Origin of the sequence: Stenotrophomonas sp. FSL W7-1447 (assembly GCF_037966425.1) — a bacterium.
Classification (GTDB): domain Bacteria; phylum Pseudomonadota; class Gammaproteobacteria; order Xanthomonadales; family Xanthomonadaceae; genus Stenotrophomonas; species Stenotrophomonas pavanii.
Map to the genome: position 1 here is coordinate 3,687,845 of NZ_CP150199.1, position 229,328 is coordinate 3,917,172.

Below are 229,328 nucleotides of genomic sequence, written 5' to 3' on the forward strand. Positions count from 1 at the left end.
CAAGATCGACCCGAAGGCACTGGCGCAGAACGTGGCCGCCTACACCGTGTTTGCCTACCTGGCGGCAGAAGCCGATGGCAGCTTCGGCAGCGAGGCCAAGGCGACCACGCCGCCGAACGAGTGATGCGCTGGCGCCGGGCCATGCCCGGCGAGTGCAGCGGGAAGAGCGGTGCGAACCGAGGTTCGCACCCACCGGGCAATGGCGTGGGTCAGAGCCCTCGCCCTGGCGAGGCATCTGACCCCGATCCTGTCAGCCTTCCCACACGCTGGTGTTGCGCACGCCCAACTGTTTCGGGTTGAACAGCGGATCCTTGCCGGCCTGGCGATGCTGCTCGTAGTCGCGCAGTGCGGCCAGGGCAGGCCTTTGCAGCAGCAGCATGGCGATGATGTTCAGCCAGCTCATCAAGCCAACGCCGATGTCGCCCAGCGACCAGGCCACTGTGGCACTGTTCACCGCCGAGTAACCGGTCGCTGCCAGGAACAGCAGCTGGAAGACGCCCATCAGCCACGCCGTCGGCCGATCGCGGCACAGATAGCTGACGTTGGTCTCGGCCATGTAGTACAGCGCGAGGATGGTGGTAAACGCGAACGGCAGGATCGCCAGCGCCACGAACGAACGGCCGAAGCCCGGCAGCGCCGATTCCACCGCATGCTGCACGAAGCGTGGCCCGGCCTCGACGCCGGGCAGATTGCCCAGCAGCAGGCGCGCCTCATCGGGAATGCCGTTCACCGCCGGGTCGTAGACGTTGTACAGGCCGGTGGACAGGATCAGGAAGGCAGTCGCACTGCACACCACCATCGTGTCGATGTAGACCGAGAACGACTGCACCAGGCCCTGCTTGACCGGATGCGAAACTTCCGCGGCGGCGGCCGGGTGCGCCCCACTGCCCATGCCGGCCTCGTTGGACAGCACGCCGCGACGCACGCCCCACTGGATGGCAGTACCGATCATCGCGCCGAACGCTGCATCCACGCCGAATGCACTGCGCAGCACCAGCATGATCACCTCCGGCAGCTTCTCCGCGTTGAGCACCATCACCAGCGCCGTGACCAGCAGGTAGGCCACGGCCATCAGTGGCACCACCCATTCGGCCACGCGCGCAATGCGCCGCACACCGCCGATGAGGATGGCGCCCAGCACCACCAGCAGAACCGCGGTGGTGGTCATCACCGGTACGTCCCAGGCTTCGTTCACCGCACTGGTGATCGCATTGGACTGGGTGCCGGCCAGCATCGCGCCCGCCAGCACCGTCACCAGTGCGAACAGCACGGCATACCAGCGTTGGCCGAGGCCTTTCTCGATGTAGTACGCCGGGCCGCCCCGGTACTGCCCCTTGCCGTCGCGATCCTTGTAGATCTGCGCGAGCGTGGATTCGATGAAAGCACTGGACGCGCCGAGGAAGGCGACGATCCACATCCAGAAGATCGCGCCGGGGCCGCCGAAGGCGATGGCCATGGCGACGCCGGCGATGTTGCCGACGCCCACCCGGCTGGACAGCGAAAGGGACAACGCCTGGAACGGCGACACCCCGGCATCGGAGCGCTCATGGCGGAACATCAGGCGCAGCATGTCCGGCAATGCACGCAGCTGGATGAAGCGCGTGCGCACACTGAAGTACAGGCCGGTGAGCAGGCACAGCACCACCAGGTAGGGGCTCCAGACGACGCCGAGGATCGTGTTGACGATGGATTCGATGTTCATCGGCGACCTCCTAGAAGAACATGCCCAAGGCAATCTGGGGGCTGACGATATGGCGGGTGTTGCGACCCGCCACGCTGAATTCCACGCCGGCGATCAGGCCCAGCGTCGGGCTGAAGTGGTACTCCACGGCCGGCGCCAGGGTGACGCTGCGGCTGGCCGGGCGATGTTCCTCGATGCGCTCGACGTGGCCGCTGGCGTTACGCGCGAAACCACTCAGGCGCTGGCCGGTCTCGCGGCTGGCGGCCACTTCCATCACGCCGACCCAGCGCGGATTGAAGCTGTACTCGGCCCCCACCGACAGGCCCAGCACCGAACCGCGGGAGATGTGTCCCTGGAAGCTGTCATCGGTGCCGTAGACGCTGGCCCCGGAGATCGCCGTGCGCGACGGCGCCGGCCCCGCGCTGAGCTGGGCGCGCCAGCGCAGCGGGCGGTCGTTGCCCAGCCAGACCACCTGCTGCACGCCCAATGCGGCAGTGGTGCGCTGCACACCGTCGCCCTGCGCATCAAGCGGATTGCCGGTGATGCGGTCATGGCTGCCGGTACTGAAGCGCTGCACCAGCGCGACCGAGATGGCCGGACGCGTGCCATCGGCATTGGGCGCCTGCAGCAGGTACTGCAGGCGCGCGGTGGTATCGCCGGCGCGGAAACCACTGCTGCGCGCGCTGCCCTGTTCGGCACGCGATGCACTGAGATTGACCTGGCCCATCACCCGGTCGCTGAAGCCGTAGATGATCGGCACTACCGTGGCCCACGCACCGCTGTGCTGCGCGCTGCCGCGGCGATGGCCGCCATCGTCATACTGATCGCGGCTGTCGACCCGCACCAGGTAGGGTTCGATGTACCAGTTGCCCTGCGGCAGGCCGGCCGGATTGGGGGTGATCAGCGGACCGGTGAAGTTGACCCCGTCCAGGCTGCGTTCGCCGGCTGCGGCACGGCCGTTGGCAAGGACGCTGGTCAGGACCAACAATGCGATGAGGATACAGCGTGGGTGATGCATGGCAGCCTCTTCTGGACAACGTGGGATGGAGTTCCACCCTGCGTTGCCGGAAGCGGCTGACCAATAAGGAAACTTTCAAAACGTCATGCGCGCTTGACGCAATGACGGAGCCTGGAAGGGGTCAGAGCCCTCGCCTGCGGCAAGGGATCCGACCCGGGATACCGGATCAGCCGCGGCGGCTGGCCCACTGCGCCAGCAGCACCGCCGTGGCCGAGGCCACGTTCAGGCTCTCCACTGCGCCGCTGCCGGGAATCGAGACCTGCAGGTCGCACGCACCCGCCAGGCCACGGTCCATGCCCTCGCCTTCGGCGCCCATCACATACACCAGGCGTTGCGGCAGCGCGGTGCGGAACACGTCGTCACCGCCCTCCACCAGGGTCGCGGCCAGGCCGAAACCGGCGGCACGCAACTGTGCCATCGCCTGAGCGGTCTCCGGCAGCTGCACCAGCGGCACCGCCTCGGCACCGCCCTCGGCCACGCGCGCGGCGGCACCGGACAGCGCCAGCGTGCTGCCGGCCGGCAGCAGCAGCGCCTTGGCACCGAAGTGCGCGGCCGAGCGCAGGATCGCGCCGAGGTTGTGCGGGTTGCCCACGCCATCCAGCCACAATGCCAGCGCCGGACCGTCACCGACCTGCTCCAGCCACTGCGACAGCGGCAGCGCCGGTGCGCGCAGCACATCGGCCACCACACCTTCATGATGAGTGGTGCCGGCAAGCTTGTTCAGATCGCCGTCTTCAACCACGCGATACCCCACGCGGTTGGCCACGCACCACTTCAGCAGCGGCTGCAGGCGCGGAATGCGCGCCTCCAGCAGGTACAGCTTGCGCAGCGCCTGCGGCCGCGCTTCGAACGCGGCCAGCACGGCATTGAGGCCGTACAGGCGCAGCTCGTCGCTGCCACCGCGCCCACCACCGCCCGTGGCCGGCACCTCCGGACGCGGCAACGGCGTTGCGCGCGGCGGACGGGCGGACGGGCGGCGGTTGTTCCAAGGGTTGTTCACTTACACACTCTCCTGCTTGCGCTGGCGCCAGAAATCGGCGTTCTTGATGCCCAGGGCATCAGGGTCGAACACCGGATCCAGGCCGAGCTTCTTCTGTCGTTCGTAGTCACGCAGGGCCAGCATCGCCGGCTTCTGGATGATGAGGATGGCAATGATGTTCAGCCAGGCCATCAGGCCCACGCCGATGTCACCCAGCGCCCAGGCCAGGGTTGCATTGTGGAACGCGCCGAACACCACCATGCCGATGATGCCCAGGCGCAGCACCAGCACCGTCAGCGGGCGCTTCTTGTTGTGGTTCACATAGCTGAGGTTGGTCTCGGCCATGTAGTAGTACGCCATGATGGTGGTGAAGGCGAAGAAGAAGATGGCGATGGACACGAACGCCGAACCCCAGCCCGGCAGCACGGCTTCCACGCCGGCCTGGGCGTAACCGGCGCCTTCGGGAATGCCGGCCAGGCCCTGGAAGATCGGCGGGGCGCTGGCGCCTGCAGGCGAGTAGACGTTGTAGGTGCCGCTGGCCAGGATCAGGAACGCGGTAGCGGTGCACACCATCATGGTGTCGAAGTAGATGGCGAAGGCCTGCACGTAACCCTGCTTGGCCGGGTGCGAGACTTCCGAGGCAGCCGCTGCATGCGGGCCCGAACCCTGGCCGGCTTCGTTGGCGTAGATGCCGCGCTTGATGCCCCACTCCACCGCCAGGCCCATCATCGCGCCGAACGCGGCGTGGGTGCCGAAGGCGCTGCTGAAGATGATGTTGAACATCTCCGGCACGCGGTCGTAGTTGATGATCATGATGACGATGGCCATCAGGATGAAGCCGGCGGCCATGAACGGCACCACCACTTCGGCGAAGTTGGCGATGCGCTTGACGCCGCCGAAGATCACCACGCCCAGCAGCAGCGCCACCACGATGCCGATGCCCAGCTTCAGCGCCTGCACCGATTCCATGCCGAAGGCCTGGCCATCGAGCGGACCGCACAGCGCGGTGCCACGGCAGGCGTTGATGATGCTGTCGGCGATGGCGTTGGCCTGCACGCCCGGCATCAGGAAGCCGGCGGCGATGATCGTGGCGATGGCGAAGGCCAGCGCGTACCACTTCAGGCCCATGGCCTTTTCGATGTAGTACGCCGGGCCACCGCGGTAGCGGCCTTCGGCGTCCTTGGTCTTGTAGATCTGCGCCAGGGTGCATTCCACATACGACGTGGACGCGCCGAGGAAGCCCATCACCCACATCCAGAAGATCGCACCGGGGCCGCCGAAGGCGATAGCGGTGGCCACGCCGGCGATGTTGCCGATACCCATGCGGCCGGCCATCGACATGGCCAGGGCCTGGAACGAGGACACACCGGCGTCGGATTTCTCACCCTTGACGGTGAGGCGGCACATCTCGAAGAAGCCGCGGATCTGCATGAAGCGCGTGCGCAGGCTGAAGAACAGGCCGGCGCCCAGGCACACGAAGATCAGTGCCTTGCTCCAGATGATGCTGTTGATGAAGTGTACGGTTGCTTCCACGCGCGCTCTCTCCAGTCGGCGGGTTGTAAGGACGTCCCGTCGGCTGGAGGGGACCGGTCGATTCTCCCTGATCGCAGGCCGCTGCGGTAGCGCCAGAAGACAAGGGGTCGGATCCCTTGCGCAGCGCGCGAGGGCTCCGACCCCGGTTCGCCCGTTTGAGGGGTTGGGGTCAGCGCCCTTTTCTGGCGAAAGGGATCTGACCCCGGGGGTTCACGGCAGCTGCGTGCGTACCCGGGCGAAGCGGCGCAGGTCGTGCAGCACGCCACGCTTGTAGACGGCGCAGCGCTCCACGCCCTCCTCCTGGAAGCCGTTCTTTTCCAGCACCCGCGCCGAGCCGAGGTTGAAGTCCACCACCGTGGCCTGCAGCCTGAACAGGCGCAGCTGGTCCATCACCCACGGTGCGAACAGGCCGACCACACGGGTCATCACGCCCTTGCCCCAATGCGCCTGGCCCAGCCAGTAGCCCAGTTCGGCGGTATGCCCCCGCTCGGCCACGCCCTGCTGGGCGCCGACGCTGCCGCAGGCCTGGCCGTCGATCTCGATGGCCAGGTTCAGGGTGCCGGGGGCCAATACGCGGCCCTCAAGGAAGGCCTCGCCATCGGCGCGCGTGTACGGGTACGGGAAGCGGTCGCGCAGGCCGCGAGACACCTCGGCGTCGTTGGCGTGGCGCAGCAGGGATTCCAGGTCTTCATTGCGCCAGGGACGCAGTCGGAAACCTTCACCCTGGAGTGGCGGGGTCAGAGCCCTTTCCGTTCCGGAAAGGGATCCGACCCCTGGCCCAACCCCGCCGGCGCGCCGGTCAGGCATGGCCGCCCACCGACGGCGACGCTGCTTCCTGCGTCTCCAGCTCGCGCTTCACCGCTTCCGGCGAACGGGTGTACGGGGCCAGCCGCGCGTAGAACGCCGGCACCACGAACAGCGACAGGAACGTCGAGAGGGTCACGCCGAAGATGATCACGATGCCGATCGTGCCACGGCTGGCCGAACCGGGGCCACCGGCCACCACCAGCGGGATGGCGCCGACCACGGTCGCGATCGAGGTCATCAGGATCGGGCGCAGGCGCACCATCGCCGATTCGATGATCGCCTCGCGTACGCTGCGGCCATCGTCGCGCAGCTGGTTGGCGAATTCGACGATGAGGATGCCGTTCTTCGCAGCCAGGCCGACCAGCATGACGATGCCGATCTGGCTGAACAGGTTCACCGTGCCGCCACTCACCCACAACCCGACCAGCGCGCCGAGCACGCCCAGCGGCACCGTCAGCATGATGGTCAGCGGATGGATGAAGCTCTCGAACTGCGCGGCCAGCACCAGGTAGACCACCAGCAGCGCCATGGCGAAGGTGAGCAGCACAGCGCCGCCGGCGCTCTGGTACTCACGCGATTCGCCCTTCCAGTTCACCTGCGCGTACTGCGGCAGTTCTTCCTGGGCCACGTTCTGTGCCCAGGCAATGGCCTCGCCCAGCGGATAGCCCGGCGCCAGGCCGGCACTGATGGTGATCGAGCGCAGGCGGTTGAAGCGGTTCAGCGTGCCGGCCTCGGCCACTTCACTCAGCGTGACCAGGTTGGACAGCGGCACCAGCTCACCGGAGGTGGCGCGCACGCGGATCGCGGCCAGGTCGGCCGGGCTGGCACGGCCATCGCGGCCGGCCTGCACCAGCACGTCGTACTCCTCGCCGTTGTCGACGAAGGTGGTGACGCGACGCGAGCCCATCATGGTTTCCAGCGCCGAACCGATCGCGGTCACCGGCACCCCAAGGTCGGCCGCACGCTGGCGATCGATGTTCACCCGCATCTGCGGCCGGGTTTCCTTGTAGTCCGAGTCCGGGCCGACCAGCCCGGGATTGTCGGCCATGCGCAGCAGGATGCGATCGCGCCACTGCGCGATCTCGGCATATTCCGGACCGCCCAGCACGATCTGGAACGGCTGCCCGCCGCTGCGCACCAGGCCGCCGCCGACCTGCGTACGCACGCGCACGCCGCGGATGGTGTCCAGTTCCTTCTGCAGTTCGTTGGCCACGTCCGGCGTGGCCTCGCTGCGCTGGCGCCACGGCTGCAGGAAGATGCTGACGCGGCCGGTGTGCATCTCTTCGCTGGCCCCGAAGCCGCCGGGCACGCGCGGATTGGCGCGCACGATCGGCTTGTCCGGGCCCACATGCGGCGCCAGCAACGCTTCCACCTGCTGCACCTGCTGCACGGTGTAGTCGTAGCCGGCGCCTTCCGGGCCGTCGATCATGATCTGGAACGAGCCGCGGTCTTCGGCCGGCGCCAGCTCCGACGGCAGCAGCTTCAGCAGGCCCCAGCTGGCGGCCAGCGCGGCGACCATCACCAGCAGGTAGATCCAGGTGCGGTCGACGTGGTGATCGAGCACCCGCCCATAGGCACCGGCAAGGCGTTCCAGGTTGCGGTTGATGAAGCCGTGCAGCCCGCGTGGAGCCTGCCCGGTGTGCGGCTTGAGCAGCTTGGAGGCCATCATCGGCGTCAGCGTCAGTGCCACGAACGCGGACAACGCGACCGCCGCCGCCAGTGCCACCGCCAGCTCGCGGAACAGGCGCCCGGTGTTGCCTTCCAGGAAGCCGACCGGCAGGAACACCGCCACCAGCACCGCGGTGGTGGCGATCACCGCGAAGGCGACCTGCGCGGTGCCGCGCTTGGAGGCCACCAGCGGTGGCTCGCCCAGGTCGATGCGGCGTTGCACGTTCTCCACCACCACGATCGCATCGTCCACCACCAGGCCGATGCACAGCACCAGCGCCAGCAGGGTCAGCAGATTGATCGAGAAGTCGAACGCGTACAGCGCGATGAACGCCGCGACCAGGCACACCGGCACCGTCACCGCCGGGATCAACGCGGCGCGGAAACTGCCGAGGAACAGCCAGATCACCGCCAGCACCAGGATCATCGCTTCCACCAGCGTGGCGTAGACGCGGTCCACGGCCGCTTCGATGAAGGTGGTGTTGTCGAAGGCGACGAAGATCTGCGTGCCCTTGGGCAGGGTCAGCGCCACCCGCTCGGCTTCAGCGCGCGCGGTGCGCGCCACGTCCAGCGCGTTGGCGGTGGAGGTCTTGACGATGCCCAGGCCGATGCCCGGCTCGCCGTTGCTGCGGTAGTACGCGCGGCGCTCGGCCGAGGCCAGCTCGATCTTCGCCACGTCGCCCATGCGCACCACGTAGCCGTCGCGGCCCTTGCCCAGCGGGATGGTCGCGAAGTCCTCGGGCTTGATGTAGTTGCGCTCCACGCGCAGGGTGAAATCGCGGTCGGTCGACTCGATGCGGCCGGCCGGCAGCTCCACGTTCTCGTTGCGCAGCGCGGTTTCCACGTCACCGGTGGTCAGGCCGCGTGCGGCCAGCTGGTCGCGGTCCAGCCAGATGCGCATCGCATAGCGCTGGCGGCCGCCGATGCGGACCTGGGCCACGCCATCCAGGCTGGAGAAGCGATCGACCACGTAGCGGTCGGCGTAATCGCTCAGTTCCAGCGTGTCCATGGTCGAAGAGACCATGTTGAACCAGATGATCGGGTCGGCATCGCTCTCGACCTTGGCGATTTCCGGCGGCCGCGCTTCTTCCGGCATGCGGTCGGCCACGCGGCTGACCGCGTCGCGCACATCGTTGGCCGCCGCTTCGATATCGCGGTTGGAGGTGAACTCGATGCTGACCTGCGAGCGGCCGTTGGTGCTGCGTGCGTTGATCGTATCGATGCCCTCGATGCCAGCCAGCGCATCTTCCAGCACCTGGGTGATGCGGCTTTCAATGACCGCCGCCGAGGCGCCGGTGTAGTCCACCGAGACCGAGACGATCGGCGGGTCGATGGCCGGCAGTTCGCGCAGGGTCAGGCGGGTGAAGGACATCACGCCCAGCACCAGCAGCAGCAGGCTCATCACCACGGCGAACACCGGGCGCTGGATGGAAATGTCGGACAGCTTCATCCGCCGTGGCCCTCGGCCGCGACCGGCGCCGGCGCATCAGCCGGCTCGCCGCCATGGGCTGGCGCGACGTCCTTGGCCGCGACCTTCAGACCCGGGCGCAGCTTGCCGGTGCCGTCGACCACGATGCGCTGGCCGGCCTCCAGGCCCTGCTTGATCTCGACGACGCCCGCACGGCGCGCGCCAGTGACCACATCCACGCGCTCGACGCTGTTGTCGCTCCTGATGCGGTACACGAAGGTATCGCGGCCGACCTGCACCACCGCAATTTCCGGAACCACCAATGCCGGGCGCTCGGGGCGGAACAGGCGCACGTCCAGCAGCATGCCCGGGCGCAGCGCATGGTCGCCGTTGGCGAAATCGGCACGCACGGTCACCGCGCGGGTGGCCGGATCAATGCGCGCATCGATGGTGCTGACCTCGCCCTCGAAGGTGCGACCCGGCCATGCCACGCTGGTGGCGCTGACCTTGTCACCGACGCCGAGCGCGGCCAGTTCCACTTCCGGCACTTGGAAATCAACGTGCATGTGCTCGATGTCATCGAGCGTGGCGATCACCGTGGTCGGCGTCAGCAGCGTGCCCGGGCTGACCTGGCGGATGCCGAGCACGCCGGCGAACGGCGCACGCACGCGACGGTCGGCGATGTCCGACTGCATCTGCGCCACGCGCGCTTCGGCGGCATCGCGGATCGACTTCTGGGTATCCAGCGTAGCGCTGGACACCAGCCGCTGGGTGGCCAGCTCGCGCTGGCGCCTGTACAGCTGGTCGGCCTCGTGGAAGGTGGCCTGCGCCTGCACCAGTGCGGCCTCCTGGGCTTGGCCGCGCAGGGTGACGATCGGCGCACCGGCCGCCACGTGCTGGCCGCTTTCAAAATGCACTTTCTCGACGATTTCGCTGACCTTGGCGGTAACGCTGATCGATTCACGCGCCCTGGCCGTGCCTAGTGCCTGCAGGGTGTCGTTCCACTGCCGGGACTGCACGACCTGTGCCGTGACCGGCACCGCTTCGCCCTGCCGACGTGCGGCGGCCTCCTGTTTGCCTGCGCACCCGGCCACCAGGGCCAGGCTGAGGCCAAGGGCCAGGGTCGAAGCGATACGAGCCAACATGAACGGTCCAGATTGATCCACGGCCGCCGAGTGTAGGCAAGGGCCTGCGAAAGCGGTATGTGCCAAGCGTTTACCGGCGTGGAACCGCAGCTGCGATAGCGCCTTGAACCCGTTCCATGCAAGGCTGCCGGCTGCGATGTCGGCGTGTGTCGAGGTGTATCCCGCGCCCCATCGAGGCGGCGGCCGTCGTAGAGTCGAACCAGCCCGACGGAGGGCGTCGGGTGGGGACGGATCCTGGCGGGGATCCGGCCCCTTTTTTTTGCCGCTTACGCACCGCTGGCGGCGGGCCATGCCCGGAGCATCAGTACCGGTAGTTCAGCTTCATCCACAGGCTGCGCCCCGGCTCATTGATGCGTACCGGGTCGGCGGGGAAGCCGAAGTCGGCACTGCCGGCCAGGTTCAGGTGTTCGCTGTAGGCGCGGTCGAACAGGTTGTCGATGCCTGCACTGAGCTGCAGCTGCGAGCTGAAACGATAGGCTGCATTGAGCGCGAAGGTGGCGAAACCCGCGCTCGGTCCAAGGTCCTGCGCGACGACGTTGCCTTGGCCAACTGCGACACGATGCTGGTGGGTCACCGCACGCAGCAGCGCACCGGCGCTCCAGCGCTGGCCCTCCCAGTTCGCACTCAGGCGCGCTTCCAGCGGCGGCATCTGCGGCAGCGGACGCTGCTGATCGCGGTTCTCGCCCCACGCATAGGCCAGCGTGCCGCCCAGTGTCCACTGCTGGGCCAGGCTCACTTCCAGGCCAGCCTCGGCACCGGCGATACGCGTGTCGACATTGCTGGCCTGGCTCATGCCCATCATGCCGCTGCCGTGGTAGGTGAACAGGATGTAGTCCTGGATCTGCCCGGCGTAGGCCGAGACCCAGGCCTGCACGCGTGGTCCCTTGTACTGCAGGCCGACGTCGAGCTGGGTGGTGCGCTCGGGCTGGATGCCGGCAAACGCGTTCACCGCACCGGCCGGGCCGCGGTCGGGCGAGAACAGCTCCCAGTAGTCGGGCATGCGTTCACTGTGGCCGAGCCCGGCATACGCGGTCAGGCCATCGGCCAGGTCCTGCTCGGAGCGCAGGAAGCCGCTGCCAAGCCATGCCTTGCGACGCTCGCCCGCGGTCGGATTGGGCATGTTCCCCATCATCCCGCCGATCGATTGCCGCGCGCCGCGCACGCTGGCACGGTCGACGCGCAGGCCGCCGATCCAGCGCTGGCCGGTACCGGCGCCGAGCGTCAACTCGGTGAATGCGCCATAGCGGCTAGAACTGGCATCGGTCTCCCACGCTGCCTGGCGGTAGGTGCCGCGGCCCATGCCCATGCGACCACGGTGCCGGCTGTCTTCGCCATCCACGCCGGCGACCAGCTGCACGTCCTGCCAGCGCCACTCGGAACTGACCCGGCCGCCCTGGGTGCGTCGATCCACGTTCGACGCCATCGGCATCGGCATCATGCTGTGCGGATTCGGGGTGCGCAGCGTGTAGTTGTCCATCACGTGGTCGGCCTCGTTGTAGTACACGTTGGCCTGCACCGTGTCCCACGCCCCCGGCAGGTTGCGCTTCTCGAAGCGCGCGGCGTAGCTGGTGCGTTCGAATGAGGCACCGTCCATGCCGCGCCCGGCGTACCGCGCGATGGCGTCGCCGGCACCGGCGGAGACTTCCAGCAGCGTGTCGGCATCCGGCGTCCAGCCGATGGCCACGTCACCATTCCACTTGCGCCACTTCGACGGCACCACCTCACCGTGGCCGTCCGTGTAGTCATCGGCTTCGGATCGGTTGCCGCTGGCGCGCACATAGCCGGTCGGGTTGCCCAGGGTCAGGTCCAGCACCTGGTCGTTGCGGTTGCGCGAACCGACCAATGCACTGGCATCGGCGCGCAGGCCGGGCTCCTCGAAGCGCGGCGTATCGCGCTCGAAACGCACGGTGCCCGCCGACGCACCCGCGCCCCAGCGCACGCTCTGCGGGCCCTTGATGATGGTGAGCCGGTCGAAGCTCTCCGGCGCGATGTAGGACAGCGGATTGTCCATCCGCGATGGGCAGGCACCGATCAGGTTGCCATCATTGCTGAGGATGTTCAGGCGCGAACCGAACATGCCTCGCAGCACCGGGTCACCGTTGGTGCCACCGTTGCGGATGGCGGAGAAGCCCGGAACGGTCTTCAGGTAATCGGCGCCGTCGCTGGCGGGCACCGGTTGCCGTGGCAGGCGCGGGTCGGTCACCCAGTGCAACGGCGAGGACGGTGCGGCGGCGGTGACCACCAGCGTGTCGAGGGTGCGCGCCTCTTCGGCGGGCGCAGCATGAGCCAGCGTTGCAGCCACGGCCAGGCCAAGGGCAACCGGCAGGCGCGCGCAGGCGCCCGCAGGGCGGGAAGTCATTTTCATCGGAACAGCTCCAAGGTACGCACGCGCGCACGGCGCCCGGTCAGGCGTCGTGCGGCAGATTCATGGGGACATCAGCGGACGATGGAGCGGCGCGGTGGCCCACGCGCGGCGTGTGCCGGCCAGCGCAGCGCCGGCAGCACCTGTTGCGTCCACGCGAACGTCAGCCGTGGCCGCCACAGCAGCGGCAAGAGCAGCACCAGCACCGCCAGCCAGGGCAGCAGGCGCATGGCCAGCACGCAGTATTCGCAGGCGTCGCCGTGCATGGCGTGGGGATCGGCCGGTGGGGTCGGATCCTTCTGCCCATGCAGAGGGCTCTGACCCAATCCGGCGCCGTCGTGATGCATGTGCGCGTGGTCCATGCCCGCCATCGCTGCGTGGCCCACCGATGGCGCCTGCAGCGCGCGGCTGACCAGCGGCGCAAGCACCATCAGCAGCGTCGCCAGGACGGCGAGCTGGAGCAGGAGACGCTGCGGGCGGGACAGGCGGGTCACCGCGCTAGTGTAGAGGCGGGTCCAGGGTTGCCCGTGCGACGAACCGTCGCAGGACGGGGTTTATCGGCAGGGCTGCGCCCTGCACCCGCTGCGAGCTGGAGCAACAGCAACAGCAACAGCCGAAGCAAAAGCGGGTTTCCTGTGGGATGGCGGGGCGGGTCCGGTTGCGGGAGACGCCGTAAACCCGTCCCTGGGGGCTTGGCCGCGGCATCCATGCCGCGGACACTCCCGCAACCGGACCCACCCCGCCTTCGACAGATCTCTGCGATCTGCAGTAGCAACTGTCTTGTCAGGGGCAGCCGAGGGCCACCTCGGCGTCCCGCTTACGGGCGTTTAGGATCACCAGCATTTTGCGCATGACCGCCACGAGCGCCACCTTGCTCGCTTTGCCCTTGGCCTTCAGGCCAGCGTAAAACGCGCGCAGTCTTGGCTCGTACCGGATGGCCGTCAGGGCCGCCATGTAAAGGGCTTCGCGTACCACCGCGCGCCCACCACTGATCCGCCGTTGGCCCTGCCAGGTGCCACTTTCGCGGTTCATCGGGGCCAGCCCCACCAGCGACGCTATGGCTTTGCTTCCCAAGCTGCCCAGTTCGGGCAACTCGCAGGCCAGTGTGCTGATCAGGATGGGGCCGACGCCTTTGAGCGCGCCGATGTTCTTCCAGCCAGGCTGTCCCTCAAGCTGCTCGGCAATAGCTTTGTCCAGTTGCTTCAGGTCGTCAGATAGCTGAGCTATATAGCGTTGCTTCATCGCAATCAGATCCGGATCGACCAATCGCCGCAAGCGCTGCATCTCACTGACCCGCATCTGCACCAGATGCCTGCGGCATTGCGCAAATTCAGCCAGACGCTGCTGCCAAGGGGCAGGCGGTACGTAGCGGGTCAGCGGTAACAAATGGGCCATCTGCGCCAGCACTGTCGCATCGAGCCGATCGGTCTTTGCGGCACGGCCCGTGCCTTGGGCAAATCGCCGTGCACGCGCCGGATTGATTCGCACCATCGGCAGGCCGGCGGCGTGCAATGCATCCAGAGCAGCACGCTCGTAACCCCCGCTTGCCTCAAGAACGACCTGCTTGATCGGCCACGTCTTCAGCCACCGAATCAAGCGTACAAAGCCGCGCTTGTCGTTGCTGAATTGGCGAAACTGCTCTCCATGGACGGCCACATCCAGCGTGGCTTTGCTCACATCAATCCCGATCCCAAACATGGCAGAACTCCGCTAGGCTGACAGGGTCGAGAGCTCTCCCCGCTTGCCCAGTCTTATCAGTTCGAGCGCCAACTCAACCAACTGTTCGGGCGGTTCAGGGAGAATCCGGCGTGGGGACCCAAGCTACTTCTCGGTCGCAAGACCTGGATCCACACGGTCGCCCACGCCGGGCTCTCGGCACCCAAGGTGCCAGATCGGCAAGAGATAAGATCCACGCCATGCGTGGATGAGTCTCCATCGGAATCGAATATTTCGAATTGGAATTGAAATGCGTCCACGCATGGCGTGGCTCTACCGTGTCGACCAAGGTCGACACCTACCAACAGCCGTCGGAACCTGTCAGAGGTGGGGCGGTGTGGGCAGGCAGGACCGTTGGCGCCATGGATGGCGCCATCGAGCCCCCATGGGTGAGGGCGCTTTGCTTGCGAAGCACTGCTTCGCAAGCGCCCGAACGCGCAGCCGCCGGCGGCTGGGCCGGACCGCGGAGCGGGGTTTACGGCGTGTCCTGCCTGCCCACACCGCCCCGCCATCCCACAGGAAACCCGCATTTGATGTTGATGTTGCTTCTGAGGTTGCCGGCCAGCGGCCGGCACTACCGCAGGTGCAGGGCTGCAAGCCCTGCTCGACCCACCTCACACCGTGATGGTCTGGGTCAGCGACTCCCAGGTTGGTGGCAGCGGCCACGCGGCCGCCTGGTTGCCGTCCAGCACCCTGCGCAGGTCGCGCGGATCGATCTGCGGGGCCAGCACGTGCACCAGCTCCAACGCGTAATCACGCAGCACGCGGTCGCGTGGCAGCACTGCCCAGGCGATGCACTCGGCAATCGGCGCCGGCGCCGGCCAGGCCTTCAGGTCTTCATCGTTGGAACTGACCGCCATCTCGGCCAGCAGGCCCACGCCCAGGCCCGTACGCACGTAGGTCTTGATCAGGTCGGCATCGAGCGCGGTCAGTGCCAGGTCGGGCACCAGCCCATGGGCGGCGAAGGCGCGCTGCAGCGACGAATTCGGGCGGGTCGAGGATTCGTAGCTGATCAACGGCTGCCGCGCCAGCGCGGCCAGGTCCGGTGCGCGACCGGCGCGGTCCAGCGGGTGGCCCTTGGGCACCACCACCAGCCGCCGCCAGCGGAACAGGGGAACCGCGATGCCATCGGTCGGTTCACCGCCAGCGGTGCTGATGATCGCGATATCGGCATCCCCCTGGTTCAAGCGGTCCAGCGCGTCGGCTTCACCGGCCTGCTGCAGGTGCACGCTGACCTGCGGGTAGGCCTGCTTGATCGCCGCCACCGCCGGTGGCAGCACGAAGCGCGCCTGGGTGTGGGTGGTGGTCAGGATCAGCTGGCCCTGGCTCTCGCGGCGCTGGTTGGCGGCGTAGGTGCGGATATTGTTGGCCTCGGCCAGCACCGCTCGGGCACGGGCGATCACCTCGCTGCCGGCTGGGGTGACCGACTCCAGGCTGCGGCCCTTGCGCACGAACAACAGGAACCCGAGCTCATCCTCCAGCTGCTTGAGCTGCTTGGACAGGCCAGGCTGGGTGGCGTGCACGCGCGAAGCGGCCAGCGTGATGTTCAGCTCGGCGTCGGCGATGGCAACCAGGTAGCGCAGCTGGGTCAGCGTCATGGGAGGCAGGCGGCGTGGGGCGGAGGTCCACTCTAGGGTCAATTGCCGTCACCAGCTTATAACCAAAGGTTGTTTAAGAAAGGTATCTGGTCATTTCCGGGCGTCATATGCCGGCGCTACGGTCAGCCGGCAGCCGCTGGCCTGAACAGCCAGCCCTCCCCCTTCGCCCGCCGAAGCCCGGCGTGGCCCCCGTTTCCGGAGCGCTTCCATGGCCCTGTACGACTCCATCCTCGATACCGTCGGCAACACCCCCATCGTCAAGCTGCAGCGCCTGGCACCGCCGCAGGTCAGCGTCTACGTCAAGGTTGAATCGTTCAATCCGGGCGGCTCGGTCAAGGACCGCCTGGCGCTGGCGATCATCCTCGATGCCGAAGCACGTGGCCTGCTCAAGCCGGGCGACACGATCGTGGAGGCCACCTCGGGCAACACCGGCGTGGCGCTGGCGATGGTCGCCGCCGCGCGCGGCTATAAGTTCGTGGCCACCATGGTCGAGACGTTCTCGGTGGAGCGCCGCAAGCTGATGCGCGCGTACGGTGCCAAGGTCATCCTGACCCCGGCCGCCGAACGCGGCAGCGGCATGGTGCGCAAGGCGCGCGAGCTTGCCGAGCAGCACGGCTGGTTCCTGGCCAGCCAGTTCGCCAACCCGGCCAACCCGGCCTATCACCGCAACACCACCGCTGCGGAAATCCTGCGCGACTTCGCCGGCAAGCGGCTGGACTACTTCGTCAGCGGCTGGGGCACCGGCGGTACGCTCACCGGCGTGGGCGAGGTCCTGAAGGTGGCGCGCCCGCAGACCCGCATCATCGCCACCGAGCCGGCCGGCGCTGCCCTGCTCAAGGGCGATGACTGGAAACCGCACAAGATCCAGGGCTGGACCCCGGACTTCGTGCCGGACGTGCTCAATCGCGATGTGGTGGATGAACTGCTGTCGGTCGAAGATGACCGCGCGATCGCCACCGCGCGCCGCCTGGCTGCCGAGGAAGGCATCTTCGTCGGCATCTCTGCCGGTGCCACTGTGGCCAGCGCGCTGGACGTGGCGGCCCGCGCAGAACCGGGCGCGGTGATCCTGGCGATGCTGCCGGATACCGGTGAACGCTACTTCTCCACGCCGCTGTTCGCCGATGTCAACGAAGGCTCCGACGACGACTGGCTGGCCGGCCTGCCGTGACACCGGGGGTCGGATCCCTTTTCCGAAGGGAAAGGGCTCCGACCCCGTTCTGCTTCAGCCTGCGTGAAGGCGTCGCCCGCCATCGTGCGTGAAGGCCGTCGGATCGCAGCGCGTGAGACGGTCATGACGCAGCATCGATGCCCTGTCCCCTACCGTGGGAACAGCCGGCGCAGCTGCTGCGCGGATCACCTCACAGGCAGGAGACGGACGCATGAAGATCGAGGTTTGGCAGGGTGACATCACGACCCTGGCGGTGGATGCGATCGTCAACGCGGCCAACGAAACACTGCTCGGTGGCGGCGGTGTCGACGGCGCGATCCATCGCGCGGCCGGCCCGGCATTGCTGGCCGAGTGCGCACAGTTGCCGGAGTTGCGCCCGGGCGTGCGTTGCCCGACGGGCGAAGTGCGCGCCACCAGTGCCCATGCGCTGCCGGCGCGCCATGTACTGCACACGGTCGGCCCGGTCTGGCATGACGGCCAGCGCGACGAACCGGCGTTGCTTGCCAACTGCTACTGGAAGTCGCTGCAGCTGGCCGAGTCGCTGGGCGTGCAGTCGATCGCGTTCCCGGCGATCAGCTGCGGTGTCTATGGCTATCCGCTGTACCAGGCGGCGCAGATCGCAGTGACCGAAACACTGGCCTGGCAGCGCAGCCACGCGCAACCGATGCGGATCGTGCTGGTGGCGTTCAACACCGCCACCGCCAAGGCCTACCAGCAGGCGCTGAACGCCGCCGGGCAAGGCGCGGACAGCGAACCGCGCGGGTCGATGCTGCCGCCCTTGGGCGATGCGGGCTTTGCCGCCGCGCACTGACCGCCGGTACGCGACGCATGAAGAAAAGGCCGGGCAATGCCCGGCCTTTTCCTTGGCAGCGTTGCGCTGATCCACGCGTAGCGCGGATCACCGTCAACGGCTGGCGGCTTCCACGGCTGCAGCATCATCGGCGCTGGCCGCAGCATCGGCCGCTGCACGCGCCGCCGAAGCCGCAGCTCCATCCGCGCTGGCACCCTCCACCTGCACGCGCACTTCCACCAGGCCCGCGCCATTGCTCAGGCTGGACACATCCACGGTGTAGTGACCGGCCGGCAGGGTTTCTTCCAGGCGCGCATTGGTATCGTTGCCGCCGTCATCGTCGGTCAGCTCGACGTCGCCGCCAACGACGCGCAGCACGGTATCGACCTGGCTGGAGATCGCATCCAGGCGGACATCGGCCGGACGGTCCAGGGACAGCAGGAAGCGGCGGCGGCCATCGTTGTCGAGCATCGTGTACACGCTGCCCGACTTCGGCAGCGCCGTGCCATCACGTTCAACCAGGTTGCCCGGCAGCTCGATGCGCTTGGCAGACAGCTTGAACATGCCGCTGACGCCGCTGCCAAGGCCACGTGCCGTCAGGGTGTACTTGCCCGGCTTCAACGACAGGCTCAGGCGCGAGTTGATGCCGTCACCATCATCGTTCTCGGCATCCACGTCCGGCCCTTCCAGCTTCAGCACCGGATCGAACGCATCCGACTCCAGGCGGATGTCGTACAGGCCGGCCTTGTCCACCTGCAGGGTGTATTCCTGGGCTTCGCCGGCCAGCATGTCGACGATTTCGCCAGCGCCGGCGATCGGCTTGCCGTCGTACGGCACCAGCTTCTCGGCACGCAGACGGTACGGACCGTAATCGGTCGAGCCGTTGGCGTTGACCGCCACCTGGTAGGTGCCGGCACCGTTGGCACGGAACGCCAGCGAGACGTCGTCCGCGCGCTCGTAACCGGTGGCACTGCTGGCCACCAGGCTGCCGTTGCTGAATACCGCGATCGAGCCACTCAGCGAACCGGTCAGCTTCAGTCCAACCAGCTGCCGGTCTTCCAGCTTGATCTGGTAAAGCTGGTGGTGGCTGCCATCGTTGTAGTTGATGCCGCTGCGCGAGGTGATCTCGCCGGACACCGGTTTGTCGAAATCGAGGGACGCGGCCTTGCCCGCATCCGCGCCGCCGCCGATGCGGTTGCAACCGCCGGCGACGAGGGCCGTGGCAACGGCCAGAGTCATTGCTGCCAGACGCATGTTGTTTCTCCTTGGCCTTCCATGTGGTTCCCGCGTACCGGCCGGGCACACGGGGGCGGAAAAGATACCCGCAAAAGCAAACGCCGGCGCGATGCCGGCGTTGCCCTGTTCATCCAGCGATCGGGCGGATCAACCGTTCCACTTGCCCAGCGCGGCCAGGCCATTATCCTTGGCGCGCTCGTACACGGTCTTCTGGGCGGCGGCGTAGTTGCCCTTCATGTCCTTGGCCCACAGCTTCAGCGCGGCCTGCTGCATGGCGCGGCCGTAGGAGAAGCTCAGCGGCCACGGCAGGTTGCCCAGCTGGTTCATCGCGTTCAGGTGTTCGGTGGACTGCTCGTCGGTCTGGCCGCCGGACAGGAACACCACGCCCGGCAGGATCGCCGGCACGGTGCTCTTCAGGCACATCACGGTCGACTCGGCCACTTCCTCGACATCGGCCTGCTCTTCGCAGTCCTTGCCCGAGATGACCATCGATGCCTTCAGGATGGTGCCTTCCAGCAGCACGTTCTGCTGGTACAGGGCGTCGAACAGCGAACGCAGGGTGGCTTCGGTCACTTCGTAGCAGGTTTCGATGTCATGGTCGCCATCCATGATCACTTCCGGCTCGACCATCGGCACCAGGCCGCATTCCTGGCACAGGGCCGCATAACGGGCCAGCGCATGGGCATTGGACTCGATGCAGGTACCCGACGGAATGCTCTCGCCGATGTTGATCACCGCACGCCACTTGGCAAAGCGCGCGCCCAGCTTGTAGTACTCCTGCAGGCGCTCGCGCAGGCCGTCCAGGCCTTCGGTCACCAGCTCGCCCGGGCAGCCGGCCAGCGGGTGCGCACCCTTGTCCACCTTGATGCCCGGAATCATGCCGTGGTCGGCCATGTACTTGGCGAACGGCACGCCGTCCTTGGTCGACTGGCGGATGGTTTCGTCGTACAGGATGGCGCCGGAAATGTGCTCGTTGAGCTTCGGCGTGGTCAGCAGCAGCTCGCGGTAGGCGCGACGGTTCTCCTCGGTGTTCTCGATACCGACGCCGGCGAAACGCTTGGCGATGGTAGCGGTGGATTCGTCGATCGCGATGATGCCCTTGCCCGGGGCGACCATGGCCTGGGCGGTTTCAGCCAGCTGTTCGATGCTCATGTATTTCCTGTGGCGGGTGCGGGAAAAACGTAAGTATAGCCCTGCTGCCCGTTGCCTCGCCGTGGAGGACAGGATGGAAACGCTTCCACGTCTACGCAGGACAATGGATGTCCTGCGACATGGGTCAGAGCCCCTTCGGGATCTGACCCCTGGCCAGTGCGGGGTCAGATCCCCGCAGGGGCTCTGACCCCGGATCGGCAGCGCCGGCCCGACCGTCAGGGCTTACAGGTCGCCCAGGCCGATGGCGCGGCCGTCCTCGCCCACTTCCAGCAGGCGCAGGGTATTGGTGGCACCGTGGGTTTCCATGTGCTCGCCGCTGGTGAACACGACGCGGTCACCGGCCTGCAGCAGTTCCGATTCGACCAGCAGGCGGATGCTGCCGCGCGCCGCTTCGCGCGGGGTCAGGCCGCGGCTGTCGAAGTTGATCGGGAACACATCGCGCATCAGCGCCATCTGGCGACGCGCACCATCGTGGCGGGTCACCGCGAACACCGGTGCCTTGGCGCGGAAACGCGACAGGTAACGCGCGGTGCCGCCGGATTCGGTCATCGCCACGATCGCGCGCACGCCCACGTGCTGCGACAGGAACATGGTGGCCATGGCGATGGCCTGGTCGGCACGTTCCAGGTTGCGCGGCGAGGCATTGAAGTCGGTCTCGGTCTGGAACTGGCGCTCGGCCCCCAGGCAGATGCGCGCCATCGCTTCCACGGCCTTCACCGGATAGGCACCCGCGGCGGTTTCGGCCGACAGCATCACCGCGTCGGTACCGTCGATGACCGAGTTGGCCACGTCCAGCACTTCGGCGCGGGTCGGGATCGGGCTTTCCACCATCGACTGCAGCATCTGCGTGGCGGTGATCACCACCTTGTTCTGCGCCAGCGAGGCCTTGATGATCTTCTTCTGCAGGCCCGGCAGCTCGGCATCGCCGATTTCCACACCGAGGTCGCCACGGGCGACCATCACCACATCGCTGGCCTCGACGATTTCTTCCAGGTTCTCGATCGCCTCGGTGCGCTCGATCTTCGACACCAGCGCCGCGTCACAGCCGTGCGAGCGCGCGATGTCGCGTGCGTCGTTCATGTCCTGTGCGTTGCGGCAGAACGACACGGCGATGAAGTCGACGCCGATCTTGGCGACGATGCCGATCAGTTCCTTGTCACGCTCGGTCAGCGCACCCAGCGAAAGGCCGCCGCCCTGCTTGTTCAGGCCCTTGCGGTCGGACAGCACGCCGTCGTTGAGCACGGTGTTGACGATGCGGTCGCCCTGCACTTCCACCACCTGCAGCTGCATCAGGCCGTCGTCGAGCAGCAGCACATCACCCGGGCCCACGTCCTGCGGCAGGCCGAGGTAGCTGACGCCCACCTGGCTGGCGTTGCCGGGCCCCGCGTTCTCGCTGGCGATCAGGTCGAAGCGGTCACCCGCCTTCAGCTGCACCTTGCCTTCGGCGAAGCGCTCGATGCGGATCTTCGGGCCCGGCAGGTCGGCCAGGATGCCCACTTCAACGCCCACCCGGGCCGACGCGGCGCGCACTTCGGCGGCGCGCTTGGCCTGGCCGGACGGATCGCCATGGCTGAAATTGAGGCGCACCACGTTGACGCCGGCGCGGAACAGATCCTCCAGCACGCCCGGCGGGTCAGTGGCCGGACCGAGGGTGGCAAGGATCTTGGTGCGACGCTGACGCTCGAACATGGTGGATGGGCCTCTCCCATTAAAGAACGGAAATTAGCACATCCTTCACGCCGCATGTATACGGTTACAGCCTTGTGCCGCCTGACTCCGCGGGTCATCGAACGGACATCATGCGGACATACGGTGGCGCAGGGCGTTCTGCAGCGCCGAGCCCATGCCCGGCCGGGCATGCGCCGGAGCAGCCGGGCCTCGGCTCGGCGCTGCAGCTAGCTAGGCCAGCAGCGTTTCCAGCTGCGCCGGTTCGCGTGCCAGCTGGCCAGCGCCGGCCGCAGTGAGTTCCGCCTCACCGCCAAAGCCCCACAGCACACCCACGCTGCGCAGGCCGTGGTGACGCGCGCCTTCGATGTCCATGCGGCGGTCGCCGATCATCCAGCACTGTGCGGGCTGCACCTGCAACCGGCGCAGAGCTTCCCCGACCAGCTCCGGCTTGTGGCTGCGCGAGCCATCCAGGGTCGAACCGATGATCTCCTCGAACAGCCCGCCAAACGGCAGGTGCTCAAGGATGCGACGCGCATGCGGCTCGTTCTTGGCGGTGACCACCGCCAGGCGGTGGCCACGGCCATGCAGCGTGCGCAGCGTGTCTTCCACCTGCGGGTACACCGTGTGTTCGCGCCAGCCTTCGACGTCGAACCGCTCGCGGTAGTAGCCCACCGCCTGTTCCACCCGCGCCGGTTCGATGAACAGCGGCGTGAAGGTGGTGCGCAGCGACGGACCGATCCAGCCCAGCAGGGTTTCCTGCGGCGGCACCGGATGGTCCATCTTCTGCAGCGCATAGGCGATGCAGGCGGTGATGCCGACCTGCGAATCGATCAGCGTGCCGTCGAGGTCGAAGAACAGCACATCCCTGTTGCGGTCGGCACTCATGCGCCGCGCGCGTCGAGGGCGGCGACCGCCGGCAGGGTCTTGCCTTCCAGGAATTCCAGGAATGCGCCACCGCCGGTGGAGATGTAGCTGACCTGCCCGGCGATATCGAACTTGTCGACTGCGGCCAGGGTGTCGCCGCCGCCGGCGATCGAGAACGCCTTCGAGCCGGCGATGGCGCGGGCCAGCGCTTCGGTGCCCTTGCTGAAGGCGTCGAATTCGAACACACCGACCGGACCGTTCCAGACCACGGTGCCGGCCTTGTCGATCAGCTGCGCGTACTGCGCGGCAGTCTGCGGGCCGATGTCGAGGATCAGGTCGTCTTCGGCGACGGCGTCGACCGCCTTCACTTCGGCAACGGCATCCGGCATGAACTGCTTGGCGGTGACCACGTCGACCGGCAGCGGGATGTCGGCGCCACGCGCCTTGGCGTCGGCCACGATCTTCTTCGCGGTGTCCAGCAGGTCCGGCTCGTACAGCGACTTGCCGACGTTGTAGCCCGCCGCAGCAATGAAGGTGTTGGCAATGCCACCACCGACGATCAGCTGGTCGACCTTGCCGACCAAGTTGGCCAGCAGCTCCAGCTTGGTGCTGACCTTGCTGCCGGCGACGATGGCCAGCAGCGGCTTGGCCGGTGCGTCCAGCGCCTGCGCCAGCGCGTCCAGCTCGGCCATCAGCAGTGGGCCGCCGGCAGCGACCGGGGCGAAGCGGATGACGCCGTGGGTAGATGCCTGTGCGCGGTGCGCGGTGCCGAAGGCATCCATCACGAACACATCGCACAGGGCGGCATACTTCTTCGAAAGGGCTTCATCGTCCTTGCCCTCGCCGACGTTCATGCGGCAGTTTTCCAGCAGCACCAGCTGGCCCGGCTGCACGTCGACACCGTCGATCCAGTCACGCACCAGCGGAACCTCCCGGCCAAGCAGCGCGGACAGCCGCTGCGCGACCGGCGCCAGCGAGTCGGCCTCGCTCCACACGCCTTCCTTCGGGCGCCCCAGGTGCGAGGTGACCATCACCGCCGCGCCCTGCTCCAGCGCGCGCTTGAGCGTCGGCAGCGAAGCGGTGATGCGCTGTTCGGAGGTGATGCGGCCATTCTCGATCGGCACGTTCAGATCCTGGCGGATCAGCACGCGCTTGCCGGAGAGGTCGAGGTCGGTCATGCGGACGATGGACATGGGCAACTCTTTGGCTCGGGGACGGGATGCCGGGCTACGGCAGACGACCATTGTATCGGCTGCGGGTGGTGGCAGGGCCGATGCCTGCGGCACGCAGAAGCGCAGAGCGACAGCGACAGCAAAGCGCTGGCGCTTCGTGTTGCTTTGGATGGCCGGGGTGGTGTGGGCTGGCAGGGGACGCCGTAAACCCCCCCCGCCCGGCCAAGCGCGGCTGTTGCTTTACACGCCCCCCATCCACGAGGGGCTGCGCCGTCGCCGCAACCTACGCCGAAGGCGTCGGCTTCTGCCGAAGCAGGCTGAGCGCCAGGCCACCCACCACCAGCACGCCCAGACCCAGCAACGCCCACAGCAACCACGACTTCCAGTCGCGTTGCGGCTTCAGCGCCGCATCACCCGCCAGCGGCTCCGGACTGCCTTCCAGTCGCGCCAGGGTCGGCTGCCACGATGGATCGTTGCGCTGCCGCAGTTCCTCGATCAGCACGCCGATCGGTGCGTCGGTGCGGCGCGCCGTCGCGCTGCCCACCGCCAGCGCGTAAGGCGCCGCGCCCTGGCTCAGGAACACCAGCACTTCCGGCTGGTAGCCCAGCCGCAGTGTCGGGGCGGTGGCGGTTTCCGCCGGATTCGCCACGAGCTTCCAGTAGCGGTCGCGGTGCACCCCGCCCAGCGGCTGTGCCGCCGACTGCTGGCGCTGGCCCTGCGTGCCCTGCTGCACCTGGTAGGCGATCCACGGCGCGCTGCGGCGCTGCCACTCGGCACCCTCGTCATCGCGACTGAACAGCGTCCACTGCACAAGGCTGTTATCGGTGCTGGCCACATCGGCACGTGCCACCGGGAACCGGCCATCCATCTCGAAGGTGTACTCGCCCTTGCCGTTCGTGGTCGGCTCCAGCGACAGCCATTCCCACGGCAGCGTCGCCGGCGCTGGCGGCAGCTCCGCCAGCACGCCGCGCAGGGTCGGCAGCTGCGAATCACCCTGCGCCAGAACACGCAGGTAGCGCGCGGTCCCATCCACCTGCAGGCGGCGCTGCAGCAGGCGCTTGCCGGCGCGCTGCAGGTCCACCAGCGGCACGTCGCGGCCGATCGGCCGCCAGTGCTGCAGATCGTCGCTGGCATCCACCTGCACCTGCGCCTGCAACGGCTGGCCGCTGTCGGCCCAGTCCAGCACCAGCGCCGCCAGCGGCTGCTGGTCGAGCATGCTGGCGTCAATCAGCCAGCCGCCCTGCCCCTTCGCTGCCGCCGCGCCCCCCACCCGCGCTTCGACCCGGCGCACGCGGCCATCGGTATCGCGCTCGGTCAGCAGCTGCAGGTCATTGCGCTGGGCATCGGCCAGCGGCGGCAACGCAAACCACGGCAGCTCGCGCTGCACCGGCGGCTGCGCCAGCGGCTGGTCCGGCGCCAGCAGTGCCGACGGCAGCAACTGGCTGGCCGCGTTGAACACCTGCAGGTCGCTGAGGTCGGCGCTCACGGCGCGGCGGTAGATCGCCGGCTCCAGCACGATGCGGTAAGCACCGGACTGCGCGCTGGACAGCGTCAACGGCCACTGCTCGGCATACTGGGTCCGGTAGTCGGCCGCCTGCACCACGACGGCGGCCAGCATGCCGAACATCGCCGGCAGCAGCGCCCTGCTCCACTTCCTCATTGTTTTTCCTCCACGGACGGCGCGGCACTGGGCGGCGCCGGTGCCAGATAACCCACGACCGTGCACAGCAGGCCGTAGGCAATGAACGATGCAATACCCAGCAGGTTGCCCAGGTGCTGGCGATCGACAAGGACCAGCTTGGCCAGTACCACGCCCATCAGCACCGCACCGACCATCCACAGCACGCGCTGGCCACGCCGCGAGCCCCACACCCACGCGATCACGCCGAGCACGCTCCACAGCACGGTCAGGCTGGTCTGGGCCAGGCTGAAGCGCATCATCGACGCGCTCCACGCCAGGCCACCCCACTGGTGCACGCCATGCAGCACCAGGCTGGTCAGCGCGACGAAGGCCGCCAGTGCCAGCAGCGGCAGGCGCATCTTCAGCAGCCCCTGCGGTGCCTGGTCGCCGTACAGCCAGCGCGCCAGCAGCAACAGGCTCAGCCACTGGCCGATCTCGGCCGGATTCAGCACCGGCAGCCACAGCAGCGGTGCGGCGTCGCCCGGCAGCAGCTGGCCGAACAACCAACCGACCGACAGCAGGCCGAACAGCACGCATTGCAGGGGCACACGCACGCGGTCGAATGCCTCGCCCAGCGGCCAGCGCAGTGCGTTCCAGCGCCACAGCGACAGCGCCGCCATCAGCAACCACGGCACGGTCACCAGCAGGGTCGTCCAGCCCTGTGCCAGATCGGCTTCGCCGCCGCCCCAGAGGGCCAGCAGCGAAAGCAGCGACGGCCACAGCAGCCACCACAGGAACTGCGCGATGCGGGCCACGGTATCGCCGCCCTGGCGCAGGCACAGCAGGGTGCGCACGCCCAGGACCGCGAACGCCGCCCAGGCCAGCGCGCCATAGCCGGCGAACGGCTGGTGGTGTGCATCGCTCTGCATCAGGGCCAGCGGGAAGCCCAGCGCGAGCATGGCCAGCGCCGTCACGCCCAGCGCACGCGCCGGTTGTCGACGCTGCACTTCGGCCGCCAGCCAGGCAGTGACCGCGGCCAGCACCAGCAACGCGTCCACTTCAGTGCGGTACGGGAAGAAGCGGGTGATCTCATGGGCCAGGCCGCCCAGCCACCACAGCAGGCCCCACAGGTAGTACACCAGTGCGACCTCATGACGCGGCCGGCGCTGGTAGCTCCACGCCGACGCAAAACCGGCCAGGGCCAGCAACAGCGCGCCGATGGCGGTCGGATTGATCAGGAAGCGCAGGTCCTCATGCCAATGGTCGCCGCCGGCAACGAAAGCGAACGCGGCGCCGATCTGCAACAGGGCGCCGGACACCTGCGGCAGCCAGCGCTTCTGGCGCAGCCCCAGCCATGCCAGACCGGCACCTTCCAACGCGAACACCGCGCCGGTGGCGCGCGCCGACAAGGCCAGCGGTACCGCCAGCGTGGCGAAACCCACCGCAAGCACGGCATGCGACTGCGCCAGCACGGTATAGGAGGCGCGTGCGATCAGCGCCCGGGCCAATACCGCGTAGATCGCGGCCAGGCCCAGCGCGCACAGGGCCAGCGTCATCGGTTGCGCGTGCAGCATGCCCGCCTGCAGCGAGAACGCGACCAGCGGCGTGCCGAACACCAGGCTGCCATCGACCAGGTCACGCCGGCCGGCTGGCTGGCGGCGCGCGTACAGCAGCGGAATCAGCAGGTAGAACACGAAGAACAACAGCAGGAACGGCTCAGTGCTGCTGAACTTGTCCGGTACGTACTGCAGCACGCCCCAGAAGGTGCCGATGCCGAAGGTGAAGGCGAAGCCCAGCAGGTTCAGTGCGCGCCATGGGCGGAACCACGCAATGGCGAAGATGCCCGCGTTGAGCACGGCGTAGTAGCTGAACAGCCCCACGTGGTTGCCACTGCCGGTGGACAGCCACAGCGGTGCCATGAAGCCGGCCAGGATGCCCAGTACGGCCAGCGTGCGCGAGTTCTGCACCACCGCCAGCACGCACAGCCCGGCGACCAGTGCGATCGAACTGGCAAAGGCAAAGGCCGGCGGAATCAGGTCGAAGCGCTTGAAGGCCGCAAAGATGGTCAGCAGCAGCACGCCGATGGCACCGCCCTGCAGCGCCAGCGCAAACAGGCGCCGGCGTTCGCGCTGGTGCCAGCCGAATGCCAGCAGGCCCAGCGCAGCCACGGTGATGCCGGCCAGGCGCAGTTCGATCGGCAGCACCAGCCAGCCCTGGTCGCTGACGTACTTCAGCAGCGCCGCGACACCGGCCAGCAGCACCAGCATGCCGATCTTGACCGGCACGTTGCCCTCGGTGAACCAGCGCTTGACCGCACCGATGCCGCGCTCGATGACGTTGGGCAGGGCCGGTTCGGAAGGCAATGGCGGCTGCACCGGCACCGGCGGCACCGGCGGTGGTGCAGCCGGGCGTGGTGCAGGTGCGTCGGCGGGTGCTGCTTCGCGCACCGGGGGCCGAGGGGGTTGCGACGCCGCAGCGGCGACCGGCCGCAGGAACGGGGGGTCGGCACTGGCGGTGGGCGTGGCCACAGGCCGTTCAGGCGCGGCGGCGGGCGTGGCGGTGGCAGGCCCCGCGGCCAGCGCGCCTTCCAGGGCGGCAACGCGGCGGCGCAGGCCGGCAATCATCACCAGTGCCACCACCAGCAGCAGCGGGATGGCCAGAAGAACCAGTACGACTAGGGCTATCAGTGCTTCCATTGCGTGCTTCCAATGCGATCCCGCGCCCCAGCGGCGGCGGTCGACGGCTCCATGCTACGACAGGGCGGCCCCCCCCTGAACGACGAACCCCGGCCAGGCCGGGGTCCGTCTGCGATCTGTGCCAGCCTTACTTGGCGGCGATGACCTTGGCCATCTCCAGGCACTTGTTGGAGTAGCCCCACTCGTTGTCGTACCAGGTCACCAGCTTGACGAAGGTGCCGTCCAGGGCGATGCCGGCATCGGCGTCGAACACCGAGGTGCAGGTTTCACCGCGGAAATCGGTAGCCACGACCTTGTCTTCGGTGTAGCCCAGGATGCCCTTCAGCGGGCCTTCGCTCTGTGCCTTCACTTCGGCGCAGATCTCGGCGTAGGTGGCTTCCTTTTCCAGCTCGACGGTCAGGTCGACCACCGACACGTCCGAGGTCGGTACGCGGAAGCTCATGCCGGTCAGCTTCTTGTTCAGTTCCGGGATGACCACGCCGACGGCCTTGGCCGCACCGGTGGACGAGGGAATGATGTTCTCCAGGATGCCACGGCCGCCGCGCCAGTCCTTGTTGGACGGGCCGTCAACGGTCTTCTGGGTGGCAGTGGCCGCATGCACGGTGGTCATCAGGCCGCGCTTGATGCCCCACTTGTCGTTGATCACCTTGGCCAGCGGGGCCAGGCAGTTGGTGGTGCACGACGCATTGGAGATGATCGCCTGGCCGGCGTAGGTCTTGTCGTTCACGCCGAACACGAACATCGGCGTGTCGTCCTTCGACGGGGCGGACATGATGACCTTCTTGGCGCCGGCATCGATGTGCTTCTGCGCGGTTTCCTTGGTCAGGAACAGGCCGGTGGCTTCCAGCACCACGTCGGCGCCGACTTCATCCCACTTCAGGTTGGCCGGGTCGCGTTCCTGGGTCAGGCGGATCTTCTTGCCGTTGACCAGCAGGTCGTTGCCCTGCACCGCCACGTCGGCCTTGAAGCGGCCGTGCACGGAGTCGTACTTGAGCATGTACGCCAGGTAGTCCGGCTCCAGCAGATCGTTGATGGCCACGATTTCGATGTCGTCGCCGAAGTTCAGCACCGCCGAGCGCAGGACGTTACGCCCGATGCGACCGAAACCGTTGATACCAACCTTGATTGCCATTTCTCAAGCTCCTGCGGCCGCGACAGGTGCGGCGGGATGGATAGGGCCCACAAGTCTAGCAAACCGCCGCTGGCCACCGTGGGCCAGCCGGGACCGCCGGCCGGCCCACGGACAGGATTTGATCCGGATCAAAGCGTTAGCGCGGCGTGAGGCCGAGACTGTCGCCATCCACCCAGCAACGAGAACACCCCCATGCGCAAGACCTCCCCCCTGATCGTGGCCAGCCTGGCCGCCGCCCTGTCCCTCGCCGCCGCCCCGGCCATGGCCCAGTCCAAGGGCGACTGGACCGTTTCGGCCGGCGTGCACCAGGTGGCACCGAAGTCGAACAACGGCTGGCTGGCCGGCGGCACCCTGAAGGTCGACGTCGACAACGACGTCAAGCCGACCATCACCGGCGAGTACTTCATCGCTGACAACCTGGGCATCGAAGTGCTGGCCGCACTGCCGTTCAAGCACGACATCAACATCAACGGCCTGGGCCGCGTCGGCAGCACCAAGCAGCTGCCGCCGGTGGTGACCCTGCAGTACCACTTCAACAGCAAGGGCAAGGTGTCGCCGTTCATCGGTGCGGGCGTGAACTACACCACCTTCTTCAGCGAAGACACCACTGGCGCGCTGGCCGGCAGCAAGCTGAAGCTGCAGGATTCGTGGGGCCTGGCGGCACACGCCGGCGTGGACTTCGCGATCGGCGAGAAGGGTGCCCTGCGCGTGGACATGCGCTGGATCGACATCGACAGCAAGGTGAAGTTGAACGGCGAGAAGATCGGCACGGTCAACATCGATCCGCTGGTCTACGGCGCTTCGTACGTCTTCAAGTTCTAAGCGGAGTGTTGAACGCGGGGGCTTCGCCCCCGCTCCCCCGCTACACGCAAAACCCTCGCAGCATGTTGCCCCGGTGATTGCCGGGGCTTTTTTGTTCCTGGGACGGAAGCATTTCCGGTGCTGGGGCGAGGCGGGGAGCGCCGCCCCTTCCGCTGCGCTCCCACTTCGGAACAGGAACGCGCCGCTCTTCAATCCACCTACCCCGCTAGAATGGGCGCATGAAAGCCCTGCACTCCCTGTTCCTCGCCGCCGCCCTGGCGCCGGGCCTGCTGTCCGTCGCCGCCCCTGCCCACGCCTGGGGCGCGCAAGGCCACCGCCTGGTTGCCGAAGTCGCCGACGCCCGCCTCAACCCCGCCGCCCGCGCCGAAGTGGACCGCCTGCTGGCCACCGAACCGGACGCCACCCTGGCCAGCATCGCGCCCTGGGCCGACCAGCTGCGCGCCAAGGACCCGGGCCTGGGCCGTCGCTCGGCGGGCTGGCACTACGTCAACATCGCCGAAGACGACTGCCACTACGAAGCACCGAAACACTGCAAGAACGGCAACTGCATCGTCGAGGCCCTGAAGGCACAGAGCGCCATCCTCGGCGACCGCAGCCTGACCGACGGCGAGCGCCTGCAGGCACTGAAGTTCGTCGTGCACCTGGTCGGCGACATCCACCAGCCGATGCACGCCGGTTATGCCCACGACAAGGGCGGCAACGATTTCCAGCTGCAGTTCGGCAACCGCGGTACCAACCTGCACTCGCTGTGGGACAGTGGCATGCTCAACACCCGCAAGCTGGACGATGCCGGCTACCTGCCGCTGCTGCGGAGCCAGCGCGCGCCGAAGCTGGCGCGCCAGTCCAACCCGCAGCGCGACCCGCAGACGTGGGCCGAGGCCAGCTGCCGCATCTCCATGCAAGCTGGCGTTTATCCGGCCACGCGTAAAATCGGTGACGAATACACCGAGCGCTACCGGCCGCTGGCCGAAGCGCAGCTGCGACTGGCCGGTGAGAACCTGGCGCAGTTGCTGAACCGCGTGCTCGGCACGCGCTGAGGAGCATTCCGATGTCGGTCCAGGTGCAGTCGTTCTTCCACCGTGACAGCAACACCTTCAGCTATCTGGTCAGCGACCCGGCCAGTGGCGAGGCAGCGCTGATCGACCCGGTGCTGGACTACGACCCGGACACCGACGCCAGCAGTGAAGCGCCGCTGCATGCCGCGTTGCAGGCCATCGAACAGCACGGCCTGCAGCTGCGCTGGCTGCTGGAGACCCATGCCCATGCCGACCATGTGTCGGCCGGGCGCCGCCTGAAGCAACGTTTCCCGCAGGCCACGCTGGCCATCGGCGAAGGCATCCGCGCGGTGCAGGCCACCTTTGCGCCGCGCTACGGCCTGCAGCTTCCTGCGGCAGATGAGATCTTCGATCACCTGTTCAGCGATGGCGAAATCTTCGCTCTGGGCGAACAGCGCTGCCAGGTGATCGCCGTACCCGGCCATACCAGCGACAGCATCGCCTACCTGATCGGCGATGCGCTGTTCACCGGCGACTCGCTGTTCATGCCCGATGGCGGCACCGCCCGCTGCGATTTCCCCGGCGGCGACGCCGCGCAGCTGTACCGCTCGATCCAGCGCCTGCTCGCACTGCCCGACGCCACCCGCGTGTTCGTCTGCCACGACTACGGTCCGGGTGGCCGCGGGTTCGCCAATGAAACCACCATCGGCGAACAGCGCGCGCACAATATCCACGTGCACGAGGGCGTGGCCGAGGCGGAGTTCGTCAGCGTGCGCCAGGCCCGCGATGCCACGCTGGACGAGCCAGCGCTGATGCAGCCCGCAGTAAAGGCCAACATCCAGGGCGGGGCCTGATCGCCATCGCTGTGCCCGCCGGGCATGGCCCGGCGCTCCCCCGGTCATCGCGAGCGGTCACTTCCCCTGCGTGCGCACTACGTGGCGGCCCTTCACGATCTCGAAGGTGAAGGCGTACTGCAGGGTGACCGCCACCGGTTCGACGCGCTCGGCGCTGCGGCAGTCACCGCGATCGGCAGGCCCCCTGCCCGCCGCGAAGTGGCAGACCGCAGCGGGCGAGTACTTCCACATCGCCACGGCCTCCTGCGCGGCCTGCAGCAGGGGCGCATTGTCTGGTGTCTCACCCGCACTGCATTCGCTGCGGTCGGTCAAAGGGATGCTGCGCTCAACGCTGCCCTGCGCATCCACCACCACCTGCAGGCAGATGGTGGTCGGCGCCAGTGCCGCACGCGGGTCACGATCGCCGACCTCCGGGTCCGGTGCCGCGTACAGCTGCGGCATCCGGTAGCCTTCGGTCGCACCCAGCGAGTACACCTGCAGCTGCCCACTGCCGCCGCCCGCCTGCGGCTGCAGGCGTTGGTGGCCGACATTCTCACTGCGCGTATCGACGGTGGTCAGGCGGTCCTGGCTCGCACACCCCACCAGCAACGCTGCCGCCATGATCAGCGGCGCGGACTTCACTGGGTTTCCCCGGTATCGTCCATGGCATAGGTGATCGGAATGCGTACGGCAGCGGCTACCGGCTTGCCATTCTTCATCGCCGGCCGATAGGTCCAGCTGCGTGCCGCAGCGATCGACACCGCATCGAACACGCCCGGATTGGTGGCACTGAGCACGCGGACATCGCTGGGACGCCCCTGCGCATCCACCTCCACGCGCAGGTTCACCACGCCGACCTGGCGCTGCTCGAACGCGGATTTCGGATAGGACGGCGGTGGCATCCTGTCGATCTGGATCGGACGGTCCAGCCCCGCCTTGGCCGCATCCGCTTCCGCGTGCTCGAACGGCTCGACACCGATCCTTGGGCTTCCTACCGCACTGCCCTGGCTGGCCCACGCCACCGCTCCCATTCCCACGCACAACCCGACCACCAGCACCTGACCGGACACCCACGGCAATGCCTTCCGCTTGGACTGCTTCAACATGGCGATACGCTCCTTCAACACGGGTTGGCTGCGCCAATGGCAGACCGCGGGCGCAACCGGGTGAACCAGCTGCGCCTTCAGCAGCGTGCTGGCGTAGAGGCCGCGCAGCGCAGGCTGCGGGGCGATGGTGCGGGCATCACAGGCCAGCTCCTGGTCGCGCAGGAAGCGGCGTGCGGCCCATGGCAGCAGCGGGTGAAACCAGAACACCGCTCGCGCCAGCAGCAACGCGCCGTTGGCCCAGTGATCACCATTGCGACGGTGGCTGCGCTCGTGCTGCAGGATCAGTCCCTGCTCCTGTGCGCTGAACTGCTGATCGAAGTCCGGGCCCACCACGATGCGCGGCCGCCACAGGCCAACCAGCGCTGGCAGGCCTGGGTCACCACTGGCCTGCCAGCTGCCGTCGGTGCGCGACGTCAGTGGGCCCATCCGCCGTTGGAAACGACGCTGCGCGCGCAGGTCGCGCAGCAGGCAGAGGCCCATGCCCATTGCCCACAGCGCGAACAACAGCCCGGCCCATGGCAACGACGACGCGTTCAGGGCATCGATGGCACCGGGCATCACTTTCAGCGGCAGCGTGGGTACCTGCTGCAACAACGCAGCCCGCGGCAACGGCAGCAGCAGGGCCACCAGCAGCAGCGGCAGCAGCCACCAGCTGCGGTAGGCCAGCCCAGCGCCGCCCAATCGCACCAGCAATGGCCGCATCAGCGTCAGCACGGCTACGCCCGCTGCCAGCCAAAGGCTGGCCTGCCACAGTCCGTCGAGCAGCTCAGTCATGGTCCAGCTCCTGGATCAGCTTCTTCAGTTCGGCGATGTCCTGTGCGCTCAGCTGGCCGCGCTCGCTGAAGTGCGCCACCAGCGGCGCCACGCGCCCTTCGAAGACACGGCCGATGAAGTCCTGGCTCTGCGCCTCCACCCACGCCTGGCGCTGCAGCAGCGGCCGGTACAGGTAGCGCCGGCCATCGCGCTCGGCGGCGATCGCGCCCTTGGTCAGCAGGCGGTTGAGCAGGGTCTTGATGGTCGGCTCGGCCCAATCGCGGTGGGCCAGCGCGGCGACCACTTCGTCGGCACTACGCGGTGCCTGCTGCCACAGCACCTCCATCACAACGGCTTCGGCTTCGCTGATCGGGGTCATGGTTTACATCCGTAATCGATGATCCGATTACGCGCGTAATCGAATCACATGTCAAGCCCCTCGACTCCAGGTTCATCCCGGCTGCGCCAGCATCGATTCCTCCCGCCCAGGGCCCCCGATGAAAGCGCTGCCCAAGAAGGATTTCCCGGTCGAGCAGGCCCGCCGCTTCCTCGAACCCGGCCCGATCGTGCTGGTCAGTACCGCCTGGCGCGGCCAGCGCAACCTGATGACGATGGGCTGGCACATGGTGATGGGCTTCTCGCCTTCGCTGGTCGCCACCTACCTGTGGGACGCGAACCACAGCCATGCGCTGGCGCGTGGCAGCGGCGAGTGCGTGATCAACGTGCCCGGGGTGGAACTGCTCGATACCGTGGTGGATATCGGCAACTGCAGTGGCCGCGAGGTCGACAAGTTCGCCCGTTTCGAGCTCGATGCGCTGCCCGCGCGCGAGGTCGGCGCGCCGCTGGTTGGCCAATGCCATTCGTGCTTCGAATGCCGGTTGTACGACGACAGCCAGGTGGCGTCGAGCAATCTGTTTGTCTGGGAAATCGTGCGCGCCCATGTTGCGCCCCGGCCGAAACTGCCGCGCACGGTGCATTACCGCGGCGATGGGCAGTTCATGGTGTCCGGCGCGGAAGTCTCGCGTCGACGGCGGTTCAAGCCCGACATGCTGTAATGCCCGCACTCCCCCACACGCAGGACCGCCGCGCATGACCGAACACCTCACCGACCTGGACGCCGCCGTCGATTGGTTGTTCGCGCGCGTGGACGGGCCGCTGCGGATCGGGGCACCGCTGGCACTGGGCAAGCCGCATCGGCTGCTCAATGCCCTCTACGCACGCGTCGAACATGATCCTTCGCGGCCGCTGCAGCTGTATACCGCGCTGTCGCTGAATCCGCCGAAGGCGCGGGGCAACGGCCTGGAAGCGCGCTTCCTGGCGCCGTTCGCGCAGCGCCATTTCGGCGGTGATTTCCCGCGCCTGGCCTATGCCGATGCGATCGCGCGCGATGCGCTGCCAGCCCATGTGCAGGTGGAAGAGTTCTACATGCAGTCCGGTGCCCTGCTTGGCTCACGGCAGGCGCAGTCCAGCTATACCAGCCTGAACTACACCCATGCCGCAGACGCGGTCGCGCAGCGCGCACCGCAGGTGATCGTGCAGAAGGTGGCGATGCGCCCGAACGACCGCCGGCTTTCCCTGTCGTGCAACAACGACATCACCCAGGACACGCTGGATGCAATGACCGCCCGTGGCCTGCCGCGTCCGCTGCTGATCGCCGAGATCGATCCCCAGTTGCCCTACCTGGGCGGCTCGGCCACAGTCGATGTGTCGTTCTTCGATCTGGTGATCACCCCGCCGCCGCCGTATCCGGCGCTGTTCGGGCTGCCGCGGCAGCCCGTCGGCGATGCCGACTACGCCATCGGCCTGTACGCCAGCACGCTGGTGCGCGACGGCGGCACCCTGCAGATCGGCATCGGCACGCTGGCTGATGCACTCAGCCATGCACTGGTGCTGCGCCACACCGACAACGCGCGCTACCGCCGCGTGCTGCATGCGCTGGATCCGCAGCTGGCCAGCCACCCGCTGGTGCAGGAAATCGGCGGGCTGGATCCGTTCGAGGTGGGCCTGTACGGCTGCAGCGAGATGCTCAACGAAGGCTTCCGGCGGCTGGTGCAGACCGGGGTGATCAAGCGCAAGGTGCACGACGACCTGGCGCTGATGCAGCGCATCGAGAACGGCAGCACGTTGTCGATCGACCACGCCACCCTGGCCGCCGAGGGTGAGTACCTGCACGGCGCGTTCTACCTGGGCTCGCCGGAATTCTACGAGTGGCTGCGCACGCTGCCGGAAGACGAATGCCGCGCGATCGGCATGCGCCGCATCAGCGAGATCAACCAGCTGTACGGTGGCAACGAGACGCTGGAACGCCTGCAGCGCCGCCATGCGCGCTTCTTCAACTCCTGCATGATGGCCACCGCGCTGGGCGCGGCGGTGTCGGACGCGCTGGACGATGGACGCGTGGTATCCGGTGTGGGCGGCCAGTACAACTTCGTGGCGATGGCACATGCGCTGCCGGAAGCGCGCAGCGTGCTGATGTTCCGCGCCGCGCGCGATGACAAGGGCCAGCGCGCATCCAACGTGCGCTGGAACTACGGGCACACCACCATCCCGCGCCACCTGCGTGACATCTACCTCAACGAATACGGCATCGCCGACCTGCGCGGGCTGACCGACGAGGACTGCGTGCACGCAATGACCGCGATCACCGAGGCGCCGTTCCAGGATGAGCTGCTGCAGCAGGCGCAGGCCTCGCGCAAGCTGCTGGCGGCCGCGCAACCGGACCCGGCGCGCCAGCAGCGCAACACGCCGCAGGCGCTGGCAGCGGCGTTGGCCTCGTTCCGCGCCGATGGCAGCCTGCCCGACTATCCGCTGGGCAGCGATTTCAACGAGATCGAGCAGGTGCTGGTGAAGGCGCTGGCCTGGCTGAAGGCCAGTACGCAGACCCGCGCCGGCAAGCTGCGTACCGTCTGGGCAGCGCTGCGCCAACCGGCAGGCGACGGCGATGCGGTGTACCTGCAGCGCATGGGCCTGCAGGCGCCGAACGATTTCGCAGAGCGTCTGGACGCGCGACTGCTGCGCCTGGCACTGGCGCGCACTGCCTGAAAAAAGGGGACGGAGGGGATTAAGTCGTATGTGCACATGCGACTTAATCCCCTCCGTCCCCCTTTTTTCATCCACGCATGACGTGGAGCTACTGTCCGCTCCTCACTGAATCCTCCAGATACAGGCGGGCAATCGGTGGATGCGCTCGATGCTCGACCTGCCACAGATCGTATGCCGCCTGCATCGCGAGCCACATGCGAGCATTGCCCAGACCTGCAAGCTCAAGGCGGAATGCGAGTTCTGCGGAAATGCCGGCGTGCCCGTTGATGATCGTCGACAGCTGGCCGCGCGAATAGCCGAGATGCTGTGCCAGCGCACTGATCGACATACTGATCGCCGGCAGGACATCTTCGCGCAGCGATTCCCCGGGATGCGGCGGATCATGCAACGGCATCGAGCAGACTCCTAGTGGTAATCAAGGTAATCGACCAGTTCGACGTCGAGCCCACGAAAGCGGAACACCAATCGCCAACTCGCCGAGACACTTACCGCCCAGTAGCCGCTATAGCTCCCGCGCAGGGGGTGCAGGCGATTTCCGGGCAGCCCCATGTCCCCAGGCAGACGGGCCTGATCCAGCTGCAGAAGCAAACGCCGCAATCGAGCCACATGATCGGCACGGACTCCGGAAATGTCGCCCCGCTCATAGAGCGCCTTCAGGCCTTTATGCCTGAAGCTGACGATCATGCGACGACAGTGTAAGGCATCACCTTACACCCCGCAAATCCACCGTGGTTTTCTGCGCCGCGCGTCTTGTCCATGACTACTTCTGAGGGGTGCCTCGGCCGGCCCTCCTTTTCGCAGAGAACGCAGATCAGATGAAGAGGCCAACGCGACAGCAGCACCGCCGGGCGGAACGGGCCGAGCAGAGGAAAAGGGGACGGAGGGGATCAAGTCGTGTGTGCACATACGACTTGATCCCCTCCGTCCCCTTTTTTTGGTCTGGAGAACGGGAAAGGCCGGCGTGCGCCGGCCTTTCCTTCATTGCACCGCGAAGCGGCTTACAGCGACTTGGCCGCTTCCACCACGTGGGCGGTGGTGATGCCGAAGTGCTTGTACAGCTGGTCTGCCGGAGCCGAGGCACCGAAGGTGTCGATACCGATCACCGCACCGTCCAGGCCGACGAACTGGCGCCAGAAACCGGTGACGCCGGCTTCCACCGCCACGCGCTTGCGCACTGCATTCGGCAGCACCGCTTCACGGTAGGCCGCATCCTGGCGCAGGAACACATCGGTAGACGGCATCGAGACCACGCGGGTCTTGATACCGGCCGCATCCAGCTGGGCCTTGGCTTCGGAGGCCAGCGAGACTTCCGAACCGGTGGCGATCAGGATCACGTCCGGGGTACCGGCGGCATCAGCCAGCACGTAGCCGCCGCGCTCGATCTGCTTGATCTGCTCGGCGCTGCGCGGCTGGTGCGGCAGGTTCTGGCGGCTGAACACCAGGCAGCTCGGGCCGTCCTGGCGGGTGATCGCGGCCTTCCAGCTCACCGCCGACTCGACCGCATCGCACGGACGCCACACGTCGTTGTTCGGGATGTAGCGCAGCGAAGCCAGGTGCTCCACCGGCTGGTGGGTCGGGCCGTCTTCGCCCAGGCCGATCGAGTCGTGGGTGTAGACGTGGATGGCGTGGGCCGGGATCAGCGCGCTCATGCGCACGCCGTTGCGGGCGTAGTCGCTGAACACCAGGAAGGTAGCGTCGAACGGAATGAAACCGCCGTGCAGGGCCAGGCCGTTGGCGATGGCGGTCATGCCGAACTCGCGCACGCCGTAATACACGTAGTTGGCGTTGGCGTCGTCGCTGGCAACCGATTTGCTGCCCTTCCACAGGGTCAGGTTGGAGTGCGCCAGGTCGGCCGAGCCGCCGACGATTTCCGGCAGCAGCGGGGCGAAGGCTTCGATGGCCAGCTGCGAGGCCTTGCGCGAAGCGATCGTCGGGCCTTCAGCGGCCACCTGGGCGATGTAGGCATCGGCCTTGGCAACGAAGTCGGCCGGCAGTTCGCCGTGCGAGCGACGGGTCAGCTCGGCCGCTTCCGCCGGATACTGGCTGGCGTACTTGTCGAACAGCTGCTCCCACTCGGCCTGGCGCAGGGTGCCGGCGCCGTTGCCACGCCAGCCGTCGTAGATCGCCTGCGGGATCTCGAACGGGCCGTATTCCCAGCCCAGCTGCTTGCGGGTGGCTTCCAGCTCGTCCTTGCCCAGCGGTGCACCGTGACTGGATTCCTTGCCCGCCTTGTTCGGCGAACCAAACCCGATGGTGGTGCGGCAGCAGATCAGGGTCGGCTTGTCGCTCTGCGACAGCGCGGCCTCGATGCCGGCCTTGATGCTCTCCGGGTCGTGGCCATCGACGTCGCGGACCACGTTCCAGCCATAGGCCTCGAAACGCTCCGGGGTATTGTCGGTGAACCAGCCCTCGACGTTGCCGTCGATGGAGATGTGGTTGTTGTCCCAGAAGCAGACCAGCTTGTGCAGGCCCCAGGTACCGGCCAGCGACGCGGCTTCGTGCGACACGCCTTCCATCAGGCAGCCATCGCCCATGAACACCCAGGTGCGGTGGTCGACCACTTCCAGCTCCGGGCGGTTGAAGCGCTGAGCCAGCAGCTTCTCGGCCAGGGCGAAGCCCACGGCATTGGCGAAACCCTGGCCCAGCGGACCGGTGGTGGTTTCCACGCCCGGGGTCTCATGACGCTCCGGGTGGCCGGCGGTGTGGCTGCCCAGCTGGCGGAACAGCTTCAGCTGCTCGATCGGCAGGTCATAACCGCTCAGGTGCAGCAGCGCGTACTGCAGCATCGAACCGTGGCCGTTGGACAGCACGAAACGGTCGCGGTTGAACCAGTGCGGGTTGCTCGGGTTGTGGCGGAGGTAGTCGTTCCAGAGGACTTCGGCGATGTCGGCCATGCCCATGGGCATGCCGGGGTGGCCGGACTTTGCGGTTTCAACCGCATCGGCGGCAAGGAAGCGGATGGCGTTAGCCAACTGGCGACGGGTAGGCTGCGTCATGGTTCTGTCGGAATCGGGAGGCGGCCGCGGACGTGCGGGCGGCCTATTGTCCCATAGTCACCGGGCGGGGGGGCAGTTCACCTTGCCCGGTCGTGCCGGCCGCTGGCCGGCAGTTGCGCAGAATTCGATGAAGATCATGAAGTTGCCGGCCAGCGGCCGGCACTACCCGCCCCCGGAGTCCGGGGGCTGCGCCAAAGGCGCGGGGGTGTGGAGGCCGATAAGGGGGCCCACGATTCGCATCGCGAAACGTGGGAGCGGCAGCGCGCATGCGATGACGCGTACCCGGCCAGCGGCCGGCACTACCCGCCCCCGGAGTCCGGGGGCGGGGCGTTGGACTCAGTCCTGGTGCGGCGCCAGGGCCGGGCCATCGTGGGACTCGCCCTTGGCCACCAGCGTGGTCAGGGCCAGGTCGCCGGTCACGTTCAGCGCGGTACGGCACATGTCCAGGAAGTGATTCACGCCCAGGATCAGGCCGATGCCCAGCGGGTTCACGCCGACCATCGCGCAGATCATCGCCACCACCGGCAGCGAACCCGACGGAACGCCGGCGGTGCCGATGCCGCCGAGGATGCAGACCGCCATCACCATGAACTGCTGGCCGATGCTCAGGTCCACGCCGAAGAACTGGGCCAGGAAGATCACCGTCACGCCCTCGAACAGTGCGGTGCCGTTCTGGTTGGCGGTGGCGCCCACGGTCAGCACGAAGCGCGATACGCGCTGCGGCAGGCCCATCTGGTCGGCCACGCGAAGTGCGGTGGGCAGGGTGGCATTGCTGGAGGCGGTGGAGAACGCCATCACCGTCGCTTCCTGGGTATCGCGGAAGAACGACAGCGGCGAGCGGCCCGACAGCCACACCGCAGTACCGTAGGTCACGATCATGTGCAGGCCCAGCGCCAGCACCACCACGCCCACATACGCACCCAGGCGGATGATCAGCTCAAAGCCGAACAGCGCGGCCAGGTTGAACATGAAGCAGGCCACGGCGTACGGGGCCAGGCGGATGACCAGGTTGATCAGGGTCATCGAAATCTCGAACACGCCTTCGATGGCGCGGCGCAGTGGTGCGACCTTCTCATCATCGGTCAGAACCATGCCGATGCCGAACATCAGCGCGAAGAACATCAGCGACAGGATCGCGCCGTTGTCCGAAGCGGCCTGCAGCACGTTGCTCGGCACGATCGACAGCAGCATGTCCATGCCCTTCGGCGTGCCATGGATGCCGGCGACGATTTCCTTGCTGCGCTCGGCGTTCTCCGACAGCATCAGTGCTGCGGTCTGCGGATCCACGCCCGCGCCCGGCTTGAGCACGTTGACCAGCACCAGGCCGATGCCGACCGCGATGCCCGACAGCAGCACGGTGTAGGCCAGGGTTTTCCAGCCGATGCGGCCAAGGGCGCGGATGTCGCCCATCTCCGACACGCCCATGATCAGCGCCGAGAAGATCAGCGGCACGATCAGCATGAAGATCAGGTTGAGGAACAGGCCCGACGCCGGGGTGGTGACGTAGTCCATGACCCACTTGGCACCGGCCTGCAGACCCCCGACGCTGCCGCCCAGGGCATGCACGGTCAGTCCCAGGACCAGGCCGATCGCAAAGCCGATGCCCATCTTCCAATGCAGGGGCAACTTCTTCTTGTCGGCAGCAGCTGCTGTCATACGCGGGTTTCCTCGAAAAATGAATGCACTCTAACAAAGCGCGCAAGCGGCGCCGGTTCAGGTTCGCCGCGGCGGATACAGCGGCGCCAGGCCAGTGTCGGCGGCACCCGCCGCCGCCGACCAGTGCGGTCCGTCACGGAAGGCGCCGCGCAGGCGGGCCCGCAGCGCACCCGGATCGCCCTGCCCGCCCCAGCGCGCCTGCTGCAGATCCTGCAGCACCTGGCGTTGCACCGGGTCATCCAGCCGCGCGATGACCTGTTCAATGCGCTCGACCCCGGCCATTGCACACAGCCGTGCTTCCACCTCGTGGAAATCTTCGCCATCCAGCGCGCGGCGCAGTTCGGCCACGCCGGCACGTCCGGTCGCCACGGCCGGCGCAGCGGGCGTACCGGCTGCCGGTGCTGCGGAACGCGGGCGGCGACCTCGCTGCCAGCCCCACAACAGGGTCAGCAGCCACAGCAGCGCCAGGCCGATGGCCGCCGCCATCCATGGCCACGGGCGCTCGGTCAGGCCACTGGCACGTGGATCGGTTGCCGCGATACGCGCGTCCTGTCCATCGCTACCGGGCAGCGCGGCATCGGTGTCGATCGGCGGCAGCGGTGCAGGTGAAGCGCTGCCACCGCCATTGCCGGCCGCAACGGCCAGCGTCAGGTCCGGCAACGTCGCTTCCTGTGCCTTCCCCGCGCGCACATCCCACCACGGCAGGCGCGGCCCCGGTACTACCAGCGATCCCGGCTGGCGCGGCACGATCGAATAGCGGCGGGTGATCTTCAGCCGCGGCGTACTGCCGTTGAAGGTCTCTTCGTACTGCGCGGGTTCGGCGAACACCTGCGCGGCGTTGCCGACATCGGGCACCGGCAGGTCGGTGAACTGTGCACGGGTCGCGCCTTCGGCCACCGCCTCGACGACCACGTTGGCCGCTTCGCCGGTGCGGGCCTGGGTCGGCGCACTGGTGTAGCGCAGCTGCAGGCTCTGCAGCGGCAGCCACGGCTGCGGCGCCTGTGCCGGCTGGGCCTGCACCTGCAGGGTGCGGTCGGCGCCGGTAGCATTCATGCGCCCGTCGCCGCCGCCGAAGAAGTCATCGAAGAAGCCACCGGCGCTGCGCCCACTGAAGCGCGCACCGGCCAGCCGCAAGGCGCCACTGCGCTCGGGGATCAGCAGGAAACGCCGTTCGACCACGTTGTAGCGGCGGCCATTGACCTGGCGCACATCGGTGCGGTCATCGCCCACGCGCTGCAATGACGCGCCCGCCGGGGTGTCCAGCACCAGCTCGCCGGAGGCCAGCTGCGAGGCGAAATACAGCCGTACCACGACACCCACGCTCTGCTGCACGTACGGCGTCGGGTCGTCGACCACGGTTTCGATGAAGGCCATCGCATTGCTGTCCGGACCGGCCACGGCAGCCGCATCCACCTGCAGGGTCAACGGCGCAGTCTGCGTGCTCCCCACCTGCAGGCCCGGCACCACCAGCGCACCGCTGCGCCGTGGCGTCAGTGCCACGCCATACAGGTTGCGCTGCTGCATGCTGCCATTGCTCCACTCCACCTGGCGGCTGCTGGTCTGCCCGCTCAGGTCGAAGTCGGTGCGCAACGGAGTGAAGTCAGGCGTCCCCTGGTCGCTCTCGACATTGAGGGTGACCGTGTCACCCATCGCGATGCGGTCGCGGTCGAGCCAGGCACGCGGCTGCGCCCACGCCAGCAGCGGCAGCCACAGCAGCAGCACCGCCAACAGCGAACTCGGCCAGCGCCGGTGCATGTTCGTCGACCGCGTCATCGCCCTTCCCTCTTCCTGCGTTCGTTTTCCAGCTGGAACTTGGCCCGCAGCAGGGCGCCCGGGTCATCCGGCACGCGCCGCATCCACGCTTCCACCGCCTGTTGCTCCTCGCGCTGGCGTGGCGTGCGGCCCTCACTGCCCGGTACCGGTTTGCCGTCCTTGCCGACCTCACCCTCGCGTGCCTGCTGCATCGCCTGCTGCATGCGCTGGCGCTGCTGTTCATCGGCCTGCGCCTGTGCCCTGGCATCTTCCACCTGCGGCGGTGCCTGCTGGCCCTCGCGGCTCCGCTGGCCGGGCTGCGGGCTCGACTGCGCCTTGTCAGATTCCTGCCCGGGCTGGCCCTGCTGCCCTGGCTGTGGCTGGCCCTGCCCCGGGTCCTTCTGCCCCTGCTGCGGCTGCTGTCCCTGCGGATTCTGCTTGCCCTGGGAACGGTCCTGTTGTTTCTGCGGCGGCGTCTGCTGATCCTGGCCCTGGCCGCCACCGGATTGCCGGCGCTTGCGTGCAGCATCGACCACGGCGCGGTTGGCCACCGCATCGGCCATGCCCGGATGCAGCGCCAGTGCGCGGTCGTAGGCGGCGATCGCTTCGTCGTAGTTGCCTTCGCGTGCCAGCGTGTTGGCCAGGTTGTACCAACCGGCATCGCTGTCGATGCCTTCGAACTGTTTGCGTGCCGTGGCGAAGTCGCCTTTGCGGTAGGCCTGAACCCCCTCGGCCAGGCGTTGATGCTGCAGCTGGTCGCTGCGCTTCCACAGCGTGCCCTGCGCCGGCTGCGAGACAGGCGTCGCAGGGGCCCGCGCCTGCGCGCCGTTCATCCATGGCAGCAGACCGACCGCGAGCACCGCGGCCAGCACCGCGCGACGACGGAAGGCCAGCAATGCCAGCAGCATCACCGGCGGCAGCAGCCAGAAGCCCTCGTCGCGCCACTGCTTGCCTTCGCCTGGCCGCTGCGCCGCCGTGCCGTCGCGCGCGTCAAGCACGCCGAGCGCGCGCAGGTCGCTGTCATCGGCGGCGATGCGTGCATAGCGGCCACCACCGGCAGTGGCCACTGCGCGCAGGCTGCCCTCGTCCAAGGCGGCCTGGCGAATCTGCCCGCTGCCATCGCGGTAGGCCGCACCAGCCGGCGTGCCCAGGCCCAGCACCGACACCTGCAACCCCAGGCTGCGCGCCTGCGCTGCGGCCAGTGCCGCTTCACTATCGGCCTGATCGCTGACCAGCAGGATCTGCCCCTGCAAGGCACCGATCTGCCGCATCAAGCGTGTTGCCCAGTCGATGCCGCGGTCGGCACGCTGGCCGTCGCGTGGCATCACGTCCGGCGACAACGCATCCAGATACAGCGCAACATTGCTGCCGTCGTCGGTCAGCGGTGCGACGGTATAAGCGTCATCGGCATAGACCACCAGGCCCACCTGCCCGCCCTGGCGCGCGCGCAGCAGCTCGCCCAGTTTCGCCCGCACCTGCAGCAGGCGCGACGGTGGCAGATCGGTTGCGCTGATCCGGCTGGACAAGTCCAGCACCACCAGCAGCGGCGCACTGGCCTGGAACATCGGCTGCGCCTGCTGCCGCCAGCTCGGCCCGGCCATCGCCAGCGATGCCAGTGTCCAGCCCAGCAGCAGCGCCCAGGGCAGGCGCACTCGACGCTTGGCACCCGCGGCCAGCAGATGTGGCAGCAGGTGTGCGTCCACGGCCTGCCGCCACGCATCACTGCGCCGTTGCCGGTACAGCGCCAGCGCAAGGATCAGCGGCAGCGCCAGCAGCGCCCACAGCCACTCGGGCCGCAGGAAGTGCAGCGCGTTCCAATCGGGGAGATTCGAAGCAAACGCGATCATCGGCGACGCTCCGGCCACAGCCAGGCCAGTGCGCCCAGCAGCAACGCCAGCCCCAACGGCCAGGCATAGCGTTCTTCGCGCGGGCGCAGGCTCGGCCCCTTCGCGGCGACCGGCTCCAGGCGATCAAGCTCGGCGTAGATCCCGGCCAGCTGTGCGGTATCACGCGCGCGGAAGAACTGGCCGCCGGTCATGCTGGCGATCTTCTTCAGGGTGGCCTCGTCGACCGGATCCCGGTCGGTGGAAATGGGAATGCCGAACAGACGCATGCTGCCATCGCCGCCAAACGCGACCGTGTGGATGCGCACGCCCTCGGCGCGCGCGACTTCCGCCGCGCGCAGCGGCTCCAGCACACCGGCATTGCTGACACCATCGGTCAACAGGATCAGCACGCGCTGCCCCTCCGGCTGGCTGCGCAGGCGCTTGACCGCAAGGCCGATGGCATCGCCGATGGCGGTCTCGCGCCCGGCCAGGCCGACCACGCTGTCGCGCAGCTGGTCACGCACGCTGGCCAGGTCGGCAGTAAGCGGCGTGAGCGTGTAGGCGCGATCACCGAAGATCAGCAGGCCGACGCGGTCACCCGCGCGACGATCAAGGAAGTCGGCAAGCACCGCTTTGGCTGCGGTAAGGCGATCGACCGCCTGGCCGCCCAGCACCATGTCGCCCTCGCCCATGCTGCCGGACACGTCCATCGCCAGCATCATCTGTCGCCCCTGCTGCGGGGGCGTGATGGCTTCGCCGAGCTGTTGCGGTCGTGCCAGCGCGATGCACAGAGCGCACCACCACAGCCACAGCAGCAGCGTGCGCAACCACGACGCGTCGACGCGGCCACCCGCCGACAGCGCTTCCAGCTCGGCGGCGGCATAGGGCACGCGCAGTGCGGCGCCCGGCGCTGCACGGCGCTTCCACCCGCGCATCAGCAGCGGCAACGGCAGCGCCAACAGCGCCAGCGGCCACGCCAGCTGCAGGTCCGGCCATGGCCAGTAGCTCACCCACAGGTTCATCGGCGGCGCTCCAGCAGCATCGCCAGATAGCGCTCGCGCGCCCAGCTGCGTACGGCCGCCACGTCGTTGCTGTCGACCCGCGGACGATAAGCGCCTTCAGCCAACAGGCTGCGGCGGTCTTCAGGCAACGTGCGCTGCGGATCCAGGCGTTGCCACCAGGCGTCATCGCGCAGCGATTCGCTGCCTGGCCGAGCATGGCGGGCGGCACGGCGCAGCAGTCCTGCGATCGCCGCCAGTTCGGCGGTGGCATCCGGGGCGGTGGCCAGTTCCTGGTCGAACAGCTGCAGCCAGCGCTGGCGACGGCGGCGACGCCGCCACACCAGCACGGCGATCACCAGCAGCACCAGCACGACCGCCGCGCCGATCATCAGGTAACCGGGGGCGGGCGGCCACCAGGAAGGCGCCGGTGGCAGCTGCACATCACGCAGCGGCAGGCTGGCACTCATGCCGGCACCTCGGTCGGTGACGGCGCAAGCCAAGCGTCGCTGGGCGCATCGGTGGACAGCACCTGCACGTCGACCCGGCGCGCGCCGAGCTGGCGGCGCAGTTCCTGCAGCGGCTCAACGAAATGCGCCTGCCAATGCGCCTGCACTTCACTGCGACGCAGGTCGAGGCCGATGCGCTGCTGTGCGGTCTGGAACTGCAGCGCCGCCGAGGGTGGTTGCAGTTCCAACGGATCGACCAGCAGCACCAGGCTGAGATCGTGATGCTGGGCCAGCGCGCTCCAGCGCGCCGGCGCAATGCGGATGGCCTGCTGCGGGTCGGCCAGCACCAGCATGCGGGCCCCCGGGCGCAGCACGCGGGCGGCATGGTCCAGCGCGCGCTCCAGGCCCAGATCGTCCGACGGCGGCTGTGCATACCAGCGGCTGAGCGCATCGAGCACGCGCAGCACGCCGCGTGGCCCGCCTGCGGGGGCGATCGGCGCTTCGCGATCGCTGCCGCGCAGCGCACCCACTCGGTCGCCACGGCGCTGCGCCGACCACGCCGCGACGGCACCGGCGCGGGCGGCCTGCACCGACTTGAAACGCACGCGGGTACCGAAGTACAGCGCAGGCGAGGTGTCGGCCACGATCAGGCTGACCCGCTCGCGCTCGGCCTGGAACAGCTTGGTGTGGGCGCGGCCAGTACGCGCGGTCACCCGCCAGTCGATGTGACGCGCGTCGTCACCGGCCACGTACTCGCGCGACTCGGCGTATTCCATGCCACGTCCGCGCAGCGGCGATGGCGCCTGGTAGGCGTTGCCGGTGCGGCCGCGGCGCGGCGGTGGCGGGCGCTGGGCCAGGCGCCGCAGTGCGACCAGCTCGGCCAGCTGCGGGCGCAGGCCGTCACCTTCGACGGACGACGGCACCTGTTCCGGGGATCGATCGGTCATGCGCAGGCTCAGGGTGCCGGCACCCGGGCCAGCAGCTCCTGCACCAGGCGCTCGCCGTCCCAGCCTTCGGCGGTGGCTTCATAGCTGGGCAGCACGCGATGGCGCAGCACGTCGGCCGCGACCGCACGCACATCATCGGGGGTGACGAAGTCGCGACCGGCCAGCCAGGCACGTGCACGGGCACAGCGCTCCAGCGCGATGGAACCGCGCGGGCTTGCGCCCCAGGCGATGCGGCGGCCCAGGCCGGCGTCGTAGCGCGACGGATCGCGCGAGGCCAGCACCAGTTCGACTAGGTAACGCTCCAGCGCCGGCGCCATGTGCAGGTCCAGCACTTCACGGCGGGCATCGAATACGTCCTGCATCGGCATCTTGTCCGGCGCCGGCGCGGCCTCGCCCAATGCGCCACGCGCACGCTCTCGGGCCAGCCGCAGGATTTCCGATTCGGCCGCCTGGTCCGGGTAGCCGATGCGCACGTGCATCAGGAAGCGATCCAGCTGCGCCTCCGGCAACGGGAAGGTGCCTTCCTGCTCGATCGGGTTCTGCGTGGCCATCACCAGGAACAGGGGCGGCAGCGCATAGGTGTGGCGACCGACGGTGACCTGGCGCTCGCCCATGGCTTCCAGCAGCGCCGACTGCACCTTGGCTGGCGCGCGGTTGATTTCATCGGCCAGCAGGACCGGGTGGAAGATCGGGCCGGGCACGAACTCGAAACGGCCTTCCTGCGGGCGCCAGATCTCGGTGCCGGTGAGGTCGGCCGGCAGCAGGTCGGGCGTGAACTGCACGCGGGCGAAATCCGCGTCCAGGCGCGAGGCCAGCGCACGGATCGCCGTGGTCTTGGCCAGGCCGGGCGCGCCCTCCACCAGCAGGTGGCCGTCGGCCAGCAGCGCAATCAGCAGGCGTTCCACCAAAGCCGCCTGGCCGACGATCTCGGCCGACAGCGCATCGCGCAACCGGGTGAATGCCGCATGCAGGCGGGAGATGGACGGCGCGGGCGGCGGCAGGACGGTTTCGGGCATCGGCGGTGGCAGGTTCATGGGGGCCTTTGACCGGCGCAGGACGGCACGGGTTCCCGACATCATCGCAGGGTGCCTTGCGATTGGCATCAAGAACGGCTGAACGGCCCATCCACGCATGGCGTGGATCTACTTGTGGAAACGAAGAAGGGCCGCGCATGGCGGCCCTTCTTCGTTTCGCGGGAGGCGCGGGCTCAGTTCTGCTTGGCCACGCGCAGCACCTTCGGGGTGACGAACACCAGCAGTTCGGCCTTGTCCTTGTTGCGGCCGCGCTTCTTGAACAGGTTGCCCAGGAACGGCACGTCGCCCAGGAACGGCACCTTGCTGATGCTGTTGCGATCGGTGAACTCGTAGACGCCACCGATCACCACGGTCTGCCCATCCTCGACCAGTACCGCGGTGTTGACTTCGCGGCGGTTGATCGACGGCACGGTGCCGTAGCCTTCCAGCTGGATCAGCTGGTCGACTTCGTCCTTCTTCACCTGCATGTTGAGGAACACGCGGTTGTCATTGGTGATGGTCGGGGTGACCTTCAGCTCCAGCACCACTTCCTTGAACTGCACGTTCGGGGTTGCGACGCCGCCAGCGCCACCACCGCTGATGGTGACGTAGCCGATTTCCTTGCCCTGCTTGATCATCGCTTCGCGCTGGTTGGTGGTGACCACGCGCGGGTTGGAGATCACCTCGCCTCGCGACTCCTGCTGCATGGCCGACAGCTCCACGTCCAGCAGGTAACCGGCATTGAGGATCGACAGCGCCAGCGAGCCCGGGTTGCTGGCGGCCGCCACCGGCAGGTTCCAGTTCAGGCCACGGGTGATGGTCGAGCCGACCGGGACAGGAGCCGGGCCCACGCGGCCACCGGCAATCCAGTCGCGCTCGGCCTTGGCGTTGTCCTGCGCGGACTTGACCTGCGATTCCCGGGTCAAGCGGTTGGCTTCGAGATTGCCGCTGAAATAGACATTGTCCCGGCTGCCGCTGACACCGAACTTGGCGCCCAGCTCGCGGGCGAAGGTGTCGGTCGCGATGACGATGCGGCTTTCGATCAGCACCTGGTCAACCGGGCGGTCGATCACGTTGATCAGCTCGCGCATGCGCGCGATCTTCTTCGGGATGTCGCTGATCATCAGCGTGTTGGTGCGCTCGTCGGCCACGATGCGACCACGCGAGGACAGGAAGCCACTGTCTTCCTGCGACGTGCTGCCCGCACCACCGCCACTGCCACCTCCGCCGTTGCCACCGATGCCCTTGGCCTCGGTCAGCGCTTTGAAGATCTGCGTGGCGCTGTGGTAGTTGATCTGGATGTAGTCGGTCTGCAGGTCTTCGCGGTTCTCGATGGCGATGCGCGCGTCTTCCTTTTCCTGCTCGAACTTGGCCAGTTCGGCCTGCGGCGCCACCCAGATCACGCTGCCGTCGCGACGCTTGTCCAGGCCCTTGGCGCGCAGGACAATGTCCAGCGCCTGGTCCCACGGCACATTGACCAGGCGCAGGGTCACGTTGCCCTGCACCGAGTCGGATGCCACCACGTTCAGGTTAGACTCCTCGGCGATCAACTGCAGCACGGTGCGCACCGGCACGTCCTGGAAGTTGAAGGTCACCGGCTTGCCGGTGAAGCCGCGCTGGCCGACGGCCTTGGCCGCCTGGGTGACGCTGCCGGCGGTGACCGCACCCACGGCGGCCTGGGCCTGGCGCGGGCTGATCTCGACCACGTATTCGTTGCCGCTCTGGTAGGCCAGCGACTCCACCGCGCCACCGGTGCTCAGCACCAGCTGGGTGCCGGCGCCCGACGGCTTGGCGTCGATGCGCTGCACCGGCGTGGCGAAGTCGGTGACGTTCATCGGCTTCTGCAGGTTGGCCGGCAGCCGGGCATTGCCGACGTCGACCACCACGCTGTTGCCCTGCGTGCGCAGGTCAGGGACCGCGCCCTGCCCGTCGAACTGCACGATCAGGCGCCCGGCGCCATCATCGCCACGCTTGAAATCGATCTTGGCCACCGACAGGCCGGCCGGCGCAGCGGCCGGTGCCACGGTGGTGCCGGCCGGCTTTTCCGCCGGTGCGGCGGCCAGCGCCGGAGCGCAGGCCAGCATCAGCGCGACTCCCAGCGCGCTGACACGGTTCAAGGTAGAGCGCCGGATGGGACGCAGCCCCTTGGCTTGGTGAAAGGTCATCGTGCTATCCCCAGTAAACGATCATTGATCTTCGAGCGAGAGCGTTGCCGGCCGTTCCAGCCAGCCACCCGCGCCATCCGGCACCAGTTCGATCAGCTCCACGCGGTCTTCGAAGACCGCCGTGACCCGCCCGTCGCTCTGCCCCAGGTAACCGCCCGGGCGAACCCGGTAGGTGACCTTGTCCGGCCCCATCACCAGCGCCACGGTACCTGCGCCGGTACCGATGGTACCGACCATGTCCAGCGCATCCAGCGGGAAGCCTTCCAGCGGCTCCTTGCGTCGGTTCGGGTCCGGCCGCAATCCGCCATTCCCCTGCTGCGGATTGGTCCAGGCATCGGTGAACGGATCGCGCATGCCCTGCGCGGAGTATTCGAAGGTCTCGAACTGCTGCATCACCGGCAGCGGCTCCAGCGGTTGCGCCGGTCGCGCACGCTCGCCTTCCACCCACTTTTCAAGGTTCGGTGCGTCGCCGGGCGTGCTGGTCACGCCACGGCCACAACCGGCCAGCAGCAGCACGGCCAGCACCATCGCACCACGTACGGTCTGCGCGCGCATCACTTCTTGCCCTCCTTGCCAGCGTCGGCCGCCTGCTGCGCCTGCACTTCGGTTTCGTCCAGGTAGCGATAGGTCTTGACCGTACCGGACAGTTCCAGTGCACCGCTGCGGACGTTGCCGCCGGTCTTTTCCTTGGGCTTGAGGTTGATGTCGTGCATGGTCAGGATCACCACCCGCGGCAGCGAGGCCACGCCGCTGACGAACGCGCCGAACTGGTGGTAACTGCCCACCATGCGCAGCTTGATCGGCTTCTCGGCGTAGAACTCCTTGATCTGCTCCTGTTCCGGCTCGAACAGCTCGTTGGTCAGGCCGCTGGACAGCGCGGTCTGCGAGATGTCGATGATCAGGTCGGGCATTTCGGTCTTGCTCGGCAGCTGCCGCAGCATCTGCTGCAGGACCTGCTCCATCTGCGCCAGCTGCTGCTTCAGCGGCCCCAGGTTCACCGCGCGCTCCTGCTGCTTGGTGAATTCGGCGCGCAGCTCGACTTCCTTCGATTCCAGGCCGGCCAGCTCCTCACGCTTGCCGCTGATCAGCAGCATCCACGCCACGAACATGATGACCAGCGCCAGCAACGAGCAGAAGACGATCTTGGCCTTCTGCGGCCAGTTGCCGATGTCGTTGAAATCCAGGTTCTTGATGTCGATCTTCTGGCTCATGCGCGATCCCCCTGCAGCAGCGCATTGAAGGCCTGCGGCGGCTGCGCCAGGCGGCTGCCCTCAGGCTTCGGGGCAGGTGCCGGGGCCGGAGCGGCCGGCGGGTTCGGCTTGGCCGGAGCGGCCGACGGTGCGGCAGCCGGTGCAGCGGGCGCAGCAGGTGCTGCCGGCTGTCCCGCCGCCGGTGCCGCAGGCGTTGCGGCATCCGGGCCTGCAGCCAGCGGTGCCACCGGTGCCGGGGCCGCCGTCGCCACCGAGCCATCGGCGTTCAGGCCCGGCGTCGCCGACACCTCTTCGCTCTGAGCCGGCAGTTTCACCTTGACCACGAACACGTAGGGCAGCGCCTTGATGTCGGCCAGCGGGCCGGCCTTGCCGTCCTTGTCCTTCTCCGGGTCACGCGCTTCGATGATCGACAGCTCCGGATTGGTCATCCAGCCGGAGGTCTCCAGGTTGCGCATGTAGGCCGAAACGCGGGCGTTGGACTGGGTGCGGCCTTCCAGCGTCAGCACGTCACCTTCCTGCTTCAGCGCGGTCAGCACCACGCCATCGGGAATGGTGCGCACCAGCGCGTCGAACAGGTGGACCATCTGCGAGCGCTTGGCCTGCAGCTCCTCGATCACCTTCTTGCGCGCCAGCAGGCGTTCCTTCTGCGCGTCGAGGCGGTCGATCTCCTTGTTCTGTTCCTTGACCTTCTCGATCTCGGCTTCCAGATAGGCATTGCGGTCCATCTGGCCGCTCACCTGACGGTCGTAGTAGAACCAGATCATCAGCGACAGCAGCAGCCCACCGACGGCGGCCATGCCCAGCATTGCGTAGAACTCGCGCTGGCGTTGCTTGCGCCGCTCGGCGCGCCAGGGCAATAGATTGATGCGTGCCATCAGTCGAAGCTCCTCAGCGCCAGACCGGTCGCGATCATCAGCGCGGGGGCATCCTGGGCCAACGCATGGGCGTTCACCTTCGGCCCCAGGGTCATCTGCGCCAGCGGGTTGGCGACCACGGTCGGCACGCCCAGCTGTTCCTCGACCATCTCCGGCAGGCCACCGAGCACGGCGCAGCCGCCGGCCAGCACGATGTGATCGACGCGGTTGAATTCGCTGCCTGCATAGAAGAACTGCAGCAGGCGGCTGATCTGCTGGACCGTGGCTTCCTTGAACGGCTCCAGCACTTCCATCTCGTAGCTTTCCGGCAGGCCGCCCTGGCGCTTGGCCAGCCCGGCTTCCTCGTAGCTCAGCCCGTAGCGGCGCATGATCTCGTCGGTCAGCTGCTTGCCACCGAACACCTGCTCGCGGCTGTAGAGGCTACGGCCGCCGCGCAGGACATTGAGGGTGGTCATGGTGGCGCCGATGTCGATCAGCGCGACCACGCCGTCGATGGACACCGGCAGTTCGCTGGCGACCAGGGCGTAGGCGTTCTCGACCGCGAAGGCCTCCACGTCCATCACCTTGGCCTGCAGTCCGCCCAGTTCCAGCGCGGACTGGCGCAGCTCGACATTCTCCGAACGCGAGGCCGCCAGCAGCACTTGGACCATCTCCGGGTTGTTCGGGATCGACCCGATCACCTCGAAGTCCAGGTTCACTTCCTCGATCGGATAGGGAATGTAGTTGACCGCTTCCAGCTCGATCTGGGCTTCCATGTCGTTTTCGTCGAGGTCGGCCGGCATCGGGATCACCTTGGTGATCACCGCCGACCCCGCGACGGCGGCAGCGGCCAGCTTGGCCTTGCTGCCTGAACGGTTCATCGCCCGGCGGATGGCCTCACCCACGGCCTCCACCTCGACGATGTTCTTCTCCACCACCGCATTCGGCGGAAGAGGTTCCACAGCGTAATGTTCCACGCGGAAACGATTGCCGCTGCGGGACAGCTGCAAAAGCTTTACCGCAGTCGAACTGATGTCGACGCCTACGAGCGGCGACTGACTTTTTGGGATGAGCCCCACGGTTTCTCCCCTGCCGACGGGCACTTGGACGCAAGACCTGCGCCCAAGCATTAATAACGTATTCTTAGCAAATGGCAACGGCCCTGCTGTGAATTCCTTCACGGATTCACCATGCAGCCCCTGACTGTTCCCCTTGCGCTCCCCGGTGCCGACCCCAGCCGCCACCTTGCGTAATCTATACTCTGCGACCACGAAATTCGCAATCGGAATCTGAACCCGATGACTCGACTCCGCCGCTGGCTGCGCTGGATCTTCCTGATTGTCCTGGTCCTGGCGCTGATCGGCGCGGCCGCCGTGGGCGGTCTGTACTATGCCGTTTCCTCCAAGCTTCCCGACGTGCAGACCCTGCGCGACGTGGAAATGCAGGAGCCGATGTACGTCTATGCTGCCGACGGCAAGCTGATGGCGGTGTTCGGCGAGACCCGGCGTACCCCGATCACCATGAAGGACGTGCCGGAGAAGCTGAAGCAGGCCTTCCTGGCCACCGAGGACGCCCGCTTCTACGAGCACGGCGGCGTGGACTACATGGGCATCGGCCGCGCGGTGTGGCTGCTGGCCACCACCAACGACAAGCGCGTGCCGGGCGGGTCCACCATCACCCAGCAGGTTGCCCGCCAGTTCTTCCTCAGTTCCGAGTACAGCTACACCCGCAAGCTGGCCGAGATCCTGCTGGCGCGCAAGATCGAGTCCGAGCTGAGCAAGGACGAGATCTTCGAGCTGTACCTGAACAAGAGTTTCTTCGGCAACCGCGCCTACGGCGTGGCCGCCGCCGCCGAGTTCTACTACGGCAAGAAGCTGAACGAGCTGGACCTGGACGAGATGGCCTCGCTGGCCGGCATCCCCAAGTTCCCCTCGTCGGGCAATCCGATCTCCAACCCGGAACGTGCCCGCCAGCGCCGTGACAACTACGTGCTGCAGCGCATGGCCGACCTGAAGTTCGTCAGCCAGGCCGAGGCCGATGCGGCCAAGGCCGTGCCGATGCACGCCACCGCGCATGAGCCGCCGGTGCAGGTCGATGCCCCGTACGTGGCCGAGCTGGTGCGCCAGGAAATGATCGCCCGCTTCGGCGGCGACGTGGTCAACAAGGGTTACCACGTCACCACCACGATCGATTCCACCCTGCAGACCGCGGCCAACCTGGCCGTGCGCGACGGCCTGCTGCTGTATGACCACCGCCACGGCTGGCACGGCGTGGAAAAGCAGGTGCAGCTGGGCGCCGGCGACGATGCCGCCGCCCTGGCCGAGCACCTGCGCGGCATGTACGGCCAGGCCGGCCTGTTGCCGGCGATCGTCGCCAGTACTGGCGCCGATGGCAGCGCTACGGTGGTGCTGGCCAACCGCACCGAGATCGTGCTGCCGGCCGGTGCCGCCAAGTGGACCAACAAGACCCCGGGCAAGCTGGTGCAGCGCGGTGACATCGTGCGCGTGCGCGCCGGGGCCAAGGAGGGCGAGTGGCTGCTGGACCAGATCCCGCGCGGCCAGTCCGCGCTGGTCTCGCTGGATGCCCACAGCGGTGCGCTGAAAGCGCTGGTGGGCGGTTTCAGCTTCTCCGGCAACAAGTTCAACCGCGCTACCCAGGCGCGCCGCCAGCCGGGTTCGAGCTTCAAGCCGTTCGTGTATGCGGCCGCCTTCGACAAGGGCTACAACCCGGCCTCGATCGTGCTCGACGCCCCCGTCGTGTTCCGCGACCGCCGCGGCAAGACCTGGGCCCCGCAGAACGACGGCGGCGGCTTCCGCGGCCCGATGCGCCTGCGTGAGGCGCTGGTGCAGTCGCGCAACCTGGTCTCGGTGCGCCTGCTCGACGGCATGGGCGTGGACTACGCGCGCAAGTACATCAGCGAGTTTGGCTTTGCCGAATCGGAGCTGCCGCCGAACCTGTCGATGTCGCTGGGTACCGCCTCGTTGACCCCGCTGTCGGTGGCCCGTGGCTACGCCGTGTTCGCCAATGGCGGCTCGCGCGTGGATACCTGGCTGATCGACCAGGTCAATGACCGCGACGGCAACCTGGTGTTCAAGGAAAACCCGGCGCTGGCCTGCCGCGACTGCGCCGGCAGCAGCGACCAGCCGGTCAACCAGGTGGTGGACGGCTTCAACTTCGGCGCCCCGGCCCCGAAGGTGGACCCGGCCGCTGCAGCCAAGGCCGAAGCCAAGACCGAAACCCCGGCCGCGCCGGCCAACCCCGACGCCCGTACCGCCCCGCGCGCGATCGACGCCCGTACCGCCTACCAGCTGGTGTCGATGATGCGCGACGTGGTCCAGCGCGGCACCGGCGTGCAGGCCAAGGTGCTCGGCCGCGAGGACGTGGGCGGCAAGACCGGCTCCACCAACGACCACCGCGACGCCTGGTTCTCCGGCTTCGGCGGCCCGTACGTGACCACCGTGTGGGTGGGCCGCGACGACTTCCGCTCGCTGGGCTACCGCGAGTACGGTGGCAAGGCGGCGCTGCCGATCTGGATCGACTACATGCGCACCGCGCTGAAGGACACCCCGATCGCGCAGAACGAGCCGCCCAGCGGCATGGTCCAGGCTACCCTCAACGGCGCGACCGAGTGGGTGAAGGTGGAAGACATGGACCGTCTGACCGACTACGACCTGAACCTCAATACGCCGCAGGCCGACGCCGCCGCGTTCGATATCTTCTGAGGAACGGTTTGGTGGGTGCCAACCATGGGTTGGCACCGATGCGGCTCTGGTAGAGGCCAACCTTGGTTGGCGCCTCGTGCCGACCAACGGTCGGCACCTACCAGAGCGGTTGCATCCGCCATACCCACGCGGATGTCACATCCGTGCGCTAGTCTGTCGTCAGGTCGCAACAGGAGTCATCGCATGCATCGCGCCCGTCAGCATGCTGCCAGCCAGACCCGCGAGCGGCGCCATCGCCTCGCCCACGAAGCCGCCCGCCTGATGGCCGAAGGCGGCATCCGCGACTACCACCAGGCCAAGTTGAAGGCCGCCAGCCGGCTCGGCATCCACGACGATGCCTCCCTGCCCCGCAACACCGAGATCGAAGACGCCCTGCGCGAATACCAGCGGCTGTTCGCCGGCCCCCAGCACGGCAACGAACTGCAGCGCCGCCGCGAGGCCGCGATGCGGGCGCTGGAGTTCCTGCACGGGTTCGCGCCGCGCCTGGCTGGCCCGGTGCTGGATGGCACCGCCGACGCCAACAGTCCCGTGCAGCTGCACCTGCACAGCGACGACCCGGAAGCCGTGCACCGCTTCCTCGACGAGCACGGCATCCCCGCCGAATCGCGGACGCGCCGGCTGCGGATGGACCGCGAACGGAGCCTGGACGTGCCGGTGTGGGTGTTCAGTGCCGAGGAGCTGACCTTTGACCTGGCGGTGCTGCCCTACGACGCGCTGCGACAGGCGCCGCTGTCGCCGGTGGACGAGAAGCCGATGCGGCGTGCGTCGGTATCGCAGCTGCGGCAGATGCTGGCCGAGGCGGAGATCACCGCGTACATCGGCGGGTAACGGCTGCGCCGGTTCTGGTGGGTGCGGACCGTTGGCCCGCACGGTGCCTCAGCCCTCCGCATGCCTGACCCAAGCGCGGCCGGGCATGGCCCGGCGCTGCACACGCCCTCCCGGTCTACCAGCCCCGGTACGGTTCCTCCGCGTCGCCGGACAGCAGCCGCGCCAGCCACGGCGCACCCGCGCGCTGCGGGTACGCCACCATCATCCGCGCGTGCATGTTCTGCAGGTCCCCCAGCAGCCAGGTCTGATTGTAGACATCGCCGAACGGATCCGACCATGCCGTCTGCAGCCGCGCACGCTCGCCGCCGTCGAGGTTGGGCATCCTGTCCAACGGGATCTCCAGCACCGGCTCGAGCGCCCGGTTGATGGCCGCGTTCTCCGCCTCCGCCGCACGCATGAGCTCCAGCCGATGGCTGACCAGCCAGCACGGAAAGGGGAAGCAGCTGTCCGTGGCATCGATGTACGCCGCCATGTCGGCCAGCATGTGGGCTTTCAGCTGCCACACCATCGCACTGTCCAGCAACTGCCGCACCCGCAGCGTGCGCAGCGTACCGGCGCGGACGTCTTCCGGCGTGGTGAACGGCTCGCCCGGCGTCGGGCCACCATGGCGGACCAGCACGATGCGATGGATCGCTTCCTGGGTGATGTTCTCCACGCGCAGCGCGGCCGCCTCTGGATGCACGCGCGGTGGCGGCACGCTCGTCAACCGCCAGTGGTACCAGAGCACCAGCGCGATGCCTGACAGGCACAGCAGGGTGAACAGCACCCAGCGATCCAGGTTGCGGGTGTAGTAGTAATACCGCGCCCGCCACAGATAGAACGTGCGATAGCTGATGAATCGGCTTACCCATCGGTACATGGCCATTTCCTCGGCAAGGGCCCCGGCGCGGCGGGGCGGAATACGCGCGTCACGCCGGAGCGTCATCGCTTACCAGCCGATGCCCACGCCGACGCCCATGCTGCGTTCGCCACTGTTGGTGAACGCACCATTGAGGCTGAAGGTGGCCGAACCCTTTTCGTTCAGCACACGCTGGTAGCCCACGGCCATCGCCGACTCGCCCTCGCTGTAACCCACGCCCGCACCCAGACGGTTGTACGTGGCCAGACCGGCGGTGTTCATCGCCATCGCGCTCTGCGCGCTGCTCATCGCCGCCATGCGATTGAAGCGCTTGTCCATCTTGTCCAGGCGACGCTCGAAAGTGCTGATCGCACCGTCGGTGTACTCGTTGGCACGGGCCAGCATCTTTTCCAGCTCGGCGGTGTCGACCTGTGGCTTGGGCGTGTCGTCCTGCTTCGACTTTGGCTGCGGGGCCGGCTTGTCGCCTTCGCCGGCCGAGGCGACCTGCGGCGAACCGCCGGTTTCCGGCGTCGGCGCGGTCTCTTCGGTGGATGGCGACGGCGTGGACGCTGCCGCGATGGCGCGGGCCTGCGGCTGATCCTCAATGCGCTGCTCCAGCCCATCCATGCGGCCATTGAGCTGCTGCTGCATCGAGTGCAGCTGGCCACCGTTGACGGCATCGCGGCTGCCAGCCGCGATCAGGCCGTTGGCCACGTTGGAGATGACCATGCCGTTGGCGCCGGCCAGGGTGAGCTGGTGGGTACCGTCTGCGCGCACCGAGGGGGTTTCCTGGAACACGGAGCGGAGCTGGGATTCGACCTGATTCACCCGCGAGGTGGTGCTGACGACTGCGCCGTCGAGCGCTTCCAATGCACCATTGAGGGTGGATTGGGACTGGCCCTGCACGTTGAAGCTGGGACCGACGATGTTGCCGTTGGCATCGACTTCGCCGCCGAGGGCGGAGAGTGCGCCGCGCAGCTGGCCGACGGTGGCGGCGTTGTGGTTGGCGGTGCCGTTGGCGATGTTTACGAGGCGGCGATAAGTAGTTGCACTTCCAAATGAAACCACTCCGGCCTCATTCGCCTGAGAGCCTTCGCCTATTGCCAGCGAACCATTCGCTCCTTTACCCACTTTTGCTCCGGCACCGATAGCAATGCCTCCTCGTGCACCACCTCCGGCAATGCCTACCTCCGCTCCAGTACCTAGCGCAAATCCGCTATCGGAATCCTCATGCACGACCGAAGCGCGACCAAGGGCTATGGAATTTCTGCCCAGTGCCTTCGCATGGGTTCCCACTGCAGTTCCTCCATCGTTGCCGGTCTTAGCGAAGTTCCCAATTGCAAGACCAACCGGTCCAGCCTGAGCAGGACCATAGCCTGGAGCGGCACCCACACTGACGTACTGGCTGATGCCTTCCATAGCCGAAACACGGCTGTTGGTCTCATAGAGCTGGCTGCCCCGCACAACATCCGAGCTGTCAGCCGACAGCATCGCCTCCGCTACACCAGTCAAACGCGCACCGCCGAAATCGATCGGGCCGCTCGTATCCAATCCACGCATGGCCTGCTCGCCCATCTCCCGCTCCTTGCGCATCGTCTCCAGATCATTCCGATTCTGCGAAATCTTCTGCTCTGCGGCGTACAACTGACTGCCGGTTACGGCATCACGGCTTCCTGGGGCTACTCGGCCGTCAGCCAGGTTGGTCAGCACCATGCCATTCACGCCATTCAGCGCGATCTGGTTCATGCCATCTGCACGGGCGGAAGGCGAATCCTGGAAGATCGAACTCAGCTGGCCTTCCACCTTGCCCGCGCGACGGCCTGCGGTGATGACAGCGCCATCGAGTGCCATCAGTGCATCCTCGACGGTGTTCTGCGTTCCACCCTGCACCGCGTAGGTCGGGGCGATGATGTTGCCGCTGGCATCCATGCCTGCGCCGCCGCCGAGGGTGGCGAGGGAATCCTTGAGCTGAGAGACAGTGGTGGCGTTGTGGTCGGCGATGCCTCGGGCGATGTTTACAAGGCGGCGCTGGATGCCGACACTCCCGAATGACGCAACCCCAATCTCATCAGCTTGGGAACCCATTCCAAGTGCTAGCGAGTTGAGAGCTCCACCTTCAACGCTAGCGCCAGCACCGATCGCTACACCTCCACGTGCACCGCCAGTGTCTCCGCCGACCTGTGCACCGACTCCCATTGCGAATCCATTTTCGGAATCCACAGAGACAGTCGCCGCTCTACCAATTGCGGTGGAGTTCTTTCCCATCGCCTCCGCAAATGTGCCTACCGCAGTTCCTCCCTCCAGCCCCGTCTTTGCTGAATTTCCAAGCGCCACGCCTGCCACACCCGCTTCGGCACGTTCACTGAAGGGAGCTGAACCGATACCCACAAACTGCGCGACTTCCTCAAGTTCTGAGACGCGTGAATTGGTTGAATACAGCTGCTTCCCAGACACTGCTTCAGCGCTACTGGTGCTCAAGACCGCATCCGCAACCCCGCTGACCTTGCGATTGGCGCCAGCGCTGTTACGCACATCCAGCACTGTGCCGCTGTTCTTCTCACCCAGGCGGACGTTGCCCGTGGTGGAAACCTGCCCTACAAGACCACCCAGCGTCGTCGCGGCGGTCAACGCCGTGCCAGCATCGTCCATTGCAGTATCGGCCGCCGTCTGCGCCGCCTTCGCCGTGCGGTCCACCTCGCCCACCTGGGCATTGGTTTCAAACAGCTGCTTGCCGGTGACGCCCTCGGTGCTGGTGGCGCTCAACAGCCCATCCTTCAGGCCCCTGATCGTCCGGTTCGCATTCGCGCTGTTGCGCACGTCCAGCAGCGTGCCGCTGTTCTTCTCACCCAGGCGGACATTGCCTGTGGCAGACACCTGCCCGACAAGGCCACCCAGCACCGTCGTTGCGGTCAACGCCTTGCCGGCTTCATCCTTTGCCGTAGAGGCCGCCGTCTGCGCCGCCTTCGCCGTGCGCTCCACCTCGCCCACCTGGGCATTGGTTTCAAACAGTTGCTTGCCAGTGATACCCTCGGTACTGGTGGCGCTCAGCAACCCATCCTTCATCCCGCTGATCGTCCGCTTCACCGAGTCACTGCCGATCGATACCTGATCATTGGCGGTCGTAACCGAAAGCACACCCAGAGCCACCGAACGCGAATGATTGGCCTTGGTGGATGCACCCAGCGCCATGGAGCTCGCACCCCCTGCAGCAGATGCCTGGTAGCCGATCGCAACCTGGTACGCAGTCGGGCCGGTGCTCGCCGAGGCGCCGATGGCGATGCCGTAGTTGGAGGAGCTCGCCTCGATCTTGGCGCCGGAGCCGATGGCAATCGAGCCGACTGCATTGGCCTTGGCGTTGTATCCATGCGCACTCGCGCCCGAGCCACTGGCAAGCGCGTTCAGGCCTGAGGCAAGCGCACCCGTTCCCGATGCGTGGGCACGCTGCGAGGACGTCACGGTCGAGCCGCTGGCAGTCAGGTAGCCTGCCGCGTTGGCTGCGGACATCGCGTTCTCAGCCGTGCTCTTGGCCGTGTTCGCCGTGCTCTGCGCCGTGCTTGCGTTTGCCTTGGCCGTGTCTGCCGCAGTCTGCGCCCTGCTGGTGTCCTGCTTGGCCCAGTACAGCTGACTGCCGGTGACGGCATCGGAACTGGAGCCGGTCAATCGAGCATCCTGCACGTTCACCACGCGTCGTTTGATGCTGCTGCTGCCCACCGAGACAGCGTTGGACTCATTGCCAACCGAACCTGCACCGATCGCCACCGCGCCTGAACTGGTCGCACTGGCCTGATAACCAAGGGCCAATGCGTTGTAGGACGCACGCGCCTGGTTGCCCATCGCGATGGCACCTGAATAGCCCGATGTTCCGGCGAAGGCATCGGCCCCCACCGCAATCGCGCCCTTGCCACTGCCGGTATTCGCGCGCGAACCACTGCCGACCGCGATGTTGTTGCCACCATTGGCGTGTGCATCGTTGCCAAACGCCGTGGCGCCATAACCGCCTGACGCGCGCGAGAGCGCGCCAACAGCAGTGCCGTGTGAAACGTCCACGGTTACAGCGTCCCCCATCGCGACGCTGTTGTTGCCATACAGGCGGATGCCGTTGCCATAGGCTGCCGACTGGTTGCCTTCGACGATGGTCCGGGAGCCCAGGCCAATGGTCCGATCTCCCGTCAAGCGCAGGTCGCTGTACACGTTGTCGCTCACCGTGGCGAGCTGATAGACGATACGCTGGAGCGCCATTCCGCCAGACCACGCGACATTGGAGCGGGCAGGGCTTCCCATCGGCAGCATCCGTTGCCAGGCGTTGTAGAACAGCTCGGAATCTGCCCAGCGCCGCAGTTCATTTGCCTCCAGCGCCGCGCCGTGTTCAGTGGCCGCGGCGCTCGCCGTCGACAGGCAAAGCAATGCGAGCGCCCCTGAGGAGCTGCGTGCAACCGAGCGCGCACGTCCCTTGGTGCGGCGGGTCAACTCACTGCCCACCACCCAGCAACGCTTGGCGGCACTCCAGACACGACGATAGATGTGGTTCATGCTGTCTCTCCTTAACAGGACATCGAAAGTGAGGCCCTGCACATGACGCAGGGCCAGAACGTTCAGGCGCTCGGCGCCAGAGTGGTTGTGTGTTCGCGGTAGCCGTCCTTGGACAGGCGGTAGTGCAGCTGCACGGTGCTGTCCGGTTGAGGCTGGAACGGCAGCTTCAGCTCCGCATCGGGGTACAGGCTCTTGGCAAAGTCGTGGGACGTACAGGCACCGTTGGCGTTGCACTCAGCCAAACCTGTAATGCCGACCCGCAGGGTCCCCACGTTGCGCAGGGTGTCGCCCTGCAGTTGTAGATCCACACTGCCGTTGGTGGGCAACACGTTCACCAACGCGCCCCAGACCAGGCTGACGCCAACGTTGGCCTGCGCCGCCGGCTCGTCGTCTTCGAGAAGCGTTCCGTCCGGGCCCCTGACGCTCTCGAAGTAGACGCGGTAGGCCACTTCTTTCTCGACCGACTGCAGCGGGATGACCCGGATCAGGCGATTGCCACCACCACTGAGAGCGAACTTTCCAGGCGTGATGGCAACCGCGGCATCGGCCGCCTCGACTTCGATCTCTTCCTCACCAGCCTGCGCCGGATTCGTGATGCGCAGCAGGCGCGCCTGCACGTACTGTGGCTGGGTGGAGTGCGAGTAGACGCGGATCTGCGTACCGCGTTTTGTATCCACGGCCGCGCGCATCGGATGGATGGAGAGGTTGGCATGTGCCGCCGGCGGGGCCAGCAGCGCGCTCAACGGCAACAGACAGAACAGCAGCTTCTTCATGATGAGGCTCCGTGGGTATCAGGGTTTGGCGGTCGGCACGCGCAGCTCTACCGTCAGCTCGCCGTCGTAGAGACCGGGCCGCTTGCTGGCGATGGGCGTAGGCGGCGTTTCCAGTACCAGCGGCGTGGGCACGCAGTACACGGGTTGATTGATGCCTGGCAGCATCACCAGCCGCAGCTGCGCGCTGTCGATGCCGCGCAGCAGCTGTTCCTCGCCGTGTTTCATGGCCAGCAGGTTTCCGCCGTACTTCAGGCCGACCTGGTAGTCGAGGCGCTGGGTGTCATCGCTGCCACCGTCCCCGTGCCAGACCGCGTAGTCACGGCCTGGTGGTGGTCGTGGACCGCTGTCGCGCACGGTGACACCGAGGAACTCGCTCTGCGAGCCCACGCCGTCGTACAGGCACATGTCCACTTCCTTGTAGCCGCCGACCACCTTGCGGATGGGGTCGTAGCGCAGGTCCATGTTGACCAGCGGTGCGATGCCGTCGAAGCCGGGGAAGTAGATCGAGATCGCGTCGTAATCGGTGACGGTGAAATCGAAGTTGAAGGTGGCCGTGGCGACCGGTGCTGCGGTGGGATCGGCCTTGATGTTCAGGCGCATCGTGGCCTTCCAGTGGCCTGCCACAAGTCGCGAGATCTCGCGTTGAGGCAGGATCATCTCGATGCCCGTTCCGAGCGGCTGATCTGCCCCGCTCCCTATGCCGCATGTGTACCAGAATGCTGAATTCAGAACACGCGGTACTGAGTCCCAGTAATCTAAGGTGCAGCGATACCCCGACATAGCTCGCTGTAGGTTTCCAACTGCACGAATCTCGGTACGCAGGCCAGTCCTCAGTTCGACGAGACGCAATGCTATCTCTGTTGTTCCTGTTCCCCCAGACGAGCTCAGGTCACTTTCCGTCGGGCACCGCCCAAACTCACTATCTGAAGCAGATCCACAAACCACATGGATCTGCCCATACTTGAACGCCAGATCGTGACTGAACCCCAGCACCGTCCGCGGCGCCCACAGCTCCACATCACCCGGCACCGCCGAGCGATCCCAGCTCATCACGATGTCCCTGTTCTGGTCCGTCGGATGCGTCTCCGGCGGCCACTGCGCCCACGCCCGTGGCATCACCAGCACCAACGCACATACCAGCATCAACACAAACAACCAACGCCGGCTCATCGCGTACCTCCTGCAGCAGCGGTCTGGGACGTGGCGGCGATCAACGCGCGTTCCTGCAGCAGGCGGGTGACGCGAGCCTGCTGGCGGATCTCAGGCGGCAGCTGGGCCACGGCCAGCGGCTCGCAGTGCACGGCGCCGACCAGCAGCACCACCTGGCGGCGCTCGCGCACCTGCAACGGGCAATGCAGCAGGCGGTCGTCCTGCAGCAGGTACAGCGTTGTTTCGCGACGCGGGAAGTCGGCAACGAAGCTGCCGTTGGCGCTGGTGCCGGGCACCGGCGCGTTGAGGATGCGGGCGCCGCCCAGCGGCGACCCCGCCAGGTCCTTGGCATTGCCGATGAAGGTGTAGGTCACTTCGATCGGCACCGGCAAGCGCATCAGCTTGCCGGGCGTGAGGAACATCGGCCGTGCACCGCCCACACCGGTCACGCGGATCGCGGCAATGCTGTCCAGCGTGCTGGCGTCCTGTACTTCGGCGCGATGCGACTGGTACGACGACAGCGGCAGCAGCCGGCGCTCGCCGATCTGCAGACGCTGTCGGCGCAACCCGCCCACCTGCAGTTCTGCGGCCACGCCATGCAGGTCGGCATCGTCGAAACCGTCCACCTGCACGGCCAGGCCGGCCTCGGCGCCGTTGGCACCGCTCCAGTAGAAGCCACGGCGGCCCAGTGCGAAGCCCGAGCTGTGGCTGCCGCTGTAGCCGGTCTCGCCACGCCCGCCCTGCTGATAACGCGCGATGCTGGCGGTGGTGTTACCGATGGCGTTCTGCAGCTGGCCACTCAGCGAGGCGCTGTAGCGGTCATTGTTGTTGGCACGCAGTTCGGTATTCAGCTCGCGATAGTGCGTATCCCGCTCCTGGCGCAGGCTCTGGCCCACGCTGTAATCGATGGCCGGGCGCTGATGCTGGGGCTGGCGTACATCCACGGCGTAGCGGCGCTGGCCACTGCTGTCATGGTTGCGCTGCAGGCGGGTCAGGCTGAGGTTGAAGTAGATGCCACGGTCACGCTCGTTGCTGCCGCGCACGCTGTCGGCACTGCGTTGCTGCCACAGGCCCACGCGCGTGGACACGCTGAAGTCCTGCCAGCGATGGCTGCGACTGAAGCTGGCCTGCCAGGTGCGGCTCAGCACCGGCTCGCGGCGCGGCTCCAGCGGGCCCGGCGGCAGCAATGGCTCCAGGCCGAAGAACGGGTCCTGCTCGAATCCGGGCTGATGCCAGCCGGTGCGCCAGGTCTGGCGCCGCGTATAGCCCACGTAGACATTGCCACCGGCCGCCGGCAGCGACATCGAGCCGCTGAGTGAGTTGGTGCAGCCCAGCTGGTCGCGTGCATCGGCCTCGAACTGGCAGGCTTTGCCGCGCATGCGCTGCTGGTAGAGATTCCACGACGCCTTGCGCCGGTACGACAGCTGGTGCTGCTGCCCGTTGCTGCCGTCGCTGCCCCGCATGCCGCTGAGCGTGGCGCGCATCTCATGGGTGGCCAGCACGTGGCGCAGGTCCAGGCGCAGCTCACCGTAGCTGTGTCCGCCGAGGTTGGCGACACCGGCGGTAAGCGCGGCGTCGCGGCCCAGCGGCACGCGCAGGCCGGCCATCGCCACGCGTTCGCCATCGAAGCGGTCGCTGCGGCGCTCGTTGCGGCGGCCGCCCTGCACGAACCACTGCCACTGGCTGTTGGTCCAGTCGCCGCCCTTGTCGAACGGCGCCTCCTCGGTGCGCACCAGCACACCGTCCTCGTAGATGCGCATGCGCACCAGGTAGTTGCCGAACGGGAAATTGCGGGTGTCGATCTGGTTGATGCCCGCCTGCAGGTAGAACGTCTGCAGCAGCCGTTCGCCATCGAACACATCGACGCGTGCGTCGCGCGCCAGCAGCACCGTCAGCGGCGTGGCCTGCACGGCGGCATCGGTGTCCACATAGGCCTGGGTGGTGCCCACGCGCGCGCCCTGGAAACGGTCCAGCGGCAGCATGCTGAAACTGAAGGTGCCGCCCTGCGGGCTGGACAGGTTGCGGCGGTCCATGCGCCCGGCCTGCAGGTAGTGCGCCTGGCCCAGGTCATGGCGGTAATAGACGTTGTCGAACTGGAAGTCGTCGTCGCTTCGGCTGCGGTAGCGCTGCTGGGTGTAGTACCAGTCGGCGGACAGGTGAGCGCGATCAAAAAGTCCCAGCGTGCCTACGCCGCGCGCGGACAGCGCCTGATGGTCGCGGCCGCCGCTGACGTTGAGCGTCTGCTGGTGCAGGAAGGCGTTTTCGGCGTTGGCCGTGACCGTGTGGTAACGCTCGGCGGCCGGCTCTCCGGGAATCCACTGCCGCGCCACGAACAGGCGCACCGCGCCCTCGCCTTCGTCGTACAGCGCGCGCGCCGCAGTGGGGTCTTCGGGTGGATCGAGGTAGCCACAACCCGCCGTGGCGCCGCCAAAGCGGCACGCCAAGTGGCTGTTGCGCGGCAGCGGCTGCGACAACGCCGGCAGCAGCGCCGCCTGTGCTTCGGCCGGCAGGTCCAGGGCCTGCAGCACGCGCGCCGGCTCTTCCAGCTGCACGTGCTCCAAAGTCACGCGCACCGGCGACAGCCCGGCCGAGCGACCGAACAGCTGGATGTCGAGTTGTTCGGTCTGGCCTTCGACCAGATCCTCAAAGCCGGCGGGGACGCCGCGGGCTGCGGCCAGGGGAGCAGCCAGTGCCAGGGCGAGCGCGACCGCCAGCCGGGTAACGGCGGGGGCGTGTGGGGTCATTGGGGGTACCGCTGCAGTAGCGGCCGGCCCGGAGTGCGGGCCGGCGCGGGAAGCCGTGGATCAGGGCTTCTGGTTCATGACGATGTAGACCATGCCTTCGTAACGGCCGTTGACCGTAAGCGGGCCGCCGGTACCGGCCTGGGCGATGGTCAGCGGCATCGAGATGGACGCACCCGGGGTCGAGCTGGCGCCGTTGAACAGGTCAGCCGCCTTGAATTCGGTGACCGCAGTGGTCAGCGCATCGGTATTCAGGCTGACGGCCAGCGGCACGCGCGTGGCGCCATTGATCAGGACCGGATCGTGGCCAAGGCGCACCTCGATGTCCGCGGTTTCGTCATTGGAATGGATGCGCACCTGCTGCGTCGACGGCAGCAGGCCGCGCAGCGGATCGTGGGTCAGCTGCACGGTGTCCGGCAGCGGGGTGCCGTCATCGCGCAGCAGCGCCAGCGTCGGGTCGACGTCGGCGTAGACGGTGATCTTGGTTTCCAGCGCGTGCGCGGACAGCGAAGCAGTAGCCAGCGCTGCAGCGAGCGCGGCCTTCTTGATAATGGCGTGCATGGTTGTCTCTCTCGGACAAGGGGGAATATGAAAGCTCCCCTCCCCAAGGAGAAAAGGGAGGGAAGCGCCGCCCGCGGGGATGGGTGCGGGCGACGGAGAGAATGTTAGGAATCCATTGCCATGCAGGCCATTCAAGCATTCCTAAAACGTTGAACGTTAAGGAGAATTCTTGAAAGTGCTCAACGTTTGAGAGTTATGCAACTTTCCTCACCGATTGAATGCAAGAAACCTCATTGCGTCGCATTTGTAGAGTCGAGCATGGCTCGACTCTACCGCGGGCATCCACGCGGGGCGTGCATCCGCTGGATGGCATCAGGCCGCCTGTCGGCGGCCTGATGACACGGCGCGGTGGTGCGCGATCAGAAGAAGATCGCGTACAGGATCAGCAGCGGAATCGGCACGCCCAGCAACCAGAGCAGAATCATCTTCATGGCAGGTCTCCTTGCATGGAAAGGTGGATTACAGGTCGCGGCGGCGGCCGCCCCAGGTGGCGCTGAGGCTGGCGAAGAACGCGCCGATCAGCAGGGTGATGAACAGCCACAACGCGGCGTAGGCGGTCGCCTTCCGCGCATCGTCGGCAGCCTGCTTGGCGGTGTTCTTGGCCTTCTCCAGCGCTGCACGCATGCGCGTCTGCACATCGGTCACGCGGGCCTGCGCTTCAGCCGGGCTCATCCCGGTCTCGCGCGCGATCAGCTGTGACAGGTACTGGGTATCGGCCGGATCCAGGCCCTCCCCGTGCAGGCTGTTGACGATGATGCGGTTCACTTCGGCGCGCACTTCGCGGCGGTCGCCGATCGGACCGTTGCCCGGCAGCGGTCGCGGCGGCGGGGCGATGCGCGCGTCGCGTGGACCGGCGCCCGGTGCCGGCGGCGGCGCGGCATTCGGGTCCATCGGCGCGCCCGGCGGCGGCGCTGCAGGATCGGCCGGCCCTGCGTGGGTCGTGCTGCGGAACAGCGAATCCACCCAATAGTCGAGGTCACCTTCCGGTGCAGCCGTCGCAGCGCCGCTGGCACCGGCTGCAGCCACGCCGACCGTGGACGCAGCGGCCCCGGCGGTGGCGCCGGCCACCTTTGCCCCCGCACCCAGCACGCCACCGATGGCCGACGTCAGCAGGCCCGCGGTCAGCAGCGTGGCCACCGCCCACGACACGAAGCCGTGCGCGGTGTCGCGGAAGTAGGTTTCGTCGCCGTGGATCTGCGTCCATTTGGTACGCAGGCGACCCGCCAGATACCCCCCCAGGCCGGAGGCGGCCAGTGCAGTGAAGGTGAGCCAGGCGATGCTGGACCAGCCGAAGGTTTCCTTGCTGACGCCTTCGAACGACCAGGGCGACACAGACGACAGCCCCAGGCCCACGCCGAGGATCAACAGGATGAGGGAAAGTGCGGCGGCGGCGGCGGCGCCAGCGAAGATTGCCCCCCACGACACCGCACTTTCGCTGGCGGGCGGAACAATGGGGGCGGCGACGAAGGTGGTCACCTCGGGGCCGAGCGGGCCGCGCTCGGGTGGATCGAATCGGGTACTCATGCAGTGGATGCTCCGGATCAGGGGCTGCGGATGCAGCGGGCGCCCTGAGGCTGCGCGAGCGCTTGTGAAGCTGGCGAGACCCTTGAATCACGCGCTCTTGTCGCAGTGGAGAGCGTGCCAGCCCAGGTTGGCACCCACCCGCGCGGCGGCAAAAAAAAACGCCCCGCAGATGCGGGGCGCTTCCGGCACAACCTACCCGGGGCGATCAGCCCTGGTAGTCGCGCACGTCGCTGCCGGTGTAGACCTGGCGCGGACGGCCGATCTTCATTTCCGGATCGACCTGCTGTTCCAGCCAATGCGACACCCAGCCGGAGGTACGGCCCAGGGCGAACATGACGGTGAACATTTCGGTCGGGATCTGCAGCGCCTTGTAGATGATGCCGCTGTAGAAATCGACGTTCGGGTAGAGCTTGCGCGCGACGAAGTACTCGTCCTGCAGCGCAGCCTGTTCCAGCTTCACGGCCACGTCCAGCAGCGGATCCTGCACGCCCAGCTGCTTGAGCACCTTGCTGGTCATCTCGCCGATGACCTTGGCGCGCGGATCAAAGTTCTTGTAGACGCGGTGGCCGAAGCCCATCAGGCGGAAGCCGGAGGTCTTGTCCTTGGCCTTGACCACGGCGGACTCGACGTTGTCGGCGGTGCCGATCTCTTCCAGCATCTTCAGCACGGCTTCGTTGGCACCACCGTGGGCCGGACCCCACAGCGCGGTGACACCCGCGGCAACCGACGCGTACGGGTTGGCACCGGTCGAACCGACCAGGCGCACGGTCGAGGTCGAGGCGTTCTGCTCGTGGTCGGCGTGCAGGATGAACAGCAGGTCCAGCGCCTTGACCACGTCCGGGTTCAGATCGTACTGGCCATCAGCCGACTCGAAGGTCTGCTTCAGGAAGCGGCTGACGTAGTCCAGCGAGGTGTCCGGCTTGTTGGCCGGCAGGCCCTTGCCATGGCGGTAGATCAGCGCCGACAGGGTCGGCACCTTGGCGATCAGGCGCACGGCGGCCTGGCGGCGCTGTTCGGCGTCGGACAGGTCCAGCGAGTCGTGGTAGATGGCCGACAGCTGCGCGATCGCAGCAGCCAGGATGGCCATCGGGTGAGCGTCCTTGGCGAAGCTGCCGATCAGGGTGTTGATCGAGTCGTCGACATTGGCTTCGGCAGTCAGCTCATCGGTGAAGGCCTTCAGCTGCTCGGCGCTCGGGCGCTCGCCGTTGATCAGCAGGTAGGCCACTTCGACGTAGCTCGACTTTTCCGACAGCTGCTCGATCGGGTAGCCGCGATACAGCAGCACGCCCTTGTCGCCGTCGATGTAAGTGATGGCGGACTTGCAGCTGGCCGTCGCGGTGAAGCCGGAATCGTAGGTGAAGAACCCCGTTTCCTTGGTCAGCTTCGCGATGTCGACGCAGTCGTTGCCAAGGGTGGGTTTGATGACGGGCAGAACGACGGACTTATCGCCGGCGTTGAGCGTGACCTGATCAAGATCGGACACTGTGTGCGCTCCTTCATGGGAAGGCGCCTGCCCAAGCGCATTGGTCAGGCACGTGAATGACGTCCTCGGCCTGTGCCGGGGATCGTGCCATTATCGCACAGCAGCATTTGCCCGGCGCTAGACAGAAGTCGTAGACGGCAGGCGGCCAGAACCCGGCCAGCAAGCGGCCCGGATCGGCAAAAGCGTTGTCACACGAACGCAGTGTTCTGTCCATCCAAACGCCCGTTGGGTTGGCGTTGGGGAAAAACAAACGGCCGCGCAGAGCGCGGCCGTCGGTTCGGAGCTGGATCGACAGATCAGCGCGCGTAGCGCTTCTGGAACTTGTCGATACGGCCCGAGGTGTCGATGACCTTGTGCTTGCCCGTGTAGAACGGGTGCGAAGCCGAGGAAATTTCAACCTTGACCAGCGGGTATTCGTTGCCGTCTTCCCACTGGATGGTTTCCTTCGTCGCCATGGTGGAGCGGGTCAGGATCTTGAAATCGGAGGTGACGTCATGGAAGACGACGTCGCGGTAGTTCGGATGGATATCGGCCTTCATGGGCTCACACCGTAAATGGGCTGGTGGTCAAGAGCGGCATTATAAGCACCGGTTGCCGCTCGGGGCAACCGGTGCCGGGCAACGGACGTCAGTCCGCGCCCAGGGCCTGGCGCACCAGGGCCTCGAAACGCCCCTGGTCGTAGGCCATCAGCAGATCGCAGTTGTCCGGCTGGCCGGTCTGGCGGTTCCAGTCGACGATGGTGGCGCCGCGGCTGAACGTGCCATTCAGCTCCACGTTCAGCGGACGCGACTCGACCCGCAGCTGCCCTTCCGGGTTCAGTGCCCAGGCCATGGCCACCGCGTCGGCGGTGTACCAGCGCCCGCCCTTGCTGTCCTCGGACAGGCCACGGGTCTTGCGCGAGATCAGCTCGTAGAAGCGGGCGCGATCGGAATCGGCCTGCAGCCATTTCTCGGCTTCTTCCAGCGGCAGGCCGTGGGCAACAGTGGCCTCCCAGTCCGACACCAGCAGGTGCTTGAACGCGGTGAACACCACGTGCGCAGCTTCCGGATCGAAGGCGATGTTGAATTCGGCCGCAGGAGTGATGTTGCCGTGGCAGGTGACCGCACCGCCCATCACCACGATGCGCTTGATGCGCTGGGGCAGGGTCGGGTCCAGCTTCAGCGCCAGTGCCAGGTTGGTCAGCGGGCCCAGCATCACCAGCATCAGTTCGCCGGCATGCACGTGTGACAGGCGCAGGATCGCCAGTGCAGCGTGCTCGGCTTCGGCCTGGCGGCTGGGCGGCGGCAGGTCCACGTCGCCATAGCCATCACGGCCATGCACGTGGGCAGCATCAACGGAAGGATGCAGCAGCGGATCCGGGCTGCCGGCAAACACCGGCACGTCGGTGCGGCCGACGATGTCGCAGAGCTTGAGGGCGTTGCGGACCGTGTACTGCAGGCCGACATTGCCGGCGGCGATGGTCAGGGCGACCACGTCATGCCGTTCATCGGCAAAGGCCATCAGCAGGGCCAGGGCGTCGTCCACACCGGGATCGGTGTCGATCAACAGGGGGATCTTGTGGGTCATCGTTGCCGTCTTCAGATCGGCAACGAAGTGTGGACCGGGATGATGACCGTTGCAAGTATGGGGGGCGGCAGGGCTGCGCCCTGCACCCGCGGTAGTCCGGCCGCTGGCCGGCAACTTCAACAGCAACGTCAAAAACGGGTTTCCCGCGGATGGCGGGGAAGAGCTCTCTGTAGAGTCGAGCCATGCTCGACTCCCGCGCGCAGCGCGCACAGCAGCCGAGCATTGGCTCGGCTCTACAGTAGATCCACGCCGTGCGTGGATGAGCGTGCCGGAAATGGGGTCAGAGGCCATTGCTGCGCAAAGGGCTCTGACCCCGGGGGGCTTACGCCGAGGCGTAGCGCACGGCGGTGCCGATCCATCGCTGCACCACCCGATCGGCCAGTGCAGGCTGCTGCTCCAGCAGGCGCTCGGCCAGTGCGTGCACGCCGGGCAGCAGCCCGGCGTCGCGGGCCAGGTCGGCGATGCGGAAACCGGCCAGGCCGGTCTGGCGGGTGCCCAGCAGTTCGCCGGGGCCGCGCAGTTCCAGATCCTTCTCGGCGATGACGAATCCATCGTTGGTTTCGCGCATGGTCTGCAGGCGCTCGCGCGCCATCTGCGAAAGCGGAGCCTGGTACAGCAGCACGCAGCGCGACACCGCCGAACCACGGCCGACGCGCCCGCGCAGCTGGTGCAGCTGGGCCAGGCCGAGGCGCTCGGCGTTCTCGATCACCATCAGCGAGGCATTCGGTACGTCCACACCCACTTCGATGACCGTGGTCGCGACCAGCAGGTCGATCTCGCCGGCCTTGAATGCCACCATCGTCGCCAGCTTCTCGGCCGCTTTCAGCCGCCCGTGCACCAGCCCCACGCGCACGCCGGGCAGCAGTGCCTGCAGCGATTCATAGGTGGCCTGCGCCGGAGTGGCATCCAGCTCTTCGCTTTCCTCGATCAGCGTGCACACCCAGTAGACCTGCCGCCCTTCCTCGCAGGCCAGCGCGATGCGCTCGATCAGCTCCGGGCGGCGGTCATTGTTGAGGGCGACGGTCTGTACCGGCGTGCGGCCCGGCGGCAGCTCGTCGATGGCCGACACATCCAGGTCCGCGTATTCGGACATCGCCAGCGTGCGCGGAATCGGCGTGGCGGTCATCACCAGCTGGTGCGGCACGCTGTTGCCTCCCGCGCCCTTGTCGCGCAGCGCCAAGCGCTGGTGCACGCCGAAACGGTGCTGCTCGTCGACGATGGCCAGAGCCAGATCCTGGAACACCACCGCCTCCTGCATCAGCGCGTGGGTACCCACCACCACCTGCGCTTCGCCGCTGGCGACCTGCGCCATCACCTTGGCGCGCGCCTTGCCGGTGACCTTGCCGGCCAACCAGGCGATGCGCACGCCCAGCGGTTCCAGCCAGCCGCGCAGGTTGTTGAGGTGCTGCTCGGCCAGCAGTTCGGTGGGTGCGGCCAACGCAACCTGCTTGCCCTGCTCCACCGCCAGCATCGCGGCCAGCGCAGCGACCACGGTCTTGCCGGAACCCACATCGCCCTGCACCAGGCGCAGCATCGGGCTGGGGCGCGCGAGGTCTTCGCGGATCTGCTTGAACACGCGCGCCTGCGCACCGGTCAGGGCGAACGGCAGCTGCTTCAGCAGTGCCTTGGCCAGCTTCCCGGGGCCCGCCAGCGGCGGCGCGTGGTGTGCCTGCAATGCAATGCGCTGGCGGCGCAGGCTGAGGTGGTGGGCCAGCAGTTCTTCCATCGCCAGGCGGCGCTGCGCCGGGTGCGTGCCGGCGGCCAGCGCGGCCAGGTCGGCATCCGGTGGTGGCCGGTGCACGGTCAGCAGCGCGCTGCGCAGCGACGGCAGGCCGAGGCCATCGAGCCAGCCGCCGGGCAACAGTTCCAGCGCACTTTCCTCGGGCAGGCGGTCCAGCGCCTGGCCGATCAGCTTGCGCATGGTCATCGGGCCGACGCCTTCGACGGTGGGGTACACCGGGTCGAGGCGGTCGCCGAGTTCAGGATCGTCGTTGCGCCCCAGCACCTGGTAACTGGGATGGACGATTTCCAGGCCGAGGTGGCCGGGCTTGGGCGTGCCGAAGCAGCGCAGCCGGTTGCCGACCGCGAACTGGCCGACCTGCTGTTGGCGGAAATGGAAGAAGCGCAGCACCAGGGTGCCCTGCCCTTCGTCTTCCACCGCCACTTTCAGCATCGGCCGGTAGCGCATGCCGCGCTCTACCGCGACCACCCGCCCTTCCACCTGGGCCGGCACGCCGTTGCGCAGGTCTTCGATGCGGGTCAGCCGGGTCCGGTCTTCATAGCGCAGGGGCAGGTGAAGCCAGAGATCCTGCAGGGTGGCCAGGCCACGCGCCTGCAGTTTGGCGGCCACGGCCGGACCGACGCCGGCGAGCATCGCCAGGGATGCTTCGCCGGACGGTGACAGGACCGGAGTGACCGCCGCCTTGCGTGCCACGTGGCGGTCAGTCGATGATCATCACCGCATCGACCTCGAAGCTGGCGCCCTTCGGCAGGCCGGACACTTCGATGGTGGAACGGGCCGGGTACGGGGCCTGGAAGTAGTCCTGCATGACCGCGTTGACCTTGGCGAACTCGCCCAGGTCGGTCAGGTACAGGCCCAGGCGCACGACCTTGTCGAGCGAGCCGCCAGCGGCCTCGGCCACGGCCTTGAGGTTGTCGAAGGCGCGACGGGCCTGCGCTTCGACGTCACCGGCGCCGACGATGTCGCCGGTGGCCGGGTCGAGCGGGATCTGGCCGGAGAAATACACGGTGTTGCCGGCGCGCACGGCCTGCGAGTACGGGCCGATGGCGGCGGGGGCCTTTTCGGTGTTGATGATCTGGCGGGACATGGGTCGCTCCGGTGCTTTGGGGGAAAACAGAGCGGTGATTGTACCGGCTGGGGGTGCATCCACGCATGGCGCGGATCCACCGCGCCGCTTCGGTAGTGCCACCACTGGTAGCAATCGCGACGCCGTCGAGGATCCATGGGTGTTACCAGCGGCCGGCGCACTACCGGTCCGCACAGGGCCTACTGGCGGCGTACCGACTGCACGACCGACAGGCGGCGCAGGCGGCGCATCACTTCGGCCAGGTGGTTGCGGTCGCGCACCTGGATGTTGAACGCCAGCACGGCGGCGTTGAAATCGCGGTCCAGGTAGTCCACGCGCTCGATGTTGGAGTGGCTCTGCGCGATGGCGGCGGCCAGCTGCGCCAGCACGCCGGTGCCGTTCTCCACTTCCACCACCAGCGAGGTGTCGTAGTCGCCGGAGACGGTGGTGTCCCAGCCGATCGGCACCCAGCGCTCGGGCGACTTGCGCAGCTCGGCCAGGTTCGGGCAGTCCATCCGGTGCACCACGATGCCCTTGCCGGCGGTGTGGTAGCCCATGATCTCGTCGCCGGGAATCGGCTGGCAGCAGCCGGCGAAGGTGACCACGCCGCGCTCGCTGCCGTTGATCAGGATCTTCTCCTGCGAATGGTGGCGCGAATGCGGGCCGCCACGCAGTTCGGCGTAGGCCATCAGCGCCTGCGCGGCCTGGGTCGGCATCCAGTTGCCCAGCGCGACCTCGGCCAGCAGCGCCTCCAGGCGCGGGAAACGGTGCTCGGCCAGGAACGCATCCAGGCGACCCTTCGGCAGCCGCTCCAGCGACGAATCCATCGCTTCCAGCGCACGGTCGAGCATGCGGTGGCCGAGCTGCACGGCATCTTCGTGTTCCAGCTGCTTGAGCTGGTGGCGGATGGCGGTGCGTGCCTTGCTGGTGACCACGAATTCCAGCCACTGCGGTTTCGGCGTGGCCGAGCGTGCGGTGATGATCTCCACCGACTGGCCCGACACCAGCTTGGTGCGCAGTGGCACCAGTTTCTTGTCCACGCGCGAGGCCACCGCCATGTTGCCGACGTCGGTGTGCACCGCGTAGGCGAAATCGAGCGCGGTGGAATTACGCGGCAGGGCCAGGATCTTGCCCTTCGGGGTGAACAGGTAGACCTCGTCCGGGAACAGGTCGACCTTGACGTTGTCGAGGAACTCCAGCGAGGATCCGGCGGCGCGCTGCGAGTCGATCAGCTCGACGATCCAGGCGTGGGCGCGGCTCTGCGCGCTGTTGGGCGAATCACCACCGAACTTGTAGGTCCAGTGCGCGGCCACGCCGCGCTCGGCGATCAGGTCCATTTCCTCGGTACGGATCTGCACTTCGATCGGCGAGCCATACGGCCCGAACAGCACGGTGTGCAGCGACTGGTAACCGTTGGCCTTGGGAATGGCGATGAAATCGCGGAAGCGCCCATCCAGCGGCTTGAAGGTGGCGTGCACCGAGCCCAGCGCGTGGTAACAGCTGGGCACGCTGCGCACGACCAGGCGGAAGCCGAACACATCCATCACCTGGTCGAAGGATTTGTTCTCGTCGCGCATCTTGTTGTAGATGCTCCACGGGGTCTTGATGCGGCTGATCAGCCGATGCTCGATCCCCTCCTTGGCCAGGCGCTGCGACAGCTGCACTTCCACCTGTGCCATCGCTTCGCGACGCACCACCGGCTGGCTGCGGATGTGTTTTTCGATGATGGCGTGGCGCCACGGGTAGAGCGCCTTGAACCCCAGGTTCTGCAGCTCGCTCTTGACCAGGCTCATGCCCAGGCGCTGGGCGATCGGCGCGTAGATCTCCAGCGTCTCGCGGGCGATGCGGCCGCGCGCTTCGCGGCTCTGCGCACCCAGCGTACGCATGTTGTGCAGGCGGTCGGCCAGCTTGATCATGATCACGCGCAGGTCGCGCGACATCGCCAGCAGCATCTTGCGGAAGCTCTCGGCGGCCGCTTCCTGGCGGTCGCGGAACTTCAGCTTGTCCAGCTTGGTGACACCGTCGACCAGTTCGGCCACGGCTTCGCCGAACTCGGCGGCCAGCGCCTCGCGCGTCAGCGGGGTGTCTTCGATGGTGTCGTGCAGGATCGCAGCGATCAGCGCTTCCACGTCCAGGCCGAGCTCGGCCAGCACCTGGGCCACGGCCACCGGGTGGGTGATGTAGGGCTCGCCCGACTTGCGCGTCTGCCCAGCGTGCGCGGAGGCTCCGACTTCCCAGGCACGGCGCAACAGCGGCAGCTGTTCCGGCGGCAGGTAGTGGGCGGCGCGTTCGAGCTGGAGGACGTAGTCGGGTACGGCGGCAGTGGGGGCTGCGGCGACCTTGGCAGTGGGGCCTGGGTTCATGCCCGCAGCCTATTCCAGCGCGACGTTTACGGCAAATCCTGAATGCGAAACAGCCCGCACGGGGCGGGCTGTTCGGTGTATCCAACGATTACGTTGATCGATGCGATCAATCGTCGTTCTTGGACATGTCTTCGTCGGCCACCACTTCGGCGGCGGCCCACTCCAGCGCTTCGCGCTCGGCGCGCTCACGCTCGGCCTTCTCGACTTCGTCGATCAGCGCGTTGTCGATCTTGCGGGCGGCGATTTCGCGCAGCGCCAGCACGGTCGGCTTGTCCTCGGTCTCGCTGTTGTCCAGCGTGGCCTGCACGCCGTTGGCGAGCTGGCGGGCACGCTTGGATGCCATCATGACCAGTTCGAAACGGTTGTTAACGACTTCCAGGCAATCTTCTACGGTGATGCGGGCCATACGGGCTCCCGGCGACCGGTCGGCCGCTCAGTCGAATGAGGGAAAGGGGACGGAGTGTACTGGCAGGGGCTGGACAAAATCAAGCCAACCCCCCATCGATTCTTTTGGAATCAGTCAGTTGCACCCGGATCCGGGGTCAGCAGGGCCTGGATCAGGGCGGCGTGGCGCACCTTCTGGGCCTCCCGGCGCAGGCGGCTGGCGGTGAAGATGGCGCACAGCTCGTCCACGGCAGTGTCGAACACCTCGTTGACGATGACGTAGTCGAACTCGTTGAAGTGCAGCATTTCATCGCGGGCTGCGCCCAGCCGCTGGGCGATGACCGCCTCGCTGTCCTGGCCGCGCTTGCGCATGCGGTCCTGCAACGCCTGCTTGGACGGCGGCAGGATGAACACGGTGACCGTGCCCGGCACCAGCTGCCGCACCTGCTGGGCGCCCTGCCAATCGATCTCCAGCAGCACGTCCTGGCCGGCGGCCAGCTGCGGCTCCACCGATTGCCGGGCAGTGCCCTTCCAGTCGCCGTGCACCCAGGCGTGTTCGAAGAAGTCGCCGGCGGCGATCATCTGCTCGAACTTCTCGGCACTGACGAAGTGGTAGTGCTGGCCGTTCACCTCACCGGGGCGCATCGCGCGCGAGGTGAAGGAAATCGACAGGGCGATCTGCGGGTCACGCGCCAGGGTGGCGTTGACGATGCTGCTCTTGCCGGCGCCGGACGGGGCGGCCACGATGTACAGCGTGCCGCGCGCAACGGCGTCCGACGGCTTCGACGGGGCGCTCATGCACGGCTCCCAACTGGTTGATTTCGCAAAATTTTTCCTCGATGTTCCAGGTCCGGCGCGGCGGATCGCGGCAGGACGGCGGGGGCTGCGCGGAACATCCTGGAACCAGGCCCGGCAGACGCTTCCCCGGGGGGCGGGCACGCAACTTTACCAGAGCAGGCCCTTTCCGGGCCCGTCCGGCGGGCGCCGCGCCTTGTGCCACATGGGCATCCGGGGGCCTGTGCTATAACCGGCCGTACCCAACGACAGCCCGGAGGCCTGCGCCTCCCCGCCATCCAGGAGAACGGCATGCCATCGATGAGCCGCCGCCAGTTCCTGAAAGTGACCGGGACAACCCTGGTCGGCTCCAGCCTGGCACTGATGGGCTTCGCGCCCGGCATCGCGCTCGCGGAGGTCCGGCAATACAAGCTGACCCGCGCGACCGAGACCCGCAACACCTGTACGTACTGTTCGGTGGCCTGCGGCATCCTGATGTACAGCCTCGGCGATGGCGCCAAGAACGCCGAACCGAGCATCTTCCATATCGAAGGCGACCCGGACCACCCGGTCAACCGCGGCACGCTGTGCCCGAAGGGTGCCGGCCTGGCCGACATCATCCACAGCAAGTCGCGCCTGCTCTACCCCGAGTACCGCGCGCCGGGCTCCAACGAGTGGAAGTGGCTGAGCTGGGACGATGCGCTGGACCGCATCGCGCGGCTGATGAAGGAAGACCGCGATGCCAACTTCGTGCAGAAGAACGAAGCCGGGCAGACGGTCAACCGCTGGCTGACCACCGGCATGCTGGCGGCCTCGGCCACCAGCAATGAAACCGCGGTGCTGACCCACAAGGTCGTCCGCTCCCTCGGCATGCTGGCATTCGACAACCAGGCACGTGTCTGACACGGCCCGACGGTGGCAGGTCTTGCCCCGACGCTAGGCCGTGGTGCGATGACGAACCACTGGGTCGACATCAAGAATGCCGACCTGATCCTGATCATGGGTGGCAATGCCGCCGAGGCGCACCCGTGCGGGTTCAAGTGGGTGACCGAGGCCAAGGCACACAACAAGGCCCGGCTGATCGTGGTCGATCCGCGCTTCAACCGCTCGGCGGCGGTGGCCGACGTGTACGCGCCGATCCGCACCGGTACCGACATCGTGTTCCTGGGCGGCCTGATCAACTACCTGCTGACCGAGGACCGCATCCAGCACGAGTACGTGCTGAACTACACCGACATGTCGTTCCTGGTGAAGGACGAATTCGCCTTCAAGGACGGCCTGTATTCGGGCTACAACGCAGAAAAGCGCAGCTACGACCGTTCCAGCTGGGACTACGCCTACGGTGACGACGGCTACGTACGCAGCGACCCGACGCTGAAGGACCCGCGCTGCGTCTACAACCTGCTCAAGCAGCATTACGCGCGCTATACCGTGGAGATGGTCGAGCGCATCTGCGGCACGCCGGCCGACAGCATCCGCCAGATCTGGGACATGATCGCGTCCACCGCCGGCAGGGACAAGGCGATGACCATCCTGTACGCCCTCGGCTGGACGCAGCACTCGATCGGTGCGCAGAACGTGCGTGCCGGCACCATGGTGCAGCTGCTTCTGGGCAACATCGGCGTGGCCGGCGGCGGCATGAACGCGCTCCGCGGGCATTCCAACATCCAGGGCCTGACCGACATCGGCCTGATGTCCGACCTGTTGCCCGGCTACCTGACGCTGCCGAGGCAGGACGAGCAGGACTACGACGCCTACATCGCCAAGCGCACGCAGAAGCCGCTGCGCGCCAACCAGATGTCGTTCTGGCAGAACTACCCGAAGTTCCACGTCAGCCTGATGAAATCGTGGTGGGGCGACGCTGCCACCGCCGACAACAACTGGTGCTTCGATCACCTGCCCAAGCTCGACAAGCCGTACGACATGCTGCAGGCGTACGAGCTGATGAACGAAGGCAAGATCCACGGCTACATCTGCCAGGGCTTCAATCCGCTGGCCTCGGCACCGAACAAGGGCAAGCTGATCAGCGCGTTCTCCAAGCTGAAGTTCATGGTCAGCATGGACCCGCTGGAAACCGAGACCATCGCCTTCTGGCAGAACCACGGCGCGCTGAACGACGTCGATCCCAGCACGATCCAGACCGAGGTGTTCCGCCTGCCGACCACGTCCTTCGCCGAGGAGAACGGTGCGGTGGTGAATTCCTCGCGCTGGCTGCAGTGGCACTGGAAGGGCGCCAATCCGCCAGGCGAAGCGCGCAGCGACATCGAGATCATGTCCGAGCTGTTCCATCGCATCAAGGCGATGTACGAGAAGGACGGTGGTGCGTGGTGGGAGCCGGTGCGCGACCTGGCCTGGAACTATGCCAACCCAGAGGTGCCCACGCCCGAAGAGCTGGCGATGGAGTACAACGGCAAGGCGCTGACGGACGTGTTCGATCCGAAGGATCCGACCAGGCTGGTGCGCAAGGCCGGCGAGCAGCTGGCGACGTTCGGCGACCTACGCGACGACGGCAGCACCGCGTCGGGGTGCTGGATCTACATCGGTGCCTGGGGCCCGACCGGCAACATGATGGCGCGCCGTGACAACAGTGACCCGACCGGCATCGGCAATACGCTGGGCTGGGCGTGGGCGTGGCCGGCCAACCGCCGCGTGATGTACAACCGCGCCTCGTGCGATGTCGCCGGCCGGCCATTCGATCCGCGCCGCACGCTGCTGGCCTGGAACGGGAAGAACTGGGGCAACGTGGATGTGCCGGACTTCAAGGCCGACGAAGATCCCGCTGGTGGCATGGGCCCGTTCATCATGAACCCGGAGGGCATCGCCCGCTTCTTCGCCAAGGCCGGCATGGCCGAAGGACCGTTCCCCGAGCATTACGAGCCGTTCGATACCCCGCTGCGCAGCAATCCGCTCAGCCCCGGCCAGGCATTGACGCTGAACAACCCGGCCGCACGCGTGTTCGCCAGTGACCGTGCCCAGATCGGTTCGCCGGATGAGTTCCCGCACGTGGCCACCACCTACCGCCTGACCGAGCATTTCCACTTCTGGACCAAGCACGGCAAGCTCAACGCCATCATCCAGCCCGAGCAGTTCGTCGAGATCGGCGCTGCCTTGGCCGACGAGCTGGGCATCAACAACGGCAGCCGGGTGCGGGTCAGTTCCAAGCGCGGGCACATCGAAGCGGTGGCCATGGTGACCAAGCGCATCAAGGCCCTGCAGATCGATGGCCGGACCGTGCACCAGGTGGGCGTGCCGATCCATTGGGGCTTCCTCGGTGCGGCCAAGCCCGGCTACATCGCCAATACGCTGACCAACGCCATCGGTGACGGCAACTCGCAGACGCCCGAATCGAAGTGCATCCTGGTCAAGGTCGAGAAGGTGTAGGAGACACGCCATGTCACTGCAATCGCTGGACATCATCCGCCGCTCGGCCACCACCACGCCCTCGCCGGAGGCGCGGGGGGCGCACACCGGCCAGGTCGCCAAGCTGATCGATGTGAGCAAGTGCATCGGCTGCAAGGCCTGCCAGGTCGCCTGCATGGAATGGAACGACCTGCGCGACGAGGTCGGCAGCTGTGTCGGCAGCTATGACAACCCGCCCGATCTGAGTGACCAGTCGTGGACGGTGATGAAATTCCGCGAGTACGAGGACGAGAAGGGCAAGCTGGAGTGGCTGATCCGCAAGGAAGGCTGCATGCACTGCAGCGACCCGGGCTGCCTGAAGGCCTGCCCGTCGCCGGGCGCGATCATCCAGTACGCCAACGGCATCGTCGACTTCCAGGAAGAGAACTGCATCGGCTGTGGCTACTGCGTGACCGGCTGCCCGTTCGATGTGCCGCGCATCTCCAAGAAGGACCACAAGGCCTACAAGTGCACGCTGTGTTCGGACCGGGTGGCGGTGGGCCAGGAACCGGCCTGCGTGAAGACCTGCCCGACCGGGGCGATCACCTTTGGCAGCAAGCAGGCGATGACCGAGCACGCCGCCGGACGCGTGGAAGACCTGAAATCGCGCGGCTACGGGAACGCGGGCCTGTACGACCCGCAGGGCGTGGGCGGCACCCACGTGATGTACGTGCTGCAGCACGTGGACAAGCCGGAGCTGTACGCCGACCTGCCCAAGGACCCGCGGATCAGCCCGATGGTGGAAGTCTGGAAGGGCGTGGCCAAGCCGCTGGGCGTGCTGGCGATCGCCGCCACGGCCTTTGCTGGGTTCCTGCATTACATCGGCATCGGCCGCAACACGGTCAATGACGAGGAAGAAGAGGCCGCCGAACACGAAGCGAAGAAGATCGAAGAGGAGCAGCGGCCATGAAGTACGCCCCGCACCCGCGGCAGATCATCCGCTACCGCGCGCCGACCCGCATCAATCACTGGATCGTGGCGATCTGCTTCGTGCTGACCGCGCTGTCCGGGCTCGCGCTGTTCCACCCTGCCCTGTTCCCGTTGACCCAGCTGTTCGGTGGCGGCCCGTGGACACGCATCCTGCATCCGTTCATCGGCCTGGCCATGGTGGTGGGCTTCACATTGCTGGCGATCCGCATGTGGCGTGACAACCTGCCGACCGCCGACGACCGTGCGTGGATGCGCGGCATGCGCGACGTGCTGCGCAACGAAGACGAAAGGCTGCCGCCGGTGGGCCGCTTCAATGCCGGCCAGAAGCTGCTGTTCTGGGCCATCATCGGCTGCCTGTCGGCGCTGCTGCTGACCGGCTTCGTGATCTGGCGGCAGTATTTCAGCCACTTCTTCCCGATCGGGCTGATCCGCTTCTCGGTGCTTGCGCATGCGTTGTTCGGCTGGGTACTGGTGTGTGCGATCGTGGTGCACATCTATGCGGCGCTCTGGATCAAGGGCTCGGTGCGGGCGATGACCCAGGGCAAGGTGACCTATGGGTGGGCCTACAAGCATCACCGGCAATGGTTCCGGGACATCCTGCGCGGGCGTCGGGAACAGGGTTAGCGGCAGGGCCTGCGGCCCTGCACCCGCAGAGGCAACGTCAACGTCAAAAGCTGGCTTCCTGAGGAGTTGCGGGGTGGGTCCGGTTGCGGGGGACGCTGCAAGTACGTCCATGTAAGCTCGGTCGCCGCATCCATGCGGCTCACGCCCCCGCAACCGGACCCACCCCGCCTTCGACAGTTCACCGGTGCTTTTGGTAGGTGTCGACCTTGGTCGACACGATGAACACGGTAACAACCGATGGGGTCAGATCCGTTTTCCTGTGGAAAACGGATCTGACCCCAATCTTTCAAATGGCCGGCAACGCGCTGGACGCCAGCACCGACAACAGCGACGATGGAGGCTGGTTCTTCTGGCTGGCCCTGCATGGCGCAACGCATCCTTGAACCCGGTGAGATCGAGACGCTCGCCTCGCGCGACGTGCCGCGCATCATCCTGCCCGGTACCGAATCGCTGTTCGCTGCACGCGCGGCGCGACTGCGCAGCCTCGCCACGCACAGTGCCATCGGTGGCTATCTGCAGCTGCTGGCGGCGCTGGCCGATGCGCAGCAGGCGCTGCTGGACGAGCTGACGCCGCAACAGCGCGAGGCGCTGCAGGTTCAGGCGCGTGCACAACAGTCGAGCGCGGCCGCCGGTGCCGGCATGCCCTTGCGGCCCGCCAACACACTGCAACTGGACGGCCGCTGGCGCGACTGGCTGCGCACGCTGTGCCGGCACTGTGCCGACGAAGCCGGGCTGCCGGCGGAAACCCGGCGCGAACTTCTGCGCGTCGCCGCCGCCGATGACGCCTGGCTGGATGCGCAGGCGCACGCCGTGCTGGAGCGCGAAGACGCCCCGTCGGTGGATGCGGTGGCGGCGCTGCTGGTGATGAACGCGTTGCAGGTGTACTGGGCCGTGCTCACGGCCAGTTTCCGCGCCAGCGACCTCAGGCCGCTGGCCGATGCGCCTGGCGTGTGCCCGTTGTGCGGCACCCTGCCGGTGGCCAGCGTGGTGCAGGCCCGCCCGCCCTATGCTTCATACCGCTATCTGTCGTGCTCGCTGTGCGCCTGCCAGTGGCACTACGTGCGCGTGCAATGCAGCCAGTGTGGCGCCGCTGGCAAGGACATCGCCTACCGCGCCCTGGCCGATGCCGACGGCGATGCCGCCCAGGCCGTGCGCGAGAGCGCGGTGCGCGCCGAGACCTGCGACCACTGCCACAGCTACCGCAAGATCCTGTACCTGGAAAAGGACCCGGCGCTGGAACCGGTGGCCGACGACCTCGGCACGCTGGCGCTGGACCTGCTGCTGGGCGAGGAAGGCTACGCGCGAGCCAGCCAGAATCCGCTGCTGTGGCAATCCGACGACGACTGACCGATGCCACGCACCTCCGCCGCCCCGGCATCGGCCGCCGCCCTGCCCTCGCTGGACAAGCTGCTGCGCCTGCCGGCGCTGTCGGCACTGATCGAAGATCACGGTCGCAGCCGCATCACCCAGCTGCTGCGCGTGCATCTGCAGGCGCTGCGTGAGCGCATCGGTGCCGCACAAATCTCGGCCGGGCAGCTGCGGCAGGCCATTGAAGGCCCGGCACTGGTCGCGGCGCTCGACGCCGCCCTTGCCGCCGATGCACGGCTGGACCTGCAGCCGATGTTCAACCTGACCGGCACCGTGCTGCACACCAACCTGGGCCGCGCGCTGTTGCCCGATGCCGCCGTGCAGGCGGTCACCCGCGCGATGACCGCGTCGGTTGACCTGGAATTCGACATCGCCCGCGGCCGCCGCGGCGACCGCGATGCGCGGGTGCAGGCGCTGGTCTGCGAGCTGACCGGCGCCGAAGCGGCCACCGTGGTCAACAACAATGCGGCGGCGGTCCTGCTGCTGCTCAACAGCCTGGCCAACCGCCGCGAGGTGGTGGTGTCGCGCGGCGAACTGGTGGAGATCGGTGGCGCCTTCCGCATTCCCGATGTGATGCGCAGCGCCGGCGCACGGTTGCTCGAAGTGGGCACCACCAACCGCACCCATCCCGCCGATTTCACCCATGCCATCGGCGCGCGCACCGCGCTGTTGATGGAGGTGCATGCCAGCAACTACGCGATCACCGGCTTCACCGCCAAGGTCAACACCACGACGATGGCAGCCATCGCGCACGACCATGGCCTGCCGCTGGTGGTGGACCTGGGCAGTGGCAGCCTGTGCGACCTGGCGGCCTTCGGCCTGCCGCACGAGCCGACCGTGCAGGAAACGCTGGCGGCGGGCGCCGATCTGGTCTCGTTCAGTGGCGACAAGCTGCTGGGCGGGCCGCAGGCCGGCATCATCGCCGGCCGCGCCGACCTGATCGCGCGGATCAACCGCAACCCGCTCAAGCGCGCGCTGCGCATGGACAAGATGGGCCTGGCCGCGCTGGCGGCGGTGCTGGCCCTGTACCGCGAGCCGGAACTGCTGGCCCAACGGCTGCCGACGCTGCGTACGCTCTCGCGGACACAGGATGACATGGATGCGCAGGCCCAGCGCCTGCTGCCGCCGATGCGCTCGGCGCTGCCGGCCGGCTACATGCTTGAACAAGCACGGATGCACAGCCAGATCGGCAGTGGCGCGCAGCCACAGACGCAGCTCGGCAGTGCCGGCCTGCGCATCACCACTGCGCAGCGTGGCGGCCTGGACCGCCTGGCCAAGCGCCTGCGCCAGCTGCCGCGACCGGTGCTGGGCCGCATCGGCGAGGACGCATTGTGGCTGGACCTGCGTTGCCTGGAACCGGCCGACGAAGCAGACTTCCTCGCCCAGTGGGGCGCGCTGCAACCATGATCGTCGGTACCGCCGGGCATATCGACCATGGCAAGACGCGCCTGGTGCGGGCACTGACCGGCATCGAAACCGATCGCCTGCAGGAAGAGCGCACGCGCGGCATCTCCATTGAACTGGGCTATGCCTATGTCCCGGTGGAGGGCTCAGTGGGAGACGCGTCGGCGACGCTGGGTTTCGTCGACGTGCCAGGCCATGAACGCTTCGTGCATACGATGGTGGCCGGTGCTACCGGCATCGACATGGCGCTGCTGGTGATTGCCGCCGACGACGGTGTGATGCCACAGACCCGCGAGCACCTGGCGATCCTGCAGTTGCTGGGCGTGGATCGCGGCGCAGTGGCGCTCACCAAGATCGACCGGGTGGACGCCGCGCGCATGGCCCAGGTCCAGACCGAGATCGCTGCACTGCTGGCCGGCACGCCGCTGCAGGATGCGCCGGTGTTCGCCTGCAACAGCAATTCCCCCGATGATGTGGGCATCAACGCCTTGCGCGCCCACCTGCATGCATGCGCCACAGGCGAGTTCAACGCGCGCCGGGCCGCGCTGCACCATGAACTGTTCCGCATGCCGGTGGACCGCGTGTTCTCATTGGCCGGCCACGGCACGCTGGTGACCGGCGCGGTGCATGGCGGCGTCGCCTCGGTTGGCGAACATCTGCAGCTGATGCCGGCGGCCACCGATGTGCGCGTGCGCAGCATCCACGCGCAGAACCAGGCCAGCGAACGTGCGATGGCCGGGCAGCGCTGCGCGTTGAACCTGGCTGCCATCGCGCGCGAAGACATCCACCGTGGCGACTGGATCGCCGATCCACGCGCCCTGCTGGCCACCCTCCGTGTCGACGTTCGGCTGCGGATTTCCGCGCAGACCGCACCGTTGCGCGACTGGGCACCGCTGCATATCCACTGGGGCACGATGCACCGGCAGGCCCATCTTGTGTTGCTGGAGGACGCTCCCTCCGGCGATGGGCAGCTCGTGCAGCTGGTATTCGATTCGCCGGTCTGTGCGATGTGCGGTGATCGCTTCATCGCCCGTGATTCGGCGGCCACCCACACGCTGGGCGGCGGCATCGTGCTCGATCCGGAGCCTCCGCAGCGGCGCCGGCGCAGCCCGGGACGGCTCGCCTGGCTGCGCGCACTGGAGCAACTGGCCGCAGGTGCCGGGCTCGGTCCGCTGTTGCAGCAGGCGCCCTTCGGCATTGCCATGGCCGCGCTGCAACGCTACTGCCGGCGCGCGGCCGACCGCATCGATCTTCCTGCAGACACACGACGCATCGTCACCCGCGAAGACACGGTGGTCATCCTCGCCTCGCACTGGCAAGTGCTGCGCGAGCAGGTAATTGCCTCACTGCGCAGCTGGCACGAGCGACGCCCGGACGAACCCGGTGTCGACAGCGGGCGCCTGCAACGCAGCACCCTGCCCGCGCTTGCGACGGGGCTCTGGAATGCGCTGCTGCAGGACCTGCTGGCCGACGGCACGCTGCAGCGCGTGGGCGCGTGGTGGCGCCTGCCCGGTCACGACCATGCGCCGCCGGAGCGTGAACGCCTGCTGCTGGAACGCGTGCTCCCGCACCTGCACGCCGGGGGTTTCGATCCGCCGTGGGTGCGTACCCTGGCCACCGACTTCGGCCTGCCCGAGGACGAGGTCCGCGCCATCCTGCGGCGTGCCGCCGCGCGCGGCGAACTGTTCCAGGTGGTACCGGACCTGTTCTATGCGCCGGCCCGCATCGCCGAGCTGGCCGCGATCGTCGCACGGCTGTCGCAGGCCAGCGGTACGGTGGATGCGGCCGCCTTCCGCGATGCCATCGGCCTGGGCCGCAAACGCAGCATCCAGATCTTGGAGTTCTTCAATCGCGTTGGCTACACTCGACGCGTCGGTGACCAGCATCGGCCTCGCGGCGACCTGCAGTGGAACGCGGCCCGCGACTGAGCGCACCGGCACCGCAGTACTTCGGAAGGCATGCGCATCCGGGCATGCGGCTGGGCTTCAAACCCAGTAGGGGGCGTCGATCGCTCCCTGGTAGGTTCGACTCCTGCTGTCTTCCGCCATTCGTGTTTCCGCAGGAGATGTCGGCATGGCCACGCACGCGCAGTCCCCCGCCCCTTCCACGGCCGATGCCCCGCAACGACTGACCTCGCTGGCCCACGGTGGCGGTTGCGGCTGCAAGATCGCGCCGGGCGTGCTGACCGAGCTTCTGCGCGGCGTTCCGGCACTTCCCGCACCGGCTGAACTGCTGGTCGGCCGCGAGACCAGCGACGACGCGGCGGTGTATCGCCTCGATGACCGCCAGGCGATTGTCGCCACCACTGATTTCTTCATGCCGATCGTCGACGACCCGTTCGACTTCGGCCGCATCGCCGCCACCAACGCGTTGTCGGACCTGTACGCGATGGGCGCACGACCCTTGTTCGCGCTGGCCATCGTCGGCATGCCGATCAACACGCTGCCACAGGACACCATCCGCGCCATCCTGCAGGGCGGCGAGCGTGCCTGCGCCGACGCCGGCATCGTGGTGGCCGGCGGCCACAGCATCGATTCGGTGGAACCGATCTATGGCCTTGCCGCGATCGGCGTGCTCGATCCGCAACGGCTCAAGCGCAATGCCGATGCCCGCGCCGGCGATGTGCTGGTGCTGGGTAAGCCGTTGGGCGTGGGCGTGTATTCGTCAGCACTGAAGAAGGAAGTGCTGGATGCCGACGGCTACCGGCAGATGATCGCGTCGACCACCCGCCTGAACAGCGTGGGCGTACCACTGGCCGCGCTGGACGGTGTGCATGCCATGACCGACGTCACCGGCTTCGGCCTGCTCGGCCATCTGCTGGAAGTGTGCCGCGCCAGCGGCGTCGGCGCCGAAGTGGACAGCGCGCAGATCCCGTTGCTGCCGCAGACGTTGCATCTGCTGCAGCGTGGCTGCGTGACCGGCGCCTCCAATCGCAACTGGGCCTCGTATGGCACCGGGGTGCGCTTCGCCGAAGGCTTGGCCGCCCACTGGCAGCCACTGCTGACCGACCCGCAGACCAGTGGCGGCCTGTTGGTGTCCTGTGCCCCGGATGCGGTGGATGCGGTGCTGGCCTGTTTCCACGACGCCGGGTTCGGCCAGGCGGCCGTGGTGGGGCGGCTGGCCGAAGGCGCGCCGGGCGTCAGCGTGCGCTGATGTGTTGAAACGACAAGGGCGCCCGAAGGCGCCCCTGCGCTGTTGCCGGATGCAACCTCACTCGATGTTCTGCACCTGCTCGCGGATCTGGTCGATCAGCACCTTCAGCTCCACCGCCGCATTGGAGGTACGGCTGTCCACCGACTTCGAGCCCAGCGTGTTGGCTTCGCGGTTGAACTCCTGCAGCAGGAAGTCCAGGCGGCGGCCGACCGGCTCGCGCTGCTTGAGCACGCGGCGGATCTCGACGATATGGCTGCCGAGCCGGTCCAGCTCTTCATCCACATCCAGCTTCTGCAGCCACAGCACCAGCTCCTGCTCGGCGCGGCCCGGGTCGACCGGGTGCGGCAGATCGGCCAGGCGTGCGGCCAGCTTGGCGCGCTGGCCGTCGCGAATGGCCGGAATCAGCGTGCGGACGTCGGCGGCGATGCGTTCAATACCGTCCACGCGTTCGCTGATGGCCGCGGCCAGCTTGCCACCTTCGCGCTCGCGGGCCTCGACGAAGCCGTCCAGCACCTGGTCCAGCAGGGCCAGCGCCTCGACCTGCAGGGCGGCCGCATCGGTGGCCTCGCCGCGGGTCACGCCCGGCAGCTGCAGCAGGTCGGTGAAGCTGACCTGCAGGTTGGGAAAATCGGAGGTCAGGCGATGCGCCAGGCGCCCCAACTGGCCCAGCAGGGCCTCGTCCACCTGCAGGTTGGCGGCCGCTTCCGGCGCGCGCAGGCGCATCACCAGATCCAGCTTGCCGCGGCTCAGGCGGGCGGCGATGCGCTCGCGCAGCTGCGGTTCGAGCGCCCGCAGTTCCTCGGGCAGGCGGGTGCCGACCTCCAGGAAACGATGGTTGACCGAGCGCAGCTCGCAGCCCAGCGTGCCCCACGGGGTGACCCGCTCGCCGCCGGCATAGGCGGTCATGCTTCGAATCATGGAATGTGTCCGGTGCGTGCAAAGGGGGAATGGTACCCTAGCGCCCTCACCAGAGCCCCCTCGCCCGCCCCGTGAAGGCCGCGGGCGTGGCGGCGTACTCCCTCGCCATTACGGAACCCGCACCATGTCCGATTCCCGCCCCAGCGGCCGCCAGCCCGACCAGCTCCGCCCGGTCGTCATCCAACGCGGCTTCACCCGCCACGCCGAAGGTTCGGTGCTGGTGTGCTTCGGTGAAACCCGCGTGCTGTGCACCGCCAGCGTCGAGAACCGCGTGCCGGGCTTCCTGCGCGGCAAGGGCGAAGGCTGGGTGACGGCCGAGTACGGCATGCTGCCGCGCGCCACCCACACCCGCAGCGACCGCGAAGCAGCGCGTGGCAAGCAGGGCGGCCGCACGCTGGAGATCCAGCGCCTGATCGGCCGCAGCCTGCGCGCCTGCGTGGACCGCAACGCGCTGGGCGAGCGCACCATCACCCTCGACTGCGACGTGCTGCAGGCCGACGGTGGCACCCGCACCGCCGCCATCACCGGCGCCTACGTGGCCCTGGTCGATGCAGTGAACGTGCTGATCAAGCGCGGCGACATCAAGCGCAACCCGGTCCTGGGCGCAGTGGCGGCGGTGTCGGTGGGCTTGTACCGCGGCACCCCGGTGCTGGACCTGGACTACGCCGAAGACAGCGACTGCGACACCGACATGAACGTGGTGATGAACGACGGCGGCGGCTTCATCGAGCTGCAGGGCACCGCCGAAGGCCATGCCTTCCGTCGCGATGAACTGGACGCGCTGCTGGGCCTGGCCGAGAAGGGCGTGGCCGAGCTGCTGGCCGCGCAGCAGGCGGCGCTGTCGGCATGAACCGGCGCCTTGCCCTGACCACCCTGGTGGTGGCCGACTATGACGAAGCCATTGCGTGGTACACCGGCAAGCTCGGCTTCGCATTGCTCGAAGACATCGACCAGGGGCACAAGCGCTGGGTGGTGGTCGGCCCGACCGACGGCAGCGCCGCCGCCCTGCTGCTGGCACGCGCCAGCGACGAGGAACAGCGCAGCCGCATCGGCAACCAGACCGGTGGCCGCGTTGCCTTCTTCCTCCACACCGACGACTTCCACCGCGACCACGCCGCGATGCTGGCCGCCGGCGTCGAGTTCCTGGAAGCACCGCGCGAAGAACCCTATGCAACGGTCGCGGTATTCCGCGACCTGTATGGCAACACCTGGGACCTGTTGGAGCCCCGTCAATGAACAAACTGGTACTGGCCAGCCACAATGCCGGCAAGCTGGTGGAGATGCAGGAGATCCTCGCCGACCTGCCGCTGCAGATCACCTCGGCCGCCGGGCTGGGCCTGGGCGACGTCGAGGAGACCGGCCTGACCTTCGTCGAGAACGCACTGCTGAAGGCACGCGCCGCCTGCGAAGCGACCGGCCTGCCGGCGCTGGCCGATGATTCGGGCCTGATCGTCGATGCCCTGGGCGGTGCACCGGGACTGTACAGCGCGCGCTATGCCGGCCACCCGACCAACGCCGCGGCCAACAACGCCAAGCTGCTGGACGCGATGGCCGCAGTGCCCGACGGCCAGCGCAGCGCCCGCTTCTACGCGGTAATCGTGCTGCTGCGCCACGCCACCGACCCGCAGCCGCTGATCTGCGAAGGCCGCTGGGAAGGGCAGATCATCCGCGAGCTGCGTGGCACCAATGGTTTCGGCTACAACCCGGTGTTCCTGGACACCACCCACGGCCTGACCGCCGCGGAAATGGAGCCGGCCCTGAAGAACGCCATCAGCCACCGTGCCATTGCCCTGCAGCAGCTCAAGCAGCAGCTGGCGACGCTGTACTGACGCCCGACCTGATCGAACCAGGGAAGCCGGCCAACGGCCGGCACTACCGATGAAGCCCATGCCGCACGCCCACGACCACTGCACCCACCTGCCCGGCGAAGCCTGTTCCGCTGACCACGACAGCGCACCGCGACTGGTGCCGCCACCGCTGTCGCTGTACGTGCACCTGCCGTGGTGCGTGCGCAAGTGCCCCTACTGCGATTTCAATTCGCACCAGGCCAAGGGCGACCTGCCGTTCGAGGCCTACATCGATGCACTGCTGCGCGACCTCGACCAGGACCTGCCGCTGGTCTGGGGCCGGGTGGTGCACAGCGTATTCTTCGGTGGCGGCACGCCCAGCCTGTTCCCGCCCGACGCCATCGACCGCTTCCTGCAGCAGGCCAGCGCGCGCCTGCGCTTCGCACCCAATGCCGAGATCACCCTGGAGACCAACCCGGGCACCGCCGAGCATGGCCGCTTCGACCGCTACCGCGCGGCCGGCGTGAACCGCCTCAGCTTCGGCATCCAGAGTTTCGACGACGCGATGCTCAAGCGCCTGGGCCGCATCCACGACAGTGGCGAAGCCGAGCGCGCAGTGAAGATGGCGCAGGACGCGGGCTACGACAATTTCAACATCGACCTGATGTACGCGCTGCCGGAACAGACCCTGGCCGGCGCCGAGGCCGATCTGGAGCGTGCGTTCGCGCTGCAGCCGGCGCATATCTCGCACTACCAGCTGACCCTGGAACCGAACACGGTGTTCTTCGCGCGGCCGCCGCAGGGCATTCCCGATGAAGACCACGCCTGGGACATGCAGGAACACTGCCAGGCGCTGCTGGCGCAGGCCGGCTTCGGCCAGTACGAGGTCAGCGCCTACGCGCGCCCTGGCCGGCAGAGCGCGCACAACCTGAACTACTGGCGCTTCGGCGATTACCTGGGCATCGGTGCCGGTGCGCATGGCAAGATCAGCTCGGGCGCCGAAGAACACGTGCTGCGCCGCTGGAAACTGAAGCACCCGCAGGCCTACCTGGACAGCGCCGGCACGCCGGCCTCGTTCGGTGGCGACGATGTGATCGCAGCCGCGCGCCTGCCGTTCGAGTACATGCTCAACCTGCTGCGCCTGCACGAAGGTTTCAGCCTGCGCGATTTCGAGTCGCGCACCGGGCTGCCGCGCAGCGTGCTGGACGCTCCGCTGGCCGAGGCCGTCCAGCGCGGCTGGCTGGACGTGGCGGAGGGCCACGTGCAGCCGACCGAGCTGGGCCGCCGGTTCACCAACGACGTGGTGAGCCTGTTCCTGGAGGAATAAGCCCTGCGCCATACCGGGTAGTGCCCGCTGGCAGGCAACCCGGTAAAGACGGTTCTGCTTACCAGCGGCCTACACTACCGTTCATGCGTCGGGCATGGCCGCGACCCGCACGCGCATTCACCCTAAAGTAGCGCTGACTGCGGCCGACACGGTAGATTCACTCGATCGATCCGCGGGAATCCGGGTACCGCTCGCCGATGTCAGCTGTCTTTTCCATCACCCCTGCCGACAAGGCCCGCCTGGCCGCCAGTGACCTGCCACCGCGGGTGCGCGAGCTGTTGGGCGCATTGATCGGCCTGTGCCGGCAAACGTTGGCCGCGCCGCTGATCCTGACCGTCGAAGCGTTGGAGCAGACGCTGCTGCACGACGCCGACCGTGCACGCAATCCCATGCAGCAGGCGGACCTGATGGCGCAGCGCGGCCAGCTGCACGCCTTCGCCGGCCATTTCGCCGACCGCATGCTTGATGCCGTCGCCGAGGCACTGGCGGGCCTGCGCGAGCCGTCCACCGCTTCGGCAGCGCACGCCACCCCGCCGCCCCTGCCAGGCATGCTCGGGCTGTCGCTGGTCGATGAGCACGAGGTGGACCGCGACCTGCTGCTGACCGAGATGGTCCGGCGCGAAACCCTGCGCTCGACCAATTCGCTGAACCTGCTGGGCCAACGCCTGGGCGTGCTTGCAGCGGCGCCCGCCTTCGAGGCCGACACCCTGCCACTGGCACCGCAGGCCCTGTGCGCGATGGTGCGCCGGATCGCCGAACAGGACGCCCTGGGCGTGGAGGTGCAGCTTGCGTTGTACCGCAGCTTCGAGCGGCAGGTGCTGGAGCGCCTGGGCGAAGTGCTGGACCGGGCCAATGCGCTGCTGGCCCAGCACGGCGTGCTGCCGGGGCTGGTCTACACCCCGTACCTGGCTCGCTCAGCAAGCACCCGTCGGATCATTACCCAGTCGGTGGGTGGCGGCCGCGCAACCCAGCCTGCCAAGCGTGCCGCCGCGCCACTGACCGGTTGGAACGGCTCCGCGCCCGCCGGTTCATGGTCGAACCTGGTGCAGGATGCCTTCAACGATGCGGGTACGCCGGGCGCAGCCACCGCTGGCGTGACCACGGCCACCGGCAGCGTGCTGCATGAACTGCTGCAGCAGGCCCGCCATGCCTCGGCGCCCGCTGCCGATCACGCTGCGGTGCCCAGCGCGGCCGTCGATGCGGTCCTCGCGCGCCTGCAGGCCCAGTCCAGCGCGGCCACCGGGGTCGCCGACCTGGAGGCTGCGGTGGTCGCCCAGTTGCGCAGCGAGCACGGCGCACAGGCCCAACTGGGCAGCCACGACCGCGACAATCTCGAGCTGCTGCGCCTGCTGATGCAGCAGGTACAGCAGCAGCAGCGCCCCGATCCGGTGCCGGCGGCCCTGCTGGCGCGCCTGCAGGTGCCGCTGGCGCGTGCGGCGATGGCCGATCCCGGCTTCTTCGTGCGCGACGAGCATCCCGCACGCGAACTGCTCAACCAGATCGCCGAAGTCGGCGCCCACTGGCTGGGCGACGATGATGTGGACCCCCAGCTGCTGCAGCGCATGGCGCAGAGCGTGCAGGGCCTGCTTGGCCAGGACGCGCGTTCGCCCGAAGCCTTCGCCAGCGCCAATGAGGACGTGCAGCAGCACCAGCGCGCGGCGGCCCATCGCGCCGAGCTGGCCGAGCGCCGCCACGTCGAGGCCGCACGCGGCAAGGAACGGCTGGAACTGGCGCGTCGCCAGGCCAATGCGCAGATCGACCAGTGCTGTGACCTGCAGGCGCCGCCGCGCTTCGTGCAGACCCTGCTGCGCCAGGCGTGGGCCGATGCACTGACCCTCACCCGCCTGCGCCATGGCGACGATTCACCGCAGTGGCAGGAACGCCTGCTGCAGACCGAGCGCATCGCCGCGGTGACCGCGCAGGCCGTCGATGCCAACGGTGGCACCGATGCAGTGCTGGCCAGCGAGGTGGAATCGGCGCTCGTGCAGGTCGGCTATCACGCCGAGGAAGCCGCCGCCGTTGCGCGCCGCCTGGCCACGCCAGGAGGCGAGGATGAAAGCACCTCGCGCACCGAACTCAGTGCGCGCCTGAAGGCACGTGCACGACTGGGCGAACATGCTGCCAGCGGCAGCGCCGACGCCCCGCGCACGCCGCGCAGCAGCGCCGAAGAGGCGGCCTACCAGCAGCTGGTGACCCTGCCCTTTGGCAGCTGGTTCGACATCGACAGCGGTGACGGCACCCTGCGCCGCCAACGCCTGTCCTGGTACAGCCTGCTGACCGGCCACGCCCTGTTCGTCAATCCGCGCGGGCAGAAGATCGCCGATACCGACCTCGATACGCTGGCCCGGCAGATCAGCGCCGGACGCGCGCAGCTGGTCACCGAAGACAAGGGCCGGCTGGTCGATCGCGCATGGCAGGCCAGCCTCGGCGCACTGCGTGCGCTGGCTGGCGGCCATTACAAGGAGGCGTCCGTTTGAACGTGCAACCGCCGCAGGACACCCGCCGCGCGCCGCGTCGCCAGGTCTCCGATCTGGTGCCAGTCACCGACCAGATGCGCGAATGCGTGGTGGGCCGGCTCGGCAATGTCTCCGAAACCGGCATGTTGATGCTGGCCAGCACCCCGCTGCGCGAGGACGCGCTGTACCAGTTCCGCTTCCCGCTGCCGATCGGTGACGGCCGCCACGAGGCCATTGACGTCGGCGTGCACCTGCTGTGGAGCGAGCCGGCGCATGTGCCCGGCCAGAGCTGGACAGGCTTCCGCTTCCTCACCCTGTCCCGCGAACATCGGCAGCTGCTGCGCCAGTGGATCGGCGAAGACAGCGACGAGGGGCCGGTTTCGACGGCCTGAGTGCCGGTTCCAGCACAGCGGTTTTTTGCGGTATGCGGCAGAATCTAGGGCCGTTTTCCGTGTCGAGCCATCGCAATGAACCAGCAAGACCCCGGCGCCCTGTATCCTGACCACCTGGCCGTGCTGTGCCGACGTGCCGAGCAGGCGCTGGCGCGCGGCGGCTTCGACCACCTGGTGGTGCCCAGCGGCACCCTGCACTACCAGGTGTTCGACGATCGTGATTACCCGTATGCGGTCAATCCGCAGTTCAAGGCCTGGCTGCCGCTCACCCGCGTGCCCAACAGCTGGATCGTGTTCAGCCCCGGCAAGCGCCCGGCGGTGATCTTCCACCAGCCCTTCGACTACTGGCACGTGGTGCCCGACGCTCCCAGCGGCTGGTGGGTGGACCATTTCGATATCCACATCATCCGCACGCCGGAAGAGGCGCTGGCCCTGCTGCCGGCCGACCCGTCGCGCTGCGCGATCCTCGGCGAGCCGCAGAGCGCGCTGGGCAGCTACGTGCCGAACAACCCGGCACCGGTGGTGAACTACCTGGAATGGCACCGCGGCCGCAAGACGCCGTATGAGATCGCATTGATGCGGCAGGCGCAGGTGCTGGGCGTGCGCGGCCATCGCGCGGCCGAAGCCGCGTTCCGCAACGGCGCCGACGAGTTCAGCATCCACATGGCGTACTGCCAGGCAGTCGGCCAGGATGCCAACGAGCTGCCCTACGGCAACATCGTAGCGTTGAACGAGCACGCCGCCGTGCTGCATTACACCGAGCTGGGCCGCAAGGCACCGCAGCCGCTGCGCAGCTTCCTGATCGATGCCGGTGCCAGCGCGCACGGCTACGCCAGCGACATCACCCGTACCTACGCAGCGCGGGGCCACGACGAGTTTGCGGCGATGATCGCCGCCGTCGACGCTGCCCAACAGCAGATGTGCGCGGCGGTGCGGCCGGGCTTCGACTACAAGCAGCTGCACGTGGACGCGCATCTTTCGCTGATGGCGGTGCTGAAGGACTTCGGCGTGATCAAGGTGTCGCCGCAGACCGCGCTGGAGACCGGCGTCAGCGCCGCATTCTTCCCACACGGCATCGGCCACCTGATCGGCCTGCAGGTGCACGACGTGGCCGGCTTCGCTGCCAGCGACGAAGGTGGCCGCATCGAGCGTCCGGCGGGCCATCCGTACCTGCGCCTGACCCGCGTGCTGGAACCGGGCATGGTGGTGACCATCGAACCGGGCCTGTACTTCATCGACATGCTGTTGAACGAAGTGAAGGACGCCGGTCATGGTGATGCGATCAACTGGGACCGGGTGGACTTCTTCCGTCCGTATGGTGGCATCCGCATCGAAGACGAAGTGCTGTGCACCGAGGGCGAAGCGGACAACCTGACGCGGCCGGCGTTTGCGGCGGCGAACGGCTGAGCCCCTGGTGGTTGGGCGCTTGGAGCAAAAGCCGCGCTTGGCGGGGCGGGTGGGCCATGCAGGGGACGCTGCAAGTACGTCCCTGTAAGCTCGATGGCGCCATCCATGGCGCCAACGCCCCTGCATGGCCCACCCGCCCCACCTTTGACAGTTTCCTGCGCGCGTCCAATCACGGAAAAGAAAAAAGAAAAGCAAAAGCGGGTCGCTTGCTGCGCTCGCTCTGTGTCGACCAAGGTCGACACCTACCCACAGCCACGCGTGCCAACAACCGCAGTTGCCGGTAGATCCACGCCATGCGTGGATGATTCATTCGATATCTGACAGATGTGCCGACCAACGGTCGGCACCCACCAACAGCCGCGTGAACCTGTCGAAGGCGAGGCACTGTGGGTTTGCGGGGTGTGAGCGGCATGGATGCCGCGACCAAGCCCCCATGGACGGGTTCACGGCGTCCCCGCACACCCACAGTGCCCCGCCATCCCACGGGTAGCCCGCTGCTGCTGCTGTTGCTGTTGCTCTGGCTTGCAGCGGGTGCAGGGCTGCAAGCCCTGCAGAACAACCCCTTACCCCGCCATCACCGCTTCAATCTCGTCGGCGCTGCGCGCCAGGCCTTCGGTCAGCACGCGATGACCGTCATCGGTGATCAGCACATCGTCTTCGGTGCGGATGCCGATGCCGCGCCAGCGCGGCTCCACCGTCGTATCGTCCACGCCGATGTACAACCCCGGCTCGATGGTGAACGCCATGCCCGGCTCCAGCAGGCGCGAGTCCCCGGCCAGGCGGTAATCGCCCACGTCGTGCACGTCCAGCCCGATCCAGTGCCCGGTCTTGTGCCGGTAGAAGCGCTGGTACAGGCCTTCGGACAGGTTCTTTTCCAGCGTCCCCTTCAGCAGGCCCAGCCGCAGCAGGCCCTCGGTCAGGGTCTGCACCGCGGCCAGGTGACCGGCCTCGTACGGCACGCCCGGCCTGGCCTGGGCCAACGCCGCCGCCTGCGCCTCGCCGACCAGGTCGTGCAGCGCGCGCTGCTCGGCGCTGAAGCGGCCGTTCACCGGGAAGGTCCGGGTGATGTCGCTGGCGTAGCCACGGTACTCGGCACCGGCGTCGATCAGCACCAGCTCGCCGTCGCGCGAACGCGCGCTGTTGTCCCGGTAATGCAGGATGCAACCGTTGCGGCCCGCACCGACGATGCTGCAATACGCCGGCACCGCATCGCTGGCGCGGAACACGCGTTCCAGCTCGGCCTGCAGTTCGTACTCGTGGATGCCCGGCCTGGCAGCCTTCATCGCCGCCAGATGGGCGCGAACGCTGATCTGCGCCGCGTGGTGCATCAACGCCACTTCGGCGCCGGACTTGAACAGGCGCTGCTCGTGCAGCAGGTGGCCCAGTTCCAGGAACTCGTGCGGCGGCTGCGCGCCATGGCGTACCTGCGAGCGCACGCGGTTGACCCAGCCGATCAGCTTCAGGTCGAAGTCGGCGTCGCGGCCGAAGTGATAGTAGACGCGCGAACGGCCTTCCAGCAGGCCCGGCAGGATGTCGTCCAGATCGTCGATCGGGTAGGCATCGTCCATGCCGTACTGCGCCACCGCGCCTTCCTGGCCAGCGCGGCTGCCATCCCAGGCTTCGCGCTCGGCATCACGTTCGCGGCAGAACAGGATGGCCTCGCCGTGGCGGCGGCCCGGGATCAGCACCAGCACTGCTTCCGGTTCCGGGAAGCCGCTCAGGTACTGGAAATCCGAATCCTGCCGGAACGGATAATGGGTATCGAGGCTGCGCACCTTTTCGGCCGCAGCCGGCAACACCAGGATCGCGTCCTCGCCGGCCATGTCCATCAGCTGGCGGCGGCGACGCTTGTACTCGCCGGCCGCAATGCCGGTGCGCTGCTTGATGTCCATCAGTTCAGGCGCTGACGATGGCGCGAAGCCAGCACCACGTCACCGTGCAGCAGCAGCACCGCCACGCGGATGAACTCCTCGATCTCCGACAGGGCTTCGTCGTCATCATCGCCGCCGGCCTCGAAATCCTCGCTGGAGGCGCGCGCCAGGCTGGCCATGTCGGTCAGCGCTTCTTCACCCTCTTCGGACAAGGCCGGGCGACGGCCGCCGCTGCCCAGGCCGAAGCCGCCCAGGAAGGAGCGGGTCCAGCTGAACATGGCATCGGCCTGCGCGGAGACCTCATCGGTGTCCGCCAGCAACAGCTCGAAGGCGAAGTCGCGGTCTTCCAGCTGCTTGATGGTGGCCTGCAGCAGCTGCCCCAGCACGCTGTCGGCAGCGACGGGCGGCAGGTTGTCGTCGGCCAGCACGCGTGCCGGCCAATCGTTGCCGGGGGCACCGCCGGCGGCCAGCCAGCCGCACAGCGCGCCATGCAGTTCGGCAGCGGTGGCGCCCAGGCCCAACGCCTGGCTGGCGCGGGTAACGTCGTCGACGGAGGGAAGTTCGGTCATCGTGCGGCTCGTTCGGAAAGGAAACCCGGGGCGCGCACGCGCGCGCCCGTGAGACCCCGTAGTGTAGCAACCCGGCGGCATCCTCCCGGTAGCCCTCCGGCCTTGCTGCGACAGCGCTTGACCGCCCTTGCCCGGCTTGCCTATCGTGCCTGCATGGAACCCGCCGATCCCCTTGCCCAGCTGCAGGACTTCGCCGCCCGCGTGGAAGCGTTGCTTGAACGCAACCAGCGCCTGGCCGAGGAGAACCGCAGCCTGCGCCACCAGCAGGAGCAGCTGGTGGCGGAGCGTTCGACGCTGCTGGCCAAGAACGAACAGGCGCGCTCGCGGGTGGAAGCGATGATCAGCCGGCTCAAATCCCTGGAGCAGCACACATGAGCGCCGAACCGGTCAGTGTCCGCATCCTCGATCGTGAATACACCGTGGGGGTCGGCGGAGATGAACGCGACAGCCTGATGGCAGCCGCGCGCCTGCTGGACGCGCGCATGCGCGAGATCCGCGGCAGCAACCGCATGGCCGCCGTCGACCGCGTCGCCGTGCTGGCCGCGCTCAACCTGGCTCACGAACTGCAGCTGCTGCGCGACGAGAACGCCCGCCAGGCGGTGGCCCTGCAACAGACCCTGGCCGACCTGAACCGGCGCCTGGACCGCGCGATCGACGGCACCCCCTAGAAAAAGGGGACGGAGGGGATTAAGGCGCATTCGCCCCATCCGTGCCGGAAACGTCTTAATCCCCTCCGTCCCCTTTTCGCATATCTGAATTGGCACGGACTGTTGCCGACGAACGGCCTATCCAGATCCTGCGTGCTGGCTATAATGACCACGCGTTCTCTGCGGTACTCGACGGCATGTGCAAACATTCGCCTTGTCCCTTAAGAACGACACCGGGAGCGCGACAGCGCCGGGAGTGCAGGTCCGCCTTGTAGCGGGAAGCCCGATGGTTCTCCAGCGTTCCCACTTGAGCCCCCGGGTTCAAGGTCGTTTCGCATGCATCGACATTGCGGAGAATGCAATATTCCAGCAAGGGCGGCGTCTTCGGGCGTCGCCCTTGTTCTTTCCGGCACAATGACGGCTGATCCTTGCCGCACACTGCCATGACCGACCCGCGCCAGGCCCTGCGCCACGACCTGCGGCAACGCCGCCGCGACCTTTCCGCCGGTGAGCGCATCGCTGCCGCCGAATCGCTGGCCGATGCCCTGCTGGCCCTGCCGTTCGCCCCGCGCACCGGTGCCGTGGCCGGCTACTGGGCGCTGGATGGCGAAATCGCCCTGCACCGCTGGCAGCTGCAACTGCCCGAAGGCCTCACCTACTGCCTGCCGGTGCTGGCCGGCGACGTGCTGCGCTTCGCGCCGTGGCGGCCGGGGCAGGCGCTGACCAGCAACCGCTACGGCATTCCCGAACCGGACGTGGCGCTGGACGACACGCTGGAACCGGCGCAGATGGCGCTGGTGGTGGCCCCGCTGGTGGGCTTCGACGCCCAGTGCCGGCGGCTGGGCATGGGGGGCGGCTGGTATGATCGCAGCTTCGCCTTCCGCCATGACCGGCCGGCGCCGCCCTGGCTGGTCGGTGCTGCGTTCGCGGTGCAGCAGGTCGAGTCCTTGCCGGTGGCGTCGTGGGACGTGCCGGTGGATGCGATCTGCACCGAAGACGGCACCCTGTTCCCCTCCGCTGCCCCCGTGAACGCATGACCGCCCGCAAGCGCTACTGGCTGATGAAGTCCGAACCGGACGCCTTCTCCATCGATGACCTGGCCAAGGTCAAGGTCGAACCCTGGAACGGGGTGCGCAACTACCAGGCGCGCAACTTCATGCGCGATGGCATGCAGGTCGGCGACGGCATCCTGTTCTACCACTCCAATACCAAGGTGCCGGGCATCGTCGGCCTGGCCACGGTGGCCAGCACGGCCTATCCGGACGACACCCAGTTCGATCCAACATCCGACTACTACGACCCCAAGAGCACGCGCGAGAACCCGCGCTGGATGCTGGTGGACGTTGCCTTCGACCGCAAGCTGAAGCAGGTGATCGCGCTGGACGAGATCAAGCTGCACGCCGAGGAACTGGGCGAAGGCTTCCCGCTGGTTGCCAAGGGCAACCGCCTGTCGGTGTTCCCGGTGACCGCCGCGCAGTGGAAGCTGCTGCTGTCGCTGGAAAAGAAATCCTGATTCCCTGCCTGAGAGTTCTCCCATGTCCGAAGCCAAGCGCCTGGCCGCCGAGAAAGCCATCGAATACGTCGAAGACGGCATGATCGTCGGTGTCGGCACCGGTTCCACCGTGGCCTATTTCATCGATGCCCTGGCCCGCATCCAGCACCGCATCAAGGGCGCCGTGTCCAGCTCCGAGCAGAGCACCGCGCGCCTGAAGCAGCACGGCATCGAGGTGATCGAGCTGAACCACAGCGGCAACCTGTCGCTGTACGTGGACGGCGCCGATGAGTGCGATCCGAACAAGTGCCTGATCAAGGGCGGCGGCGCCGCACTGACCCGCGAGAAGATCATCGCCGAGGCCAGCGAGCGCTTCATCTGCATCGTCGACCCGAGCAAGCAGGTGCCGGTGCTGGGCAGGTTTCCGCTGCCGGTGGAAGTCATCCCGATGGCGCGCAGCCTGGTCGCCCGCCAGATCCGCGACATGACCGGCGGCCAGCCGACCTGGCGCGAAGGCGTGGTCACCGACAACGGCAACCAGATCCTGGACATCCACAACCTGCAGATCACCGATCCGGAAAAGCTGGAGCGCGAGCTCAACCAGCTGCCGGGCGTGGTCTGTGTGGGCCTGTTCGCGCGGCGTCGCGCCGATGTGGTGATCGTCGGCGGCGAACCGCCGGTCGTGCTCTGACCCTTCAGAAGGATCCTGATGATGTCGCTGTTGCGTTCGCTGCTGATGCTTCCGCTGCTGGCCCTGGCCGGTTGTGCCACCGACGCGGCCCGCCATTGGGTCGAACTGGAGGGCGCCCGCTACCAGGTCGAGCTGGCCACCAACGATGAGACCCGCGCCCGCGGATTGATGTTCCGCGACCAGATGGCGGCCGACCACGGCATGCTGTTCATCCACGACCGCGAGGAGATGCAGGCGTACTGGATGAAGAACACCAAGATCGCGCTGGACATCCTGTACTTCGACAACCAGCGCAGGCTGGTCAGCCAGCAGCGCGACGTGCCGCCGTGCTCGGCCGGCGATATGTGCCCGCCCTACCCCAGCGGCGGCCCGGCGCGTTATGTGCTGGAGCTCAACGCCGGCCAGGCCGAGAAGCTGCAGCTCAAGGACGGCACGGAGCTGAAATTCGGCCCGGGCATCGAAAAGTAAACGATACGGCCGGCAACCCGGCTGGGGTCCCGATCGGGGTCAGATCCCTTTCGCACGCGGAAGGGATCCGGCCCCTGCATCTTTCACGCGGCACCGCTTGAAACCGCACGCGAATGACGCCAGTCTGTGGCCATGCAGGACCGGATCACACTCCCCGACTGGGATGCACTGGCCGACCTCGAAGACGAGGCACTGCCACTGTTGCCGACCGCGCTGCTGATCGCGCGCGATGAATACCCCGATCTGCAGCCGTCGACCTACGACGCGCTGATCCAGAGCCATGTCGAGCACCTGCGCTCGGAAGTGGAGAGCATCGACAACAGCCCGCTGAAGATGGCGGCGATCAATCGCCACCTGTTCGACGAGCTGGGCTACAGCGGCGACCACGACAAGTACTACGATCCGCGCAATAGCTACCTCAACCAGGTGTTCGAGCGCCGACTGGGCAACCCGATCTCGCTGGCGCTGGTGCAGATGGAAGTCGCGCGCCGGCTGGGCATTCCGCTCGATGGCGTGTCCTTCCCCGGCCACTTCCTGGTGCGCCTGCCGGTGGACGACGGCGTGCTGGTGATGGACCCGTTCAACGGCGGCCGTCCGCTGGACGTGGACGAACTGCGGGAACGGGCCAAGTCACACCTTGGCGGGCAGATGCCCGACGACCAGGTGCTGGCGCAGATCCTCGACCCGGCGCCGGCGCGCGCAATCCTGATGCGCATGCTGCGCAACCTGCATGGTGTGTACGCCGAGGCCGGCGAATGGGACCGCGCGGCACGCAGTGCCGACCGCCTGCTGAAGCTGGCCCCGGAGCAGGACGACGCGCTGCGTGACCGGGGCCTGGCCTACCTGCAGCTGGAGTACCTGGCCGGCGCCCGCCACGATCTGGGGCAGTACCTGAAGCGCAACCCGGAGGCCAGCGACGCGCAGTGGCTGCGGGAGAAGCTGATCGACCTGGGCGGACCGATGCCGCGGCTGCATTGAGGGTGCCGCCGTGTGGACCAACGGCCCACACCCAGGGTCCGGTCAATCGACCTCGACCATCTCGAAATCGGCCTTGGTGACCCCGCAGTCCGGGCAGGTCCAGGTCTCTGGAATGTCCTCCCAGCGCGTCCCCGGCGCGATGCCCTCCTCCGGCAGGCCCTCCGCTTCGCTGTACAGGAAGCCGCAGACCACGCACATCCAGGTGCGCAAGGTGGTGGGGGTGGCATCGCTCATCGGATAATCGGGGCTGGATTCACGGGCCGCCATTGTCCCATCGCGGTCCACTCACCGGTAGCCATCGATGACTTCTGCTTCCCCGGCGCCCCGCGGCGTCTACCTGATCACCCCGGACGAGCCCGATACCGCGCGCCTGCTGGCCCGTACCGCGCCGCTGCTGGCCGCGGGCGCTACCTGGCTGCAATACCGCAACAAGACCACCAGCGGCGCGCTGCGGCGGGAGCAGGCCATCGCCCTGCAGGCGCTGTGCGCGGAATACGGCGTGCCGCTGATCGTCAACGACGACCCGGCGCTGGCCAAGGCCGTTGGCGCAGCGGGGGTGCATCTGGGCGGCACCGACGGCGACATCCCCAGCGCGCGCGCCCTGCTCGGCCCCGAGGCCATCATCGGCGCCTCCTGCTATGACCAGCTGGCCAATGCCGAGAGGGCCGTGGCCGCCGGCGCCAGCTACGTGGCCTTCGGCGCGTTTTTCCCGACCACCACCAAGATCACCACCAGCCGCGCGCATACCGACCTGCTGCGGCAAAGCGCCGCACTGGGCGTGCCGCGGGTGGCGATCGGCGGGCTGACGCCGGACAATGTCGGGCCCATCATCGACGCCGGTGCCGATCTGGTCGCCGTGGTCAGCAGCGTGTTCGCCGCCGAAGACCCGGTCGCGACCCAGCGCGCCTTCCTCGCCCAGTTCGCGTAACGCCCAGGATATTCCCCATGAACCACGACCAGTCCCACGCCCTGTTCTCCCGCGCCCAGCAGCTGTTGCCGGGCGGCGTCAATTCGCCGGTGCGCGCGTTCAAGTCGGTCGGCGGCGAGCCGTTCTTCGTTGAACGCGCCGACGGTGCCTACCTGTACGACGTCGACGGCAACCGCTACATCGACTATGTCGGTTCCTGGGGCCCGATGATCGTCGGCCACAACCACCCGGCCGTGCGCCAGGCGGTGAAGAAGGCGATCGACAATGGCCTGTCCTTCGGTGCGCCGTGCGCGGCCGAAGTCACCATGGCCGAGACCATCACCCGCCTGGTGCCATCGTGCGAGATGGTGCGCATGGTCAACTCCGGCACCGAGGCCACGCTGTCGGCGATCCGCCTGGCGCGTGGCGCCACCGGCCGCAACCGCATCGTCAAGTTCGAAGGCTGCTACCACGGTCACGGCGACTCGTTCCTGGTGAAGGCCGGCAGCGGCATGCTGACCCTGGGCGTGCCAACCTCGCCGGGCGTCCCGGCCGGGCTGAGCGAACTGACCCTGACCCTGCCCTACAACGACTTCGAAGCGGCCACCGCGCTGTTCGCGCAGCAGGGCGACGACATCGCCGGGCTGATCATCGAACCGGTGGTCGGCAATGCCAACTGCATCCCGCCGCGCGAAGGCTACCTGCAGCACCTGCGCGCACTGTGTACGCAGCATGGCGCGCTGCTGATCTTCGACGAAGTGATGACCGGTTTCCGCGTCGCCCTCGGCGGTGCACAGGCGCACTACGGCATCACCCCTGACCTGACCACCTTCGGCAAGATCATCGGCGGCGGCATGCCGGTGGGTGCCTACGGCGGTCGCCGCGAACTGATGCAGCAGATCGCCCCGGCCGGCCCGATCTACCAGGCCGGCACGCTCAGCGGCAATCCGGTGGCGATGGCCGCCGGGCTGGCGATGCTGGAGCTGATCCAGCAGCCGGGCTTCCACGCCGACCTGGCCGAGCGCACCGCACGCCTGTGTGCCGGCCTGGAAGCGGCCGCCGCCGAAGCCGGCGTGGCGGTGACCACCACCCGCGTGGGCGCGATGTTCGGGCTGTTCTTCACCAGCGAGAAGGTCGAGACCTATGCGCAGGCCACCGCCTGTGACATCCCGGCGTTCAACCGCTTCTTCCACGCGATGCTCGACCAGGGCGTGTTCCTGGCACCGTCGGCGTACGAGGCCGGCTTCCTGTCCAGCGCCCACGATGACGCGGTGATCGAGGCCACCCTCGCCGCCGCACGCGTAGCGTTCCGGGCCGCCAAGGGCTGATCGCAAAAAGGGGACGGAGGGGATTAAGTCGTTTGTGCACAAACGACTTAATCCCCTCCGTCCCCTTTTTTCTAGCCGAAGACGAAGGTGCCCTTCATCATCGCGAAGTGGCCGGGGAACGAGCAGAAGAAGGTGTAGTCAGCGCCCTTCTGCAGGCCCTGGGTGGAGAAACGCACACGGGTGGTCTCGCCTCCACCGATCACTTTGGTATGCGCCAACACGCGCTTGTCGGCCTTCGGCAGGTAGCTGTCGGCCAGGGTCATGCGCATGCCCGCCATCGCCACCGGCTGGTAATCGGCCGTGCGGGTCAGCACCCAGTTGTGGCCCATCGCGGTAGCGGCCAGCTTGCCGGTATGACGCAGGGTCAGGTCCACGGCGGTGCAATCAGCGGCGACCTTGATCTCGCGGCTGCTGAAGCTCATCTGGTCGGTGCTGTCGATGCTTACCGCACACACCCGCGCCATCGCCGACGGCGCCAGCATCACCGCGCCCAGTCCCATTGCCACCAGCCAAGCCTTCATCGTTGCCTCTCCTGCGGATTCAAGCGCCATTCTAGGCATCCGCCTGCGCCCCCGGCTGCGACCGTCTGTCGCACGTCCACTCCAGGGTTTCCGCGCATCCACCGCGATGGCATGCTCGGCCGATGCGGATCGACCTGTTGCTGCTGGATGTGGATGGCGTGCTGGTGCAGTACCAGCGCGCACAACGCGTGCTGCAGCTGGCGAACGCACTGCAGGTTCCGACCCAGGCCGTGCAGGCCGCGCTGTATGACAGCGGACTGGAGGCGGCGCATGACGACGGCACGCTGGAGGGCCCGGCCTATCTGGCGCGGCTGGGGGAGCGCCTGGGCAGGACCGTCGATGTCGCGACATGGATTGCGGCACGCCAGGCCGCCAGCCATCCGCAGGCGGCCGTGCTGCAGCGGCTGCAGGGCCTGCAGCTGCCGATGGCCGTACTCACCAACAACGGCGCGCTGATGGTACAGGCGCTGCCCACCCTGCTGCCGGAACTGTTCCCTGCGCTGCAGGGCCGCGTGTTCTGCAGCGCGGATTTCGGCCTGCGCAAGCCCGCACCGGCGGTGTTCCTGCGCACGCTGGACGCGCTGGGCGTGGCGCCTTCGCGCACGCTGTTCGTCGATGACCTGTTCGCCAACGTGCGTGGCGCGCGCGCTGCCGGCCTGCACGCGGAGACCGTGCGCGATGGCCGGGGATTGGGCAAGGTGTTGAAGCGCTACGCGGTGAGCTGATCGGGGTCAGAGCCCTCTCCGCAGGAAAGGAATCCGACCCCGGCACGATGGCCTCAGCGCGCGGCGATGAACGCCGCAATCGCTGCGCGCAGGCGCTTCAGGCCTTCGGCCACTTCTTCGTCGGTGATGTTCAGCGACGGCACGAAGCGCAGCACGTCCGGGCCGGCCTGCAGGGTCAGCAGGCCGTGCTCGGCGGCATGGTCGAGGATCGCACCGGCCTGGCCGGCGAAGTCCTTGCCCAGCACCGCGCCCAGCATCAGGCCGCGGCCACGCACGTCGCTGAACACACCGAACTCGTCGTTGATGCGGGCGAAGCCATCGCGCAGCGCCTTGGACTGGCGGCTGACGTTGGCGGCGATCTCCGCCGAGCCCAGCTTGCGCAGTGCCACGCGGGCCACCGCAGCGGCCAGCGGATTGCCGCCGAAGGTGGTGCCGTGCGCGCCGAACTGCATGGTCTCGGCCACCTTCGGGCCGGCCAGCATCGCGCCGATCGGGAAGCCGCCGCCGAGTGCCTTGGCCAGGGTGACCATGTCCGGCACTACATCGTCCTGCCAGTGCGCTAACAGCGTGCCGGTGCGGCCCATGCCGGCCTGGATCTCGTCCAGCACCAGCAGTGCGTTGTGCTGGTCGCACAGTTCGCGCACGCGCTTGAGGAAGCCGGACTTGGCCGGCATCACGCCGCCCTCGCCCTGGATCGGCTCCAGCATCACCGCTGCCACGTCGCCGGCGGCCATCGCGGTTTCCAGCTGCACTTCATCGTTGAAATCGATGTAGCGGAAGCCACCGGGCAGCGGTTCGTAGCCTTCCTGGTACTTCGGCTGGGCCGTGGCGGTCACCGCGCCCAGGGTGCGGCCGTGGAAGCTGCCACGGAAGGTGATGATCACCCGCTTGTCGGCCGGGCGGCCCTGGCTGGAGGCCCACTTGCGGACCATCTTGATCGCCACTTCGTTGGCTTCGGCGCCGGAATTGCACAGGAACACGCGCTCGGCGAAGCGGCTGGCCTTCACCAGCTCCTCGGCCAGGTGCAGCGGCGGCGCACTGTAGAACACGTTGCTGGTGTGCCAGAGCTTGCCGGCCTGCTCGACCAGCGCGGCCACCAGGTCCGGATCGTTGTGGCCCAGGCCGCACACGGCGATGCCGGCGGCCAGGTCGATGAACTCACGCCCCTGGCTGTCCCACACGCGGGCGCCCTGCCCTCGCTCCAGCACCACCTGGCGGGGCTTGTAGACCGGCAGGTAGTAGTGCGAAAGGGAAATCAGCGGATCGGTCGCGGCGGTCATGGCAGTCGGCAGGGTTCAGGAATGCCCATTCTCGCGCCGGAACCCCTGCGGCACAATGCGCCCATGCGACCGTTTTCCGCCCCCCAGCTCAACCCCGCCACCGAGACCGGCTGGCGCCGTCGGTGGTTCGACATCATCTACCGCCATGACTCGCGGCCCTCGCGCAATTTCGACCTGATCCTGGTGGTGGCGATCGTTGCCAGCATCCTGGTGGTGATGATCGACAGCGTGCAGCACCTGCATGCCGAATGGTCCACCGGCCTGTACATCCTGGAATGGGGCTTCACGATCATCTTCACCGCCGAGTACCTGCTGCGCCTGGCGGTGGTCAAGCGCCCGCTGCGTTACGCGGTGAGCATCTGGGGCATCATCGACCTGCTGTCGATCCTGCCCGCCTACCTGTCGATGTTCATCCCCGGCGCACAGAGCCTGCTGGTGGTGCGTGCGCTGCGCATCCTGCGCGTGTTCCGCATCCTCAAGCTGACCCGCTACATCGAGGAAAGCGGCGTCCTGATGACGTCGCTGTGGCGCAGCCGGCGCAAGGTGCTGGTGTTCCTGTTCACGGTGATCACCATCACCATCATCGCCGGGGCGCTGATGTACGTGATCGAGGGCCCCGAACACGGCTTCACCAACATCCCGGCCAGCATGTACTGGGCGGTGGTGACCATGGCCACGGTCGGCTTCGGCGACATCGTGCCGCAGACCGTGCTTGGCCGCTTCGTCACCTCGGTGCTGATCCTGATCGGCTACAGCATCATCGCCGTGCCGACCGGCATCTACACCGCCGAACTGGCCAGCACCATGCGCGAAGCCGAACTGGCGGCGCGCCGGGATGCGCGCGGCTGCCCGCACTGCGGGCTGGAGGGGCATGAACCGGATGCGCGCCACTGCCGCAAGTGTGGCGGTGAACTGCCGGACGCATTCAGCCATTGAGGCACATGCCGGCCAGCGGCCGGCACTGCCAACCCCGCAGGGTGTGCGCCGGGCATGGCCCGGTGCCACCGTGGACGGGGCCACGCCCTGTGTGGATCGCCCTCAGCGCATGCGGTTGCTGGTGGTCACCAGGTCGTTGTAGGCGTCCAGGATCGTCGACTGTGCCCCTTCAGGATCGGTGGTGAGCCAGCTGCCCGACGCCTTGCGCTCGGCGGCCAACGCATCGGCGGTGATCGGCTTGCCCTGCTCCAGACGCTCGACACCGCGCCCGGCGGTACGCACCAGCTTGTCGGCCGAACGCTGCACATGGCCCCACATCGGGTCGTCCTTGCCGACACCACTGTTCTGGATTTCCGTCACCAGCGCCTGATAGTCGGCCAGCTGGCCGCGCAACGCCGCAACATCCGGCGCGTCGCTCTGGAACGCCATCGCCAGCTGCTTGCCATCGCCGACAAGGCGCAGGTGGTAATAGGCCAGCGAGCGGCCTTCGCTTTCCTCGATCTGCTTCAGCTGGGCGGCGCGGCGATCGTTCTCGTTCTTTTCCAGCGCCGCATCCATTGCTTCGCTGGCCTTGAAGAAATCAGCATAGGCCTGCATCAGCGGGGCATGCTGGCTGCGCATCCCTTCGCCACCATCGCGACGATAGTCCTCGCGGGTGAAGTACCCATCGGCACGCTCGATCAGGGTGTTCAGTGCCTGGAATGCCTGCTGGTACTGTCGCGCGGGTGCATCCAGCGGCGTGGCAGGGGTCTTTGCCAGCGCATCGGTCAGCGGCTGGCCGCAGTACTCGACGCGGTGCGACAACAGCTTGCCCGGTGAGCGTGGCTGCGCTTCCTTGCCGGTCGGCCCCGCTTTGGGGTCCTTCATCCAGCCCGTGTAAGTCTGGAAGCCTTCGTGGATGGGCTGTTCGACGCCGTTGTAGCACTCGATGTAGGCGTTCACCTTCTCCAGCCCGGGGTCGGCGACCGCCAGCCCCGCCGGGCTGTTGCAGCCGGCCAGCGCGCCGAGCAGGAGAACGGGAATCAGGCGTGTGGATGCGTTCAAATCAGTTCCTTGCACCAGTGAAAACTGCAGCCATCGTCCTGCATGGCGCGAGCGCGCGCTCCAGCACCTCGGGAAGGTGCTGGCATTCGGGGCTGCGGGGCGTGTCATGTCGCGATCAACCTGCTCGATCGCGACAAAAATAGCGCGTTGAGCTTCTCGCCTACTGGCGGTTGCTCTGGAAAACCAGCGAGTTGTACTCCTGCATCAGCTTGCTGGCAGAGCCGCTCGGCGCCATCGAGGGCGAATCCAGCATGCGCCGCTCGAAATCGGTATAGGGCGTGTTCTCGCTGACGCGCTTCAGCCGCTCCTTGCCTTCGCGCCGGAAGTTCTCGGCCTCACGCTCGAAGCTGTTCCAGTCCAGCTTGCCCGGCTCCTGATCAGCCACCTTCGCATGCGCTTCGTCGGAAATGCGGTTGAACGCATCCAGACGCTCGCGCGCCTTGGCCTGGTCGAAATCGTCCTCGCTCATCAGATCCATGATGGCCTTGGCTTCCAGCATCATCGCCAGACGGTAGTACTCGCGCGTGCGCCCCTCGGCCTGTTCCAGCGCCTTGAGCTGCTCGCGCTGGGCGGCGTCGTTCTGGCGCTCCAGCTCGGCGTTGAACGTTGCGCTGGCAGCCACGAACTCCTTGAAGGCGGCCATCAAGGGCGCATGCAGCTGCTTGCCCTTGGCGAACCGGTCATCTTCGTAGTCCTGGCGATCGTAGTAGTCGTGCGCCTCCTTGCTGATCGGCACCAATGCCTTCAGCGCCTGCTGGTAATGGCCAGCAGCGGCATCGAGCTCGGCCAGCGCCGGCTTGGCAGCCATCGCCTCGGTCACGGGGCCATCGCACTGCTTCATGTCGTAGTCGCTGATCTCGAACGGACCGTACACCTGGGTCTCGCGCCCGGTCGGGCCGGCCTCGACGTCCTTGATCCAGCGCGTATAGGACTCGATGCTGCCGTGGGTCTTCGAATCAAGCGTGTTGAAGCAGCCGATGTAGGCGTTGAGCTTGGCGGTCAACTGCTGCTGTGTGTCCGACGGCGCCGCGCTGGCGTCGGGCGTGCTGGAAGGGCCGGCGTCGCCAGCGGTTGCAGGCGCCTTGCTGCCGCAGGCAGCCAGGACAATCGACAGCGAAGCGGCCAGCGCCGCGATGGAAAGAGTGCGTGACATGGGTTCACGTCCCTGTTGAAAACGATTACAGCCGCGCATTCTAGCGCAGCAGGCCGAAGGTCGCAGCCCTCGGCCTCTGCCGGCGACGCGCGATCAGTCCAGGAACAGATCCGGCAACAACGGACGCGATGGATCCACCGCATAGCTGGACAGATCGGTGATACCCGCCTGCACCAGCACGTCATCGTCGATCAGGAACTGGCCGTGGAAACCCGCCGCCTCGCGCACCAGCACCGCGTGCGCAGCATCGGCCATGATCTGCGGCGTGCGGCAGCCGGCCGCATCGACGCCCGGAATCATGTTGATCGCATCGGTGGCGATCACCGTGCGCGGCCACAGCGCGTTCACCGCCACACCCTGCGGGCCGAATTCCGCGGCCAGGCCGAGCGTGACGAAGCTCATGCCCATCTTCGCCAGCGTGTAGCCGGTGTGCGCGCCCCACCACTTCGGTTCCAGGCTCGGCGGCGGCGCCAGGGTCAGGATGTGCGGATTCGGCGCCTGCAGCAGGTACGGCAGGCAGGCCTGCGCGCACAGGAAACTGCCGCGCGAATTGACCTGCTGCATCAGGTCGAAGCGTTTCATCGGCGTATCCAGCGTGCCACGCAGCCAGATCGCGCTGGCATTGTTGACCAGGATGTCGATGCCACCGAAGGTGTCGACCGTGGCGGCAACAGCCGCCTGTACCTGCTCTTCCTCGCGGATATCGCACTTCAGCGCCAGCCCCTGGCCGCCGGCCGCCGTAACGGCTTCGGCTGCGGTATGGATGGTGCCTGGCAACTTCGGATTCGGCACCGATGACTTGGCCGCAATGGCCACATTGGCGCCGTCGCGCGCAGCGCGCAGTGCGATGGCCAGGCCGATGCCGCGCGAGGCACCGGTGATGAAAAGCGTTTTGCCCTGCAGACTGCCCACGTTCCACACTCCAGCGTATGCAATGAGCCGCTAGTATGCCGCGCCGACGTGGAGTTCACCCGGCCTTGACGATACTCGGGCCTCCAGTCAACGCACGAGGTCCACGCCATGCGCCGTTCCCGCCTGTTGCTGCCTGCCCTGGGGCTTGCCCTGCTGACTGCCTGCCAGGGCCGTTCGCCGGAACCCGGCAAGGAGCCGCCTGCCGGTGACACCCCCAGCGCAGAGAAGGCCGCCGCCGACGGCAAGCTGCGCTGGAGCGAGGCAGTGGTGTGGGATGGCGACCTCAACGCCTGCCGCCAAGGCGAGAACGCGGCCACGCGTGATTGCCTGCGCGATGCGATGCGCGCCGGCGGCGCCAGCGCCGATGCGATCACCGCCGCCGAACAGCTGTCCACCGGCGGCGAGCTGGCCTACGTGACGGCCTGGCACGAGAACGAAGGCCTGGGCATTGCCACGGTCGAGTATCCGTTCCGCGCCAACACCAACGAGGGCACCCGCCTGGTCGACGCCACCGGCAAGCGCATCGATGTGGATGCCGTGCAGCTGGACGACACCCTGCGTGCCGATCCCACCGTGCAGGCCCTGCTTAAGGACCACCCGCAGGCCACGCCGTTCGCACCGGCGCAGTCGGCCGGGGCCACGCCGCTGGAGAACGGCGGCATCCGCCTGCTGTACCGCACGCCGCTGCGCGACTGCCACGCCTGCCCGGATGTGGGCCAGTTGCAGATCGCCTACGACTTCGATGCCAAGCGCAACTTCATTGGCCAGCAGGTGGTGCCGGCGACGCCGTAAGGTCACCGGCGCCTGTAGAGCCGGGCCATGCTCGGCTCATTGAATGCAGCCGAGCATGGCTCGGCGCTACATCAAGGCCGACAGCGGGCGCATCCACGCATGGCGTGGATCTACCGGTACCCCTGCACCTGCTTCCTCAGCAGATGCGGCACGATCTGCCGATGCACGGGTGCAACCGGCAGCATGTACATGCGCCCGAACGCGTTGTGCGTATGCACCACCGTTGCCACTTCCAGCACGTCGCCGTGCCACTGCAGGGCCAGCTGCACACGCAGGTGGCGATCGTCGTCTTCCAGCACGATGGCATCGTCATCCAGCGACTGCAGGGTGAAGATGCCCAGCCGCTGCCCGGGTTGAGGATCCGCAACACCCTGCACCGCACGCAACGAGCCCAGGTCCTTCATGCCGAGCAGGCGCATGCCGTGGTTGCGTAGCGCCATCAATCCGTCGAACCAGCCGGGAATGGTCGCGGCCATATCGCGATAGGCCCGCAAGGCCGAGCGTCCATCACGATGGGTCGTTGCCTGGCAGGCATGCACGAAGTCGGCGCCGGCCAGATGTGGGCGCAGGACACTGCCCGCGCTCGGCGGGCCGGTCACCACCTGCGCAGAGCTCACGGCTTCGGCCCCTGCCCCTCGTTGTCTTCCCAATGCAGGATGCGGCGGGTGACGAAGCGGTAGACCGGCTTGCCGGTGGCGAACCACAGTTCGCGCACCCACGAGGTGCGCTTGAGCACGCGCTTTTCCACCGGGGTGAGCGACTCGCGGCAGTACATGCGCTTGTGCTTGAGCAGGTGCCGCAGGTCCTCGCGGGCCAGCAGGCGCATCCAGCGCGAGCGCGGGTTGCCGATCACCGCCAGCTGGAAGTCGATCAATGCCGGACGGCCGTCCTCGGTCACCAGCCAGTTGGCTTCCTTGGCCAGATCGTTGTGGGCCACGCCATTGCGATGCAGCTGCTGCAGCAAGCGACGCGCGGCGCGGAACCAGGCCAGGTCGCCGCGGGGCGGACGCTGGTACATGGCGTCGCCGGCCATGAAGCTGCGGTCGAGATGACGGCCATCCCACGCCAGCAGCTGTGGCACATCGGCCATGCCATGGATATGGCGCAGCGCGCGTGCTTCGCGGCGGGCCAGCCACCAGGCCGGCAGCCGCAACCACAGTGGTGTGGCGCCCAGATCACGGCGCACGAAGGGACCGGCCGGCCCTTCCACAAGGAGGATGCGACCGAAGCTGTCGGCCTTCAAAGCATGCGGTGGAGTGTCTGGCGTATGCGGCATGACCCCATTCTAGGCGATGGCGATGGTTGCAAACGGTCACCAAGCGGCTGGGAACCAGTCACCTTCACGCCCCTATAATCGGGCAATGGACTCTTCATGGATCGACGCCACGCTCGCGTGGATTGCCGCTCACCCCGTGCTGGCGGGTGCCGTTATCTTCCTCATCGCCTTCTGCGACGCGGTGATCATTCTCGGTGCCATCGTACCGGCCCTGCCGCTGCTGTTCGCGGTGGGCGTGTTCATCGGCCTGGGCCAGATCTCCGGGCCGTACGCGGTGGCCGCCGCCGCACTGGGCGCATTCGCCGGTGATGGCATCAGTTACTGGATCGGGCGCCGCTGGGGTGACCGCCTGCGTGGCGTGTGGCCCTTCAGCCGTTACCCGCAGCTGCTCGACCGCGGCGAAAACCTGTTCCGCCGCAATGCCTTCAAGAGCATCCTGGTGGCACGCTACGTGGGCGCGATCCGGCCGTTCGTGCCGGCCATCGCGGGCATGATGAAAATGCCGGCCAGCCGCTACGTGCAGGCCAGTGGCATCGCCAGCATTTCGTGGGCGGTGTTGTTCCTGGCACCGGGCTGGGTGCTCGGCGAGGCCTACGACGCGGTGGCCGCAGTGGCCGGGCGACTGGTGGTGGTGGTCGGCCTGCTGGCAGTGATCCTCGGCCTGGTCTGGGCCATCGTGCTGTATGGCTACCGCTGGTCGGCCGCGCGCATGGACAACTGGCTGGCGCGGCTGCTGGACTGGTCCAACCGCCACCCGACACTGGGCCGCTATACCGTCGGTGTGCTGGACCCGAAGCGGCGCGAGTCGGTGCCGCTGGCGATGCTGGCGTTGATGCTGCTGGTGCTGGGCTGGGGCTGGTTCGCACTGCTGACCGTGGTGGTCGCGCACGGGGAACCGCTGGCGATCGACCTGCTGGTGCACCAGGCCATGCTGGCCCTGCGCAACCCGCTGGCCGATTACCCGATGGCCGCGCTGGCCTCGCTGGGCGCCTGGCAGGTACTGCTGCCGGCCACTGCGGCGGCGATGGGCTACCTGATCTGGCGCCGGCGCTGGATGGCGGCCGCGCACTGGCTGGCCGCGCTTGCCTTCGGCCTCGCATTGACCATGCTGCTCGGTGCCACCGTCGATGTGGTGCGCCCGGTCGACGCCAGCAGTGGCTTCGGCTTCCCGTCGGTGTCGGTGACGATGGCCACCATCACCTTCGGCTTCTTCGCAGTGCTGATCGCCCGCGAGATGCCCGGCCGCACCCGCGTCTGGCCGTACCTGGTGTCGGGCATCGTGGTCAGCCTGATCGGCTTCTCGCGCCTGTACCTGGGCGCGCATTGGCTGAGCGATGTGATCGGCGGCATGCTGTTCGGCACGTTCTGGCTGCTGGTGCTGGGCATCGCCTACCGCCGCCGCTTCAACCGCTCGTTCTGGGTGAAGCCGGTGGCGTGGCTGTTCTACGGTGTCTTTGCCGTGGCGGCGATGTGGTACGCGCCGCGCAACATCCCGGTGAAGCTGGAACGCTTCGAGCCGACCCTGCCGGCCGCGCAGGCGATGGACATGCAGGCCTGGTGGCAGCACGACTGGGCGACACTGCCGGCGCGCCGCAACGAGTTCGACGACGACCAGCGCTGGCCGCTGGACGTGCAGGTGGCGGGCCCGTTGACCCCGCTGCAGGCGCAGCTGGAAGCACGCGGCTGGAAGCGGCAGGAACAGGCCGGCTGGCAGGAAGCGCTGCTGATGCTGGACAAGAACACCGGCGCCGATGCGCTGCCGGTGCTGCCCGCCACGCTGGACACGCGCGTGGAGGCGCTGCTGATGGTGCGCCCGGGTACACACCGCGATGAGCGCTACGTACTGCGCCTGTGGCCGGCCCCTGCGCAGTTGCAACCGGGCAATACGCCGCTATGGCTGGGCAGTGCGCAGACCCTGCGCTACGAGCGCCACTTCGAATGGATCGGCATGTGGCATCCGCTGCGCGGCGTCGACCCGGCCTTGAATGCGGTGAAGGAGGCCGTGCAGGAGCTGCCGCAGCGCGAGGATGTGCACAGCGAAACCGGGTTGCCGGTGCTGCGGTTGAAGACTCCCACGCCCTGACGGGGCCGGTGCGCGATCACCCACTGTAGCGCCGGGCCCATGCCCGGCTGCGCTTCGCACGATCCAACACGCCGAGCATGGGCTCGGCGCTACAGTAGATCCACGCCATGCGTGGATGGCTGCTACGGCATCCAGCCCAGCAACTGCTGCAATCGCTGGTGCGGGTCGTCCATCTGCAGCAGCTGCAGGCGCTGCTGCTCGCTCAGCGGCAACAGCTCGGCCAACCGCCAGCCGACCCAGCTCGCTTGGTCCAGCAACGCCGGGTTGGACGGCGCATAGGCCTCGCCAGCCTGTTCGATGATGTGCCCCAGCACCGTGGCCAGCAGCGCGTGCTGCGGCCGCAGTTCGTCGTCGGGGTCCTCATCGCACCAACGCACGTCGGCCACCACCAGGCCGTTGTCGCGCACGCGGGTACGCTCGACATGGAAACGGCGGGTGCCGCGCAGGCGCAGCTGCAGCACGCCGTCGGCGCCGACATCGAAGTCTTCGATGCGCACCTGCACGCCAAAGGCGGCCGGCGTCGCCGGAGCGCCCACTTCCTGGCCGTCGAGGATCAGGCAGACACCAAATCCCTCACCGCTGCGGCCGCTGTCGCGGACCAGGTCCAGATAGCGGCGCTCGAACACGCGCAGGCCCACCGCTGCACCCGGCACCAGCGTGGTGTGCAGCGGGAACAGCGGCAGCGAGCCATCGCCGCTCATCGGGCCTGCAGCGCGGCGAGGAAGCGGCGCGGCGCGCCGTCGAAGCCACCGTTGGACATGAACACCACGTGGTCGCCACTGCGCACGCTGGACTGCAGCTGCGCCAGCAATGCGTCGGTATCCGGCACCGCGTGGGCGTCACCACGTACCGCAGCGATCACCGCAGCGGCATCCCACGCCAGTTCCGGGCGATGCAGGAACACCACTTCATCGGCCAGCGCCAGCGACGGTGCCAGCGCCTGTGCATGTGCGCCCAGCCGCATCGAGTTGCTGCGCGGTTCCATCGCAACCACGATGCGCGCATCGCCCACCTTGGCACGCAGGCCTTCCAGCGTGGTGGCGATTGCGGTCGGGTGGTGGGCGAAATCGTCGTAGACGGTGATGCCGTCATGGCTGCCGATCACTTCCATGCGGCGCTTGACGCTGCGGAAGCGCGCCAGCGCCGGGATCACCTCGGCCGGCGCCACGCCCACTGCATGCGCGGCGGCCAGCGCAGCCAACCCGTTGAGCACGTTGTGGCGGCCCAGCAGCGACCACTGCACGTCGCCCAGCGCCTGCCCACGATGGTGCACGCGGAACGCGCTGCCATCGGCGGCCAGCAGCTCGGCATGCCACTCCAGGGACGGATCGAAACCAAACCGCTCGACCGGGGTCCAGCAGCCCATCGCGAGCACTTCGGCCAGGTGCTGATCTTCGCCGTTGACGATCAGCCGCCCACGTGCGGGTACGGTACGCACCAGGTGGTGGAACTGGCGCTGGATCGCTGCCACGTCCGGGAAGATGTCGGCGTGGTCGTATTCAAGATTATTGAGGATGGCCACCAGCGGCCGGTAGTGCACGAACTTGCTGCGCTTGTCGAAGAAGGCCGTGTCGTACTCATCGGCTTCGACCACGAACTCGCGTCCCTGGCCCAGCCGCGCGGAGACGCCGAAATCCTCGGCGACGCCCCCGATCAGGAAGCCCGGCGAGCGCCCGGCGCTTTCCAGCAGCCAGGTGAGGATGGTGGTGGTGGTGGTCTTGCCATGGGTGCCGGCCACGGCCAGGGTGTCGCGGCCCGGCAACACCTGCTCGGACAGCCACTGCGCACCGGAGATATAGCGCTGGCCGGCATCGAGCACGGCTTCGACGGCCGCATTGCCGCGCGACAGCGCATTGCCGATCACCACCTCGTCGGTGCCGGCCGGCACGCTGTCGGCGCGGTAGCCCTGGTCCAGGGCGATGCCCAACTGTTCGAGCTGGGTCGACATCGGCGGATAGATGGCCTGGTCGCTGCCGCTGACGGCATGCCCGAGTTCACGCGCCAGGGCGGCCACGCCGCCCATGAAGGTGCCGGCGATTGCAAGGATATGTACGCTGCTCATGACCGAGGATTGTGACCGATGACGGCTGTATAGGGCCAATGTCCGCTATCGGGTAAGACAACCCCTACACGGGATGTGAGAAAACTCCAATCAGCTGTCAGGGAATTCCCGATAGCGATGTTCTGTGAACCCGGACACAATTCGAACTGCCAGCCGCAGTACCCGAACCGGTCCTACTCCCCAAGAGGCCATCCCCAAGGGAGCTCATGCTGCGGGGCCCTGAGCAAGCCCTTCGCTGGCGCCTATCAAACGACACAGGCCTGATCCTCGCGGACCAGGCCTGTGTTTTTTGCGCCCGCAGGGCCAGCAGCACGCGGCCCTGCCAGATCAGGCCTTGATCGCTGCCAGGATGCGGGCTTCGATCTCGTCCAGCTCGCCGACGCCATCGACGCGGGCCAGGGTGCCACGGCCGGCGTAGAAGTCGACCACCGGGGCGGTCTGGTCGTTGTAGACCTGCAGGCGCTGGCGCACTGCTTCCGGGTTGTCATCGGCGCGGCCCTGCTCCTTGGCACGACCGGCAATGCGGTCCACCAGCAGCTCGGTGGGCACATCCAGCTGCACCACCGCGTCCAGCGGCTGGCCGATCTTGGCCAGCAGGCCGTCCATCGCATTGGCCTGGGCCACGTTGCGCGGATAACCATCGAGGATGAAGCCCTTGGCGACATCGGCCTGGGTCAGGCGCGACTCCAGCATGCCCAGCAGGATGTCGTCCGACACCAGGTTGCCGGCATCCATCACCGTCTTGGCCTGCTTGCCCAGCTCGGTGCCGGCGGCGATTTCCGCGCGCAGCATGTCACCGGTCGAAATGTGGGCGATCCCCAGCTTTTCCTTCAGGCGCGTCGCCTGTGTCCCCTTGCCCGAACCGGGCGGTCCCAACAGAACCAATCGCATTGACCTGACTCCAACGTGTTGAAAACAAAGAAGGTTCGCGTCCCGGACGGTCCGGTATCGCTGCACCGCAATAGCGCCACTTTACCGCATCCGGGTAATGTCCCTGCAATGTCCCTTCCCCCGAACAGGTAGAAGCATGCGCAACGGTACCCTCCTTTATGCCCAGTCCGGCGGTGTCACCGCCGTCATCAATGCGACGGCGGCGGCGGTGATCGAGCAGGCCCGGGCCAAGGGCATCAAGGTCCTGGCCGCCCGCAACGGCATCCTCGGCGCGCTGCGCGAGGAGCTGATCGACACCAGCAAGGAGAGCGCCGCCGCGATCCGTGCGCTCGCCCATACCCCGGGCGGGGCCTTCGGTTCGTGCCGGGTCAAGCTGAAGTCGCTGGACGCCGACCGCGCCCGCTATGACCGCCTGCTGGAGGTGCTGCGCGCGCATGACGTGCGCTGGTTCCTCTACAACGGTGGCAACGACTCGGCCGATACCGCGCTGAAGGTCTCGCAGCTGGCCAAGGCCTCCGGCTACGACCTGACCTGCATCGGCGTGCCCAAGACCATCGACAACGATCTGGCGGTGACCGACACCTGCCCTGGCTTCGGCTCCGCCGCCAAGTACACCGCCGTGTCGGTGCGCGAAGCAGCACTGGACGTCGCGGCGATGGCCGAAACGTCGACCCGTGTCTTCATCTACGAAGCGATGGGCCGACACGCCGGCTGGCTGGCCGCGGCCGCCGGCCTGGCTGGCGACGGTGATGACGAAGCGCCGCACATCATCCTGCTGCCCGAGCGCGCCTACGACGAGGCCGCATTCCTGGCCAAGGTGAAGGCGGTGGTCGAGCGCGTCGGCTACTGCGTGGTGGTGGCCTCGGAGGGCATTGCCACCGCCGATGGCCGCTTCGTTGCCGATGCCGGCGGTGGCAAGGACTCGTTCGGGCATGCGCAGCTGGGCGGCGTGGCCGCGCACCTGGCCGGCCGGGTCAAGGATCAGCTGGGCCTGAAGGTGCACTGGGCACTGCCCGACTACCTGCAACGCTCGGCCCGCCACCTGGCCAGCAGGACCGACTGGGAGCAGGCGCAGGCGGTGGGCAAGGCCGCGGTGCAGCTGGCACTGAAGGGCCAGAATGGCGTGATGCCGGTGATCGTGCGCAGCAGCGATGCACCGTATCGCTGGAAGATCGAAGCCGCGCCGTTGTCGAAGATCGCCAACCACGAGAAGAAGATGCCGGCCGGTTTCATCCGCCGCGATGGCTTCGGCATCACGGCCAAGGCGCGCGCCTACCTGTCACCGCTGATCAAGGGCGAAGCACCGCTGCCGTATGGCACCGATGGCCTGCCCAAGTACGTGACACTGAAGAATGTGGCGGTGAAGCAGAAGCTGCCGGCCTTCGAGGGCTGACCCCTAAAAAGGGGACGGAGGGGATTAAGTCGCATAGGCCCCTCCGTGCCCCTCGGCGTCAGCAACGGGCCGGATACGACTTAATCCCCTCCGTCCCCTTTTTGGAGAGATGGCATGGCACTGCGTGTTGTTCGACTGGGTACGCCGCGCCAACCCGGCGAGGGGCTGCGCATCGGCACGGTGCGGCGGCCGCCGCGGGGCGTGCCACGCAGCGAGTTCGCCCGACAGGACTGGTACGACGTCTGGTTCCCGACCCTTTCACCCAGCGCGGCGCTGGTGAAGCAGGCGCATGAGGCGAAAACGGCCGCCGACTGGAACGCGTTCTTCCGCCACTACACGACCGAGATGAAGGCCCCGGATGCGGCCCACGCGCTGAACCTGCTCGCCGCGATGTCGCAGCACAGCGACATCAGCGTGGGGTGCTATTGCGAGGATGAGGCGCACTGCCACCGCAAGGCGCTGCGCGAGCTGCTGGTGGCGCGCGGGGCGACGCTGGCGGAGTGAAGATGACGGGATGCCGGCCAGCGGCCGGCACTACCCAGGTCTCCCTTCCAGTAGATCCACGCCCTGCGTGGATTCGCGCTGCTGGACGGCCTCAATTGCAGGCCTTGCCTTCCATCTGCAACTGCGCGGCGAACATCGTCACCTGCGGAATCTGCCCGGCCGCGGCCTGCTTCTTCGCCTCCTCCAGGTAGATGCGCGACTGGCCCTGGCCGTCCAGCTCGACCTTGTTGCTCGACGGCAGGCGCCACACCCGCACCACGGCCTGCTGGGCCGGGCACGCCGCGTTCGGCACGCGGATCACATCGTTGAGTTTCCAGCCCTTGTCCGCACTTGGCTGCGCCTTGGTGTAATCGACGAAGCGCGCGCGTGGCTGGCACTGTTCGCTGGTACGCACGGCAGAGAAGCGGTACGGCGCGGCGGCATCGCCGGTGAACGCACCTTCCAGCCGCGCGCAGGCCTCGGGGATCTGGCGCAACGTATGCACCGCACCCACCGCCTGGGGCGCGCCCACGGCACGCTGCAGTTCCGGGGTTTCCGCAGCGAATGCCGGCACGGCCGGGACCAGGGCGGCAAGCATCAACAGGGACAGGCGCATGTGGGATCTCCTACGGGACTGTGCGCAGGCTTGCAGAGACTGGCTTAACGGGGCGCAAAGGCCGGATGGCTCTCGGATCGTGCCCACGGCCCGGCGGCAGGGCCCGCGCGCTCGTAGAGGCCAGTCGAGCATGGCTCGACTCTACAAGTGGCGGCACGCATACTGCGGGCACCAGGGAATGCTGAACACCGCCATACGTCGGACGACCGCCAAGGTCGGTACGGGTTGGTTCCAGGCTGCAGCCCGTCGTCCCCCTCGTGGTGCCGTTCATCGCCACTGGATGCCTACATCCATTCTGCGGAGGGGTCTAATGCTGGAACGTCACGGGCTGTCATTGGCGCTGGGCTGCGCCATTCTCGCGATCCTGTTCGGAATCGTCTCGGCGCGCTGGATCCTGCGCCAACCCACCGGCAATGAGCGCATGGTCGCGATCGCCACCGCGATCCAGGAGGGCGCGCGCGCCTACCTCAACCGCCAGTACCTGACCATCGGCATCGCCGGCGTGGTGCTGTTCGTGCTGGTCGGCATCTTCCTCAGCTGGTACACCGCGATTGGTTTTGCGGTGGGCGCAGTGCTGTCCGGCGCAGCCGGCTACATCGGCATGAACGTGTCGGTACGCGCCAACGTGCGCACGGCCGAAGCTGCACGCCATGGCATCAGCGCGGCGATGGACGTCGCCTTCCGCGGTGGCGCGATCACCGGCATGCTGGTGGTCGGGCTGGGCCTGCTGGGCGTGGCCGGCTACTACGCGTTGCTGCTGCGCCTGGGTCTGCCGAGGGAGCAGGCGCTGCATGCGCTGGTCGGCCTGGCCTTCGGTTCCTCGCTGATCTCGATCTTCGCGCGGCTGGGGGGTGGCATCTTCACCAAGGGCGCCGATGTCGGCGCCGATCTGGTCGGCAAGGTTGAAGCCGGCATTCCCGAGGACGACCCGCGCAACCCGGCGGTGATCGCCGACAACGTCGGTGACAACGTCGGCGATTGCGCCGGCATGGCCGCCGACCTGTTCGAAACCTATGCGGTCACCGTCATCGCCACCATGCTGCTGGGCAGCCTGATGCTGGCCGAAGCCGGTGCCAATGCCGTGCTCTACCCACTGGTGCTGGGCGGCGTGTCGATCATCGCCTCGATCATCGGTGCGCTGTTCGTCAAGGTGAAGCCGGGCGGCTCGATCATGGGCGCGCTGTACAAGGGCGTGATCGTCTCCGGCGTGCTGGCCGCGATTGCCTTCTACCCGATCACCACCGGCCTGATGTCGGACAACGTACATGGGCCGATGGCGCTGTACGGCTGCGCGCTGATCGGGCTGCTCCTGACCGGCCTGATCGTGTGGATCACCGAGTACTACACCGGCACCCAGTACAAGCCGGTGCAGCACGTGGCACAGGCCTCGACCACCGGCCACGGCACCAACATCATCGCCGGCCTCGGCATCTCGATGAAGTCCACCGCGCTGCCGGTGGTGGCGGTGTGTGCGGCAATCTGGGGCGCGTTCGCGCTGGGGGGCCTGTACGGCATCGCCATCGCCGCCACCGCGATGCTGTCGATGGCCGGCATGATCGTCGCCCTCGACGCCTACGGTCCGATCACCGACAACGCCGGCGGCATCGCTGAAATGGCCGAGCTGCCTTCCGAGATCCGCGACATCACCGATCCGCTGGATGCGGTGGGCAACACCACCAAGGCGGTGACCAAGGGCTATGCGATCGGCTCGGCGGCACTGGCCGCGCTCGTGCTGTTCGCCGACTACACGCACAACCTGCAGGCCGCGCATCCCGGACAGGAATTCCGCTTCGACCTCAGCGACCACACGGTGATCATCGGCCTGCTGATCGGCGGCCTGATTCCGTACCTGTTCGGTGCGATGGCGATGGAAGCGGTCGGCCGCGCGGCGGGCGCAGTGGTGGAAGAAGTGCGCCGCCAGTTCCGCGAGATCCCCGGCATCATCCAGGGCACCGGCAAGCCGCAGTACGACAAGGCGGTGGACATGCTGACCCGGTCGGCGATCCGCGAAATGATCGTGCCGTCATTGCTGCCGGTGGCGGTGCCGGTGGTGGTCGGCCTGCTGCTGGGGCCCCGCGCGCTGGGCGGCCTGCTGATCGGCACGATCGTGACCGGCCTGTTCGTAGCCATTTCGATGACCACCGGCGGCGGCGCCTGGGACAACGCCAAGAAGTACATCGAGGACGGCCACTTCGGCGGCAAGGGCAGCGAAGCGCACAAGGCTGCGGTGACCGGCGATACCGTCGGTGACCCGTACAAGGACACCGCCGGCCCGGCGATCAATCCGCTGATCAAGATCATCAACATCGTGGCGCTGCTGCTGGTGCCGTTGTTGTAGGTCCACGCGATGCGTGGATGGCAGGCTTGACGGGGTCAGAGCCCTTTCCTGCGGAAAGGGATCCGACCCCGACGGCGGTCAGCGGCCACGCAGGAAGAACGAAACCGGCACGGGCCAGCGGTGCGGCCACCATGAAGATGCGGCGCGCTCGCCGGGCAGGCTCGGCGCGGGCCAGTTCGCAGCCCTTGGCCAGCAGCACGGCCCAGGTCGCCAGCGAGGCCAGGGCCAGCGCGATCATCACCGACTTCACCACTACGTCGGCGGCCAGGTACATGCCCCACGGCGTCAATGCGGGCGTGGCCACAGGGGCCAGGTCAGCAGGCAGCATCGTTCCGGGTTCCCTCATCGCCCGGGGGCGCGGCGCGGTGCCGGGCCGCGCGCGGGTCCGTGGCATCGTCCACTTCCACGACCGGAGGGGACTCCAGACGCGGTGCTGGCCGGCTGAGCACGTAGCCAGCGCTGGCCGCAAAGAACAGGCCCACGCCCAGCAGCAGGCGCCATGACGGCTGCGCGCCCCAGCAGAACAACACAAAGCCCAGCGCCATCCCTGCACTGGCGAACGCCTTGCCCTTGCGCGACACCGCGCCCTGCTCGCGCCACAGCCGCAGCGACGGGCCATAGCGCGGATGTGCGAGCAGGCGCTGCTCGAACTTCGGCGAGCTGCGCGCGAAGCAACCTACGGCCAGGATCAGGAAGATGGTGGTGGGCATCACCGGCAGCAACGCGCCGATCACCCCGAGGCCGACCATCACCCAGCCCAGCGCGAACCAGAGCCAGCGCATCAGCGCGGTCTCCGTGCGCAGACGTGGCACATCAGTCGAATTCCGCTTCGACATGGCCGTGCACGCTGCGGAACGCGGCATCGGCGGCGTCGATCACCTGCTGTTCCTGCTCGGCGCTCAGCGCAACCGCGTCCAGCGCAGCGGTGAACTCGCGCCAGTGGCGCGCGGCGCCATCCGGATGCGCGGCCAGGTGGCGGGCGCCGAAATCACGATCTAGCCCGAGCCTGGCAGCCATCTTGTACAGCACGGTGCCGCCCAGGTTGGAGCCTTCGGCCACGTACAGCCAGCCGAGGGCTGCCGGCAGCGCCAGATCCGAGGGCAGTGCGGCGATGTCTGCGCCCGGGAGCGCCTGCTCCAGGTCCTGCAGATCGCGGGCAACCTGGGCCAGGCGGCGGCGCTCGCCCAGGCCGGGCAGCAGCGCGTCCAGCGCAGGGTTGGCGTACAGCGCATCAATGCTGCGGTGGAAGCGGTACTGCACGCGCAGGAAACGGGCGAAGTTGCTGCGGTCGGCGAAGATGTCGCCGGCCATGATGCGCTTGTCCAGGGCAGCGTGACTGTCGCGGGTGGCGGCCTTGAGCCGTAGGCTGCGGCTGTCTTCGGGAGCGAGGTATGCGTTCATGGGGAATGCCAGGGAGTCGTCGTGCTGTAGACGTTTGCCACGGGGCTTTCCCCAAGGCGGTGGATACCGATAATGGACTATCCCTTCTTGCTGCAGGACACCGCTGATGATCACCACCGAACCGCGCATGACCAACCTGTTCCTCCAACTGGGCCTGGACGCCAGCGCCGAGGGCATCGCCCGCTTCATCCGCGAGCACCAGCTGGCCACCGACGTGGACGTGGTCGAGGCGCCCTACTGGACCGACGCCCAGCGCCAGTTCCTGTCCGAGTCGCTGCAGGCTGATGCGGCATGGACCACCGTGGTGGACGAGCTGAACGAGTCGCTGCACGAGGACGCCGTGAAGGCGGCGACGGGGCTGTAAGCGGGGTATCCCGCGCTGTTGGGGTCAGAGCCCTTTCCGCAGGAAAGGGATCCGACCCCATCGCTCATCCATGATCGGTCAGTACTTCCAGGTCAGCGCCAGCCGCGCTGTGCGGCCCGGGGCCGGCATCACGCCCAACGCCAGCGGATCCAGGTAGTAGCGGTCGGTCAGGTTGTCCACGCCGGCGTCGAACGACAGCTGGTCGTTGAAGCGCCAGCTGGCGAACAGATCCACCAGCGTGGTTGGCCGGTACAGCTGCTGGATCGCCGACAGGCCGACGTTCCAGTCCTTGTCGAGCGCGCTGATCGGGCCGGCGTTGTGGACCACGCGGGTGCCGAAGGTCAGGCGCTCGTCGAACAGGCGTGAGCCCAGGGTCAGGTTGACCATGTAGCGCGGCGGGTTCTGTGTGTTGGTGTACGACCCCTCGAAGCCGCCGTCCACGCAGTCGGGCGTGTGGGCCAGCTCATCGTTCCTGCGCTGTGCGCCATAGGCCCGGCGCTCGGCGGCGATGTCTGGCGCGCAGGTCTTGGCCTTGAAGTAATAATGGGCGGACAGGTCGGCAAACACCCTGCCGCTGTCATAGCTGGACTGGAACTCCATGCCCGAGACCTTGAACTGGTCCACGTTGCGGATCAGGCCGGCCGACAGCGTGCGGTAATCGCGGGTGATCAGGTCGTCGATGCGGGTATCGAAATACGCCAGCTTCAGCGCCAGGCGGTCGCCGGCAGTGAACAGGTCGTAGCGGAGGGTGCTGGCGCCGATTTCCCAGCTGCGCGCACGCTCCGGCTTGAGCTCACCCACCGGTTTGGCGGCGGTGAACAGGCCCAGCGTGGTCTCGAACAGGCTCGGCAGCTTGGTGCCTTCGGCGTACTTGACGTAGACCAGGGTGTCTTCGCTGAAGCGGTAGGCCACGCTGGCGGTGGGCGAGAACGCGGAGTCGCGGCGGCGGATCGGCTGCGACCAGCTCCAGCTGACCGGCACCTCCAGGTCCTGCGCCTTGCCGGCGTCGTAGAAGTTCCAGCCGGCGATGTCGGCCACCGTGCCCTTCTTGTACGGCGAGGCCAGCAGCGAGGCCTGGGTGAAGTTGCCGTTGGCATCCGGATACCAGTTCAGCAACGCGATGCGCTTGGCGCGCCACGACGGCAGTGCCGGGTTGCCGTTGAGCAGCTCGGTGTAGCGGTACTGGCCCTGCACCGCGTAGGCTTCGGGCGTGGCCAAGCGGTTGCGGTCGTGCACCTCCACGCGGTTCCAGCGGCCGCCGGCCAGCAGTTCCCAATGTTCATCGGGCTGCCACTTCAGCGAGGCCACGGCGCTGTACTCCTTGCGCTCGGCGTTGCGCAGGAAGCGGTTGTTGACCAGGTCGTCGTGCTTGATCGGGCCCGAGCTGCCCGGCGCGATGTCTTCGTCGCTGTAGGACAGGCCGTAGTCGAGCGTGAACGCACCGGCGCGGGTGTCGAACGTCGAGGTGTTGCTGGCATCCAGGTTGAAGCGCTTCTGCCGCAGCGGGTTCCGGTAGGCATCCTTGTAGCCGGGATCGCCACTGAAGCTGGGCGCGTCGTACCACTCGGTGCGGCGATCGAAGTACCACGGCGTGATGCCGGTCAGGCTGTTGTACATCACGCTGTCGGTATCGGTGTAGGCGGCATTGATGCGCAGGTCGACCCGCTCACTGTCCGGGTTGAAGCGGTAGCGCAGGCTGTAGCTGTCCATGTCGACGTGGCCCGGATCCCACTGCGGAATGCGGTCACGATCCACCCGGATGATCTGCGAGGCCATGATCTCGCCGGCGGTGCCTTCATAACGGCGGTAACCGGCCTCCAGCGTCTGCGCGTCGTCGATGTGCCAGGTGCCCTTGAGCAGCGCCGACTTCGAGCGCGAGGAGGTGTTGAACACCTCGGTACGCGGCGGATTCAACGGCGCCAGGGTGCGACGGGTCTGCGGGAAATCGTCGTAGCCATGCCTGCCCGAGAAGTAGTTGCCATTGTCGCGGTAAGCGTAGGCAGCGACCAGATCGAAGCGGTCCCAATGACCGGCGGCAGCCACGTTGAAGAACTGGCTGCCGGTGGCGCTGCGATCGGTGCGGGGCGCCGCACTGTAGGACGGCAGGTTGTTGGCACTGCCATTGGCCAGGCCACCGCGCACGCGCACGCCGACGTCGCGGCCCTCGCGCAGCACGTCGCCGATCTTCAACGTCTCCATCTCGACCACGCCGCCGATGCCACCGGAGGCGTTGGCCTGCAGGCTCGGGCCCTTGCTGATGGTCAGGCTGGAGATCAGATCCGGGTCGAGGTAGGTGCGCTGCGACTGGCCCGCATAGCCGCGGTAGGTGTCCATGCTGGACTGACCGCCATCGATGATCACCGGCACACGGCCCTGGCCCTGGATGCCGCGGATGTTGACGTCGAAGCCGTTGCCCACGCGCGGATCACCGGCGGTGACACCGGCCACGCCCTTGATGATGTCGCCATTGGAGGTACCACGGAAACGCTCCAGGTGCGCGCGGCTGAGCGTGGTGGTGGAGCCCACGCTGCGGTAGCTGTCGAGCAGGCGTGCTTCATCACTGCTCGCGCCGCTGTCGACCCGGTCGCCGGCCACGCTCAGTGTGTCGGTGACGATCACTTCACTGTCCGCCTGCGCCAGCGTCGTCGCTTCCAGGGTGACGGCCTCTGCGCCGACCCGGCGCACCGCCAGGCCGCTGCCCTGCAGCAGCTGTTGCAACGCCTGGTGCGCCGGAAGGCTGCCACTGACCGCGCGGGAGGTTACGCCACGTGCCAGCGCAGCGGGGTAGACCACCTGCACGCCGGACTGGCGCATGTAGCTGCGCAGCGCCTCATCCAGTGGTTGCGCGGGAATGTCGAAGCGCTGCACGACAGCGTGGTCACTGCCGGCACTCTGGGCCAAGGCGGCCGGCGCAGCAGTGGCCAGGCCGGCGGCGAGCAGCGCGATGCACAGGCGGGACGGGCACAGCACGCGGCCCGAGCGGTGGAAGTTGTACATGGGAAACCTGTCAGGTAATCGGTGCCGCGAGCGCGGCGTCATCCGCAGCACGGACGGACACGGCGACGTACGTGGCGGCGGCGTGTACGTTCGCGGGGTAAGACGGCTGGGCGCGCGACAGCCCCAAGAGCGATGTGTGGTCGCGGCAGGTGCCGACCGTTGGCCGGCACACTGGGACGATCATCCACGCAGGGCGTGGATCTACTGCACGATGGCGACGCCCAGTGGCAGGCGTGTGACCTGCAATCCAGCCGTCGCGGCCAGCGCATCCAGCGCCTGTTCCGGACGATCGATGCGCAATGCGGCACTGACTGCAGGCAGTCGTGACAGATCACCGCGCACGAAGGTCGGGCCCGTGCGATAGCGCCCCACCCACTGCACGGCATCGGCCACGTTGGCCTGTTCCAGCAGCAGCTCGCCCCGGCGCCAGGCGCCGACGCTGTCGGTGGTCACGTCGGCCAGCCGCATGACGCCGCCGTGCTCAGCGTAGACCGCACGTTGCCCCTGCTGCAGGTAGGTCCAGCCGCCGTCGACCGGGCTGGCCACGCGCACCCTGCCCTGCCCGACCTGGGTTTCCACCCCGTGGTCGCCACGCGCGACGGTGAACGCGGTGGAGATGTCCTCGACCAGGCCATTGCCGGCGCGCACGCGGAAACGCCGCTGCGGATCCGGGCCGACCTCGAACCAGGCGCGCCCGCGCAGCAGCTCGACCTCGCGGGCGTTCGCATCAAAGTGCACCGCAATCGCACTGTCGGCATCCAGCACCGCATGGCTGCCGTCGGGTAGCAGCACGCTCCGTACCTGATACGTGCTCCGATGATCGGACTGCAGGCGCAGCCAGGCGTCGGGCCAGGCCACCAGCATCGCCAGCATCGCCGCCGCAGCCATGGCCCAGCGCAATCGTCGCGGGCGCCGACGGCCCGGGCCCGCGGCCGGTGCGCGCGGCCCGACACTGCGCCACAGCGCACGCTCGTATTCGAAGACCCGGCGGTGTCCCGGCTGTTGCAGCCAGCGTTCAAACGCCTGCATGCGCACATCGCTGATGTCGCCCGAGGCCAGCCACGCGATCCAGCCCCGGGCCTGTTCGGCCAGGGCATTGTCATCGGCGGCAGGCGGCATGTTCGGCGGGCGCATCGGCTGGCTGACAGGCGCATTCAAGCGCGGGGGAACTGGACCGCATCCACGGTCAATGATCAAGACGTCTGTGCGCGCGCCAACCCCAAGCCGGCGTGATCATCGGCCACTGCGCGCCCAGGCCAGGCGTTGCAGCGCGCCGCGTACATGGTTTTCCACGGTGGTCACCGATACCCCGAGGCGGCGTGCGATCTCCGCCTGGGTCTGGCCCTGCAGGCGGTTGAGCCGGAAGATGGTGCGGGTCGGCTCGGGCAGATGGCCGGCCGCGTCGAGCACGCGCTGCAGTTCATCCTGTGCCATGGCCTGTTCTTCGGTCGAGATCACCTCGTCCGGCCCCCACAGGTAATGATCGGCCAGCAGGCGGTTGCGCCGGGTCGACTCGCGGCCGTGGTCGGTGGCGAGGTTGGCGGCCAACCGATACAGATAGGCGCGCGGGTTGTCGATGGCCTGGCTGTCATCGACCCCACGCGCCTTGAACCACACCGCCTGGATCACGTCTTCGGCGCCGTTGTCGCCCCCCAGTATCCGTTGCACACGACGCAACAGCGCGGGTCGCTCGCGGATGAGCAGTTCGGTGAGGGAAGCAGCATTGGAAGACATGCGCGAGGCCAGGACGACAGACGGGAGCGCCGCGCATGCTACTCTTTAAATGCGAATACGTCACGTTTACATCAATGGATGCACTCGGTCAGCGCGTCATAGACGCTCTGCGAGCTGCCCGGCAGCGGGTCATGCAAGGGATCACGCGCGGCCAGCGCGGCATGGAAGGACTCCACCGGGGTACCCGCCACCAGCGGCAGGCGGCACAACCAGGTCGGTTGCCGGGCCTCGATCGCGCCATCGTTCGCGGACACCGCCAGATCGCTGGCGGCAAATGCCCACAGGCACTCGCGAACCGTTCCCCGCGCGGCATCCACCGAGCAGCGCAGTCGCAGGGGGTGAATATCGCTGTATTCCCCTTCGCAGAAGGTGTCCCCGCAGATGGTGTCGAAACCCTGCTGCAGCCTGCCCTCCAATGCAAAGAAGCGGTCCCAGTTGGCTTCCTGCTGCGGATAGTCGATCAGATCCACGTAGGGGACGGCCTGGGCCGCGGGCGCAACAAGCAGCGCGCAGGACAGGCAGAGCGGCAGTGCGGACATTCTCATATGAAGACTCCTCGGGAAGGTGCGTACAGCCTGCCCTGCCGCACCGGCAGGCCCCATCAGCCAACCCCGGCCCGCCAGGTGGGCACCTGCCGCGCACCGCCGTCAGCCCCTTCCCCGCTGCACAGCGCCCGGCAAAGGCATAAAATGGCCAGCTATCCGTCTACATCCCCCACCTGGAGCACACCATGGGTCTGGAACTCGTCTCGCCCGGCAAGAACCCGCCGGAAGAAATCAACGTCATCATCGAGATTCCGAAGGACTCGGAGCCGGTGAAGTACGAAGTGGACAAGGAAACCGGCGCGATCTTCGTCGACCGCATCCTGTCCACCCCGATGCGCTACCCGTGCAACTACGGCTACGTGCCGAGCACCTTGTGTGGCGACGGCGATCCGGCCGACGTGCTGGTGGTGCTGCCGCTGCCGCTGGTGCCGGGCTCGGTCGTGCGCTGCCGCCCGGTCGGCGTGCTGAAGATGAGCGATGAGGCCGGCAGCGACGAGAAGATCCTGGCCGTGCCGGTCTCGAAGATCTTCAGCGGCTACGCCCACGTCGAAGACATCGCCCAGGTGTCCAGCCACTGGCTGGAGCGCATCGGCCACTTCTTCGAGCACTACAAGGACCTGGAAAAGGGCAAGTGGGTCAAGCTCGACGGTTGGGGCGGCGCCGCCGAGGCCAAGCAGATCCTGATCGAGGCGCACCAGCGCCATCTCGACAGCAAGGCCTGAGCCTGAACCGGATCGCTCCGGCGGCAGTCCGCCGGAGCGATGCGGGTCACGTTTCATGACGACGGCACATCACTCTTGGTGCCGTATTAGGTAAATTGCGTCACTTCACACGTCATCGACATCCATCGTCGAGACAGCCAGGGGAATGTGTCGTGCGTATTCTGCTTGTTGGGGATGCAGCCAGCCTGCCGGCCGAGCTGACCGAATTCATTGCCGATCTTGGGGAAGACTGGCAGCCGTTGACCGCCACCGATGGCCAGGCCGCGATGAACGCGGTGGCCACGCAGGGCGTCGATGCGGTGATCGTCTGCCCGCAGTTGCCCGATCTCAATGCCACCACGTTGCTGGGCCAGATCCGCACCTTGCGCCCGGAAACCATCCGCATCGCGCTGGTTGATGCCCAGCACGGCAACCGGCCACCGCCGGCGCGCCTGATCGGTGTCGCCCATCGTTTCCTGCCGCTGCCGCTGGCGCCGGAAGTGCTGCTGGAAGCGCTGACCAGCCTGGAAGAGCTGCGCGAAGTGCTGGACAGCCCGCGCCTGCGCGATGCCATCGGCCGCATCGAGAAACTGCCTTCGCCGCCACACCTGTACCTGAGCCTGACCCAGGCGCTCGAGCATGACGACGACACCGACAGCGCCGACGTGGCCAAGCTGGTGGCCGCCGATCCTGCGATCGCAGCCAAGGTGCTGCAGCTGTCGAACTCGGCGTTCTTCAGCCAGGGCCGCACCATCGCCGACCTGCGGACCGCGGTGACCCGGCTGGGCCTGGCGACGCTGCGCGACCTGGTGCTGGCCAGCGAAGTCTTCTCGGCACCGACGCTGTCGCCTGCCGAGCGCAATTCGCTGCAGCAGCGGGCACTGCTTGCCTCGCGGCTGGCCGCGCGCCTGCTGCCCGAGTCCAGTGCCGAACTGGGTGCGACCGCCGCACTGCTGGCCGACATCGGCCTGCTGCTGCCGGGCGTACGCAACGAACGCAGCGAGCCTTCGCTGGCCGGCGATGCGCGCCCGGGCCATGCCGAGGCCGGTGCCTACCTGCTGGGCCTGTGGGGCCTGCCGATGCCGATCATCGAAGCGGTGGCCTTCCACCTGCAGCCGCAGCGTGCCAACACCCGCAGCTTCTGGGTGACCGGGGCGGTGCATGTGGCGCTGGCGCTGGTCAATGGCGACCCGGTGGATGAGGACTACCTGCAGCGTGCAGGCGTGCTCAACAAGCTGCCGCAGTGGCGCGAGCACGCCAATGCGCTGATGGGGCTGGCGCCCAGCGACGCCTGAGCGCGTTGCCGATGGCCCAATGACAAGGGGCGCACCCACGCGGTGCGCCCTTGCTGCGTCAGCGAGTACCGCAGGCGTCCTGCACGCAACGACGGTACTGCGACTCGCAGATGACCGGTGACTTGCCACTGGCCAGGCATTGCTGGCGGAACTCTTCGCAGTAGAGGCCGCCACCGCAGACCCCGAGGCCCTGCGCGAACACCGCGCCCACCAGCGTCGCATAGATCAGTACAGCCGCTGATGCCTGGCGCAGCAACGTGTGCTTCATATCCCTCTCCACATGCAAGCGTCCGGTATTGGACCTCCTGACTGTGTTGATTACGACACGACGGGACCGTGACTGCGCTCACCTTCCAACAGTTTCCGGAAAAACCCTACAAAAAAAGAGGGCGGACCGTTCGGTCCGCCCTCCTTCTGTTGCTACCGCACTTCGATGGATCAGAAGCGCTGGGTGTACTTCATGTACAGGAAGCGACCCACGTCGAAGCCGCCGTAGTAGGCGAACGCCGAGTTCGGAGCCGAGTACTGGAGCGGACCCTTGTGGTCGAACACGTTGTTCGCGCCCAGGGCGATCGTCGCATCCCACGGTGCCTTCCAGCTGACCTGCAGGTCGTGGAAGGTGTTGGAACCGGTGTGACGCAGCGGATCGGTCTCGCCGTTGGCCATGTGGTTCGGCGCATCGCACCAGCCATCAGCCAGCGAGATGCAGCTTTCCTTCATGCCGGAGTAGTAGCGCGCGGTGTAGTTCACACCGAAATCGCCGTACTGCCAGTTGACGCCCAGGTTCGAACGCACGCGGAACAGGCCCGGCTCGCCGACGCGGCCGATCATGATGTTGTCACCCGCGCTGTTCTGGCCCTGCTCGTCGTACTTGGCGGTGTAGCTGGTCTGCCAGTCGATGCTGAACTGACCGATGGCCAGTTCCGGCAGGCGGTACTTGATGCCCAGGTCGTAACCTTCGGTCTTCATCTTGCCGAGGTTGGCGGTGCCGTAGGTGATCGCACTGACGTGGCCGTCAGCCGCACGGGTCACGCTCGAGCAGCGCTCGGCGTTGCCCAGCACGTAGCAGTCACGCAGGATGCGGTCGACGCTGTCAGCGATGATCATGTCGCTGATTTCGTACTTGTACCAATCCAGCGAGACGTCCAGGCCCTGCACCCAACGCGGGCTCCACACCAGGCCGAAGGTGGTGCTCTTGGAGGTTTCCGGCTTCAGGTTCGGGTTGGCACCCGAGACGAACTGGTCACCCGACTGGCACGGCAGGGTCGAGCACGGCAGGTTGCCCTGGCCCAGCTGCACGTAGTTGGCCGGAGCGCCGGCGGCGGTGCATGCGGCATTGCCGGCAACGCTGCCCGGGGCCTTCACGCCGCACGGATCGATGTACGACTCGAAGCTCGAGCTCAGGCCACCGTACAGGTCGCTGATGGTCGGAGCGCGGAAGCCCTCGGCGTAGGTGCCGCGGACCAGCAGCTCATCCAGCGGACGCCAGGTCAGGCCGAACTTGCTGTTGGTGGTGCCGCCGAAGTTGCTGTAGTCCGAGTAACGGCTGGCAACGTTCAGGGTCAGTTCCTTGGCGAAGGCCATGTCGGCCAGCAGCGGCACGTTCAGCTCGAGGTAGACCTCGTTCAGATCGTACTGGCCGCGGGTCGGCTTCTGGCCCAGGCCGGTGGACTGGCCCGACTGCGCGAAGGCGTCCGGCACGTAGTTGCCTTCTTCCTTGCGGTGCTCGACACCCAGGGCGAAGCCCAGGTCGCCGGCCGGCAGGGTCACGATGGCGCCCGACAGGTTAGCGGTGAAGCTGGTGGTCTTGGTGACGCCGCGGGTGGTGAAGGTCGGGAACAGGAAGTCCTGCAGTTCCTGGTTCGCCAGCGAACCCTGGCCATCAACACCGTACGGCAGCAGCGGGTTCCACGGGCGGCAGTCGCCCAGGATCGGCTTGGCCGAGGTGCCGCAGCGGGCAATGCCGCCGGCGTCGATGAACGACGGGCCCAGCGCCTGGCCTGCAGCGATCAGGCTCATGTCGCCGCGGTTGCTCTTGATCGACTCGTTGCGGTTCCACAGCGCGCCGACATCCCAGTCGAAGGTCTTGCCGCCCAGCTCGAAGAAGCCGGTCAGGGTCGGAGCGAAGCGCAGGGTCTTCAGCTGGCTGTCAGTGGTACGCGGCACTTCCCACAGGCGACGACGGAAGCTGACGTCCTGGCCGACCGGGTTGAAGGCGCTCGAACCTTCCAGCGGGGTGCCGAAGGAGTTGGACTGGAACGGATAGCCGGCGATCTGCTGGAACGTCTGGCGCTCGTTGTAGAGCACGTCGGTGTTCAGGCTGATCGAATCGGTGAAGTCGTAGGTACCGTTGATGTAGACCGACTTGCGCTTCACACCGGTCAGCAGGGTCATCTGCTCGTTGGAGTTGGCGAATTCGTCTGCCGTGATGACGTGGTAGTCATTCGGGTTCTTCGGGTTGCCGCCGGCGTTCAGGGTCTTCCAGACAGCCTGCTTGGAGTCGCCGCAGTTGACCTGGGTCGGGTTGCACCAGCTGCCGTTCTGGCTGATCGGGCTCCAGGTGGCCGAGGTCGAGTTCGGACCCAGCGAGCCGTCACGGCTGTACCAGCGGTCCTTGGCCCACACCGGGTCCTGCTTCGAGTACTCGGCCGACAGGGTCAGGCTGCCGCGCTCGCCGCGGGCACCGAGGGTCATCGAATAGGTTTCGGTGTCGCCGTCGCCCTTGCCGTACTGGCCGACGTAGACGTTGGCTTCGCCGCCGTCGAAGTTCTTGCGGGTGATCACGTTGACCACGCCGGCGATGGCATCGGAACCGTAGATCGACGAGGCGCCGTCCTTCAGGATTTCGATGCGCTCAACGGCCGACATCGGGATCTGGCTCAGATCCTGGTAACCGGCGGTGGTTGCGCCCAGGCGCTTGCCGTTCATCAGCACCAGGGTTCGCTGGGCGCCCAGATTGCGGATGTCGACGTAGTAGCCGCCCACGTTCTCGCCCGAAGCCAGCGACTCCGAACGCGAAATGGCCGGAGAGCCGGCCGAGGTCAGGTTGTTCAGCACGTCGGCGACGCTCGAGAAGCCCTGCTTTTCCAGGGATTCGCGGGTCATCGTCAGGATCGGCTGCTGGGTCTCCACCGAAGCGCCGCGGATGCGCGAGCCGGTGACCGAAATGCGGTCCAGGTCGGTGGTGCCCTTTGCTTCCTGGGCGGAAGCAAAGGCCGGCGCCAGCGCCAGCGCAATGCCGGCCGGCAGCAGGCCGAACCGCACTGCGGGATTACGAACGTTCATCTATCTCTCCAAGGTACGTGTTAGCAGCGTGTTAAAACACCCCAGCACGTTACGATTGCGTTGCAGCGCTGTATTTGCGCGAACCAACCGGAGACTTTGCGGATTGTGGCGGGAGCAAGCCACCGTTCTCCCTGAAGCGCGACGCGGACTGGCCGTAGCGGGCGCGGAACGCACGCGCGAAGCTGCAGCAGTTGTCGAAACCGCTGGCGGCGGCGACCTCGCCCACCATCATGTCGGTGTCGCGCAGCAGATCAGCGGCGCGTTCGAGGCGCAGCCGTGCCGAAAGCGACTGCGGGCTTTCCTCGTACAGGCTCTGGAAGGTCTTGGAGAGATACCAGCTGGAGAAATTGGTCAGCTCGGCCAGTTCGCCGATGCGCACCACCCGGTGGCTGTTGCCTTCCAGATAGAGGCGCGCGCGCTGCATGCGGCCGAACACCTGGCGCTTGCGGCTGCGCGAGCGGCCCGGACAGCGCTGCACGTTGTCGGCGAGGCCACGCTGCAGGCCCGCCAGGTGCAGCAGCAGCGGACGCAGGGCCTGGGCCGGCTGGCCGCTGGCCAGCGCGTCGCGCCACAGGCGCAGCGCGACGCGGGCATCACTGCGGTTCATGCGGCCGCGACCGGCATACAGGCCGCAGTCGGCCATTTCGGTCAACACGCGAAGCGCTTCAACGTTCAGGTTCAGGCCGACGCACAGCCCGTTGCGGCCGGCCTGCACCAGCGGCCGCGATTCCTTCTCGAACGCGATCCACTCGCCCTGGCGCAGGCGGAAGCGCCCTTCCTTGGCCTCGACCCAGGAACTGCCACGTACCTGCATCCAGACGGTGAAGCTCGAACCGGCGGTCTGCAGGCTGCCCAGGCGGGCTACGCCGAGGCAGGTCGGCGCGGCATCGTCGATCGACCGGTCCAGGGAAACGGATTGGCCGCGATCGGCCAGCGAGAGTTGACGCATGGGGGCACCACGGATTTGCCTAGTACAGGCCTCCGTTTTGCCAAATGAGGCGGCACCGCGTCAGGAAAGTCAGACGAGATCGCCACGAAATCGCCACGAGATCGCGACGAAGAAATTACGAAGGTCCATTTCCCTTGAACAACAACAACTTGGAGAACGCCGGGAACAGCGCGGGAGGGCGCTCGGGCAACCGCATCACGCCGATGTCGGCGCCATCACTGACCGCCATCGCCACGAACAGGTCACGCCCATCCGCGCTGGCGCTGAGCCCGTTGCCGGCACTGAGCCGTTCGGCGTCCAGGCAGCGTTCCGGCTCTTCGTGGCCGGGCTGGATGCGCACGAAGGTGGTGCCACACGTGGTCGAGGTACCGAGGTAGCCGATGCCGTTGTTGCCGGCCACCGTCCAGGCCCGGTATCGCCAGCGGCTGGGCCGGTCATCGCTGATCTGCTGCACGCTGGCCGGCGACAATCCTGCGTCCACCGACCACAGTCCCCCGGCCGCCAGGCGGGTGAACAACACGCGGCCGCTGTTGCGGTCGAAGCGCGCCTGCGACACCCCGTCGATGCTGGCCAGCCGCCGCCACGGCTGGGCGCTGCGGTCATACAGGCTCAACCGGGTGCGCTGGTCGGCATCGCGTTCGACCACGAACACCTGCTCCGGCGCCGCGCCATACAGCGCCTGCAGCGGCTGTTCGGCCGGCACCGGCAGCGGTTGCAGGCGTTCATCGCGTGGCGCGATCTCGTAGACCACGGTCCGCCCATGCGCATCGCGGCCGACCACCAGCAGCCGACGGCTGTCGGCCGACCAGTCCGGTGCCTGCCGCGCTTCGGGCCGCAGGCCTTCGATGGGACGCAGCGAATCGGGCCGCTGCATGTCCGCCCACCACAGCCCGAAGCTGCCGGAGCGATCGGAGGTAAAGACCAGCTGGCGCCCATCGGGCGCTGCCATCGGCTGCCCATCGCGGCCGCTGGAGGCAAACAGGCGCTCGGGCGCGCCGTTGCCCTGCATGGGCACCTTGAACACGCCGAACTGTGCGCGCCGGTGAACGAAGGCCAGCATGCCACCGCGTCGTGACACGGCCGGCCATTGCGCATCATCCAGGCCGGCATCGCGCAGCGTGTGCCGCTCCACATCCAGGTAATAGAGCCGGGCTTCGCTGTCGACGCGACGGCCGAACACGATGGTGCGGCCGTCGTCCAGCCAGGCCCAGCCACGCAGCTCGGCCGCTTCGTTGGTCAACTGCTCCGGCGTGCCACCCGCAGCGGGCACCCGCCACAGATCACCGAGCTGCGGATTGCGCACGAACACCAGCCATTGCCCGTCGGGCGAATAGCGCGGCGCATAGTCGAAGTCATCCTCGTCGACGCTGTACGCCAGCGCACGCCACTGGCCACTGGCCAGGTCCAGCACGCGGATGCCACGGTGTGCATAGCGCCCAACCATGCTGCCGAACACCAGGCCACGCCCATCAGGCGTCCAGTCGAAGCTGAGCAGTTCAGTGCCATCGCAGCGGGTGGCCTGGCGCAGCGCGCCGCCGGTGGCGCTGGCGATCAGCACCTGGCAGCCACCGTCGGCGGAGAACCGCGCAAAGGCGATCTCACGACCATCCGGCGACCAGTTCGGGAAGCGATCGACCGCACCGGCCGGGGGAACCAGCAACTGGCGCGCCGGCGCGTTGCCGGAGGTCTGCACCTTGATCGCGCCACCGCCGTTGCCGTCTTCGTTGGCCCCTTCATAGGCCACCAGCGAACCGTCCGGTGACAGCGTGGGATAGGTTTCAAAGCCGCTGGTCGCGGTGATCAACCGATACGGACGCTGCGGGCTGCCGATCACCCGCGTGCCGTTTTCCACGGCAGCCTCTACCGCCGAACTGCTGGCCGGCGCCCGACGCAGCAACAGCGCGGTGAGCACCAGCAGCAACGCCAGCATCACCAGGCCCAGTGCCAGCAGCACGCGACGGCGGACATGGCGCCAGCGACGGCGCGCGCCCTCTGCATGCGCGGGCAACGCAGCAGCAGTCTCCGGCTGCACGGCCAGGTCTTCGTCCTCAGCCGCGACTGCGGCCGCAGGCCCGGCATCGTCCAGCACCTGCACCGGCACCCGCAGCCGGTAGCCGGTCTTGGCGATGGTTTCGATATAGGCCTGCCCGTTGCCGTCGTCGTTGCTGAACGCCTTGCGCAACTGGGTGACAGCCTGGGTGAGCACATCGTTGGTCGGCAGCGTGTCCGGCCACACTTCCGCGAACAGTTCATCGCGGGTCACCACGCGCCCCGGCTGCCGCAGCAGCACGCGCAGCACACCCAGCGCTTTCGGCGTCAGCCGGCGCGCACGACGCGCACCGACGACCTCGACCTCACGCGAGGACAGAGTGACGGTGCACTCTCCTATCCGTATCCGGTCGGATACAGGTGGCTGGATTTCGCTGCTGTTCATTTTCTGCTACACAGTAGAGACAGTCCCGGGCAGCGTTTGCCTTCGATACCGCCCCATCCTGGGAACAGCGAAAAGCCAGACTCCGCACAAAGCATCGGCGCATACCGCAAAAACAATCGAGCGCGCGAATACTAGCCTATGCCGGTTACCTCGCCTATCGCGTGGTCGACATCAGGCTCTCTCTCGCCGACGCATTCACATAATTCGCGACACCATTCGCGCCCTTTTGGGCGCGAAATTTTTATCTGGCGTTCATTTTCATACACGCCGCAACATGGTCAGTCCGACCAGTCGCGAAACCACCAAAGCGACGTACATCACGCCGGAAAACTGCTCCAGCATGACCAGTGCACGTGCCTGCGGATGCAGTGGAACGACGTCACTCAGACCGACGCCGGAGAGCAAGCTGAAGCTCAGATAAAGAAGCTCCATCCAACTGCGCTGCGCGCCACCGCTGGAGCCATGGAAACTGCCTGGATACCACTGCTGGCACACCGCGAATGCGAAGGCGAACGCCCACGCCAGCAGCGTAAAGGTCGCGCCGGCGGCGAACAGCTCGTCACGGGTGACCTTGTGGTCCTGGAGCATGTAGGCGATCAGTGCGCCGGCCGTATAGAAATACAGCAGGCTTTCCAGCAACTGCGCGGTGGTCAGCAGCGTGGTGCGGTCGAGCAGCGCACCGGCCAGCGAAAACACCACCGACGGAATGGCCAGCAACAGTGCCAGCCAGGTACCCAGCGGGCTGCGCTGGACCACCCACAGCGCCAGGCCGAGAACCGCCATGCCGAACATGCCCAGTGCCGCGCGGCCGGCGGCGGTGTCATCCAGCGCGGGGTACAGCAGCACCGCCAGCAACTGCGCGCCCAGCAACCAGGCCGAGGGATGACGGCGGGCAATGGCCAGCCAACGGGTGGTGATCGCAACGGGCATGGCGTGCATTCCCCTGGGTGATGGGCGGAGAATAGCCGGGCGCGGCGTGATGAGCGGTAGTGCCGGCCGCTGGCCGGCACCCCGTTTCCGCATCAGCCCTGGTGGTACACCTCGGCGCCGGCGGCACGGAACTCCTCCGACTTCTCCTTCATGCCCGCCTCGGCGTAGTCGCGCACATCCTGGGTGATCTTCATCGAACAGAAGTGCGGGCCGCACATCGAGCAGAAGTGCGCCAGCTTGTGCGCATCCTTCGGCAGCGTCTCGTCATGGAACTCCTTGGCCTTCTCCGGATCCAGGCCCAGGTGGAACTGGTCTTCCCAGCGGAACTCGAAGCGCGCCTTGCTCAGCGCGTTGTCGCGCACCTGCGCGCCCGGATGGCCCTTGGCCAGGTCGGCCGCATGCGCGGCGATGCGGTAGGCCATGATGCCGTCACGCACGTCCTGGCGATTGGGCAGGCCGAGGTGCTCCTTCGGCGTCACGTAGCAGAGCATCGCCGTGCCGAACCAACCAATCATCGCCGCACCGATCGCGCTGGTGATGTGGTCGTAGCCCGGCGCGATATCGGTGGTCAACGGCCCCAGCGTATAGAACGGCGCTTCGCCGCACTCGCGCAGCTGCTTGTCCATGTTCTCCTTGATCAGCTGCATCGGCACGTGGCCAGGGCCTTCGATCATGGTCTGCACGTCGTGCTTCCAGGCGATCTTCGTCAGCTCGCCCAGCGTTTCCAGCTCACCGAACTGCGCGGCATCGTTGGCGTCGGCGATGCAGCCCGGGCGCAGGCCGTCGCCCAGCGAGAAGGTCACGTCGTAGGCCTTCATGATCTCGCAGATGTCTTCGAAGTGCGTGTAGAGGAAGTTCTCCTTGTGGTGTGCCAGGCACCACTTGGCCATGATCGAACCACCGCGGCTGACGATGCCGGTCACCCGCTTGGCGGTGAGCGGCACGTAGCGCAGCAGCACGCCGGCATGGATGGTGAAGTAGTCCACGCCCTGTTCCGCCTGCTCGATCAGCGTGTCGCGGAAAATCTCCCAGGTAAGCGCTTCGGCGCGGCCGTCGACCTTTTCCAGCGCCTGGTAGATCGGCACGGTACCGATCGCCACCGGCGAATTGCGGATGATCCATTCGCGGGTCTCGTGGATGTGCTTGCCGGTGGACAGGTCCATCACCGTGTCACCGCCCCAGCGGATCGCCCACACCAGCTTCTCCACTTCCTCGGCAATGCCCGAGGAAACCGCACTGTTGCCGATGTTGGCATTGATCTTGGTCAGGAAATTGCGACCGATGATCATCGGCTCGCTTTCCGGATGATTGATGTTGTTGGGCAGCACCGCACGGCCGCGCGCGATCTCGTCACGTACGAACTCGGGGGTGATGATCTTCTGGATCGACGCGCCGAACGCCTCGCCCGGATGCTGCTGCAGCAGGCCCGCATCGCGGATGGCGTCCAGCCGCTGGTTCTCGCGGATGGCGACGAATTCCATTTCCGGCGTGATGATGCCGCGGCGCGCGTAGTGCATCTGGGTGACATTGGCGCCTGCGCGGGCACGGCGCGGCAGGCTGCGCGCGGGGAAGCGCACGGCATCGAGCTTGGGGTCATGCTCGCGATCGCGACCGAACGACGAGCTCAGGCCATCGAGCTGTTCGGTATCGCCGCGTTCCTCCACCCAGCTCCGGCGCAGCGCCGGCAGGCCCGAAGACAGGTCGATGCGCACGTCCGGATCGGTGTACGGGCCGGACGTGTCATAGACCGTGACCGGCGCATTCTCTTCGCCACCGAACAGCGTCGGGGTGCGGGTCAACGCGATCTCGCGCATCGGCACCTGCAGATCCGGGCGCGAACCGGGCACGTGGATCTTGCGCGAGCCGGGAATGGGCCGGGTCACGGATTCGGAGAGTTGCTGGGCCTGTTGCTGCAGGGCGGAGAGCTGTGCGTTCATCGGGCATCGTCCAGGGAGGTCAGGGACGAAGCGGCGGCGCACTGCGCACGCGCGCGGACGGTCCTTGGGCGGCGTCCGGGCACGGCGGCACTGCAAAGCTTCCCTACGCCGGTATGAGCCGGATCAGGTTCCAAGGGACTGTCTCAACCGTGGCCAACTGTGGCCGCGGTACCCCCGCTTCTTGGCGTGCATTAGAGCATAGACCGCCCGCCTCCGGCGTTGCCTGCGGGGGCAGATCCGTTTTCCTGCGGGAAGCGGATCTGCCCGTGATCGCTACTCGTTAACAGAACCATGACGTCGCGTTCAGTAACGTGCACGCCCATCGTGTCGCTGCGACCGATGCTTCCCTCGCCGCCCTGCGGCCCCTGCCCGGTCCGTGCTGCACGCCGCCGGCCCCTCGCTGCAAGCTCTGCTCGCTCCCCTCAATCCCCTTGATCGGAGAAGCTCCTTCATGGTGTTTCGCGTTTCCATCGCACTGGTCCTGCTGCTGGTGCTGCTCGCCGGCATCGCCCCCGGCCCCTTCAACGCCGTGGTGCAGAGCATCCTCGGCGAACTCATCCGTGGCATCGGCTGGCTCTACCTGCTGGTGGTGTTCCTGGCCCTGGTGTTCCTGATGTACCTGGCCTTTGGCCGCTTCGGCAATCTGCGCATCGGCGGCGAAGACGCCGAGCCGGAGTTCTCGCGGGCCAGCTGGATGTCGATGCTGTTCGCCGCCGGCATGGGCATCGGCCTGGTGTTCTGGGGCGCCGCCGAGCCCATTTCGCACTTCAGCAAGCCACCGGAGGGACTGGCGCCGGAGAGCATGGACGCTGCGCGTGCGTCGATGCGCTACGCGTTCTTCCATTGGGGCCTGCACCCCTGGGCGATCTACGCGTTGATCGGCCTGGCAATGGCCTGGTTCCAGTTCAACCGCAATGGTCGGGGCCTGGTCAGTGACATGCTGCAGCCGATCATCGGCCGCCACCACCGCGGCGGGATCGGCCGCGTGGTCAACATCGCCGCTGTCGTCGCCACCGCGATCGGCGTCGCCACCACGCTGGGATTCGGCACCATCCAGATCGCCGCGGGCATGGAGCGCGTATTCGGCCTGCACGCCGGCCCCACGCTGCAGCTGGTGATCATCGCAGTGGCCTTCGTGCTGTACATGGCCTCCACGCTCAGCGGTGTCGACCGCGGCGTCAAATGGCTGTCCAACTTCAACCTGGCCCTGGCGGCCGTGCTGTTGCTGCTGGTGCTGGTGCTGGGCCCGACCGGCGCGATCTTCAACACGTTCACCACCACGCTCGGCTCCTACCTCAACCAGCTGGTGACGATGAGCCTGCGCATGTCGCCGTTCTCATCCAGCACCTGGGTGGCCGACTGGACGATCTTCTACTGGGCCTGGTGGATTTCCTGGGCACCGTTCGTCGGTTCGTTCATCGCGCGCATTTCGCGCGGGCGCAGCGTGCGCGAGTTCATGATCGGCGTGGTGCTGGCCCCGACGCTGCTGGGCTTCTTCTGGTTCTCGGTGTTCGGCGGCACCGCAATCTGGATGCAGATCTTCGGCCAGGCCGACCTGGTGCAGGCACTGGGCAATGGCTACGAGACGGTGCTGTTCACGATGTTCGACAGCATGCCGCTGCCGTTGCTGCTGTCGTGCATCGCGCTGGTGCTGTTGATGATCTTCTTCGTGACGTCGGCCGACTCGGCGGTACTGGTGCTGGCCAGCATGTCCACCGATGAAGCCGGTGACCCACCGTCCAAGCGCAAGCTGGCCTGGGGAGTGGGCGTGGCGCTGATTGCCGGTGCACTGCTGCTGGCCGGTGGACTGGATGCGCTGCAGGGCATGATCACGATCGCGGCGTTGCCGTTCGCGCTGCTGATGGTGCTGGTGATGGTGTCGCTGTACCGGGTACTGGACCAGGAATACACGCGTGAGCGACGCCAGGCGCAGCGTCAGCGACACATGATCGATGCGTGGATCGCACGCGAGATGGCAGCGCAGGAGGAGACGCAGGCGGAGGCCGCGCGCGCGCAGGATCGGGATTGAGGGGGTTTTGCAGCCTGCGGCTGCACTGCTTTTCTCAAGCAACGGCAACAACAACTTCAAAAGCGGCTCCGGGTTTCTGCTGGTTGGGTGGGGCGGTGTGGGTGGGCTGGACACGCCGTGAACCCATCCATGGGGGCTCGATGGCGCCATCCATGGCGCCAACGGTCCTGCCCACCCACACCGCCCCACCCCCGATAGTTTCCCGGTAACGGTTGGTTTTCCACGCTTTGCGTGGAAGATGTGTATCGGAAAACAAGAAGGGGTCGGATCCGTTTTCCTGCGGAAAACGGATCCGACCCCAACCATCAGCACGCGGCTGTTGCTGTTGCTTTTGATCTTCTTTTTTCTTCCTGCGGTGGCGGCCGCAGAAAACTGTCAGAGGCCGGGTGGGTGGGCTGGGCGGGGGTGTCAGCCGCATGGATGCGGCTGCCAAGGCTACAAGGACGTACTTGCGGCGTCCCCCGAACAGCCTACCCACCCGGCCCAACAAGCTATTCCGCTTCTGAACCCACCGCAGAGGGGGCTCAGCCCGTTGGCCGGGAAACCTCAATACCCCGCCGCCTGCCCGTCCTTGCGGCTCTCCGAAGCCCCGTAATAAACCCCGGTCTCGGGATCGCGCATGATCGCCTGGTACCCACCATACGGACCATCGGCGAACACGATGCGATGCCCCTTGCGCATCAACGCACGCACGGTTTCATACGGGAAGCCGGTTTCCAGGTTCACTTCACCACCGTCGGTCATCGCCGTGGCCTGCCCGGTCGGCTCGGTCGAACCTTCATGCTGGATCCGCGGTGCGTCGCCGGCCTCCTGCAGGTTCATGCCGAAATCGACCAGGTTCATCACGATCTGCGCGTGTCCCTGCGGCTGCATCGCCCCCCCCATCACGCCGAAGCTGGCATACGGCTTGCCGCCCTTGGTGATGAAGGCCGGGATGATGGTCTGGAACGGGCGCTTGCCCGGGGCATAGCCGTTGGGATGGTTCTTCTGCAGCACGAACATCTCGCCACGATCCTGCAGGATGAAGCCCAGCCCCGGCGGCGCCATGCCGCTGCCCATGCCGCGGTAGTTGGACTGGATCAGTGACACCATCATGCCGTCGGCGTCGGCCACGGTCATGTAGATCGTGTCGCCCTCCTCCAGCTGCTTCGGCGTGCCCGGCTGTACTTCCTTCAACGCCTTGTCCATCGAGATCAGCGCGCGGCGCTGCGCGGCGTATTCCTTGGAGATCAGCTTCTGCACCGGCGCCGGCTGGAACGCCATGTCGGCATAGAAGCGCGCACGGTCGGCGAAGGCCAGCTTCTTCGCTTCAACGAACAGGTGCACGTGCTCAGGTGAGCCGAACGGGATCTTCGAGAAATCGTAGCCTTCCAGCACGTTGAGGATCTGCAGCGCAGCGATGCCCTGGCTGTTCGGCGGCAGCTCCCAGACGTCGTAGCCACGGTAGTTGCTGCTGACCGGCTCGACCCATTCACCTTGGTGGTCGGCCATGTCCTGGTAGCTCAGGTAGCCGCCATTGGCCTTGAAGTAATCGCCGATGGTGCGGGCGATGTCGCCCTTGTAGAAGGCGTCGCGCCCACCGTCGGCAATCTTCTGCAGCGTGCTGGCCAGGTTCGGGTTCTTCCACATCTCGCCCTTGCGCGGGGCGTGGCCGTTGATCGTGAACTGCTCCTTGAAGCCCGGGTACTGCGACAGCTTCGGCACCGAGCGGTCCCAGTAGTAGGCGATCACTTCGGCCACCGGGTGGCCTTCGCGGGCGTAACGGATGGCCGGCGCCAGGTTGTCGGCCATCGGCTTGCGGCCGAAGCGGCCGTGCAGGGCGAACCAGCCGTCGACGGCACCGGGCACCGACACCGGCAACGGGCCGGTGGCCGGGATGTCCTTCAGGCCACGGCGCTGGAACTCGGCCAGGGTGAGCGACTTCGGCGAGCGGCCCGATCCGTTGTAGCCATAGAGCTTCTGTGTCTTCGGGTCCCAGACGATGGCGAACAGGTCGCCGCCGATGCCATTGCCGGTCGGCTCCATCAGGCCAAGCGCCGCGTTGGCGGCAATCGCCGCGTCCACCGCCGAACCACCCCCCTTCATCACGTCCAGCGCGATCTGGGTGGCCAGCGGCTGCGAGGTGGCGGCCATCGCATGCGGGGCGATCACCTCCGAACGGGTGGCGAAGGTGTGGCCGGTGATGCGGTCGGCGGCGAGGGACAATGCGGGCACGGCGGCCAGCACGGCGGCGGCCAGCAGGGATCGGGCAAGGCGTCGGGACACGGTCGGGTTCCGATGGAAGGGTGATCCCCTGATCTTCGCCGCTGCGACCTCCCTGCGGTATCGGGCAGAGGTCATGGACGTTGATCCCGGGGTGGATGCAGACCAAGGCAGAAAGCCGCCGGATTCCGCGCAAAAACCGCCCTGAAAGGAGTGAATTCGGGTTCACCGAAACACTTTCAGCGGCAACCATCCTTGCGCCACAAGCGATTGCGCCGGATGCAGCCGAAACCTTGAAAAATTCTGCCGCGAGGGTTGACACCGCCAAAACGGCTGTGTTTCTCTCGATCACATGTTGCATCACAACACGCCACCGCGAATCCACATCGAAGCCGCCGCCACCGGCGCCGCCTCGCTGCGTTCGATTCTTGTGCTCGTACTTATTACCCAACCAACAGGTGCGGGACGAGCCAGCGTGTAAGCAGCAGATACACCGGAACTCATCAAAACCCGCACCCGCCCCGGTGCGGGTTTTTTCATTTCAGGACCTGGTTTCAGACGCAACCACCATGAACACCGCCAACGTCAACACCTGGAGCAGCACCACTACGACATCTCGCGGTGGCTGTGCCTGTGCGGCGCATGGTGCCTCCTCCGCCGCTTTCCCCTGACCGGCCGGTACGTCACCTCGACGACCGGCCGTTCTTTTTTCTTCCCACCGCAAGGAACCTCCCCCATGAGCACCAACGACCTGCCCCAGACCAAGATCGCCGTCATCGGCTACGGCAGCCAGGGCCGCGCCCACGCACTGAACCTGCGCGAATCCGGCTTCGACGTGGTGGTAGGCCTGCGTCCGGGCGGCCCGACCGAGGTCAAGGCACAGGCCGATGGCTTCACCGTGAAAGCACCGGCGGATGCGGTGAAGGATGCCGACCTGGTCGCCGTGCTGACGCCGGACATGGTGCAGAAGAAGCTCTACGACGACGTGCTGGCGCCGAACATGAAACAGGGTGCGGTGCTGTTGTTCGCGCACGGCCTGAACGTGCACTTCGACATGATCAGGCCGCGCGAAGACCTGGACGTGGTGCTGGTTGCGCCCAAGGGCCCGGGCGCGCTGGTGCGCCGCGAGTACGAGATCGGCCGTGGCGTGCCCTGCATCTGGGCGGTCTACCAGGACAAGAGCGGCAAGGCCGCCGAGTACGCACTGGCCTATGCGGCCGGCCTCGGCGGTGCACGCGCCAACCTGATCCAGACCACCTTCAAAGAAGAGACCGAGACCGACCTGTTCGGCGAGCAGGCGGTGCTGTGCGGCGGCGCCTCGGCGCTGGTGCAGGCCGGTTTCGAGACCCTGGTGGAAGCGGGCTACCAGCCGGAGATCGCCTACTACGAAGTGCTGCACGAACTGAAGCTGATCGTCGACCTGTTCTACGAAGGTGGCATCTCGCGCATGCTGGAATTCATCTCTGAAACCGCGCAGTACGGCGACTACGTCAGCGGCCCGCGGGTGATCGACGCCAGCACCAAGGCGCGCATGAAGGAAGTGCTGAAGGACATCCAGGACGGCACCTTCACCAAGAACTGGGTGGCCGAGTACGAAGCGGGCCTGCCGAACTACAACCGGTTCAAGCAGGCCGACCTGGAGCACCCGATCGAGAAGGTGGGCAAGGAACTGCGCGCCAAGATGGTCTGGTTGCAAGGACAGGCCGCGTAACCGCGCGGCCCTCCCCCACCCGCTTTGCAAGGTTCCCCCATGAACTCTTCCACACACCGCAGCGCGCCGCCCAACGGCGCGCGCTGGCTGACCCAGGCGCTGGAAGCCGAAGGCGTCCGCACGCTGTTCGGCTATCCCGGCGGCACCATCATGCCGTTCTACGACGCGCTGGTGGATTCGTCGCTGAAGCACATCCTGGTGCGCCACGAGCAGGGTGCCGCACTGGCGGCGAATGGCTTCGCCCGCGCCAGTGGCCAGGTCGGCGTCTGCGTGGCCACCTCCGGCCCGGGCGCCTCGAACCTGGTGACCGGCATCGCCGATGCGATGCTGGATTCGGTGCCGATGGTCTGCATCACCGGCCAGGTCGGCACGCCGCTGCTGGGTACCGACGCCTTCCAGGAACTGGATGTGTTCGGCCTGACGATGCCGATCGTCAAGCACAGCTGGCTGGTGCGCAGCGTCGATGACCTGCCGCGCGTGGTGGCCGATGCGTTCCGCATTGCCCGTGAGGGTCGCCCCGGCCCGGTGCTGATCGACCTGCCCAAGGATGTGCAGTTGGCCGATGCCAGCCATCTGCCGGCGCATGTGCCCAGCGGCGTCGAACCGCCGCCAGCACCGGCCGAGGCCGCCATCGCCGAGGCCATTGCCGCGCTGGCCGCGGCCGAGAAGCCGGTGGTCTACGCCGGGGGCGGCATCGCGCTGGGCGATGCGGTGCAGGACCTGCGCGACTTCGTCGAAGCCAGCGCCATCCCCACCGTGATGACGCTGCGCGGGCTGGGCGCGCTGCCGGCCAGCCATCCGCAGTCGCTGGGCATGCTGGGCATGCACGGTACCCGCGCGGCCAACATGGCGGTGCAGGAAAGCGACCTGCTGCTGGTGCTGGGCGCGCGCTTCGACGACCGCGCGACCGGCAAGCTGGCGGAGTTCGCACCGTTCGCCCGCGTCGTCCATATCGATGCCGACGCCTACGAGATCTCCAAGCTGCGCAGCGCCGATATCGCCGTGCCCGGCAACGTCGGCCATGCCATCCGTGCCCTGCGTGCGGCCTTCCCCTCCCCCAAGGCCCATCAGGACGCATGGCGCAAGCGCTGTGCACAGCACCGCGATCGCTTCGCCGCGCGCTACGACGCACCGGGCCAGCACATCTACGCCCCCGCACTGCTGAAGCGCCTGAGCGAACTGGCGCCGGCCGATGCGGTGATCGCCTGCGATGTCGGCCAGCACCAGATGTGGGTCGCGCAGCACTGCCGCTTCAACCACCCGCGCAACCACCTGACCAGTGGCGCGCTGGGCACCATGGGCTTTGGCCTGCCAGCGGCGATGGGCGCGCAGTTTGCGTGCCCGGAACGTACCGTGGTGCTGGTGTCCGGCGATGGCAGCTTCATGATGAACGTGCAGGAGCTGGCCACCATCGCGCGCTGCCGCCTGCCGGTGAAGATCGTGCTGCTGGACAACAGTTCGCTGGGCATGGTGCGGCAGTGGCAGGAACTGTTCTTCGCCGAGCGCTACAGCGAGATCGACCTGTCCGACAACCCCGACTTCGTCGCGCTGGCGCAGGTGTTCGGCATCGCCGCGACCCGCATCGACGCACGCGACGACGTCGAGGGCGGCCTGGCCGCGCTGCTGGCCGAGCCAGGCCCGGCGCTGCTGCACGTGGCCATCGATGCGCGCGCCAACGTGTGGCCGCTGGTGCCGCCGAACACCGCCAACAGCACGATGCTGGAAAGCAACCCCGCCCACGCCCGCCAGGAGACCCCCAATGCACTACCGGCTTGACCTGGTGCTGCACCCGGCCGAAGGCGCGCTGCTGCGCGTGATCGGCATGGCCGAACGCCGCGGCTTCGCGCCGCGCGCGATCAGCGGTGCGCCGGTGGCCGCCGACGATGGCCGCTGGCACCTGCAGCTGGTGGTGGATGGCCAGCGCCCGGCGGAAACGCTGTGCCGCCAGATCGAGAAGATCTACGATTGCGTGTCCGTGCAGGTCACGGCCGTGGAAGGAGCAGCCCCATGAACACCCGTACCGTAGCGACCACGGTGCCGGTACGGAGGCGTCTTCTTCGTCGTCCGTGCCCGCATGCGGCGGTCCTCCGCACCGCGCTGGTGGCCCATGCCGGCCGCTGACACCAACCAGGAAAGCGATGTCGGCGACGTAAGCGTTGCCGACGTCCTGGCAGCGCAGGCCCGCCTGCGCCGCTTCCTGCCGCCCACCCCGCTGCACCATGCCGAGCGCTTCGGCACCTGGCTGAAGCTGGAGAACCTGCAGCGCACCGGTTCCTACAAGGTACGCGGCGCCCTGAACGCGCTGCTGGCCGGCCGCGAGCGCGGTGACACCCGGCCGGTGATCTGCGCCTCGGCCGGCAACCACGCCCAGGGCGTGGCATGGGCCGCCTACCGCCTGGACGTGCCGGCCATCACCGTGATGCCGCATGGCGCACCGGCCACCAAGATCGCCGGCGTCGCCCATTGGGGCGCCACCGTGCGCCAGCATGGCACCAGCTACGACGAGGCCTACGCCTTCGCCGTCGAACTGGCGCAACGCCACGGTTACCGCTTCCTGTCCGCTTTCGACGACGCCGACGTGATCGCCGGCCAGGGCACCGTCGGCATCGAGCTGGCCCCGCACGCGCCGGACGTGGTGATCGTGCCGATCGGTGGCGGCGGGCTGGCTTCCGGCGTTGCACTGGCGCTGAAATCACAGGGCGTGCGCGTGGTCGGCGCGCAGGTGGAAGGCGTTGATTCGATGGCACGCGCGATCCGCGGCGACGTGCGCGAGATCGCCCCCGTCGCCTCGCTGGCCGACGGCGTGCGGGTCAAGATTCCCGGTTTCCTCACCCGCCGCCTGTGCACCTCACTGCTGGATGACGTGGTGATCGTGCGCGAGGCCGAGCTGCGCGAAACCCTGGTCCGGCTGGCACTGGAAGAACACATCATCGCCGAGGGCGCCGGCGCGCTGGCGCTGGCCGCAGGCCGCCGCGTGGCCGGCCGCCGCAAGTGCGCGGTGGTATCCGGCGGCAACATCGATGCCGGTGTCCTGGCCGGCCTGCTCACCGACATCCGTCCGCGCCCGCCGCGCAAGCCTCGGCGACGGCGCAGCGAAACACCGCGCTCGCCCAGCAAGGCCAGCGCCCTCGCCTCCCCCGCCTCTTCCCCTTCCCCCCTGCAAGCCGTCGCACCCGCTGTCGAGGAGATTTCCCTGTGACCACCATCGAACGAATTACCACCCCGCGCATCCGCATCTTCGACACCACCCTGCGTGACGGCGAGCAGTCCCCCGGCTGCAGCATGAGCCCGCCGCAGAAGCTGGTGATGGCGCGTGCGCTGGACGAACTGGGCGTGGACATCATCGAGACCGGCTTCCCGGCCAGCTCGCAGTCCGACCGCGAGGCGATGGCCCTGATCGGCCGCGAACTGCGCCGCCCGAGCCTGAGCCTGGCGGTGCTGTCGCGCTGCCTGCAGGCCGACATCGAGACCTCGGCACGTGCACTGGAAGCTGCGGCCAACCCGCGCCTGCACGTGTTCCTGTCAACCAGCCCGCTGCACCGCGAGCACAAGCTGCGGATGACCCGCGAGCAGGTATTGGAGTCGGTACGCAAGCATGTATCGCTGGCACGCTCGTACATCGACGATGTCGAATTCTCGGCCGAGGATGCCACCCGCACCGAGCTGGACTACCTGATCGAAGTCTCGCGCGTGGCCATTGCCGCCGGCGCCACCACCATCAACCTGCCCGACACCGTCGGCTTCACCACGCCGGAAGAGATCCGCGCGATGTTCCAGCAGGTCATCGCTGGCGTCGCCGACGTGCCGAACGCCGCCAATGTGATCTTCAGCGCGCACTGCCACAATGACCTGGGCCTGGCCGTGGCCAACTCGCTGGCTGCCATCGAAGGCGGCGCACGCCAGGTCGAGTGCACCATCAATGGCATCGGCGAACGTGCAGGCAACTGTTCGCTGGAAGAAATCGCGATGGTGCTGAAGGTGCGCCAGGCCTTCTACGAACAGGACAGTTCGATCAACACGCCGCGCATCGTCGGCACCTCGCAGCTGCTGCAGCGCCTGGTCGGCATGCCGGTGCAGCGCAACAAGGCCATCGTCGGCGCCAATGCGTTCGCCCACGAATCGGGCATCCACCAGCACGGCATGCTGCGCCACCGCGGCACCTACGAAATCATGCGTCCGGAAGACGTCGGCTGGGAGGATTCGCAGATGGTGCTGGGCCGCCACAGCGGCCGCGCCGCCGTCGAAGCGCGCCTGCGTGCGCTGGGCTTCTGGCTGGACGAAGACGAACTGAAGCTGGTGTTCGAGCAGTTCAAGGGCCTGTGCGAACAGCAGCGCGTGGTGACCGACGCCGACCTGCAGGCGCTGATGCAGGGTGGCTCCAACGCACAGGGCTACCGGCTGGCCTCGATGACCATCAGCGATGTCGGCAGCCGCGCCAACGCGCTGGTCGAACTGTCCGACCCGGACGGCAATCGCGTGGCTGAGACCGCGCAGGGCGATGGCCCGGTCGATGCGCTGTTTGGCGCACTGTCGGCCGCCACCGGCGTGCAGCTGATGCTGGACAGCTACCACGTGCACAGCGTCGGCATCGGCGCCGATGCGCGCGGTGAAGCCAATCTGAGCGTGCGCCACGAAGGCGTGGAGTACGACGGCACCGGTACCAGCAAGGACATCATCGAGGCCTCCGCACTGGCCTGGCTGGACGTGGCCAACCGCCTGCTGCGCCAGCGCCAGGCCGCCACCCACAGCGGCACCGACGTTCCCGCTTCCGCCACCGCCTGAGGAACCCACCATGAGCGCCTTCGACACCCCCACCCCGGCCAGCGCCGCTGGCCAGCAGTGGAACGCCCAGGACTATGCGATCGATGCCGGCTTCGTGCCGCTGCTGGGTGGCGCGGTATCGCGCCTGCTCGACCCGCGCGCCGGTGAACGCATCCTCGACCTGGGCTGTGGCGATGGCGTGCTCAGCACCGAGCTGGCCCTCAGCGGCGCCCGCATCCACGGCGTGGATGCCTCGCCGGAACTGGTCATCGCCGCCCGTGCCCGCGGTGTCGACGCCCAGGTGATGGATGGGCACGCGCTGTCGTTCGACGGCGAATTCGATGCCGTGTTCAGCAATGCCGCACTGCATTGGATGACCACGCCGGACCGCGTGCTGGAAGGCGTGCGCCGCGCGCTGCGCCCCGGCGGGCGCTTCGTCGCCGAGTTCGGCGGCCATGGCAACGTGGCCACGATCATCGCCGCAGTGCAGGCCGCGCGTGCAGCGCATGGCCACGGTGCCAGCACGTTCCAGTGGTACTTCCCCACGGCCGACGCCTACGCCGACCGCCTGCGCCAGCATGGCTTCCACGTGCAGCTGATCGAATGCACGCCGCGCCCGACCGCGCTGCCAACCGGCGTGGCCGGCTGGCTGCGGGTTTTCGCTGCGCCGCTGCTCGACGATCTGCCGGCCGAGGCCCGTGCGACCGTGCGCGAAGCCGCCAGCGCGCTGCTGGCCGACCTGCCGCGCAATGCCGCCGGCCAGCCGCTGGCCGACTACGTCCGGCTGCGCGTGCTCGCACGCCGCCGCTGACCGGCCTCTTTCATCTACATTCCCGATGTCCGCTCCTTCGTACTTCTGCCAGGCATACGCATGACCTCCGCACCCCGCACCCTGTACGACAAACTGTGGGACGCCCACGTGGTCGTCCCCGAATCCGACAGCGCGCCCGCCGTGCTGTACATCGACCTGCACCTGATCCACGAGGTGACCTCACCGCAGGCGTTCACCGAGCTGCGCGCGCGTGGCCTGTCGCCGCGCCGCCCGGATCGCACCAAGGCCACGATGGACCATTCCACGCCGACGTTGCCTGCCGCCGCCGACGGCTCGCTGCCCTACGCCAGCGCCGCCGCCGAAGCACAGGTCGCCACCCTGGCGCGCAACTGTGCCGAGCACGGCATCGAACTGTTCGACATGGCTTCTGACAACCGCGGCATCGTCCACGTGATCGCGCCGGAACAGGGTTTCACCCAGCCCGGCATGACCATCGTCTGCGGCGACAGCCACACTTCCACCCACGGCGCGTTCGGGTCGCTGGCGTTCGGCATCGGCACCAGCGAAGTCGGCCACGTGCTGGCCACCCAGTGCCTGCTGCAGCGCAAGGCCAAGACCCTGGCAATCACCGTTGACGGTGCGCTGGCGCCGGGGGTCGGCGCCAAGGACGTGGTGCTGCACATCATCGGCGTGATCGGCGTCAACGGCGGCACCGGCCATGTGATCGAGTTCCGTGGCAGCACCATCGAAGCGATGGACATGGAACAGCGCATGACCCTGTGCAACATGTCGATCGAGGCCGGTGCACGCGCCGGCATGGTGGCGCCGGACCAGGTCACCTTCGACTTCGTCGCCAACACGCCGCGCGGCCCCAAGGGTGCCGACTTCGAGGCCGCGGTGTCGCGCTGGCAGCAGCTGCGCAGTGATGAGGGTGCACGCTTCGACAGCGAAGTGCACATCGACGCGGCCGACATCCGTCCGACCCTGACCTGGGGCACCCATCCAGGTACCGCCATCGCGGTCGATGCGCCGATCCCGGCAGCCAACGATGCCGCCGCACAGAAGGGCCTGGACTACATGCACTTCCAGCCCGGCAGGGCGCTGGCCGGAACGCCGGTGGACGTGGTGTTCGTCGGTTCCTGCACCAACGGTCGCCTGAGCGACATGCGCGAAGTCGCGCAGGTGCTGCGCGGCCGTCGTGTCGCCGAGCGGGTACGCATGCTGGTGGTGCCGGGCTCGGAGATCGTCAAGCGCGAAGCTGAAGCCGAAGGCATCGACGAGATCGTGCGCGCCGCCGGTGCCGAGTGGCGCGAGCCGGGCTGCTCGATGTGCATCGCCATGAACGGCGACCTGGTGGCGCCCGGCCAGCTGGCCGTGAGCACCAGCAACCGCAATTTCGAAGGCCGCCAGGGCCCCGGTTCGCGCACGCTGCTGGCCTCGCCGATGAGCGCGGCGTGGGCCGCGGTGAACGGGCATGTTGCCGATACCCGCGAACTGTTCGCACAGGAGGTGGCGTAATGGCCGGTTTCCGTACCCTGACCTCGGCCAGCGTGGTGCTGCGCCAGACCAACATCGACACCGACCAGATCATCCCGGCGCGGTTCCTGTCCACCACCGAACGCGCCGGCCTGGGCCGCAACGCGTTCAATGACTGGCGCTGGCAGGCCGACGGTTCGCCGGTGGCCGACTTCGCCTTCAACCAGCCGCACAACGCCGGCCGCAGCATCCTGCTGGCGGGGCGCAACTTCGGCTGCGGCTCGTCGCGTGAGCATGCCCCCTGGGCGCTGACCGACCTGGGCCTGCGCGTCATTGTCAGCAGCGAGATCGCCGATATCTTCCGCGGCAATTCACTGAAGAACGGCCTGCTGCCGATCGTGCTGGACGAAGCCGACGTGCAGGCGCTGATGCAGCGCCCGGACGACGAGCTGACCATCGACGTGGCCGCGCGCGAACTGCGCACGCCCGATGGCCGCGTCTATTCCTTCCCGCTGGATGGCTTCTCGCAGACCTGCCTGCTGGAAGGCGTCGACCAGTTGGGGTATCTGTTGGGCCGTGTCCCTGAAATCGAACGTTACGAGAGTGAGCATGCACGCTGAAATTGTTGTCCTGCCCGGCGATGGCATCGGCCCGGAAGTGGCCGCTGCGGCCGTTGCCGTCCTGAAGGCGGTTGCCACGCGCTTCAACCACACCTTCACCTTCAGCGAGCACGACATTGGTGGCATCGCCATCGACCGCCACGGCGAACCGCTGCCGGCGTCGACGCTGGCTGCGTGCCAGGCCGCCCATGCGGTGCTGCTGGGTGCGGTCGGCGGCCCGAAGTGGTCCGACCCCAATGCCAAGGTGCGCCCGGAACAAGGCCTGCTGGCGATCCGCAAGGCGCTGGGCCTGTACGCCAACCTGCGCCCGGTGCGTACCCACGACGCCGCGCTGCACGCCTCGCCGATCAAGGCCGAGCTGCTGCAGGGCGTTGACTTCGTTGTGGTGCGCGAACTGACCGGCGGCATCTACTTCGGCGACAAGACCCGCGACGCCGACAGCGCCAGCGACCTGTGCCGCTACACCGTGGCCGAGATCGAGCGCGTGCTGCGCAGCGCCTTCCGCCTGGCCCAGCAGCGCCGCGGCAAGGTCACCTCGGTGGACAAGGCCAACGTGCTGGAAACCTCGCGCCTGTGGCGTGAGGTGGCCGCGCGCATCGGCCGCGAGGAGTTCCCGGACGTGGCGCTGGAGCACCAACTGGTCGATTCGATGGCCATGCACCTGCTGGCCAAGCCGCGCGAGTACGACGTGATCGTCACCGAGAACATGTTCGGCGACATCCTCACCGACGAAGCTTCGATGCTGGCCGGTTCGCTGGGCCTGCTGCCGTCGGCCTCGCTGGGCGAGCCGGGTGCGGTCGGCATCTACGAACCGATCCATGGTTCGGCGCCGGATATCGCCGGCAAGGGCATCGCCAACCCGTACGCGACGATCTTCAGCGCTGCGATGCTGCTGCGCCATTCGCTGGGGCTCGACGCCGAGGCTGCCGCAGTGGAAGCCGCCGTGCACGCGGTGCTGGACGACGGCGTGTTCACCGCCGATCTGGCGGCCAAGGGCCAGGCGGTGAGCACCGCCGCCGCGACCGATGCGGTGCTGGCGAAGCTGGGCTGACCCATCCGGAAATACCTGTAGCGTCAAACCGTGCTCGACTCATGCAACAGCAGTCGGGCATGGCTCGACGCTACAGATATGCCGCGGCCACGCCCTGCGTGGCTGCGTTATTTGGTGGTGTAACCGCCATTGACCAGGATGGTCTGACCGGTCATCCACCAGCCATCGGTGACCAGGAAGCGGATCCACGGCACGATGTCCGCGATGTCGGTCAGCCCGGTGCGGGTGAACGCCGACAGCGCGGCGGCGGTCTTGTGATACGCCTGCGCGTCGGCACTCTCGGCCGGATAGAAGAACGGCGTGTCCATCGGACCGGGGCCGATCGCGGTCACCGAGATGCCGCGCTCGCCGAACTCCTTCGACGCCGCGCGAGTGAAATGCTCGACCGGCGCCTTGGTGCCGGCATAGCTGGAATAGAACGGCGTGAACGCACCCAGCAGCGAGGTGACCAGGGTGCAGATGCGGCCGCCGTCGTTGACGTGACGACCGGCCTCCTTCAGGAAGAAGAACGCGGCCTTGGCGTTGACCGCGCTCATCTCGTCATACTCCGCTTCGCTGATGTCCAGCAGCGGCTTCTTCAGCACCTTGCCGACCGTATTGATGGCGATGTCGGGACGTCCGGCCGCTGCCACGGCCTCGGCGTACAGGCGCTCCATCGCTGCCGCCGTCGTCAGGTCGCCCTGCAGCGCCACCGCTTTGCTGCCGGCAGCCTGCACGGCGGCAACGGTCGCTTCGGCGTCGGCCTGGCTGGCGGCGCTGTTGTAGTGGATGACGATGGCTTTGGCGCCCTGGCGGGCGAAGTCGCGGGCGATCAGTCCGCCCAGGTTCTTGGCGCCACCGGCGATCAGCACGGTCTTGCCCTTCAGGGAATGGTCGGTCATGGCGTGAGTCTCGGGAGGAGGGTGGCCCGGGGTGGCAACCCTGCCCTGACGACGATATCGTGCAGAAAATGCGGATAAAGCCCGCCGCATTGACTTAACTTTCCAGAGCCCGCGAACAATGGACCGGATCGACCGCTTCCGCATCTTCACCCGGGTCGTGGAGTGCGCCAGCTTCACCCGCGCCGCCGACCAGCTCGGCCTGCCCCGCTCCACCGTTTCGGCGGCGATTGCGGAGCTGGAGCAGCGGCTCGGCACCCGCCTGCTGCAGCGCTCGACCCGCCGGGTGTCCACCACCCACGACGGCGACGTGTTCCATGCGCGCTGCCTGCGCCTGATCGCCGAGGTTGAGGACGCCGAAACGCTGTTCCGCCAGGACGACGCGCAGCCGATGGGCTTGCTGAAGATCGACGTGCCCAGCCGCATCGGCCGCCGCATCATCGCCCCGGCCCTGCCCGACTTCTTCGCGCGCCATCCGCAGGTGGAAGTGGACCTGGGCATGACCGATCGCGCGGTGAACCTGATCGAAGACGGCTGCGATGCCGTGCTGCGGGTCGGCCAGCTGGGCGATTCCAGCCTGGTGGCGCGCACGCTGGGCCAGCTCGACTTCGTCAACGTGGCCGCGCCCGCCTACCTGCGCGAGCACGGTGTTCCGCAGCATCCTGCCGAGCTGCAGCAGCACCGCGCGGTGAACTATGCGTCGCCGACCACGGCACGGGTGGAACCGTGGGAATGGCAGGATGGCGCCCAGCTGCGCACGCTGCCGATGCCCGGCTGGGTGCGGGTCAACAGTGCCGAGGCATCGATTGCATGTTGCGTGGCCGGGCTGGGGCTGCTGCAGATTCCGCGCTATGACGTGCAGGCCGAGCTGCAATCCGGCGCCTTGGTGGAGGTGATGCCGCAGTACGTGGCACAACCGCTGCCGGTGACCCTGCTGCAACCGCACCGGCAACACCGCGCACTACGCGTGCAGGTGTTCGTCGAGTGGCTGCTGCCGGTGCTACGGACCGGCCTGCAGCTGCAGTAGATCCACGCCATGCGTGGATGACGGAGCCTGGAAATCCGCAGCCACCCATGGGGTGGCTCTACTGGGAGATGTGCCAACCAGGGTTGGCACCTACCCGGGGCCGCGGCCGCAGAACCCGGGGCATTACGCCCCGGATTCGTCCGGCTTCACCCGGAACCATGCCGCATACAGCGCCGGCAGGAACACCAGCGTCAGCACCGTGCCGACGATCAGGCCGCCCATGATCGAGATCGCCATCGAGCCGTAGAACGCACTGCGCGACAGCGGAATCATCGCCAGCACCGCCGCCAGCGCGGTCAGCACGATCGGGCGGAAGCGGCGCACCGTGGCATCGATGATCGAATGCCAGCGGTCGTGCCCGGCATCGATGTCCTGCTGGATCTGGTCGATCAGGATCACCGAGTTGCGCATGATCATGCCGGCCAGGGCGATCGTGCCCAGCAGCGCCACGAAGCCGAAGGGCGCGCGGAACAGCAGCAGGAACAGGGTCGCGCCGATGATGCCCAGCGGTGCGGTCACCAGCACCATCGCTGCTCGCGAGAAGCTGCGCAGCTGCAGCATCAGCAGCGTGGCCACCACCACCAGGAACAGCGGCATGCCGGCCTTGATCGAGTTCTGGCCCCGCGCCGAATCCTCCACGGTACCGCCGGTTTCCAGCAGGTAGCCGCTGGGCAGCTCGGCGCGGATGCCGTCCAGCGTGGGCACGATCTGGTGCACCACGTCCAGCGCCTGCATGCCATCGCTGATGTCGGCGCGCACGGTCACGGTCGGCAACCGGTTGCGGTGCCAGATGATCCCGTCCTCGAAGCCGTACTCCATCGTCGCCACCTGCGAGAGCGTGATGCTGCCGCCATTGGCAGTCGGCATCGACAGGCTGGACAGCAGCTCCAGCTGGTTGCGCTCATCGGCCGGCCCGCGCAGCAGCATCTCGATCTGGCGGTTGCCTTCGCGATACACGCTCACCGACTGGCCGGCCAGCGAACTGGCCAGGAACTGGCTGACCTGGGCACTGCTCACGCCCAGCGCGCGGGCCCGCTCCTGGTCGATCACCAGCCGCACCACCTTGCTCGGCTCGCTCCAGTCCAGGTTCACGTTCATCACGTGCGGGTTCTCACGCACCTTGGCCTCGACCTGGCGCGCGATCGCCTGCACCTTCTCGATGTGCTCGCCGGAGATGCGCATCTGCACCGGGTAGCCGACCGGCGGGCCGTTCTCCAGCCGGGTCACGCGCATCTGCACATCCGGGAACTTCGGGATCACTTCGTGCAGCAGCCAGTCACGGGTGCTTTCGCGCGATTTGATGTCCTTGGCCAGCACCACGAACTGGGCGAAGTTGGTCGCCGGCAGCTGCTGGTCCAGCGGCAGGTAGAAGCGCGGCGAACCGGTGCCCACGTAGGACACGTAGTTGGCGATGCCCTCGCGGCCGGACAGCAGCGTCTCCAGCTTCTCGGCCTGGGCCTGGGTCGAGCGCAGCGATGCGCCCTCGGCCAGCTCGATGTCCACCATCAGCTCCGGCCGGGTCGAATCCGGGAAGAACTGCTGCGGCACGAAGCGGAACATCATCAGCGAGAACACGAACAGGGCGATGGTTGCGGCGATCACCCACCAGCGGCGGCGCAGGCAGGCGTCGAGGAAGCGACGGAAGCTGCGGTAGAACGGGCGCTGGTAGGGATCGTGGTCATGCCCGTGCTGCGGCGGTGCGATCAGGTTGGCCAACGCCGGATAGCGGTCGGCCCACTGCTGGCGCCTGGCCCGCCAGCGCGCGGACAGGCTGCCCGGCTTCGGCGGCTGCGGGTTGAACAGGTCCGGCAGCATCTTGTCGCCCAGGTACGGGATGAACAGCACCGCTGCGATCCACGACACCACCAGCGCGATGGTCACCACCTGGAACAGCGAACGGGTGTATTCACCGGTACTCGATGCGGCCGTGGCGATCGGCAGGAAGCCGGCTGCGGTGATCAGCGTGCCGGTCAACATCGGGAACGCCGTGGATTCCCAGGCGAAACTGGCCGCACGCAGGCGATCGAAGCCCTGCTCCATCTTGGTGGCCATCATCTCCACCGCGATGATCGCATCGTCCACCAGCAGGCCCAGCGCCAGCACCAGCGCGCCCAGCGAGATCTTGTGCAGGCCGATGTCGAAGTAGTGCATGACGAAGAAGGTCATCGCCAGCACCAGCGGAATGGTGACGCCCACCACCAGGCCGGTGCGCAGGCCCAGCGAGAAGAAGCTGACCAGCAGCACGATGACCACCGCCTCGGTCAGCACCTGCACGAACTCGCCGACCGACTCTTCCACCGATTGCGGCTGGTCGGAGACCTTGCGCAGCTGCATGCCGGCCGGCAGGGTCTTCTGCAGCCGTTGGAACTCGGCATCAAGGTTGGCACCGAGCTTGAGGATGTCACCGCCATCCTTCATCGCCACCGCCAGGCCGATCGCCTCTTCGCCCATGAAGCGCATCTTCGGCGACGCCGGATCGGCGAAGCCGCGCTTGACCTCGGCGATGTCACCCAGGTGCACGGTGCGGTCGCCAGCACGGATCGGGAACTGCCGGATCGCGTCGATGTCGTTGAACTGGCCGGTCACGCGCAGCTGCACGCGGTCGGTGGCGGTCTCGAAGAAGCTGGTGCCGGTGACCGCGTTCTGGTCGGCCAGTGCCTGCTGCACCTGCTGCATCGACACGCCCAGCGTGGCCAGGCGGGTGTTGGACAGCTCGATCCAGACCTTCTCGTCCTGCAGGCCGACCAGGTCGATCTTGCCGACGTCGGGCACGCGCTGCAGTTCCAGCTGGATGCGGTCGGCGTAGTCGCGCATCACCGCGTAGTCGAAGCCCTTGCCGGTCAAGGCGTAGATGTTGCCGTAGGTGTCGCCGAACTCATCGTTGAAGAACGGGCCGACGATCTCGCGCGGCAGCGTCGGGCGGATGTCGCCCACGCGCTTGCGCACCTGGTACCACAGGTCCGGGATCTGCCTGGAACGCAGGCTGTCGCGCGCCATGAAGATGACCTGCGATTCGCCCGGGCGCGAATACGAGCGGATGAACTCGTACTCGCCGGTGTTCATCAGCGCCTTCTCGATCGGCTCGGTCACCTGGCGCGAGACCTGTTCGGCGGTGGCGCCCGGCCACAGCGTGCGCACCACCATCGCCTTGAACGTGAATGGCGGGTCCTCGGACTGGCCCAGATGCTTGTACGACCACGCGCCGATCAGCGCGAAGGCCAGCATCGCGAACAGCACCAGCGGGCGGTTGGACAACGCCCACTCGGAAAGATTGAAGCGGCGCACCGGCTTACTCCCTGGCCTTGGCGGCAGCGGCCGGCGTGGCCGGCTTCAGCACCGGCCGGTTCTGCCGGTCCACGGCGATCACCGGCTGGCCGGCACGCAGCAGGTGGCCGCCTGCGGCGACCACCCAGTCACCGGCCCCCACGCCGGACAGCACCGGCACCGTCTCGCTGCCGTAGGCACCGGTGGTGACCGCGGCGGCCTTCAACGTGCTGTTGGCCGGATCGACCACCCACACGCTGGCAGCACCATTGGCACCGCGCTGCAGCGCGCCCAGCGGCAGCTGCAGGGTGCCGTGGCGGCCGGCGCTGCTGTACACGCGCGCGCTCTGGCCCAGTTCGACATCGGCCAGCGCATCGGCCGCCAGGCTGACCCGGGTCGCATAGGTGCGGGCCTGCGGATCGGCGGCGGCCGCGATCTCGCGGATCGTGCCCGGCAGGCGCTGGCCCGGGCGGTTCCACAATTCCACCTCGACCGGCTGGCCGACCGCGTAGTCACGGAGAGTGGCCTCGGGCAGGTCGATCAGCACTTCGCGTGCACCATCGGCGGCCAGGTTGAAGATGGTCTGGCCCGCCGACACCACTTGCCCGGCTTCGGCCTCGCGGCTGGCGATCACGCCGTCGGCCGGGGCGCGCAGCTGCGCATAGCCGGCCTGGTTGCGCAGCACATCGAGGTTGGCGCGGGCGGCGTTGGCCTGGCCCTGCGCGGCCTTGAACGCAGCCGACTGCTGGTCCAGCTGCGAGCGGCTGACCAGTTGCTGGTCGGCCAGCACCTGGTAGCGCTTGAGGTCATCACGGGCACGCACCAGATCGGCTTCGGCCGCAGTCAGCTGTGCCTGCGAGGCACGGGCCTGCAGCGCGAAGTCGGCCACGTCCAGCTCGGCCAGCACATCGCCCTTCTTCACCCGTTGCCCGGCATCGACGTGGCGCTTGACCAGGTTGCCGCCGACGCGGAACGACAAGGGGCTCTCCTGCCGCGCACGTACCGTTCCAGGGAACGCCGCCGGCGCCTGCCCGGCCTGCTCCCCGGGATGGACCACCAGCACCGGCACGGCCGCCTGTGGCGCCTGTTCCTGCCCAGAACAGGCTGCCAGCGCAGCCACCCACACCATACCGCCCATCCAGCGCACGATCTTCATCGGTCAACGTCCTGAAAACGCAGGGTTGCAACTAAGGGGGAGCCGCGACTGCCGGCCCAATTTAATAAACCGGCCGGTATAGTATAAATATCGAACCGCTTGGTCTAGTATTAGCGCGATGAGTTCTCCCACTTCCCGAAAGCCGTCGGCCAAGCCTGCTGTCAAGGCCGCCGGACCCGGGCGTCCCAAGGACCTCGGCAAGCGCGCAGCGATCCTGGATGCCGCCAAGGCCCTGTTCATCGAACAGGGCTATACCGGCGTGAGCATGGACACCATCGCCGCCCAGGCCGGTGTCTCGAAGCTGACCGTGTACAGCCATTTCGGCGACAAGGAGACCCTGTTCTCCGAGGCCGTGCAGTCCAAGTGCATTGAAATGCTGCCCGACGCGCTGTTCGTGGCCGATGCGGATGGCCCGCTGCGCGACCAGCTGATCGGCATCGGCCTGGCGTTCTTCCAGCTGATCACCTCCGACGCGGCGATCTCGATCCAGCGCATGATGATGTCGCCGGAGACCGACGAGCGCCTGCGCGAGCTGTTCTGGAAAGCCGGCCCGGAGCGTACCTGCGAGGCCCTGGCGGACTTCCTTCGCGCGCGCGCCGAGCGTGGCGAACTGGAGATCGCCGACTATGCACTGGCGGGCGAACAGTTCCTGACCCTGGTCAAGGGCGAAGTGCACATGCATATGATGTGCGGCATGCCACTGTCACCGGTGGAGTGCGACCCTCTGGTCCACGTCACCGCCAGCGTCGACTTCTTCCTGCGCGCGTATGCGCCGCGAGGGGCCGGAACCGGCTGAAACGGCAAACCTGAATGAACCGGAGGTCGCGATGACTTCCGGCACTGCGACCCCGGCCCCCCGGCAGCTGATGCTCTGGGCGCGCCGCCGGCCTCCGGCACCGGTAAAATGGCCGGCCCACTGCGCTGGATTTGAACCTCATGACGATTGATTACGCCCACGCCCGCGAACTGATGGTGGAACAGCAGATCCGTCCCTGGGACGTGCTGGACATCAAGGTGCTCGACGTCCTGGCCCGCCTGCCGCGCGAGGCCTTCGTCGCCGACGCGCACCGGGCACTGGCCTACGCCGATGTCGAACTGCCGATCGGCAATGGCCAGAAGATGATGAAGCCGGTCATCGAGGGCCGTACCCTGCAGGCGCTGGACCTGCAGCCGGGTGACGAAGTGCTGGAAATCGGCACCGGCAGCGGCTTCCTGTCGGCCTGCATCGGCGCGCTGGCGCGCGACGTGCTGAGCCTGGAAATCGACCCGGAGCTGGCCGCCGCCGCGCGCGCGCGCCTGGACGCCTCCGGCCTGGGCACCAATGTCCGTGTGGAAGTGGCCGACGCCCTGTCCTGGCAGACCGAACGCCGCTTTGACGTGATCTGTGTCACTGGTGCGGTCGACGTGGTGCCGTCACAGTTCGCTTCGTGGCTGCGTCCGGGCGGTCGGCTGTTCGTGATCCACGGCCGTTCGCCGGCGATGGAGGCCCTGCTGGTCAAGGCCGACGGCAGCAGCGAGTCCCTGTTCGAGACCGATATCGATTACCTGCGTGGTGCCGCCCCGGCCCCCCAGTTCCACCTCTGAGTCCAAGGAAGCCGCAATGATCCGCCGATCCCTCGCTGTTGCGCTGGCCACTGCCCTGCTGCCGTTGTCCGCCCATGCCGCCGACCTGCTGCAGGTCTACGAAATGGCCCGCAATGGCGATCCGCAGCTGTCGGCCGCCGAATCGACCCGGCTGTACGACAAGGAAGGCGCCGTGCAGGCGCGTGCCGCCCTGCTGCCGCAGATCAACGGCCAGGCCACGCTGAACCGCACGCGCAGCGAGCCGAACGCGGACGCCAATTCCGGCTCGTTCACCAACAAGCGCCGCACTTACACGATCGACGGCAGCCAGACGCTGTTCAACTGGACCCAGATCAACAACCTGCGCTCGCAGCGTGAGCTGAGCAAGGCGGCGGATTTCACCCTCGATTCGGCCAACGACAGCCTGATCGTGCGCACCTCGGCGGCCTACTTCAACGTGCTGGTGGCGATCGAATCGCTGAACGCCGCACAGACCAACGAAGCGGCCGCGAAGAAGCAGTTCGACTTCGCCGACAAGCGCCTGGAAGTGGGCCTGGCGCCGATCACCGACGTGCACGAAGCACGCGCCCAGTACGACCAGGCGCGTGCCAACACCATCGTTGCGCAGAACACCCTGGCCGATAACTACCAGGCCCTGACCGAACTGACCGGCCAGCCGGTGACCAACCTGCGTGGGCTGCCGGCCGACTTCCGCCCGGAAGTGCCGGCCAACCGCGGCAACATCGATGAGCTGGTGCAGCAGGCCACCACCCAGAATCCGGCGCTGAAGGCGCAGGAACTGAAGGTCAGTGCCGCCGAAGCCGGCGTGCAGGCCGCCCGCGGCGGCCACTACCCGACCCTGTCGTTGGGCGGCAGCTGGGGCAAGAGTGCAACGTGGGGTGACAGCACCGGCGCCGGCTCGCTGTCGCCGGATGCCCGCACCAACAGCATCGGCCTGACCCTGAGCGTGCCGATCTTCGCCGGTGGCGCCACCCAGTCCGGCGTGCGCCAGGCACTGGCCCAGCGTGACATCGCCCAGGACGGCTACGAGCAGCAGAAGCGCGCCCTGGACCGCAACACCCGCAATGCGTACCAGACCCTGGTGCAGGGCATCAGCGAAGTGGAAGCCCGCCGCCTGGCGGTGGTTTCGGCACAGAGCGCCTATGACGCCTCGCAGGTTGGCCTGGAAGTCGGTACCCGTACCGTGCTGGACGTGATCCAGAACCAGCGCATCCTGTTCTCGGCGCAGCTGGACTATGCGCAGGCCCGCTACACCTTCCTGCAGAACCGCCTGCTGCTGAGCCAGTCGCTGGGTGCGCTGGACGTGGCCGAACTGCAGGACGTCAACCGGCTGCTGACCCAGGACGCAGGCAACCCGGCCACGACCACGCACTGAGGTTTCGCCTGGCCGGCAACGAAGAAGCCACCCGCGAGGGTGGCTTTTTTGTGGGCATGCTTCCGTGCGCGCCCAGCCGCGGCAGGGTCCCGGCGGCGGTCAGAGCGGCCACGCCCGCAGGCGTTCCAGCGCTGCAAGCAGGCACAGCGCGACCGCCAGCGGCGCCAGCAACGGCATCAGCAGCCCGCGCGCGGCTGCATCCTGCCGCGCTCCGGTCCGTGGCCGCAGTACCGCCAGGCACAGGGCCGCCATCACCAGCAGGGTTGCGCTGCCCGGCAGCGCCGGCAGGCTGCCCGGGGGCAGCCACAGCGCCAGCATCACCACCAGCAACCCGATCGCCACCGTGACCGGGCCCGCGCCCGGACGTCCTGCCGCGGCCGGCAGGCGTGGCCACAACGACGTCGCCAGCCGCACGGCCAGCATCAGCAGCACCAGCAGCAGCGCCGCCAGTCCCGCCGCACCGCCCAGGGGCAGCAACGGCTGCATCCATTGCAGCTGCGGATGCACCTGCAACGCCACCGACAGTGGCCGGGAGCTGGCCAATGCGGAAAATTCGACCAGCCCGGCCTGCAGTGCCGCGAGCACGATCAACAGCAGCATCGCCAGCAACGAGACCAGCGCCAGCAACGCCGGCTGCCAGGCCGCACCCTGCCGGCGCAGCGCAGGAAAGCCCAGGGCCAGGCCGACGCTGGCAAATATCCCCAGCAGCGGCACCGCAGCCGCCAGCACCCCGCCCAGCCCGAACCGATACGGGGCGGTTGCCGGTGGCAGCCAGGGAATCCAGTGCGCGTAGTGCACGTGGCGTGCCGCCAGGGCCAGCAGCAGCAACCCCACGCCGATCTTCACCGTCAGCAGGGCGCACACCACCAGGGCCACGCGCCGGGGCGGCAGCAGCGCCAGTGCAGCCAGCAGCAGGCCCACGCCTGCCGCCGCCAGCGTCGGCAGCGGATCGCAGGCCTGCAGGCCTGCCGCAGCCAGCGCCGCATGCGCGTGGAGGACCATCGATTGGGTCACCCCCGCCGTGGTCGCCACCAGTTCCAGCAGCAAGGCCAGGCCGAGCACGCCTGCCACGCGGGAGCCCCAGCTGGCGGCCAGCAAGCCGTGCAGGCCCCCGGCCGCCGGCCACCGCACTACCAGCTCCTGCAGGCAGCACAGCACCAGGCCTGCCCCCAATGCAGCCAGCACCAGGCTCAGCACGATGGCCGGGCCCGCCTGTGCGGCCGTGTGCTGGCCCACCAGCGCGATCACGCTGCCCCCCACCAGCAGCGTCAGCGCCACCACCGCCAGATGGTCCATTCCCAGCCGGGCCCCACCGGTGCCGTCCCTGCCGCTGTCGCCGTCCATCGCAAGTTCCCTTGATATCCGCCCAAGCGCGGTCGACAGCAGGCTGGCAGCCTGCGTCGCCCTGCGGAATCGGAATCGGTGCCGTGCGCGCTGCGTTGTGATCGCAGGCACGCTGTCATCAGCGGGGTCGGTCCGGCAGCGACAGAAAAATCGTCGCTAAGCAGAATTGATGAAGTTGATCACGACAATGGCTTGCAGCGGCGCCGACGCCGCTGCGCCGGGATCACCCGCGCGGCGGCGGCAGGTGCGGCGCGACCAGGGCCAGCGTGCGCTGCAGCGCGCCCCGGCCATTGCTGACCAGCGTGCAGCCCGCGCGAGCCATGTCTTCGCGCGCCTGCGCATCGTCGAGCAGGTGCTGCAGCAGATCGCCCACCGCCTGCGCGTCCTCGCCGATCAGCAGCGCGCCAGCCTCGCGCATGCGCCGGGAGATTTCCGCGAAGTTGTGCAGGTGTGGGCCCGTCACCGCCGCCGTTCCCATCGCCGCGGGCTCCAGCAGGTTGTGGCCACCGATGGCCTGCAGGCTGCCGCCCACAAAGGCGACCTGCGCGCAGGCATAGAACGGCATCAGCTCGCCGAGCGTATCGATGACGAACACGTCGGTGGCCGCGTGCGGCCACTGGTCCACGCGGCGGGTCGCCACGCGCCAGCCCTGTTCGCGTGCCAGCGCTTCCACCTTGGGGAACCGCTCGGGATGGCGCGGCGCCCACAGCAGCAGCAGGTCCGGATGCTGCGCGCGCAGGCGGCGGTGCAGGTCGATCACCGCCTGCTCCTCGCCATCGTGGGTACTGGCGGCGATCCACACCGGGCGTGCGGCCGGTACCCGCGCATGGAACTGTTCGACGAAGCCCTGCACGTCCGGCGTGGCGATGTCGAACTTCAGGTTGCCCAGGGCCTGCACCTGGCGGGGCTCGGCCCCCAGCTGCACGAAGCGCTCGGCATCGTCCTGCGACTGCGCGGCCACGCAGGTGACGGTGCGCAGCGCACGGCGGATCAGTGCCGCCAGCAGCCGGTAGCCACGCAGCGAGCGGGCGGACAGGCGGGCATTGAGGATGTAGACCGGAATGCCGCGGTCGCGGCAGCCGAACAGCATGTTCGGCCACAGTTCGGTTTCCAGGATCAGCGCCAGGCTGGGCTGGAAATGGCCGAGGAAGCGGTTGACGCTGCCCGGCACGTCGTATGGCAGGTAGACGTGGTCCAGCGCGTCGCCCCACAGCGCGCGCACGCGCTCGGAGCCGGTCGGGGTGATGGTGGTGATGACCCAGCGGATGTCCGGGCGCTGCTGGCGCAGTGCGTTGACCAGCGGTGCGGCGGCATTGACCTCGCCCACCGAGACCGCGTGCAGCCACACCCGCGGCTGGCCGGTCGGCTGCGGATAGGAGGCATAGCGTTCGTCCCAGCGCCGGAAGTACTCACGGACCCGGAAGCCGCGCCAGACCAGGTGGTACACGGTGATCGGCAGCAGGATGTAGAGCACGACCGAGTACAGGCCGCGCAGGATCCACTCGACAGGGTCTTTGCGCATGCGGCAAGGATACGGGAGCCCCCCGGGAAAGACACGCGGCGGCCTTGGTAGAATGCCGCAATGTCCGATGCCACCACCGCCGTCCGCCCGTCGCTGCGCGATCCGCGCAACTGGCCGATGTTCGCCGCCATGTTCGGCGCCTTCGCCATCGCCCGCCTGCCGTGGCTGCTGCAGCGCGCGCTGGGCCGGGGCGTCGGCTGGATCACCTGGCGCCTGCTCGGCAGCCGCCGCCGCGCCGCCGAGGTCAACCTGCAGCTGTGCTTCCCCGAGAAGGACGAAGCGTGGCGCCAGCGCCTGGTGCGCGACAGTTTCGACGCGCTGGGCGTGGGCGTGTTCGAGTGCATCCGTGCCTGGTGGGGCAGCATCGACCGCATCCGCCCGCAGGTGCGGATCGAAGGCCTGGAACACCTGCGGCAGATGCAGGCCGAGGGCCGCGGCGTGCTGCTGGTGTCCGGCCACTTCATGACCCTGGAGATGTGCGGACGCCTGCTGTGCGACTACGTCGATCTTTCCGGCATGTACCGCAAGCACAAGAACCCGGTGTACGAGTGGGCGGTGAAGTTCGGCCGCCTGCGCTATGCCAAGGCGATGTTCGCCAACGAGGACATCCGCGCGACCGTGCGCCACCTGAAGAAAGGCGGCTTCCTGTGGTACGCGCCAGACCAGGACATGCGGGGCAAGGACACCGTGTTCGTGCCGTTCTTCGGCCACACCGCTTCAACCATCACCGCCACCCATCAGCTGGCACGCATGACCGGCTGTGCGGTGATTCCGTACTTCCACCGCCGCGAAGGCGGAAAGTACTTCCTGAAGATCGGCGCACCGCTGGAGAACTTCCCCAGCGAGGATGTGGAGGCCGATACCACCCGGGTCAACCAGGCCATCGAAGCGATGGTGCGCGAGGCTCCCGACCAGTACCTGTGGATCCACCGCCGCTTCAAGCGCCAGCCCGGCGGCCGGAGTGATTTCTACAAATAACGGTGGGGCGGGATGGTTTCATGTGCAGCTTGATCCACGCCATGCGTGGAGGCTCTGCATCCGGGTGCCGGCACCTACAACGGCCAACGGCACCATGCGTGCGGGTACTCACCCAACGTGCTGGCCAGGCCCGCACGGACCGGATTGGCCAGGATGTACATCGCCTTCTCGTGAAGGGATTCATCGCTGCGTACGGCGTGGTCGTGGTAACCGTGCTGCCACAGCGGCCCTTGTCGCTCCAATCGCCGGTTCAACAGACGGTTGCTGCGTGATTTGAGCAGGGCCATGCACTCGGCCAGGGCTCCTCCGCGCAGCTCCATCAGCCAGTGCAGATGGTCGGGCATGACCACCCAGGCCAGGCTGTGGCTGAAGCTCTTGCGCTCTACGAAGCGCAGTGTGTCGATAAGGATCGCCACGTTTGCCGCATCGGCGAACAACGGTTCGCGGCCGAGGGTTGCTGTGGTCAATGAGTACACGTTGCCGGATCGGGAATACCGACCGTAGCGAAGTCTGGGGCTGGCCATGCCTCCAGCGTGCGATACGCAGGGAAACACCGTTAGTGGTGGTTGACCGGTAGTTGCGTCGGGAAAGCGCCATCCACGCATGGCGTGGATCTACCCAAGCATGCTCCGTTCGGTACGGGCAGTCGCGCCACGCCATGCGTGGATAGACGATCACACCACCGTCGGCGTGTCGTCCGCGTCCCGCGCCAGCAGGCTGCCGGCAAACAACGCAGCCAGCAGCACGGTCAGCCCCCCCCAGAACGCGGAGTAGAACGCCAGGTGCGTATTGAGCGGGAACACCGTCACCGCCAGCGCCAGCATCGCCGGCCGGGCGCGGTCGCGCGCGGCTGCCGGAGCGTACCGCCAGGCCCGCCAGGCCTGCGCCACCGCCGCCAGCCACAGCAGCAGGCCCAGCACGCCGGTCTCGGCAAGGATTTCCAGCACGATCTGGTGGGCGTGCAATGCCGGTTGATGGCCCCACACTGCCGGGCCATCCTCGGCGACGCACGCCGGATATGCATCGCGGAAGCCACGCGCACCGACGCCGTTGACCGGATGTTCCTCGATCATGCACACGGCCGCCTTCCAGATGCGGGCACGCCCCGAGAGTGCCTGGTCGACGCCCTGCCCATCTTCGTTCCAGGCCTGCGCCGTACGCGCAACCCGTTCGCGCAGCTGCGGCGCGCCCGCGGCCAGCGCGGCAGCGCCCAGCGCCGCCAGCACGGCCAGCAGCAGCAGCCGCTTCCCGCCGAACTGGCGCACGCCGCTGTAGGCCAGCACCAGCACAAAGGTGATCCACGAGGCACGCGAACCGGCCAGCAGCAGCACGCACCCCAGTGCGGCGGCAGCCAGCAGCCAACCCGCATTGCCAAACCGCCGTGCCATCGGCAGCAGCAGGAACGGTGACAGGCTGGCCAGCACCTGGCCGAACTTCAGGTTGCACGGCCCGAGCGCGCCACTGAGGCGGTCGGCCAGCGCGGCTTCGTCGGCCGGGCACAGCGCGTGGCCACTCACGGCCAGCTTCAGGTGTTCCAGCGACCAGAACCAGGGGCTGGTGCCGGCCAGCGCCTGCACCAGCGCGTCCAGCGTCCACGCGCCGGTGATCAGCGCCAGCCCGCCAAAGGTCAGCCGCCGCCGCTCCGGTGTGGCCACTGCGATCGCCACCAGCCACATGAAGGGCAGGTAGCGCAGGCCAGCGGCGGCCTTGGTCCACGAGGCGGAAGGATCAATGGCGTCGAAGGCTGAGAACGCCTGCGGCAGCCAGTAGCCGAGGAACAGGATCGAGGTCAGCGCCCAGGCTGCCGTGCTCAACAGGTGCGGGCGGCGCTGCAGCCGGCGCATGACCATGCGCGCGGCAGCGTACAGCGCGCCCAGTCCGAGCACGGTTTCGGCGATGCCCGGCAACGGCCACATCGCCACGTACGCGAGCACCCACCAGGGTGCCCAGCGCCCGGCGCGGTCGTCGCGCACCAGGACGGAAGGGTCAGCCGGCGAGGTCGGCATAGAGGCGGAGCGTATCGCGCTGCATGGCCTGCAGGGTAAACGGGATACGGGTCGGCAAGGACGGCGGCTGCGCCAGCAGGGCCAGCGCACGTTCACCCAGTGCGCGCGCGTCGCCGTGCGGTACCGCACCGCTGGGCTGCAGCTGCTGCAGCAGTTCGCCGACGCCGCCGTGGTTCCAGCCCAGCACCGGGCGGCCGACAGACAGCGCCTCGACCACGGTGCGGCCAAACGCTTCCGGTTTGTCCGACAGTTGCAGCACCAGATCGCTGGCGGCGTAGGCCTGGGCGATACGTGCGGTTGGCGTGCTGATGTGCAGCGCCTCGGTTACGCCCAGGGCCGCAGCCTGGCGGCGCAGGTCGGCCACGTAGGCCTCGCGCCCGGGTTCGTCGGTGCCCAGCATCCACAGCTGGGCAGGCACGCCGGCGGCACGCACATCGGCCAGCAGCTGCAACGCGTGGGCGTGGCCCTTCAGCCGGGTGCCGCGCCCCGGCAGCAGCAGCAGCGGGCCGTGCACCTGCGCCAGCCAGGGGTAATCGGCCGCCAGGGCCAGCCGCGGGCGGCGGTCGGCGCGCGCCACGCGCGGGAACTGGCCGACATCCACACCCCGCGGTATGACCTGCAGGTTGTCTTCCGGCACCGTCGGGTAGTGGCGCTGCACGTAGGCGCGCACGGTATTGGACACGCAGATCACGCGTTCGCCGCTGGTCATCACCGCGCTGTAGCGGCTGGGCGAATTCAACCCGTGCACGGTGGTCACCCAATGCGGGCGCTGCGCGGCAGGCAGCGCACGGATCGCATAAAGGCCCAGCCACGCCGGCAGCCGCGATCGGGCATGCACGATATCCGCGCCGACCTCGGCAAACAGCCGACGCAGGGTCGGCAGATGGCGCAGGGTCAGGAGCGACTTGCGGCCAATGTCCAGGGTGAGGTGCTCGGCACCGCTGTCCAGCAGCGGCTGCACCAGGCGGCCGCCGGCAGACACCACCAGCGCACGATGGCCTGCGGCGACCAGGGCCGCAGCGATTTCCAGGGTCGAGCGCTCGACACCGCCGGAGTGCAGCGCCGGCAGCAACTGCACCACGGTCAATCGGCGCATCGAAAGGGCCGCCGTTTAGTCGGCCAGCACGAACACGGAACCGCAGTAGGGGCACTGCGCTTCGCCGTTGGGTTCGTCTTCGATCGGCAGGTACACCCGCGGATGCGAGTTCCACAGCGCCATTTCCGGGGTCGGGCAGCTCAGCGGCAGATCGCTGCGGTGCACGGTGTAGCGCTTCTCGGCGTTGGCGGGCGCGGTGGCGGTATGGCTCATGGCGGATGTCGATGAACGGGTTGCGAGGCCTGTGATTCTAGCATCTGGGCCGCGCCGACATTGCGCCGCAACGGGCCATTGCGCGCGGCGGGCGGTCCTTCGCAGCGCTCCCTGCGCGCCGGGCCGCTGTACCCGCTCGATTCACACGGGGGTTGCGGCAGGTTCGCCGGCCAGAATCGGTCCCGACGATATTTCCCGCATTTGGATCGAACTAAATGGCACTTGTCAGCGCGCGGCGGCTGTTGCAGGATCGGCCCAGGTCACCACCGACCTGCTCACTCCGACCCGATCGCATGGCCCGCCCCCACCGGACCGGCATCGCCTCTTCCACTGCCATCCTGGCGGGCGGAGCGATGCTGCCCGTGGTGTCCGCCGATGCGGGTGCTACCCGCCGCCAGCCCTTCCGGGAGACCCTTGCATGACCCTGTCCGATCCACGCCGCGCCCTGCTTCCGCTCGCCCTGGCCCTGGCCTGTGCGACCACTGCGATGCCGGTGCTGGCACAGGGGCTGCAGACCTCGTTCGAACCGGGCGAACCGGCCCCGACACAAGCCGCCGGCGCACTGCAGGTCGCGATCGGCAATGGGCCGGCCGCGCCCTACACCGCCAAGCGCAACGCCGGCTACAGCGGCCTGCATGCGCTGCACTACAGCAGCGAGGGCGGCAGCGCGCGGCGCGAACTGTTCAGGACCGACCTGCCGATCGAGGCCGATACCACGCTGTCGTGGCTGGTGCTGCCGGAAATCGTCGGCGGCGACAGCGTGGCCTCGACGTATGTCTCGCTGGACCTGCTGCTGGACGACGGCAGCCGCGTATCGGCCGGTGCAGCGCGCGACCAGCATGGCGTGGCGATCGGCGCGCGTGCGCAGGGCGAGTCGAAGACGCTGTACCCGCAGCAGTGGGCACGCAGGGCGGTGCGGCTGGGCGAGGTGCCCGCACTGAAAGGCCGCCGCGTGGTGGCGATCGAGCTGGAGGTGGCCAGTGCCGAAGGTGCACCGGTCTCCGGCTGGATCGACGACGTACGCCTGGACGCAGTGCCGAGGCAGCAGCCACAGCGCGTCTCCGACTGGGTGCTGACCACCCGCGGCACCCAGGCCAATGGCACGTTCTCGCGCGGCAACAATTTCCCGGCCACGGCGGTGCCGCACGGGTTCAACTTCTGGACCCCGGTGACCGACGCCGGCGCGTTGAACTGGCTGTACCGCTGGAACGAGCAGAACGATGCACAGAACCGCCCGCAGCTGCAGGCGCTTGCGCTGAGCCACCAGCCCAGCCCGTGGATGGGCGACCGCCAGACCTTCCAGGTGATGCCTTCGGCCAGCCGTGGCGTGCCGGACGCCGACCGCCGCAAGCGCGCGCTGTCGTTCGACCGCCGCCATGAAAGCGCGCGCCCGTATCGCTATGACGTGCGCTTCGACAATGGCATCGCTGCTGCCATCGCGCCGACCGATCATGCCGCGCTGTTCCGTTTCGAGTTTCCCGAGGGTGGCGATGCCAACCTGCTGTTCGACAATGTCGATGCGCGCGGTGGCCTGAGCCTGGACCCGGCGACGCAGACCCTCAGCGGCTACACCGATACGCGCAGCGGCCTGTCCAACGGCGCCAGCCGCATGTACGTGGTGGCCAGCTTCGACAGGCCCTGGCGCAGCAGCGGTCGCATCGACACCGGGCGCCCGACCGGCTACATCAAGTTCGATGCCGGTAGCGACCGGCGGGTGACGATGCGCATCGCCACCTCGCTGATCTCGGTGGAGCAGGCGCGGCACAACCTGGCGCTGGAAATCGCTTCAACCGACACGCTGGAGAGCGTGGCCGGACGCGCGCAGGATGCGTGGGACGCACGCCTGGCCCGCTTCGACATCGGCGATGCCAGCGACGACCAGAAGACCACGCTGTACTCCAGCCTGTACCGGCTGTACCTGTATCCCAATTCCGGGCATGAGAACGCCGGCAGCGCGGCCGCGCCGGACTGGCGTTACGCCAACCAGGCCAGCGCCAGCGACGACAACACCGAGGGTAGCGCGAACCGCAGCTTCACCGGCGTGCGCGATGGCAAGGTGTTCGTCAACAACGGCTTCTGGGACACCTTCCGCACCACCTGGCCGGCGTATGCCCTGTTCACGCCCGACGATGCCGGGCAGATGGTGCAGGGCTTCATCGAGCAGTACCGCGCCGGCGGCTGGATCGCGCGCTGGTCGTCGCCGGGCTACGCCGACCTGATGGTCGGCACCAGCTCGGACGTGGCCTTCGCCGATGCCTGGCTGAAGGGCATCGGTGGCTTCGATCCGGCCGAGGCCTACGCCGCCGCGCTGAAGAACGCGACCGTGGTCCCGCCCGATCGCCATGTCGGCCGCAAGGGCATGGATCGTTCGACCTTCCGTGGCTACGCCAGCGCGGACGTGCACGAAGGCATGTCGTGGACGATGGAAGGCGCGCTCAATGACTTCGGTATCGCCAACATGGCCGATGCGCTGGCCAGGCGCGTGGCCACGCCGGCCGCACGCGAGCGCTACCGCACCGAGGCTGAGTACTTCCGCTATCGCGCCGCCAGCTACGCGACGATGTTCGATCCGGCCGCCGGCTTCTTCCAGGGCCGCAACGCCGATGGCCGGTGGCGCGTGGACGCCAAGGACTACGACCCGCGCGTGTGGGGCCATGACTACACCGAATCCAACGGCTGGACCTTCGCCTTCACCGCCGCCCACGATGGCGAAGGCCTGGCCGCGCTGTACGGTGGCCGCGACAAGCTGGCGGCGAAGCTGGATACCTTCTTTGCCACGCCGGAAACCGCCGACCCCGCGTTCGCCGGGTCCTACGGCGGCACCATCCATGAGATGACCGAAGCGCGCGATGTGCGCATGGGCATGTACGCGCACAGCAACCAGCCGGCGCACCACATCCCGTGGATGTACCTGTACGCCGGGCAGCCATGGAAGACCCAGCAGCACGTGCGCGAGATCCTGTCGCGGCTGTACGTCGGCAGCGAGATCGGCCAGGGCTACCCGGGCGACGAGGACAACGGCGAGACCTCGGCGTGGTACGTGCTGGCGTCGCTGGGCCTGTACCCGCTGCGCATGGGCGCCCCGGAGTACGTGATCGGATCGCCGGCCTTCCGCCACGCGCGGGTGGAGCTGCAGGGCGGCGCGGTGCTGACCGTGAACGCGGCCAACAACTCGCGCGAGAACGTCTACGTGCAGTCACTGAAGATCAACGGCACGCCGTGGACGAAGACCTGGGTGCCGCACGAGCTGATCGCCAAGGGCGCAACGCTGGACTTCGAGATGGGCCCGCAACCGTCGCGCTGGGGCAGCGGCGCCGATGACGTGCCGCGCTCGTTGACCGCGCGCGGCCAGCGCCCGCAACTGCTGCACGACCTGCTCGGCAGCGGCGCGAAGGCGGCGTTGGCCGATGGCCGCGCGCTGCCGGCGCTGGTCGATGACGATGCGGCCACCAGCGTGGGCCTGGGTGGCGGCGCAACGATCACGCTGACCGGCCTGGGCGACGGCACGCCGACGATGTACACCCTCACCAGCGGTGACGGCCGCATCCAGGGCGGTGAATGGACGCTGGAAGCGCGCAACGGCAACGGCCGCTGGACCGTGCTCGACCAGCGCAGCGGCGAAGCCTTCGAGTCTGCCCGCCAGACCCGTCCGTTCCGCATCGCCCGGCCAGGCCGCTACGATGCGTACCGGCTGCGCCTGGCCGCCCCCGGCCGGCTGCCGCTGGCGGAGATCGAACTGTTGGCACCCAGCGCCGTACAATGAACCCCATGCGCTACCGTCTGTTGCCCCTGGCCCTTGTTGCCCTTTCCTTCCCCAGCTTCGGCCAGACCCAGGCCTTCGACGCGCAGCTGACCCGCGACGGCGTCACGCTGAACTACCAGGACGCCCGGGGTGCCCTGGTCGCGCCGCAGCGCAAGCGGATCATCGATACGTTCTACTTCGCCTACCTGCGCGAACGTGCGGACTTCCACCCGGCCGCGCCGGCGATGGTGCGCATCGTGATCGATCCGGCCTACACCGGCATCGCCTTCGTCGGTGACAAGGACCAGGCGGCGACGATCACCATCAACCCCGGCTGGTTGGCGCAGCACCCCAACGACATCGACCTGGTCACCCATGAAGCCATGCACATCGTGCAGGGTTACCCGGGCTATGGCGATGCGCGGGTGCCGGGCTGGCTGGTGGAAGGCATCGCCGACTACGCGCGCGACCGCTACGGCATGGACAACGCCGCTGCCGGATGGGCACTGCCGGGCAAGGTCGAGAAAGGGCAGAACTTCGACAGCGGCTACCGGGTCACCGGCGCGTTCCTGAAGTGGGCCGACGCCGAATACCCGGGCCTGGTGCTGGCACTGGACACGGCCCTGCGCGACGGTCGCTATGCACCGGCACTGTGGCAGAAGCACACCGGCAAGGCGCTGCCGGCGCTGTGGGCGCAGTACGCCAAGCCGCGTTCGGATCCACCGCCGCCGGCGCCTGCACGCCGCGGCAAGCGGCGCTGACGCCGACGTACCACCCACTACCCGGGCCTTGCCCCGGGCCGTCGTCTACGCCTCAGCGCGACTGCACGAAACCGGCGTACAGCGCGAACAGCTGCTGGAAGTACCGCCGCGTCAGTCGATTGCGCATGACACCCTCGCCCATGAGAAGTTGGTCGGGCCCAGGGTGGGAAGGCCGGTCCGGTCCCTTCCCACGGCCGGGCCGCGTGGGCGTATTGGGCCGCAACGGCGTTGCAGGGAAATGACCGGGCGGCGTAGCGCGTGTGGCACAGACCGGGGTAGAGCCGGCCGCTGGCCGGCTGCCGTCGCGTGCCTGGACATCATTGCGGTTGCCGGCCAGCGGCCGGCACTACCCGTGTCCGCTTTGCGCAAACAGAAACGCGCCCCGTAGGGCGCGTTTCTGCAGATCGAACCGGAAAGAAGGCTTATGCCTTCTTTTCCGCTTCCAGCTGCTTCCTGATCTGCGCATCGACTGCGGCAATCGCGGTCATGTTCAGGATCCGGCGCGAGGTCGCGCTGGTGGTCAGGATGTGCACCGGCTTGTTCACGCCCATCAGGATCGGGCCGATCGCCACGCCATCGGTGAACACGCGCACCAGGTTGTAGGCGATGTTGGCCGCTTCCAGGTTCGGCAGCACGAACAGGTTGGCGCGGCCCTGCAGGGTCGAGCCCGGCAGCAGCTTCTGGCGCAGCGCTTCATCCCACGCGGTGTCACCCTGCATTTCGCCATCCACGTTCAGACGCGGGTTGCGCTTGAGCAGCAGCTCACGCACCTGGCGCATCTTCAGCGCATCCTTCGAATCATGGCTGCCGAAGTTGGAGTGCGACAGCAGCGCCACCTTCGGCTCGATGCCGAACAGCTTCATGCGGTAGGCCGCCTGCAGGGTCGCTTCGCACAGCTGCTCGGCGGTGGGGTCTTCCTGCACGTGGGTATCGACGAAGAAGAACACGCCCTGCTGGTTGATCACGCCGGTCATCGCCGAGGTCGAGGTGACCTTCGGCTCCAGCGGCAACACGCTGCGCACGTAGCCCAGCTTCTTGTGGAAGCGGCCGACGATGCCGGTCAGCATCGCATCGGCTTCGCCACGGGCGACCATCACTGCGGCGATCAGGGTCGGGCGCGAACGCATCAGGTTCTTCGCCGCGGCCACGGTCACGCCGCGGCGGCCGGTCAGGCCGTGGTAGTACTGCCAGTATTCGTTGAAACGCGGGTCATCGTTGATGTTGGTGACTTCAACGTTCTCGCCGATCTTCAGGCGCAGGCCGAGGCGCTCGATGCGCGACTCGATCACTTCCGGGCGGCCGATCAGGATCGGATGCGCCAGGCCGTCATCGACCACGTTCTGCACCGCCTGCAGCACCACTTCCTCTTCGCCTTCGGCGTACACCACGCGCTGCTTGTCGCTGCGCGCGCGGTCGTAGACCGGCTTCATCATCAGGCTGGTGCGGTAGACGAACTGGGCCAGCTTGTCGCGGTAGGCGCCCATGTCGTCGATCGGGCGCGAGGCCACGCCCGAGTCCATCGCGGCCTGGGCCACGGCGGCCGACAGTTCCACCAGCAGGCGGCGGTCGAACGGGCGCGGGATCAGGTATTCACGGCCGAAGCTCGGCGTCTCGCCACCGTAGGCCGAGCCCATGTCGGTGGCGGCACGGCGGGCCAGCGCGGCGATGGCACGCACGCAAGCGATCTTCATTTCCTCGTTGATCGCGGTGGCGCCCACGTCCAGCGCGCCACGGAACAGGTACGGGAAGCACAGCACGTTGTTGACCTGGTTCGGGTAATCCGAACGGCCAGTGCCGATGATCGCGTCCGGACGCGCGGCGCGCGCCACCTCCGGCATGATTTCCGGGGTCGGGTTGGCCAGGGCGAAGATCACCGGGTCCGGCGCCATGGTCTTGACCATCTCGGCGGTCAGGATGCCCGGCGCCGACAGGCCGAGGAAGATGTCCGCGCCGTCGACGATCTCGGCCAGGGTGCGCTTGTCGGTGTCACGCGCATAGCGCTGCTTTTCCGGGTCCAGGTCGGTACGGCCGGTGTGGATCACGCCCTCGCGATCGAAGGCCAGGATGTTCTCCGGCTTCAGGCCCAGCTGCACCAGCATGTTCACGCAGGAAATGCCGGCCGCGCCCATGCCCGTGGTCGCCAGCTTCACTTCCTCGATCTTCTTGCCGGTGATCGCCATCGCGTTGAGCACCGCCGCGCCGACGATGATCGCCGTGCCGTGCTGGTCGTCATGGAACACCGGGATCTTCATGCGCTCGCGCAGCTTGCGCTCGACCACGAAGCACTCCGGCGCCTTGATGTCTTCCAGGTTGATGCCGCCGAAGGTCGGCTCCAGCGAGGCGATGATGTCGACCAGCTTGTCCGGGTCGGTTTCATCCACTTCGATGTCGAACACATCGATGCCGGCGAACTTCTGGAACAGCACGCCCTTGCCTTCCATCACCGGCTTGCCGGCCAGCGCGCCGATGTTGCCCAGGCCCAGCACCGCGGTGCCGTTGGAGATCACCGCCACCAGGTTGCCGCGGGCGGTCAGCTCGCTGGCCTGCTGCGGGTCGGCCTTGATCGCTTCACAGGCATACGCCACGCCCGGCGAATACGCCAGCGACAGGTCGCGCTGGGTCAGCATGGGCTTGGTAGCGGAAACCTTGATCTTTCCCGGCGGGGACATCCGGTGGTAATCGAGGGCGGCCTGTTTGAAATCTTCGTTGGACATCGATGTGGGTTACATGAATGGGCAGAAGGGACAGGGGATCATACCCCCGTTGGAGCGTCTGGACCTGTCGCTATCCTGTCGCAACCATGCTGCGACCGCACAATTCCGTGCCGTATGCGACCGGAGCCCAGACCAGCATCGGCGCTGCCCATGACAGCCATGGGACGCCCTGAAACGCCGCGGGGCCGCCCCACTGTCGTGGCCGGCCCCGCGGTACCACACACCTGGATCAGCCCTTGGCCGGCAGCGCCTCGGGCAGTGCATCGACCGGCGGCGGCAGCTCGCTTTCGCGGCCATCCAGCGCCAGCTGCAGGCGGTTGCGGTCCAGCGCGCCTTCCCAGCGCGAGACCACCACGGTGGCCACGGCATTGCCGATGAAGTTGGTGAGCGAGCGGCATTCGCTCATGAAGCGGTCCACGCCCAGGATCAGCGCCATGCCGGCCACCGGCACTTCCGGCACCACCGCCAGGGTGGCGGCCAGGGTGATGAAGCCGGCACCGGTGACGCCGGCCGCGCCCTTGGAGCTGAGCATGGCGACCAGCAGCAGGGCGATCTGGTGGCCCAGGGTCAGTTCGGTATTGGTGGCCTGGGCGATGAACAGCGCCGCCAGGGTCATGTAGATGTTGGTACCGTCCAGGTTGAACGAGTAACCGGTCGGCACCACCAGGCCCACCACCGACTTGCTGCAGCCGGCGCGTTCCATTTTCTCCATCAGCGACGGCAGCGCCGACTCCGAGGAGGAGGTGCCCAGCACCAGCAGCAATTCGGCCTTCAGGTAACGGGCCAGCTTGAACACCGAGAATCCGCACAGGCGGCAGACCAGGCCCAGGATCACCGCCACGAACAGGAACGCGGTGAGGTAGAACGAGCCCACCAGCCAGGCCAGGTTGATCAGCGAACCGACGCCGTACTTGCCGATGGTGAAGGCGATCGCACCGAAGGCGCCGATCGGGGCCGCCTTCATCAGGATGTGCACCAGCTTGAACACCGGGGCGACCAGCGCCTCCAGGAAGTTGAGCACCGGCTTGCCCTTCTCGCCCACCATCGCCAGCGCGATGCCGAACAGCACGGCCACGAACAGCACCTGCAGGATGTTGCCGTCGACGAAGGCGCTGAGCAGCGTCTTCGGGATGATGTCCATCAGGAACCCGACCAGGGTCAGGTCGTGCGACTTCTCGACGTAGCTGTGCACCGCGGTCTGGTCCAGCTCGGCCGGGTTGATGTTCATGCCGGCGCCGGGCTGCACCACGTGCGCCACGATCATGCCGACGATCAGCGCCAGCGTGGAGAAGAACAGGAAGTACGCCATCGCCTTGGCGAACACCCGGCCCACCGTGCGCAGGTGGGTCATGCTGGCGATGCCGGTGACGATGGTGAGGAAGATCACCGGCGCGATGATCATTTTCACCAGGTTGATGAAGGCATCGCCCAGCGGCTTCATCTTTTCGCCGATCAGCGGTTCGTAATGGCCGAGGATGGCGCCCAGGACGATCGCCACGATCACCTGGAAGTACAGCTGGCGATAGATCGGCAACGGCTTTGCAGGCGCCGGGGCTGCGGTCGGGATGTGCATGGCGGACTCCGGAAGGGGCGTTTTCAGGCACGTACGGCCCCGGGACTGCACGGGAACCGTTACCGTGGAAACTGATCGCAGCGCCTGCACGGCACGCGCAACGCTGAGACCAATGGACGCCTTTGTACGCGCCGGGCACGCCAGCGCAGATAACCTATTGGTACTAGCCCCCCGGTTCAGGTGGCACGGGTGCCTACACTGGCGCCGCACCGCCCGATCCCGGGGAGCCTGGTGGCCCGGGCTGAACCGCTGGGCATGTCTTTGCGAAAGTTCCGGCCCTCGCGGCCGTTGATGTCCTGTCCACCTGCAATCCGAGAGAGCCGCACCCAACATGCGCCCGAATCCCACCCTGCTGGCCCTGTCGCTGGCCGCCCTTCCCGCCTTCGCCTCCGCTGCCGACTTCGACAACTGGCCGACCAAGTACACCTTCGGCGATGGCACCGAGCTGGCGGCCACCGCCAACATCGCCTACGACTACAACGACTTCTCCTCGGCCAGTGGCCTGGAAGACGACGATGCCGTGCGCCGCAAGGAATTCGGCGCGACGCTGAAAAAGAAGGGCGTCTACGACGCGATGGTGTACTACGACTTCCAGGCCGACACCTGGCTGGACGTGTTCGTGCGCTTCGAAAGCAAGGCCTTGTTCGGCCGTGACGTCGGCCGCTTCCGCTTCGGCTACATGAAGACCCCGGTTGGCCTGGATGCGAACACCTCCTCGCGTGCCGGCAGCTTCCTGGAGACCTCGCTGCCGGTGCAGGCCTTCTACGAAGGCCGCCGTACCGGTGTGGAGTGGGTGCTGGAACGGCCGCAGTACCTGCTGCAGGCCGGCGCCTATGGTGGCAAGGACCTGCAGGGCGACAATCCCGGCACGACCCAGGCCGTGCGTGCGGTGTGGACGCCGGTCAAGGCACCGGGTGATGTGATCCACCTGGGCCTGGCCTACTCGCAGGAAAACCCGCGTGGCTACAGCGATGGCCGCGACGTGCACCATGAGGCCAGCGCGCGCCTGCGTGCGCGCCCGGAAGCCGGCCTGACCGACATCCGCTACGTCGACTCCGGCGCGCTGGTCACCGCCGACCAGATCCGCCGCACCGGCCTGGAAGGCATCTGGATCCGTGGCCCGTTCTCGCTGCAGGCCGAAGCGCTGCGCGCCACGGTCACCCGCCATGACGGCAAGCCGGACTACACCGGCAGCGGCCAGTACGCGATGGCCAGCTGGGTGCTGACCGGCGAGTCGCGCCCGTACAACGCTGGCGCGGTGGCCAACATCAAGCCGGCGCACAACTACGGCGCGGTCGAACTGCTGGCCCGATACAGCCGTCTCGACCTGGACGATGGCAGCATCCTCGGCGGCCGCCAGCACGACCTGACGCTGGGCGCGAACTGGTACCTGACCAGCCACTTCAAGTTCCAGGCCAACTACGTGAAGGTCGACGCCAGCCGTCGTGGCGTGCACAGCACGCCGGAGATCTTCGAACTGCGCGCGCAGATGCACTTCTGACCCCTTCCACGTCAGACCCCGGCGGGCGTGCACTCCACGCCCGCCGGCCCTGCGTAGACTGCCGCCATGTACTGGCTCAGACGCCACCGGATGCTGCTGCTGACCCTGCTGGTGATGGTCGGTGGCACCCTGCTGTGCGCGATTGCAGCCGGCCACTATGCGTGGCGCCAGGCGCTGGCCAGTGAAAGCGCCCAGGTGCAGCGCCAGCTGCAGCTGTATGGCCAGGGCCTGCAACAGCGCATCGACCGTTTCGGCACCCTGCCGCAGGTGCTCGCGCTGGATCCGGACCTGCTGCAGGCGCTGCGCGTGCCCCCTTCCCCCGCCGAACGGCAGCGGCTGAACCTCAAGCTGCAGCGCGCCAACGAAGTCACCCGCACGTCCACACTGACCCTGGTCGGCCACGACGGCGTGGCGGTGGCCGCCAGCAACTGGGACCAGCCGACCAGCAACGTTGGCGAGAACTACAGCTACCGGCCCTATTACCGCCTGGCCCTGGCCCAGGGCCGTGGACGCTTCTACGGCATCGGCATGACCACCGGCGTGCCCGGCTACTACCTGTCCCAGGCGATCGAGGAAGGCGGCAAGCGGCTCGGGGTGGTGGTGATCAAGGTCGAACTGTCCGCACTGGAGCAGGAATGGTTGAGCAGTCCGGACGTGGTGCTGGCCAGCGACGACCACGACGTGGTCTTCCTCGCCAACCGTGACAACTGGCGCTACCGGCTGCTGCGCCCGCTCGGGGACATCGAGCGCCGCGAAATGCTCGACAGCCGCCAGTACGCCGATCGATCACTGCAACCGCTGCGCGCGCGCACCGAAGACCTGCTGGCCGACGGCGGACGCATGGTGCGGCTGCTGGACCCGGCGCTGGCGCAGCCCATGCTGTGGCAGACCCTGCCGCTGCCCGTCGAAGGCTGGAACCTGCACCTGCTGCACGATGCAGGGGCGGCCAGCGGTGCAGGACGCGATGCCGCGCTGGCCGGCGGCGCAGCCTGGCTTGCGCTGGGCTTCCTGACGCTGTTCGTGCAGCAGCGACGGCGCCTGGCCAAGCATCGCCTGCGCAGCCGCCGCGAGCTGGAAACCCTGCTCAAGCAACATGCACAGGAACTGCGCACCGCGCAGGACGGCCTGCTGCAGGCGGCCACCGAGGCCGACAGCGGCCTCAGCCGCAGCCTCGAGCACCTGCCGCAGGGCGTGGTGGTGATCGACCGGGAACTGCGCCTGGTCGCGTGGAACTCGCGCTATCTGGAACTGTTCCGGTTCCCGCCGGAGCTGGTGCGGGTCGGCCGCCCGATCGAGGAACTGTTCCGCTTCAACGCCCGTCGCGGCCTGCTCGGCCCCGGCCCGGTGGACGAAGCCATCGAGCGCCGCCTGAATCACCTGCGCAGCGGCCGCCCACACATGCGCGAGAGCGAAAAAGACGACGGCACGGTGCTGGAAATCCGTGGCAACCCGCTGCCCGACGGCGGCTTCGTCACCAGCTATGCCGACATCACCAGCTACAAGAACGCCGCGCGTGAACTGCGCTCGCTGGCCGATGCGCTGGAACACCGCATCGCCGAGCGCACCCGCGACCTGGACGAAGCTCGCCGCGAGGCCGAGCAGGCCAACCGCTACAAGACGCGATTCGTCGCCTCGGCCGTGCACGATCTGCTGCAGCCGCTCAATGCAGCGCGCATGTTCGTCTCGGTACTACGCGGCAAGCTGGGCGAGCCGGCGCAGCAGAAGACCGCCGACCATATCGACGCTGCATTGGCCGCGCAGGATGCGATCCTCAACAGCCTGCTGGATATCTCGCGCCTGGAATCAGGATCGCTGCAGGTCCGCGTGCGCGCGTTCGCGATTTCACCGCTGCTGGAAACCCTGGCACGCGAGTTCGGTATCGCTGCTCAGAGCCGCGGCCTGCAACTGGACTGGGTGGACACCCGCGCGGTGGTGGTCAGCGATGAAGCGCTGCTGCGCCGTATCCTGCAGAACTTCCTCTCCAACGCGCTGCGCTACACGCCACGTGGGCGCGTGCTGATCGGCTGCCGTCGCGCAGGCAACCAGCTGCGCATCGAAGTGCACGACCAAGGGCCCGGCATTCCGGAAAGCCTGCAGGGAGAGATCTTCGAAGAGTTCCGTCGCCTGAATGATGGCGTGGAACAGGAACGTGGCGCCGGCCTGGGCCTGGCCATCGTCGAACGCATCGGCCGCCTGCTCGGCCACCGCATCAGCCTGCGCTCGACCCTGGGCAGGGGCAGCGTGTTCGCCGTGAGCGTGGCACTCGGGCGCGCCGACGATGTGGTGGCAACCACCGCAGCGCCGGTCGTGGCGAGCGAACCCGCCGACGACAGCCCGCTGCGCCAATGCCGGGTGTGGAGCATCGACGACGATCCCCACGTCTGTGCAGCGACCCGCGCGTTGCTGGAACGCTGGGGTTGCCAGGTGGAGCTCGCCGACGGCCCGCAGGGCGCCCTGGAAATCGCCAGCGCGTTGAACGTGCCGCAGTTGCTGCTGCTGGACGTGCGCATGGGGCAATGGCACGGGCCGGACCTGTATGAAGCGCTGTGCACGCTGTGGAAGGCACGGCCGCCGGTGATCCTGGTGACCGCCGAGCGTGATGAGGCCCTGAAGGCGCATGCCGCCGAACACGGCTGGGGCTTCCTGCACAAGCCCGTGCGACCGCCTGCGTTGCGGGCCCTGATGACGCAGTTGCTGTTGCGGCATCGGGGATAGGACGACTCCATCGCGCGCGCCGCCGTGCCACGGCGCGAGAGGCGGTGCCCTTCGCAGATTCCCTACTGAACCCCAGACGTCTTCGCACACCATCTCTGGGTGGGAAGGAACGGAATGCCCCGCGTCGATAGGCACGCAAGGGGAGATTCCGAGCAGAGAAAGGGCAGTCTCCTGACTGACCAGCGCCACCGAGGAACGGAAGATTCCCGCATTCGGCTGATCGACAGACCGTACTGAAGACAGCCACAGCCTACGGCCGAGGATTCCGCATGCCCTGCCCTTACCCATCCATCGCGCTCCTCCGAGGCCGCCATCACATCACAGCGCTGCTCTTCTGCCCGTGCTGCGCGGGGTGCATCGCTGACAGACCTTCAGCGCCCGACATCAAACGCCTGTCAGAGGAGGCGGCATCCAGCTCCGAGGTGCAGGACTTGACCCGCCACTATCGGTCAGCACTTGAACGTGCGATGGCTCAGGAAGGTGTACTTGAAGGTTTTTCATGCGGCCTGAGCATCTGCATCGGTCTCGTCCGGAGCGGAAGCCTCGCCGGTCATGAAACATGGAGCCGCAGGTTTGCGTCGGATGCAGCCGCCCCCACCTACAGCTACGCTGACGCGTCTGAGGATTCCAGGATGGGATACGAGAACAGATTCATCTTTTCGACCGATCCGGCACTGCGCGCGATCAGCGGCAACTGACACGCCACATTCCGTTTTCGCCCCGGCGCCGTTGATTCAACCACTCCGAAGGTTCCGGACACCACTGCGGGGCCGTGCGGCCCACCCGGGTCAGCCGTCCATCCCTGCCCGCGCGTCGCCTTCCGGTTCCAGCGCCTTCACCAGCACCGCCGCCTGCGTGCGGCTATGGCATTCGAGTTTCTTCAGGATGGCAGTGACGTGCACCTTCACCGTGTTCTCGGCCAGGCCCAGCTCGTAGGCGATCTGCTTGTTGAGCAGGCCATCGGCCAGGCACAGCAGCACGCGGAACTGCTGCGGGGTCAGCTGGGCCAGGCGGCTGGCCAGCAACGCGTCGGCCTCCGAGCGCTCGGCGGCCATCGCCGGGAACCACAGGCCGCCGTCGAGCACCGCCTGCACGGCCTCGCCGATGGTTTCGGCCGGGGCCGACTTCGGGATGAAACCGGCCGCGCCGAACTGCTGGGCGCGGCGGATTACCCGCGGGTGGTCGTTGGACGAGAGGATCACCACCGGGATGTCAGGATGCGAGCCACGCACGTGCAGCAGCGCGGAAAAGCCATGGGCGCCAGGCATGGTCAGGTCGAGCAGCACCAGGTCCACGTCCGGCTGTGCGTCGAGCGCCTCGGCCAACGCATCGGCACTGGCCACCTCGCGCACCTGCGCCAGCGGCAGGCTCTGCCGCAGTGACTGCACCACCGCCGAACGCAGCAGCGGGTGGTCATCGGCGATCAGGATGGTGTATTCGCTCATGCCGCCATTGTACGGGCAGGTCGCCGCGTCAGCGCCCGGCCGGCTCGACGCTGCTGCGCCAGGCATCGAGGAACTGGCGGCGCTTGAGCGCATCCAGGTACACCAGCAGGCCTGGGCCCAGCTGGATCGGGCGGCGGCTGCGCCCAGGCGCATGGTCGCCACGCGCATTGCCGGTCACGATCGGCATCAGGCGCGCTTCCCGCGACAGCACCTGCTGGCCACGCGGCGACAGCAGGTAGTCGAGGAAACGCCGCGCCTCCTCCGGATGCGGGCCGGTACGCGGAATCACCGCGGTGCGCAGCACCACCAGCGTGTAGTCCTCGGGTTCGATGATGCCCAGGGGCGCGCCTGCGTCGATGCGGGCCTGCGCGTAGGAGCCAAGCACGTTGTACGCCAGCGACAGCTGGCCGCTGGCCACCCTGTCCAGCAGCACGCCGGTGCGCTCCTCGCGCACCACATCGTTGTCGCCGAGTGCGCCCAGCAGCGCACCGGCAATGCTGCCGCGCTGCGCATCCTGTGTCGCCAGCAGGTAGCCGACACTGCTGCGCTCGATGTCATAGGTGCCGACCTTGCCGCGCAGCGGTGCGCCCTCGGCGCGCAGCCGGTCGAGCAGCTGGCGGCGCGTGTGCGGTACCTGCGCCGCCTGCAGCGCGCGGGTGTTGTACACCATCACCACCGGCTCATAGCTGATCCCGAACGCCTCGCTGCGCCACTGCGCCCAGGCCGGCAACGCGGCGGTCTGCGCCGAGCGGTGCGGCAGCGCGTGGCCATCGTTGACCAGCTTGGTCTGCAGGTCCATGCCGCTGGAGATCAGCAGGTCCGGCGAGGCCGGTCCCGTACGGTCGTGCAGGTACCGCGCGTACAGGTCCTGGGTGATGATGTCCTCGTACACCACCTCGGTCCCGGGGTGCAGGCGCTGGTAGTCGGCGATGACCACTGCGAACACTTCGATATCGGTCGTACCGTGGATGCGCAGCTGCGCGGTGGTTCTTGCCTGTGCCGGGAAGCGGCGCACCTCACCCGGCGCGGCCAGCACCGGCAGGGCCAGCAGCAGGGCAACGGTGATGGCGAACAGGCGGATCATGCACGGCTCCGGGGCAGGCGGATGGTGGCGATCAGTCCACCCTGCGGGCGGTTGCTGAGGTCAATGCGGCCGCCATGGCTGTCGACCACGCGCTTGACGATGGCCAGGCCAAGCCCGGCACCGCCGGACGGCGCGCCCTCGCCGCGCGCGAAGCGCTCGAACACGCGCTCGGCATCGGCCGCGGCGATGCCAGCGCCATGGTCGGCGATGGTCAGCACGGCCTGCCCGCCCTCGACGGTCAACGCGATCTGCAACGGGCCGTCGCCGCCATACTTCAGTGCGTTGTCCACCAGGTTCTTGATCGCCTCGCGCAGCAGCAGCGCATCACCGTGCACCTGCACCGGCTCGGCGGTCATCGCCAACTGCACGCGCGGTGCCGGGCCGGCCTGCGGCAGTGCTTCATGCAACGCCTGGTGCACTGTCTCGGCCAGGTCCACCGCCGCAAAGCGCTGCAGGTGCGAACGATGGATCACGCTGGCATCGCTGAGCAGCTGGTTGAGCAGGCGGCTCATGTGCGTGGCGTTGCGCTCGATCGCCTGCAGGCTGCGCCGCATGTCCTCTGGATCATCGTCATCCAGCGCCAGCTGCGCCTGCGCGCGCAGCGCGGCCAGCGGCGTGCGCATCTGGTGTGCGGCCTCGGCCATGAAGGCGCGCAGTGTCTCGTTGCTGCTGGACAGGCGTTCCATGAAGCGGTTCAACGCGGCCACCATCTGGTCCATCTCGCGCGGCACGCGGGCGTCCAGCGGCTTCAGGTCGGAGGGCTCGCGGCGCGACAGCTCGCGCTCCACCCGCACCAGCGGCCGGAATGCGCGATGCACGCCGAACGCCACCAGTGCCAGCAGCAGCCCGGACAGCACGCCGATCGCCAGCAGTGCGCGGTTGACCATGTCCTGCGCGACGGCTTCACGCGCGCGCCGGGTCTGGCCGACCTGCACCTGTACCTCGCCCTGCGCCGAGGCTGCGGCGAAGCTGCGGCCGACCACCACGAAGCGCACGGTTTCACCGCTGTAAGCTGCATCGAACAGCTGCGGCTGCGTACCGGGCCGGCGCGGCGGCGCCGGCAGGTCGCCGTAGCCGGTGATCAGCCTGCCGCGGCTGTCGGCGACCCGATAGAACACGCGGTCTTCCGGGGCCATTGCCAGCAGGTCCAACGCTGCGTACGGCAGGTCGACCTGCCAGTGGCCATCGACCAGGGCCACCGAATCGGCGATGGACAGTGCCGAGGACACCAGCAGGTGATCGTAGGATCGGTTGGCGGCACGCTGGCCATAATCGCGTGCGGCAAACAGCAGCGCCACCGCGAACACGGCCAGCAGCGCGCCGAGGTAGAGCAGCAGGGTACGCCGCAACGACCCCGGCGCCACGTTGGCGGCGCGCGTGTCAGCCGTCTGCATCGGCAACGCCATCACTGGCTTCCAGCAGATACCCCACGCCGCGCACGGTGGTAATGCGCAGCGGCGCGCCTGCCAGCTTCCTGCGCAGCCGCCCCACATACAGCTCGATCGCATTCGGTCCGGCCTCGTCGTCGAAGCCGAACAGGCCGTTGCCTATCTCGTCCTTGCCCACCACCTGGCCGAGGCGCCCCACCAGGATCTCCAGCAGGCGGTACTCGCGGTTGGGCAGTTCGATCGGCTCACCGTCGAGGCTGACCCGGTGCGCCGCATTGTCGAACTGGAAGCCGCCGATCTGCACCACTTCGCTGGCCTGGCCACGCGCGCGCCGCAGCAGCACGCGGCAGCGCGCTTCGAACTCGCGGAAATCGAAGGGCTTGCCCAGGTAGTCGTCGGCGCCGACATCCAGCGCCTGCACGCGATCCTCGATGCCGTCACGCGCGGTCAGCATCAGCACCGGCGTGCTGTCGCCACGCTCGCGCATGCCGGCCAGCACGCGCAGGCCGTCGAGCTTGGGCAGGCCGATATCCAGCACCACCAGGTCGAAGCTCTGGTAGCGCAGCACGCTGGCCGCGGCCAGTCCGTCGGCCTGCCAGTCCACCGCGTGCCCACTGCGGCGCATCCGGCGGATGATCGCATCGGCCAGGTCCGGATTGTCTTCGACCAGCAGCAGGCGCATGGGTACAGGTGTGGGAGGGGAAACGAATGCTACCGCATGCCGCCATCGCGCTTGCCGGGCGTGGCCCAGTGAGCGCAGCGGCCGGTTTTTACGCTGCACCGCACAAACCGTTGACAGGACGATGACAGCTTGCCCGACCCAGACTGCGGCCGCGCACCGTCCGGTGCCCACGATTGCCGCGCGCCTGGCGCGCACCTGGGAGGGTTTGTGGAATTCACGTTTGCCTGGCGGCGTCCTGTCGCCATGATGGCGCTGGCTGCCCTGTCGGCGCCGGCCTTCGCTGCCGAAGACGACCGTCCGGTCACCGCCACCCTCGGTGGCCGCCTGCACCTGGACTTTGCCACCTTCGACAACGACAACCGCGGTACCCCGAACAAGGACGACACCGAGATCCGCCGTGCCTGGGTCGATGTATCGGGCAAGTTCTTCGTGGTCGACTACAAGCTGGAAGCCGACTTCTCCGGCGACCGCGTCGAGGCGAAGGACGTGTACCTGGCCCGCAGCTTCGGCAAGGCCGGCAAGCTGACCGTGGGCCAGTTCAAGCAGTACTTCTCGCTGGATGACCGTACCAGTTCCAACTACGGCACCTTCCTGGAGCGCGGCAACGCCGGCACCACGCTGGCCCCGCTGTACCGCCTGGGTGCCTCGTGGCAGGCCAACCCCGGCGACTTCACCTGGGCAGCCAGCGTCTACAGCCTGGAGAGCATCGACGCCTGGCAGGTGAAGGGCCGTGCGGCCGGTGGCCGCGTCACCTGGTCGCCCTCGCCCAGCGACGGGGACGTACTGCACCTGGGCCTGTCGCTGGCCCGCGAGGCGTATGACAACCCCGGCGCCAATGGCGTGCCCGGCCTGCGCATCCGCCCACGCCCGGCCGGGCACCTGTCCGACGAGAGCCGCCTGACCCTGGTCGACTTCTCCGCCGGCCGCGATACCGACGTCAACAAGTGGTCGCTGGAATACGCGCAGGTGCGCGGCCCGCTGTCGTGGCAGGGCGAGTTCAGCGGCGCCACCTTCGATGACGGCGCCCAGCGCGGCGACGTGATGGCTGCCTACGGCATGCTCAGCTGGTTCGTCACCGGCGAAAGCCGCGCCTACGACCGCAAGACCGGCCGCTTCGCGCGGGTGAAGGACATCCGCCACAAGGCCGGGGCCTTCGAAGTGGCGCTGCGCTACGACCAGATGTGGGGCGCACAGCACCTCGACGGCGCGCCGGACCTGCGCCGTGGCAGCACTGAGGCGTGGACGCTGGGTGGCAACTGGTACCTGCGCGACAACCTGCGCTTCATGCTCAACGTGATCGAAAGCCGCAACCGCGACCGCCTGGCCGGGGTCACGGTGGACCGCACGCGCGCGGTCACCGGCCGCCTGCAGTACGACTTCTAGGCCTGACATTCCGGGCGCGCGGCGCCCGGCCCCTTCCACTCCCCACGTCCTGTTTTCGCAAGGAGTCCGCAGATGATGCTGAGCATCCTCGGCTTTGGCATGGTCATTACGTTCATGTACTTGATCATGAGCAAGCGCCTGTCGCCGCTCGTCGCCCTGATCACCATTCCCATCCTGTTCGCGCTGATCGGTGGCTTCGGTGCCGGCATCGACGAGATGATGCTGGAGGGCATCAAGAAGATCGCGCCGACCGGCGTGATGCTGATGTTCGCCATCCTCTACTTCGGGGTGATGATCGACGCTGGCCTGTTCGATCCCCTGGTGCGGGTGATCCTGCGCTTCGTCAAGGGCGACCCGATGAAGATCGTGCTTGGCACCGCGGTGCTGGCGATGCTGATCTCGCTCGATGGCGACGGTTCGACCACCTACATGATCACCGTCTCGGCGATGCTGCCGCTGTACCAGCGGTTGGGCATGAACGCACTGAACATGACCTGCGTGACCATCCTCGCCGGCGGCGTGATGAACCTGACCCCGTGGGGCGGCCCGACCGCACGCGCGGCCACCGCGCTGCACGTGGACCCGGCCGATGTCTTCGTGCCGCTGATCCCGTCGATGGTGATCGCCTGTGCCGGCGTACTGCTGCTGGCCTGGTACCTGGGCCTGAAGGAACGTCGTCGCCTCGGCGTGGTGACCCTGCCCAAGGGCGGCAGCTGGATGGACAACAGCGTGTCCGATGACAGCAATCCGCTGCCGACGGTGGAAGACGCCGAAGACATCAAGCGCCCGAAGCTGCTGTGGGTCAACCTGGCGCTGACCGTGGCACTGATGACCGCGCTGATCATCGGCGTGCTGCCGATGCCGGTGCTGTTCATGGTCGGCTTTGCCATCGCACTGGTGATCAACTACCCGAACCTGGCCGAGCAGCGTCGCCGCGTGGTCAACCATGCCGGCAACGTGCTGTCGGTGGTGTCGCTGATCTTCGCCGCAGGCATCTTCACCGGCATCCTCAACAACACCGGCATGGTCGAAGCGATGTCGCACAGCTTCCTGGCGGTGATTCCGGAATCGTGGGGCCCGTACCTGGCGGTGATCACCGCGGTGGCGTCGATGCCGTTCACCTTCTTCATGTCCAACGACGCGTTCTACTTCGGCGTGCTGCCGATCCTGTCCGAGGCCGCCGGCAACTACGGCATCACCCCGGTGGAAATGGCGCGCGCCTCGCTGGCCGGCCAGCCGGTGCACCTGCTCAGCCCGCTGGTGCCGTCCACCTACCTGCTGGTGGGCCTGGCCAAGGTCGAATTCGCCGACCACCAGAAGTTCACCCTGAAGTGGGCCATCGCCATCTCGATGCTGCTGATGATCGGCAGCCTGCTGTTCGGCCTGTATCCCCTCGCCGCCTGACCCTTTGCCAAGGAGCCTTCTGCAATGACGCTTCGAATCGCTTACGTCACCAGTGGAATGGGCAGTGTCGGCACTGCCATCTGCCAGAGCCTGGCCCGCAGCGGCCACACCGTGGTTGCCGGCTGCGCGCCGAACTCGCCGCGCAAGGCCAACTGGCTGCGCGAGCAGCGCGAACAGGGCTTCGACTTCATCGCCTCCGAAGGCAACGCGACCGACTGGGCCTCGACCAGCGCGGCGTTCGCCAAGGTCCGCGCCGAAGTCGGTGAGATCGATGTACTGGTCAACAACTCCGGCGGCAGCCGCGACCTGCTGTTCCGGCAGATGACGGTGGAGGACTGGAACGCGGTGATCGCCTCCAACCTCAACGCACTGTTCAACCTGACCAAGCAGGTAGTCGATGGCATGGCCACGCGCGGCTGGGGCCGCATCATCAACATCGGCTCGGTCAGCGCCCACAAGGGCCAGATCGGCCAGGTGAACTACGCCACCGCCAAGGCCGCGATGCATGGCTTCAGCCGTGCACTGGCCGCCGAAGTGGCTTCGCGCGGCGTCACCGTCAACACGCTGTCGCCGGGCTACATCGCCAGCCAGGCGATCAGCAGCTTCCCGCCGGATGTACTGGACCGGCTGGCAGCCTCGGTGCCGGTACGCCGCCTGGGTCGCCCCGAGGAAGTGGCCGGCCTGTGCGCGTGGCTGGCCTCGGATGAAGCCTCGTACGTGACCGGCGCCGACTATCCGGTCAACGGTGGCCTGTACATGGGGTGAGCCCTCCTCCACGCAGCGCGTCGACCGCCTCCCCCACGGAGTGCGCGGGGCCGGTGAACCTTCGCTTGCGAAGGGAATCCGGCCCCTTTTTCATCCGGCTGCCGGACCTGCGCGGGGGGCCTGCACCGTTCGTTGGTTTTCCGTAAAGAAGGTTTCATGTTCCGTTCGCATAGTGGCCCTGCACCGCGCACGCGTGCCGGTGATCACTCCCCTTGCAACGGACCACCATGCAGACCCGACACCTGACGATCGCCGTAGCGATCGCGCTCTCCGCCGCTGCCAGCGCCCATGCCGCCACCACCGCCGATACCGGCGCCAGCACCGATGCCGCGCTGAGCGCGCAGACGCTGGATACCGTCTCTGTGATCGGCCAGGGCGAGACCCGCCAGGTGCAGCGCATCACTGCCGTGGACAAGCAGGTGCTGCCGCCGGGCACCAGTGGCCAGAAGATCCTCGACCGCCTGCCGGGCGTGTCGGTGCAGTCCAACGATGCCTTCGGTGCCAACGAGGAATCGCAGACCATCAGCCTGCGCGGCTTCGACAAGAGCCGCCTGGGCTACACGCTGGACGGCATCCCGCTGGGCGACAACAGCTACGGCAACTACAACGGGCTGAGCATTGCCCGCGCGATCATCGCCGAGAACCTGGCCGGCGCCGAACTGTCGCAGGGCATCGGTTCGCTGGGCGTGGCCTCGACCAGCAACCTCGGCGGCACCATCCAGTATTTCTCGATGGACCCGTCCACCGAGTTCGGTGGCCGCGCCAGCGTCACCGTCGGCGACAACAACCAGCGCCGTGGCTACCTGCGCGTGGACACCGGCGACCTCAACGGCTTCTCGGCCTACGTGTCCGGCGTGCACCAGGACCAGGACATGTGGGCCGCGCCGTACCAGAACCAGACCACCCGCCAGTTCAATGCCAAGGCAGTGTGGAATGTCGGCGACCACCGTTTCGGTGCGTTCGTGGCGACCTCGCGCGCCAGCCAGGCCAACTACGCCTACCTGTCCAAGGACATGCTGGCACGCGGACTGGGCTATGACTGGAACATCTACGCGCCGGACTGGGATCGCGCCGTCGCCGCCGCGTACTGCGCGCCGGGCACCTACAACAAGGCGCGCTGCAAGTTCAGCGGCGGCGTCAACAGCATCGACGATGCGTACTACCAGAGCCGTGCGCTGCGTGACGACAACCTGTACTCGATCGATGCCGACCTGCGCCTGGGCGAGCAGGGTCGCCTGAAGCTGCTGGCCTACCACCACGACAACCGTGGCCAGGGCCACTGGTGGGCGCCGGGCCAGCCGTCCTACCCGGGTACCGACAGGATGCTGCCGATCTCGATCCGCAGCACCAACTACACGATCAACCGCGATGGCCTGACGGCCGCGCTGTCGTGGACGGTGGGCATCCACGAGCTGGAAGCCGGCCTGTGGTACGAGCAGAACGACCATAACGTGTCGCGCAACTTCTACTACATCAGCGGCCCGTTCCTGGACGACCTGTACCTGAAGAACCCCGACCGCCTGCTGTTCAACCAGGACTTCGACATCCGCACGCGCCAGTTCTACGTGCAGGACCGCATGCGCTTCCTGGACCAGCGCCTGACCGTGGACGTGGGCATCAAGAGCCCCAACACCCGCATGCGCGCCACCGCGCAGCCCGGTGTCGAGACCCGCATCGCCTCGGGCACGCTGACCGCCAAGGAATCGGTGCTGCCGCAGGTGGGCGCGGGCTTCAAGCTCAACGCCAACAATGAGCTGTTCGCCTCCTACGCCGAGAACATCGCCGCCTTCGTTGGCGGTGGCAGCGGCGGCCCGCTGCAGGTGTCGCCCGAATCGTTCGCGGCCAGCGCCGGGCTGGAGCCGGAGAAGTCCAAGAGCCTGGAAGCCGGCTTCCGTACCTTCGGCGAGAAGTACCAGGCGTCGATCGCCGCATACAACGTCACGTTCGACAACCGCCTGCTGTCGCTGAACCCGTGCTCGAGCATCGAGGTCGGCACGCGCCCGGAGTGCGTGACGCGCTTCATCAACGTCGGTTCGGTGAAGAGCCATGGCGCGGAACTGACCTTCATCCTCAAGCCGATCGATGGCCTGCAGTGGTACAACGCGCTGTCCTGGAACAAGACCACCTACGAGGACGACTATCTGTCCGGCGGTGCGGTGGTGCCGGTGGCCGGCAAGATCACCGTGGACACGCCGCAGCGCATGGCCTCCAGCGAGATCAGCTGGAACCGCGATGGCTTCTTCGCCAGCCTGCGTGCCAAGTACACCGGCAAGCGCTACTACACCTACACCAACGACCAGTCGGTGCCGGGCGTGACCACCTTCGACGCCGGTGCCGGCTACGACTTCGGCCCGGGGCTGGGCCTGCGCAACGTGCGGGTGTCGTTGAACGCGACCAACCTGACCAACAAGCGCTACGCGGGCCAGCTGAGCTCGTTCGCACCGACCGACCCGAACGGCACGCGCTATGCGATCCACGCGAGCGCACCGCGGCAGCTGTTCATGACGGTGGCGGCGGAGTTCTAAGTCGAAAGCGTTGCTCCGCGGCGTCTTGATTATCATCGCGGGGCAGAGCCGGATGGGCCGGCGCAGGACACGCCGTAAACCCATCCATGGGGGCTCGATGGCGCCATCCATGGCGCCAACGGTCCTGCGCCGGCCCATCCGACCCTGCTCGACGGCTTCCCGCGCCACGGTGCGGAAGGCAAAGAAGAGCAAAAGCAAAGAGCCGGGCATTGCCCGGCTCTTTGCTTTTCAAGCGCAATCCCTTCGGCACGGTGATGTGCTGCCGCCCGCGCGGGAAACTGTCTGGCGGCGGTGGGGCACCCTGGCCAGGACCGTGAGGCGCATGGATGCGCCGATCGAGCCCCCATGGATGGGTTTACGGCGTGTCCTGGCCAGGGTGCCCCACCGCCGCCCAGCGATATCCATCGAGGCGCCAGCGCATCATCCCGCCAACGCATTTCATTCCGGCGCCAGCTGGTCCATCCGTATGCGGTTGGCAAACAGCGAGAACGCCAGCATCCCGGCCAGGCCGTTCGCCCGGCTCACCCAGTGCGGCAGCCAGCGCGGCGGCTTCAACACCCCCGCCTCGAACAACGGCGCGAACGCGATCGCATCGGCCAGGCTCATCTTGCCGGCGAACAACCAGCGGCAGACCTGCAGGCGATCCTCGGCCAGCATGTGGCGGAAGAAGGTATGCACCGACACCAGCCCGCGCAGGTACACCGTATCCTTGGTGAACGCCAGGCCGCCGCTGGGCGGCACCCCGCGGAACACGCGCTGTGCCGAGGCGAAACTCTCCTCCGGGTTCTGCCCGGCATCGCAGAAGTAGCGGAACACTTCGATGAAGTCGGCGCCTTCGCGTGCCATCGCGATCGCTTCGGTGCGCAGGCTGATCCGCTTCAGGCGCTCGATGTCGATGCTGCCGGTGATCTGCTCGGCGAACGTGGCCAGCCCTTCCTGGGTCGCCGTCACCCGTGGCGAGGACAACGCCAGGCTCGGCAGTACCGGCTGGCCGCGGCCATTCAATGCGGTCAGCGAGTGCACCAGCGCTTCATGGTGGAACAGCTGCGCGCGGTCGTAGGCGCTGAAGCGCGCACTGGTGCGCAGGCGGATGCGGGTCGGGCCGGCGGCGGCCTTGGAAACGAGTTCCGGGTCCAGCTGCACCTGGATGATGCGCGATTCGAAGAACGCATCCAGATCGTTCTGCAGCTGCAGTTGCAGGGCAATGGCCGAGACCGGCACCTGCTCTTCGGGCGCCAGCAGCTCGTGGTCCAGTTCGGCGGCGATCTGGATGAAGTGGCGCGCCGCGTCGCGCGTACTCGGGCCATTGCCCGGCAGCGGCTGCTCGGGGGCACCGAACAGCTGCACCGAACAGGTATCGACGGCGGCAGTGCCCAGCCCTTCCAGCAGCTGCGCGGCCAGGTCCCAGCTCTGCGCCGACTGCTGCACATAGTGGCCCAGCGGGTGGCTGTCATCGCAGTCGGCAGCGATCGCGGCCAGCGCACGGCGCTCTTCGCTGAAGTCGAGCCGGGGGTAATCCACTTTCGGCAGCACCGGCTGGCCGCGCGCCACGCTGTCCAGGAACGGTGCCTGCACCGTGGCCGGCCAGCTGGTCAGCCCCAGCAGGCGGATGCCGCCCACGGCCTCGACCAGGCGCGCATCGAGCGCTGCATGGTGGGCCACCTCACGGTCCAGCGTCGCGGTCGGTTCCATGCGCGGACTATAACGCCCTGCCCGCGCGTTGGTAGGTGCCAACCGTGGTTGGCACCCAGCCGAAGCAGGCAGACGCAGATTCATTGCAGGGGTCAGAACCCATTACGGTGCAATGGGATCCGACCCCGCGATACCGATCAACGCCGGCGCGGTTTGCCTGCCGGGCGGAACTGCTGGCCCTTGCCCTTCCTGCCGCCGCGCTCCTGCGCGGTTTCGGCCTGGCGTACCGCCAGCTTGGCGGCAGCGGCCGCCACTTCTTCCTTCAGCTTGAAGTAGTTCAGCAGCCGGCTCTCTTCGATCTCGCCGGCCTCGATCGCCGCCCGTACCGCACAGCCCGGTTCCTGGTGATGCGAGCAGTCGCGGAACCGGCACTGTTCGGCCAGCGCTTCAATATCGGCGAAGCCCCCTTCGGACAGCGTCTCTTCGCCGGTCGGCTTCAGCTCGCGCATGCCCGGCGTATCGATCAGGCAGGCGCCGGTCGGCAGCGGCATCAGCGCACGGTGCGTGGTGGTGTGGCGACCGCGCGAATCATTGGCACGCACCGCATTGGTCTTCATGCGCTGCTCGCCAAGCAGGGTGTTGGTCAACGTGGATTTGCCGGCTCCGGAGGAACCGACCAGCACCACGGTGCGGCCCGGGCCCAGCCATGGCTGCAGCACCGCCACGCTGTCGGCATCCAGGCCGTTGATCGCATGCAGCGCGATACCCTGCATTTCCAGCTCTTCCAGCACCGCCAGCGCATCCTCGCTGTACTCGGTCTGGTCAGCCTTGGTCAGCACCACCACCGGTTCGGCACCGCCACCGCCGACCAGCAGCAGGTAGCGCTCGATGCGGCGCGGATTGAAGTCGGCATCCAGGCCGCAGACGATGAACACCGTATCGATGTTGGCCGCGATCACCTGCTGGTGGTAGTGCTCGCCGGCGGCGCCACGCTTGATCGCGGTACGGCGCGGCAGCAGCGCAACGATGCGGATGCCGTCGAGCAGCACCCAGTCGCCCACTGCAGGCCGCTCGTGGCTGGGGAAGCGTGGGCGCTGCCATTCCGGCAGCGATTCGGCCTTGATCGACGCATCCGGGCCATCGGCCACCACGTAGTGGGTGCGGTGTTGTTCGATCACCCGGGCCGGGCGGGCCTGCGGGTGCGTGGCCATCACGGCCTGCCAGTCGGCCTGCTGCGCCGGGCCCGGCCAGGGCCAACCGATGGTCTGCAGGGCGATGAAATCGGGGGTCTGGGTCATCGCCGCCATTCTACCTGTGCCAGCCCCCTGCCAGCCCAGCAATGACAAGCCCGGAGCCCTTGCCATGCGCTGCAGCAATTCCGGTAGGATGGAAACCCCACGCCACTGACGGCCCAGCCCCATGTCCACCCCCTCGCCCAAGCCCCTGGCCATCCGCGAGCGCCTTTCCGAAGTGCGCTACGAAATCCGCGGAGAACTGGCGCGGCGAGCCCGGGAGCTGGAGGCGCAGGGCCGCAAGTTGATCAAGCTCAACATCGGCAACCCGGGCAACTTCGGTTTCCGTGCACCCGAACACCTGCAGCGCGCGATCGCCGATGACATGGGCCGCACCGACCCGTACACCCACCAGCAGGGCCTGCCGGTGGCACGCGAAGCCATCGCCGCGTACTACGCCCGCCGTGGCGCGCCGGATGCGCATCCTGACCGTGTGTTCGTCGGCAACGGCGTCAGTGAACTGATCGACCTGTCGCTGCGCGCCCTGCTCAACCCAGGCGACGAAGTGCTGGTGCCTTCACCCGACTACCCGCTGTGGTCGGCCTCGACCATCCTCAACGATGGCCGCCCGGTCTACTACCGCTGCGCCGCCGAGAACGGCTTCCAGCCGGACCCGAGCGAGATCGAGACGCTGGTGTCCTCGCGCACCCGCGCCATCGTGCTGATCAACCCGAACAACCCCAGCGGCGCCAGCTACCCGCGCGAACTGCTGGAGCGCGTGGTCGAGATCGCGCGCCGCCACAACCTGCTGCTGCTGGTCGATGAGATCTACGACCAGATCCTGTACGACGATGCGGTGTTCCAGCCGGTCGCGCCGCTGGCCGGCGACCATCCGTGCCTGACCTTCAGTGGCCTGAGCAAAGTGCACCGCGCCTGTGGCTGGCGCGTGGGCTGGGCCCACCTCAGTGGCGATGACGCACGCCTGGGCGATTTCCGCGCTGCACTGGACCTGCTGGGCGCACTGCGCCTGTGCGCCAACGTGCCGGGCCAGTACGCCATCGAGGCCGCAGTGAACGGCCCGGACACCATCTCCGAACTGTGCACCCCGGGCGGGCGGCTGTATGAAACCCGCCGCGCCGTGATCGAGGCCTGCGCAGCCAGCGAGCACCTGTCGCTGGTCGCGCCGGCCGGTGCGCTGTACGCATTCCCAGCCGTGGTCGGTGCCGCCGCCAAGGGCTTCGACGACCACAATTTCGCACTGGACCTGATGAACAACGAAGGCGTGCTGGTGGTGCCGGGTTCCAGCTTCAATGTGCCGTACCGCCATCATTTCCGCGTGACCCTGCTGCCGGAAGCGTCGGTGATGCGCGATGTGTTTGCCCGCATCGACCGCGTGCTGGCCCGCCGTGCCGAGGACGCGACCAAGGTCGTGCCGTTGAAGCCGCGCCGCTCGGTGGCCTGAGCCGTGGCGCTGTCCTACCTGGCGCTGGGCGACTCGTACACCATCGGTGAAGCGGTTGCCGTCGAAGGCCGCTGGCCGCACCAGCTGGCCGCCGCCCTGCGTGCGCAGGATGTGGCGCTGGCCGACCCGCAGACCATCGCCACCACCGGCTGGACCACCGACGAGCTGGACGCCGGCATCGATGCGGCCGCGCCGCAGGGCCCGTTCGATTTCGTCAGCCTGCTGATCGGCGTCAACAACCAGTACCGCGGCCGACCGCTGGACGAGTACCGCGTGCAGTTCCAGGCCCTGCTGCAGCGGGCGATCGGCTTGGCCGGTGGCCGTCCCGGGCGCGTGCTGGTGCTGTCCTTCCCCGATTGGGGCGCAACCCCGTTCGGTATCGGCAGCGGCCGTGACCTGGCCGCGATCGAGATCGAGACCGACGAATTCAACGCGGCCGCCGAAGTGATCTGCACCCAGCAGGGCGTGGCCTTCGTCGACATCACCGACATCAGCCGTGACCAGGGAGGCAATCCGGCGATGATCGCCGACGATGGCCTGCACCCGTCGGCCCGGATGTACGCACTGTGGAGCGCTCGCGCACTGCCGGTCGCCGCGCACCTGCTTGGCGGAACGGACTGAGGCGATGGACGGCACGCCACGGAACGGCTCGCCCCTGCCCTGCACTCCCCTGGCCGCACCGCAGGCCCGTGCGATCGCCGAGGCATTCCGCCCCGCGCACGCCTGGGCCAGCCGCCGCGACTACTACTACACCCGCAGCAAGCTGGGCAGCGACCCGCTGTATGACGGCGTGCTGCAGCACCTGCCTGGCGACGGGCAACCGGTGCTGGACCTGGGCTGCGGGCTGGGCCTGTTCGCCCACGTGCTGCGCCAGCGCGGCGGCTCCCAGCCCTACCTGGGCGTGGACGTGGACGCCGGCAAGATTGCCCGTGCGCAGCGTGCCGCCGCCGGCCTGCCCGCTGTGCGTTTCAACTGCCTGGACGTGCAGGCTCCGCTGCCTGCGCAGGCCGGGCACGTGCTGCTGCTGGATGTGCTGCAGTACCTGGATGCGGGCCCACAGCAGGCGCTGCTGCGCGCGGCCAGTGCCCGGGTCGCCCGCGGTGGTCGCCTGCTGCTGCGCACGCCGCTGGCCACCGGCGATGGCCGCGACCGCACCACGCGGGTGGCGGACCGGCTGGCTTGGCTGGTCGGCTGGATGGGCACGCGACCGCGCCATTACCCCGACCCGCAGGTGCTGCAGGCGACACTGGCCGAGGCCGGATTGACGGTGACGGCACCGCGCGCCCTGCACGGGCGCACGCCGTTCAACAGCTGGTTGCTGGTGGCCGAACGCCCCGGGTCGTAGCGCCGAGCGCAGCATGTGGCCGCGCTGCACTACAGGATGATCGCCAACCCTTGCAGCGCCGAGCCCATGCTCGGCTGCTCCATATCACCAGGCTGGCGTTACGGGACCGGCAGCCGCGCCTTCAGCCCACGCTCGTCCAGCACCTGCAGCACGCGCGCGATGATCGCCAGGTTGTGGCCGTGGGCGGCGCCCTCATGCAGCAGTACGATGGCGCCCGGGCGCAGGTCCGGCAACAGCCGTGACAGCACGCCCTCCGGCGTGCAGCCGACACCGTCGTAGCCACGGGCGCTCCAGCCCACGCGCGCCAGTCCCAGCGCCTTCAGCACCGGCGCCACGAACGGATTGGTCATGCCGACCACCGAGCGGTACCAGCGCACCGGACGACCGCCCACCGCCTGCAGCGCATGCTGGCAGCCCTCGATCTCGGCACGCATCGCTGCCGGGCCCAGCCGCCAGAAGCGCGCCTGTGGATGACTGCGGCTGTGGTTGCCCAGGTCGTGGCCGCGGCGCAGGATCTCCTGCACCAGTTCCGGCTGCGCCAGCGCGCGCTCGCCCACCAGGAAGAAGGTGGCGCGGGCCTGGTGCTGGTCCAGCAGGTCGAGCACGGCGCGGGTTTCCGGGCCGGGACCGTCATCGATGGTCAACCAGACGCTGTTGCCGGCCTCCGGCAACCGGCTCAGCACCGGCGCGTAGAAGCGGCTGTTGGGCAGGAATACCGGCACCAGGAACAGTGCGTGGCTGGCCACCATCACGGGCAGCCCCCAGCGCCAGCCGGCCAGGGCCCAGACCAGGATCACCGCCAGCTGCGACGCCACCAGCCAGGGCAGCCAGCGCCAGGGCCGGGTCGGGATGCGATGCAATGTTCCTGCGTTGCTCATCCCCCATGATGCCATGAGGGGTAGAATTGATGATTCGAATTCCCGGAACCCCGACGTCCATGTCCCTCGATCCCGCCCTGCGTTCGCGCATCGAATCCATCCTCAACGCCAACCGCGTCGTGCTGTTCATGAAGGGCCAGCCGTCGATGCCGCAGTGTGGTTTCTCGGCCAAGGCCGTGGGCGCCCTGCAGGACCTCGGCGTCGAGTTCGCCCACGTCAACGTGCTGGCCGACCAGGAAATCCGTGAAGGCATCAAGGCCTATGGCGACTGGCCGACCATCCCGCAGCTGTACATCGACGGCGAACTGGTCGGTGGCAGCGACATCGTGCTGCAGATGGCCGCCAGCGGCGAGCTGAGCAGCGTGCTCGGCCTGGCCGCTCCGGATCGCACCCCGCCGAGCATCACCGTCACCCCGGCCGCCGTGGAAATGCTCAAGGGCGCGCTGGCCGATGCCCCGGGCGCTGCGCTGCAGCTGACCATCGACGCGCGCTTCCAGCCGAACTTCCAGCTGGCCCCGCACGACGAAGGCGCCATTGCCGCCGAGTCCAACGGCCTGCGCGTGCAGTTCGACCTGGCCAGCGCCCGTCGCGCCAACGGCATCACCATCGACTGGGTGGACGACATCCGCGGCAAGGGTCTGGCCATCGACAACCCGAATGCGCCCAAGCCGGTGCAGGAAATCAGCGTGCGCGATGCCGACGACCTGGTGCGCGCCGGCACCATCACCCTGGTGGACGTGCGCCCGGCCGATGAGCGCGAGATCGCTGCCGTGGGCGTGCCGTTCAAGACCTTCGACGGCAACGGCCGCGCCGCGCTGGAGGCCCTGCCCAAGGACACCGCGCTGGCCTTCCTGTGCCACCACGGTGGCCGTAGCGCGCAGGCCGCCGAGCAGTTCCGCGCCCTGGGCTTCACCAAGGTGTTCAACGTCACCGGTGGCATCAACGCTTGGTCGGAAGACGTCGACAACGGCGTGCCGAAGTACTGATTGAAGGCCCGGGGTCAGAGCCCTTTCCTGCGGAAAGGCGATCTGACCCCTAAAAAGGGGACGGAGGGGATTAAGTCGTTTGTGGCATAAACGACTTAATCCCCTCCGTCCCCTTTTTTCAGCCGGCGAATCCGCCCTCGGCCAGGTAGTCCAGTTCCTCCGGCGAGGGGATGCGCCCCAGCACGGCGTTGCGGTGCGGGAAGCGACCGAAGCGGCGGATGATGTCGCGGTGCAGTTCGGCGTACTGCAGGTATTCCTTGTCGCCCAGCACGTCGAACATCGCCACCGAGCGGTCCTGGTCCAGCGGGTCCTCGGAATGCTCGAACGGCAGGTAGATGAAGGCGCGCAGCTTCGGCACCAGCTGCAGGTCCAGGCCTTCCTCGATGGCGCGCATGGCGTAGTGCCGGGCCAGGCCATCGGTGGCATAGGAGTGGGCGGTACCGCGGAAGCAGTTGCGCGGGAACTGGTCCAGCAGCAGCATCAGCGCCAGCGCGCCCTCGGCACTGCCCAGCCAATGCTCGCGCGCGCGCGATGCCGCAGCGTAATGCTCATCCAGGAACAACTGGCGGAACTGCGCGTCGAACGCGTCGTCGCGGGCGAACCACTTCGCAGGGCCCGCCTCTTTCCAGAATTCCACCACGTGCGCGGCAACGTCCATTACCTACTCCCCAGGGCCGGCGCGCCGCGCCAGGCCATCATCATCATTCGTCGAAGCGCAGGTGGCGGACCGACTTGCCGTTGCGCCGGATAAGCTTAAGCGCCTCGATACCGATCTGGATATGGTTTTCCACGAACTGGGAGCTGACCTTGGCATCGGAGGCCTCGGTCTTGACCCCGTCGGGGATCATCGGCTGGTCCGACACCAGCAGCAGTGCGCCGCTGGGAATGTGGTTGGCGAAGCCAGCGGCGAACACGGTGGCGGTTTCCATGTCGATGGCCATGCAGCGCATCGCCCGCAGCCGCTCCTTGAAGGCCTCGTCGTGCTCCCAGACCCGGCGGTTGGTGGTGTAGACGGTACCGGTCCAGTAGTCGTGGCCAAGGTCGCGGATCATGGTCGAGACCGCACGCTGCAGCGCGAAGGCGGGCAGCGCCGGCACTTCCGGCGGCAGGTAGTCACCTGAAGTACCCTCGCCGCGGATCGCCGCGATCGGCAGCACCAGGTCACCCAGCTGGTTCTTGCGCTTCAGGCCACCGCACTTGCCCAGGAACAGCACCGCCTTGGGCATCACCGCCGACAGCAGGTCCATGATGATCGCGGCATTGGGGCTGCCCATGCCGAAGTTGATCATGGTGATGCCATCGATGGTGGCACTGGCCATCGGCCGGTCCAGGCCGATGACCGGGGCCCCGGTCAGCGCGGAGAAGGTGTGCAGGTAGCCGCCGAAATTGGTCAGCAGGATGTGCTGGCCGAACTGGTCCAGCGGCACGCCGGTGTAACGCGGCAGCCAGTTGTCGACGATTTCCTGCTTGCTCTTCATGGGCAGTCCGGTACGGCGGGGGACCGCATAGTTTCAGCCACCCGGCCGGTGCCGTCGAGCGACCGTCGGCAGGCCTGTGAAGAAGGTCACTTGGCAAGCCCGCCATCGCCCGGCTAGCGTCGGCGGCTGGATCACGCTGCGAGGGGAACTGCATGGCATCACCGTTGTTGCGCACCAGCCTGGGGCTGGCGCTGCTCTCACTGGCAACCGCACCCGCGACAGGCGCCTCGCGCTTCGTCGCCGATCCCTACCCCAGCACCTACCAGGCGCATCCCGATGCGCCGGTGCTGATCCAGAACGCCACCGTGCTGACCGGCACCGGCCAGCGCCTGGACAACTCCGACGTGCTGCTGCGCGAGGGCCGGATCGCCGCCGTGGGCCGCCAGCTGCAGGCCGACGCCGGTGTCACCCGCATCGATGCGCAGGGCAAGTGGGTCACCCCCGGCCTGATCGACGTGCACTCGCACCTGGGCGTGTACCCCAGCCCGGGCGTCGGCGCGCACAGCGACGGCAACGAGATGACCGCGCCGGTCACCGCCAACGTCTGGGCCGAGCACTCGGTCTGGCCGCAGGACCCGGGTTTTGCCACCGCGCTGGCCGGCGGCGTGACCAGCATGCAGGTGCTGCCGGGCTCGGCCAACCTGGTCGGTGGCCGCGGCGTGACCCTGAAGAACGTCCCCGCCATCACCTACCAGGCGATGAAGTTTCCCGGCGCACCGTGGGGACTGAAGATGGCCTGTGGCGAGAACCCCAAGCGGGTCTACGGCGAAGGCAAGGGCGTGACCCCGGCCACGCGGATGGGCAACGTCGCCGGCTATCGTGCCGCCTTCATCGATTCCGCCGACTACATCGCCAAGAACAAACCGAAGCCGGCCAAGCGCAAGGGCTGGTTCGGCAGCGACAAGGGTGACAGCGCCGGTGATGCCGGCGGCAAGCGCGATCTCAAGCTGGACACGCTGGCCGGCGCGATCGAAGGCGACATCCGCGTGCACATCCACTGCTACCGCGCCGACGAGATGGCCACCATGCTCGACCTGGCCAAGGAATTCGGCTTCAAGGTGGCGGCCTTCCACCACGGCGTGGAGGCCTACAAGCTGGCCGACCGGCTGGCCGCCGACGGCGTCTGCGGTGCGCTGTGGGCCGACTGGTGGGGCTTCAAGATGGAAGCCTTCGATGGCATCCCGGAGAACATCGCACTGGTCGACCGGCCGAGGAACAGCTGCGCCATCGTCCATTCCGATTCGCCCGAAGGCATCCAGCGCCTGAACCAGGAAGCGGCCAAGGTGATCGCGGCCGCGCGCCGTGCGCACATGCCGGAGATCGCCCCCGAACACGCCATCACCTGGATGACCGCCAACGCCGCCAAGGCGCTGGGCATCGAAGGCCAGACCGGCACCCTGGAGGCCGGCAAGATGGCCGACGTGGTGGTGTGGAACGGCAACCCCTTCAGCTCCTACGCGCTGGCCGAGCAGGTCTTCATCGACGGCCGCCGGCTGTACGACCGCAGCGTACCTGCGGCCACGCCACGTTCCGATTTCCAGCTTGGCCAGGAGGTGCACTGATGGTGGCGCTCAAGCAGTTGGCGCAGTCTGCGGCGAAGGGCCGCCGGGCATGGCTCGGCGCGACGGTCATGGTGCTGGCCTGCCTTTCCGCATCCGCACAGGCGCAGGACCTGCTGGTGCGCAACGCGACCGTGCATACGGCCAGCGCGCGCGGCAGCCTGCAGGGCACGGACGTACTGGTGCAGGGCGGCATCATCCGCGCGGTCGGCCGCGGCCTGTCCGCCCCGGCCGGCACAACCGTGGTCGACGCCGATGGGCGCCCGCTGACGCCGGCGCTGTTCGGGGGCATCACCGAGATCGGCATCGAAGAAGTCTCCGGCGAAGCGAGCACGGTCGACAGCACGCTGAAGATCGGCGAACAACCGTTGCGCCCCGAATTCGATGTCACCCTGGCCTACAACCCGGCCTCGGTGCTGATCCCGGTGGCGCGCCTGGATGGCATCGGCTTCACTGCGCTGGGGGCCGCCACCGGTGGCGGCTTCGTTGCTGGCCAGGGCGGTGTGATGCGGCTGGACGGCAGCGCCGACCCGCTCGGCCCGCGCGCGCTGTTCCTGCGGCTGGGGTCGGCTGCGGTGGAGTTGACCGGACACTCGCGCGCTGCGCAGTGGATGCTGCTGCAGCAGATGGTGGACGAGGCGCGCGGCCAGGTTGCCGCCGACTCGCCGCACGCGCTGCTGACGCCGGCCGGGCGCCGCACGCTGGGCCGTTACCTGGCCGGCCAGGGCCGCATCGTGGTGGAGGTGGACCGCGCCGCGGACATCCGCCAGCTGCTGCGTTGGGCGTCCCGCGAAAAGGTGAAGATCGCCATTGCCGGTGGCAGCGAAGCCTGGCAGCTGGCACCGGAGCTGGCAGCCGCGCAGGTGCCGGTTTTCGTCGACGTGCTGTCCAACCTGCCGGCCAGCTTCGACCAGATCGGCGCTACGCTGGAAAACGCGGCACGCCTGCAACGGGCCGGCGTGGCCGTGTCGTTCGTGCAGCGTGGTGATGCTTCGCACAACGCACGCAAGATGCGCCAGCTGGCCGGAAATGCCGTGGCCAACGGCTTGCCCTGGGCCGACGGCCTGGCCGGGCTGACCCGGGTGCCGGCGCAGGCGTTCGGCGTGGCCGACCAGATCGGCAGCATCGAGCCGGGCAAGCGTGCCGACCTGGTGCTGTGGGAGGGCGACCCGCTGGACGTGGCGCACTATGCCGAACAGGTCTGGCTGGGCGGCCGGGCGATGCCGATGCGCTCGCGCCAGACCGAACTGCGTGACCGCTACCTGCAGCGCAACGCGCAGCCCTGACCGCATTGAAGGACACCACCATGGCCACCCTGCGCTGGTATTTCGACTTCGTTTCGCCGTACTCCTACCTGCATTGGCAAAAGCTGAAGCAGCTGCCCCAGTTCCCGCGGATCCAGCCGGTGCCGATCGCCTTTGGCGCCGTGCTGCACCACCTGGGCAATCTCGGGCCGGCCGAGATTCCGGCCAAGCGCCGCTTCATGTACCGCCAGCTGCTGTGGACCGCGCAGGCCGAGGGCACGCCGCTGCACTTCCCGCCGGGCCATCCGTTCAACCCGCTGTCCGCCCTGCGGCTGTGCCTGGCTGCTGGCGCCGGCACGCAAGCGGTAGACGTGCTGTTCGACTGGATCTGGCGCGAGGGGCACGCGGGCGACAGTGCCGAGGCCCTGCGCGAACCGGCTGCGCGGCTGGGGATCGAGGATGTCGCCAGTGCCATCGCCGCGCCGGCGGTCAAGGAGCAACTGCGCCGCAACACCGAGGCCGCCATTGCCGCCGGCGTGTTCGGCGTCCCCACCCTGGCCATCGATGGCGAGTTGTTCTGGGGCAACGATGCCCACCCGCTGATGGCGGCGGTGCTGGCCGACCCGGACCTGCTGCAGCAGCCCGAATGGCAGCGCCTGGCCGAGCTTCCGGTGGCGGTGCAGCGCAGTCGCTGAACAGGGCGTGGCGTATTTGCCGCGCGCGCCACGCCAGATTTTGAGATAGATTTCACGTTTCCGAACCTACAACCGCCCTGGAGGGGGAGCCGCGGATGCGCATCGGAATCGTCGTCGACTCGGCCTGCGACCTGCCGCAGGACTTCATTGCCGAGCACAACATCGTGCTGCTGCCGATCACCGTGCGGATCGGCGAAGCCGTGCTGGCCGATCATCGCGATGAGCAGGCCACCCTGAGCTTCCTGCACGCGCACGTGGCCGAGCACGGCGCCGAGGCGGAGACCATTCCCTTCAGCGTCAACCAGATCCGCGACCTGTTCCTGCAGCAACTGGTGATCGACTACGACCACGTGTTCTGCATGACCATCACCAAGACCCGCAGCCCGATCCACGACAACGCGCTGCAGGCCAGCTTCGCCATCCTCAACGACTACAAGCCGGTGCGGCAGGCGGCCGGCCACAACTCGCCGTTCGCGCTGCGCGTGCTCGACACCCAGAACCTGTTCGCCGCGCAGGCGGTGACTGCGGTGGAAGCGGTACGCCTGCGCGCCAGTGGCGCCAGCGTGCAGCAGATCCGCGAACGCTTGGAAGAACTGGCCGGCAACGTGCACGGCTACATGGTCACCCGCGACCTGTACTACATGCGCGCACGTGCGCGGCACAAGGGTGACCGCAGTGTCGGCCTGCTCAGCGCGGCGCTGGGCAGCGCGCTGGACATCAAGCCGGTGCTGCACGGTTACCGCGGCGAGACCGGGCCGGTGGCCAAGATCAAGGGTTTCGACAACGCCGTGCAGAAGCTGTTTGCGGTGGTCGGCCAGCGCGTGCGCGCCGGGCTGATGACACCGACGGTGTGCATCAGCTACGGCGGTGAACTGGACGAGCTGCGCGCCCTGCCCGGCTACGCCCAGATGAAGGACGTCTGCGCCGGCCACGGCGTAACCGTGTACGAAACGGTGATGAGCCTGACCGGCATGGTCAACGTCGGCAAGGGCGCGGTCACCGTGGGCTTTGCCGATGGACCGCATCGGTTTGAATGAAGGCCAACCGCGGCGGAACTCTGCACATCGATTCCACCGCGGTTGTGCCAGCCTTGCCGCACTTCAAGGAGAACACCATGCCTGCGCAGTACCACATCAGCCTGCCCGACCCGTCCAAGGCACGCGGCAACGACCCTGACCTGTCCTTCCATTCGCAGGGCGCCGCCGGCTTCGCCGAGGAGCTGCAGGATGCCCTGCGCAGCGGCACGTTGTTCGAACGCTGGAAGGCCAAGCAGCCCGACCCGGATGCAGTGGAGCCGCAGTGGGGCGCAACCGATCCCGAGGCCACCGTGACCGGTGAGCAGAAGGACCTGCGCATCAACCTGGTGGCCACCACCCGCATCGACAGCGATGTGTTCAAGCAGCGCCTGCGCCTGCTGGCCGGCAGCCACTGGGAACTGCGCGACGTGCGTTGAGGCCATGCCGTGCTAGTGCCGGCCGCTGGCCGGCAACCGCGGCGTCCGAGGAGGTACCGGCCAGCGACCGGCACTAAGGGCTGGTCCGCTCAACAGTCCATGGTTCCGTGCGCGTTGCCCTCGTCATCCAGCACGTGCGCATGCAGGACCACCTGGTTGCGGCCGGCACGCTTGGCGGCATACAAGCCGGCATCGGCGTCGGCCAGCAGCTGATCGGCGCTGGCCATCGCTGGCGGATGCAAATAGCCCACGCCGATGCTGATGCTGACCGACCCTTCCGGCAGCGGCAGCGCCGCCACCGCCTCGCGCAGGCGCTCGGCCAGTGCTAGCACGCCCGACAGCGCACTTCCGGGCACGATCACCGCGAATTCCTCGCCGCCGTAGCGCGCGACACGGTCACCGGCGCGGCCGGCGCTCGCCTTCAGGACCGCTGCCACGGCCTGCAGGCAGCGGTCGCCGGCGGGATGGCCGTGGCGGTCGTTGAAGGCCTTGAAATGATCGATATCCAACAGCAGCAGGCCCAGCTCGGTGCCACTGCGCCGTGCGCGGTTCCACTCGGCCAGCAGCAGCGCGTCGAACTCGCGCCGGTTGGCCACGCCGGTCAGGCCATCCTGGCGCGCCAACTGGTCCAGCGAGGCCTGCCGTTCCATCAGGTCCACCTGCAACAGGATGCTGCGCAGGCCGAACCCCAGCGTCGCCACCACGAACCCGCTCACGGCCAGGGGCCGGGCGTGGTCGACCACCAGCGTGCCTACCACCAGCAGCAGCAGCGGCAGGATCATCGGGCCGGCCGCCTGCACCGTGCGCGCCATCCGCGGATGCGGCGCCAGGACCCGCGCCGGTGCCTGGCTGAGTGCGAGCAGCGCCAGCAGCAGGAACGGCAGATCGATCAGCAGGTCGGCATAGGCACCGAACGCATCGCCGGAGGTGTAGTGGTTGATGTAGTACGCCACCAACAGGTAGGTCACCGCATACATCGCCAGCGCGCGGAAAAAGGTGCGCCGCTCGAGGACGTCGCCGGCCAGCCAGCGCACCACCGCGAACACGGCGATGCACAGGTTCTGGATATCGAACATGCGTTGCATGTTGGCCAGCGCGTGGTCGTCGATGTCAACGCGGGCGGCAAACGACTGCGCGTGCACGAAGAACAGCACGCCCAACAGCGCCGCCATCGCCGCATCGATCAGGCTGATGCTGACCCGTTCCCGGCGCGCCCGGGCCAGGATGAACACCAGGGGCACACCGTAAAGCACGTAAAGGAACAGGCTTGCGCGCGGGGTGAAATCGGCACGCCCGGCGCCCAGGGCATCAATCATGTTGAACGCCATGCCGCCGGCCCACAGCAGCAGGGCCAGTGCCGTGGCGCGCCACCCCAGTGCCGCGCGGTCGCGGCGGGCCCGCCACAGGCAGGCGACCGCAGCCAGCAGCGGGGCGCCGGTCAGGAAAACGAAGGAACCCGCCCCGGCGGGACCGGGCCACAGGGCCAGCACCAGCCCATGGCACAGCACATACAGCAGCGCCAGCACTACCGGCATGCCTTCCCCCATCCGCAAGGCCGTATGGGCGCACGATAGCGCGCCGGCACGCCACAGCGGCGTGATCCACTGCGGCAAAACAACACGCCGCGGGCACCGCCACGGTAGTGCCGGCAAGGCCTCAGACGTGCAGCGTGTGGGGGTGATGGGCCGGCACGCCACAGCGGCATGATCCACTGCGGCAAAACAATACGCCGCGTGCACCGCCACGGTAGTGCCGGCCGCTGGCCGGCATCCGAGGGAATCACGCGGCGGCAGGTTGCCGCCCAGCGGCCTACACTACCGGAAAGGCCTCAGGCGTGCAGCGCGTGGGGGTGATGGACCGGTACGCCACAGCGGCGTGATCCACTGCGGCGAAACGACGCTCCGCGTGCACCGCCACGGTCGTGCCGGCCGCTGGCTAACATCCGAGGGAATCACGCGGCGGCGGGTTGCCGCCAGCGGCCGCACTACCGGAAAGGCCTCAGGCGTGCAGCGCGTGGGGGTGATGGACCGGTACGCCACAGCGGCGTGATCCACTGCGGCGAAACGACGCTCCGCGTGCACCGCCACGGTCGTGCCGGCCGCTGGCCGGCATCCGAGGGAATCACGCGGCGGCGGGTTGCCGGCCAGCGGGCACTACCGGACAGACGTCAGCCGTGCAGGGCGCGGGCGTGGTGGGCGATGTGCTCGCCGATGAAGCTGGCGATGAAGTAGTAGCTGTGGTCGTAGCCCGGCTGCAGGCGCAGGGTCAGCGGATGGCCGGCCGACGCGCAGGCCTCCTGCAGGCGCTGCGGCTGCAGCTGGGTCTGCAGGAATTCGTCCGCCTCACCCTGGTCGACCAACAACGGCAGCCGCTCGCTGGCCGCGGCAATCAGTGCGCAGGCGTCCCATTGCGCCCAGTCGGCCGGGTTGTCACCCAGATAGGCAGTGAACGCCTTCTGCCCCCACGGGACATGGCTGGGCGCGACGATCGGCGAGAACGCCGACACGCTGCGGTAGCGCCCCGGGTTGCGCAGCGCGATCACCAACGCACCGTGACCGCCCATCGAATGACCGCTGATGGCGCGTGCGCCGGTCGCCGGGAACTCCGCTTCGATCAGCGCCGGCAGCTCGTGCACTACGTAGTCATGCATGCGGTAGTGCTTCGCCCAGGGCGCGCGGGCGGCGTTGAGGTAGAACCCCGCGCCCTTGCCGAGGTCGTAGCCTTCGGCATCGGCCACGTCATCACCGCGCGGGCTGGTATCTGGCGCGACGATGATCACGCCGTGTTCGGCCGCATAGCGCTGCGCGCCCGCCTTGGTGATGAAATTCTGCTCGGTGCAGGTCAGCCCGCTCAGCCAGTACAGCACCGGCAGCGTCTGCGTTTCCGCCTGCGGCGGCAGGTACACGGCGAACTGCATGTCGCAGCCCAACGTGGTCGAATGATGGCGGTAGACGTCCTGCCAGCCACCGAAACAGGCGCGGTGTTCAATGCGTTCCATCAGGCTCTCCTGCGCACCGGCCTCAGCCGGCGCGTCTATTGATCAGTTCATCCAGCTGCGAAAGCAGGTGCAGAAGCGGCTCGACACCGGGCTGGCCGTCGAGGTTGCGGTACGCCGCCACCGCCACGTCGCTGCGCGGTGGCCACTGGCCGTCGGCGCGGGCTTCGTGCAGGCGCGGCAGGAACACCTGTGCCAGCCAGTGCTCGAACGGCATCTCGTCGATACCGAAAGGTGAATCCACCGCGCGCGGCGGACCCACGTCGCCCTCGACCCAGCCCAGCGCGCGCAGCGCCTGCTCGATCGGCGCCACCAGGGCCGCGCGCGGGTCTTCCGCACGCGGCCGGCGCAGGGCATCCAGCCAGCCCATGACGCGGCTCAGTAATGGACCACCGAACGGATCGACTTGCCTTCATGCATCAGGTCGAAGGCGTCGTTGATCTTGTCCAGTTCCATGGTGTGGGTGACGAACGGCGCCAGTTCGATATCACCCTTCATCGCGTCTTCGACCATGCCCGGCAGCTGGCTGCGGCCCTTCACGCCGCCGAAGGCAGTGCCCATCCACTTGCGGCCGGTCACCAGCTGGAACGGGCGGGTGGAGATCTCCTGCCCGGCACCGGCCACGCCGATCACCACGCTCTGGCCCCAGCCACGGTGCGCGCATTCCAGCGCCGCGCGCATCACGTTGACGTTGCCGATGCACTCGAAGCTGTGGTCTACGCCCCAGGTGGTCATTTCAACGATGACCTGCTGGATCGGCGTGTCGAAGTCCTTCGGGTTGATGCAGTCGGTGGCGCCGAATTCGCGCGCCAGTTCGAACTTGGACGGATTGGTGTCCACCGCGATGATGCGGCCGGCCTTGGCCTGGCGCGCACCCTGGATCACCGCCAGGCCGATGCCCCCCAGGCCGAACACCGCTACGCTGTCGCCCTCCTGCACCTTGGCGGTGTTATGCACCGCGCCGATGCCGGTGGTGACGCCGCAGCCGAGCAGGCAGACGTGCTCCGGGTTGGCGTCCGGGTTGATCTTGGCCAGCGAGACTTCGGCCACCACGGTGTACTCGCTGAAGGTCGAGCAGCCCATGTAGTGGTACAGCGGCTCGCCGTTGTAGCTGAAGCGGCTGGTGCCATCGGGCATCACGCCCTTGCCCTGGGTGGCCCGCACCGACACGCACAGGTTGGTCTTGCCGCTCTTGCAGAACAGGCACTCGCCGCACTCGGCGGTGTACAGCGGAATCACGTGGTCGCCCGGCTTGACGCTGGTCACGCCCTCGCCCACCTCCACCACGATGCCGGCGCCTTCATGGCCCAGCACCACCGGGAACAGGCCTTCCGGATCATCGCCGGACAGGGTGAACGCATCGGTGTGGCAGACACCGGTATGGGTGATCTTCACCAGCACTTCGCCCTTCTTCGGCGGGGCGACGTCGATCTCGACGATCTGCAGCGGCTGGCCGGGACCAAAGGCGACGGCGGCACGGGACTTCATGGTGGCTTCTCCAAGGACAGGCAGTAACAGGATGGACGGCGCACTGTTGCGCCGTCGTTTATTTCAGGTACGAGCGGATCAACGCGCTCATGTCGCGCACGCGTTCGGCGCGTTGTTCGTCGGAGGCGGCGGGCTGGCCGAACTCCTCGCGCAGATGGGCTTCCATCACCTCGGACATCAGGCCGTTGACCGCGCCACGGATGGCGGCGATCTGCTGCAGCACCGGCCCGCAGTCGGCGCCAGCTTCGAGCGCGCGATCCAGCGCATCGCACTGGCCGCGGATGCGGCGCACGCGAGCCAGGACCTTCTTCTTCTCTTCGGGTGAGTGCGGCATGGCGGGCCACCTCGAAACTATACTGGGGGATAGTATACACGGCCACCCTGCCAGTGCCACCGACGCTCCCCGCCGCCATCGCGATCCGCCGGCAGAGCCGGGCTAAAGAACCCCGCCACGCAGCCGCTATCCGGTGCCTGATGGCGAATGAGTCGCCGGCAATGACACGGAGTTCTGATGATGGTGCGTTCCCTGCTGCCCGCCTGCCTGGCCATGGCCCTGGCATTCCCCGCACTGGCCGGGCAGGCCCCCACTGACGCGGCGGCCCAGGTGGATCTGCAGCAATCGGCGCGCATCCGCCTGTTCAGCGCCAATGGCCAGTATCTGGCGATGCGCAAGAACCACACGCGCAGCGGCGCCGAAGCCGAGGTGGTCAGGGTGGAGAGCAAGGCGTCCAAGGGTGTGTTCAGCACGCTCGCCTCGCTGGCCACCGGCAATGAAAGCACCTCGATCGGCATGCCCGAGTCATTCGCCACCGGTACGCTGGGCGGTATCCGCAAGCCCTTCTATCGCGAATTCGCACTGGTGCCGGGCCAGCTGGTCAATGTGATGGCCAACTTCGAGGGCAATCGTCGCTGCGTTCCGGCGGGCGAAAGCGTTCGCGACCTGCGCTTTACACTGCCGCCCTCGCTCCTGCTGACGCCGGAACCCGGCCTGGACTACGAAGTATCGTTCGGTACCGACGGCAGCAGTTGCGGCATGAACGCCAGGCTGCTGCTGGCCGACGGGCGCTCAGTGCCACTCCCCACCGAGTTGCAGCGGCAACGCTCACCAAAGACGTACAAGGTGGAAGGAACGCATCTGTATACCTTCCTGTTCCGCCCGGGCAGCGTGTACTACCGCCCGGTCGGCGAGGCGGAGGACCTGCAGCTGCGCATCGACGATGCCGAACATGCCGACGCATTCGAAACGGCGATGCGCGAGATCGCCTCGCGGCCCGGCACCCAGATGTGCATCGTGCTGCCGGACTTCTTCTACAAGAGCCCGCTGAAAGACCGGCTTGACCGCGTCCTGGACGAGCAGGACAAGAATTTTCCGGCCATCCTCGAACCGATCGAAGGACTGCGCAAAGTCCGCCAGCTTGAGGACCATGTGCCCACCACCTTCCTGGATGCTGCCGCGTACTGCCAGTTGGCAGGGATGATGGCGTTCCCGCCCCGCAACACGCTCGATGGCGCACCCGACGTGGCAGCTCCGGCTCAGTCAAACAATCCCTGAGCCGCCAGCCGCGCCAGCTCATCCACCACATAACGCACCTTCGGCCGCAGGTGGCGGGTTGGCGGCCACAGCGCATGGATGTCGATATGCCGCTGCATGTGCGCATCCAGCACCGAGTGCAGCGCGCCGGATTCCAGGTGCCGGCGCACCAGTGACTCCGGCATCTGGCAGATGCCCAGCCCAGCAATGGCGCCGTCGATCACTGCATCGCCGTCGTTGAGCTGGTAGGCCGCATTCGGGATGAACGTTCCTTCGGCATCATCACTGCCAATCCGCCACGCCACCGGTTGCCCGTGGCGAAAGCCGACGATGCTGCGGTGCTGTGCCAGTTCCTCCACGGTCGCAGGCACACCATGCGCCTGCAGGTACTCCGGCGATGCGCAGGTGACCAGGCGCTGGCGACCCAGCCGGCGCGCGACCAGGTGCTCTGCGTGGTGCAGCCCACCGAAACGGATCAGCAGGTCGATGCCCTCTTCGACCGGATCAACGAAGTGATCGGTGAAGGTCATCGTCAGCTGCAGGTCCGGGTACTGCCGGCACAACCGCAGCAGCACCGGCAACACCACCAGCCGCCCGAACGAGGACGGCATGTCGATGCGCAGCCGCCCGCTGGGCAGGCCGGCCGAACCCAGGCAGGCCTCGGCGGCGGAGATTTCTTCCAGCGCCGCCGCACACGACGCGTAGTACGCCTCGCCGTCGGTGGTCAGCGCGATGCGGCGCGTGGTGCGGTGGAACAGGCGCACGCCCAGCCGCGTTTCCAGCCGGGCGATGGCCTTGCCCACCGCCGAGCGTGAGACGCCCAGTGCATCGGCCGCTTCGGTGAAGCTGCCCGAGCGGGCCGCGGTAACGAAGGTCACCAGGCCATTCAACGATTCCAGCGGCAGCATTCTTTCCCCCACATTGGGGACAAATAGTCCCACGCTCAGGGAGATCGAAGCGCTTTATGCGCCCGCATGTCAACTCCATCCTGTGGGCATCGCGCCGCTGGCGCTCCTCCCCCCGCACCGAGATGACCGACATGACCGCCACCCTGTTCCGCCCCTTCGACCTGTCAGGCACCCTCCTGCGCAACCGCATCGTGATGGCCCCGATGACCCGTGCCCGCAACCCCGGCTCGGTCGCCAATGCGCTCACCGCGCAGTACTACCAGCAGCGCGCCAGCGCTGGGCTGATCATCAGTGAAGGCACCCCGGTCTCGCCGCAGGGCCAGGGGTACATCGACGTGCCGGGCATCTGGTCGGCCGAGCAGGTGGCGGGCTGGAAGCAGGTGACCGAGGCCGTGCATGCTGCCCAAGGCACGATCTTCGCCCAGCTCTGGCATGTGGGCCGCATGTCGCATGCCTCGCTGCAGCCCGATGGCGGACAACCGGTCAGCGCTGGCACTCGCCCGGTCGCCAGCGCACCGAAGAACACCTCGTTCGTCTACCTGGACGACGGCAGCCGCGGCCATGCCGATCCCACTCCGGCGCGTGCGCTGGCCACCGAAGAGATCCCCGGCATCGTCGACGACTTCGTGCGCGGCGCGGAGAACGCCATCGCGGCCGGCTTCGACGGCATCGAGCTGCATGCTGCCAACGGCTACTTGTTCGAACAGTTCCTCAACCCGCTCATCAACCAGCGCGAAGACCGCTATGGCGGTTCACTGCCCAATCGTGCGCGCCTGATCCTGGACACCGTCGATGCGATGGCGCAGCGCATCGGTGCCCACCGTATCGGCGTGCGCCTGGCACCGAACAACCTCACCTTCGACATGCCGTTCTACCCCGACAACGAGGCCACTTATCTGTACCTGGCCGGGGAACTGGGCAAACGCGGCCTGGCCTACGCGCATCTCAACGACAACCTGCAGGCGGGCCAGTCGGTGCTGGGCGAGGCCTTCCTGCAGCAGTTCAAGCAGGCCTACGGCGGCACCCTGATCCTGGCCGGTGGCATGACCCGCGAACGCGCGCTGCAGCGGGTCGAGGCGGGCACCATCGACCTGGCCGCGTTCGGCCAACCGTTCATCGCCAACCCGGACCTGGTCGAGCGCCTGCAGCGAAACGTCGCGCTGGCCACGCCGGACCGCGCCACCTACTACGGCGGCGGCGAAGCGGGTTACCTCGACTACCCAGCCGCCGGCTGATCCCGCACGGGGTCGGATCCCCGCCACAGGGGGGGCTCCGACCCTTGGATCAGGCGTCCTCGCGCACGTAGGCGAACGACTGGTCCAACCGCTCGAAGCCGATCACTTCAGCGACGATGGCCTGCGCATCCTCGTCGCTGATACGTCCCTCGGCAATAGCGTCAACACGGGCGAACAGCCGCTGCAACGCCGCGTACTGGTCATCGCGCAGGAACGGTTGATGGCTGTGCAGCCAGCGCTGCAGATTGCTGGCCAGCTCGCCATGCGAAAGCAGCGTGTAGGTCGCTTGGTAGTCGGCAACTGCTTCGACCATCTTGCGGAACAGGAAGTCCTGGTAGTTGGCGGCCAGCACATAGGCACGATCATCGTCATGCCACACCAGCACGACCGGCGGTTCGGCAACACCAGGCGCGTTGCTCCAGAAGCAGTAGCTGTCGCCGCCACCCGTCCGCGCAAACGGCAGCAGCTGCAGGTCCGTGCGCAGGGGGTTGTAATGATCCTCGGCGGTCAGTTCCTGCCACGCCTCGCGCAGTTCATCGTGTTCCAGCGGTTCGTATTCTTGGGCGTACAGCAGCACCGGCGGCTCCGCCTGCAGCGTCGGGAACACCACCTTGGACCATTCCGGATGTGGGGCACCCCAGCTCAACCGACCCGCTGCATGCAACTGCTTGAACAGGGGCGGGAAGGACTGGCCGGTGGCCCGTTCGATGTCAGATAGCGTGCTCATGGATGTCCTTGTCGATAGAGACCGCCCAGCTTGCCCGAATGCGCGCAGCAGATGAACCGGCGGCAGCACGCGGCAGGACTAGACTGCGACCACCGGATGCCGCCCATCGCTGCCATGAACGCCCCTGCCCACAGCTTCATCGTCAACCTCGACGTGCCCGACCTGGCCGCCGCCGAAACCTTCTACGTGGCCGCGTTTGGATTGCGCATCGACCGCCGTCTCGGCCCCGAGGCCGTGGAATTGCTCGGTGGGCCAACACCGCTCTACCTGCTGCAGAACGAGGCGGGCAGCGCCGCCACCGAAGACGGCGACGTGCGCGACTACGAGCGCCACTGGACCCCGCTGCACCTGGACTGGGTGGTGGATGACATCGACGCCGCGCTGGCACGTGCAGTCGCAGCCGGGGCGACACTCGAGCAATCCGTGCGCGAGCGTCGCTGGGGACGCATCGCCGTGCTGGCCGATCCATTCGGCCACGGCTTCTGCCTGATCCAGTTCAGTGGCGAAGGCTACGACGCGCTGGTGACATGAGCGATTGGGGTGGGTGCCGGCCGTGGGTCGGCACTGCATCCCTTACCGCCACTACGCCCGCAGCATATCCACGAACGCCCGCAGCGCGCCCGGCATCTGCCGCTGCTTCGGGTAGTACAGCGCGAAGCCGGCGAACGGTTCGCTCCAGTCTTCCAGCACTGCCACCATCTGCCCCGAGTCGATGTACGGCCTTGCCGTGTCTTCCAGCACGTACGCCAGGCCGATGCCATCCAGAACGGCGCGCACGATCGTGCCCTGCTCGCACAGGGTCAGCCGCCCCGGTACATCGATCTCCAGCGCCTGCCCACCGCGCTCGAACTGCCACTTGTACAGGTGCCCGCTGGCGAAGCGGAAGCGGATGCATTCGTGCGCGGCCAGGTCGCGCGGATGCTGTGGCGCCGGGCGCCGCCGCAGGTAGTCCGGCGAGCCGACAATCAAGCCACGCAGCGGTGGGCCCATCGGCACCGCCACCATGTCCTCGGGTACGAACTCGTGCAGGCGCACACCGGCGTCGTAGCCTTCGGCGACGATGTCGACCAGGCCATCGTTCTCGGTCAGCTCCACCCGCACGTCGGGATGGGCGTGCAGGAAGCGCGCCAGCCGCGGCCCCAACTGGGTCGGCACCGCCGCGCGGGTGGCGTTGATGCGCAGCAGGCCGGCCGGGGCGGCGCGGAAGTGGTTCATTTCTTCCAGTGCGTCGTGCACCTGCCCCAACGCCGGCTGCAAGCGCTCCAGCAGGCGCTGCCCGGCTTCGGTCAGGGCCACGCTGCGGGTGGTGCGATGGAACAGGCCCACGCCCAGCCGCTCCTCCAGCGCGCGGATCGCATAGCTCACCGCCGAGGTCGACAATGCCAGTTCGGCACCGGCGCGGCGGAAGCTGCGATGGCGGGCAACTGCGGCGAACGCGGCCAGATGGGTCAGGTTGTCAGTGGCCATTGTGCAGTTTCACTTGATGAATCATGCCGATATCCGCGCTTCTTGCCACTGGGCATGGGGCGTATTGTAAAGCGCCTTTCGATAAACCCTGCCAAGGATTCCCCATGTCCCTCGCCCGTGGTTACGCCGCCCATTCACATACCGCCCCGCTGGTGCCCTACGCGTTCGAACGCCGCGCGGTCGGCCCGAACGACGTGCGCATCGAGATCCTCTACAGCGGCATCTGCCATTCCGACCTGCACCAGGCCCGCGATGACTGGGGTGGCTCGATCTACCCGATGGTGCCGGGCCACGAGATCATCGGCCGGGTGACCGAAGTCGGCAGCAACGTCACCCGCTTCAAGGTCGGCGACCACGCCGGCGTCGGCTGCATGGTCGATTCCTGCCGCCACTGCGACGCCTGCCAGCACGACCTGGAGCAGTACTGCGCCGAGGGTGCGACCTGGACCTACAACGGCCGTGAACGCGAAACCGGCGCGCCGACCTACGGCGGCTATTCCGACCACGTGGTGGTCGAGCAGCGCTTCGTGGTGAAGGTGTCCGACACCCTCGACCTGAAGGCGGCCGCACCGCTGCTGTGCGCCGGCATCACCACCTGGTCGCCGCTGCGCCACTGGAAGGTCGGTCCGGGGCAGAAGGTGGGCGTGATCGGTCTCGGTGGCCTCGGCCACATGGGCGTGAAGTTCGCCAAGGCACTGGGCGCACACGTGGTGATGATCACCACCACGCCGGAAAAGGGTGCCGATGCCAAGCGCCTGGGCGCCGATGAGGTACTGGTCTCGCGCGATGCCGCGCAGATGAAGGCGCACGCGGGCAGCTTCGACTTCCTGCTCAACACCATCCCGGTCGGCCATGACACCAACCCGTACATGGGCCTGCTCAAGCGCGAGGCCACCATGTGCCTGGTCGGCGTACTGACCGAACTGGACCCACCGCTGACCGGTGGCAGCGTGATCTTCGGCCGCAAGCACCTGACCGGCTCGGCGATCGGCGGCATGGCCGAAACCCAGGAAATGATGGACTTCTGCGCCGAGCACGGCATCGTCAGCGATGTCGAGATCATCGACATCAAGAACGTCAACGAGGCCTGGGAACGCATGGCGAAGAACGATGTGCGCTACCGCTTCGTGATCGACATGGCGACGATGAAGGACGCCGCCTGATCCAAGGCAGATGTGGAAATGAAAAACCCCGGCAATGCCGGGGTTTTTCTTCTGGTAGTGCCGGCCGCTGGCCGGCAACCCCGCATGACGATCAGTACGCGAATTCGCGGAACACCGGATCGACGTCGCCGTGCCAGCGGCCATGGAACAGCGCCAGCTTGCGCTCGGCCGGGGTCAGGCCGGACTCGACGATCTCCTGCAGCACGTCAAGGAACTTGCTCTCGTCCTGGCCGTCGGCATTGCGCGCCGCGCGGCGCTTGAGGCCTTCCACCGAAATCTTCACCGCTTCCCGGGCCAGGTCGCGAACCGTGCCATTGCGGAACGGCAGGTTCATCGCATGCTTGGGCACGCCATCGCGCAGCGCATGGCGCTCGGCCAGGGTGAAGTCATGCACCAGGTCCCAGGCAGCATCGAGTGCGGTGTCGTCGTACAGCAGGCCGACCCAGAACGCCGGCAGCGCACACAGGCGGCTCCACGGGCCGCCATCGGCGCCACGCATTTCCAGGTACTTCTTCAGGCGCACTTCGGGGAACGCGGTGGTCATGTGGTCCGACCAGTCGCGCAGGGTCGGCAACGCACCCGGCAACACCGGCAGCCTGCCCTGCATGAAGTCGCGGAAGCTCTGCCCGCTGGCGTCGTGGTAGATGCCATCGCGGTAGGAGAAATACATCGGCACGTCGAGCAGGTAGTCGACATAGCGCTCGTAACCGAAGCCATCCTCGAACACGAAGTCCAGCATGCCGGTGCGGTCGGCGTCGGTGTCGGTCCAGATGTGCGAGCGGTAGCTCAGGTAGCCGTTCGGCTTGCCTTCGGTGAACGGCGAGTCGGCGAACAGCGCGGTGGCGATCGGCTGCAGCGCCAGCGACACGCGGAACTTCTTCACCATGTCCGCTTCGGTGGCGTAGTCCAGGTTCACCTGCACGGTGCAGGTGCGGGTCATCATGTCCAGGCCCAGCGAGCCGACCTTGGGCATGTACGAGCGCATGATCTTGTAGCGCCCCTTCGGCATCCACGGCATTTCATCGCGCTTCCACTTCGGCTGGAAGCCCATGCCGAGGAAACCCAGCTGCAGTTCGCCGGCCACCTGTGCGACTTCGTTGAGGTGGGTGCCGGTCTCCACGCAGGTCTGGTGGATGGTCTCCAGCGCCGCGCCGGACAGTTCCAGCTGTCCGGCCGGTTCCAGCGTCACCGAGGCACCGTCCCGCAGCAGCGCGATCGTGTTGCCGTTTTCCTGCACCGGCTCCCAGCCGAAGCGGACCAACCCGTTGAGCAACGCTTCGATGCCACGTTCGCCCTCGAACGTCGGCGGGCGCAGGTCATCCAGGCGGAAGCCGAACTTCTCGTGCTCGGTGCCGATGCGCCACTGCGCGCGGGGCTTCTCGCCGGAGGCGATCACCTCCACCAGCTGCGAGCGGTCGGTAATGGGGGTATCGGCGACGTGGCTGGGGCTCGACAAGGGGAAGGCTCGCTGGACGGTGGCGGGGGATGTGGGGCTCGCGGCCTTCCATCGCAAGGGCGCACTATAGCGTGGCACCCCGTTGCGTCATGCGACGGTGACGGGTTTCAGCATCCTACCGACGCCCTCTTGACCCTCGTACACTCAGCGCATGAGCCGCCATTCGCGACACCCCGAACTGCACCGCTCCGAGCGCGTCGGCTGGCTGCGTGCCGCCGTGCTGGGCGCCAACGATGGCATCGTCTCGGTGGCCGGCCTGGTGGTCGGCGTGGCGGCCAGCGGCGCCTCCGCTGCCACCCTCCTCGCCACCGGCGTGGCCGGCACCGTGGCCGGCGCGATGTCGATGGCCGCCGGCGAGTATGTCTCGGTGCAGACCCAGGCCGACACCGAAGCGGCCGACCTGGCCATGGAAACGCGCGAACTGCGCGAAGACCCGCACAGCGAGCTGGAGGAACTGGCTGCGATCTATCGCCACCGCGGCCTGGAGCCTGCATTGGCCCGGCAGGTGGCCGAACAGCTGACCGCCCACGATGCACTGGGTGCCCACGCCCGCGATGAGCTGGGCATCACCGACACCCTGCGCGCGCGCCCGCTGCAGGCGGCGCTGGCCTCGGCCGGTGCGTTCACCTGCGGAGCAGCACTGCCGGTGCTGACCGCCCTGCTCGCGCCGGTCGACAAGGTCGCATTGATGACCACTGCCAGCACCCTGCTCGGCCTGTGCCTGACCGGCGCGGTGGCAGCCCGGGCCGGGGGTGCACCGCCTGTGCGCGGCGCGATCCGGGTGATGTTCTGGGGCGCGTTGGCGATGGCTGCGGCGGCCGGCGTCGGTCGCCTGTTCGGTGCCCAGGTGTCATGACCGGCATGCTGCCACCAGCCACCGCGGTGCTGGCCGAGATGGCCAGTCTGGCCGGCTGCGGGCGCGCCGAGGGCTACGCCTGCATCACCGCGCGCCGCGAGCATGGCGCCAGTTCGGTAGAGGTTCCGCAGCCGCAGTTCGCGATCCTGCTGGAAGGCCGCAAGCAGGTGCGCACTGCACACCAGTCGCTGACGTTCGTTCCCGGCGACATCCTGCTGCTGACCCAGCGGTGCCGCATCGACGTGGTCAACACCCCTGATCCCTGCAGCGGCCGCTACCTCAGTGCCATCGTGCCGCTCTGCGCCGAAGTGCTGGCGGCGGCGCGTACGCTCTGGAACGAAGAGCTTCCCGCGCCGGGTCCGGCGATGGCGCGGCTGCCGTTGATCGAACATGCCGTGGTGCTGCGCCAGTGGCGGCAATCACTGCAGGACGGGCGTTACAGCGAAGCGCGACTGGCCCTGGCCTCGCTGGTGCTGACCCTGTGCCGCCAGGGTCATGGCAACCTGTTGCTGCCGCAGGCGCCGAGCCTGAGCGAACAGATCCGCGACCGCATCGCCGCCGAACCGGCACGCGACTGGCAATCACGTGATGTGGAAGCGCAGTTCGCGCTGAGCGGCGCCACCCTGCGCCGCCGCCTCGCCGCCGAAGCCACCAGCCTGCGCCAGCTGCTCACCGAGGCGCGGTTGGCGCATGGCATGCAGCTGCTCTACACCACCGACCTGCCACTGAAGACCGTTGCCGCACGCGCGGGTTACCGGTCTGCGGCGAGTTTCAGCAAGCGCTTTGCCGAGCAGTACGGACTGGCTCCGACCGACATTTGAGGGGGTTCGGCAGGGCTTGCAGCCCTGCTTCGGTAGTGCCGGCCGCTGGTAAGCCTACACTACCGCGGGTGCAGGGCGCAGCCCTGCAGACAACACCCCCTCCCTGAGCATTCCGCGCAGCGGATTGAGCGCCGCGCACACGCCCGTCACGGCACGCTGGCACCACGGAATCACCCGTTCACCGAGAACCGCCATGACCCTGCACCCCCTGCCGCTGCGCGGCGCCCTGCTGCTGGCCCTGTCCTCCCTGCCGCTGGCTGCGCTGGCCGAAGCTACCTCGCCCGCGCCCACCCAGCAGGTACCCGGCGTCTACCACCAGCGCGTCGGCACCTTGCAGGTCACCGCGCTGTTCGATGGCGTGGTCGCGCTGGGCCGTCAGGAAGTGGTGGATGTGCCAGCGACGCTGGTCAGCCGCCTGCTGGAAGGCCGCTACGTGCCGGAAGACAAGAAAGGCCTGCAGACCGCGATCAACGCCTTCCTGGTGCGCCAGGGCAACCACCTGACCCTGGTCGACACCGGCACGGCGCAGTGCTTCGGCCCCGGCCTGGGCCAGGTGCTGGGCAATCTGCGTGCCTCCGGCGTGGACCCGTCCGAGGTGGATGAGGTGCTGCTGACCCACGCCCATCCGGACCACCTGTGCGGCGTACTCGACGCACAGGGCAAGCCGGCCTACCCGAATGCCACGGTGTGGCTGTCCAAGGCGGATGCCGATTACTGGCTCAACCCGGCCAGCGAGGCCACCGCGCCGAAGGGCGTGCGCTTCGCCTTCCCGCTGGCACGCAACGCGGTGGCGCCGTATCAGGCCAGCGGCCACCTGCGCACCTTCAGCCCCGGCGATGCCCTGCCCGGTGGCGCGGTAGCGATGGATACCCATGGCCATACCCCCGGCCATGTCTCCTACCGGTTCGACAGCCAGGGCCAGTCACTGCTGGTGTGGGGCGATGTGCTGCACTTCCACGCGGTGCAGTTCGCGCATCCAGAGGCGGCGTTCGAGGCCGACTCGGACCGCAAGGCGGCCATCGCCAGCCGCCGGAGCCTGCTGCAGCAGGCCACCGCCCGCGGCTGGTGGGTGGCCGGTGCACACCTGCCGTTCCCGGGCCTGGGCCACGTGCGCAGCGAAGGCCAGGCGTATGCGTGGGTGCCGGCGGAGTATTCGCCGTTGTGAGGGTGTGCCGACCAAGGTCGGCACCCACCCGATCGGGTAGCGCCCGGCTGCCAGCCGGGCGACCGGAGAGCCTTATTCCAGCCCCAGCCAGCCGCCGATCACGCCGCGGGCTTCGTCCACGCCGGTGCGGTCTTCGCCGGAGAACACCTGCACGCTGACGCTGTCGCCATAGGCCGAGTGCAGCTCCTTGCGCACCTTCTGCAGCGTCTGCATCTGCTGGCTGCGGCTGAGCTTGTCGGCCTTGGTCAGCAGCGCGTGCGCCGGCAGGCCGCGCTGCACGGCATAAGCCAGCATCTGCCGGTCGTAGTCCTTCAGCGGATGGCGGATGTCCATCACCACCACCAGCCCCTTCAGGGCCTCTCGGGTGCGGAAATACCTGTCGATGAAGGCCTGCCAGTGCGCCTGCAGGTCCAGCGGCACCTTGGCGTAGCCATAGCCGGGCAGATCGACCAGGTGCGCGTCCGGAGTGATCTGGAAGAACACCAGCTGCTGGGTGCGGCCGGGGGTCTTGGAGACACGGGCCAGGGCGTTCTGGCGGGTCAGCGCGTTGAGCGCACTGGACTTGCCGGCGTTGGAGCGGCCGGCGAAGGCCACTTCAGCCCCTTCATCGGGCGGCAGCTGCCGCACGTTGTGGGCCGAGAGGTGGTAACGGGCGCGTTCGATGAGCAATGACATATGCCTAGGATCGCATGTTGCGGCGCCGCGCGCCCGTCCCGGCGGCCCGTGCCGGCATTTTT

At 67.6% G+C, this 229,328-nt stretch carries 194 protein-coding genes, 1 tRNA gene, 1 other RNA gene, 1 pseudogene and 1 riboswitch (1 of these 198 cut by a window edge); of the genes and pseudogenes, 86 read left to right on the top strand and 111 right to left on the bottom strand.

Features of this window, described 5'->3' with window-relative positions; all coding sequences use genetic code 11:
- Window positions 1-124 carry the 3' portion of a M28 family peptidase gene (locus tag NSQ78_RS17200; protein ID WP_032957185.1) on the top strand. It extends 1,298 nt beyond the left edge of the window, so only the last 124 of its 1,422 coding nucleotides appear in the window; its start codon lies off the left edge, out of view; the stop codon is at window positions 122-124.
- 126 nt (window positions 125-250) lie between these two features.
- Here the strand turns inward: NSQ78_RS17200 and NSQ78_RS17205 are convergent, their stop codons facing one another.
- The 11 genes from NSQ78_RS17205 to NSQ78_RS17255 all read right to left on the bottom strand — a co-directional run bounded on the left by NSQ78_RS17205 (window position 251) and on the right by NSQ78_RS17255 (window position 15,915).
- Window positions 251-1,702, bottom strand: coding sequence for an alanine/glycine:cation symporter family protein (locus NSQ78_RS17205; RefSeq protein ID WP_064239085.1), 1,452 nt, complete (start codon window positions 1,700-1,702; stop codon window positions 251-253).
- 10 nt (window positions 1,703-1,712) lie between these two features.
- Window positions 1,713-2,699 carry a hypothetical protein gene (locus NSQ78_RS17210; RefSeq protein ID WP_057494691.1) on the bottom strand — a complete coding sequence of 329 codons (987 nt, stop codon included), beginning with the start codon at window positions 2,697-2,699 and terminating at the stop codon, window positions 1,713-1,715.
- A gap of 166 nt (window positions 2,700-2,865) precedes the next feature.
- The gene (locus NSQ78_RS17215; RefSeq protein ID WP_064239086.1) at window positions 2,866-3,699 is read right to left on the bottom strand and encodes a TrmH family RNA methyltransferase; all 834 of its coding nucleotides are present in this window, start codon (window positions 3,697-3,699) and stop codon (window positions 2,866-2,868) included.
- The gene (locus NSQ78_RS17220; RefSeq protein ID WP_057494690.1) at window positions 3,700-5,211 is read right to left on the bottom strand and encodes an alanine/glycine:cation symporter family protein; all 1,512 of its coding nucleotides are present in this window, start codon (window positions 5,209-5,211) and stop codon (window positions 3,700-3,702) included. It lies immediately after the preceding gene.
- 210 nt (window positions 5,212-5,421) lie between these two features.
- Window positions 5,422-6,018 (bottom strand): GNAT family protein, encoded by a 597-nt coding sequence (locus NSQ78_RS17225; RefSeq protein WP_064239087.1) that lies wholly within the window; start codon window positions 6,016-6,018, stop codon window positions 5,422-5,424.
- On the bottom strand, window positions 6,011-9,136 hold the full coding sequence (locus NSQ78_RS17230; protein ID WP_064239088.1) for an efflux RND transporter permease subunit: 3,126 nt from the start codon (window positions 9,134-9,136) through the stop codon (window positions 6,011-6,013). The genes NSQ78_RS17225 and NSQ78_RS17230 overlap by 8 nt, the downstream gene beginning before the upstream one ends.
- Window positions 9,133-10,239, bottom strand: coding sequence for an efflux RND transporter periplasmic adaptor subunit (locus tag NSQ78_RS17235; protein WP_064239089.1), 1,107 nt, complete (start codon window positions 10,237-10,239; stop codon window positions 9,133-9,135). Before NSQ78_RS17235 ends, NSQ78_RS17230 begins: the two co-directional genes overlap by 4 nt.
- Before the next feature lie 301 nt (window positions 10,240-10,540).
- Window positions 10,541-12,604, bottom strand: a complete 2,064-nt coding sequence (locus NSQ78_RS17240; RefSeq protein ID WP_339206948.1) for a TonB-dependent copper receptor — start codon at window positions 12,602-12,604, stop codon at window positions 10,541-10,543.
- A 71-nt stretch (window positions 12,605-12,675) separates the two neighbouring features.
- On the bottom strand, window positions 12,676-13,095 hold the full coding sequence (locus NSQ78_RS17245) for a DUF2946 domain-containing protein (protein WP_053461256.1): 420 nt from the start codon (window positions 13,093-13,095) through the stop codon (window positions 12,676-12,678).
- Between the two features lie 289 nt (window positions 13,096-13,384).
- On the bottom strand, window positions 13,385-14,299 hold the full coding sequence (locus NSQ78_RS17250; protein ID WP_064238051.1) for an IS110-like element ISStma6 family transposase: 915 nt from the start codon (window positions 14,297-14,299) through the stop codon (window positions 13,385-13,387).
- A 632-nt stretch (window positions 14,300-14,931) separates the two neighbouring features.
- Window positions 14,932-15,915 carry a LysR family transcriptional regulator gene (locus NSQ78_RS17255; protein ID WP_064239091.1) on the bottom strand — a complete coding sequence of 328 codons (984 nt, stop codon included), beginning with the start codon at window positions 15,913-15,915 and terminating at the stop codon, window positions 14,932-14,934.
- A 208-nt stretch (window positions 15,916-16,123) separates the two neighbouring features.
- Between NSQ78_RS17255 and cysK the strand changes: the two genes are divergently transcribed.
- A complete protein-coding gene (cysK, locus tag NSQ78_RS17260) occupies window positions 16,124-17,083 on the top strand; it encodes a cysteine synthase A (protein ID WP_049465581.1) in 960 nt (319 codons plus the stop codon).
- A gap of 211 nt (window positions 17,084-17,294) precedes the next feature.
- Window positions 17,295-17,894, top strand: coding sequence for an O-acetyl-ADP-ribose deacetylase (locus NSQ78_RS17265; RefSeq protein WP_049465584.1), 600 nt, complete (start codon window positions 17,295-17,297; stop codon window positions 17,892-17,894).
- A gap of 93 nt (window positions 17,895-17,987) precedes the next feature.
- Here NSQ78_RS17265 and NSQ78_RS17270 read toward each other — a convergent pair whose 3' ends face one another.
- The 8 genes from NSQ78_RS17270 to gap form a co-directional block, all read right to left on the bottom strand.
- The gene (locus NSQ78_RS17270) at window positions 17,988-19,127 is read right to left on the bottom strand and encodes a hypothetical protein (protein WP_053461259.1); all 1,140 of its coding nucleotides are present in this window, start codon (window positions 19,125-19,127) and stop codon (window positions 17,988-17,990) included.
- 129 nt (window positions 19,128-19,256) lie between these two features.
- On the bottom strand, window positions 19,257-20,261 hold the full coding sequence (locus NSQ78_RS17275; RefSeq protein ID WP_049465590.1) for a class I fructose-bisphosphate aldolase: 1,005 nt from the start codon (window positions 20,259-20,261) through the stop codon (window positions 19,257-19,259).
- Window positions 20,262-20,483: 222 nt separating this feature from the next.
- Window positions 20,484-21,950 (bottom strand): pyruvate kinase, encoded by a 1,467-nt coding sequence (pyk, locus tag NSQ78_RS17280; RefSeq protein WP_049465592.1) that lies wholly within the window; start codon window positions 21,948-21,950, stop codon window positions 20,484-20,486.
- A gap of 210 nt (window positions 21,951-22,160) precedes the next feature.
- A complete protein-coding gene (locus NSQ78_RS17285) occupies window positions 22,161-22,814 on the bottom strand; it encodes an HAD-IA family hydrolase (protein WP_049465596.1) in 654 nt (217 codons plus the stop codon).
- Complete coding sequence (locus NSQ78_RS17290; RefSeq protein WP_064239092.1) at window positions 22,811-23,986, bottom strand: phosphoglycerate kinase; 1,176 nt, start codon at window positions 23,984-23,986, stop codon at window positions 22,811-22,813. Before NSQ78_RS17290 ends, NSQ78_RS17285 begins: the two co-directional genes overlap by 4 nt.
- 262 nt (window positions 23,987-24,248) lie before the next feature.
- Window positions 24,249-25,625 carry a DUF3999 domain-containing protein gene (locus tag NSQ78_RS17295; RefSeq protein ID WP_064239093.1) on the bottom strand — a complete coding sequence of 459 codons (1,377 nt, stop codon included), beginning with the start codon at window positions 25,623-25,625 and terminating at the stop codon, window positions 24,249-24,251.
- A complete protein-coding gene (locus NSQ78_RS17300; protein WP_064239094.1) occupies window positions 25,622-28,282 on the bottom strand; it encodes a DUF2339 domain-containing protein in 2,661 nt (886 codons plus the stop codon). Before NSQ78_RS17300 ends, NSQ78_RS17295 begins: the two co-directional genes overlap by 4 nt.
- A gap of 127 nt (window positions 28,283-28,409) precedes the next feature.
- Window positions 28,410-29,414 (bottom strand): type I glyceraldehyde-3-phosphate dehydrogenase, encoded by a 1,005-nt coding sequence (gap, locus tag NSQ78_RS17305; protein WP_049465610.1) that lies wholly within the window; start codon window positions 29,412-29,414, stop codon window positions 28,410-28,412.
- Window positions 29,415-29,606: 192 nt separating this feature from the next.
- Here gap and NSQ78_RS17310 point away from each other — a divergent pair, with 192 nt between their 5' ends.
- The 3 genes from NSQ78_RS17310 to NSQ78_RS17320 all read left to right on the top strand — a co-directional run bounded on the left by NSQ78_RS17310 (window position 29,607) and on the right by NSQ78_RS17320 (window position 32,085).
- On the top strand, window positions 29,607-30,236 hold the full coding sequence (locus tag NSQ78_RS17310) for an OmpW family outer membrane protein (protein WP_049465611.1): 630 nt from the start codon (window positions 29,607-29,609) through the stop codon (window positions 30,234-30,236).
- Window positions 30,237-30,454: 218 nt separating this feature from the next.
- Entirely contained in the window at window positions 30,455-31,273 is an 819-nt protein-coding gene (locus NSQ78_RS17315) for a S1/P1 nuclease (RefSeq protein WP_064239095.1), read from the top strand.
- Between the two features lie 11 nt (window positions 31,274-31,284).
- The gene (locus tag NSQ78_RS17320) at window positions 31,285-32,085 is read left to right on the top strand and encodes an MBL fold metallo-hydrolase (protein ID WP_064239096.1); all 801 of its coding nucleotides are present in this window, start codon (window positions 31,285-31,287) and stop codon (window positions 32,083-32,085) included.
- Between the two features lie 57 nt (window positions 32,086-32,142).
- On the opposite strand, the gene NSQ78_RS17325 is transcribed toward NSQ78_RS17320, so the two are convergent.
- The 3 genes from NSQ78_RS17325 to NSQ78_RS17335 are packed head-to-tail and all read right to left on the bottom strand — an operon-like array spanning window position 32,143 to window position 34,302.
- Complete coding sequence (locus NSQ78_RS17325; RefSeq protein WP_064239097.1) at window positions 32,143-32,706, bottom strand: hypothetical protein; 564 nt, start codon at window positions 32,704-32,706, stop codon at window positions 32,143-32,145.
- Entirely contained in the window at window positions 32,703-33,944 is a 1,242-nt protein-coding gene (locus tag NSQ78_RS17330; RefSeq protein ID WP_064239098.1) for a TonB family protein, read from the bottom strand. The genes NSQ78_RS17325 and NSQ78_RS17330 overlap by 4 nt, the downstream gene beginning before the upstream one ends.
- A complete protein-coding gene (locus NSQ78_RS17335; protein WP_012481135.1) occupies window positions 33,937-34,302 on the bottom strand; it encodes a BlaI/MecI/CopY family transcriptional regulator in 366 nt (121 codons plus the stop codon). Before NSQ78_RS17335 ends, NSQ78_RS17330 begins: the two co-directional genes overlap by 8 nt.
- A gap of 118 nt (window positions 34,303-34,420) precedes the next feature.
- On the opposite strand from NSQ78_RS17335, the gene NSQ78_RS17340 reads away from it, so the two are divergent.
- Window positions 34,421-34,978, top strand: a complete 558-nt coding sequence (locus NSQ78_RS17340) for a flavin reductase family protein (RefSeq protein ID WP_053461268.1) — start codon at window positions 34,421-34,423, stop codon at window positions 34,976-34,978.
- A 34-nt stretch (window positions 34,979-35,012) separates the two neighbouring features.
- The gene (locus NSQ78_RS17345; RefSeq protein WP_262089156.1) at window positions 35,013-36,965 is read left to right on the top strand and encodes an acetyl-CoA hydrolase/transferase C-terminal domain-containing protein; all 1,953 of its coding nucleotides are present in this window, start codon (window positions 35,013-35,015) and stop codon (window positions 36,963-36,965) included.
- A gap of 88 nt (window positions 36,966-37,053) precedes the next feature.
- On the opposite strand, the gene NSQ78_RS17350 is transcribed toward NSQ78_RS17345, so the two are convergent.
- The 15 genes from NSQ78_RS17350 to NSQ78_RS17420 all read right to left on the bottom strand — a co-directional run bounded on the left by NSQ78_RS17350 (window position 37,054) and on the right by NSQ78_RS17420 (window position 53,911).
- Entirely contained in the window at window positions 37,054-37,359 is a 306-nt protein-coding gene (locus NSQ78_RS17350) for a HigA family addiction module antitoxin (RefSeq protein ID WP_057493358.1), read from the bottom strand.
- Between the two features lie 11 nt (window positions 37,360-37,370).
- Window positions 37,371-37,649, bottom strand: coding sequence for a type II toxin-antitoxin system RelE/ParE family toxin (locus NSQ78_RS17355; RefSeq protein WP_032962148.1), 279 nt, complete (start codon window positions 37,647-37,649; stop codon window positions 37,371-37,373).
- Window positions 37,650-37,963: 314 nt separating this feature from the next.
- Entirely contained in the window at window positions 37,964-39,961 is a 1,998-nt protein-coding gene (gene tkt / locus NSQ78_RS17360; RefSeq protein ID WP_064239100.1) for a transketolase, read from the bottom strand.
- Window positions 39,962-40,297: 336 nt separating this feature from the next.
- A complete protein-coding gene (locus NSQ78_RS17365; protein ID WP_064239101.1) occupies window positions 40,298-41,617 on the bottom strand; it encodes a dicarboxylate/amino acid:cation symporter in 1,320 nt (439 codons plus the stop codon).
- A 57-nt stretch (window positions 41,618-41,674) separates the two neighbouring features.
- Complete coding sequence (locus NSQ78_RS17370) at window positions 41,675-43,390, bottom strand: BatD family protein (RefSeq protein WP_064239102.1); 1,716 nt, start codon at window positions 43,388-43,390, stop codon at window positions 41,675-41,677.
- Window positions 43,387-45,216, bottom strand: a complete 1,830-nt coding sequence (locus NSQ78_RS17375) for a VWA domain-containing protein (protein ID WP_064239103.1) — start codon at window positions 45,214-45,216, stop codon at window positions 43,387-43,389. The genes NSQ78_RS17370 and NSQ78_RS17375 overlap by 4 nt, the downstream gene beginning before the upstream one ends.
- Window positions 45,213-46,217 carry a VWA domain-containing protein gene (locus NSQ78_RS17380; RefSeq protein WP_064239104.1) on the bottom strand — a complete coding sequence of 335 codons (1,005 nt, stop codon included), beginning with the start codon at window positions 46,215-46,217 and terminating at the stop codon, window positions 45,213-45,215. Before NSQ78_RS17380 ends, NSQ78_RS17375 begins: the two co-directional genes overlap by 4 nt.
- Window positions 46,214-46,663: a DUF4381 family protein gene (locus NSQ78_RS17385; RefSeq protein ID WP_053506009.1), complete on the bottom strand. Its 450-nt coding sequence runs from the start codon at window positions 46,661-46,663 to the stop codon at window positions 46,214-46,216. The genes NSQ78_RS17380 and NSQ78_RS17385 overlap by 4 nt, the downstream gene beginning before the upstream one ends.
- The gene (locus NSQ78_RS17390; RefSeq protein ID WP_339206966.1) at window positions 46,660-47,589 is read right to left on the bottom strand and encodes a DUF58 domain-containing protein; all 930 of its coding nucleotides are present in this window, start codon (window positions 47,587-47,589) and stop codon (window positions 46,660-46,662) included. Before NSQ78_RS17390 ends, NSQ78_RS17385 begins: the two co-directional genes overlap by 4 nt.
- A gap of 8 nt (window positions 47,590-47,597) precedes the next feature.
- Entirely contained in the window at window positions 47,598-48,623 is a 1,026-nt protein-coding gene (locus tag NSQ78_RS17395) for a MoxR family ATPase (protein WP_308306430.1), read from the bottom strand.
- 173 nt (window positions 48,624-48,796) lie between these two features.
- Window positions 48,797-50,767, bottom strand: coding sequence for a type IV pilus secretin PilQ family protein (locus NSQ78_RS17400; protein WP_064239107.1), 1,971 nt, complete (start codon window positions 50,765-50,767; stop codon window positions 48,797-48,799).
- A gap of 21 nt (window positions 50,768-50,788) precedes the next feature.
- Entirely contained in the window at window positions 50,789-51,322 is a 534-nt protein-coding gene (locus NSQ78_RS17405) for a pilus assembly protein PilP (RefSeq protein WP_005418914.1), read from the bottom strand.
- A complete protein-coding gene (gene pilO / locus NSQ78_RS17410; protein ID WP_057493352.1) occupies window positions 51,322-51,978 on the bottom strand; it encodes a type 4a pilus biogenesis protein PilO in 657 nt (218 codons plus the stop codon). Before pilO ends, NSQ78_RS17405 begins: the two co-directional genes overlap by 1 nt.
- Window positions 51,975-52,853: a PilN domain-containing protein gene (locus NSQ78_RS17415; protein ID WP_053506172.1), complete on the bottom strand. Its 879-nt coding sequence runs from the start codon at window positions 52,851-52,853 to the stop codon at window positions 51,975-51,977. The genes pilO and NSQ78_RS17415 overlap by 4 nt, the downstream gene beginning before the upstream one ends.
- Window positions 52,853-53,911, bottom strand: coding sequence for a pilus assembly protein PilM (locus tag NSQ78_RS17420; protein ID WP_339206970.1), 1,059 nt, complete (start codon window positions 53,909-53,911; stop codon window positions 52,853-52,855). The genes NSQ78_RS17415 and NSQ78_RS17420 overlap by 1 nt, the downstream gene beginning before the upstream one ends.
- 219 nt (window positions 53,912-54,130) lie before the next feature.
- Between NSQ78_RS17420 and NSQ78_RS17425 the strand changes: the two genes are divergently transcribed.
- Window positions 54,131-56,554 carry a penicillin-binding protein 1A gene (locus NSQ78_RS17425; protein WP_053461282.1) on the top strand — a complete coding sequence of 808 codons (2,424 nt, stop codon included), beginning with the start codon at window positions 54,131-54,133 and terminating at the stop codon, window positions 56,552-56,554.
- Between the two features lie 183 nt (window positions 56,555-56,737).
- On the top strand, window positions 56,738-57,382 hold the full coding sequence (locus tag NSQ78_RS17430) for a hypothetical protein (RefSeq protein ID WP_049465702.1): 645 nt from the start codon (window positions 56,738-56,740) through the stop codon (window positions 57,380-57,382).
- Between the two features lie 115 nt (window positions 57,383-57,497).
- On the opposite strand, the gene NSQ78_RS17435 is transcribed toward NSQ78_RS17430, so the two are convergent.
- The 15 genes from NSQ78_RS17435 to gmk all read right to left on the bottom strand — a co-directional run bounded on the left by NSQ78_RS17435 (window position 57,498) and on the right by gmk (window position 78,899).
- Complete coding sequence (locus NSQ78_RS17435; RefSeq protein ID WP_057493350.1) at window positions 57,498-58,241, bottom strand: hypothetical protein; 744 nt, start codon at window positions 58,239-58,241, stop codon at window positions 57,498-57,500.
- A 69-nt stretch (window positions 58,242-58,310) separates the two neighbouring features.
- The gene (locus NSQ78_RS17440) at window positions 58,311-62,750 is read right to left on the bottom strand and encodes an ESPR-type extended signal peptide-containing protein (protein WP_064239108.1); all 4,440 of its coding nucleotides are present in this window, start codon (window positions 62,748-62,750) and stop codon (window positions 58,311-58,313) included.
- 62 nt (window positions 62,751-62,812) lie between these two features.
- Window positions 62,813-63,523, bottom strand: a complete 711-nt coding sequence (locus tag NSQ78_RS17445) for a pilus assembly protein (RefSeq protein ID WP_064239109.1) — start codon at window positions 63,521-63,523, stop codon at window positions 62,813-62,815.
- A gap of 18 nt (window positions 63,524-63,541) precedes the next feature.
- A complete protein-coding gene (locus tag NSQ78_RS17450) occupies window positions 63,542-64,693 on the bottom strand; it encodes a CfaE/CblD family pilus tip adhesin (protein WP_064239110.1) in 1,152 nt (383 codons plus the stop codon).
- Entirely contained in the window at window positions 64,690-67,416 is a 2,727-nt protein-coding gene (locus tag NSQ78_RS17455) for a TcfC E-set like domain-containing protein (RefSeq protein ID WP_064239111.1), read from the bottom strand. The genes NSQ78_RS17450 and NSQ78_RS17455 overlap by 4 nt, the downstream gene beginning before the upstream one ends.
- Window positions 67,417-67,476: 60 nt before the next feature.
- Window positions 67,477-67,974, bottom strand: a complete 498-nt coding sequence (locus NSQ78_RS17460; RefSeq protein WP_049465713.1) for a CS1 type fimbrial major subunit — start codon at window positions 67,972-67,974, stop codon at window positions 67,477-67,479.
- A gap of 459 nt (window positions 67,975-68,433) precedes the next feature.
- Window positions 68,434-69,498, bottom strand: a complete 1,065-nt coding sequence (locus tag NSQ78_RS17465) for a hypothetical protein (RefSeq protein ID WP_064239112.1) — start codon at window positions 69,496-69,498, stop codon at window positions 68,434-68,436.
- A gap of 205 nt (window positions 69,499-69,703) precedes the next feature.
- The gene (locus tag NSQ78_RS17470; RefSeq protein WP_053461289.1) at window positions 69,704-70,981 is read right to left on the bottom strand and encodes a citrate synthase; all 1,278 of its coding nucleotides are present in this window, start codon (window positions 70,979-70,981) and stop codon (window positions 69,704-69,706) included.
- 296 nt (window positions 70,982-71,277) lie between these two features.
- Window positions 71,278-71,520 (bottom strand): type B 50S ribosomal protein L31, encoded by a 243-nt coding sequence (locus tag NSQ78_RS17475; protein WP_005410871.1) that lies wholly within the window; start codon window positions 71,518-71,520, stop codon window positions 71,278-71,280.
- Between the two features lie 88 nt (window positions 71,521-71,608).
- Window positions 71,609-72,547 carry a nucleoside hydrolase gene (locus NSQ78_RS17480; RefSeq protein WP_049465719.1) on the bottom strand — a complete coding sequence of 313 codons (939 nt, stop codon included), beginning with the start codon at window positions 72,545-72,547 and terminating at the stop codon, window positions 71,609-71,611.
- Between the two features lie 322 nt (window positions 72,548-72,869).
- Window positions 72,870-74,981, bottom strand: a complete 2,112-nt coding sequence (gene recG / locus NSQ78_RS17485; RefSeq protein WP_064239113.1) for an ATP-dependent DNA helicase RecG — start codon at window positions 74,979-74,981, stop codon at window positions 72,870-72,872.
- A 7-nt stretch (window positions 74,982-74,988) separates the two neighbouring features.
- Window positions 74,989-75,375 (bottom strand): RidA family protein, encoded by a 387-nt coding sequence (locus tag NSQ78_RS17490; RefSeq protein WP_064239114.1) that lies wholly within the window; start codon window positions 75,373-75,375, stop codon window positions 74,989-74,991.
- A gap of 179 nt (window positions 75,376-75,554) precedes the next feature.
- Window positions 75,555-77,717, bottom strand: a complete 2,163-nt coding sequence (locus NSQ78_RS17495; RefSeq protein WP_005418955.1) for a bifunctional (p)ppGpp synthetase/guanosine-3',5'-bis(diphosphate) 3'-pyrophosphohydrolase — start codon at window positions 77,715-77,717, stop codon at window positions 75,555-75,557.
- 106 nt (window positions 77,718-77,823) lie between these two features.
- On the bottom strand, window positions 77,824-78,123 hold the full coding sequence (gene rpoZ, locus NSQ78_RS17500) for a DNA-directed RNA polymerase subunit omega (RefSeq protein WP_005410877.1): 300 nt from the start codon (window positions 78,121-78,123) through the stop codon (window positions 77,824-77,826).
- Between the two features lie 110 nt (window positions 78,124-78,233).
- Window positions 78,234-78,899, bottom strand: a complete 666-nt coding sequence (gene gmk, locus NSQ78_RS17505; RefSeq protein WP_049465727.1) for a guanylate kinase — start codon at window positions 78,897-78,899, stop codon at window positions 78,234-78,236.
- 288 nt (window positions 78,900-79,187) lie between these two features.
- On the opposite strand from gmk, the gene fdnG reads away from it, so the two are divergent.
- The 9 genes from fdnG (at window position 79,188) to selD (ending at window position 89,753) form a co-directional block, all read left to right on the top strand.
- Entirely contained in the window at window positions 79,188-82,256 is a 3,069-nt protein-coding gene (gene fdnG / locus NSQ78_RS17510; protein ID WP_339206982.1) for a formate dehydrogenase-N subunit alpha, read from the top strand.
- A 10-nt stretch (window positions 82,257-82,266) separates the two neighbouring features.
- Entirely contained in the window at window positions 82,267-83,184 is a 918-nt protein-coding gene (fdxH, locus tag NSQ78_RS17515) for a formate dehydrogenase subunit beta (protein ID WP_049465732.1), read from the top strand.
- A complete protein-coding gene (locus NSQ78_RS17520) occupies window positions 83,181-83,828 on the top strand; it encodes a formate dehydrogenase subunit gamma (RefSeq protein WP_064239116.1) in 648 nt (215 codons plus the stop codon). The genes fdxH and NSQ78_RS17520 overlap by 4 nt, the downstream gene beginning before the upstream one ends.
- Window positions 83,829-84,034: 206 nt before the next feature.
- On the top strand, window positions 84,035-84,211 hold the full coding sequence (locus tag NSQ78_RS17525; RefSeq protein ID WP_188348117.1) for a hypothetical protein: 177 nt from the start codon (window positions 84,035-84,037) through the stop codon (window positions 84,209-84,211).
- Window positions 84,192-85,175, top strand: a complete 984-nt coding sequence (fdhE, locus tag NSQ78_RS17530; protein WP_064239117.1) for a formate dehydrogenase accessory protein FdhE — start codon at window positions 84,192-84,194, stop codon at window positions 85,173-85,175. The genes NSQ78_RS17525 and fdhE overlap by 20 nt, the downstream gene beginning before the upstream one ends.
- 3 nt (window positions 85,176-85,178) lie before the next feature.
- Window positions 85,179-86,603 (top strand): L-seryl-tRNA(Sec) selenium transferase, encoded by a 1,425-nt coding sequence (gene selA / locus NSQ78_RS17535; protein WP_064239118.1) that lies wholly within the window; start codon window positions 85,179-85,181, stop codon window positions 86,601-86,603.
- On the top strand, window positions 86,600-88,528 hold the full coding sequence (gene selB, locus NSQ78_RS17540; protein WP_064239119.1) for a selenocysteine-specific translation elongation factor: 1,929 nt from the start codon (window positions 86,600-86,602) through the stop codon (window positions 88,526-88,528). The genes selA and selB overlap by 4 nt, the downstream gene beginning before the upstream one ends.
- Window positions 88,529-88,551: 23 nt before the next feature.
- Window positions 88,552-88,647: transfer RNA gene (locus tag NSQ78_RS17545), tRNA-Sec, on the top strand.
- 26 nt (window positions 88,648-88,673) lie between these two features.
- Window positions 88,674-89,753, top strand: coding sequence for a selenide, water dikinase SelD (selD, locus tag NSQ78_RS17550; protein ID WP_064239120.1), 1,080 nt, complete (start codon window positions 88,674-88,676; stop codon window positions 89,751-89,753).
- A 57-nt stretch (window positions 89,754-89,810) separates the two neighbouring features.
- Here the strand turns inward: selD and NSQ78_RS17555 are convergent, their stop codons facing one another.
- Window positions 89,811-90,671 carry a YicC/YloC family endoribonuclease gene (locus tag NSQ78_RS17555; RefSeq protein ID WP_049464265.1) on the bottom strand — a complete coding sequence of 287 codons (861 nt, stop codon included), beginning with the start codon at window positions 90,669-90,671 and terminating at the stop codon, window positions 89,811-89,813.
- A 124-nt stretch (window positions 90,672-90,795) separates the two neighbouring features.
- On the opposite strand from NSQ78_RS17555, the gene rph reads away from it, so the two are divergent.
- From rph to pepQ, 7 genes are all read left to right on the top strand, one after another.
- Window positions 90,796-91,521, top strand: coding sequence for a ribonuclease PH (gene rph, locus NSQ78_RS17560; protein ID WP_064239121.1), 726 nt, complete (start codon window positions 90,796-90,798; stop codon window positions 91,519-91,521).
- Window positions 91,518-91,907, top strand: a complete 390-nt coding sequence (locus tag NSQ78_RS17565) for a VOC family protein (protein ID WP_057493331.1) — start codon at window positions 91,518-91,520, stop codon at window positions 91,905-91,907. Before rph ends, NSQ78_RS17565 begins: the two co-directional genes overlap by 4 nt.
- The gene (gene rdgB / locus NSQ78_RS17570; RefSeq protein WP_064239122.1) at window positions 91,904-92,500 is read left to right on the top strand and encodes an RdgB/HAM1 family non-canonical purine NTP pyrophosphatase; all 597 of its coding nucleotides are present in this window, start codon (window positions 91,904-91,906) and stop codon (window positions 92,498-92,500) included. Before NSQ78_RS17565 ends, rdgB begins: the two co-directional genes overlap by 4 nt.
- A 58-nt stretch (window positions 92,501-92,558) precedes the next feature.
- Entirely contained in the window at window positions 92,559-93,785 is a 1,227-nt protein-coding gene (gene hemW / locus NSQ78_RS17575; protein WP_064239683.1) for a radical SAM family heme chaperone HemW, read from the top strand.
- A gap of 197 nt (window positions 93,786-93,982) precedes the next feature.
- Window positions 93,983-96,262 (top strand): DUF1631 family protein, encoded by a 2,280-nt coding sequence (locus NSQ78_RS17580; protein ID WP_064239123.1) that lies wholly within the window; start codon window positions 93,983-93,985, stop codon window positions 96,260-96,262.
- Complete coding sequence (locus tag NSQ78_RS17585) at window positions 96,259-96,633, top strand: PilZ domain-containing protein (protein WP_049464255.1); 375 nt, start codon at window positions 96,259-96,261, stop codon at window positions 96,631-96,633. Before NSQ78_RS17580 ends, NSQ78_RS17585 begins: the two co-directional genes overlap by 4 nt.
- Window positions 96,634-96,708: 75 nt before the next feature.
- The gene (gene pepQ / locus NSQ78_RS17590; RefSeq protein WP_064239124.1) at window positions 96,709-98,040 is read left to right on the top strand and encodes a Xaa-Pro dipeptidase; all 1,332 of its coding nucleotides are present in this window, start codon (window positions 96,709-96,711) and stop codon (window positions 98,038-98,040) included.
- Between the two features lie 563 nt (window positions 98,041-98,603).
- On the opposite strand, the gene NSQ78_RS17595 is transcribed toward pepQ, so the two are convergent.
- Window positions 98,604-99,926 (bottom strand): aminopeptidase P N-terminal domain-containing protein, encoded by a 1,323-nt coding sequence (locus NSQ78_RS17595; protein WP_103282597.1) that lies wholly within the window; start codon window positions 99,924-99,926, stop codon window positions 98,604-98,606.
- Window positions 99,927-99,931: 5 nt separating this feature from the next.
- Window positions 99,932-100,480, bottom strand: coding sequence for a UPF0149 family protein (locus NSQ78_RS17600; RefSeq protein WP_049466916.1), 549 nt, complete (start codon window positions 100,478-100,480; stop codon window positions 99,932-99,934).
- 153 nt (window positions 100,481-100,633) lie between these two features.
- Here NSQ78_RS17600 and NSQ78_RS17605 point away from each other — a divergent pair, with 153 nt between their 5' ends.
- The 8 genes from NSQ78_RS17605 to NSQ78_RS17640 all read left to right on the top strand — a co-directional run bounded on the left by NSQ78_RS17605 (window position 100,634) and on the right by NSQ78_RS17640 (window position 104,756).
- Complete coding sequence (locus NSQ78_RS17605) at window positions 100,634-100,855, top strand: TIGR02449 family protein (RefSeq protein ID WP_005410898.1); 222 nt, start codon at window positions 100,634-100,636, stop codon at window positions 100,853-100,855.
- The gene (locus NSQ78_RS17610) at window positions 100,852-101,148 is read left to right on the top strand and encodes a cell division protein ZapA (RefSeq protein WP_005410899.1); all 297 of its coding nucleotides are present in this window, start codon (window positions 100,852-100,854) and stop codon (window positions 101,146-101,148) included. Before NSQ78_RS17605 ends, NSQ78_RS17610 begins: the two co-directional genes overlap by 4 nt.
- A 153-nt stretch (window positions 101,149-101,301) precedes the next feature.
- A non-coding RNA gene (ssrS, locus tag NSQ78_RS17615) (6S RNA) lies at window positions 101,302-101,487 on the top strand.
- A gap of 83 nt (window positions 101,488-101,570) precedes the next feature.
- On the top strand, window positions 101,571-102,164 hold the full coding sequence (locus NSQ78_RS17620) for a 5-formyltetrahydrofolate cyclo-ligase (protein WP_064239125.1): 594 nt from the start codon (window positions 101,571-101,573) through the stop codon (window positions 102,162-102,164).
- The gene (locus tag NSQ78_RS17625) at window positions 102,161-102,640 is read left to right on the top strand and encodes an EVE domain-containing protein (RefSeq protein WP_064239126.1); all 480 of its coding nucleotides are present in this window, start codon (window positions 102,161-102,163) and stop codon (window positions 102,638-102,640) included. The genes NSQ78_RS17620 and NSQ78_RS17625 overlap by 4 nt, the downstream gene beginning before the upstream one ends.
- Window positions 102,641-102,662: 22 nt before the next feature.
- Window positions 102,663-103,310, top strand: coding sequence for a ribose-5-phosphate isomerase RpiA (gene rpiA, locus NSQ78_RS17630; protein WP_014648291.1), 648 nt, complete (start codon window positions 102,663-102,665; stop codon window positions 103,308-103,310).
- A 21-nt stretch (window positions 103,311-103,331) separates the two neighbouring features.
- The gene (locus NSQ78_RS17635; protein ID WP_053462577.1) at window positions 103,332-103,778 is read left to right on the top strand and encodes a DUF192 domain-containing protein; all 447 of its coding nucleotides are present in this window, start codon (window positions 103,332-103,334) and stop codon (window positions 103,776-103,778) included.
- Window positions 103,779-103,910: 132 nt separating this feature from the next.
- Window positions 103,911-104,756, top strand: a complete 846-nt coding sequence (locus tag NSQ78_RS17640; protein WP_049466926.1) for a SirB1 family protein — start codon at window positions 103,911-103,913, stop codon at window positions 104,754-104,756.
- Window positions 104,757-104,798: 42 nt separating this feature from the next.
- Here NSQ78_RS17640 and NSQ78_RS17645 read toward each other — a convergent pair whose 3' ends face one another.
- The gene (locus NSQ78_RS17645) at window positions 104,799-105,023 is read right to left on the bottom strand and encodes a rubredoxin (RefSeq protein ID WP_014038358.1); all 225 of its coding nucleotides are present in this window, start codon (window positions 105,021-105,023) and stop codon (window positions 104,799-104,801) included.
- A 34-nt stretch (window positions 105,024-105,057) separates the two neighbouring features.
- Between NSQ78_RS17645 and thiE the strand changes: the two genes are divergently transcribed.
- Both thiE and hemL read left to right on the top strand, forming a co-directional pair.
- Window positions 105,058-105,684, top strand: coding sequence for a thiamine phosphate synthase (thiE, locus tag NSQ78_RS17650; RefSeq protein WP_064239127.1), 627 nt, complete (start codon window positions 105,058-105,060; stop codon window positions 105,682-105,684).
- Between the two features lie 17 nt (window positions 105,685-105,701).
- Window positions 105,702-106,991, top strand: a complete 1,290-nt coding sequence (gene hemL, locus NSQ78_RS17655) for a glutamate-1-semialdehyde 2,1-aminomutase (RefSeq protein WP_049466933.1) — start codon at window positions 105,702-105,704, stop codon at window positions 106,989-106,991.
- A 71-nt stretch (window positions 106,992-107,062) separates the two neighbouring features.
- Here hemL and azu read toward each other — a convergent pair whose 3' ends face one another.
- A complete protein-coding gene (azu, locus tag NSQ78_RS17660) occupies window positions 107,063-107,512 on the bottom strand; it encodes an azurin (RefSeq protein WP_053461306.1) in 450 nt (149 codons plus the stop codon).
- 122 nt (window positions 107,513-107,634) lie between these two features.
- On the opposite strand from azu, the gene NSQ78_RS17665 reads away from it, so the two are divergent.
- A complete protein-coding gene (locus tag NSQ78_RS17665; RefSeq protein WP_053505840.1) occupies window positions 107,635-108,237 on the top strand; it encodes an HAD-IA family hydrolase in 603 nt (200 codons plus the stop codon).
- Window positions 108,238-108,290: 53 nt separating this feature from the next.
- Here NSQ78_RS17665 and NSQ78_RS17670 read toward each other — a convergent pair whose 3' ends face one another.
- Entirely contained in the window at window positions 108,291-109,517 is a 1,227-nt protein-coding gene (locus NSQ78_RS17670) for an acetylornithine transaminase (RefSeq protein ID WP_064239128.1), read from the bottom strand.
- A 63-nt stretch (window positions 109,518-109,580) separates the two neighbouring features.
- On the opposite strand from NSQ78_RS17670, the gene NSQ78_RS17675 reads away from it, so the two are divergent.
- Entirely contained in the window at window positions 109,581-110,453 is an 873-nt protein-coding gene (locus NSQ78_RS17675) for an ion transporter (RefSeq protein WP_049413719.1), read from the top strand.
- A gap of 102 nt (window positions 110,454-110,555) precedes the next feature.
- On the opposite strand, the gene NSQ78_RS17680 is transcribed toward NSQ78_RS17675, so the two are convergent.
- From NSQ78_RS17680 to NSQ78_RS17690, 3 genes are all read right to left on the bottom strand, one after another.
- Window positions 110,556-111,497, bottom strand: coding sequence for a YiiG family protein (locus NSQ78_RS17680; RefSeq protein ID WP_021203636.1), 942 nt, complete (start codon window positions 111,495-111,497; stop codon window positions 110,556-110,558).
- A gap of 160 nt (window positions 111,498-111,657) precedes the next feature.
- Window positions 111,658-112,650, bottom strand: coding sequence for a YiiG family protein (locus NSQ78_RS17685; RefSeq protein WP_064239129.1), 993 nt, complete (start codon window positions 112,648-112,650; stop codon window positions 111,658-111,660).
- A gap of 93 nt (window positions 112,651-112,743) precedes the next feature.
- Window positions 112,744-113,562 (bottom strand): NAD(P)-dependent oxidoreductase, encoded by an 819-nt coding sequence (locus tag NSQ78_RS17690; RefSeq protein ID WP_064239130.1) that lies wholly within the window; start codon window positions 113,560-113,562, stop codon window positions 112,744-112,746.
- Between the two features lie 108 nt (window positions 113,563-113,670).
- Between NSQ78_RS17690 and NSQ78_RS17695 the strand changes: the two genes are divergently transcribed.
- Window positions 113,671-114,354, top strand: coding sequence for a hypothetical protein (locus NSQ78_RS17695; protein ID WP_064239131.1), 684 nt, complete (start codon window positions 113,671-113,673; stop codon window positions 114,352-114,354).
- Window positions 114,355-114,464: 110 nt separating this feature from the next.
- Here NSQ78_RS17695 and NSQ78_RS17700 read toward each other — a convergent pair whose 3' ends face one another.
- On the bottom strand, window positions 114,465-114,971 hold the full coding sequence (locus tag NSQ78_RS17700) for a DUF2867 domain-containing protein (RefSeq protein WP_064239132.1): 507 nt from the start codon (window positions 114,969-114,971) through the stop codon (window positions 114,465-114,467).
- A complete protein-coding gene (locus NSQ78_RS17705) occupies window positions 114,968-115,630 on the bottom strand; it encodes a serine/threonine-protein kinase (protein WP_057495206.1) in 663 nt (220 codons plus the stop codon). Before NSQ78_RS17705 ends, NSQ78_RS17700 begins: the two co-directional genes overlap by 4 nt.
- An 85-nt stretch (window positions 115,631-115,715) precedes the next feature.
- Here NSQ78_RS17705 and NSQ78_RS17710 point away from each other — a divergent pair, with 85 nt between their 5' ends.
- Window positions 115,716-117,713, top strand: coding sequence for a bifunctional DedA family/phosphatase PAP2 family protein (locus NSQ78_RS17710; protein WP_064239133.1), 1,998 nt, complete (start codon window positions 115,716-115,718; stop codon window positions 117,711-117,713).
- 122 nt (window positions 117,714-117,835) lie between these two features.
- Here the strand turns inward: NSQ78_RS17710 and NSQ78_RS17715 are convergent, their stop codons facing one another.
- From NSQ78_RS17715 to NSQ78_RS17725, 3 genes are all read right to left on the bottom strand, one after another.
- Window positions 117,836-118,414, bottom strand: a complete 579-nt coding sequence (locus NSQ78_RS17715) for an LON peptidase substrate-binding domain-containing protein (protein WP_049466652.1) — start codon at window positions 118,412-118,414, stop codon at window positions 117,836-117,838.
- Complete coding sequence (mpl, locus tag NSQ78_RS17720; RefSeq protein ID WP_064239134.1) at window positions 118,411-119,775, bottom strand: UDP-N-acetylmuramate:L-alanyl-gamma-D-glutamyl-meso-diaminopimelate ligase; 1,365 nt, start codon at window positions 119,773-119,775, stop codon at window positions 118,411-118,413. The genes NSQ78_RS17715 and mpl overlap by 4 nt, the downstream gene beginning before the upstream one ends.
- Window positions 119,776-120,102: 327 nt before the next feature.
- Window positions 120,103-120,666 carry an adenylate kinase gene (locus NSQ78_RS17725; RefSeq protein ID WP_005419045.1) on the bottom strand — a complete coding sequence of 188 codons (564 nt, stop codon included), beginning with the start codon at window positions 120,664-120,666 and terminating at the stop codon, window positions 120,103-120,105.
- Between the two features lie 136 nt (window positions 120,667-120,802).
- Between NSQ78_RS17725 and NSQ78_RS17730 the strand changes: the two genes are divergently transcribed.
- Both NSQ78_RS17730 and NSQ78_RS17735 read left to right on the top strand, forming a co-directional pair.
- The gene (locus NSQ78_RS17730) at window positions 120,803-122,059 is read left to right on the top strand and encodes a 6-phosphofructokinase (RefSeq protein ID WP_064239135.1); all 1,257 of its coding nucleotides are present in this window, start codon (window positions 120,803-120,805) and stop codon (window positions 122,057-122,059) included.
- Window positions 122,060-122,173: 114 nt separating this feature from the next.
- Window positions 122,174-122,563 carry a DUF488 family protein gene (locus NSQ78_RS17735; RefSeq protein ID WP_064239136.1) on the top strand — a complete coding sequence of 130 codons (390 nt, stop codon included), beginning with the start codon at window positions 122,174-122,176 and terminating at the stop codon, window positions 122,561-122,563.
- Between the two features lie 91 nt (window positions 122,564-122,654).
- Here the strand turns inward: NSQ78_RS17735 and NSQ78_RS17740 are convergent, their stop codons facing one another.
- Complete coding sequence (locus tag NSQ78_RS17740) at window positions 122,655-123,158, bottom strand: hypothetical protein (protein ID WP_049438804.1); 504 nt, start codon at window positions 123,156-123,158, stop codon at window positions 122,655-122,657.
- A 310-nt stretch (window positions 123,159-123,468) separates the two neighbouring features.
- Here NSQ78_RS17740 and NSQ78_RS17745 point away from each other — a divergent pair, with 310 nt between their 5' ends.
- Window positions 123,469-125,496 (top strand): sodium-translocating pyrophosphatase, encoded by a 2,028-nt coding sequence (locus NSQ78_RS17745; RefSeq protein WP_064239137.1) that lies wholly within the window; start codon window positions 123,469-123,471, stop codon window positions 125,494-125,496.
- 166 nt (window positions 125,497-125,662) lie between these two features.
- Here NSQ78_RS17745 and NSQ78_RS17750 read toward each other — a convergent pair.
- The 3 genes and pseudogenes from NSQ78_RS17750 to NSQ78_RS17760 form a co-directional block, all read right to left on the bottom strand.
- Window positions 125,663-125,824: pseudogene (locus tag NSQ78_RS17750) on the bottom strand (tonB-system energizer ExbB); the annotation flags it as partial.
- On the bottom strand, window positions 125,811-126,278 hold the full coding sequence (locus tag NSQ78_RS17755) for a YbaN family protein (protein ID WP_057495212.1): 468 nt from the start codon (window positions 126,276-126,278) through the stop codon (window positions 125,811-125,813). The pseudogene NSQ78_RS17750 and the gene NSQ78_RS17755, both read right to left, overlap by 14 nt.
- 31 nt (window positions 126,279-126,309) lie before the next feature.
- Window positions 126,310-126,897 (bottom strand): biliverdin-producing heme oxygenase, encoded by a 588-nt coding sequence (locus tag NSQ78_RS17760; RefSeq protein ID WP_049466640.1) that lies wholly within the window; start codon window positions 126,895-126,897, stop codon window positions 126,310-126,312.
- 106 nt (window positions 126,898-127,003) lie between these two features.
- Here NSQ78_RS17760 and NSQ78_RS17765 point away from each other — a divergent pair, with 106 nt between their 5' ends.
- Window positions 127,004-127,261 (top strand): DUF2789 domain-containing protein, encoded by a 258-nt coding sequence (locus tag NSQ78_RS17765; RefSeq protein ID WP_049466637.1) that lies wholly within the window; start codon window positions 127,004-127,006, stop codon window positions 127,259-127,261.
- A 78-nt stretch (window positions 127,262-127,339) separates the two neighbouring features.
- Here the strand turns inward: NSQ78_RS17765 and NSQ78_RS17770 are convergent, their stop codons facing one another.
- The 4 genes from NSQ78_RS17770 to NSQ78_RS17785 form a co-directional block, all read right to left on the bottom strand.
- Window positions 127,340-130,258, bottom strand: coding sequence for a TonB-dependent receptor (locus tag NSQ78_RS17770; protein WP_064239138.1), 2,919 nt, complete (start codon window positions 130,256-130,258; stop codon window positions 127,340-127,342).
- Between the two features lie 201 nt (window positions 130,259-130,459).
- On the bottom strand, window positions 130,460-131,392 hold the full coding sequence (locus NSQ78_RS17775; protein WP_064239139.1) for a FecR domain-containing protein: 933 nt from the start codon (window positions 131,390-131,392) through the stop codon (window positions 130,460-130,462).
- 99 nt (window positions 131,393-131,491) lie between these two features.
- A complete protein-coding gene (locus NSQ78_RS17780; protein WP_049466633.1) occupies window positions 131,492-131,992 on the bottom strand; it encodes an RNA polymerase sigma factor in 501 nt (166 codons plus the stop codon).
- A gap of 71 nt (window positions 131,993-132,063) precedes the next feature.
- Window positions 132,064-132,537 carry a hypothetical protein gene (locus NSQ78_RS17785; protein WP_064239140.1) on the bottom strand — a complete coding sequence of 158 codons (474 nt, stop codon included), beginning with the start codon at window positions 132,535-132,537 and terminating at the stop codon, window positions 132,064-132,066.
- A 185-nt stretch (window positions 132,538-132,722) separates the two neighbouring features.
- Between NSQ78_RS17785 and ppa the strand changes: the two genes are divergently transcribed.
- Window positions 132,723-133,259 carry an inorganic diphosphatase gene (gene ppa / locus NSQ78_RS17790; RefSeq protein ID WP_005410935.1) on the top strand — a complete coding sequence of 179 codons (537 nt, stop codon included), beginning with the start codon at window positions 132,723-132,725 and terminating at the stop codon, window positions 133,257-133,259.
- 152 nt (window positions 133,260-133,411) lie between these two features.
- Window positions 133,412-134,533 carry an HDOD domain-containing protein gene (locus NSQ78_RS17795; protein ID WP_057495195.1) on the top strand — a complete coding sequence of 374 codons (1,122 nt, stop codon included), beginning with the start codon at window positions 133,412-133,414 and terminating at the stop codon, window positions 134,531-134,533.
- Window positions 134,534-134,591: 58 nt separating this feature from the next.
- On the opposite strand, the gene NSQ78_RS17800 is transcribed toward NSQ78_RS17795, so the two are convergent.
- The 6 genes from NSQ78_RS17800 to thiC form a co-directional block, all read right to left on the bottom strand.
- Window positions 134,592-134,801 carry a hypothetical protein gene (locus tag NSQ78_RS17800; protein ID WP_049466627.1) on the bottom strand — a complete coding sequence of 70 codons (210 nt, stop codon included), beginning with the start codon at window positions 134,799-134,801 and terminating at the stop codon, window positions 134,592-134,594.
- A 170-nt stretch (window positions 134,802-134,971) separates the two neighbouring features.
- Window positions 134,972-137,818: a TonB-dependent receptor gene (locus NSQ78_RS17805; protein WP_049466624.1), complete on the bottom strand. Its 2,847-nt coding sequence runs from the start codon at window positions 137,816-137,818 to the stop codon at window positions 134,972-134,974.
- A gap of 49 nt (window positions 137,819-137,867) precedes the next feature.
- Window positions 137,868-138,767, bottom strand: coding sequence for a helix-turn-helix transcriptional regulator (locus tag NSQ78_RS17810; RefSeq protein WP_049466623.1), 900 nt, complete (start codon window positions 138,765-138,767; stop codon window positions 137,868-137,870).
- Between the two features lie 115 nt (window positions 138,768-138,882).
- Window positions 138,883-141,201, bottom strand: coding sequence for a winged helix-turn-helix domain-containing protein (locus NSQ78_RS17815; RefSeq protein ID WP_064239141.1), 2,319 nt, complete (start codon window positions 141,199-141,201; stop codon window positions 138,883-138,885).
- A 258-nt stretch (window positions 141,202-141,459) separates the two neighbouring features.
- Window positions 141,460-142,131, bottom strand: coding sequence for an ion channel (locus tag NSQ78_RS17820; protein ID WP_064239142.1), 672 nt, complete (start codon window positions 142,129-142,131; stop codon window positions 141,460-141,462).
- A gap of 92 nt (window positions 142,132-142,223) precedes the next feature.
- Window positions 142,224-144,068: a phosphomethylpyrimidine synthase ThiC gene (gene thiC, locus NSQ78_RS17825; protein ID WP_064239143.1), complete on the bottom strand. Its 1,845-nt coding sequence runs from the start codon at window positions 144,066-144,068 to the stop codon at window positions 142,224-142,226.
- Window positions 144,069-144,150: 82 nt separating this feature from the next.
- Window positions 144,151-144,254, bottom strand: a riboswitch (TPP riboswitch).
- A 265-nt stretch (window positions 144,255-144,519) separates the two neighbouring features.
- Between thiC and NSQ78_RS17830 the strand changes: the two genes are divergently transcribed.
- On the top strand, window positions 144,520-146,097 hold the full coding sequence (locus NSQ78_RS17830; protein WP_064239144.1) for a BCCT family transporter: 1,578 nt from the start codon (window positions 144,520-144,522) through the stop codon (window positions 146,095-146,097).
- A gap of 546 nt (window positions 146,098-146,643) precedes the next feature.
- On the opposite strand, the gene ggt is transcribed toward NSQ78_RS17830, so the two are convergent.
- On the bottom strand, window positions 146,644-148,362 hold the full coding sequence (gene ggt / locus NSQ78_RS17835; protein WP_049469915.1) for a gamma-glutamyltransferase: 1,719 nt from the start codon (window positions 148,360-148,362) through the stop codon (window positions 146,644-146,646).
- A 673-nt stretch (window positions 148,363-149,035) separates the two neighbouring features.
- Between ggt and ilvC the strand changes: the two genes are divergently transcribed.
- The 9 genes from ilvC (at window position 149,036) to leuB (ending at window position 158,690) form a co-directional block, all read left to right on the top strand.
- On the top strand, window positions 149,036-150,010 hold the full coding sequence (ilvC, locus tag NSQ78_RS17840) for a ketol-acid reductoisomerase (protein WP_049469916.1): 975 nt from the start codon (window positions 149,036-149,038) through the stop codon (window positions 150,008-150,010).
- Between the two features lie 39 nt (window positions 150,011-150,049).
- Window positions 150,050-151,786, top strand: coding sequence for an acetolactate synthase 2 catalytic subunit (gene ilvG / locus NSQ78_RS17845; protein ID WP_057494572.1), 1,737 nt, complete (start codon window positions 150,050-150,052; stop codon window positions 151,784-151,786).
- Entirely contained in the window at window positions 151,770-152,021 is a 252-nt protein-coding gene (locus tag NSQ78_RS17850; RefSeq protein WP_049469921.1) for an ACT domain-containing protein, read from the top strand. The genes ilvG and NSQ78_RS17850 overlap by 17 nt, the downstream gene beginning before the upstream one ends.
- A 96-nt stretch (window positions 152,022-152,117) precedes the next feature.
- On the top strand, window positions 152,118-153,209 hold the full coding sequence (locus NSQ78_RS17855) for a threonine dehydratase (protein WP_064239145.1): 1,092 nt from the start codon (window positions 152,118-152,120) through the stop codon (window positions 153,207-153,209).
- Entirely contained in the window at window positions 153,206-154,792 is a 1,587-nt protein-coding gene (locus tag NSQ78_RS17860; protein ID WP_053461333.1) for a 2-isopropylmalate synthase, read from the top strand. Before NSQ78_RS17855 ends, NSQ78_RS17860 begins: the two co-directional genes overlap by 4 nt.
- Window positions 154,793-154,802: 10 nt before the next feature.
- Window positions 154,803-155,582 carry a class I SAM-dependent methyltransferase gene (locus NSQ78_RS17865; RefSeq protein WP_064239146.1) on the top strand — a complete coding sequence of 260 codons (780 nt, stop codon included), beginning with the start codon at window positions 154,803-154,805 and terminating at the stop codon, window positions 155,580-155,582.
- Between the two features lie 60 nt (window positions 155,583-155,642).
- Window positions 155,643-157,061: a 3-isopropylmalate dehydratase large subunit gene (gene leuC, locus NSQ78_RS17870; protein WP_064239147.1), complete on the top strand. Its 1,419-nt coding sequence runs from the start codon at window positions 155,643-155,645 to the stop codon at window positions 157,059-157,061.
- Complete coding sequence (gene leuD, locus NSQ78_RS17875; protein WP_064239148.1) at window positions 157,061-157,639, top strand: 3-isopropylmalate dehydratase small subunit; 579 nt, start codon at window positions 157,061-157,063, stop codon at window positions 157,637-157,639. Before leuC ends, leuD begins: the two co-directional genes overlap by 1 nt.
- The gene (gene leuB / locus NSQ78_RS17880) at window positions 157,629-158,690 is read left to right on the top strand and encodes a 3-isopropylmalate dehydrogenase (RefSeq protein WP_064239149.1); all 1,062 of its coding nucleotides are present in this window, start codon (window positions 157,629-157,631) and stop codon (window positions 158,688-158,690) included. The genes leuD and leuB overlap by 11 nt, the downstream gene beginning before the upstream one ends.
- Before the next feature lie 107 nt (window positions 158,691-158,797).
- Here the strand turns inward: leuB and NSQ78_RS17885 are convergent, their stop codons facing one another.
- Window positions 158,798-159,571 carry an SDR family oxidoreductase gene (locus NSQ78_RS17885; protein WP_064239150.1) on the bottom strand — a complete coding sequence of 258 codons (774 nt, stop codon included), beginning with the start codon at window positions 159,569-159,571 and terminating at the stop codon, window positions 158,798-158,800.
- A 118-nt stretch (window positions 159,572-159,689) separates the two neighbouring features.
- Here NSQ78_RS17885 and NSQ78_RS17890 point away from each other — a divergent pair, with 118 nt between their 5' ends.
- Window positions 159,690-160,595, top strand: a complete 906-nt coding sequence (locus NSQ78_RS17890) for a LysR family transcriptional regulator (RefSeq protein ID WP_064239151.1) — start codon at window positions 159,690-159,692, stop codon at window positions 160,593-160,595.
- Between the two features lie 123 nt (window positions 160,596-160,718).
- On the opposite strand, the gene NSQ78_RS17895 is transcribed toward NSQ78_RS17890, so the two are convergent.
- Complete coding sequence (locus NSQ78_RS17895) at window positions 160,719-163,880, bottom strand: efflux RND transporter permease subunit (RefSeq protein WP_064239152.1); 3,162 nt, start codon at window positions 163,878-163,880, stop codon at window positions 160,719-160,721.
- 4 nt (window positions 163,881-163,884) lie between these two features.
- Window positions 163,885-165,015: an efflux RND transporter periplasmic adaptor subunit gene (locus NSQ78_RS17900; protein WP_064239153.1), complete on the bottom strand. Its 1,131-nt coding sequence runs from the start codon at window positions 165,013-165,015 to the stop codon at window positions 163,885-163,887.
- Between the two features lie 118 nt (window positions 165,016-165,133).
- Between NSQ78_RS17900 and NSQ78_RS17905 the strand changes: the two genes are divergently transcribed.
- The 3 genes from NSQ78_RS17905 to NSQ78_RS17915 all read left to right on the top strand — a co-directional run bounded on the left by NSQ78_RS17905 (window position 165,134) and on the right by NSQ78_RS17915 (window position 167,974).
- Complete coding sequence (locus tag NSQ78_RS17905; protein ID WP_149901786.1) at window positions 165,134-165,811, top strand: TetR/AcrR family transcriptional regulator; 678 nt, start codon at window positions 165,134-165,136, stop codon at window positions 165,809-165,811.
- A gap of 140 nt (window positions 165,812-165,951) precedes the next feature.
- Window positions 165,952-166,599: a protein-L-isoaspartate O-methyltransferase gene (locus NSQ78_RS17910; RefSeq protein WP_049469955.1), complete on the top strand. Its 648-nt coding sequence runs from the start codon at window positions 165,952-165,954 to the stop codon at window positions 166,597-166,599.
- 16 nt (window positions 166,600-166,615) lie between these two features.
- Complete coding sequence (locus NSQ78_RS17915; RefSeq protein WP_049469956.1) at window positions 166,616-167,974, top strand: TolC family outer membrane protein; 1,359 nt, start codon at window positions 166,616-166,618, stop codon at window positions 167,972-167,974.
- Window positions 167,975-168,073: 99 nt separating this feature from the next.
- On the opposite strand, the gene NSQ78_RS17920 is transcribed toward NSQ78_RS17915, so the two are convergent.
- Both NSQ78_RS17920 and waaA read right to left on the bottom strand, forming a co-directional pair.
- Window positions 168,074-169,318 (bottom strand): hypothetical protein, encoded by a 1,245-nt coding sequence (locus NSQ78_RS17920; protein ID WP_064239155.1) that lies wholly within the window; start codon window positions 169,316-169,318, stop codon window positions 168,074-168,076.
- 223 nt (window positions 169,319-169,541) lie between these two features.
- On the bottom strand, window positions 169,542-170,840 hold the full coding sequence (gene waaA / locus NSQ78_RS17925) for a lipid IV(A) 3-deoxy-D-manno-octulosonic acid transferase (protein ID WP_049469960.1): 1,299 nt from the start codon (window positions 170,838-170,840) through the stop codon (window positions 169,542-169,544).
- A 60-nt stretch (window positions 170,841-170,900) separates the two neighbouring features.
- Between waaA and NSQ78_RS17930 the strand changes: the two genes are divergently transcribed.
- Window positions 170,901-171,818 carry an LpxL/LpxP family Kdo(2)-lipid IV(A) lauroyl/palmitoleoyl acyltransferase gene (locus NSQ78_RS17930; protein WP_049469961.1) on the top strand — a complete coding sequence of 306 codons (918 nt, stop codon included), beginning with the start codon at window positions 170,901-170,903 and terminating at the stop codon, window positions 171,816-171,818.
- A gap of 74 nt (window positions 171,819-171,892) precedes the next feature.
- Here NSQ78_RS17930 and NSQ78_RS17935 read toward each other — a convergent pair whose 3' ends face one another.
- The 4 genes from NSQ78_RS17935 to NSQ78_RS17950 form a co-directional block, all read right to left on the bottom strand.
- The gene (locus tag NSQ78_RS17935) at window positions 171,893-172,342 is read right to left on the bottom strand and encodes a transposase (RefSeq protein ID WP_064239156.1); all 450 of its coding nucleotides are present in this window, start codon (window positions 172,340-172,342) and stop codon (window positions 171,893-171,895) included.
- Window positions 172,343-172,492: 150 nt separating this feature from the next.
- A complete protein-coding gene (locus tag NSQ78_RS17940) occupies window positions 172,493-173,824 on the bottom strand; it encodes an O-antigen ligase family protein (protein ID WP_064239157.1) in 1,332 nt (443 codons plus the stop codon).
- Window positions 173,805-174,920 (bottom strand): glycosyltransferase, encoded by a 1,116-nt coding sequence (locus NSQ78_RS17945; protein WP_149901785.1) that lies wholly within the window; start codon window positions 174,918-174,920, stop codon window positions 173,805-173,807. The genes NSQ78_RS17940 and NSQ78_RS17945 overlap by 20 nt, the downstream gene beginning before the upstream one ends.
- A gap of 15 nt (window positions 174,921-174,935) precedes the next feature.
- The gene (locus NSQ78_RS17950) at window positions 174,936-175,133 is read right to left on the bottom strand and encodes a zinc-finger domain-containing protein (RefSeq protein ID WP_005410967.1); all 198 of its coding nucleotides are present in this window, start codon (window positions 175,131-175,133) and stop codon (window positions 174,936-174,938) included.
- A 418-nt stretch (window positions 175,134-175,551) separates the two neighbouring features.
- Between NSQ78_RS17950 and NSQ78_RS17955 the strand changes: the two genes are divergently transcribed.
- A complete protein-coding gene (locus NSQ78_RS17955) occupies window positions 175,552-178,896 on the top strand; it encodes a GH92 family glycosyl hydrolase (protein WP_064239159.1) in 3,345 nt (1,114 codons plus the stop codon).
- On the top strand, window positions 178,893-179,636 hold the full coding sequence (locus NSQ78_RS17960) for a basic secretory protein-like protein (protein ID WP_064239160.1): 744 nt from the start codon (window positions 178,893-178,895) through the stop codon (window positions 179,634-179,636). The genes NSQ78_RS17955 and NSQ78_RS17960 overlap by 4 nt, the downstream gene beginning before the upstream one ends.
- Before the next feature lie 422 nt (window positions 179,637-180,058).
- Here the strand turns inward: NSQ78_RS17960 and NSQ78_RS17965 are convergent, their stop codons facing one another.
- Both NSQ78_RS17965 and NSQ78_RS17970 read right to left on the bottom strand, forming a co-directional pair.
- Entirely contained in the window at window positions 180,059-182,350 is a 2,292-nt protein-coding gene (locus NSQ78_RS17965; protein WP_049469974.1) for an NADP-dependent malic enzyme, read from the bottom strand.
- A gap of 229 nt (window positions 182,351-182,579) precedes the next feature.
- Window positions 182,580-183,923 carry a dicarboxylate/amino acid:cation symporter gene (locus tag NSQ78_RS17970; RefSeq protein ID WP_006468434.1) on the bottom strand — a complete coding sequence of 448 codons (1,344 nt, stop codon included), beginning with the start codon at window positions 183,921-183,923 and terminating at the stop codon, window positions 182,580-182,582.
- A 331-nt stretch (window positions 183,924-184,254) separates the two neighbouring features.
- On the opposite strand from NSQ78_RS17970, the gene NSQ78_RS17975 reads away from it, so the two are divergent.
- From NSQ78_RS17975 to NSQ78_RS17985, 3 genes are all read left to right on the top strand, one after another.
- Window positions 184,255-185,424, top strand: coding sequence for a porin (locus tag NSQ78_RS17975; RefSeq protein WP_049469977.1), 1,170 nt, complete (start codon window positions 184,255-184,257; stop codon window positions 185,422-185,424).
- Between the two features lie 66 nt (window positions 185,425-185,490).
- On the top strand, window positions 185,491-188,139 hold the full coding sequence (locus NSQ78_RS17980; protein WP_064239161.1) for a PAS-domain containing protein: 2,649 nt from the start codon (window positions 185,491-185,493) through the stop codon (window positions 188,137-188,139).
- A 431-nt stretch (window positions 188,140-188,570) separates the two neighbouring features.
- Window positions 188,571-188,837 carry a hypothetical protein gene (locus NSQ78_RS17985; RefSeq protein ID WP_141098713.1) on the top strand — a complete coding sequence of 89 codons (267 nt, stop codon included), beginning with the start codon at window positions 188,571-188,573 and terminating at the stop codon, window positions 188,835-188,837.
- A gap of 90 nt (window positions 188,838-188,927) precedes the next feature.
- Here NSQ78_RS17985 and NSQ78_RS17990 read toward each other — a convergent pair whose 3' ends face one another.
- From NSQ78_RS17990 to NSQ78_RS18005, 4 genes are read right to left on the bottom strand one after another with little or no spacing between them, the layout of a single operon-like run.
- Window positions 188,928-189,584 (bottom strand): response regulator transcription factor, encoded by a 657-nt coding sequence (locus NSQ78_RS17990; RefSeq protein WP_049469997.1) that lies wholly within the window; start codon window positions 189,582-189,584, stop codon window positions 188,928-188,930.
- A gap of 28 nt (window positions 189,585-189,612) precedes the next feature.
- Window positions 189,613-190,668 carry an ABC transporter substrate-binding protein gene (locus tag NSQ78_RS17995; RefSeq protein WP_064239162.1) on the bottom strand — a complete coding sequence of 352 codons (1,056 nt, stop codon included), beginning with the start codon at window positions 190,666-190,668 and terminating at the stop codon, window positions 189,613-189,615.
- Window positions 190,665-192,074, bottom strand: a complete 1,410-nt coding sequence (locus NSQ78_RS18000) for a sensor histidine kinase (protein ID WP_064239163.1) — start codon at window positions 192,072-192,074, stop codon at window positions 190,665-190,667. Before NSQ78_RS18000 ends, NSQ78_RS17995 begins: the two co-directional genes overlap by 4 nt.
- Complete coding sequence (locus NSQ78_RS18005; protein ID WP_064239164.1) at window positions 192,049-192,738, bottom strand: response regulator transcription factor; 690 nt, start codon at window positions 192,736-192,738, stop codon at window positions 192,049-192,051. Before NSQ78_RS18005 ends, NSQ78_RS18000 begins: the two co-directional genes overlap by 26 nt.
- 243 nt (window positions 192,739-192,981) lie before the next feature.
- Between NSQ78_RS18005 and NSQ78_RS18010 the strand changes: the two genes are divergently transcribed.
- From NSQ78_RS18010 to NSQ78_RS18025, 4 genes are all read left to right on the top strand, one after another.
- Complete coding sequence (locus NSQ78_RS18010) at window positions 192,982-194,121, top strand: porin (protein ID WP_064239165.1); 1,140 nt, start codon at window positions 192,982-192,984, stop codon at window positions 194,119-194,121.
- A gap of 75 nt (window positions 194,122-194,196) precedes the next feature.
- Complete coding sequence (locus NSQ78_RS18015; protein ID WP_005419191.1) at window positions 194,197-195,525, top strand: CitMHS family transporter; 1,329 nt, start codon at window positions 194,197-194,199, stop codon at window positions 195,523-195,525.
- Window positions 195,526-195,549: 24 nt separating this feature from the next.
- Window positions 195,550-196,290 carry an acetoacetyl-CoA reductase gene (gene phbB, locus NSQ78_RS18020; protein ID WP_049469993.1) on the top strand — a complete coding sequence of 247 codons (741 nt, stop codon included), beginning with the start codon at window positions 195,550-195,552 and terminating at the stop codon, window positions 196,288-196,290.
- Window positions 196,291-196,517: 227 nt separating this feature from the next.
- Window positions 196,518-198,815: a TonB-dependent receptor gene (locus tag NSQ78_RS18025; protein WP_064239166.1), complete on the top strand. Its 2,298-nt coding sequence runs from the start codon at window positions 196,518-196,520 to the stop codon at window positions 198,813-198,815.
- A gap of 438 nt (window positions 198,816-199,253) precedes the next feature.
- On the opposite strand, the gene NSQ78_RS18030 is transcribed toward NSQ78_RS18025, so the two are convergent.
- A complete protein-coding gene (locus NSQ78_RS18030; RefSeq protein ID WP_049469072.1) occupies window positions 199,254-200,507 on the bottom strand; it encodes a flavohemoglobin expression-modulating QEGLA motif protein in 1,254 nt (417 codons plus the stop codon).
- Window positions 200,508-200,644: 137 nt separating this feature from the next.
- A complete protein-coding gene (rsgA, locus tag NSQ78_RS18035) occupies window positions 200,645-201,754 on the bottom strand; it encodes a ribosome small subunit-dependent GTPase A (protein ID WP_049469074.1) in 1,110 nt (369 codons plus the stop codon).
- 112 nt (window positions 201,755-201,866) lie between these two features.
- Between rsgA and NSQ78_RS18040 the strand changes: the two genes are divergently transcribed.
- From NSQ78_RS18040 to NSQ78_RS18050, 3 genes are read left to right on the top strand one after another with little or no spacing between them, the layout of a single operon-like run.
- The gene (locus NSQ78_RS18040; protein ID WP_049469076.1) at window positions 201,867-203,141 is read left to right on the top strand and encodes a pyridoxal phosphate-dependent aminotransferase; all 1,275 of its coding nucleotides are present in this window, start codon (window positions 201,867-201,869) and stop codon (window positions 203,139-203,141) included.
- A gap of 3 nt (window positions 203,142-203,144) precedes the next feature.
- Window positions 203,145-203,762: an SGNH/GDSL hydrolase family protein gene (locus NSQ78_RS18045; RefSeq protein WP_057494595.1), complete on the top strand. Its 618-nt coding sequence runs from the start codon at window positions 203,145-203,147 to the stop codon at window positions 203,760-203,762.
- Between the two features lie 4 nt (window positions 203,763-203,766).
- On the top strand, window positions 203,767-204,486 hold the full coding sequence (locus tag NSQ78_RS18050) for a class I SAM-dependent methyltransferase (RefSeq protein ID WP_064239167.1): 720 nt from the start codon (window positions 203,767-203,769) through the stop codon (window positions 204,484-204,486).
- Between the two features lie 98 nt (window positions 204,487-204,584).
- Here the strand turns inward: NSQ78_RS18050 and NSQ78_RS18055 are convergent, their stop codons facing one another.
- Window positions 204,585-205,364, bottom strand: a complete 780-nt coding sequence (locus NSQ78_RS18055; RefSeq protein WP_064239168.1) for a polysaccharide deacetylase family protein — start codon at window positions 205,362-205,364, stop codon at window positions 204,585-204,587.
- A gap of 59 nt (window positions 205,365-205,423) precedes the next feature.
- Here NSQ78_RS18055 and grxD point away from each other — a divergent pair, with 59 nt between their 5' ends.
- Entirely contained in the window at window positions 205,424-206,350 is a 927-nt protein-coding gene (grxD, locus tag NSQ78_RS18060) for a Grx4 family monothiol glutaredoxin (RefSeq protein WP_057494598.1), read from the top strand.
- A 118-nt stretch (window positions 206,351-206,468) separates the two neighbouring features.
- Here the strand turns inward: grxD and NSQ78_RS18065 are convergent, their stop codons facing one another.
- Together NSQ78_RS18065 and NSQ78_RS18070 are read right to left on the bottom strand one after the other, a co-directional pair.
- Window positions 206,469-207,008, bottom strand: a complete 540-nt coding sequence (locus NSQ78_RS18065; protein WP_049469087.1) for a DUF924 family protein — start codon at window positions 207,006-207,008, stop codon at window positions 206,469-206,471.
- A gap of 43 nt (window positions 207,009-207,051) precedes the next feature.
- Complete coding sequence (locus tag NSQ78_RS18070; protein ID WP_005419211.1) at window positions 207,052-207,828, bottom strand: AMP nucleosidase; 777 nt, start codon at window positions 207,826-207,828, stop codon at window positions 207,052-207,054.
- Window positions 207,829-207,980: 152 nt separating this feature from the next.
- Between NSQ78_RS18070 and NSQ78_RS18075 the strand changes: the two genes are divergently transcribed.
- The 5 genes from NSQ78_RS18075 to NSQ78_RS18095 all read left to right on the top strand — a co-directional run bounded on the left by NSQ78_RS18075 (window position 207,981) and on the right by NSQ78_RS18095 (window position 212,779).
- Entirely contained in the window at window positions 207,981-209,390 is a 1,410-nt protein-coding gene (locus NSQ78_RS18075; protein ID WP_064239169.1) for an amidohydrolase, read from the top strand.
- Window positions 209,390-210,673 (top strand): amidohydrolase family protein, encoded by a 1,284-nt coding sequence (locus tag NSQ78_RS18080; protein ID WP_064239170.1) that lies wholly within the window; start codon window positions 209,390-209,392, stop codon window positions 210,671-210,673. The genes NSQ78_RS18075 and NSQ78_RS18080 overlap by 1 nt, the downstream gene beginning before the upstream one ends.
- 20 nt (window positions 210,674-210,693) lie before the next feature.
- Complete coding sequence (locus NSQ78_RS18085) at window positions 210,694-211,326, top strand: 2-hydroxychromene-2-carboxylate isomerase (protein ID WP_064239171.1); 633 nt, start codon at window positions 210,694-210,696, stop codon at window positions 211,324-211,326.
- A gap of 95 nt (window positions 211,327-211,421) precedes the next feature.
- Complete coding sequence (locus NSQ78_RS18090) at window positions 211,422-212,363, top strand: DegV family protein (protein WP_049469102.1); 942 nt, start codon at window positions 211,422-211,424, stop codon at window positions 212,361-212,363.
- A 77-nt stretch (window positions 212,364-212,440) separates the two neighbouring features.
- Window positions 212,441-212,779 (top strand): hypothetical protein, encoded by a 339-nt coding sequence (locus NSQ78_RS18095; protein ID WP_049469108.1) that lies wholly within the window; start codon window positions 212,441-212,443, stop codon window positions 212,777-212,779.
- A gap of 89 nt (window positions 212,780-212,868) precedes the next feature.
- On the opposite strand, the gene NSQ78_RS18100 is transcribed toward NSQ78_RS18095, so the two are convergent.
- From NSQ78_RS18100 to frmR, 5 genes are all read right to left on the bottom strand, one after another.
- A complete protein-coding gene (locus NSQ78_RS18100) occupies window positions 212,869-214,314 on the bottom strand; it encodes a GGDEF domain-containing protein (protein WP_064239172.1) in 1,446 nt (481 codons plus the stop codon).
- A 632-nt stretch (window positions 214,315-214,946) separates the two neighbouring features.
- Complete coding sequence (gene fghA, locus NSQ78_RS18105) at window positions 214,947-215,777, bottom strand: S-formylglutathione hydrolase (protein WP_049470427.1); 831 nt, start codon at window positions 215,775-215,777, stop codon at window positions 214,947-214,949.
- A 22-nt stretch (window positions 215,778-215,799) separates the two neighbouring features.
- Window positions 215,800-216,144, bottom strand: a complete 345-nt coding sequence (locus NSQ78_RS18110) for a YqcC family protein (protein WP_064239173.1) — start codon at window positions 216,142-216,144, stop codon at window positions 215,800-215,802.
- An 8-nt stretch (window positions 216,145-216,152) separates the two neighbouring features.
- Complete coding sequence (locus tag NSQ78_RS18115) at window positions 216,153-217,262, bottom strand: S-(hydroxymethyl)glutathione dehydrogenase/class III alcohol dehydrogenase (protein ID WP_053461366.1); 1,110 nt, start codon at window positions 217,260-217,262, stop codon at window positions 216,153-216,155.
- Between the two features lie 58 nt (window positions 217,263-217,320).
- Window positions 217,321-217,596: a formaldehyde-responsive transcriptional repressor FrmR gene (gene frmR / locus NSQ78_RS18120; protein ID WP_005411009.1), complete on the bottom strand. Its 276-nt coding sequence runs from the start codon at window positions 217,594-217,596 to the stop codon at window positions 217,321-217,323.
- A gap of 177 nt (window positions 217,597-217,773) precedes the next feature.
- On the opposite strand from frmR, the gene NSQ78_RS18125 reads away from it, so the two are divergent.
- Window positions 217,774-218,814: a hypothetical protein gene (locus tag NSQ78_RS18125; protein WP_064239174.1), complete on the top strand. Its 1,041-nt coding sequence runs from the start codon at window positions 217,774-217,776 to the stop codon at window positions 218,812-218,814.
- Here the strand turns inward: NSQ78_RS18125 and NSQ78_RS18130 are convergent.
- Window positions 218,796-219,701 carry a LysR family transcriptional regulator gene (locus NSQ78_RS18130; RefSeq protein ID WP_057495009.1) on the bottom strand — a complete coding sequence of 302 codons (906 nt, stop codon included), beginning with the start codon at window positions 219,699-219,701 and terminating at the stop codon, window positions 218,796-218,798. The genes NSQ78_RS18125 and NSQ78_RS18130 overlap by 19 nt on opposite strands.
- Window positions 219,702-219,832: 131 nt before the next feature.
- On the opposite strand from NSQ78_RS18130, the gene NSQ78_RS18135 reads away from it, so the two are divergent.
- Window positions 219,833-220,936: an alkene reductase gene (locus NSQ78_RS18135; protein WP_064239684.1), complete on the top strand. Its 1,104-nt coding sequence runs from the start codon at window positions 219,833-219,835 to the stop codon at window positions 220,934-220,936.
- A gap of 49 nt (window positions 220,937-220,985) precedes the next feature.
- Here NSQ78_RS18135 and NSQ78_RS18140 read toward each other — a convergent pair whose 3' ends face one another.
- Window positions 220,986-221,663, bottom strand: a complete 678-nt coding sequence (locus NSQ78_RS18140) for an SMI1/KNR4 family protein (RefSeq protein ID WP_064239175.1) — start codon at window positions 221,661-221,663, stop codon at window positions 220,986-220,988.
- A gap of 114 nt (window positions 221,664-221,777) precedes the next feature.
- On the opposite strand from NSQ78_RS18140, the gene NSQ78_RS18145 reads away from it, so the two are divergent.
- Complete coding sequence (locus NSQ78_RS18145) at window positions 221,778-222,194, top strand: VOC family protein (RefSeq protein WP_064239685.1); 417 nt, start codon at window positions 221,778-221,780, stop codon at window positions 222,192-222,194.
- Window positions 222,195-222,245: 51 nt separating this feature from the next.
- Here NSQ78_RS18145 and NSQ78_RS18150 read toward each other — a convergent pair whose 3' ends face one another.
- Window positions 222,246-223,130: a LysR family transcriptional regulator gene (locus NSQ78_RS18150; protein ID WP_049470402.1), complete on the bottom strand. Its 885-nt coding sequence runs from the start codon at window positions 223,128-223,130 to the stop codon at window positions 222,246-222,248.
- 104 nt (window positions 223,131-223,234) lie between these two features.
- On the opposite strand from NSQ78_RS18150, the gene NSQ78_RS18155 reads away from it, so the two are divergent.
- Window positions 223,235-224,293: an NAD(P)-dependent alcohol dehydrogenase gene (locus NSQ78_RS18155; protein ID WP_064239176.1), complete on the top strand. Its 1,059-nt coding sequence runs from the start codon at window positions 223,235-223,237 to the stop codon at window positions 224,291-224,293.
- Window positions 224,294-224,384: 91 nt separating this feature from the next.
- Here the strand turns inward: NSQ78_RS18155 and NSQ78_RS18160 are convergent, their stop codons facing one another.
- The gene (locus tag NSQ78_RS18160; RefSeq protein ID WP_053506211.1) at window positions 224,385-225,749 is read right to left on the bottom strand and encodes a glutamate--cysteine ligase; all 1,365 of its coding nucleotides are present in this window, start codon (window positions 225,747-225,749) and stop codon (window positions 224,385-224,387) included.
- A 151-nt stretch (window positions 225,750-225,900) separates the two neighbouring features.
- On the opposite strand from NSQ78_RS18160, the gene NSQ78_RS18165 reads away from it, so the two are divergent.
- From NSQ78_RS18165 to NSQ78_RS18175, 3 genes are all read left to right on the top strand, one after another.
- Window positions 225,901-226,605: a VIT family protein gene (locus tag NSQ78_RS18165; RefSeq protein ID WP_057495007.1), complete on the top strand. Its 705-nt coding sequence runs from the start codon at window positions 225,901-225,903 to the stop codon at window positions 226,603-226,605.
- Window positions 226,602-227,426, top strand: a complete 825-nt coding sequence (locus tag NSQ78_RS18170) for an AraC family transcriptional regulator (protein WP_053506212.1) — start codon at window positions 226,602-226,604, stop codon at window positions 227,424-227,426. Before NSQ78_RS18165 ends, NSQ78_RS18170 begins: the two co-directional genes overlap by 4 nt.
- Window positions 227,427-227,619: 193 nt before the next feature.
- Window positions 227,620-228,591 carry an MBL fold metallo-hydrolase gene (locus NSQ78_RS18175; protein WP_049466468.1) on the top strand — a complete coding sequence of 324 codons (972 nt, stop codon included), beginning with the start codon at window positions 227,620-227,622 and terminating at the stop codon, window positions 228,589-228,591.
- 72 nt (window positions 228,592-228,663) lie between these two features.
- Here NSQ78_RS18175 and yihA read toward each other — a convergent pair whose 3' ends face one another.
- A complete protein-coding gene (yihA, locus tag NSQ78_RS18180; protein ID WP_049466467.1) occupies window positions 228,664-229,266 on the bottom strand; it encodes a ribosome biogenesis GTP-binding protein YihA/YsxC in 603 nt (200 codons plus the stop codon).
- Window positions 229,267-229,328: the final 62 nt, after the last annotated feature.

Excerpts from the sequence above, each read along its gene's own strand:
- NSQ78_RS17665 (WP_053505840.1), top strand. The coding sequence starts at position 107,635 with ATGCGGATCGACCTGTTGCTGCTGGATGTGGATGGCGTGCTGGTGCAG.
- NSQ78_RS18155 (WP_064239176.1), top strand. The coding sequence starts at position 223,235 with ATGTCCCTCGCCCGTGGTTACGCCGCCCATTCACATACCGCCCCGCTG.
- NSQ78_RS17765 (WP_049466637.1), top strand. The coding sequence starts at position 127,004 with ATGATCACCACCGAACCGCGCATGACCAACCTGTTCCTCCAACTGGGC.
- NSQ78_RS17330 (WP_064239098.1), bottom strand. The coding sequence starts at position 33,944 with ATGACTGAGCTGCTCGACGGACTGTGGCAGGCCAGCCTTTGGCTGGCA.
- NSQ78_RS18005 (WP_064239164.1), bottom strand. The coding sequence starts at position 192,738 with ATGCGCCTGCTGCTGGTCGAAGACAATCCGGACCTGGCCGATGCGATC.
- phbB (WP_049469993.1), top strand. The coding sequence starts at position 195,550 with ATGACGCTTCGAATCGCTTACGTCACCAGTGGAATGGGCAGTGTCGGC.
- NSQ78_RS17625 (WP_064239126.1), top strand. The coding sequence starts at position 102,161 with ATGACCGCCCGCAAGCGCTACTGGCTGATGAAGTCCGAACCGGACGCC.
- NSQ78_RS17645 (WP_014038358.1), bottom strand. The coding sequence starts at position 105,023 with ATGGCGGCCCGTGAATCCAGCCCCGATTATCCGATGAGCGATGCCACC.
- grxD (WP_057494598.1), top strand. The coding sequence starts at position 205,424 with ATGTCCCTCGATCCCGCCCTGCGTTCGCGCATCGAATCCATCCTCAAC.
- NSQ78_RS17865 (WP_064239146.1), top strand. The coding sequence starts at position 154,803 with ATGAGCGCCTTCGACACCCCCACCCCGGCCAGCGCCGCTGGCCAGCAG.
- NSQ78_RS18065 (WP_049469087.1), bottom strand. The coding sequence starts at position 207,008 with ATGGACGTTGCCGCGCACGTGGTGGAATTCTGGAAAGAGGCGGGCCCT.
- NSQ78_RS17450 (WP_064239110.1), bottom strand. The coding sequence starts at position 64,693 with ATGAGCCGGCGTTGGTTGTTTGTGTTGATGCTGGTATGTGCGTTGGTG.
- NSQ78_RS17695 (WP_064239131.1), top strand. The coding sequence starts at position 113,671 with ATGCGCCGTTCCCGCCTGTTGCTGCCTGCCCTGGGGCTTGCCCTGCTG.
- waaA (WP_049469960.1), bottom strand. The coding sequence starts at position 170,840 with ATGCGCAAAGACCCTGTCGAGTGGATCCTGCGCGGCCTGTACTCGGTC.
- NSQ78_RS17855 (WP_064239145.1), top strand. The coding sequence starts at position 152,118 with ATGCCGGCCGCTGACACCAACCAGGAAAGCGATGTCGGCGACGTAAGC.
- NSQ78_RS17670 (WP_064239128.1), bottom strand. The coding sequence starts at position 109,517 with ATGACCGCCGCGACCGATCCGCTGATTTCCCTTTCGCACTACTACCTG.
- NSQ78_RS18070 (WP_005419211.1), bottom strand. The coding sequence starts at position 207,828 with ATGAAGAGCAAGCAGGAAATCGTCGACAACTGGCTGCCGCGTTACACC.
- NSQ78_RS17885 (WP_064239150.1), bottom strand. The coding sequence starts at position 159,571 with ATGACCGACCATTCCCTGAAGGGCAAGACCGTGCTGATCGCCGGTGGC.
- NSQ78_RS17235 (WP_064239089.1), bottom strand. The coding sequence starts at position 10,239 with ATGTTGGCTCGTATCGCTTCGACCCTGGCCCTTGGCCTCAGCCTGGCC.
- NSQ78_RS17800 (WP_049466627.1), bottom strand. The coding sequence starts at position 134,801 with ATGAAGCACACGTTGCTGCGCCAGGCATCAGCGGCTGTACTGATCTAT.
- NSQ78_RS17605 (WP_005410898.1), top strand. The coding sequence starts at position 100,634 with ATGGAACCCGCCGATCCCCTTGCCCAGCTGCAGGACTTCGCCGCCCGC.
- NSQ78_RS17760 (WP_049466640.1), bottom strand. The coding sequence starts at position 126,897 with ATGAACGCATACCTCGCTCCCGAAGACAGCCGCAGCCTACGGCTCAAG.
- NSQ78_RS17685 (WP_064239129.1), bottom strand. The coding sequence starts at position 112,650 with ATGTCACGCACTCTTTCCATCGCGGCGCTGGCCGCTTCGCTGTCGATT.
- gmk (WP_049465727.1), bottom strand. The coding sequence starts at position 78,899 with ATGAGCGCCCCGTCGAAGCCGTCGGACGCCGTTGCGCGCGGCACGCTG.
- NSQ78_RS18150 (WP_049470402.1), bottom strand. The coding sequence starts at position 223,130 with ATGGCCACTGACAACCTGACCCATCTGGCCGCGTTCGCCGCAGTTGCC.
- NSQ78_RS18130 (WP_057495009.1), bottom strand. The coding sequence starts at position 219,701 with ATGCTGCCGCTGGAATCGTTGAATGGCCTGGTGACCTTCGTTACCGCG.
- NSQ78_RS17445 (WP_064239109.1), bottom strand. The coding sequence starts at position 63,523 with ATGAAGAAGCTGCTGTTCTGTCTGTTGCCGTTGAGCGCGCTGCTGGCC.
- thiE (WP_064239127.1), top strand. The coding sequence starts at position 105,058 with ATGACTTCTGCTTCCCCGGCGCCCCGCGGCGTCTACCTGATCACCCCG.
- NSQ78_RS17735 (WP_064239136.1), top strand. The coding sequence starts at position 122,174 with ATGGCACTGCGTGTTGTTCGACTGGGTACGCCGCGCCAACCCGGCGAG.
- ppa (WP_005410935.1), top strand. The coding sequence starts at position 132,723 with ATGGGTCTGGAACTCGTCTCGCCCGGCAAGAACCCGCCGGAAGAAATC.
- NSQ78_RS17430 (WP_049465702.1), top strand. The coding sequence starts at position 56,738 with ATGCATCGCGCCCGTCAGCATGCTGCCAGCCAGACCCGCGAGCGGCGC.
- ilvC (WP_049469916.1), top strand. The coding sequence starts at position 149,036 with ATGAGCACCAACGACCTGCCCCAGACCAAGATCGCCGTCATCGGCTAC.
- NSQ78_RS18025 (WP_064239166.1), top strand. The coding sequence starts at position 196,518 with ATGCAGACCCGACACCTGACGATCGCCGTAGCGATCGCGCTCTCCGCC.
- NSQ78_RS17355 (WP_032962148.1), bottom strand. The coding sequence starts at position 37,649 with ATGATCGTCAGCTTCAGGCATAAAGGCCTGAAGGCGCTCTATGAGCGG.
- NSQ78_RS17230 (WP_064239088.1), bottom strand. The coding sequence starts at position 9,136 with ATGAAGCTGTCCGACATTTCCATCCAGCGCCCGGTGTTCGCCGTGGTG.
- NSQ78_RS17440 (WP_064239108.1), bottom strand. The coding sequence starts at position 62,750 with ATGAACCACATCTATCGTCGTGTCTGGAGTGCCGCCAAGCGTTGCTGG.
- NSQ78_RS17345 (WP_262089156.1), top strand. The coding sequence starts at position 35,013 with ATGACCGAACACCTCACCGACCTGGACGCCGCCGTCGATTGGTTGTTC.
- NSQ78_RS17620 (WP_064239125.1), top strand. The coding sequence starts at position 101,571 with ATGACCGACCCGCGCCAGGCCCTGCGCCACGACCTGCGGCAACGCCGC.
- NSQ78_RS17555 (WP_049464265.1), bottom strand. The coding sequence starts at position 90,671 with ATGATTCGAAGCATGACCGCCTATGCCGGCGGCGAGCGGGTCACCCCG.
- mpl (WP_064239134.1), bottom strand. The coding sequence starts at position 119,775 with ATGAGCAGCGTACATATCCTTGCAATCGCCGGCACCTTCATGGGCGGC.
- NSQ78_RS18100 (WP_064239172.1), bottom strand. The coding sequence starts at position 214,314 with ATGCCGGTAGTGCTGGCGCTGCTGTATGTGCTGTGCCATGGGCTGGTG.
- NSQ78_RS17455 (WP_064239111.1), bottom strand. The coding sequence starts at position 67,416 with ATGACCCCACACGCCCCCGCCGTTACCCGGCTGGCGGTCGCGCTCGCC.
- NSQ78_RS17495 (WP_005418955.1), bottom strand. The coding sequence starts at position 77,717 with ATGAACCCAGGCCCCACTGCCAAGGTCGCCGCAGCCCCCACTGCCGCC.
- azu (WP_053461306.1), bottom strand. The coding sequence starts at position 107,512 with ATGAAGGCTTGGCTGGTGGCAATGGGACTGGGCGCGGTGATGCTGGCG.
- NSQ78_RS17405 (WP_005418914.1), bottom strand. The coding sequence starts at position 51,322 with ATGCGCGCGCAGACCGTACGTGGTGCGATGGTGCTGGCCGTGCTGCTG.
- rpiA (WP_014648291.1), top strand. The coding sequence starts at position 102,663 with ATGTCCGAAGCCAAGCGCCTGGCCGCCGAGAAAGCCATCGAATACGTC.
- NSQ78_RS17635 (WP_053462577.1), top strand. The coding sequence starts at position 103,332 with ATGTCGCTGTTGCGTTCGCTGCTGATGCTTCCGCTGCTGGCCCTGGCC.
- hemW (WP_064239683.1), top strand. The coding sequence starts at position 92,559 with ATGCCGCACGCCCACGACCACTGCACCCACCTGCCCGGCGAAGCCTGT.
- NSQ78_RS17755 (WP_057495212.1), bottom strand. The coding sequence starts at position 126,278 with ATGCGCTGGCTCTGGTTCGCGCTGGGCTGGGTGATGGTCGGCCTCGGG.
- NSQ78_RS17745 (WP_064239137.1), top strand. The coding sequence starts at position 123,469 with ATGCTGGAACGTCACGGGCTGTCATTGGCGCTGGGCTGCGCCATTCTC.
- NSQ78_RS17270 (WP_053461259.1), bottom strand. The coding sequence starts at position 19,127 with ATGCGTCTGGCAGCAATGACTCTGGCCGTTGCCACGGCCCTCGTCGCC.
- NSQ78_RS17225 (WP_064239087.1), bottom strand. The coding sequence starts at position 6,018 with ATGCCTGACCGGCGCGCCGGCGGGGTTGGGCCAGGGGTCGGATCCCTT.
- NSQ78_RS17815 (WP_064239141.1), bottom strand. The coding sequence starts at position 141,201 with ATGAACAGCAGCGAAATCCAGCCACCTGTATCCGACCGGATACGGATA.
- leuC (WP_064239147.1), top strand. The coding sequence starts at position 155,643 with ATGACCTCCGCACCCCGCACCCTGTACGACAAACTGTGGGACGCCCAC.
- NSQ78_RS18165 (WP_057495007.1), top strand. The coding sequence starts at position 225,901 with ATGAGCCGCCATTCGCGACACCCCGAACTGCACCGCTCCGAGCGCGTC.
- NSQ78_RS17320 (WP_064239096.1), top strand. The coding sequence starts at position 31,285 with ATGTCGGTCCAGGTGCAGTCGTTCTTCCACCGTGACAGCAACACCTTC.
- NSQ78_RS18015 (WP_005419191.1), top strand. The coding sequence starts at position 194,197 with ATGCTGAGCATCCTCGGCTTTGGCATGGTCATTACGTTCATGTACTTG.
- rpoZ (WP_005410877.1), bottom strand. The coding sequence starts at position 78,123 with ATGGCCCGCATCACCGTAGAAGATTGCCTGGAAGTCGTTAACAACCGT.
- NSQ78_RS17415 (WP_053506172.1), bottom strand. The coding sequence starts at position 52,853 with ATGGCACGCATCAATCTATTGCCCTGGCGCGCCGAGCGGCGCAAGCAA.
- NSQ78_RS17710 (WP_064239133.1), top strand. The coding sequence starts at position 115,716 with ATGGACTCTTCATGGATCGACGCCACGCTCGCGTGGATTGCCGCTCAC.
- NSQ78_RS17705 (WP_057495206.1), bottom strand. The coding sequence starts at position 115,630 with ATGCCGCATACGCCAGACACTCCACCGCATGCTTTGAAGGCCGACAGC.
- thiC (WP_064239143.1), bottom strand. The coding sequence starts at position 144,068 with ATGAACGCACAGCTCTCCGCCCTGCAGCAACAGGCCCAGCAACTCTCC.
- NSQ78_RS17980 (WP_064239161.1), top strand. The coding sequence starts at position 185,491 with ATGTACTGGCTCAGACGCCACCGGATGCTGCTGCTGACCCTGCTGGTG.
- NSQ78_RS17295 (WP_064239093.1), bottom strand. The coding sequence starts at position 25,625 with ATGAGGAAGTGGAGCAGGGCGCTGCTGCCGGCGATGTTCGGCATGCTG.
- NSQ78_RS17730 (WP_064239135.1), top strand. The coding sequence starts at position 120,803 with ATGCGCAACGGTACCCTCCTTTATGCCCAGTCCGGCGGTGTCACCGCC.
- NSQ78_RS18075 (WP_064239169.1), top strand. The coding sequence starts at position 207,981 with ATGGCATCACCGTTGTTGCGCACCAGCCTGGGGCTGGCGCTGCTCTCA.
- NSQ78_RS17775 (WP_064239139.1), bottom strand. The coding sequence starts at position 131,392 with ATGCGCCCGCCGAACATGCCGCCTGCCGCCGATGACAATGCCCTGGCC.
- NSQ78_RS18110 (WP_064239173.1), bottom strand. The coding sequence starts at position 216,144 with ATGGGCTGGCTGGATGCCCTGCGCCGGCCGCGTGCGGAAGACCCGCGC.
- NSQ78_RS17265 (WP_049465584.1), top strand. The coding sequence starts at position 17,295 with ATGAAGATCGAGGTTTGGCAGGGTGACATCACGACCCTGGCGGTGGAT.
- NSQ78_RS17995 (WP_064239162.1), bottom strand. The coding sequence starts at position 190,668 with ATGATCCGCCTGTTCGCCATCACCGTTGCCCTGCTGCTGGCCCTGCCG.
- NSQ78_RS17930 (WP_049469961.1), top strand. The coding sequence starts at position 170,901 with ATGTCCGATGCCACCACCGCCGTCCGCCCGTCGCTGCGCGATCCGCGC.
- NSQ78_RS17675 (WP_049413719.1), top strand. The coding sequence starts at position 109,581 with ATGCGACCGTTTTCCGCCCCCCAGCTCAACCCCGCCACCGAGACCGGC.
- NSQ78_RS17610 (WP_005410899.1), top strand. The coding sequence starts at position 100,852 with ATGAGCGCCGAACCGGTCAGTGTCCGCATCCTCGATCGTGAATACACC.
- NSQ78_RS17250 (WP_064238051.1), bottom strand. The coding sequence starts at position 14,299 with ATGTTTGGGATCGGGATTGATGTGAGCAAAGCCACGCTGGATGTGGCC.
- NSQ78_RS18115 (WP_053461366.1), bottom strand. The coding sequence starts at position 217,262 with ATGAAGTCCCGTGCCGCCGTCGCCTTTGGTCCCGGCCAGCCGCTGCAG.
- selD (WP_064239120.1), top strand. The coding sequence starts at position 88,674 with ATGGCCACGCACGCGCAGTCCCCCGCCCCTTCCACGGCCGATGCCCCG.
- ilvG (WP_057494572.1), top strand. The coding sequence starts at position 150,050 with ATGAACTCTTCCACACACCGCAGCGCGCCGCCCAACGGCGCGCGCTGG.
- NSQ78_RS17740 (WP_049438804.1), bottom strand. The coding sequence starts at position 123,158 with ATGCGCCTGTCCCTGTTGATGCTTGCCGCCCTGGTCCCGGCCGTGCCG.
- NSQ78_RS17340 (WP_053461268.1), top strand. The coding sequence starts at position 34,421 with ATGAAAGCGCTGCCCAAGAAGGATTTCCCGGTCGAGCAGGCCCGCCGC.
- NSQ78_RS17240 (WP_339206948.1), bottom strand. The coding sequence starts at position 12,604 with ATGAAAATGACTTCCCGCCCTGCGGGCGCCTGCGCGCGCCTGCCGGTT.
- pyk (WP_049465592.1), bottom strand. The coding sequence starts at position 21,950 with ATGTTCGAGCGTCAGCGTCGCACCAAGATCCTTGCCACCCTCGGTCCG.
- NSQ78_RS17935 (WP_064239156.1), bottom strand. The coding sequence starts at position 172,342 with ATGGCCAGCCCCAGACTTCGCTACGGTCGGTATTCCCGATCCGGCAAC.
- NSQ78_RS17810 (WP_049466623.1), bottom strand. The coding sequence starts at position 138,767 with ATGCGTCAACTCTCGCTGGCCGATCGCGGCCAATCCGTTTCCCTGGAC.
- fdxH (WP_049465732.1), top strand. The coding sequence starts at position 82,267 with ATGTCACTGCAATCGCTGGACATCATCCGCCGCTCGGCCACCACCACG.
- NSQ78_RS17905 (WP_149901786.1), top strand. The coding sequence starts at position 165,134 with ATGAGTTCTCCCACTTCCCGAAAGCCGTCGGCCAAGCCTGCTGTCAAG.
- NSQ78_RS18050 (WP_064239167.1), top strand. The coding sequence starts at position 203,767 with ATGGACGGCACGCCACGGAACGGCTCGCCCCTGCCCTGCACTCCCCTG.
- NSQ78_RS17915 (WP_049469956.1), top strand. The coding sequence starts at position 166,616 with ATGATCCGCCGATCCCTCGCTGTTGCGCTGGCCACTGCCCTGCTGCCG.
- NSQ78_RS17300 (WP_064239094.1), bottom strand. The coding sequence starts at position 28,282 with ATGGAAGCACTGATAGCCCTAGTCGTACTGGTTCTTCTGGCCATCCCG.
- NSQ78_RS18145 (WP_064239685.1), top strand. The coding sequence starts at position 221,778 with ATGAACGCCCCTGCCCACAGCTTCATCGTCAACCTCGACGTGCCCGAC.
- NSQ78_RS17255 (WP_064239091.1), bottom strand. The coding sequence starts at position 15,915 with ATGACGCTGACCCAGCTGCGCTACCTGGTTGCCATCGCCGACGCCGAG.
- NSQ78_RS17960 (WP_064239160.1), top strand. The coding sequence starts at position 178,893 with ATGAACCCCATGCGCTACCGTCTGTTGCCCCTGGCCCTTGTTGCCCTT.
- fdhE (WP_064239117.1), top strand. The coding sequence starts at position 84,192 with ATGGCGCAACGCATCCTTGAACCCGGTGAGATCGAGACGCTCGCCTCG.
- NSQ78_RS17725 (WP_005419045.1), bottom strand. The coding sequence starts at position 120,666 with ATGCGATTGGTTCTGTTGGGACCGCCCGGTTCGGGCAAGGGGACACAG.
- NSQ78_RS18170 (WP_053506212.1), top strand. The coding sequence starts at position 226,602 with ATGACCGGCATGCTGCCACCAGCCACCGCGGTGCTGGCCGAGATGGCC.
- NSQ78_RS18095 (WP_049469108.1), top strand. The coding sequence starts at position 212,441 with ATGCCTGCGCAGTACCACATCAGCCTGCCCGACCCGTCCAAGGCACGC.
- NSQ78_RS17475 (WP_005410871.1), bottom strand. The coding sequence starts at position 71,520 with ATGAAGGCCGATATCCATCCGAACTACCGCGACGTCGTCTTCCATGAC.
- NSQ78_RS17365 (WP_064239101.1), bottom strand. The coding sequence starts at position 41,617 with ATGACAGCAGCTGCTGCCGACAAGAAGAAGTTGCCCCTGCATTGGAAG.
- NSQ78_RS17955 (WP_064239159.1), top strand. The coding sequence starts at position 175,552 with ATGACCCTGTCCGATCCACGCCGCGCCCTGCTTCCGCTCGCCCTGGCC.
- NSQ78_RS17910 (WP_049469955.1), top strand. The coding sequence starts at position 165,952 with ATGACGATTGATTACGCCCACGCCCGCGAACTGATGGTGGAACAGCAG.
- NSQ78_RS17970 (WP_006468434.1), bottom strand. The coding sequence starts at position 183,923 with ATGCACATCCCGACCGCAGCCCCGGCGCCTGCAAAGCCGTTGCCGATC.
- NSQ78_RS17285 (WP_049465596.1), bottom strand. The coding sequence starts at position 22,814 with ATGAGTGCCGACCGCAACAGGGATGTGCTGTTCTTCGACCTCGACGGC.
- NSQ78_RS17480 (WP_049465719.1), bottom strand. The coding sequence starts at position 72,547 with ATGACCCACAAGATCCCCCTGTTGATCGACACCGATCCCGGTGTGGAC.
- NSQ78_RS18030 (WP_049469072.1), bottom strand. The coding sequence starts at position 200,507 with ATGGAACCGACCGCGACGCTGGACCGTGAGGTGGCCCACCATGCAGCG.
- NSQ78_RS17715 (WP_049466652.1), bottom strand. The coding sequence starts at position 118,414 with ATGAGCGGCGATGGCTCGCTGCCGCTGTTCCCGCTGCACACCACGCTG.
- NSQ78_RS17275 (WP_049465590.1), bottom strand. The coding sequence starts at position 20,261 with ATGAGCATCGAACAGCTGGCTGAAACCGCCCAGGCCATGGTCGCCCCG.
- NSQ78_RS18125 (WP_064239174.1), top strand. The coding sequence starts at position 217,774 with ATGATGGTGCGTTCCCTGCTGCCCGCCTGCCTGGCCATGGCCCTGGCA.
- NSQ78_RS18010 (WP_064239165.1), top strand. The coding sequence starts at position 192,982 with ATGATGGCGCTGGCTGCCCTGTCGGCGCCGGCCTTCGCTGCCGAAGAC.
- NSQ78_RS17900 (WP_064239153.1), bottom strand. The coding sequence starts at position 165,015 with ATGAAGATCGTGCGCTGGATGGGCGGTATGGTGTGGGTGGCTGCGCTG.
- NSQ78_RS17390 (WP_339206966.1), bottom strand. The coding sequence starts at position 47,589 with ATGACCGATCGATCCCCGGAACAGGTGCCGTCGTCCGTCGAAGGTGAC.
- NSQ78_RS17770 (WP_064239138.1), bottom strand. The coding sequence starts at position 130,258 with ATGTACAACTTCCACCGCTCGGGCCGCGTGCTGTGCCCGTCCCGCCTG.
- cysK (WP_049465581.1), top strand. The coding sequence starts at position 16,124 with ATGGCCCTGTACGACTCCATCCTCGATACCGTCGGCAACACCCCCATC.
- NSQ78_RS17460 (WP_049465713.1), bottom strand. The coding sequence starts at position 67,974 with ATGCACGCCATTATCAAGAAGGCCGCGCTCGCTGCAGCGCTGGCTACT.
- NSQ78_RS17820 (WP_064239142.1), bottom strand. The coding sequence starts at position 142,131 with ATGCCCGTTGCGATCACCACCCGTTGGCTGGCCATTGCCCGCCGTCAT.
- NSQ78_RS17425 (WP_053461282.1), top strand. The coding sequence starts at position 54,131 with ATGACTCGACTCCGCCGCTGGCTGCGCTGGATCTTCCTGATTGTCCTG.
- NSQ78_RS17380 (WP_064239104.1), bottom strand. The coding sequence starts at position 46,217 with ATGAACCTGTGGGTGAGCTACTGGCCATGGCCGGACCTGCAGCTGGCG.
- NSQ78_RS17850 (WP_049469921.1), top strand. The coding sequence starts at position 151,770 with ATGCACTACCGGCTTGACCTGGTGCTGCACCCGGCCGAAGGCGCGCTG.
- leuD (WP_064239148.1), top strand. The coding sequence starts at position 157,061 with ATGGCCGGTTTCCGTACCCTGACCTCGGCCAGCGTGGTGCTGCGCCAG.
- NSQ78_RS17890 (WP_064239151.1), top strand. The coding sequence starts at position 159,690 with ATGGACCGGATCGACCGCTTCCGCATCTTCACCCGGGTCGTGGAGTGC.
- NSQ78_RS17940 (WP_064239157.1), bottom strand. The coding sequence starts at position 173,824 with ATGCCGACCTCGCCGGCTGACCCTTCCGTCCTGGTGCGCGACGACCGC.
- rph (WP_064239121.1), top strand. The coding sequence starts at position 90,796 with ATGTCCGATTCCCGCCCCAGCGGCCGCCAGCCCGACCAGCTCCGCCCG.
- NSQ78_RS17465 (WP_064239112.1), bottom strand. The coding sequence starts at position 69,498 with ATGAGTACCCGATTCGATCCACCCGAGCGCGGCCCGCTCGGCCCCGAG.
- NSQ78_RS17400 (WP_064239107.1), bottom strand. The coding sequence starts at position 50,767 with ATGACCTTTCACCAAGCCAAGGGGCTGCGTCCCATCCGGCGCTCTACC.
- selB (WP_064239119.1), top strand. The coding sequence starts at position 86,600 with ATGATCGTCGGTACCGCCGGGCATATCGACCATGGCAAGACGCGCCTG.
- NSQ78_RS17785 (WP_064239140.1), bottom strand. The coding sequence starts at position 132,537 with ATGAGAATGTCCGCACTGCCGCTCTGCCTGTCCTGCGCGCTGCTTGTT.
- NSQ78_RS17920 (WP_064239155.1), bottom strand. The coding sequence starts at position 169,318 with ATGGACGGCGACAGCGGCAGGGACGGCACCGGTGGGGCCCGGCTGGGA.
- yihA (WP_049466467.1), bottom strand. The coding sequence starts at position 229,266 with ATGTCATTGCTCATCGAACGCGCCCGTTACCACCTCTCGGCCCACAAC.
- NSQ78_RS17945 (WP_149901785.1), bottom strand. The coding sequence starts at position 174,920 with ATGCGCCGATTGACCGTGGTGCAGTTGCTGCCGGCGCTGCACTCCGGC.
- NSQ78_RS17640 (WP_049466926.1), top strand. The coding sequence starts at position 103,911 with ATGCAGGACCGGATCACACTCCCCGACTGGGATGCACTGGCCGACCTC.
- NSQ78_RS17490 (WP_064239114.1), bottom strand. The coding sequence starts at position 75,375 with ATGTCCCGCCAGATCATCAACACCGAAAAGGCCCCCGCCGCCATCGGC.
- NSQ78_RS18080 (WP_064239170.1), top strand. The coding sequence starts at position 209,390 with ATGGTGGCGCTCAAGCAGTTGGCGCAGTCTGCGGCGAAGGGCCGCCGG.
- leuB (WP_064239149.1), top strand. The coding sequence starts at position 157,629 with ATGCACGCTGAAATTGTTGTCCTGCCCGGCGATGGCATCGGCCCGGAA.
- NSQ78_RS17310 (WP_049465611.1), top strand. The coding sequence starts at position 29,607 with ATGCGCAAGACCTCCCCCCTGATCGTGGCCAGCCTGGCCGCCGCCCTG.
- NSQ78_RS17565 (WP_057493331.1), top strand. The coding sequence starts at position 91,518 with ATGAACCGGCGCCTTGCCCTGACCACCCTGGTGGTGGCCGACTATGAC.
- NSQ78_RS18000 (WP_064239163.1), bottom strand. The coding sequence starts at position 192,074 with ATGGCGTTGCCGATGCAGACGGCTGACACGCGCGCCGCCAACGTGGCG.
- NSQ78_RS18135 (WP_064239684.1), top strand. The coding sequence starts at position 219,833 with ATGACCGCCACCCTGTTCCGCCCCTTCGACCTGTCAGGCACCCTCCTG.
- rdgB (WP_064239122.1), top strand. The coding sequence starts at position 91,904 with ATGAACAAACTGGTACTGGCCAGCCACAATGCCGGCAAGCTGGTGGAG.
- NSQ78_RS17950 (WP_005410967.1), bottom strand. The coding sequence starts at position 175,133 with ATGAGCCATACCGCCACCGCGCCCGCCAACGCCGAGAAGCGCTACACC.
- NSQ78_RS17205 (WP_064239085.1), bottom strand. The coding sequence starts at position 1,702 with ATGAACATCGAATCCATCGTCAACACGATCCTCGGCGTCGTCTGGAGC.
- NSQ78_RS17965 (WP_049469974.1), bottom strand. The coding sequence starts at position 182,350 with ATGTCCAACGAAGATTTCAAACAGGCCGCCCTCGATTACCACCGGATG.
- NSQ78_RS18140 (WP_064239175.1), bottom strand. The coding sequence starts at position 221,663 with ATGAGCACGCTATCTGACATCGAACGGGCCACCGGCCAGTCCTTCCCG.
- NSQ78_RS17335 (WP_012481135.1), bottom strand. The coding sequence starts at position 34,302 with ATGACCCCGATCAGCGAAGCCGAAGCCGTTGTGATGGAGGTGCTGTGG.
- NSQ78_RS17805 (WP_049466624.1), bottom strand. The coding sequence starts at position 137,818 with ATGAACGTTCGTAATCCCGCAGTGCGGTTCGGCCTGCTGCCGGCCGGC.
- NSQ78_RS17435 (WP_057493350.1), bottom strand. The coding sequence starts at position 58,241 with ATGTACCGATGGGTAAGCCGATTCATCAGCTATCGCACGTTCTATCTG.
- NSQ78_RS17385 (WP_053506009.1), bottom strand. The coding sequence starts at position 46,663 with ATGAGTGCCAGCCTGCCGCTGCGTGATGTGCAGCTGCCACCGGCGCCT.
- NSQ78_RS17370 (WP_064239102.1), bottom strand. The coding sequence starts at position 43,390 with ATGACGCGGTCGACGAACATGCACCGGCGCTGGCCGAGTTCGCTGTTG.
- NSQ78_RS17315 (WP_064239095.1), top strand. The coding sequence starts at position 30,455 with ATGAAAGCCCTGCACTCCCTGTTCCTCGCCGCCGCCCTGGCGCCGGGC.
- NSQ78_RS17580 (WP_064239123.1), top strand. The coding sequence starts at position 93,983 with ATGTCAGCTGTCTTTTCCATCACCCCTGCCGACAAGGCCCGCCTGGCC.
- NSQ78_RS17210 (WP_057494691.1), bottom strand. The coding sequence starts at position 2,699 with ATGCATCACCCACGCTGTATCCTCATCGCATTGTTGGTCCTGACCAGC.
- fghA (WP_049470427.1), bottom strand. The coding sequence starts at position 215,777 with ATGGAACGCATTGAACACCGCGCCTGTTTCGGTGGCTGGCAGGACGTC.
- NSQ78_RS17375 (WP_064239103.1), bottom strand. The coding sequence starts at position 45,216 with ATGATCGCGTTTGCTTCGAATCTCCCCGATTGGAACGCGCTGCACTTC.
- gap (WP_049465610.1), bottom strand. The coding sequence starts at position 29,414 with ATGGCAATCAAGGTTGGTATCAACGGTTTCGGTCGCATCGGGCGTAAC.
- selA (WP_064239118.1), top strand. The coding sequence starts at position 85,179 with ATGCCACGCACCTCCGCCGCCCCGGCATCGGCCGCCGCCCTGCCCTCG.
- NSQ78_RS17290 (WP_064239092.1), bottom strand. The coding sequence starts at position 23,986 with ATGTCCATCGTCCGCATGACCGACCTCGACCTCTCCGGCAAGCGCGTG.
- NSQ78_RS18175 (WP_049466468.1), top strand. The coding sequence starts at position 227,620 with ATGACCCTGCACCCCCTGCCGCTGCGCGGCGCCCTGCTGCTGGCCCTG.
- frmR (WP_005411009.1), bottom strand. The coding sequence starts at position 217,596 with ATGCCGCACTCACCCGAAGAGAAGAAGAAGGTCCTGGCTCGCGTGCGC.
- NSQ78_RS17830 (WP_064239144.1), top strand. The coding sequence starts at position 144,520 with ATGGTGTTTCGCGTTTCCATCGCACTGGTCCTGCTGCTGGTGCTGCTC.
- NSQ78_RS18040 (WP_049469076.1), top strand. The coding sequence starts at position 201,867 with ATGTCCACCCCCTCGCCCAAGCCCCTGGCCATCCGCGAGCGCCTTTCC.
- hemL (WP_049466933.1), top strand. The coding sequence starts at position 105,702 with ATGAACCACGACCAGTCCCACGCCCTGTTCTCCCGCGCCCAGCAGCTG.
- NSQ78_RS17780 (WP_049466633.1), bottom strand. The coding sequence starts at position 131,992 with ATGTCTTCCAATGCTGCTTCCCTCACCGAACTGCTCATCCGCGAGCGA.
- NSQ78_RS18055 (WP_064239168.1), bottom strand. The coding sequence starts at position 205,364 with ATGAGCAACGCAGGAACATTGCATCGCATCCCGACCCGGCCCTGGCGC.
- rsgA (WP_049469074.1), bottom strand. The coding sequence starts at position 201,754 with ATGGCGGCGATGACCCAGACCCCCGATTTCATCGCCCTGCAGACCATC.
- NSQ78_RS17990 (WP_049469997.1), bottom strand. The coding sequence starts at position 189,584 with ATGAGCGAATACACCATCCTGATCGCCGATGACCACCCGCTGCTGCGT.
- pilO (WP_057493352.1), bottom strand. The coding sequence starts at position 51,978 with ATGAGCCAGAAGATCGACATCAAGAACCTGGATTTCAACGACATCGGC.
- NSQ78_RS17975 (WP_049469977.1), top strand. The coding sequence starts at position 184,255 with ATGCGCCCGAATCCCACCCTGCTGGCCCTGTCGCTGGCCGCCCTTCCC.
- NSQ78_RS17395 (WP_308306430.1), bottom strand. The coding sequence starts at position 48,623 with ATGAACCTGCCACCGCCGATGCCCGAAACCGTCCTGCCGCCGCCCGCG.
- NSQ78_RS18085 (WP_064239171.1), top strand. The coding sequence starts at position 210,694 with ATGGCCACCCTGCGCTGGTATTTCGACTTCGTTTCGCCGTACTCCTAC.
- NSQ78_RS17600 (WP_049466916.1), bottom strand. The coding sequence starts at position 100,480 with ATGACCGAACTTCCCTCCGTCGACGACGTTACCCGCGCCAGCCAGGCG.
- tkt (WP_064239100.1), bottom strand. The coding sequence starts at position 39,961 with ATGACGCAGCCTACCCGTCGCCAGTTGGCTAACGCCATCCGCTTCCTT.
- NSQ78_RS18090 (WP_049469102.1), top strand. The coding sequence starts at position 211,422 with ATGCGCATCGGAATCGTCGTCGACTCGGCCTGCGACCTGCCGCAGGAC.
- NSQ78_RS17520 (WP_064239116.1), top strand. The coding sequence starts at position 83,181 with ATGAAGTACGCCCCGCACCCGCGGCAGATCATCCGCTACCGCGCGCCG.
- pepQ (WP_064239124.1), top strand. The coding sequence starts at position 96,709 with ATGAACCAGCAAGACCCCGGCGCCCTGTATCCTGACCACCTGGCCGTG.
- NSQ78_RS17350 (WP_057493358.1), bottom strand. The coding sequence starts at position 37,359 with ATGCCGTTGCATGATCCGCCGCATCCCGGGGAATCGCTGCGCGAAGAT.